The sequence below is a fragment of the Streptomyces sp. Y2F8-2 genome, from assembly GCF_014905555.1.
Classification (GTDB): Bacteria; Actinomycetota; Actinomycetes; order Streptomycetales; family Streptomycetaceae; genus Streptomyces; species Streptomyces cynarae.
This window is the reverse complement of the sequence record NZ_BNGS01000008.1, coordinates 284,107-448,380: the sequence shown is the minus strand read 5'-3', so window position 1 is coordinate 448,380 and position 164,274 is coordinate 284,107. Positions and strand designations below refer to the sequence as shown.

Genomic DNA, 164,274 nt, shown 5'->3' with positions numbered 1-164,274 from the left:
ACAGCGTCCTCGCTGTGTTATTTCAAAGGAACCTCGACCATCGGAATCATCCGACGGACGGGGTATCAACATATCTGGCGTTGACTTTTGGCACGCTGTTGAGTTCTCAAGGAACGGACGCTTCCTTTGTACTCACCGGAGAGACTCACTCTCTCGGCTTTCCTCCGGGCGCTTCCCTTCGGTGTTTCCGACTCTATCAGATCTTTTCTCGACCCGATTTCCTCGGTGCTTTCCGGCCTTTCGGCCTTCCGGCTTTGTCGACTTTATCAGATCCCTCAGTCACCTTCGGGGGCTGATGCCCAGTCAACCGGGCTTGTCCTCCCGGCCCTTGGGCCGTTCCGACGTCTCCGACTCTAGCGGATCTCTCCGGCGATTCCCAATCGAGCGGATCGGGGTCGCCGTTCCCAATCAAATCCAATTTCGGGCATGCCGAAATCGACCCGGCTGGGAGATCGTGCTGAGTGGTTTGTTGCCGCTGATGCGGCGGAGGTGCTGCCGCAGAACCGTTACGGCCCCGTGGCAACCCGAAGAACTTTACGGATCGGGGGGTGGACTGTCAAGCCTCCCCACCCTGGCACCGCGTCAAACCTGCGGGCGGCGTCAGTCCAGGTCGCTGAGGCGGCCGCCGGCGTCCGGCTGTGCGTCTTCCACGCGGCGCAGCAGGCGCGTCAGCACGTCGCCCAGGACCGTGCGTTCCTCGGGCGAGAGGTCCTGGAGGAGGTCTTCCTCGAACCCGGAGGCAAGGCGCATCGCCTCCAGCCACTTCTCACGGCCCTCGTCGGTCAGCTCCACGATGACGCGGACGCGGTTGGCCTCGTCGCGCTCCCGGGTGACCAGCCCCTCGCCGACCATGCGGTCGATGCGGTGGGTCATCGCGGCCGGCGTCAGACCGAGCCGCTTGGCCAGGTCGCTCGGGCCCATGCGGTAGGGGGCGCCGGAGAGGACGAGGGCCTTGAGGACCTCCCAGTCGGTGTTGCTGATGCCGAGCGCTGCGGTCTGGCGGCCGTAGGCGACGTTCATGCGGCGGTTGAGCCGGGACAGCGCCGAGACGATCTTCTCCACCTGCGGGTCCAGGTCCCGGAACTCGCGCTGGTAGGCGGCGATCTGTTCGTCGAGGGTCGGCTCGCTCACGCCGGGGGTGTCACCCATGGGCGCAGTATGACACGCGGCCGCTTGGCGTTGAACTCCTTGAAGGTGTACTGTTTAATCTCGAAATTTAGCTTCGAAGTCTTCAGGGTTAACCGCTTCAGAGGGTAAGACCTCGGGCTCTCGGCGGCCCGCTTCTCAAGGAAGGTGAAAGTGACCAGGGCGATGGGCGCAGCGATGCGCCGGATCCACGTGGGTAACGCACTCAGCGCGTTCGGTCTCGGCTTCACCGTCCCCTATCTGTACGTCTATGTGGCGCAGGTGCGGGATCTCGGTGCTGTGACGGCGGGTCTCGTACTCGCCGTCTTCGCTGTGGCCGCGCTGGTCGTGCTGCCGTTCGCCGGGCGGGCCATCGTCCGGCGCGGCCCGCTTCCGGTGCTGCTCGCCGCCCTCGTCATGGCCGCGGCGGGCTCCCTGAGCCTGGGTGTCTCGTCCGGCGCGGTGAGCGTGCTGCTGTCGGCGGCGCTGCTCGGGGCCGGGCAGGCGGTGATGCAGCCGGCGCTGGCCACGATGATCGTGGACTGCTCGGTCGCTGAGACGCGGTCGCGGGCCTTCGCGGTGCAGTTCTTCCTGCAGAACCTCGGGCTCGGGGTCGGTGGGCTGATCGGCGGGCACCTCGTCGACGTGTCGCGGGCGGCGTCCTTCACGCTGTTGTTCGCGATCGAGGCGGCGATGTTCCTCCTGCTGGTCGTGGTCATGGCGACGGTGCGGATGCCGCGGGCGCCGAGGATCGAGGAGACGGCGCCGCGGGGCGACGGGGCGAGCTGGAGGCAGCTGCTGGAAAACCGTGCCATGGTGCAGCTGTGCGTGCTGGGCTTCGTGCTGTTCTTCGCGTGCTACGGACAGTTCGAGTCGGGGCTGAGCGCGTACGGCGTGGAGGCGGCCGGGATCTCGACGTCCGCCCTGGGTACGGCGCTGGCGGCGAACACGGCGACCATCGTGGTGGCACAGTTCGCGGTGCTGAAGTTCGTTGAGCGGCGCAGGCGGTCGCGGGTGATCGCGGCCGTGGGACTGATCTGGGCCGTGGCGTGGGCTGTCGCGGGATACGCGGGGCTGGGTCACGGCAGCCGGGAGATGGCGACGGCCGCGTTCGTGTCGACGTACGCGCTGTTCGGACTCGGTGAGGCGATGCTGTCGCCGACGGTCGCGCCGCTGGTGGCGGACCTGGCGCCGACGGGGATGGCGGGGCAGTACAACTCGGTGTTCGCCCTGGTGAAGCAGTTGGCGCTGGCGGTGGGGCCCGCGGTGGGTGGTCCCCTCGCGGCGGCCCTGCCGGGACCCTACGTCGTGACGTTCCTGCTGTGCTCGCTGGGCATCACGGTGCTGGCGGTGCGGCTCGGGCGGCTGCTGACGCCGGCGCAGAACCGGCCGTCGCTGGGCAGGAGCCGGGTCGTGGCCCAGGGGGGTACGTCGGCGGAGCCGGCGTCGGCGCGCACCTGAGCGCCCCTGCCCGGGGAACTCAGCCGTCGGCCTTCGGCAGGGCGAACTCGCACCACACCGCCTTCCCACCCCCGGGCGTCCTGCGTGACCCCCAGCTCGACGCGATCGTGGCCACGATGGCGATGCCCCGGCCCGCCTCGTCCGCGGGTTCCGCACGGCGGCGCCTGGGGAGGTGGTCGTCGCCGTCCGTGACCTCGATGATCAGACGGCGGTCCGTGCGGCGCAGGCGCAGCCGCATGGGCGGCGTGCCGTGCTGCAGCGAGTTGGCGACCAGTTCGCTCGCCGCCAGCACCCCGTGATCGTGCAGGTCCGCCGGGAACCGCCAGCTCGTCAGCACACCGGAGGCGAACGCACGCGCGCGTGGCGCCGCCTCCACCCCGCCCAGCAACTCCAGTGCGGCGTTGCGGAACAGCTCGCCGTCCGGTCCCGTCCGGGCCGGGTGCTGGAGGACCAGGACCGCCACGTCGTCGTCGTGGCCCGCCGTGACACCCGCCGAACGGAGCAGGCGGTCGCAGATCACCTGGGGTGTGCCCGTGGCGCCGGCGAGCGCACCCGCGAGAGCCGCGATGCCTTCGTCCAGGTCGGCGTCCCGGCGTTCCACCAGTCCGTCGGTGTAGAGGACGGCCGTGGATCCCGGTGCCAGCGGTACCGAGCCGGAGGTGTGCATCCAGCCGCCCGTGCCGAGGGGCGGGCCCGTGGGTTCGTCCGCGCGCAGGACGTTGCCGCTCTCGTCGCGGACCAGGATCGGGAGGTGGCCGGCCGAGGCGTACACCAGCCGGCCCTCGTTCGGGTCGTGGACGGCGTAGACGCAGGTCGCGATCTGGTTGGCGTCGATCTCCGTGGCGAGGCCGTCGAGGAGCTGGAGGACCTCGTGCGGGGGCAGGTCCAGGCGGGCGTACGCGCGCACCGCCGTGCGCAGCTGGCCCATCACCGCAGCCGCGCGGACGCCCCTGCCCATGACGTCGCCGATCACCAGCGCGGTGCGGCCGCCGCCGAGGGTGATCACGTCGTACCAGTCTCCGCCGACCGCGGCCTCGGTGCCGCCGGGCTGGTAGGTGGCGGCGATGCGCAGGTCGTCGGGTTGTTCGAGTTCCTGGGGCAGCAGGGATCGCTGGAGGGTCACCGCGGTCCGGCGCTGCTCGCGCTCGCTGGCGCGCAGCCGCTCGGCGGCGTCGGCGTGGTCGGTGACGTCGGCCGCGAAGACGAGCACGCCCCGGGACTTGTCGTCGGGTGCGTCCACCGGGGTGCAGGTGAAGGTGTACGAACGGCCGCCGGGCGCCTTGCGGGACTTGACCGTGCGCGGCTTGGAGCTGCGCAGCACCTGGTCGAGGAGCGGGAGGAGCCCGAGTGCCTCCAGCTCGGGCAGTGCCTCGCGCGCGGGTTCGCCGACCGGGCGGGCGCCGAAGGCCGCCGTGTAGGCGTCGTTCACGTAGGCGACGCGGTGGTCGGGGCCGTGCACCAGGGCGACGAGGGCGGGGATGCGGTCGAGGACCTCCCGCGCCGGCAGTTCGTCGAGGGCGGGCACGCTCGGCGTGTCGTCGGTGAGCCGCTCGGCGCGGGCCACGGGCACGGAGCCGTCCCGCCGGTCCGGTGAGACCGCGTGGTCGGTCCGCGCTGCGGCGCGGCGCTGCGTTCCGGGGAGCCGGGCGCTCCAGCGCGTGAAGTTCACCGATTCCTTGCCTCGTCGTTGTCGTCTCCGGCCGGCTCCGGATCCGGGCGGGGTCCGGGGGGCCAGTCCCCGGGGGTGCGGCGCTGTGGGGAAAGCCTGGTGGGTGCGTCAGGGCGAGGGTCGGCCCGCCCAGCTCGTGGACCAGTCTGGCCGACCGGACCGACATCCGTCAGACGTCGGTGTTTCCGGCGGAGTTCCTGGGTCCGCTCAGTTCGACCCCTTCGGGTCTGAAGAATGCTTTCCACCGGCGGCCAGTTCGAACTCCGCACGGGGATGTTCGAGTGAACCGAGCGACACGATCTCCCTCTTGAAGAGGCCTGCCAGCGTCCATTCGGCCAGTACGCGAGCCTTGCGGTTGAAGGTGGGCACCCTGCTGAGGTGGTACGTGCGGTGCATGAACCACGCGGGCCAGCCCTTGAGCTTGCGCCCGTAGACGTGGGCGACCCCCTTGTGCAACCCCAGGGACGCCACCGAACCGACGTACTTGTGCGCGTACGTCTCCAGGGGTTCGTCGCGCAGCGCGTGCACGATGTTGTCGCCGAGCACCTTGGCCTGGCGCAGCGCGTGCTGGGCGTTGGGTGCCGTCTCCCTGCCGGGCTCCTCGGCGGTGACGTCGGGGACGGCGGCCGCGTCTCCCGCGCCCCACGCGTGCGTGACGCCGTCCACGGTCAGCTGCGGGGTGCACTTCAGGCGTCCGCGCTCGTTCAGCGGCAGGTCGGTCGCGGCGAGGATCGGGTGCGGCTTCACACCGGCGGTCCACACGACCGTACGGGTCGGGAAGCGGGAGCCGTCGGAGAGGACGGCGACCCGGTCGGCGCAGGACTCCAGGCGGGTCTCGAGGCGCACGTCGATGTTGCGGCGGCGCAGCTCGGTGACGGTGTAGCGGCCCATCTCCTCGCCGACCTCGGGGAGGATGCGGTCGGAGGCCTCCACGAGGATCCACCGCATGTCCTCGGGCTTGACGTTGTGGTAATAGCGGGCGGCGTAGCGGGCCATGTCCTCCAGCTCGCCCAGCGCCTCCACGCCGGCGAAGCCGCCGCCCACGAAGACGAAGGTGAGGGCCGCGTCGCGGATCGCGGGGTCGCGGGTGGAGGAGGCGATGTCCATCTGTTCGATGACGTGGTTGCGCAGGCCGATGGCCTCCTCGACGGTCTTGAAGCCGATGCCGTGGTCGGCGAGACCGGGGATGGGGAGGGTGCGCGAGATGGAGCCGGGTGCGAGGACGAGTTCGTCGTACGCGATCTGTTCCGCCTGCCCGGTCTCCTCGCCGGCGAGCGTGGAGATGGTGGCGATCCGCTTGGCGTGGTCGACGGCCGTGGCCTCGCCGATGAGGACGTGGCAGTCCGGGAGGACGCGGCGCAGCGGGACGACCACGTGGCGCGGCGAGATGGCGCCGGCAGCCGCCTCCGGCAGGAACGGCTGATAGGTCATGTAGGGGTCGGGCGAGACCACCACGATCTCCGCCTCGCCGCGGCGGAGTTCCGCCTTCAGCTTCCGTTGCAGGCGCAGCGCCGTGTACAGGCCGACGTAGCCGCCGCCGACGATGAGGATGCGCACACACTTCGGGTGTTCGGGGGGCGTCGCCCGGTGGAATGCAGCCGTCACCTTCCCATGAGGCACCCGGCGCCCGAATTTGTCCACAGGCCCGGCAAATTGTGTGACGGGACGGACGGGTGGGGCAGGGTTGGCCGAATCACCGGCATGCGGAGAATCACCGCAGGTCAGCATGGGTGTGAGCGGTTACTGCGAGGGGTACGAAGGGGGCGAATCCGGCCGGTACTCCGATCGGGGGGCGACCCGCCCGGAACGCGCCCCTTCTGAATTGACTCCCGCTCAACTATGTTCGTCTCTTGACGGGGTGTAGGGGGGATGCGCTCGCGGGTCCGCGACGGACGGGCCCGGTCACGTACGACGCCTGTTCCGTACGCTCCGGTTTCCGATAGCGGGGAGAGTCTCCGGGGGGAGACGTCAGGACCGGGGGAACACTCATGCACATTCAGGACTCTCATTGGTCGTCCGTGTCCGCCGTCGCGGCGGCGGGCACGGTGAGCGCGGCGGTGGACAACGGACGCGGGGATGCTGCGCGGACGACGCCGCTGCGTGTGGATGCACAGCGCAATCTGGAGCACGTACTGCGCGCGGCACGCGAGGTCTTCGGCGAGCTGGGGTACGGCGCGCCGATGGAGGACGTGGCGCGACGCGCGCGGGTCGGCGTCGGCACCGTGTACCGGCGCTTCCCGAGCAAGGACGTCCTGGTGCGGCGGATAGCCGAGGAGGAGACCTCCCGGCTGACCGAGCAGGCCAGGACGGCGCTCGGTCAGGAGGACGAACCGTGGTCGGCGCTCTCGCGCTTCCTGCGCACATCGGTGGCCTCGGGCGCGGGACGGCTGCTGCCGCCGCACGTGCTGCGGGTGGGGGTCGTCGAGGAGGGCACGGAGGAGTCCGACGCGGGGTCGGTGGACGGGGCCCGGGTGCCGCAGCAGCGGTCCGAGTCGTCCACCGAGCTGCGGCTCGTGGAGCAGCGGTCCGCGCCGGAGCCGGACGACGCCGGAGCGGCGACGCTGCTGGAGGTCGTCGGGCAGCTCGTGGAGCGGGCACGCGCGGCGGGTGAACTGCGGCCGGACGTCACCGTGTCGGACGTGCTGCTGGTGATCGCCACGGCGGCGCCCTCACTGCCGGACGCCGCCCAGCAGGCGGCGGCCTCGGCGCGGCTGCTGGACATCCTCCTGGAGGGCCTGCGGTCCCGCCCGGTGTGAGCCGGACCGACCGCCGCACCGCCCAGGGACGACCGCCGCGAGCGCCGCCGGGCCCCAGGGACCCGGCGGCGCTCGCGGATCGGGCGGAGGCACGGTTCACCCGTCGGCACGGCCCCTGACCTCCCGACTCACCGGGGGCCGCCGGCTCAACGGACGGGGTGGTCCGCGGACGCCACCGCCAGCTCTCCCAGCACGTCGTCCGGGGTGAACTCCGTGCCCCTCGCCCGCTCCACGTCGAACCGGGCCCGCCCGAGCGCCTTCAGCGCGGCCGCCTCGGTCCGCTCAGCCTCGACGCGGTCCGGCTCGGGTCGTACGGCGTTCGGCAGGCGCCACCGGTCGGCCGCCGCGAGCAGCCGGACCGCGCGGGCATGCTCGCCGAGGGCGGCCAGGGCGTTCGCCGCGATGTCCACGAGCCCCGCCGTCACCGACTCAGCGCACCCGCTCTCCACCGCATGGCGCAGCGCATCGGCGAGCTTGGGCAGTCCGTGGCACGGCCCGGACTCGGCGATGGTGACGAGCGCGTCGATGCCGTTCAGCGCGGCGATGAACTGCGGCGGCGGCGCGTTCCGGACGGTCTCCACCCGCGCGCTCTCGCACAAGGCGCGCGCCCGGAGGGTTTCCCCGTCGTCCAGCGCCATCTGCGCGCGCAGCAGGCTCACGTACCCGCGGGCGTCGTGCACCCCGTACCGGTCGGCGGCGTCGCTCGCCTCGTCCAGCGCCGCCTGCGCGTCCGCCCGTTTGCCCTCCCGGTAGGCGATCTCGCCGAGCCGGGCGAGCAGGAACGGGGACTCCGCGTACGCCCCCACCTCGTGGGCGAGCCGCAGTGCCTCCTCGTACTCGCCCTTCGCCTCCTCGAAGGAGCCGCGCCCCATCGCCGCCTCCCCGACCGCGCTGGACACCTGTGCGCTCATCCAGCGGTCGCCGACGCGACGGCTGAGCGTGCGCAGCTCGGTCAGGTCGCCGTCCACGTGGTGCAGACCGCCCGGGGAGTCGACGAGCATGTGCGCGCGGAACATGAGGGCCACGCCGGTCTCCCAGTCACCGCCGTAGCGGCGGCAGTTGGCGAGGATGGCGTCCATGGCGTGCCGGACGTCGTACGACTCGCCCAGATGGAACACGGTCAGCGCCCAGAGCATGCCGGGAAACCGGGCCGCGTCCGGACCGCCCCGCTCGAAGGCCGCCCGGACCCGGGCGGTGTACCGCCGGGTCCGTTCGTCCCGCATCGACTCCGACGGCCGTGATTCCACGACGAAGAACAGGTGCAGCATCCGCAGACGCATCCGCAGGGAGTGCAGGGGGTGCCGCTCCTCGGCGGCGGGCCGGGCGAGGAAGGCGTCGACGTGGTCGATCGCGGCGAGTTCGTCGAGGACGTCGGTGGAGGGACGCCTGGTCGCCGCTGCCGCCGACGCCGACCACGGCGGGGAGCCGGCCGTGGCACCGGCATCCAGAGCCGCTCCCAGGCGCAGCACCCGCTCCGTCCATTCGGTGCCCTCCCGCCGGAAGTTGCGCAGCCACCAGAACCAGCCCGTGGCCAGCACGACGGCGCCGGCCTCCTCCTCGTCACCGGCGGCGATCGCGCGGTACAGCGCGGCCCGGATGTTGTCGAGTTCCGTCTCCAGGCGGCGGATCCACGGCAGCTGCCCCGCGGAGCGCAGCTTCGGTTCGGCCTCCTCGACGAGCGCCCGCACCCACGCCCGGTGCCGGCGCTCGGCGGCGGCGCGCAGCTCGGGGGCCTCGGCGGCGCGCTCGGTTGCGTACTCGTGGATCGTCTCCAGCATGCGGTAGCGCATGCCCGTACCGCCGTCCCCGTCGCCCGGGCTCGCGACGACCAGGGACTTGTCGACGAGCGCCCCGATCAGGTCGGCGACCGGGCCGGTGCACACCGCCTCGGCGGCGGCGAGGTCCCAGCCGCCGGCGAAGACGGAGACCTCGCGCAGCACCGTGCGCTCCCGTTCGTCGAGCAGGTCCCAGGACCAGTCGACGACCGCGCGCAGGGTCTGCTGGCGGGGCAGCACCGTGCGGCTTCCGGAGGTGAGGAGACGGAAGCGGTCGTCGAGACGGTCGGCGATCTGCCGGGGGGTCAGCAGCCGCAGGCGGGCGGCGGCCAGCTCGATGGCCAGGGGCAGGCCGTCGAGACGGCGGCAGATCTCGTCGACGGCCTCGGGGTCGTGAACGGCGTGCGGGTCGGGGCGCACGGCCGCCGCACGCTCGAGGAAGAGGCGGTGCGCGGGATCGGGCGGCAGGGGCTCCACCGGGCGGACCGACTCGCCGGGTACACCCAGGGGTTCACGGCTGGTGGCGAGGATCGTGAGGCCCGGGCAGTGCGTGAGCAGCGTCTCGGCCAGCTCGGCCGCCGCGTCGATCACATGTTCGCAATTGTCGAGGATCAGGAGTTCGCTGCGCGGGGCGCAGTACTCGATCAGCAGGGCGACCGGGTCGTCCTGCGGCATCGCCAGCTCGTTGGTGATCAGCACCGTCTCGCGCAGCCCGAGGGCGCTGACCACCGCGGCGGGGACCGCCTCCGGCCGGTCCAGCGGGGCCAGCTCGGCCAGCCACGCCTGCGGCAGCCCGGCGGCGGCTTCCTCGGCGAGACGGGTCTTTCCGGAGCCGCCCGGCCCGGTGAGGGTGACCAGGCGGGCCCTGTGGAGGTCCGAACGGATCGCCTCCAGTTCGAGTTCCCGGCCGACGAAGGAGTTCAGGCGGGGGCGGAGGTTGCCGGTGCGGGGGGCCGTCGGTGGCTTGAGCGGGGCGGGTGGCTGCGGGGAGCCCGGCCCGGGGGTCTGGGCGGTGGGCGGCGCCGAGGTCTGAGCGGATGTCTGCGGGGAGACCTGGGGGGAGATCCGGGGGGACAGCAGCTCGGCGTGCAGGGACTGGAGTTCGGGACCGGGGTCGGTGCCCAGGCCGTCCGCCAGGGCCCGGCGGGCGCGTTCGTACGCCGCGAGGGCGTCGGCGCCGCGGCCCATGGCGCGCAGCGCGCGGATGAGGAGGGCGTGGAGGGGTTCGTCGTACGGGTGCGCCGTCGTCAGCTCCGTCAGCTCCGGTACGACGTCCGGGGCTCGGCCGAGGCGCAGTTCGGCCTCGATGCGGGCGCGGGTCGCCGTCAGGCGCAGGGCCTCGGGGCGGGCGGCGGCGGTGCGGTCGGGCAGGTCGGCGAGGGCGGGGCCGTGCCACAGGGCGAGGGCCGTGCGCAGATCGCGGGCGGCGGTGTGCGGGTCGCCGTCGGTGAGGGCGGTGGTGCCGCGCTGGACGAGATCCTCGAAGACGAAGAGGTCGACGGAGTCGCGGCCGGCGTCGAGACGGTAGCCACCGGGGGCGGAGGCGACGGCGGTCCGGCCGAGGGTGCGGCGCAGGCGGGCGACGAGGGCCTGGAGCGCGGCGGGGGCGTCGAGCGGGGGGTCGTCCGGCCAGATCTCGTCGATGAGGGTCTGGGGGGTGGTGGTGCGGCCCGGGCGGAGGGCCAGGGCGGTGAGGAGGGCGCGGAGCCGGGGGCCGCCGAGGGGGACGGGGGTTCCTTGGTCGTCCTCTGCTTGGGCCGTGCCCAGGATTCTGTACCGCACCGGGTCATTGTTACGGGGGGTGGGAGGTGGGGCACGGGGTTTGTGGGTCCCTGGGCTGCGGATGCCGTGATCGGGTGCCCGCCGTCGCCTGCCCACAGGCGCGCCGTGCCCTACGCCCCAGCCCCCAGCGCCCTTCCCCGGGCCGAGATCCCCGCCGGTACCGCGCGTGCCCTTGCCGGGGTTCCCGTCCAGCAGGTGCCTCGGCGGGACAGGAGGCGGCGGAGCCAGAGTTCCAGGGAGACCAGGTCTGCCAGGCCGTCCAGGGGGAGGGGGGCGCCGTCGGCCGCCGCGCGTACCGCCTTGCGGACCACTCTGGCCTCCACCAGGCCCGCCTCCGCCAGCAGGGGGGCGGCGAAGAGGTCGACGAGGGAGTTCGCGGCGAGCCTGAGGCCCGCGCGGGTCGCGGCTGCCGAGGAGCCGTGGGAGGGGGTGCCCCAGCCGGGCGGCAGGCCGCCGACGCCCGCGCCCTCGAGGACCGTGCGCAGGATCGCCGCCCGTGCCCCCGGCTGCACCCGCAGGGTCTCGGGAAGCGCGCGGCAGGCGCGCACGACCTGGTTGTCCAGGAACGGGGCGTGCAGCCGCTGGGAGCGGATCTCGGCGGCCTGTTCCAGGACGCGGAGGTCGGTGGCGTGCCTCGCCAGTGCGGCACGCGCGCGGTGGTCGCCGGGACGCTGCCCGGGGCCGACGTCCGGCCGGCCCGCGGCACCCTGGAGGCGAACCGATACTTCAGCCAGCGCCTCACCGGTCAGCCAGCGGGCCGCCGGCCCGGGTCTCGCCCAGGTGAGCGCGGCGAGCGACGCGCCCACGGCACCCCCGGGCTCCTCGAACCGCCGCCGCATCAGCCGGTCGGCGAGTGCGTCGACGCCGGCCCGGTACGGCGTGCGGGACAGCTTGCGGGCCGCGCTGTACACGCGCGCGGGGACCATCACCGAGCCGTCCGCCTTCGCGAGCGCGGCCATGGGTCGCACCAGGTGGCGGCGCTTGCGGTCCATCAGCAGGTCGGCGAGTCGGGCCGGGTGCGCGTCGAGGACCTGCCGGGCGCCGTAGCCGGTGAAGTGGTCCGCGCTGCCCGACGCGAGACGGGCGCGGTGCCGGGCCGCCGTCACCAGGGAGGGGCCCGGTTCGTCCGTCAGTGGGCCCTCCAGGTCGGCATAAGGGAGCACTTCCTCTCCGCCGGTGACCACCACATGGTGCAGCCGGGGGTTGGCCGCGAGCGTGCCGGCCCGCTCCAGTTCGGCCTCGCGGCCCATGACGGCGAGGTCGTTGAAGGTGACGGCGAGCAGGCGTTCGCCGGCGCCGGTGCCGTGGCCGAGGATCGTGCCGGGCATGCCCGGCAGTCCGGCCGCGAGGAGGGCCAGGGTGCCGGATGCGGGGCCGCCGGACAGGTCGGCTCCGATGCCGGGGACGGGCATTCCGCGCGCGGCACGGCGTTCCGCGGGTCCCATGCCGGGCACCGGCCCGGGGTCGAGGTCGGCGCTCGGGACGTGCCGGGGTGCCGACAGACGCGCTCGTACGGCCTCGACCAGGGCGTCGCGCACCGCGTCCACCGCGTCGGCGGGGTCCGCCGGGGGCGCCGCGACCGCGAGGGAGGCGACCGGTTCGTACCCGGCGATCTCCCGGGCCCCCGCACGCAGGATCAGCGCGTGCCCCGGCGGGATGCGTCGTACGCCGTCGTACGGGGTGGAGTGGTGCAGCGCTGCCGGTACGTCGGGGGCGGCGAGCAGGGCCGCCAGGTGCCCGAAGTCCAGGTTGGCCTCGATGAGGTCGGCCAGCGGGAGCGCGGCGGTCGCGTAGGCCGTGCCGCCGGCCCAGGGGGTGTAGAACACCGGCCGGGCGCCCGCGAGGTCGCCGCACACAGTGATCCTGCGGCCGACCTGGACGACGGCCGTGTAGCTGCCGGACCAGGCGGTCAGATGGCGCAGCGCCCCGCCCCGGGCGGCGAACAGGGCGACACGCAGCTGCTCGTCGGATGCGCCGCAGGTGCCCAGGACCGCGATCCGGGTCCGCGCGTCGGCCTTCACGACGCGCACCTCGTCGGGACGCCAGTCGCCGACCGCCCACAGCGGATCGGGGTCGCCCCACAAAAGTTGGGAGCCGACCGGGTGCACGGTCTCGCCGTCGTAACCGGTGGCGCCGGCCGAGCCGGGCTCGACGGCTCCCGCGGCGGTGCTGCTCCATCCCACCAACCACCGCATCGACGCCTCCACAGGCTGTGGACAACCAGTGCACCGTACGAACGGCTCCATGCTGCCACGAAGAATGGGCCCCGGAGGGTGCAAGCCACAGCTCGTGCGCCCCGTAACGCGCCCGTGGAGAGCGGTCCCCGAGCCGGTGAACTTCCGCGCGACCCACGGCCGTCGGAGACACGACGAAGGAAACAGCGACGTGAATGCGCCCCCGTAATGCTCCCCGAAAACGCCGTTCGCGCCCTCAAGAGTCGTGGTCGGGGCCTTGGTGGCGGTCGAAATCCACCATCGGTTTTCGGCCAAATCGGCAGCGGGCGGCCAGGCTTGGGCACGCTCCGTACAGGCCCTGGGCAACGCACGGTCCGGGAGACGGACTTCGCCCCCCGGACCGGTCCGCCGCCCGCGGGGATGAAGGCGGCGGTGTCCCCCAGCCCACTGGATCCAGTACAGCGGGCCGACCCACGCACGGCCCATGGAACCGCCCCCGCGGTGGCCGGAGAAGAGCGCACGGACGGGCGCACGGCCACACAGCGGGAGCACGTGGCGACACTCCGTACATAAGTACGGACCACAATCCCGCCAACCGGATTTACGCCCCTTAACGCATGGGATGCGGCGAACTACGCTGGGTTTACGAATGCCGCGCGGTTATGCCACCGCTGCGGCAGCCGTCTGTGTCGAGGGGTGGCGCATGTCCAGGGAGCAACGCGGGCCGAACGAAAAGCTCGGCGCCGTTCTCGCCCTCGCGGGAATCAGCAACGCAGGACTCGCCCGGCGCGTCAACGATCTTGGCGCCCAGCGCGGGTTGACACTTCGCTACGACAAGACCTCGGTGGCGCGCTGGGTGTCGAAGGGCATGGTGCCGCAGGGTGCCGCGCCGCACCTGATCGCCGCGGCCATCGGCCAGAAGCTCGGCCGCCCCGTACCGCTCCACGAGATCGGTCTGGCGGACGCGGATCCCGCACCGGAAGTGGGCCTCGCCTTCCCCCGGGACGTAGGACAGGCGGTGAGATCGGCGACGGAGCTCTACCGCCTCGACCTCGCCGGGCGCCGGGCCGGCAGCGGCGGCATCTGGCAGTCGTTGGCCGGATCGTTCGCAGTGAGCGCTTACGCGACCCCTGCCTCCCGCTGGCTGATAACACCGGCCGACAGTTCGGTGGCCCGCGACCCCGTCCCGGGCGAGGGGTCCGGGGCGCCGATCAAGGTCGGCCACAGCGATGTCCGGAAGCTCCGCGAGGCCGCGGAGGACGCGAGGCGCTGGGACTCCAAGTACGGGGGCGGCGACTGGCGGTCGTCGATGGTGCCGGAGTGCCTGAGGGTGGAGGCGGCGCCGCTGCTGCTCGGGTCGTACTCCGACGAGGTCGGCAGGGCGCTGTTCGGCGCGGCCGCCGAACTCACCCGGCTGGCGGGCTGGATGGCCTTCGACACCGGTCAGCAGGAGGCCGCCCAGCGCTACTACATCCAGGCGCTGCGCCTCGCGCGCGCGGCGGCCGACGTGCCCCTCGGGGGCTACGTCCTGGCCTCCATGTCGCTGCAGGCGACCTACCGCGGCTTCGGTGACGAGGGCGTCGACCTCGCCCAGGCCGCCCTGGAGCGCAACCGCGGCCTGGCCACCGCCCGCACCATGAGCTTCTTCCGCCTGGTCGAGGCACGCGCGCACGCGCGCGCGGGTGACGCACAGGCGGCCGGCGCGGCCCTGAAGGCCGCCGAGGGCTGGCTGGAGAGGGCCCGCGACGGCGACAACGACCCGTCCTGGCTCGGCTTCTACTCCTACGACCGCTTCGCCGCCGACGCCGCCGAGTGCTACCGCGACCTCAAGGCCCCGCGCCAGGTCCGCCGCTTCACCGAACAGGCTCTGTCGCGGCCCGGCGAGGAGTACGTGCGCTCGCACGGCCTGCGCCTGGTGGTGTCGGCGGTCGCCGAGCTGGAGTCGGGCAACCTGGACGCGGCCTGCGAGCAGGGCGTGCGGGCGGTGGAGATCGCCGGGCGCATATCGTCGGCCCGCACCACCGAGTACGTACGGGACCTGCTGCACCGGCTGGAGCCGTACGGCGACGAACCGCGCGTGGCGGAGCTGCGGGAGCGGGCGCGGCCGCTTTTGATGGCTCCGGTCTGACGGCGCGGCCGCAGGGGGCGCCGCCCCGGGTTTGAAGGCATTGTCAGTGGCGCAGTGCACTATCGAAACCGGGAGGTGGAGCAGGTGCGGGAGATCGCCTACGACTGCGACGTGCTGGTGATCGGTGGCGGAATAGTCGGCCTGTCGACGGCGTATGCGATCACGCGCGCCGCGCCGGGCACGCGGGTGACCGTCCTGGAGAAGGAGGCCGGCCCGGCCCGCCACCAGACGGGACGCAACAGCGGGGTCATCCACAGCGGGATCTACTACCGACCCGGCTCCCTGAAGGCGCGGTACGCGGTGGGGGGTGCCGCCGAGATGGTCAAGTTCTGCGCGGAGTACGGCATCGCTCACGACGTCACCGGCAAGCTGATCGTCGCGACCGAGCGGGATGAGCTGCCGCGCCTGCACGCACTGGTGCAGCGCGGCCGGGAGAACGGCATTCCGGTACGGGAGCTGGGCGCCACCCAGATACCGGAGTACGAGCCGGAGGTGCAGGGGCTCGCGGCCATCCACGTGGGCACCACCGGGATCTGCGACTTCGTGGCGGTCGCCCGGCAGCTCGGGGAGGCCTCGGGCGCGGAGATCCGCTACGGGGCGGAGGTGGTCCGGATCGACCGGCGCGCCTCCCTGGGGGTCGCCGTACGCACGGGTGACGGGACGGTTCTCCGCGCGCGTGTGCTGGTGAACTGCGCCGGGCTGCACTGCGACGAGGTGGCCCGGCTGACCGGGGACGACCCCGAGGTGCGGATCGTGCCGTTCCGGGGCGAGTACTACACGCTGCGCCGGCCCGAGCTGGTGCGGGGGCTGGTGTATCCGGTGCCGGATCCTGCGTTTCCGTTCCTCGGGGTGCATCTGACCCGCGGGATCGACGGAGAGGTGCACATCGGGCCGAACGCGGTGCCGGCACTGGCCCGCGAGGGGTACGGCTGGGGGGTCGTACGGCCTCGGGAGCTGGGCGCGACGGTGGCGTGGCCGGGGTCGTGGCGGATCGCGCGTCGGCACTGGCGGTACGGGGCGGGGGAGCTGCGGCGGTCGGTGTCGAAGGGGGCGTTCACCGAGGCCGTGCGGAGGTTGCTGCCCGCGGTGCGGGAGGACGACCTCGTGCGGGCGCCTGCCGGGGTGCGGGCGCAGGCGGTGCTGCGGGACGGGACGCTGGTGGACGACTTCCTGATCCGGGAGGGGGCGCGGGCGGTGCACGTGCTGAACGCGCCGTCCCCCGCGGCCACCGCTTCGCTGGCGATCGGGCGGGAGGTGGCGCGGCGGGCGCTGGTGGTGCTGAGGCGGGACTGAGCGGTGCCCGGGCCGCGCCGCCACGGTTGGTTTCGCCCCCGCCGTCCCTGCTCTTCCCGTCCCTGCTCTTCCCGTCCCTGCTCTTCCCGTCCCTGCTCTTCCCGTCCCTGCTCTTCCCGCCCCTGGGGGCTCCGCCCCCAGACCCCCGTCGTCCTGCGGCCTCGTCCTCGAACTCCCCAGGCTCTTCGAGCAGGGGGACCGGACCCCCAGACGGGCGGGCTGGTTCCAGCTGACCAACCCCTAAAATTGATCCCACTGTGTCTGACTCCCTCAACTTCGCTCCCGAAGATTCCCAGCTCACCCCCGGTGGCGGCTCAGGTCGTGGCGCCGGCGCGTCCATTCGGCACGCCCGGGCGAAGGGGGAGCCCCGGTTTCCCGACGGGCCCAAGGCCGATCCCGCCGGGTCGCATTTCGAGCGGCGGATCCGTAGCTTCCAGCCGCGGCGGAGCCGGGTGACGGCCGGGCAGGCGGACGCGCTCCAGCGGCTGTGGCCCAAGTGGGGGCTGGACATCGACGGGCAGCGGGTCATCGACCTCGCCGAGCTGTTCGGGAACAGCCGCCCCGTCGTGCTGGAGATCGGTTTCGGCATGGGTGAGGCCACCGCGGAGATGGCCGCCGCCGACCCCGACACCGACATCCTCGCCGTCGACGTGCACACCCCCGGCCAGGGCAACCTGCTGGCCCTCGCCGACCGGGCCGGACTGACCAACATCCGCGTCGGCAACGGCGACGCGATCATCCTGCTCCGCGAGATGCTCGCCCCCGACTCCCTCGACGGGCTGCGCGTCTACTTCCCCGACCCCTGGCCCAAGAAGCGCCACCACAAGCGGCGGCTCATCCAGCCCGACTTCCTCACGCTCGCCGCGAGCCGTCTCAAGCCGGGCGCGCTGGTGCACTGCGCCACGGACTGGGAGCCGTACGCGGAACAGATGCTGGAGGTGTTCACCGCACACCCGGGGTTCGAGAACACCCAGCCCGGCGGCGGATACGCGCCACGTCCCGACTTCCGGCCGCTGACCCGTTTCGAAGGGCAGGGTCTGGACAAGGGTCATGTCGTGAACGACCTGCTCTTCCGGCGCGTACCGCACCGCGACCAGCCCACCGCCGAAGACTGAGCGTCCGCACGTCCGTTGGACACCGTCGCGGGCGGCTCCCCGTCTCGTTAGGGTCGATGCCGTGGCCACCTTTCCCTCGTACCCGACTCACCCGGGCGGTGACGCCGCCGGCTCGTTCGGGCACCCGCACTGGTGGCAGAGGCGGTGGGTGCGATACGGGGCGCTGACCACGCTCCTCGCGCTCTCCGGGCTCGTCATCCTGGCCCTCGTACGGCAGCAGACCGGGACCGAGGGCTTCCTGGTCGGGCTGGGCCTCGCGGTCCTCCCCGTGCCGCTGCTCATCGCGGCCTTCCGCTGGCTGGACCGGGTGGCGCCGGGACCCTGGCGGAACCTGATCTTCGCTTTCGCCTGGGGCGCGTGCGCCGCCGCGCTCATCGCGATCGTCGCCAACAGTTTCGCCACCCGGTGGATAGCGACCGCGACCGCCGATCCACACAGCGCCGACACGCTCGGCGCGACCGTGATAGCGCCGATCGTGGAGGAGTCCGCGAAGGCCGCGGCCGTGCTGCTGGTCTTCCTCTTCCGCAGACGGGACTTCACCGGAATCGTCGACGGAGTGGTGATAGCCGGCGTCACCGCCACCGGTTTCGCCTTCACCGAGAACATCCTCTACCTGGGCACGGCCTTCGGCACCGACCAGATGAGCGGGGGAAGCGGGCTGGCGTCCGTCACGGCCGCGACCTTCTTCGTCCGCGTGGTGATGTCGCCCTTCGCGCACCCGCTGTTCACCGTGCTCACCGGCATCGGCTTCGGCATCGCCGCGCTGTCCGCGGAGCGCCAGCACGTCCGGCGGGTGCTGACGCCGCTCTGCGGGCTGCTGCTCGCGATGGGCATGCACTCCATGTGGAACGGGTCGTCCACGTTCGGCCAGTACGGGTTCTTCGCGGTGTACGCGTCGTTCATGGTGCCCGCGTTCGGGCTGCTGACCTGGCTGGTCATCTGGACGCGGCAGCGGGAGCTGCGGACGGTGCGTGAGGAGCTGCCCGCGTACGTGGTCGCCGGGTGGATGGGGCCGGTGGAGCCGTTCGTGCTCGGTTCGATGCGGGCGCGGCGGCTGGCCCGTGAATACGCGAGGCAGCACTTCGGGAAGGACGCGGCGCGGTCGGTCGCGCGGTACGAGGCGTACGCGACGTCCCTGGCGTTCCTGCGCCACCGGGGGCGCAGGGGCCGCGCGGGCGCCGATTTCGTCGTACGGGAGCGGGAGTTGCTGACCGAGCTGTGGGCGCGCCGGGAGGTGGCGCGGCCGGCGCTGGCGTATGCGGCACGGGCGACGGCACCGGTGGCTCCGCCGGTGTGGCCGGGGTACGGGCACGTGACCTTCCAGGGCCCGCCGCAGTACGGCCCTGCGATGCCGCAGTACGGCCCTGCGATGCCGCAGTACGGCCCTGCGGTGCCGTATCCGGAGTACAACCCCTATCGCTCCTAGGAGTTGGCGCCGGCTCGGCACCACCCGATTCCGCCGTCTGCCGTGCTACGCCGACGCCTCCGTCAGCTTCGCCACGTCCTCGTCCGTCAGCGTCAGGTCCGCCACGGCCAGCAGCGCCGGCAGCTGCTCCACCGTCCGCGCCGAGGCGATCGGTGCCACGACCGTCGGCTGGGCCGCCAGCCAGGCGAGCGCCACCGTCGGGATCTCGGCGCCCCGGGCCTCGGCGATCTCGTCCAGGGCCGTCAGGACCCGCTGTCCGCGCTCGGTCGCGAGGTGCTTGGCCGCGCCCTCCGCGCGCGCCGACTCCACCGTCGTCCCCGGCCGGTACTTGCCGGTCAGGAAGCCCGCTGCCAGCGCGAAGTAGGGAACCGCCGCGAGCCCCGCCCGGGAGGCGAGGTCCTGCAGCGCACCCTCGTAGGTGTCGCGCGAGACCAGGTTGTAGTGCGGCTGCAGTGCCACGTACCGCGCCAGGTTCTCGCGGTCCGAGAAGTCCAGGGACTCCTGGAGGCGCTCGGGGGAGATGTTGGAGGCGGCGACGGCGCGCACCTTGCCCGCCTTCACCAGCTCGTCGAGCGCGCCGATGATCTCCTCGACCGGCACCTCCGGCTTGTCGTAGTGCGTGTAGTAGAGATCGATGTAGTCGGTGTCCAGACGGCGCAGGGACGCGTCGGCCGCGGCCTTGATGTTGGCGGCGGTCAGGCCCTGGTAGTCGGGGTGCTGGCTGACCTTGGTCGCGATGACCACGTCGGAGCGGTTGCCGCGCGCCTTCACCCACTTGCCGATGATGGTCTCGGACTCGCCGCCCTCGTTGCCCGGCACCCAGGCCGAGTACGCGTCGGCCGTGTCGACGAAGTTCCCGCCCGCCTGCGCGTATGCGTCGAGGACGGCGAAGGACTGTGTCTCGTCGGCGGTCCAACCGAAGACGTTGCCGCCGAGGGACAGCGGGAAGACCTCGAGGTCGGAAGAACCCAGCTTGCGAAGAGAAGTCATGCCCTGTGTCAACGCCCGGACCAGGCCGGTGTCTTCCGGGAAGCCCGCAAAGATCTTGCAAACGAACGCGCTCGTGGCGGGGGTGGGGTCAGGGGTTGAGGCCCTTGCCGCGCAGCCAGGCCAGCGGGTCGATCGCGGCGCCGCCGTCGGGGTGGACCTCCAGGTGCAGGTGCGGCCCTGTGACGTTGCCGGTCGCGCCCACTCGGCCGATGACGTCGCCCGTGCTGACCTTCTGCCCGACCGTGACGCTGATCGACGACTGGTGGCAGAACCACAGCTCGGTGCCGTCGTCGAGGGTGAGGATCGTGCGGTAGCCGTACGAGCCGGCCCAGCCCGCCTCCGTGATCGTGCCGCTGTGGACGGCCTTGATGAGCGTGCCGGTGGGTGCGGCGAAGTCCAGCCCGGTGTGGAAACCGGAGGACCACATGGCACCGGCGTCGCCGAAGTGGGAGGTCAGGGTGTAGGAGGAGGTCGGCAGCGTGAACTGCCGGGCGAGAGCGGCGAGCCGCGCGGCCTCCTCCGCCTTCTTCTTCTCGGCGGCGGCCTTGGCCTGCGCGTCGTCCTGCGCCTTGGCCGCCGCGGCGGCGGCCTTCTTCACCGCGGCGTCCTCGGCGGCCTGCGCCGCTTCCTGCGCGAGCCGGTCCTGCTGGGATTCGGCCTGCTGCATGATCCGGGCGCGCAGCGCCTCGCCCGCGCCCTTCGAACCGGCGGCGTCGGTGGCATCGCGGGCGTCGGTCCGGCCGACGCTGCTGAGAGCGGTGGCCGAGCTCTCGGGGGCGCCGGAGTCGTCGCCGATGAGCGCCTTGGCGGATTCCGTGACCGAGGAGAGGTCCGGCAGGGATATGGACACCGGCGGCTTGCCGGACTGCGCGGTGGCCATGCCGCCCGCGCCGACGGCGGCGATCACACCGACGCCGAGGACGGTGGAGCTGCGGGCGAGCCCGCCCCCGCGCTGCTTGACGACGCGGTGCCGACCGCGGACGGGGCGGATGGAGTCCTCGGTGGGGTTCCACTCCTCCCAGGGGCCCTCGTCGATACCGGGGGCGACGTCGAGCGTCTGAGTACCGTTCGGGGCGAACGAGGTGCTCTGGGCAGGCCGGTTGAACGCCACGTGGGCGCACTCCTTTCCTTCCGTCTCGCCTACCGGGTTAGCTGACGGGTTCGGAGCAGGAAGGTCTCCTACGCGCGTATACCGGCCGTGCGACACGGCGGTATCCGCGTGATTCACCCCAAGGTGGTGGTTCCCCGGCTCCCTCGCGGGATTCGGCAGGCGCGCACGGAGCCGCCTTCGGTGACGGCTGGGACGACCGCGCTGCGTTATCGAACGTTAATAGACCCGGGGCCCGGATTCCAAGCCGTTCAGGCAGATCCGTTCATGCCGCTGGCCAGGACTTACGTGGCCCGAACGGCGGAAATCGGGCGAGTCGCCCCCGTCCCAGTGACCTCACAGATATTGACAGCATGTCAGTTGTTATGCGGAATGCCACGACTCACTCACTCTTCGTGATCGCGCTCAGAGGGCGTCCGGGCCGGCGCACGGCCAGCAGCGCCATGTCGTCCGTGCCGCGGCCACCGGTGTGCCGGGCGACCTCGCGCGTGACGGTGCTCAGCAGGGCGCCGGGGCTGGGGAAGACCCGTCCGGCGAGGCGGACGGCGGGGTCGTAGAACCGGCCGTGCGCGTCCCGTGCCTCCGAGACGCCGTCGGTGTGGAGGAGCAGCGTCGAGCCGGGCGGGAAGTCCCACTCCTCCACCCGGTCGGGCCAGACGCCGAGGTCGCCCATGCCGAGCGGCAGCGCGGGCTCGCGGGCCTGGAGTTCTCGCAGGGAACCGTCCGGGAGCAGGAGCAGCGGGGCGGGGTGGCCGCGGTTGACGATGCGGACGACGCCGGAGCCGTGCGGGATCTCGGCGAGGACCGCGGTGGTGAACCCCTCGTACACGTCGGGCCCCTCGCGTCCGGCGCGGTCGCGTGACAGCGCCCGTTCCAGGCGCTGGGCGACGGCCTCGAGCGTGGGCTCCTGCTCGGCGGCCTCCCGGAAGGCGCCGATCACCACGGCCACGGCGGTCACGGCATCCATGCCCTTGCCGCGTACGTCGCCGACGACGAGCCGTACCCCGTGCGGGGAGTCCTGGACGGTGTACAGGTCCCCGCCGATGAACGCGTCGGCCTGAGCGGCCTCGTAGCGGGCGGCGATGTCCAGCCCACCGATCCGGGCGGCGGGCTCGGGCAGCACCGCACGCTGCGCCGCCTCGGCGATCTGGCGGGCGGAGGCGAGGCGGGCGACGTTGCGGCGGACCAGCACGTTGATGAGGACGGCGAGGGCGGCGACGGTGACGACGGTGGCCACCTCGGTGACCTCGCCCGCCTTCCCGAGCACGCCGAGCCCGAGGTGGACCCCGAAGACCACGACGACGGCCGCCGTGCCGGTGAGGACGGTGCCGCGCAACGAGAACAGGGGCGCGGCGACGAGCGGCGCGGCGGTGAAGAGGGGGCCGGCCGTGTAGTCGGACGGGGCGAAGAGGTCGAAGCAGACTCCGGCGACGATCAGCAGCCAGGGCAGGGCCCGCAGAAAGGCCCGCGCGTACGAGATCCGCCGCTCCTCGGCCTCCGTGACGGCCTCCGCCTCGGCCCCTGTGTACGCCGAAACCGCAACGGTCCTCGCACCGGAGGCGGGGACGGGGGTGTCGGGGTCGGGCATGGAGGCTCCGGCGGCTCCGGCAGCTCCGGCAGCTCCGACGAGCCGGCCGGGTCGGCCGGGTCGGCGGTCCTCGCGGTCGGGCAGACGCCCGCCGGACCGGTTGCTGCGGTCGGGGAGACGCCCGCCCGACCGGTCGTGACGGTCGGAGAGACGCCCGCCCGACCCGTCCTGGCGGCCGGAGAGAGGCCCGCGCGACCGCTCGTGGTCCTCGGCCCTCTCCTCACGGGGCCCCTCGGGCCCGCGCCGCTCGTCCGGATCTTCCTGCTCCCATGACCACCGCTCGCCTGCTTGCTGCACCACCCGTCCAGGCTTCCCGGAAGGGCGGCGGGGGGCGACCGCTGTGGGCCGGGCGGAGTAGCCGCCAGTGGGTGAAAGAGGGCCGGGGAAACACCGAGGGCCGGAGCCCTTTCGGACTCCGGCCCTCGGCCTTCAGTAGCGGGGACAGGATTTGAACCTGCGACCTCTGGGTTATGAGCCCAGCGAGCTACCGAGCTGCTCCACCCCGCGTCGGTGATTCCAGTGTACGCCATGCGCGCGACAGGTAGCGCACGGGTTTCGCCCCCATGCCTCCCACCAGCGATTTCCGGCCGTACGCGGAGCTGCTCGGCCCCCCTTCGAGGCCGTCAGGACCGGGCGGCCGGGGGCAGCAGATGGGCGTTCGGGGCCTTGGCGCGGTCCTCGTACTCCGGCAGCAGCACCACGTCCACGCCGGCGGCCGTCAGCACCGCGTTCCCGTCAGCCGACGCGACGAACGTGTCCGGTTCCCGCCAGGCGGTCACCACCCGTCGTACCCCCGCCTCGATGATCAGCCGGGCGCAGGGCGCGGGCCGGGACGCGCGGCGGGAGCACGGCTCCAGACTGCTGTATACCGTCGCGGAGGCCAGCCTCGGATCCGTCGGGTCCAGCTTCGCCAGCGCCGCTTCCTCGGCGTGCACCACCGGGTCGCCGCCCTCCCGGGAGTGTCCCCGCGCAAGTTCCGTGCCGTCCGCCGCGACGACCACCGCGCCGACGCTGAAGGCGGTCTCCGACGGCGGGCAATGGGCCGCCAGTTCGCAGGCCACCTCCAGCCACCGCCGGTCCGCGGCCGAGGCGAGCCTCCCGGTGCCGGGCGCGGTGGGCACGTACCGCATCAGCACCACGTCCCCGACCGCGCGCGTCTCCACCAGCCGCATCCGCCCCGGCGGGTACGCGCCGTGCCCGAACATCCGCGGGGCGTCCGGCTCCCCCACGAACAGCGGCGCCACCACGAGCTGCACCTCGTCCGCGAGCCCCTGCTGGAGCAGTCGCGTGTGCACGCTCCCGCCGCCCTCGACCATCAGCCGCCGTACGCCCTTCACGTCCCCGAGGTGGTCGAGCACGGCCCGCCACTCCACCTCCGGCCCGAGCGCGACCACCTCCACGTCCGCCGGCAGCAGACCGCGCAGCCGCCGGGCGCCCTTGTCCGTCGTGTAGAGGGTCTTCGCGCCGCCCGTGTGCCAGAAGCGGGCCTCGGGATCGAGGTCCCCGGACGCGCTGACCGTGACCTTCAGCGGATACTCCGGCAGCCCGGCGGCGAGGCGGGCCGCACGCCGCTCGGCCGAGTAGACCAGCAGCCGGGGGTTGTCGGTGCGCAGCGTGCCCGCGCCGATGAGGATGGCGTCGCTGCCCGCCCGCACCTCGTCGACCCGGTCGAAGTCCTCCGGGCCGGACAGCAGCAGCCGTTCGGGCCCGGTGTCGTCCAGGAAGCCGTCGAGGGAGACGGCGGCGGACAACAGGACGTAGGGGTGGGCCATGGCGGCGCTCCTGGGTTCGGGACGATCCGGCGAACGAGGCAACTTGGTTCAACTTTTAAACAATAACTACACTGTCAGTATGACGACCCGCTGGCTCACCCCCGAGGAACTGCGTGCCTGGCGCTCGTACCTGGCCGCGTCGTGGCTCCTGGAGGACGCGATCGACCGGCAGCTCCAGCAGGAGGCCGGCATGCCGCACCTTTACTACTCGGTCCTGGCCAACCTCTCCGAGGCGCCCGACCACCGTATGCGCATGACCGATCTCGCCGAGGCGCTGAAGATCACGCGCAGCCGGTTGACGTACGCGGTCACCCGGCTGGAGAAGGACGGAACGGTCCGCCGGGAGGGCTGCCCGACCGACAAGCGCGGCAGCGTCGCGATCCTGACGGAGGACGGCAGGGCGCTTCTGGAGCGTACGGCGCCCGGTCATGTCGAGACCGTCCGCTCGGCCGTCTTCGACCACCTCACCGAGGAGCAGGTGGCCCAGTTGGAGGCCATCTGCTCCCGGATCACGGAGGCGCTCCAGCAGGACGAGGAGCGGTCGGCGTGCGGCGAACTGCCGTGGCGCCGGCGTTCGTCCACGCCCTGACTCAGGCGGCGCGCGACGGGCGACGGGCGACGGGCGACACAGGAAAAATAGTTGCTTGAAATTTAAAGCAGGGATAGAGTCTCGGCCGAGGTTGTGCTTCAAATCTGAAGCATGAGGCCGAAGCGCGAAGCGCATCCTCCGCACCCGCCATCGTCGGCCAGGAGAAAGACGACAGCCATGCGCGACGCACACGAGACCGCCCCTTCCCGTGACACCGGTGACACAGCCGACCCGCACACAACCGCCCCGCACACGGCGGGGCTGCCCGCAGCCGCCCTGGCCGTCCCCCTCCCCGCCAACGACCTGGCCGGCGCCGTTCTTCCCGCCGGCGAGCTGCTCGCTGCCGACCTGCCCGGTGCCGACCTTCCGGCCGCCACGGTCCGCACCCGGGTGACGGTCCCGCTCCGCTTCGGCGACGGCTACACGGTCACCGCCGACCTGGTCACCTTCCACGGCCTGGCCGACGGGCAGGAGCACGTGGCCGTGGTGCTCGGCGAGCCGGCCGCCGGGCGGCCGCCGCTGGTGCGGCTGCACTCCGAGTGCCTGACCGGCGACGTCTTCGGCTCGGCCCGCTGTGACTGCGGCCCCCAGCTGCGGGAGGCGGTGGAGCGCATCGCCGAGCACGGCGGCGTCCTGCTCTACCTGCGCCAGGAGGGCCGCGGCATCGGCCTCTACAACAAGCTCGACGCCTACGCTCTCCAGGACCAGGGCCTGGACACCTACGAGGCGAACGCCGCGCTCGGCCTGCCGGAGGACGCCCGCGACTACACGGCCGCCGCACAGATGCTCCGCGCGCTCGGCATCGACGCCCTGGACCTGCTCTCCAACAACCCCGACAAGGCCCGGCAGCTGCGCGACCTCGGTCTCACGGTCACCCACCGCGTCCCCACGGGCGTCTTCACCACGGCCCAGAACGTGCGCTATCTGCGCGCCAAGGTGGTCCACACCCAGCACACGCTGCCGCTCACGGAACTGACGGCGGGCTGAAAGGGAGGGACGTTCCCGCGCGCACGGGCGCAGAAGTCCGTGGCTGTGTGATCCAGGACACTCCGGATGCGAATGGCCTGGCCGCTCCTTCACCGCCCGGCCGCTGAGCAGCACAAACGCAGAAATCCGGCCGGAGCACTACACTGGCCGCCACATTGACACCCGCGACTCTAGGAGACACAGGACCGTGACGGCCATCGTCGACGAGCTCATGTGGCGTGGGCTGATCGCCCAGTCCACTGACGAGGACGCACTGCGCAAGGCTCTCGCGGATGGCCCCGTCACGTTCTATTGCGGCTTCGACCCCACCGCGGCCAGCCTGCACGTCGGCCACCTGGTGCAGGTGCTCACCCTACGCCGACTCCAGCAGGCGGGGCACCGGCCCCTGGCCCTCGTGGGGGGCGCGACCGGCCACATCGGCGACCCGCGGCCGACCGCCGAGCGCACCCTGAACGACCCGGAGACCATCGCCCAGTGGGTGACCCGGCTGCGCGCGCAGATCGAGCCGTACCTCTCCTTCGAGGGCGACAACGCGGCGACCATGGTCAACAACCTGGACTGGACCGCGGGCCTGTCCGTGATCGAGTTCCTGCGGAACATCGGCAAGCACTTCCGGGTGAACAAGATGCTCACCAAGGACTCGGTCGCCCAGCGCCTGGCGTCCGAACAGGGCATCAGCTTCACGGAGTTCAGTTACCAGTTGCTCCAGGCCATGGACTTCCTGGAGCTGTACCGGCGGTACGGCTGCACCCTCCAGACGGGCGGCAGTGACCAGTGGGGCAACCTCACGGCCGGTCTCGATCTGATCCACCGCCTGGAGCCGCACGCCGAGGTGCACGCGCTCGCGACGCCGCTGATGACGAAGGCGGACGGCACCAAGTTCGGCAAGACGGAGACCGGCACGCTCTGGCTCGACCCGGAGATGACCACGCCGTACGCGTTCTACCAGTTCTGGCTGAACACGGATGACCGGGACATCTCGCGGTACATGCGCATCCTCTCCTTCAAGTCCCGCGAGGAGTTGGAGGAGTTGGAGAAGGTGACCGCGGAGCGACCGCAGGCCCGTACCGCGCAGCGTGCGCTCGCCGAGGAGCTGACCACGTTGGTTCACGGCGCCGACCAGTGCGCTGCCGTGATCGCCGCGTCGAAGGCGCTGTTCGGGCAGGGTGAACTCGCCGAACTCGACGAGGCGACGCTGGCGGCCGCGGTGTCCGAGCTCCCGAGCGCCAAGGTGAGCGAACTCGGCCAGATCACCGATCTCTTCGCGGAGGTCGGCCTGGTGGCGAGCAAGTCGGCCGCCCGCCGCACCGTGAAGGAGGGCGGCGCCTACGTGAACAACGTCAAGGTGACCTCCGAGGACGCGGTGGCCACGGCCGACCAACTGCTGCACGGTCGCTGGCTGGTGCTGCGCAGGGGCAAGAAGAACCTGGCAGTGATCGACGTCGCCGGAGCCTGAGGCAGCCCGGGAGACGGAAGCTCATCTCATCCGTGGGCGGGAGGCGTACTTCCCGCCCACGGAACCGGGGTTACGGCAACCGCCGGGCAAGCGAGCCGGCGGCATCTGCCCTCGCACGGGCGGACACATGAGGCTCACCGCACCGCGCGTCGCGCCGTCCTGGTGGACCACAGCAGGGCCAGCAGGCTCGCGACGTGCACCGGGGTGAGGGCGCGGAGGACGCCGTGCCTCCGGCCGACGAGGGCGAGCAGGGTTCCGGTGGTGGAGCCCGCCAGCGCCAGCCGGACGCAGCGCCGGGAGACCTCGCGGGCCGCGGTCACCGCGCGCAGGATGCGCCAGGCGTCCCGAAGACCGTCCGCGCAGACCAGGTCCGCCGACCAGGAAGCCTCGGCGCCCGGCGCGTCGGGCACCGCGACCGCGATGTCCGCGGCGGCCAGCGCCTCCGCGTCCGTACCGGAGATCACCAGGACGCCCTCCCCGTGGTCCCGCAGCGCGCACACCCGGTCGGCGAGGCGTTCGCGCCCGCCGACGATCTCGTCGGAGGGGCACAGGAGTTCACGGATGCGCTCGTCCTCGGTGAGCACCACCCGCGCTCCGGTGGCGCGTGCGGCGGCCAGCACCGTCACGGCGGGCGGAGCCGGCCGCCCGCCCTCCGTCACCAGCACCGCGGAGTCGACGACCACGGCGGAGACCACGTCGAGCAACCGCAGCGCCGACGGGTCCAGCGGTACGACACCACGCCGCGCCAGCTCACGTCCGACCGTGGCGGCGAAGGCCTCCCGCCCGTAACGGGCCGCCCGGGGGACGGCGGCGAGCAGGGCGTCCGCCGCGCGGCCGGTACTGCCCGTCAGCGCGAACACCGCCGCCGCGGTGAGCGGGGCGGCCGGCGCCAGCCGCGCCTCCCACCACTCGACGGGACCGGGCGGCCGTGCCCTGCCGCGCAGATGCCGCACCGGCCGGGTGTGCGGCACACACGCGGGGCCCGGGCACAGGTCCCTCTCGCGCCGCTCCCACACCTGACGCCGGGCGCGGATCTCGCGAAGCAGCAGCATCCGGTTCGCCGCGTCGACGGCCGGCATCCCGATACCGCCGTACAGCCCGCCCACGACGGCGCCGGCCAGCGACAGCAGCAGATCGGTCTCCAGCGGTCCGATACGGCGCACCAACGGTCTGCGCAGCCCCCGCTCCAGCTCCAGCGCCGCCACCGCCACGGGCACCACCCGGGGCAGCGACGGCAGCCCGAACACCCTCCGGACCACCCCGGCGGCCACCGCCGCGCAGTCGACCAGCAACTCGGCCGTCACCGCCGCGACCGGCGCGTCGTCGCCCGGGGTGACCGGCTGCGCCCAGGGGAAGTCAGCGTCCCGCACGCCCTGGGCCTTCTCCACCGCCCTGACCGTGTTCAGCAGGCGGTCGACCCCGACGCTGCGCTCGTCGAACGACAGCAGCACCTGGCCGGTCACCGCGTTGACCTCGGCCCACCGCACCCCGCTCAGTCCGCGCAGCGCCCTGGTCACCCCGCCGGTCAGCCGCTCCCGAGTGCGGCCGCCGCGATCGAGCCCGCGCACCTCGATATGCGCACGCCCGTGCGAGGCCCATACATGACGGGTGTGCCGCCGCGGATGGAGATCGGCCAGTACACGCCCCGCCCGCACGGCCCGCCCGGGAACCCCCGTGGCCGCCGAGAGGCCCTGTCGGACCGCCGCCACCGCGACCCGCCCGCTCCCCTCGGCCGCACGCAGCCCGGTCCTGGCCGCCACCGGCGCCACCCGCCCGGCGGTACGGGCGCCCGCCGCGCCGAGGGACCACGCCCCGCTGACCCCGGCACGGGTCACGGACGCCAGGGAGGACACCAGACTTCCGGCCACCACGTCCGGGTACCCGCAGGGCTCACGCTCTAATGCCGCTCGCCGGCCGCCACCGGGACGCTTCTGCTCGTCGTCTCTGCTCGTTCGGCTCTGCTCGTCGTCTCTACTCGTCGTCCGTGGCGGCGGTCATCTCCACATCCAGCACGCCGTCGTTCTCGAACAGCTCGGACGTCAGCCTCCAGCTCAAGCAGGACGCGTGCGGCCGGGTCGGTGCTGCCGGGCAGCCGGTCGACCTCGACCTGCAGGATGCGGAAACCACGCCGGGTGCAGATCTCCATCAGCCGGGGCAGCAGGGCCGTTCCGGTGCGGTAGCTCATGCGCAACTCGAGGACGGACGGCGCCCGGTCCGGCACGAGACGTGCGGCGAGCAGGGGATGGCCCCGTACGACGAGGAAGTGCAGGGCCGTGAGATGCTCCCGCACGGCCCGGAGAACGAAGCGGCGCCCGCCCCGGCCGAAGCCGAACCGGACGCCGCACGACAGGCCGGAGGGGCGTGCCCCTCGCCTGCGGACCGTAGGCCCTGTGGGACTCGAACCCACAACCAATGGATTAAAAGTCCACTGCTCTGCCAATTGAGCTAAGGGCCCTCGCGATGTTGCCTCCCCGAGCATAGCCCGACGAGGCCGTATCTCCGATCGGGTATCGGGGAGGCGGGCCGGAAGTGTTCGCTGTGGGTGGCATGTGGGTGGGTCTCGGGGCGGCCGTGCGGGTGGCCGGTGGGGCTACGGGTCGGCCGGCTCGGGGGCGCCGCTTGGGGTCTCCTCTGCTCGAGCGGAGCCGAGAGCTTGGGGAAGGGCGGCCTCGCGGATGCGGGTGCGTTCGTGGTCCGGGTTCAGGAACCAGTGGCGGGCCGAGGCCAGCCACCAGGTGGCCGCGAAGCCGAGGACGACCAGGACGGCGACCGGGGCGTAGTTGAACGTCTCCCAGGTGACCGGGGAGACCTGCGGGAGCATGAAGAGGATCGTGATCACGACGACCCAGGCCACCGAGATCACGCCGATCGGCTGGGACCAGCGGCCCAGGTGCCAGGGGCCGCGATCGAAGGTCCCGCCCCGGCGGACCCGCAGCAGGGTCGGGATGACGTAGGCGATGTAGAGGCCGATCACCGCGATCGACGTCACGGCCGCGTACGCGGTCACGTTGATCAGGTACGGCAGGCCCAGGGCCAGTGCCCCGATCGCCGCCAGCCACACCGCCGCCACGGGGGTGCGCGTGCGCGGGCTGACCGTGTGCCACACATGCGAGAACGGCAGCGCCCCGTCACGGGAAAAGGCGTAGATCATGCGGCTGTTGGCCGTCACGGACGCCATCCCGCAGAACAGCTGCGCGCCGATCACCACGAGCAGCAGCAGCTTGCCCGCGCTCGCTCCGAGGGCGTCCAGCAGGATCTGCGCGGGCGGCGCGCCGGTCGGGGACCGGAGTTCCTTGTCGTAGGACTGGATGGCGAAGGTGAAGCCCAGCAGGAGGACGAAGCCGGCGATCCAGGAGGTCCAGATGGAGCGGACGATGCCCTTCGGCCCCGCCGTGGACGCGTCGTGCGTCTCCTCCGTCATATGGGCGGAGGCGTCATAGCCGGTGAAGGTGTACTGGGCCATCAGCAGACCGAGCAGGACCACGTAAGTGCCGCTGCCCCAGCCCGTGTTGTTCACGAACTTCGTGAAGACGAAGGACGCCGACCGGTGGTGGTCCGGTACGAAGGCCAGCGCGCCGACGATGACCGCGACCCCGAGCACGTGCCACCACACACTGACGCTGTTGAGGATGGCGACGATACGGACGCCGAAGGTGTTCAGCAGGCCGTGCAGGAGCAGGATCGCCGCGAAGAGCAGAACCGTGCGGCCGGGGGTGACCTCGAAGTCGAACTGGAGGTTGAGGTACGCGCCCAGGAACGACGCGGCACCGAAGTCGATGCCCGCCGTCACGGCCACCTGACCCAGCACGTTGAACCAGCCGGTGAACCAAGCCCAGGCCGCGGCCGAGCGCGGCGGCGCCAGGCGGTGGGCCCAGAAGTACAGGCCCGCGGAGGTCGGGTACGCCGAGCAGATCTCGGCCATCGACAGCCCGACGAACAGCGTCATCAGGCCGACGGCCACCCAGCCCCAGGTGATCACGGCGGGGCCGCCGGTGTTCATCCCGAAGAGGTAGAGGGTCAGGCAGCCGGAGAGGACCGAGATGATCGTGAAGGAGACCGCGTAGTTGGAGAACGCCGACATCCGGCGCGCGAGAACCTGTGTGTAGCCGAGCTGGGCCAGCCGCTCTTCGTCCGACAGCCCGCTCGCTCTGACGTCATCTGTCATGCCCCCAGCGATTCCCTCGTCAGGGGCGTGACATGCGTCACCCGATGACTTGAAACCGACGGCCGGAAAAGGGGCTGCCGCCGTGGTGCGCGGAAGGGCCCCCCGTACGACGGAAAGCGGAAGGGCCCGCACGACGGGAAGTCGTACGGGCCCTCCAGGTTCACTCGGCGTCAGCCGTTGCGCTTCCAGCGCGGCTTGTCCTCGCGGCGGCCGAACGAGCCGGTGCCGCGGTGGTCGTCACGACGGCCGTAGGGGCGGTCGTGGCCGCCGGAGCGGAAACCGGGGCGGTCGCCCTGGCGGTCCCGGTTGAACGGGCGGTCGCTGCCACGGTGCCCGCCGCGCTCGTCACGCCGGTCGAAGGGGCGCCGGTCGTTGTCACGACGGAAACCACCACGGTCGTCACGTCGCTCGGACGAACGACGGTCGTTGTCACGGCGGTCGCGGTCGAACGGGCGGCGGTCACGGTCGTTGTCGCGGCGGAAGCCACCGCGGTCGTCGTCACGGCGGAAACCACCACGGTCGTCGTCACGGCGGAAGCCACCACGGTCGTCACGCCGGTCGAACGAACGACGGTCGTTGTCACGGCGGTCGCTGTCACGGCGGTCGAAGCCACGGTCGCGGTCACGGCCGGCGAAGCCGCGGTCACGGTCGAACGGGCGCCGGTCGCCGTCGCGGCGGAAGCCGCCCCGGTCGTCGCGCCGCTCGAACGAACGGCCGCCACGGTCGTCGTCCCGGCGGTCGAAGCCACGGTCCCGGTCACGGTCGAAACCACGGTCCCGCTGGAAACCGCCGCGCTCCTCCCGGCGTTCACGCCGCTCGTACGACGACGAACCGGCCGTACGCTCCGCGCGCTCGCCCTGTTCGGCGCCCTCGCCGCGCTCCGCCTCCCTGGCGGTCCGCCGCTCCGGCACCGAGACCTCGGCCGGCGCCTCGACGCTCTCCGCCGCCGCGGCTGCCACCGCCGCCTCCGGGTCCTCGCCCCGCTCCCGCGCGGCCCGCGCGACGAGGCGGTCGGCCTCGTCCCGCAGTTCGGCCGCACGCCGCGTCGCCCGCTCCAACTGCTTGGTGAGCTGCGCGACTTCCCGCTCGGCCTGCTGCGCGGCCATCCCGGCGGACTCCGCCTGGACCTCGGTCATCGACCGGGCGCCGGTGATCTCGGCGACCTCCGGGTCGAACGCGGCCCCGCCCTGGATGATGTGGCGCGAGGCGTCGACGCCCGCGTCCTCCATCAGCCGGAAGATCTGGCGCCGCTGGTGCGGCAGCGAGAGGGAGACCACCGTGCCGGTGCGGCCGGCACGAGCCGTGCGGCCGGCGCGGTGCAGGTAGTCCTTGTGGTCCCCGGCGGGGTCCACGTTGAGCACCAGGTCGATCCCGTCGACGTGGATGCCGCGGGCGGCGACGTCGGTCGCGACGAGCACGTTGACGTACCCGTCCTTGAAGTCGGCCAGCGTCCGGGTGCGCGCGCCCTGGGTCATGCCGCCGTGCAGCGCGTCCGCCTTCACCCCGGCGTCGCGCAGCTGTTCGGCGACACGGTCGGCACCCATCTGGGTGCGGACGAAGATGATGGTGCGGCCCTTGCGGGAGGCGATCGCGGCGGTGACCGGGGCCTTGTCCTTGGGCTTCACGATGAGGATGTGGTGCGACATGGTCGTCACCGCGCCCTGGGCGGCGTCCACCTCGTGGCTCACCGGGTCGTTCAGGTACCGGTCGACGAGGGTCTTGATCTCGTTCTCCATGGTCGCGGAGAACAGCATCCGCTGGCCGCCCGCCGGGACCTGGTCGAGCAGCTCGGTGACCTCGGGCAGGAAGCCCAGGTCGGACATCTGGTCGGCCTCGTCGAGGACGGCGATCCGCACGTCCTCGAGGGAGCAGGCGCCGCGGTTGATGATGTCGCGCAGCCGGCCGGGCGTGGCGACCAGGATGTCCACGCCGCGTTCGAGGGCGTAGATCTGGTTCGCCATGGAGGTGCCGCCGCAGACGACCTTCATCTTCAGCCCGAGCACGTCGCCGTAGGGCTGCAGCGCGTCCGCGACCTGCATGGCCAGCTCACGGGTCGGGGTGAGGATCACGGCCCGGGGCTTCTTCTTCTCGGTGTGCCCGCCGGCCAGGGTGGCCAGGGTGGGCAGACCGAAGGACAGCGTCTTGCCCGAGCCGGTGCGGCCACGGCCGAGGATGTCCTTGCCGGCCAGGGCGTCCGGGATGGTCGCGGCCTGGATCGGGAAGGGGACGGTGACGCCGTTCTGCGCGAGCTTGCGGACGACGCCCTCGGGCAGGCCGAGGTCGGAGAAGGTCGCCTCGGGAGCGGTGTCCTGGGCCTCAGCGGCCACAGAGGTGCCTTCGGTGTTCTGGGAGTCGTCCGCGGACAGGACGATGTGCTCGGTACCGGCAACAGACATGCGAAATGTGAACCTTCCGGAGTTCTGGCACGTGCCCAAACATCCGTGAAGTCGCATTCGACCGCCTCGATGCGGTCCGGCCACGGCTAGGGAGAGTACGCGCCACACGCGGCGCGTCTTCAAGGCGCCGGGCAAATGGGATCAAACGATCTACCAAGATACGCACCTCGACCCGCCGAAAGCAAACCGATCCACGCCCCCTCCGGGTGACTCTCGCCACAGGCACCAGGGCCCTGGATGCCGACCCTGGATGCGGACACGCCTATACCGCCGGGATTCCCGCTCGCGGCGCCGGTTCCCGCTGCGTCAGCTGCGTGGCCTGCCCGGGCGCCGAGGACGACGGCTCCGCGGTCGTCGGGGTCGGCGACGGCGGGTCCGGCCGGCTCGTCGGCGTCGGATCGACCGGAGTCTGCGTGGGGTCCGGCTCCCCCACCGTCGGCGCGGGCGGCACCGCACCGCCGCCCCCCTTGCCGGGCCCTGACGTCTCCTTGGCGGTCGGCCCGGTGTCCTTCGACCCGCCGCCCTTGGACGCCGACGCGGAGGGCGGCGCGGAGGACCCCCCGGCCCCGGACCCGGCCGGCTTCGGCGATCCCGCCTTGGCCGCCGCTCCGGCCAGACCCGCGTCCGCGCCCCCGCTCGTCGCCGAACCCCCGTCCGGTGCCGCGCCGCCGTGCCGCCCCACCGAAGGCGCCTGCGAGGGAGCGCCCGCGTCGTCCCCCACGCTCATGCAGCCGGTGGCGGCGGCGAGGGCCATGACCGTGGCGGCCAGACGGACGGGTACGTAACTGGCGCGCACGGGCAGCCACCTCCGGGGCATACGAGAAGTCAGCCTGCCCAACTCCCGCCGCCCGCAAGAGGACACGCGCCGCGCGGCGGCAACATCACCCGCCCGAGGTCACCTGTACGCAAGGACGCTCGACGGCCACCGCGGACATCGCTCCCGGACGTCACCCGCACCGGAGCACACTCCGTCCCGCGTCACCCGTGCCCCACTCGCACGCCTTCCCGCGTCACCCGTGCCCCGCCCGCACGCCCTCCCACGTCACCCGTACCCGAGCGAGTGCAGGCGGGCGTCGTCGATGCCGAAGTGGTGCGCGATCTCATGCACCACCGTCACCTCGGTCTCCGCGACCACGTCCTCCCGGGATTCGCACATCCGCAGGGTCGGCCCCCGGTAGATCGTGATCCGGTCCGGCAGTACGCCCGCGTACCACTCGCCGCGGTCCGTCAGCGGAGTGCCCTCGTACAGCCCGAGCAGCCCGGGATCGTCCGCGGGCGGCTCCTCCTCGACGAACACCGCGACGTTGTCCATGAGCCGCGTCAGCTCCGGCGGGATCCGGTCGAGCGCCTCGGCGACCAGTTCCTCGAACTCCTCGCGCGTCATCTCCAGCACAGGGCCATTGTCCGGCACGACACCCCGACCGGTGCGGTTCGACCGCCCCCGTATCCGTTGATCCCCTCCGCATATCCACTCAGCAACCTGGGCATACGGGACCAATGGACCGCGTCCCCACAGCAGCTCTGAACCGCGTTCGAAGGGCGCCCTCCACCCTCGCCCGGTACTACCGCTCACTCCGCCCGCACCCGGCCGCCGAACTCGTCCCGCAGCCCCACCCCTGGCTCCGGGCCCTCGGCATGGTCGTCGTGGTGCTGCTGGGCGCCTGGCTCGGCCTGTTGATCGTGGGCGATGTGCGCGTCCCGGTGGGCCCCATGAACACCACGATGACCCTGCGTCCCTCACTGGCCGGGGGCACGAAGATCAACATCTCCCCGCTCGGCGCCCTGGAGCTGAGCAGCCACCAGGCGCCCGTCCGCCTGGACGTCAACGTCGACCAGCTCGACCCGGGCCGCTCCCAGGAACTGGTGGACCACCCGGAGCGGATCTCCGGGCTCCAGCAGGAGATCACCGCCGACGTCGAGCACGGCACGCTCGACCTCGCCGTGCGTTCCTGCGTGGCCGTGGTCGCCGGCGCCACCGCGCTCGGCCTGGCGGTCTACCGCCGCCCCCGGCGGGCCCTCGCGGCCGGCGGACTGGCGTTCACCCTCCTCGGCGCCTCGGGAGCGACGGCGTACGCCACCTGGAACCCCGAGTCGGTCCTCGAGCCGAAGTTCTCCGGCCTGCTCTCCTCCGCCCCCTCCCTGGTCGGCAACGCGCGCAGCATCGTCACCGAGTTCGACGTCTACCAGCAGGAGCTGGCGCGCCTGGTGACGAACGTGACGAAGCTCTACGACGTCACATCCACCCTCCCCGCCTACCAGCCGGACCCGACGACGATCCGGGTCCTGCACGTCTCCGACATCCACCTCAACCCGGCGAGCTGGAAGATCATCGCCTCGCTGGTCGAGCAGTACGACGTCAACGTGATCGTCGACTCCGGCGACACCATGGACCACGGCACGGCGGCGGAGAACCGCTTCCTGGACCCGATCGCCGACCTGGGCGCCCCCTACGTCTGGGTCCGCGGCAACCACGACTCCCTCACCACCCAGCGCTACCTGGAGCACATGAAGAACGTGCACGTCCTGGACGACGGCAGGGCGGTCAGCATCGCCGGCCTGCGCTTCGCCGGTATGGGGGACCCGCAGTTCACCCCCGACCGGTCGGTCACCCCGGGCGGCGACCGCGCGGAGGAACTGGCGGGCGCGCGCCTGGCCACGGCCCTGCGCGACCAGAAGGCCGCGGGCAGGCCCGTCGACATCGCGATCGCCCACGAGCCGACGGCCGCGCGCCAGGTGGACGGCGATGTGCCGCTGGCCCTCGCAGGACATCTGCACCACGAGGGGATGGAGATCATGAAGTACGGCACCCGGCTGCGCATCGAGGGGTCGACGGGCGGCAGCGGCCTGCGGGCGGTCGAGCGCCAGTACCCGGCCCCGATCGAGGCCTCGATCCTCTACCTGGACCGGGACACCCGCCGTCTGCAGGCCTGGGACGAGATCAGGCTCGGCGGCCTGGGGCAGACGACGGCGGAGGTGACCCGTCACCTGGCCAAGGAGAACCAGCCGGGCGGGAGCCCCTCGCCGGGCACCACGCCCCCGAGCACGCCCCCCGCGAGCCGCTCCGGCGCGACCCCGACGCCGAGCGCCCCCTAAACGGTTTTGGCGAACCCTCCTCCCATCCCATATGCTTCTCACGTCCCCGACGCGCTGAGAAGCGCCCAGGCGGGCCGATAGCCCTCATCGTCTAGCGGCCTAGGACGCCGCCCTTTCAAGGCGGTAGCACGGGTTCGAATCCCGTTGGGGGCACGCACCACCCTGTGCGACACTGTCGTACGCAGCGCTTGGTCCTGTGGAGCAGTTTGGAGTGCTCGCCACCCTGTCAAGGTGGAGGCCGCGGGTTCAAATCCCGTCAGGACCGCTGAGGTTTCACCCGAAGCCTCGTGGCTGGGTAGCTCAGTTGGTACGAGCGTCCGCCTGAAAAGCGGAAGGTCGCCGGTTCGACCCCGGCCCCAGCCACCGCACCGAAAGCCTCGTCCTCCGGGACGAGGCTTTCGTCGTGAGGGGCCGTCGGCGGCGTCCCGACCGGTCGCTTGGCATGTCCCGGCTGGCCGCCTTGGCATGTCCCGTTCCGGGCGCTACGTTCTGGCTGGTCCAGGCAGCGACGGGGAAACTTGAGCCGGGGGCGAGTGCCATGCAGGACACGGAACTGGAGAAGACGCGGGCCCGCTACGGCCTGCTCGCGGTGATCATCAGCAACGTCGCCATCGCCGTCGTGGCGATCTTCGGCGTCTGGCGCCTGGACGGCGACAAGTCGGTGATGGTCGGTGTGCTCACCGCGGCCTTCACGGCGGTCAGCAGCATGACCACCGCGTACCTGGGCATCAAGGCCGTCTCCAACACGGCGAAGGCCATGGCGACCCGGGACCTGCCGGCAACGGCCACCGCTGCGCAGCAGCAGAACCCGTAGCGACCGGGCGGCTGCCACGGGACGGACAGGCCGCGCCGGGAACGGCCCGCGGCAATTCGTTAGCCACGAATTTCACCGAGGTGAGATCCTGGACCGCGTATGTCTACGCATCCCGCCTCCGCCCTCGGCACCCTCGCCCCTCGCCTGACCGAGCTCTCCCTGCGCGACGCGCACCGGCTCGGCCGCAGGCTGGAAGGCGCGCGCAAGATCCGCAAGCCGGAAGCCCGGGCCGCCGTACTCGCCGAGATCGAGGCGGAGGTCGCCAAGGCCGAGGCGCGGATCGGCGAGCGCACCGCCCGCGTACCCGCCGTCACCTACCCCGAGCAACTCCCGGTCAGCCAGAAGAAGACCGAGATCGCCGACGCCATACGCGACCACCAGGTCGTGATCGTGGCCGGTGAGACGGGCTCCGGCAAGACCACCCAGATCCCCAAGATCTGCCTCGAGCTCGGCCGGGGCGTGCGCGGGATGATCGGCCACACCCAGCCCCGCCGTATCGCCGCCCGCACCGTCGCCGAACGGGTCGCGGAAGAGCTGGACACCCCCCTCGGCGAGGCCGTCGGCTGGAAGGTCCGCTTCACCGACCAGGTGAACCCGGACGCCACCTTCATCAAGCTGATGACGGACGGCATCCTGCTCGCGGAGATCCAGACGGACCGCGAGCTGCGCGCCTACGACACGATCATCATCGACGAGGCCCACGAGCGGTCCCTCAACATCGACTTCCTGCTGGGCTACCTCGCCCAGCTCCTCCCCCGGCGCCCGGATCTCAAGGTCGTCATCACCTCGGCCACGATCGACCCCGAGCGCTTCTCCCGGCACTTCGGCGACGCGCCGATCGTCGAGGTCAGCGGCCGGACCTATCCGGTGGAGGTGCGCTACCGGCCGCTGTTGGAGGAGGACTCCGACGACGCTGACCGGGACCAGATCACCGCGATCACCGACGCCGTCGAGGAGCTGATGGCCGAGGGGCCCGGCGACATCCTCGTCTTCCTCTCCGGCGAGCGCGAGATCCGCGACACGGCGGACGCGCTCACCAGGAAGCAGTACAGGTTCACGGAGATCCTGCCGCTGTACGCCCGGCTGTCCCACGCCGAACAGCACCGCGTGTTCCAGCCGCACACGGGCCGCAGGATCGTTCTCGCGACGAACGTCGCCGAGACCTCCCTCACCGTCCCGGGCATCAAGTACGTCATCGACCCGGGCTTCGCCCGGATCTCCCGGTACAGCCACCGGACCAAGGTCCAGCGACTGCCCATCGAGCCGATCTCGCAGGCGAGCGCCAACCAGCGCAAGGGCCGCTGCGGCCGGACCAGCGACGGCATCTGCATCCGGCTGTACAGCGAGGACGACTTCGTCGCCCGCCCGGAGTTCACCGACGCCGAGATCCTGCGGACGAACCTCGCCTCCGTCATCCTCCAGATGACCGCGGCCGGGCTCGGCGACATCGAGAAGTTCCCGTTCATCGACCCGCCGGACCACCGCAACATCCGCGACGGCGTGCAGCTCCTGCAGGAACTGGGCGCCCTGGACCCCACGCAGAAGGACCCGCGCAAGCGCCTCACCGAAACCGGCCGCAAGCTCGCCCAGCTGCCGGTCGACCCGCGCCTCGCACGCATGGTCCTGGAGGCCGACAAGAACGGCTGCGTCCGCGAGGTCATGGTGATCGCCGCCGCCCTGTCCATCCAGGACCCGCGTGAGCGGCCCGCCGACAAGCAGACCCAGGCCGACCAGCAGCACGCCCGCTTCAAGGACGAGACGAGCGACTTCCTCGCCTATCTCAACCTCTGGCGCTACATCCGCGAGCAGCAGAAGGAACGCGGCTCGTCCTCCTTCCGCCGGATGTGCAAGCAGGAGTACCTCAACTTCCTGCGCATCCGCGAATGGCAGGACATCTACACACAGCTGCGCACGGTCGCCAAGCAGATGGACATCCACGTCAACGAGGACGACGCCCCGGCCGACCGCATCCACCTCTCGCTCCTCGCCGGTCTGCTGTCGCACATCGGCATGAAGGACGTCAAGGAGGGCGCGAAGAACGAGTACCTGGGCGCCCGCAACGCCAAGTTCGCGATCTTCCCCGGCTCGGCCCTGTTCAAGAAGCCCCCGCGCTTCGTGATGTCCGCCGAGCTCGTCGAGACCTCCCGCCTCTGGGCGCGCGTCAACGCCAAGATAGAGCCCGAGTGGGTCGAGCCGCTCGCCGGCCACCTCCTGAAGCGGACCTACAGCGAACCGCACTGGGAGAAGGACCAGGCGGCCGTGATGGCGTACGAGAAGGTCACGCTGTACGGCGTCCCGATCGTCGCGCAGCGGAAGGTGAACTACGGCCGGATCGACCCGGAGGCCAGCCGCGAGCTGTTCATCCGCAACGCCCTGGTCGAGGGCGACTGGCGCACCCACCACAAGTTCTTCGCCGACAACCGCAGGCTGCTGAGCGAGGTCGAGGAGCTGGAGCACCGCGCCCGGCGCCGGGACATCGTCGTCGACGACGAGACGCTGTTCGACTTCTACGACCAGCGGGTGCCCGAACACGTCGTCTCCGGCGCGCACTTCGACTCCTGGTGGAAGCGCAAACGCCATGAGCAGCCCGACTTCCTCGACTTCGAGCGCGAGATGCTCATCAACGAGAAGGCGGGCGCGGTCACCAAGGACGACTACCCCGACTCGTGGCGCCAGGGCCGGCTGAAGTTCCGGGTGACGTACCAGTTCGAACCGGGTGCGGACGCGGACGGCGTGACCGTCCACATCCCGCTGCAGGTGCTCAACCAGGTCACGGACGAGGGCTTCGACTGGCAGATCCCGGGCCTGCGGGAGGAACTGGTCACGGAACTGATCCGCTCCCTCCCCAAACCGATCCGCCGCAACTACGTCCCGGCGCCGAACTACGCGAAGGCGTTCCTGGAGAAGGCGGTGCCCTTGCAGGAGCCGCTGACCACCACGATGGCGCGTGAGCTGAAGCGGATGGTCGGGGTGCCGTTCGAGCCGGAGGACTTCGACTGGTCCAAGGTGCCGGACCATCTGAAGATCACCTTCCGGATCGTTGACGAGCGGCGCCGCAAGCTGGCGGAGGACAAGGACCTCGAGGCCCTGAAGCTGCAGCTGAAGCCCAAGGCGCGCAAGGCGCTGTCGCAGGCCGCGGCGGCCACCGCCGAACGGCAGGGCGGGGAGTCCCTGGAGCGCACGGGCCTCACGGACTGGACGATCGGCACGCTCACCCAGGTGTTCGAGACGCGCCGGGCCGGGCAGCCGGTCAAGGCGTTCCCGGCGCTGGTCGACGACGGCGACACGGTGTCCGTACGCCTCTTCGACACGGAGGCGGAACAGGCCGAGGCCATGTGGAAGGGCACGCGCCGGCTCATCCTGCGCAACATCCCGGTGAACCCCGCGAAGTTCGCGTCCGAGAAGCTGACCAACCAGCAGAAGCTCGCCCTGTCCGCGAACCCGCACGGCTCGATCCAGGCCCTGTTCGACGACTGCGCGATGGCGGCGGCGGACAAGCTGATCGGGGACTTCGGGGGACCGGCGTGGGACGAGGAGTCGTACCGGAAGCTGTTCGACAGGGTGCGCGCGGAGATCGTCGACACGACGGTGCGCACGGTCGCGCAGGTGCAGCAGGTGCTGGCCGCCTGGCAGGCCTGTGAGCGCCGCCTGAAGGTGGTGCGCAGCCCTGCCCTGCTGCCGAACCTGGCGGACGTACGGGCGCAGCTGGACGCCCTCGTGAAGCCCGGGTTCGTGACCGAGGCGGGGATACGGCGACTGCCGGACCTGATGCGGTACCTGGTGGCCGCGGACCGCCGCCTCCAGCAGATGCCGACGAACGTGCAGCGGGACACCACGCGCATGGACAAGGTCCGGGAGATGCAGGACGAGTACGCGTGGCTGCTGGAGCAGTTGCCGCAGGGCCGTCCCGTGCCGTCGTCGGTGCGGGACATCCGCTGGATGATCGAGGAACTCCGGGTCAGCTACTTCGCCCACGCGCTGGGCACGGCGTACCCGGTGTCGGACAAGCGGATCGTGAAGGCGATCGACGCGGCGGTGCCGTGACGACGCGGGCACGAAGGGTGAGTTCGACCAGGGGCTCACCCTCCTGTACAGTCTCTTCTCGCAGCGCAACGCACGAAAGCGCCGCGAGACCTGGTCCTGTGGAGCAGTTTGGAGTGCTCGCCACCCTGTCAAGGTGGAGGCCGCGGGTTCAAATCCCGTCAGGACCGCATCAGCGAAGGCCCGCATCCGGCAACGGACGCGGGCCTTCGCCATACCCCCCGGGCACGACACCACCAGCCGAGCCGGAGACCGCGCCGCGGCGCAGCCGCAACGGGGGCCGGTCGGCAGCGGGCGGAAGGGGTTCGGGGTGGAGCCCCGTGGCGGCATCTCAACGCCGGTCCGCCACCGCCGACGGCACCCCTCGCTCTCCCGAGCGGCAGCGCCAAGCGGCAGCGCCCCGTGCCTTGACGGAGTCACTTTCCCTCGGTACCCCAGAAGTCAGGGCTCCCTGAGTGCGGGCGGCCCCGGGGAGGTGGCGTATGGCGGCGTCCGTTCGGCACGAGACCGGCGCTCTGCTCCGGGCCCATCTGTCCGCCGCCGCCGGGTACCGCCATCTGACCCGGCACTGCCCCATCTGCCACCACCTGCTGCGCCTGGCCATGGAACCCGTCCAGCGCGGCGAGGAGGCTCCGGAGACGGCCCCGGAGGACGACAGCGCCCCCGAGAGTGCCACGACCCTCTGACAAACCCGGGGGTTCATCCCGCGCCGGCGTGGGCACTCCTGGACGTGCGGCCGCCCAACAGCCGCCGCTCAGTGGGCTGTTCCCTAGCAAAGACTCCGCACCCGCAACAAGGACTCTGGCATGTGACGGGTGTCACCGCACCAGTTTCGGGGAGCGCCGCCCTTACCCCCCTCCTACAAAGGGTCAATTTAATATGTGCAATTGCACCCTGCCCTGAGGTGACCCACAGCGGTTCCGACACCCCTCCCCAGACCGCGACAAGGCCGCTCACAGCCCGGCCCCGCACACCCGGTCGGCGCACAAAAAAGATCGCGCTGGACCCGGCGGAGTCCAGCGCGATCTACGACGCACCCTTGTCGTGCCTCTATTGACCTCGGGCGTGAGTCCTGTTGGGGCAGAACCCGCGTCGCTTGGAGCTGTTGTCCCGGACGTCACGGCAGGTGGGGGACCTGCCTGTATGTCCGGCTATGCGATTGTTCAGGCCTCGCTGCGCTGCTGCGGGATGCCCGCGAGCAGGGCGCGGACCTCGGCCTCGCGATAGCGGCGGTGCCCGCCGAGCGTACGGATGGACGTGAGCTTGCCGGCCTTCGCCCACCGCGTGACCGTCTTCGGGTCGACGCGGAACATGGTGGCGACCTCAGCCGGGGTCAGCAGCGGCTCGGCATCAGGGGTGCGAGCGGTCATGAGCGGCCTCCTCGGGAGAACCGAACCTTCTCGGTTCTTTCCTCTAAATTCTGCACCTTGACCCGCGTTGCCCGAAATGGCGGACGCGAGTCGAGTCGGTTATAGGACGAACGGCTTGTCCTCGGCACTACAACTACACCATCTGTCCAGCCGCGTAGGCCAAACCGATGGAATTGCCCTCCCAGGTGTTCATCAGCGACGGAAGCCGATGGACCATGCCATAGCGGACAGTCACGCCACTGTGACGAACAGTCACAGGACGATCAGGAGTCACGAGACCCCCCAAAGCGTGCAATGCTGAGTTTCCGCCCAGATGTGGGCAGAAGGAGCCTCCCCCGGGCTCCTTGTCCTATTTTGGCATGAGGAGGGCCGTAAGACGCAAGGTCCTTGTAAGTGCCGTCCGTCACGCTTGGCGGCATAAGCCCGGATCGGTCGCTACGTCCTCCGCCCCGATCCCGCACCTACCTGCGGTACGTCAACCATGGGCCAAGGGTTTCGACTTCACCATGTCTCGCGGGTCACAATTCGAGCAACGGTTCACCAGAGCCCCGGCTGAGGGACCGCCCTCAGTTCGCCGACCGGCGCTCCCGTACGGCCCGCCAGCGCTCCACCAGCCGCCCGTACGCCTCCCCGGCCGCCGCCCCGTCCCCGTGCCGCAGGGCCTCGACGCCCTCGGCGACGTCCGCGGCCGAGTGGTCCGCGTCCAGCTCGGCGGCCGGCAGGACGTGGACCAGCCCGCCGTAGTCCAGCTCGACCAGGGACCGAGGGTGGAACTCCTCCAGCCACCGCCCGACGTCCACCAGACCGTCGATGAGCGGTCCCTCGTCGATCGTGTCCCTCAGCGTCCTCAGCGTCCGCGCGACGCGCCTGCGGGCCTGCACCATGGGCGTGCGGTAGCGCAGCAACGGGGGCACCTCGCCGGTCCCCTTCTCGTACCTGCGCTCCTCGTCGGAGACCAGCACGAACCAGTTCAGCGGAACCTGCCAGGTCGCGGTGCGGATCCAGGGGCGCGCGTCCGGGTTCCGCTCCCGCCAGCGCTCGTAGTCCTGGGCGGCCTGGCGGCGCACGACGGGCGGCAGGACCGCGTCCAGGACCGGCGCCGGCAGCTCCTCGGGCAGCTCCCCCAGCGCCTGCCAGCCGCGCAGCCGGGTGCGCCAGGGGCACACGCACAGCACCCCTTCGACCTCGGTCACGAAGGCGTCGTCGCTCTCGTGCACCGGCACCGCGACCGGCGGCGTGGGCAGCAAGTCGGCCAGGGAACGGCGCAGTTCGTCCTGGTACGAGGGGCGGTCGGGGCGGCGGGCGTAGCGGGCCCAGTGACTGCGCTCCGGCTCCGGGAAGGCGGCCAGCGGCTCGTACACGCGCAAGTAGGACGCGTACGGGACGATCACCGAGGACACCTTGGGCACACCTGCTCCCTCCCCACCGGAACCCAACCCGAACCCGCCCGGGCACCGGCCCGGCCGAGGTGGAAAACCCTTGCAAATCGTCCCACGAACCCGTCCGGGCGTACTCCGAGGGAGGGTGATCCTCGGCACTGCGCGCAACGTGGGCGCCCGCACGCTCTACGCTCATGCCCACGGGCCCCGCCACCCGCACGGGACCCTCCCCCAACCGCCGCTACTCAACCGGGAGTCACCACCGTGACCGACGTAACCGGCGCACCTGCTGATGTACTGCACACCCTGTTCCGCTCGGATCAAGGGGGTCATGAGCAGGTCGTGCTCTGTCAGGACAGGGCCAGTGGCCTCAAGGCCGTCATCGCGATCCACTCCACCGCTCTGGGCCCCGCCCTCGGCGGCACGCGCTTCTACCCGTACGCGAGCGAGGAGGAGGCCGTCGCCGACGCGCTGAACCTCTCGCGCGGGATGTCGTACAAGAACGCCATGGCCGGGCTGGACCACGGCGGCGGCAAGGCCGTGATCATCGGCGACCCCGAGCGGATCAAGAGCGAGGAGCTGCTGCTGGCCTACGGCCGTTTCGTGGCCTCGCTCGGCGGCCGGTACGTCACCGCCTGTGACGTCGGCACCTATGTGGCCGACATGGACGTGGTGGCCCGGGCGTGCCCCTGGACCACCGGCCGCTCTCCCGAGAACGGCGGCGCGGGCGACTCCTCGGTGCTCACCGCGTACGGCGTCTTCCAGGGCATGCGGGCCTCCGCCCAGCACCTGTGGGGCGACCCGACGCTGCGCGGGCGCAAGGTCGGCATCGCGGGTGTCGGCAAGGTCGGGCACTACCTGGTCGAGCACCTGCTCGAGGACGGCGCCGACGTGGTGATCACGGACGTACGGCCGGACGCCGTGCGCCGTGTCACCGACGCGCACCCCCAGGTCGCCGTCGCCGCCGACACCGCTGCCCTCATCCGCACCGAGGGCCTGGACATCTACGCCCCGTGCGCCCTGGGCGGGGCGCTGAACGACGAGACGGTGCCGGTGCTGACGGCGAAGGTGGTGTGCGGCGCGGCCAACAACCAGCTCGCGCACCCGGGTGTGGAGAAGGACATCGCGGACCGCGGGATCCTGTACGCGCCCGACTACGTCGTCAACGCCGGCGGTGTCATCCAGGTCGCCGACGAGCTGCACGGCTTCGACTTCGACCGGTGCAAGGCGAAGGCGGCGAAGATCTTCGACACCACGCTGACGATCTTCGCTCGTGCGAAGGAGGACGGCATTCCGCCGGCCGCCGCGGCCGACCGGATCGCCGAGCAGCGGATGGCGGAGGCGCGCGGACGGTGACCTTCCCCAGGGGGGCCACCCGGGTTTGACCGGTACCCGCCGAGGGAGGGTTTGAGAGGACTCTCACTTTCCTCGGCGGGTCGTCGGCCAATAAGTGGTTAAAATCGGCCGTGACCAGCGAGGACAGGGCTCCTCGACGGTCATGGGCACACGCCCGTCCTGCGGGCGACGTACCGTATGGGCGTGGGCTCAGGTACCGTGGAAGCCCTACGGGCCGGTCTCTCTGCGGAGAGCCCGTTCCGGATCATGAACGCGTGTCAAGACTCTGGGGCCGTCGAGCCCCGTCGTTGAGGGGGTCGAGCCATGGGGCGCGGCCGGGCCAAGGCCAAGCAGACGAAGGTCGCCCGCCAGCTGAAGTACAACAGCGGTGGGACGGACCTCTCACGCCTGGCCGAGGAGCTGGGCGCATCGACGTCGAACGCGTCGCCGAACGGCGACCGGTTCGAGGACGATGAGCACGACGACGATCTGTACGCACGGTACGCCGAGCTGTACGCGGACGACGACGAGGACGAGCAAGACGAGTCGTCCTCTCGGCACCGTCGCGGCGCTTGACCCTGCACTGAGTTTTCACCCGGTCCGTGGCCCTGGCCACGGACCGGGTTCTGTGCTGTCGGCAGGGTCTCAGCCGGCGTAGTCCCCGACCAGGGCGGCACCCGTTTCGTGCTCGCCCCGCTCGGTGATCTCGCCGGCGACCCATGCGTCCACGCCGCGGTCGGCGAGGGCGGCGAGCGCGACGTCCACCGACTGCTCGGGGACGACCGCGATCATGCCGACGCCCATGTTCAGGGTCTTCTCCAGCTCCAGGCGCTCGACGTCGCCGGTCTTCCCGACGAGGTCGAACACCGCAGCGGGCGTCCAGGTCGAGCGGTCCACCGAGGCGTGCAGGTGGTCGGGGATCACGCGGGCCAGGTTGGCCGCGAGTCCACCACCGGTGACGTGGCTGAACGCGTGCACCTCGGCGGTGCGCATCAGGGCCAGGCAGTCCAGCGAGTAGATCTTCGTGGGCTCGAGCAGCTCCTCGCCGAGGGTGCGGCCGAGGTCGTCGATGTGCTGGTCGAGGCCGAGCTTCGCCCGGTCGAGCAGGACGTGCCGGACGAGGGAGTACCCGTTGGAGTGAAGTCCGGAGGACGCCATGGCGATCAGCGCGTCACCCTCACGGACCCGCTCGGCGCCGAGGAGCCGGTCGGCCTCCACGACGCCCGTACCGGCGCCCGCGACGTCGAAGTCGTCGGGACCCAGCAGACCCGGGTGTTCGGCCGTCTCGCCGCCCACCAGGGCGCACCCTGCCAGCACGCAGCCCTCGGCGATGCCCTTCACGATCGCGGCGACCCGCTCGGGATGGACCTTGCCGACGCAGATGTAGTCGGTCATGAACAGCGGCTCGGCGCCGCACACCACGATGTCGTCCATGACCATGGCGACCAGGTCGTGGCCGATGGTGTCGTAGACGCCCATCCGGCGCGCGATGTCGACCTTGGTGCCGACGCCGTCGGTGGCGGAGGCGAGCAGCGGACGCTCGTAGCGCTTGAGGGCGGAGGCGTCGAAGAGGCCGGCGAAGCCGCCGAGGCCGCCGAGGACCTCGGGGCGCTGCGTCTTCTTCACCCACTCCTTCATGAGCTCCACGGCGCGGTCGCCCGCTTCGATGTCGACGCCTGCCGCCGCGTAGGAAGCACCGGTTTGGGTCTCAGACATTGCCTGGGATCTTTCGGGTTGGTGGCTGGGTCTTCCGGGGGACTCCCCCGGACTCCGGGGGACTCCCCCCGGACCCTCTGGTCTTACGGGCGACGGATCGCGTCGGTCGCGGCCGTGGCGGCGGGACCGGCGGCCAGCTCGGTCTCCAGCAGCTGCTTGCCGAGGAGCTCCGGGTCGGGCAGCTCCATCGGGTACTCGCCGTCGAAGCAGGCGCGGCACAGGTTCGGCTTGGCGATGGTGGTCGCCTCGATCATGCCGTCGATGGAGATGTACGCCAGGGAGTCGGCGCCCAGGGAGCGGCCGATCTCCTCGACCGACATGCCGTTGGCGATCAGCTCGGCGCGGGTGGCGAAGTCGATGCCGAAGAAGCAGGGCCACTTCACCGGCGGGGAGGAGATCCGGATGTGGACCTCGGCGGCGCCCGCCTCGCGCAGCATCCGCACCAGGGCGCGCTGGGTGTTGCCGCGCACGATCGAGTCGTCGACGACGACCAGGCGCTTGCCCTTGATGACTTCCTTGAGGGGGTTCAGCTTCAGGCGGATGCCGAGCTGGCGGATCGTCTGCGAGGGCTGGATGAAGGTCCGGCCGACGTAGGCGTTCTTCACCAGGCCGGAGCCGAACGGGATGCCGGAGGCCTCCGCGTAGCCGATCGCGGCGGGGGTGCCGGACTCGGGCGTCGCTATGACCAGATCGGCGTCGACGGGCGCCTCCTTGGCGAGCCGACGGCCCATCTCGACACGGGAGAGGTACACGTTCCGGCCGGCGATGTCGGTGTCCGGGCGGGCCAGGTACACGTACTCGAAGACACAGCCCTTGGGCTTCGCTTCCGCGAACCGGGAGGTGCGCAGACCGTTCTCGTCGACGGCCACGAACTCGCCGGGCTCGATCTCGCGGACGAAGCTCGCGCCGACGATGTCGAGCGCGGCGGTCTCGGAGGCGACGACCCAGCCGCGCTCCAGCCGGCCGAGGACCAGCGGGCGGATGCCCTGCGGGTCGCGGGCCGCGTAGAGGGTGTTCTCGTCCATGAAGACGAGCGAGAAGGCGCCCTTGACCTGGGGCAGGAGCTTGGGGGCCGCCTCTTCGACGGTCAGCGGCTTGCCGTCGTCGTCGACCTGGCCCGCGAGGAGCGCGGTGACGAGGTCGGTGTCGTTGGTGGCGGCGACCTGGGTGGCGCGGCCGTTCTCCTTGGGGAGGTCGGCGACCATCTCGGCGAGCTGCGCCGTGTTGACCAGGTTGCCGTTGTGGCCGAGCGCGATCGAGCCGTGCGCGGTGGCGCGGAACGTCGGCTGGGCGTTCTCCCAGACGGAGGCGCCGGTGGTCGAGTAGCGGGCGTGACCGACCGCGATGTGACCCTGGAGCGAACCGAGGGAGGTCTCGTCGAAGACCTGGGAGACCAGGCCCATGTCCTTGAAGACGAGGATCTGGGAGCCGTTGCTCACCGCGATACCCGCGGATTCCTGACCCCGGTGCTGGAGGGCGTAGAGCCCGAAGTACGTGAGCTTTGCGACCTCTTCGCCCGGAGCCCAGACACCGAAGACGCCGCACGCGTCCTGGGGGCCTTTCTCACCGGGGAGCAGATCGTGATTGAGTCGACCGTCACCACGTGGCACGCCACCGAGTGTAGGCGAGATCGTGCACTGGTCCGAATCCGGTCATCGATGCCGCACGCCGTGCGCAGTGGCCGGACGCTCGTGGTCGGCGCTCGGAGACCGCGCTGGCGCCCTTGTCGTTTTCGCTGGTCAGCGCGGCGCTGCGGTGGTCGGGCGGGGAGGTCCGCGGACGGCCGGAGAGCTTGCTCAGCGTCTCGCCGGTGTCTGCGAGTGAGCCGTCGCACATCTTGCGGATGGGCGCCCCGGAACGCTCTCCGTGAAGTGACCGAGGCGTACCGTCGCCCCCGCCTCCACGACGGCCTCACGCCATCAGGGGAAGCAGCCCGCTCAGGTCGGCCCGTTCGCCGCTCGCGCTGACCTTGGCGTCGGCGAGGGCCGTGTCCCAGCTCGTACGGCCGGTGGCGAGCCGGACCCAGGTCAGCGGGTCGGTCTCGACGACGTTGGGCGGGGTGCCGCGGGTGTGCCGGGGGCCTTCGATGCACTGCACGACGGCGTACGGCGGGACGCGCACCTCGGTGGAGGCGCCGGGCGCCTTCACGGCGAGCGCGTCGGCGAGCAGCCGGGTCGCTGCGGCGAGGGCCTGGCGGTCGTAGGGGATGTCGAGGCCTGGGACGGCGGCGTTCAGGTCGTCGGTGTGGACGACGAGCTCGACGGTGCGGGTGACCAGGTAGTCGGCGAGCGGCATGGCGCCCGCGGTGGTGTCGAGCAGCCGGGTGCCGGGGTGTGCGGCGAGGAGTTCCGAGAACTCCTTCTCTATGCCGGCGAGGTAGCTGTCGAGGTCGGGGTTCTGGGCGGCGAGTGCGCGGGTGGTGTCCGCGATGGCACCCGAGTTGGCGGAGGTCGCGAAGGGCCAGTCGAGGACGGTGGCGTTCTGCGCGGCGGGTTCCGGCCTGCCGAGGAACCGCCCGAAGGCCGAGAGGGCCATCCCGATGTGCGCGGCCAGTTCCCGTACGGTCCAGTCCCCGAGCCGGGTGGGCAGCGCGAGTCGTTCGGCCGGGAGGGTGCTCACGGCCTCCCTCACGTTCCCGAACTGCGCGAGAACGGCGGCGCGGGTCTTGACGGGGTCGTAGGTCCGAGTGCGCTTCTTGGCCGGGGGCATGGCGCCGAGCCTAGTGGGCGCGGGAGGCGGAGGCGGGGGGACGCGGGAGGCGGAGGGAACGCGGGAGGCGGAGGGGGTGAGGGAACGCGGGAGGCGGAGGGAACGGCGGACGTGAAGGGAACGCGAACGGCGAAGGCCCCGCCCGTCGACCGGGTGGGGCCTTCGCCGTCGTACGACCGTCCGGCGTGCGGCTTACGCCAGCAGCGCCGGAATGGTGCCCTCGTGGGCCTCGCGCAGTTCGGCCAGGGTCAGCTCGAACTCGCCCTGGACCTCGACGGTCTCCCCGTCCACGACACCGATACGGGTGGCCGGCAGGCCGCGCGCGCCGCACATGTCGTTGAAGCGGACCTCCTCCGAGCGCGGCACGGCGACGATCGCGCGCCCCGCCGACTCGGAGAAGAGGAACGTGAACGCGTCCAGGCCGTCCGGCACGATCAGCCGCGCGCCCTTGCCGCCGAGCAGGGCCGACTCGACCACGGCCTGGATCAGACCGCCGTCGGACAGGTCGTGCGCGGAGTCGATCATGCCGTCGCGGGAGGCGGAGATCAGGATCTCGCCGAGCAGGCGTTCGCGCTCCAGGTCGACCTGCGGGGGCAGGCCGCCGAGGTGGTCGTGGATCACCTGCGACCAAGCCGAACCGCCGAACTCCTCACGGGTGTCGCCGAGGAGGTACAGCAGCTGGCCCTCCTCCTGGAAGGCGACAGGGGTGCGCCGGGCGACGTCGTCGATGACGCCCAGCACGGCGACCACCGGGGTCGGGTGGATGGCCGCCTCGCCCGTCTGGTTGTAGAGGGAGACGTTGCCGCCGGTCACCGGGGTGCCCAGCTGCTGACAGCCGTCCGCCAGACCGCGCACGGCCTCCGCGAACTGCCACATCACCGCCGGGTCCTCGGGCGAGCCGAAGTTCAGGCAGTCGGAGACCGCCAGCGGCTTGGCGCCCGTGGTCGCCACGTTGCGGTACGCCTCCGCGAGGGCCAGCTGCGCGCCCGCGTACGGGTCGAGCTTGGCGTAGCGGCCGTTGCCGTCCGTGGCGATGGCCACGCCGAGGCCGGACTCCTCGTCGATGCGGATCATGCCGGAGTCCTCGGGCTGGGCGAGGACCGTGTTGCCCTGCACGAAGTGGTCGTACTGCTGTGTGATCCACTTCTTGGACGCCTGGTTGGGCGAGCCGACCAGCTTCAGGACCTGGTCCTTCAGCTCCTCGGACGTCGCCGGGCGCGGGAGCTTGTTCGCGTCGTCGGCCTGCAGCTCGTCCTGCCAGGACGGGCGGGCGTACGGGCGCTCGTAGACCGGGCCCTCGTGTGCGACCGTGCGCGGGTCGACGTCGACGATCTTGCCGCCGTGCCAGTAGATCTCCAGGCGGTCCCCGTCGGTCACCTCACCGATGACGGTGGCGATGACGTCCCACTTGGCGCAGATCTCCAGGAAGCGGTCGACCTTCTCCGGCTCGACGACCGCACACATCCTTTCCTGCGACTCGCTCATCAGGATCTCCTCGGGGGAGAGCGTCGAGTCGCGCAGGGGGACGTCGTCGAGGGTGACGCGCATGCCGCCGGAGCCGTTCGAGGCCAGTTCCGAGGTCGCGCAGGACAGGCCCGCCGCGCCCAGGTCCTGGATGCCGACGACCAGCTTCTCCCGGAACGCCTCCAGGGTGCACTCGATGAGGAGCTTCTCCTGGAAGGGGTCGCCCACCTGCACGGCGGGGCGCTTGGAGGGCTTGGCGTCGTCGAAGGTCTCGGAGGCGAGGATGGAGGCGCCGCCGATGCCGTCGCCGCCCGTGCGGGCGCCGTACAGGATGACCTTGTTGCCCGCGCCGGACGCCTTCGCGAGGTGGATGTCCTCGTGCCGCATCACACCGATGGCACCGGCGTTGACCAGCGGGTTGCCCTGGTAGCAGGCGTCGAAGACGACCTCGCCGCCGATGTTGGGCAGGCCCAGGCAGTTGCCGTAGCCGCCGATGCCGGCGACGACGCCGGGGAGGACCCGCTTGGTGTCGGGGTGGTCGGCCGCGCCGAAGCGCAGGGGGTCGACGACCGCCACCGGGCGCGCGCCCATCGCGATGATGTCGCGCACGATGCCGCCGACGCCCGTGGCCGCGCCCTGGTAGGGCTCGACGTAGGAGGGGTGGTTGTGCGACTCCACCTTGAAGGTGACGGCGTAGCCCTGGCCGACGTCCACGACACCGGCGTTCTCGCCGATGCCGACGAGCAGTGCGTCGGACTCGGGGGCCTTCTCACCGAACTGGCGCAGGTGGACCTTGCTGCTCTTGTAGGAGCAGTGCTCGGACCACATGACCGAGTACATGGCGAGCTCGGCGCCGGTCGGGCGGCGGCCCAGGATCTCGACGATCCGCTCGTACTCGTCCTTCTTCAGGCCGAGTTCGGCCCAGGGCAGCTCGACGTCGGGGGTCGCGGTCGCGTGCTCGACCGTGTCCAGAGGCGTCCTGCTCATGCGGTGACCAGCTTCTTGAGGATCGAGGTGAAGAACGGCAGGCCGTCGGTACGACCGGTGCCGATCAGCGGTTCGACGGCGTGCTCGGGGTGCGGCATGAGGCCCACGACGTTGCCGGCCTCGTTGGTGATGCCCGCGATGTCCCTCAGTGAGCCGTTGGGGTTGAAGTCCAGGTAGCGGAAGGCGACCCGGCCTTCGGCCTCGAGCTTGTCGAGGGTGTACTCGTCGGCGACGTACCGGCCGTCCATGTTCTTCAGCGGGATGTGGATCTCCTGGCCGGCGTCGTAGTCGCTGGTCCAGGAAGTGTCCGCGTTCTCCACCCGCAGCTTCTGGTCGCGGCAGATGAAGTGGAGGTGGTCGTTGCCGAGCATGGCGCCCGGGAGGAGGTGGGCCTCGGTGAGGATCTGGAAGCCGTTGCAGATGCCGAGGACCGGAAGGCCCGCCTTCGCCTGCTCGATGAGGGGCTCCATCACCGGCGAGAAGCGGGCGATGGCGCCGGCCCGCAGATAGTCGCCGTAGGAGAAACCGCCGCACAGGACCACGGCGTCGACCTGCTTGAGGTCCTTGTCCTTGTGCCAGAGGGCGACGGGCTCCGCCCCTGCGATACGGATCGCGCGCTGGGTGTCCCGGTCGTCGAGGCTCCCCGGGAAAGTGACGACGCCGATACGGGTGGTCACTTCGAGGCCTCCGCCACTTCCTCCACCTTGACGGTGAAGTCCTCGATCACGGTGTTGGCGAGGAAGGATTCGGCGAGATCATGGATGCGGGCGAGCGCGGCGTCGTCGACCGGCCCGTCCACCTCGAGTTCGAATCGCTTTCCCTGACGTACGTCGGAGATGCCGTCGAAACCGAGGCGCGGCAGTGCGCGCTGCACCGCCTGGCCCTGGGGGTCGAGGATCTCCGGCTTGAGCATGACGTCGACTACGACGCGTGCCACTGGCACTCCCGGTGTGTGGTGCTGAGCAGGTTCCTTCAGACTACCCGCACACAATTTCTACTCGCGTAGATTCGTAGCATCCTACGTGATCGCCGTCACGATCGTGTATCGACGCGGTGGCCCGCACGGAAAATCCTCGGAAAAACCGCGAGAGAAGGATGCCGGGGCATTGCATGCGGACACGCGGAGGTATTCAGTCTCTCTTCACAATGCATTGCCGGGCACTGTACAAAGGAAAAGGCAATAGCCGATACTTTGCCCAATTACTGCCGGACAGTCGACACCTCCCCGACATCCGCCGGACGACCGCGCACCTCATCGTCGCGCACGTCATGGCCTGCCTGTGATGGCGGAGGTGCCGCGCGAAGGGACCGATATTCGTGGCGCAGCGTGTCGTGGTCACTCTCTTTGACGACATCGACGGCTCAGAAGCGGCGGAAACGATCGTCTTCGGACTGGACGGCAAGTCGTACGAGATCGACCTCAATCAAGCCAATGCCAAGAAACTGCGTAAGGCGCTGGAGCCGTACGTGGAGGCCGGGCGGAAGAAGGCCAAGTCGGGCCGGGCGTACACGCACACGGCCCTGACCCCGGACCCGGCCGCGGTCCGGGCGTGGGCCCGCTCCAACAAGCTGGACGTGCCGCCGCGGGGGCGGATCCCCAAGAAGGTGTACGAGGCGTTCGCCGAGGCGCAGTAGCCGCGCAGGCTCGGCAGGGGTTTCGGGTGCCGTTGGCCGAGCGGGGCCCGGTGGCGGGGTGCCGCCTCGGGGCTCCGCCCCGGGCCACGAGTGCTGTTCGTCATGGGGGTCGCCCTGGGGTTCGCGTTGGGGTCCTGGGACGCTGGCCCTCGCCCCGTCGGAGCCCCATCCGGGCCCGTACGCAACCGACTTGCGTTGCACCCCTGGTGATCAGCTAGAGTCTGAGCACGCCGAGGGGCGAGGCCGGAAAGGCCGAGGCCCGAGCGTCACGCGGGTGTAGTTCAGTAGCAGAACACCCCCTTTCCAAGGGGGAGGCGCAGTGTGCAATCCCTGTCACCCGCTCTACGAGACCGGTCGGACCACCCTTGTGGATCAGGTACGCTGGTGCTCGCACCGATCGGCGGCTGTGTCTTTCACAGTCGGCGGTCGAGGGCAATGCGGACGTAGCTCAGTTGGTAGAGCGCAACCTTGCCAAGGTTGAGGTCGCGAGTTCGAGCCTCGTCGTCCGCTCCATACGAGGAAGGCCCCGGTCAGTCGATCGGGGCCTTCCTCGTTTGGCTTTCCGAGTCTTCTGACATTTGTCACGCGGACTGATGACACAGCGCACTGCTGCCCCTCCCCGTCGACGACGACGCTGGATGTCGTGAACACCAACCAACGCGAGCACGTGATTGAGGTCACTGATCTGCGGCGCGTGTACGGGGGCGGCTTCGAAGCCGTGCGCGGCATCACCTTCTCGGTGGGCCGCGCCGAGGTCTTCGCCCTGCTCGGCACCAACGGCGCCGGCAAGACGTCCACCGTCGAACTGCTCGAGGGCCTCGCCCCTCCGGCCGGCGGACGCGTGCGGGTCCTGGGCCACGACCCGCACGCGGAGCGGGCCGCCGTCCGGCCCCGGATCGGTGTGATGCTCCAGGAGGGTGGCTTCCCCTCCGAACTGACGGTCGCGGAGACCGCACGGATGTGGGCCGGCTGCACCAGCGGTGCCCGGCCCGTGGGCGAAGCCCTGGAGCTGGTCGGACTGACCCGGCGCTCCGGCGTACGCGTCAAACAGCTGTCGGGAGGTGAGAAGCGGCGCCTGGACCTGGCGCTCGCACTCCTCGGGCGCCCCGAGGTCCTCTTCCTCGACGAACCGACGACCGGCCTGGACGCCGAGGGCCGCCAGGACACCTGGCGGGTGGTCCGTGAACTGCGGGACGCGGGGACGACCGTCCTGCTGACCACGCACTACCTCGAGGAGGCGGAAGAGCTCGCCGACCGGCTCGCCGTCCTCCATCAGGGCCGCATCGCCGCCTCGGGCACACCGTCCGAGGTCACCTCTACCCAGCCTTCCCGGGTCTCCTTCGAGCTGCCCGAGGGCTACTTCCTCGGTGACCTGCCCCCGCTCGCCGACCTGGGCGTGACGGCACACGAGACGGCTGGCCGCACCGTCCGCCTGCGGACCGACGAACTCCAGCGCACCGCCACCGCCGTCCTGCTGTGGGCCCAGCGCGCCCGGGTCGAACTGCGCGCCCTCGATGTGCGGTCCGCATCCCTGGAGGAGGCGTTCCTGCACATCGCCAGGACGGCCGCACCGCCGCCGGACCGCACCGGCCCACAGCACGACGCGACGAACCGGACGACGGAGGCCGCGGTATGAGCACCCTCGCGACCGTCACAGCAACCAGATCGAGCAGCGGACCCGCCCGTGCCAAGCGGCTCCGCGCCCTCGCGCGCGCCGAACTCACGCTGCTGGGCCGCAACAAGAGCGTGATCATCACAGCACTGTTCGTCCCGCTGGCGCTGCCCTTCAGCGTGCGGCCGGCCGTCAGGCAGATGGACCTCAAGGCCGAGGGTCTGACGATGGGCAGCGTGATGGTGACGGCCGCCATCGGCTTCTCGATGCTGTTCGCCGTCTACAGCTCCCTCGTGAACGTCTTCGTCGCCCGCCGGGAGGAGTTGGTGCTCAAGCGCCTGCGCACCGGGGAGCTCGGCGACGCCGAGATCCTGACCGGCGCCGCGCTCCCCGCGGTCTGCGTCGGCCTCGGCCAGTCCGTGCTGCTGGCGGTCGGCTGTGCGGTGTTGCTCGACGCCGGAGTGCCGCGTGCCCCGCATCTCGCCGCTCTCGGACTGTTGTCGGGCCTCGTCCTGTGCGCGGCACTCGCCGCCGTCACCGCGAGTTTCAGCAGGGCCGTCGAGAGCGCACAGGTGACAGCGCTGCCGATGCTGTTCGTCTCCCTGCTGGGCTCGGGCATCACGATCCCGACGGAGCTGCTGCCCGACCGGATCGCGTCGGTCTGCGCACTACTGCCGCTCTCCCCGGCGATCCGGCTGGTCCGCGGCGGGTGGAACGGCGGCCTGTCGGTGTACGACACTCTGGGCGCCGTCGCGACAGCGGTCGCCTGGGTGGTGGCCGCGGTGTGGGCCGTACGACGGTGGTTCCGCTGGGAACCGCGGCGCTGACCGACGCCGCGGTGCGGACGCGTTGGCACGAAGGGGGACGAGACGGGTGATCGCAGGAATACGCGCATGGCAGCGCCGTACCTGGCACGACCGCAGCAAGGCCGCCCGCGTCGAATTGCAGAGCATGATCGTATGGCACTGCTCGGTGTGGATCTTCTCCGTGAGCTGGCTGGGGCTGCCACTCGTCTCAGACCTTCACCACGACCGGACGGCGCTGGCCGTCGGAGGGCTGCTCCTCCTCGCCAACGCCCTGCAGTGCGCGGCGGCGAACCGGCTCCTGAGGCCGGTGCTCGACCACTACCTCGATCGCTCCGCAATGCCCCCGCGCACCCTGTGGACACCGGCTGCCCTGCTCGCCCTGGCGCTGGCGCCCGTTCTCGTGCTGCACGCACTGGACGCGGCCGCCCCGGCGACCTGCTTGCTGGCCCTCGACGCCGTGCTGCTGCCGTTCGGGATGCTGTACGCACTCGTCGTCCCCATGAGGGTGTTCGTTCGGCGGTCCGCCGCGTTCGGGGGCGTCCTCATGGTGACGACCGCGCTCGTCCGCATGGACACCACGGAAGCGGTGACCACGGGTGTCATGACCGCCTTGGCGGTCGGCTTCTGTCTGCTCACCTCGCGCTGCGGCGCATGGACCCTGGCGGTGCTGTGGGAGGCGGAACGGGCCCGTGAGATCGAGGCCCGGCTCGCCGTGGCCGAGGAACGGCTCCGCTTCGGCCGCGATCTGCACGACGTGATGGGGCGCAACCTGGCCGTGATCGCGCTCAAGAGCGAGCTCGCCGTGCAGCTGGCGCGGCGCGGCCGGCCGGAGGCCCTGGAGCAGATGATCGAGGTGCAGCGGATCGCGCAGGAGTCGCAGCGCGAGGTCCGCGAGGTCGTGCGCGGCTACCGTGAGGCTGACCTGGCAGCCGAACTGGCGGGAGCCCGGGGCGTGTTGGCCGCCGCCGGGATCGACTGCACGGTGAGCGGGCCGACCGCCGGGCTGCCCGCGCCGGTGCAGTCCGCGCTGGCCTGGGTCGTACGGGAGGCGACGACGAACGTCCTGCGCCACGGGGATGCCCGGCACTGTGCCGTGTCCCTGCGAGCGACGGACGAACGGATCGTGCTCCGCGTCGAGAACGACGGGGCACCGGACGGAGAGCCGGGAAGGGGGTCGGGACTTGTGGGACTGCGCGAGCGACTGTCGGAGATCGGTGGGACTCTGCGGGCCGGATCCGCGGGACCAGGGGTGTTCCTGCTGACCGCGGAGGTTCCGCTGCCGCCCTCCGCGCCGTCGGCCGCCGTCCCCGGCGGTGTGAGCGAGGTCGCCTCATGACGTCGGTACCGCACGTGCGCCTGCTGCTGGCCGATGACGAGCACCTGATCCGGGGAGCCCTGGCCGCGCTGCTGGCGCTGGAGGAGGACCTGCTGGTGGTGGCCGAGGCCGCGACGGGGCCCGAGGCCCTCGCCATGGCACGGGCGCACCGACCGGACGTGGCCGTGGTGGATCTTCAGATGCCGGGTGCGGACGGTGTGAAGGTGGCCACATCCCTGAAGGCCGAGCTGCCGGACTGCCAGGTGTTGATCGTGACCAGTCACGGGCGGCCCGGGCATCTGAAGCGTGCGCTCGAGGCGGGGGTGCGCGGCTTCGTACCGAAAACCGTCAGCGCGCAGCGGCTCGCCGAGATCATCCGGACCGTGCATGCGGGAAACCGCTACGTGGACCCCGAGTTGGCCGCCGACGCCATCGCCGCCGGGGACTCCCCGCTGACCGCCCGGGAGGCCGAGGTGCTGGAGTACGCGGCCGACGGGGCGCCCGTCTCGGAGATCGCCGAGCGGGCCGCTCTCGCGGAGGGCACCGTGCGGAACTACCTGTCGTCGGCCGCCTCCAAACTCGGCGCCGAGAACCGTCATGCCGCAGTGCGTCTCGCACGGGAGCGAGGTTGGGTATAGTTGGCTTCGCGCAGCGCGCAGTGCGGACGTAGCTCAGTTGGTAGAGCGCAACCTTGCCAAGGTTGAGGTCGCGAGTTCGAGCCTCGTCGTCCGCTCCAGAAAGAAGCCCCCGGCCCAGGCCGGGGGCTTCTTCGTGTGCCTCGGGATGCGTCCGGATGCTCCCGGCCGCCGTCAGGGCCCGGCCGAGTGCCGGGCCCTGGATGCGGTCGGCCGGGTCGGTCAGGACCAGCGGACGCCCGTCAGGCGTTCGTACGCCTCCACGTACTTCGCGCGGGTCGCCTCCACGATGTCCTGTGGCAGCGGCGGCGGGGGCTGCTCGCTCGTGCGGTCCCAGCCGGAGGCCGGGGAGGTGAGCCAGTCCCGCACGAACTGCTTGTCGAACGACGGCTGGGCGCGGCCCGGCTGCCACTGGTCGGCCGGCCAGAAGCGGGAGGAGTCCGGGGTGAGGACCTCGTCGGCGAGGACGAGGGTGGCTCCGTCGTAGCCGAACTCGAACTTGGTGTCCGCGAGGATGATCCCGCGGTCGCGGGCGATGTCGCGGGCGCGGCCGTAGACGGCGAGGGTCGCCTGCCGCAGCTGGGCCGCGGTTTCGGCGCCGACCTGGCGGGCGACCTCCTCGTAGGAGACGTTCTCGTCGTGCTCGCCGACCGCGGCCTTGGTCGCCGGGGTGAAGATCGGGGCGGGAAGCTCCGAGCCGTCGACCAGGCCCTCGGGCAGGGCGAGACCGCAGACGGTGCGGGACTCCTTGTACTCGGCGAGGCCCGAGCCGGTGAGGTAGCCGCGGGCCACGCACTCCACCGGGACCATCTTCAGGGACTTGCAGACCAGGGTGCGGCCGGCCCAGTCCGCGGGGGCGCCCGGCGGGAGTTCGGTGCTCAGGATGTGGCTCGGGACCAGGTCCCGGAGCAGGTCGAACCACCAGAGCGACAGCTGCGTGAGGATCCGGCCCTTGTCCGGGATCTCGGTCGGCAGCACCCAGTCGAATGCGGACGTACGGTCGCTGGCGACCATCACGAGGTCACCCGCCTCGTTCTGGTACAGATCGCGCACCTTCCCGGTGTGCAGATGCACCAGTCCCGGCACCTGGACGGGTTCGGGCTTTTCGACGAATCCGGACACGGTCCCTCCCCGTGGTTCTCTCCCAATGGCTCGATTCTCCCCCATGACGGGAGCGAGCCGGTCCGCGGGGCCGGGGAACGGTGCGTTCAGTCCCGTTTGCAGATGCGGTCCAGGAGGTTTGCTGTCGCCTGCTGGACACGAGGATCGACGTGGCCGGGGCGGTCCAGCGCCGGGGACCACGCGAACGTTCCGGACGCGAAGACCAGGGCGCCGGAAGGGGCACGGTAGAGGGAGGTCTCCTGGTGACGCGGGACGCCCTCGCCGTCTCGGTACGGGGAGTGGGCGAGCAGGATGCGACCCTCGTGGTCGGGCAGCGGGGCGCGCGGGAAGTAACGGTCCGCCTCCCCGGCGACCATCCCGTCCAGCTTGTCGCCCTCCTCGGCGCCGGTCCCCTCCCACAGCCAGTGGTCGGCGTTGCGGACCACGAGAGGGTGGGGCTCGGGCACCCGGCCCGCGTACTGGATGCCGATGAGCTCCTGCTCCGCACGGTCGATTTCCCGCCACAGAACCGGCTTTCCGGGGCCGCGCCGCTTGCGGCAGGTGAGCAGGCGGTCGGGGACGCCGGACGGGGACGGGCCGAGTTCCACCTGCCAGTACATGGTGTTGGCGGAGAGGAAGACCAGCGAGGTGCCGTGCTCGCGGGCGAGCTCCACGGTGCGGCGCATCTGTGCCGACCAGTACTCGTCGTGGCCGGGGAAGACGAGACCGCGGTAGCGCGTGGGGTCGACGCGGCCGGCGTGCAGATCGCGGGCGTCGGCGTAGGCGAGGTCGTAGCTGTACCGCTCGGCCCAGCGGATGAAGTCGTACGCGTGACCGACGTGCAGGGGCAGGCCCGCGCCGGCGTACGGGCGGTCGAAGGAGACCGTGGTGGCGGCGTCGGCCTCGCCGAGCAGCCGGCCGCCGTCGTCCCAGGCGTGGTAGAGGCTGGCGCCGGTGCGGCCGTCCTCCGGGTAGAGGTTGTACGCCTGCCAGGTGATGTCCGGGAGCAGCAGGAGCAGATCGGCCGGACGGGAGTCGCGGACGGTGAACGGGACGTGGGAGCGGTAGCCGTCGGCGGTGGTCAGCACGGCGACATAGGCGCCGACACTCCAGTACGAAGGGATCTGCAGCCGCCAGGACAGCCACCAGTGATGGCAGGAGACCGTGCGGTCCGCGGTGAGCGGTGCCGGCTGGACGATGCCCGAGAGACGGGGGCTCGTGGTGATCTTGGCCGCTCCGTCGCCGTTGTAGTGCCCGATCCGGTACACGTCGACGGCGAACTCCTGGGGCGGGTCGACGGTGATGTGGAAGTCCAGGGCCTCGCCCGGGGCGACGGCGCCGGTCGAGGTGAAGCCCTTGATCTGGCGGTGGACGTCGTCCGCGGAGCGGGGGCCGCTGGTGCGGGGGGCCGGGATCCGAGCCCCTTTCTGGCCCTGGGCGGGGACGTGGGCCGGGGCCGGGTCCACGTACCAGGGGACCACGTGGCCCGTGTCGTCGAAGTACGTCTCACTGCCCCTCAGCCAGGGAACGGGACCCTGGCCGAAAGGATCCGTCACGGCGTGCGCGAGAGCACCCGACTCCCACCGGCGGATGTGTTCCGACCCCATGCGTGTCCCCTCCCTCGTCCCCCGTGAGCCGTCGTAAGCCCTTACCGAGTACGCGATCGGTACCCAGCACATCACATAACGCACCCACTCCGTCACCGTTCGTCGCGAATTGACGTGAACGGAATGGGATTCTGCGGCCAGGGGTCGGGCTTGCGGAACGGGGCGGGTGGCGTTTCCCCAGGTCGGCGGGGGCCGGCGCGGTTCCGGGCCACGCGGAGCGGTCGTCAGACCGGGGGCTGGTCGTCGGATCAGGCGGAACGGTCGTCAGACGGGCGGATCCCGTCCTCGGACCAGCCGAAGTGGTCGTGGGCTCAGGCGGAGCGGTCGTCGGCTCAGGCGGAGCGGTCGCCAGACCGGGCGCCATCCTGTTCCTCGGACAGCGGGAGTGGTCGTCAGACCAGGCGCACCGGTTTCTCGGGGCGTACGCCGAGGTTGCGGAGCCAGGTGCGCAGCGGGGTGGGGTCGCCCTCCTCGACGAGCGTGCGGACCCGGGGGGAGAGGTCGGCCGCGCGTTCGCCCCTCACCAGGAGGGAGGGACCGTCCAGCCAGTCGAGGCCCGGTGCCGCTCCCGCCGTGTCCATCGCGGCGCAGCACACCACCGCGGCGACGTGGTCGACCAGCAGTTCGCGGCCGGTGCGGGGCGGCTGCAGCGGGAACAGCGGCAGCATCCCGGCGGCGTCCCACACCGCACGGTCGGGCCCCGGTCCCTGTCCCCCGGCGCCGCCGGGTACCGCCCCGGCCGCCTCCTCCCGCGCCATCTCGGCGCTGAGCCCGGCGACGAGCGCGGCGGTCCGCACGCCGGCGACCGCGTCGTCGTCGGGAACGTCGGCGGTTTCGTCCCCGGCGCCGTCCTCGCCCGGGAGACGTATGCCGTCGGACCCGCTCTCACCCGTGGCCGTGCCGCTCGCGTTCCCACCCTCACCCGTCGGCGTGCCGCTCGCGCCGACGGCCGGGCGGACCGTCAGGTACTCCAGGACCCGCTCCAGCGTCGGTCCGCCGGCGTCGGGGGCCGTGTCGCGGTGGGCGTGACGGACGCCCAGGGCGTCCAGGACACGGTGCAGGCGGGCCGCGTCCGTGCGCCACTTGCGGTCGACGACCTCGTCCGGGTACTCCTGCCAGTCCACCGGCGCCCATTCGGGGCCGGACTCGGCCGGTCCTCCGTGGAAGAGGCGGGCCGCGAGCAGGGACGCGGCCTCGTCCACCAGGCCGGGCTCCTCGAGCAGGTCACAGGCCGGCCGCTCACCCAGCCGCGAGGTGAAGCCCTCGGCCAGCCGGTCCCGGCGCGACAGCTCCGTGAGCGCCGCGACCACGCCCGCGTCCAGGCGCGAGGGCCAGCGGCCCATCCGCCAGGCCGGCAGCGCGACCCGGGTCAGCAGCCGGTCCCAGCCCGCGTACGCCAGCCCCACCTGCTCCTGCGCGACGATCCGCACCCCGTAGTCCACAGCCTGTGCACGCTCGGCCGCGGCCGCGGCCACTCCCCGTTCCATCTCCTCCGCATGCCCGCGGCAGCTGCGCAACAGCAGTCGCGCCACCCAGCCGACGCCCGCAAGCACCGTACGGATCACGGGCCCGTGCGCCGGCGCCGACGTCACCGCCACCGCGGCGTCCAGCCCGCGGACGAAGCGGCGAGCCGCCGCTATGTCAGGGTGCGCCGACGGTCCCGTACCGGCGACGACCGGGGCGAGGACCGCGCGCAGCTCGCCCACCCGCATCCACCACAGGAACGGCGAGCCGATGACGAGCACGGGCGCGGTCGCGGCGCGGTGCTGCCGGGGGGCCGACAGGCCCCGTATGCCGCGGGCGCCGGATATCTCCTCCCCGGGCGGCGGACACGGCGGTCCGTGGGCGGGGTGGGTGCGGTCCTCCAGCCAGCTGTCACAGTCCGGAGTGAGCGCTATGGCGGACGGCGCGGGCACGTCGAGGCGGTCGGCCAGGTCTCTGACCATCCGGTAGAGATCGGGTGCCGTGTCCTCCGCAATCGGGACCGTCGGGCTCATGGCCGGGCGGGCGCGGGCGATCACGAGGGCGATACCGGCGGCGCAGAGCAGGACCACCACGGCGATGCAGGTCACGATCCAGCGGGCGATCCCCCAGCGCGCTCCGACGAGGTGACCCGTGGCGCCGCCGACGAGGAGCACGACGGCGACGGCCGCGGGCAGCAGGGCGACGGCCAGCGCCCGGCTGCGGATCCGCAGCACGGCCAGGGCCCGTGAGCGCGCGGCCTGCGCGCCCGCCTCCACACCCATACCGGTCACGACCTGACGTCACCCCCTCCGACCCGCCTCTGCCCGGAACGACCTGTGCCGTGACGGTCTGCGTCACGGAAGTCGCCGCCGGATGCCCGTGCGTTGCTCACTCCCCCACTGTGGCACCCGCCACTGACATCGCAATGCCGGTGGGCCAAGTGCCGGAACTCTTGCGCCGCACCCTAGTTGGGGCTCCGGCCGTCGTCAGCCGGACGGGACACCGCTCACTCGATGGAATGGCTTTGGGGAAAGGTGGCTGACGCAGGGCGACGGCCAGGCCAGGATTCCGCCCGGTCGGCGCCGAGCCTCCGCGCGACACCACCGCATGGACACCACCGCATGACACGGGCCCCGCATCCTGAGACGGATCCGGGGCCCACGGGGTTCATCGCCCGGCGTCACCACGGCGCGGACGCGCCGAGGTCGGACGCCGGCCTGTCAGATGCCGGTGCCCGCGGCCTTCGCCGCGATGTCCGTGCGGTGCTGGGAGCCCTCGAGTCCGATGCGCCCCACCGCCGCGTACGCCCGACGGCGCGCCTCGGTGAGGTCCGCGCCGGTCGCCGTGACGGACAGCACGCGGCCGCCCGCGCTCACCACCGCGTCGCCCTCGCGCCGGGTGCCGGCGTGCAGCACGTAGGCGTGCGGGGCGTCCTGGGCCGCCACCTCGTCGAGCCCGGTGATCGGGTCGCCGGTGCGCGGGGTGCCCGGGTAGTTGTGGGAGGCGACGACCACGGTGACGGCCGCGTCGTCGCTCCAGCGCAGCGGCGGGAGGTCGGCGAGGGTGCCGTTCGCGGCGGCCAGCAGCACACCGGCGAGCGGGGTCTTCAGCCGGGCGAGGACGACCTGGGTCTCGGGGTCGCCGAAGCGGGCGTTGAACTCGATGACCCGTACGCCGCGCGAGGTGATCGCGAGCCCCGCGTACAGCAGCCCGGAGAACGGCGTGCCGCGGCGGCGCATCTCGTCGACGGTCGGCTGCAGAACCGTCTGCAGCACCTCCTCGACCAGCTTCGGGTCGGCCCACGGCAGTGGCGAGTACGCGCCCATGCCGCCGGTGTTCGGCCCCTCGTCGCCGTCCAGGGCGCGCTTGAAGTCCTGGGCGGGCTGGAGCGGGACGACCGTCTCGCCGTCGGTGATCGCGAACAGGGACACCTCGGGACCGTCGAGGAACTCCTCGATGACGACACGGTCGCAGGCGGCCGCATGGGCCTTGGCGGCCTCGAGGTCGGCGGTGACGACGACGCCCTTGCCGGCGGCGAGGCCGTCGTCCTTCACGACGTACGGGGCGCCGAAGGCGTCGAGCGCCTCCTCGACCTCCTCGGCGTTCGTGCAGACGTACGACCGTGCGGTGGGGACACCCGCGGCCGCCATCACGTCCTTGGCGAAGGCCTTGGAGCCCTCGAGCTGCGCGGCTTCCCCGGAGGGGCCGAAGACGGGGATCCCGGCCTCGCGCACGGCGTCGGCGACCCCTGCGACGAGCGGCGCCTCCGGGCCGACGACGACCAGCCCGGCGCCGAGCTCGCCGGCCAGCGCGGCCACGGCCTGTCCGTCCAGGGCGTCGACCTGGTGCAAGCGGGCCACCTCGGCGATACCCGCGTTGCCGGGGGCGCAGTGCAGTTCGGTGACGTCGGGGTCGAGGGAGAGGGAACGGCACAGGGCGTGTTCGCGGGCGCCGCTACCGATGACGAGGACCTTCACGGGGTCAGCCTAACGGGCGCAGGCGAGTGACCTTGTGGGGGCCGCCGAAGAGGGGCGGGACACGGTTTTGTGGGTTCCTCCCAGGAGCCACCGCTCTCCGTGCTCCCGCACCCCCTACTCGTTCGAGAACTCCTCGACCACCGTGGCCCCGAGCTCTCTGACGATCAGTTCGTGGCCGGAGAGGGCCGACTCGTCGAGGTCGGGGTCGTCGTCCTCCGGCATGTCGTCCTCGGGGGCGACCACGTGGCGCTCCGGTGCGGGGGGCGCGGTCGGTGCGGGGGCGGGCGCCGGCGGGGCCGGGGCCGGGGTCGCGGGCGCAGCCGGACGCGCCGCCGGGGCCGGCTGCTGCGGTGCGGGACGGGGCGCCGACGGGGCGCCCGAGCCATAGCCACCGCCCCCGCCGGACGGATAACCGCCGCCGCCGAAGCCGGAGGTGGCCGGCGGTGCCGAGCCGCCCGAGGGGTCGACGATCGCCTCGATCTTCCACTGCACGTTGAACTGCTCGCCCAGCGCCTGCCGCAGCACGTCCTCGCTGCCGCTGCTGAGGAAGTTGTCCCGGGCTCCGGCGTTCACGAAGCCGACCTGCAGCGTCGTCCCGTCGAATCCCGCGACCTGCGCGTTCTGGCTGAGCAGGATCCAGGTGAAGCGGCGGCGGTTCTTCACCGCCTCCAGGATGTTCGGCCACAGCGCGCGGGGGTCGAGCCCGCCGGGAGCCGGTGCGGCGGCCGGTGCGGGAGCGGAGGCCGCCGGTGCCGGCGCGGCTGCGGACGCCGCCGGTCGCGTCGGCGCGGCCGGGGCCTGCCCTCCGCCCGCGGGCGCCGCCGTGGGCCACCCGCCGGGCCGTCGGCCGCTGCCCGCCGCGGCAGCGGTGGGCCAGGCGCCGGGACCGGCGGAAGCAGGAGCGGCCTGAGGCCCTGGCTGAGCGGGAGCGGGAGCCGTCGGCGGCGCCTCGGCGGGCGGTGCCGACGGTGCCATCGGTGCAGGCGGTGCCGGAGCGGGCGCCGCCGCACCGTCGTACGCACCCGGCCCCGACGCACTGCCCGCACCCGTACCAGCACCTGCGCCTGGGCCCTGGGCCCGCACCGCCGCCCGGGCCGCGGCCGGACCACCGCCGGGCGGCACGGCAGGAACGGACGTCGCCCCCGCGCTCGCCCCGCCGTGCACCTCGGGACCGGGTACATACCCCATGGCGGGGGCCGCGGCGCCGCCGGAGAAGTTGACGCCGCGCTCCAGGCGGTCCAGGCGGACCATGACGGAACGCTCGTCCCCGTATGCGGCGGGCAGCAGCACCCGTGCGCAGATCAGCTCGAGCTGCAGACGGGGCGAGGTGGCCCCGCGCATCTCGGTCAGCCCCTCGTTGACGATGTCGGCGGCGCGGCTCAGCTCGGCCGGGCCGAAGACGCCCGCCTGGGCCTGCATGCGCTCCAGCACGTCGGCCGGGGCGTCGATCAGCCCCTTCTCGGCGGCGTCGGGCACGGCGGCGAGGATGACGAGGTCCCGCAGCCGCTCCAGCAGGTCGGCGACGAACCGACGGGGGTCGTTGCCCCCCTCGATCACGCGGTCGACGACCTCGAAGGCGGCGGCCCCGTCGCCGGTGGCGAAGGCCTCGACGACGGAGTCGAGGAGCGAGCCGTCCGTGTACCCGAGCAGCGACGTGGCCATGGCGTACGTCACACCGTCGGGGCCCGCGCCCGCGAGCAGCTGGTCCATGACGGACATGGAGTCACGCACGGACCCGGCGCCCGCCCGCACGACCAGCGGCAGAACCCCGTCCTCGACGGGGATCTTCTCCTTCTCGCACACCTCGGCGAGATAGTCCCGCAGCGTCCCCGGCGGCACGAGCCGGAACGGGTAGTGGTGCGTACGCGACCGGATGGTCCCGATGACCTTCTCGGGCTCGGTGGTCGCGAAGATGAACTTGAGGTGCTCGGGCGGCTCCTCGACGACCTTGAGCAGCGCGTTGAATCCGGCCGACGTGACCATGTGGGCCTCGTCGATGATGTAGATCTTGTACCGGCTGCTCGCGGGCCCGAAGAAGGCCTTCTCCCGCAGGTCGCGGGCGTCGTCCACACCACCGTGGCTGGCCGCGTCGATCTCGATGACGTCGATCGACCCCGGTCCGTTCCTCGCCAGGTCGCGGCAGGACTGGCACTCGCCGCACGGTGTCGGCGTGGGACCTTGCTCACAGTTCAGACAGCGGGCCAGGATCCGCGCGCTGGTCGTCTTGCCGCATCCGCGCGGCCCGCTGAACAGGTACGCGTGATTGACCCGGTTGTTCCGCAGCGCCTGCTGCAGCGGGTCGGTGACATGCTCTTGCCCGATGACCTCGGCGAAGGACTCCGGGCGATAGCGGCGGTACAGCGCGAGAGACGACACGCTTACGAGGTTATAGGCGCCCACTGACAAAGCGCCCGGCCCGAGTCACAGCCCGGCCACAGCCCCCGGCGCCCGCCCCTGGGCACCGGCCCCGGACGCGAAAGACCCCCCACGCACCCGCCAGAGCCAACCTACCCTTGCTGCCTTCCGGCCCTGGGGGAGTTCAGTCAGATAGCGCCGCGTGAGGGGCTGAGCCCCAGCCTACCCGATCGCCGGGGCCCGAACGAGTTCGCTAGCACTCCCCGGCGTCATGTAATGTTTCCGGCGGAGGATTCGCCTAGAGGCCTAGGGCGCACGCTTGGAAAGCGTGTTGGGGGCAACCCCTCACGAGTTCGAATCTCGTATCCTCCGCACTCGCCCGCCAGGGCATGACGAAGGCCCCGACCGGTTCGCCGGTCGGGGCCTTCGTCGTGTTCCGCGCCGGTCGGGGTCTTCCCCGTCCCTGGGTTCGCAGGGTGGACGCGGCTGCCCCGCCCCTTCGTCGGGCGGGGCAGCCGGTGGTGGGGAAGGTCAGGGGACCGACTTGTAGGTGTTGCTGGCCCACAGGGCGCCGCCCGCGCCGGGGCCGCCGCCGCTCTTGTAGACGACGAAGTTGCCGTCGCTCTGCATGAGGGCGTAGGCGCCGGAGTGGCCGTAGGTGTGGGTGGACCACAGGGCGCCGCCGGTGCTGGGGCCGCCGCCGCTCGTGTAGACGACCAGGTTGCCGTCGCTCTGCATGTACATGTAGGCGCCCGCGTGACCGTAGGTGCCGGTGGACCAGATGGCCTTGCCGTCGCGCGTGCGGTACATCACGACGTTGCCGTCCGACTGCACCACCAGGCGGGTGTACCGGGTCTGGGTCCACCAGCCGCTGTTGAGCTTCTGGCCCGACTTGATCGTCGTCGAGCGCAGGTAGGTGCCGTCCGCCCAGAGCGACCCGCCGGTGCCGGGGCCGCCGCCGGCGCCGTACACCACGAGGTTGCCGTCGTCCTGAAGCAGGAGGTAGGCGCCGGAGTGGCCGTAGGTGTGGGTGGACCACAGGGCGCTGCCGCCGGCGGTGTAGACGACCAGGTTGCCGTCGCTCTGCATGTAGGCGTACGCACCCGAGTGGCCCGAGGTGTGGCTGGACCAGATCGCCGGGCCGTTGCCCGCCGCTCCCGTCTTGAGGTAGGCGACCAGGTTGCCGTCGCCGCCCATGGACAGCGTCACGTTCGCGCTGCTCAGCCGCTGGCCGGAGGTCAGCTTCTGTCCGGGCTGCAGCGCGTTGACGGAGTTCGGTCCCCCGGCGAAGGCGGCGGTGCCGTTGGGGGTGCCGAGGCCCGTGGGGCCGTCGTAGCCGGATCCCGCGGTGCACAGATAGGCGGGTGAGCAGGTGCCGTTGGACCCCGTGGTGACGTCGTTCAGCGCCGCCGCGTGGCCGTAGAGGTACGAGGAGGGGTAGCTGTTCGCGGTCGGGGTGCCCGCGAGGGCGTAGGTGGCCGCGACGATGGGCGAGGATGCGCTGGTGCCGCCGTAGACGTCCCAGCCGGAGGCCCCGTAGGTGTCGTAGACGGCGACGCCGGTGGCCGGGTCGGCGACCGCCGAGACGTCCGCGACGCTGCGACGGGAGCAGCCGGTGTCCGACTGCCAGGAAGGCTTGGCCTCGACCGCGGAGCATCCGGACCCCGTGCCGTCGGCGCTGTCGGTGGACCAGACCGACTCGCTCCAGCCCCGGGAGGTGCTCGCGCGGACGAGCGAGGTGCCGCCGACCGCCGTGACGTACGGGGAACTGGCCGGGTACTCGGCGCCGTAGCCGCCGTCACCGGCGCTGACCGTGATGGCGACGCCGGGGTGGTTGAAGTACTGGACGTCCGCGGTGGTCTGGCTCGGGTCCTCGGTGCCGCCGAAGGAGTTGGAGACGTACTTCGCGCCGAGGGCGACGGCCTCGTTCTCGGCCGTGCCGAGGTCGGACACGCTGGGGGAGTTCGCCTCGACGAGCAGGATGTGGCACTGGGGACAGACGGCGCTGACCATGTCGAGGTCGAGGGATATCTCACCGGCCCATCCGGCGTCCGCACTCGGGTAGGCGGTGCCGCCGGTCTGGTCGACCTTGCGGAAGCAGCCGTTCGCGGTGGTGCAGGGGGGAAGGCCGTACTGGGATCGGTAGGTGGCGAGGTCCGACTCGGCGGTGGGGTCGTCCATGGCGTCGACGATCGCCACGGTCCGGCCCGAACCGGCGGTGGAGGACGGCAGGTTGTAGGCGCTCTGCAGGTCCGAGGGGCCGTAGCCGGACGGTGTGGCGTTCGGGCTGAGCGTCATGTGCTGGACGATGTCGGTCCTTGCCTCGGCGAGGCACGCCATGTGACCCGGCTTGGTGGCGTGGGCGCACAGGTGCTTGACGTGGGCCGCCGCGGTGGCCGAGGCCGCGGACGCGGTCGCCGTGAGCGGTCCGCCGGCCAGGAGCGCGGCGGCGGACAGCACAGCGGCCGCGACGGAGCCCGCCCGGCGTCTGCGTCTGCTGCCCGGCTGCTCCGGTGTCGCGTGTTCGGCGCTTGAGCGCAAGGAAGTGCCCTTCTGTGTCGTGCCGATGAAAGGGACTGGTCTGGGCTGGTCCGACCGTGACCGTCGGACGGGAGAGCTGCGTCGGTACGACCGCGCTCCGGGGGGTTCCGGGTTTCTGGATTTCCGGGTTTCTGACTGTTTGTCAGGCAACACTGCTTCCCTGTCCCCGCCCTCGCCGGTTCCCGCACGCTCGCACAGGCGAGTTGACGGACCGGAAACACTCGCAGAAGTCTTCCGGCCCACTGGCCCGCGGTCCGGTGAGTGAGGGAGGCCGCTGGCGGGACGCTATCCGGGCGGTTCGTCCAGAAACAATCAGGCGATGGTAAATCCTTGATCAGAGCCGGGTGCTCGCCGTTCATCGGCTTCCCGAAAACGTGCGGAGTCCGCCCCCAGCCGGAGATGGTCGCCAGTCCGGCGATACCGGCGGCGTAGACGATCACCGCCGTGACGCTGTCGACGCCCATCCGGGCGTACCGACGGCGAGGCCGGAAGACCAGGCCCGCCATGCAGACGACGGTGAGGATGATGCCGAGCGCGGTGAGATAGACGTCCGTGTGGTGCGCCGCCGGCAGTGCGGGCTTGCCCGATATGAGGCCCGCGAGCAGGAACAGGACGGGCAGGAAGGCGTTCCCGCCGAAAATGTCGCTGCCGGCGAGCCGGTAGTCGCCGAGCTGGGTGGAGGCCAGGCCGGTGCTGATCTCGGGCAGGGCGGTGGCCACGGCCGGCACGGTGGCGCCGAACAGCGCGCCGCTCAGTCCCTGCCGAGCGAAGAACTCCTCGCCGCTGCGTTCGATGACCACACCGGCCACCAGGGTCGCCAGGGCAGAGACGGAGAACACGAGCGTGGCACGTGCGGTGCTCACGCCGCGGTCGCCGGCCGCCTTCTCCTTCTTGGCCCTGGAGTGGCCACGCGGTTCGGGCCGGCTGTCGGGGGCGTCGCCGCCCTCGCGCCACGGCAGACCGTGCCCGGCCCGGTTCAGCAGCACCAGGCCGATCACCCACAGCGCGTCGATCGCCACGGACGCCGGGGCCAGGCCCGCGGCGTGCAGCTCCGGGGGGAGCCGAGTGCCCATGCGGCACCCGCCGGGGGACGCGCCGCGGATCGCCGGCCGGCCACGGCCGTCGAGGAGGGGGGAGGCGGGCACGGTTCGTCGGCGCCGAGGTGGCGCGAGGGGGGCGACAGCTCGTCGGAGTGGCTGAGTTGGGCGCCCTGAAACGGGCTGAGCGGGGTACTCGCGCACACCGGACGGTCGGGGCGCCAGGGCACCGGCCGATCACAGGAACCGATACGGATGGGTGGTGATCTCCGTGACGAGCACGCAGCCGCACTACGCCGGACGCGACCACAGCGTGAACCGCTCCGGTCAGGAGCCGGTGAGTGAGCTGGTGCAGCGGGCCTCGCAGCAGTTGACGGAGTTGGTGCGTGGCGAACTGAGGCTGGCGCAGGCGGAGATGAAGGAGAAGGGCAGGCGCTACGGCAAGGGCGGCGGGCTGTTCGGCGGCGCCGGAGTCGTCGGCCTGCTCACCCTGCAGGCCCTGGTGGCCACGGTCATCGCGGCCCTGGCGGTGCCGCTGCCGGTGTGGGCCGCCGCCCTGATCGTCACCACGGCGCTGGGCGTCATCACTGCGGTCCTGGCCGTGACCGGGAAGAAGCAGGTCGGCCGGGCCTCGCCGCCCACACCCGAGCAGACGATCGAGAACGTGAAGGCCGACCTGGCCGAGATCAAGGAGAGTGCGCACCGATGACCAAGCCGACTCACGACGAGCGGACCACCCAGGGCACGGAGGAATTGCGCGTACAGCTCGAGCACAGCCGGGAGGAGCTGGGGCAGACGGTGGAGGCGCTGGTGGCCAGGACCGATGTCAAGGCCCGCGCCCAGGAGAAGGCGGCAGAGGTGAAGGAGCAGGCCGCGGCGAAGGCGGCCGAGGTGAAGGAGCAGGCCGCAGTGAAGGCGGCCGAGGTGAAGGAGCAGGCCGTGGTCAAGGCGGCCGAGGTGAAGGAGCAGGCCGCGGCGAAGGCCACCGAGCTGAAGGCCAAGGCCGCCGGTGTCGCGCATCAGGTGCAGGACAAGCTGCCCGACACGGTCAGGGACAAGGCCGCCCGTGCTGTCGGCGAGGCCCGCGCGCAGGCGTCACAGGCCGGGCGGGTGTGGGAGGAGAGGGCGCCCGAGCCGTTGCGGCAGAAGGCGGCCCAGGGCGCCCGCGCGGCACGGGACAAGCGCACCGTGCTGCTGGTGGCCGCCGCGGGCGCCGTGACGCTGTGGCTGGCCCGGCGCCGCGCAGGCCGTGGCGGGGGCGCCCGCTCGTGATGGCCCGCGGTCGGCCCACGGGGGAGCCGGGCCGTCCAGGCCCTGTCGTCACCGGTGGGGCGCGGATGCGTCGCGCGCCGCGTGGCGGTCGGGGCCGGGCGGCAGGAACACGACCCCGCGCCCCGAAGCGCCGCCCTACGCGGTTCCCGGCTGCGGCTGCGCCCGGCTTCCCCGGCTGTCCAGGTCACCCGCCCAGGGGCAGCATGGAGATACCGGAAGCCTGATTCAGGCGTGGATCGACGGCGGTACAGGGCGCCATGCCGCGCCGGCAGGCGGAGGGAGGTCCCGATGTCAGCCGAGCCCTTCAAGGTGGACGGCGACGAGTCCGGCCCCGGGCACCCCCGGCGGACCGGCCTGCTGGACGTGCTCAGTGTCGCGGCGGTGGTGCTGGACGAGAGCGGGCGCATCGTGTTCTGGAGCCCGCAGGCCCAGGAATTGTTCGGCTACACCCCGCAGGAGGCGCTCGGGCAGTTCGCGGCGCGGCTGCTGGTCGACCCGGAGCACTTCCAGACCGTGCTGAGCCTCTTCAGCGAGGTGATGGAGACCGGCCGGAGCTGGGCCGGTGCCTTCCCCGTCCGGCACAAGGACGGCGACACCCGGATGATGGAGTTCCGCAACATGCGGCTGTGGAACGACCGCGGGGAGATCTACGCCCTGGGGATCGCGGCCGACCACACCATCCTCCAGCGTCTGGAGACCGACCTGGCGCTGTGCGAGCGGCTGGTCAACCAGTCCCCGATCGGCCTCGCCCTGATGGACCCCGACCTGTGCTACCTCCTGGTGAACCCCGCCCTGGAGCGCATCGACGGCATTCCCGCCGAGGAGCACATCGGCCGGCATCTGCGGGAGACCGCGCCCTTCGCCGACGTCGACACCGTCGAGTCCGCCCTGCACCAGGTGCTGGCCACCGGCACCCCCCTCCTGGACCAGTACCACGTGGGCCGCACCCCCGCCGACCCCGAGCACGACCATGCCTGGTCCCTCTCCTTCTACCGCCTGGAGGACCCCGGCGGGCGCGTGCTCGGAGCCGCCACCTCGGTCGTCGACGTCACCGAGCGGCACCGCGCGGCCACCGAGGCGGACCGGGCCCGGCGGCGCCTCGCCCTCATCGCCGACGCCTCGGCCCGCGTGGGCAACACCCTGGAGGTGGAGCAGACCGCCCGCGAGCTGGCCGAGGTCGCCGCGCCCGAGCTGGCCGACGTGGTCGCCGTGGACATCCTCGACTCGGCCCTCGCCTTCCGCCGCACCGGCAAACTGGACAGCGGTCCGGAGCTGTTCCGCGCCCTGGCCCTCAAGGCGGCCCATGCGACCGTGGCGCTGCGCGCCGCCGACTCCCCCGGCGACCTCGCCGCCTACGACGGCGACCGGCTGGTCACCCTGTGCGTGCACACCGGCCGGCCGGTCCTGGTGCGCCACGTGGGCGAGCACGATCTGCGGCGCATCGCCCGCGACCCCGAGGGCACCACGCTGCTGGCGCGCGCCGGGGTCCACTCCTACCTCGCGGTGCCGCTGATCGCGCGCGGCGAGGTGCTCGGCGCGCTCGACCTCAAGCGCACCCGCAACCCGCTGCCGTTCGACGAGGACGACGTCATCCTGGCCACCGAGCTGGCCGGACGGGCCGCCGTGGCCATGGACAACGCCCGCTGGTACCAGAGCGTCCGCAACACCGCCCTCACCCTCCAGCGCAGCCTGCTGCCCGACCACGCCCCGCACCACACCGGCCTGGACCTCGCCACCCGCTACCAGCCCGCCCAGACCACCAGCGAGGTCGGCGGGGACTGGTACGACGTCATCCCGCTGACCGGCGACAAGACGGCGCTGGTCGTCGGCGACGTCATGGGCAACGGCATCGACGCCGCCGCCACCATGGGCCGGCTGCGCACCGCGACCTGCGCCTACGCGGACCTCGACCTCGCCCCCGAGGTCGTGCTCCAGCACCTCGACAAGATCACCTGCGATCTGGAGCACTACATCGTCACCTGCCTGTACGCGGTGTACGACCCCCACCTGAAGCTGTGCCGTATCGCCAACGCGGGACACCTGCCGCCCGCGCTGGCCCGCGCCGGCCGTGCCCCGGCGTTGCTGAACCTGCCCAGCGGGGCCCCGCTCGGCGTCGGCGGCATCCCCTTCGAGACCGCCACCACCGACCTGGACCCCGGTGACCTGCTGGTCCTGTACACGGACGGCCTGGTGGAGACCCGCCACCACTCCATCGACGACCGTCTGGACATGCTGCTCGCCCTCCTCGACCAGCCCCAGCGGCCCCTGGAGGAGACCTGCGACCTCCTGCTGCACGGCCTGCGCCACCCCGACGACCACGACGACGTCGCGCTCCTCGTCGCCCGCGCCCAGTAGGGCACGCGGACCGGCCGAACGGTCGAGGGGGTCCGCCCAACCGGAAGAGGCATGGAAAAGGGCCCCGGCTGAGGTCAGGTCGGCCGGGGCCCCTTCACCGGTCGCGTCACGGTCGCCGGGGCTCCCGCACGACCGCCACCTCGCCCGGTTCCACCGTCACCGAGCCGGGCGCCGGCTTGCCCGTCAGCAGCTCCACGGCGTCCTCGGCGACGGTCACCCGCGCGCCGCGGCCCGTGTGGTCGATGACGAACAGGTAGTCCGCGGACGGACCCCGCCGCCGGACGACCTCCACGCCCTCCGGGGCGGTCCGCACCGGCTCCACGCCCGCCTCGGTGCGGATGCGGGTCAGCAGGGAGCCGAGGGTGTCCGGGTCGGGCCGGGTCGCCAGGTACCAGGCGGTGCCCTCGCCGTGCGCGTGGCGCGTCACCGCGGGCACGCCCTTCAGGGGGCCCTCCTCGTACGACGACACGGCCTCGGCGCCCTCCAGGCGCAGCCGCTCCGACCACAGGGTCGCCGTCCCGCCGCCGCTCAGCGGCACCGACTCGTCCGGCAGCAGCGGGAACAGCTCGTCCGACCTGACGCCCAGCGCCTCACGGAAGGCCCCGGGGTAACCGCCCAGCCGGACATGGCAGTTCTCGTCCACCGCCCCGCTGTGGAAGCCCACCGCGAGGGTTCCGCCGCGCTCCGCGAACCCGGTGAGGTTCGCCGCGCCCGCGTCGTCGACCAGGTAGAGGCTGGGCGCCAGGACCAGGCGGTACGGCGACAGGTCCGCGTCGGGGCGGACGAAGTCGACGGCGACGCCCGCGCGCCACAGCGGCTCGTACCAGGCGCGGACCAGCTCCTCGAAGCGGACTTCGGCGCTGGGCTGGGAGGGGAGTTCCAGGGCCCAGCGGGCGTTGTAGTCCCAGACGATCGCGACCTCGGCGGTGCCGGTGCTGCCGCGCACCTCCGCGAGCGCCTTCAGGTCCGCGCCCAGGCGGACCACGTCCCGCCATATCTGGCTGTCCGTCCCCGCGTGCGGCAGCATCGCCGAGTGCCACTGCTCGGCGCCCGCCTTGGAGGCCCGCCACTGGAAGTAGGCGATGCCGTCGGCGCCGTGGGCGACGTGCGCGAGGGCGTTGCGGCGCAGCTCGCCCGGGCCCTTGGCGCGGTTGACGGGCTGCCAGTTCACGGCTCCGGTGGAGTGCTCCATCAGGAACCAGGGCCCGCGCGCCAACGAGCGCATCAGGTCACCGCTCAGCGCGATGTCGATGTGCGACTCGGGGTCCGTCGAGCGGAGGTAGTGGTCGTTCGAGACGACGTCCAGCTCCGGGACCCAGCGCCAGTAGTCCAGCGCATCGAAGCTGAAGTTCACCATGAAGTTGGTGGTGGCCGGGATCGAGGGGGCCGCCGCGCTGAGCACGTCCCGCTCCGCCGTGTACAGCGCCAGCAGCTCGTCGGAGCAGAAGCGGCGCCAGTCCAGCTGGTGGGCCGGGTTGGGGACGGCGCCCGTCGCGCGCGGGGGCAGGATCTCCTCCCAGTCGTAGTACCACTGGCTCCAGAAGGCGGTGCCCCAGGCGTCGTTGAGCGCCGCGAGGTCGTCGCCGTACTTGGCGCGCAGCCAGCCCCGGAAGGACGCCGCGCTCGTGTCGCAGTGGCACTCGGCGTTGTGGCAGCCGTACTCGTTGTGGACGTGCCACATCGCGACGGCCGGGTGGTCGGCGTACCGCTCGGCCAGCTTGCCCGCGATGCGCAGGGCCGCCGTCCGATAGGCGGGACTGGACGGGCAGAAGGTCTGCCGGCTGCCGTAGGACAGGGTGCGGCCGTCGCGGTCGACGGGCAGCGCCTCGGGATGGGCCCGGAAGAACCAGGCCGGCGGGGCCGCGGTGGGCGTGGCGAGGTCGGCGGCGATGCCGTTCTCGTGCAGCAGGTCGAGGATCCGGTCCATGCGTGAGAAGTCGTACACGCCCTCGACGGGCTCCAGCAGCGCCCAGGAGAAGATGCCGACGCTGACCATCGTGACCCCGGCCTCGCGCATCAGGCGCATGTCCTCGGCCCAGACCTCCTCGGGCCACTGCTCGGGGTTGTAGTCGCCGCCGTAGGCGATGCCGGGCAGGGACAAGCTGCGCTTCATCGGGCGCCCCTCGTGAGGAGACGGCGGGTCGTGGCCACGCCCCACGCGTCCAGGGACAGCAGACGGTCGCTGGAGGCCATCAGGCCCCCGGTGGCCTCGACATGGGCGGCCCAGCGTTCGCGGGTCTCCACGGCCGGACGCGCCATCAGGCAGTCGGGGTCGTTGATCCAGAGGCGGCCGTGCTGCCACTGGCGTGCCCGGCCGGTGAACTCGGCGGAGTCCTGCCCGGGCTGGCTGAAGTCGTCCGCCTCCGGGCGGCGGTGCGGGGCGGTGTCGGGGCTGACCCGCATCGCGTCGAACAGGCCGATGGACGGCAGGATCGGCGCGCCGCAGCCCAGCAGGTAGGCGTCCGGGCCGATGGCGTCACGGATCAGGGTGATCCCCGCCCGGTACCCCGTCAGCGGGTCGGCACCGGAGTGCCGTACGCCGTCCAGGGCGCCCGCGTAGAGGAAGTCGACCTTGAAGTAGTCGTAGCCCTCGCTGCGCAGGGTGGCGAAGACGTGCGTCAGGTACGCCGCCGCAGCCGGGTGGGTGGTGTCCAGGGCGTACAGGTCGTGGCCCCAGTTGTGGCCCGCGTGCACGGGCGCACCCTCGGTGTCCCGGACCAGCCAGTCGGGGTGGGCCGTGGCCGGCTCGCTGTCCGGGGCGACCAGGAACGGCGCCGTCCAGATGCCGGCCCTGCGGCCGCGCGCCCGGATCGTGTCGGCGATGCCGGCACGGGAGCGGAAGCGGCCGGAGAGGGTGAGCCAGTCACCGAGGGCGCTCTGGTAGCCGTCGTCGATCTGGACCACGTCGACGGGCAGGTCCAGGGTGTCCATCGCCCGCAGGTTCTCGTGGATGTCGTCCTCGGTGACCTCGGTGAAGTACTCGTACCAGGAGCACCACACGGTCGGCGCGGGGCGCGGCGGCGCCACGCCGAGACCGTCGGCCCACTCGGCGAGGACGGACTGGACGTCCGGGCCGGTCAGCTCCTGCACCGGCCCGTCCGCGCTCACCTCGGCGCGGTCGCCGTGCACCTCCAGCCGGATGGAGGGCACGGCGCGGTACGGGACGGTCGCCGCCCACAGCCTGACCGGCGTGCCGTCGCCCGGGTCGAGCGCCAGCAGCCCCTCGCCCTGGAAGGCGTCTGCGGGGACGGTGCGGCCGGGGCGGTAGCAGACGGTCGCCCAGTTGTCGTTCGCCGGGCGGTGCGGCTTCTCACCGAGGGCGTAGGCGCCGCTCGGGCTCCAGGACTGCCAGCCCTCCTCGTGGACCCGCGCCCGGGCGAGGTCCACGGGCACGGAGGCGAGCGGCGTGAAGGGGTGGTGCACAGTGCGTCTCTTCTCGGAAAAAAGGGTCGGTCAGCCCTTGTTGGCGCCCAGGGTCAGGCCGCTGACGAACTGGCGCTGGAGCACGAAGTACACGATCAGCGTGGGGATCGCGGTGAGCAGGGCGCCGGCGGCGACCAGGTTGGGGTCGGTGAAGTACTGCCCGGACAGGTTGTTCAGCGCCGAGGTGATCGGCATGTTGTCGCCGGTGGAGATCAGCACGATGGCCCAGAAGAAGTCGTTGTAGATCCAGATGGACAGCAACGTCGCCAGGGCCGCCATCGCGGGCTTGCACAGCGGCAGAACGATCTGCCAGTACATCCGCCACACCGACGCGCCGTCGACCAGCGCGGCCTCGGTCAGCTCGTGCGGCAGCATCCGCATGTAGTTGCTCAGCACGAAGGCGCAGAAGCCGGACTGGAACGCCACGTGGATGAGGACCAGACCCAGCGCGGAGTCGTACAGCTTGCCGCTGACCGTGATGCCCGGCAGGTCGATCAGCAGGTACATGCGGTACAGCGGGGTGATGATGACCTGCTGCGGCAGCAGGTTGCCCGCCGTGAAGACCAGCAGCAGGGCGATGTTGAAACGGAAGTCGAAGCGGCTGACGTAGAACGCGACCATCGACGACAGCAGCAGCGTCAGCAGCACGGCCGGGACCGCAATGATCAGCGTGTTGCCGAAGTAGTGCATCATGTCGGACTGCTCGAACGCGTTCGTGAAGTTGTCGAAGCTCAGCTTGTCCGGCCAGGAGACGTAGCCCTTGGTGCTGGTCTCCGAGTACGGCCGCAGGGCCGCGAAGACCGCCCACAGCAGCGGTCCGAGCCAGGCGAGCGAGGTGACGACGAGGAACGCGTGCAGCAGGACCCGGGCCGGGCGGAGGGGGGTGCGCTGCTTGGCGACGAGCGCGACGGTGGGGGTGCTCATGCGCGCCGCTCCTTCCGGAAGGTCGCGATCAGGTACGGGATGATGACCGCGAGGGAGATGACCAGCAGGACGACGGCGATCGCGGAGCCGTATCCGATCCGGCTGGACTCGCCGATGATGTTGTTGGTGATCAGGATCGACAGCAGCTCGGTGCCCTGAGCGCCCTTGTTGAAGACGAACACCAGGTCGAAGGCGCGCAGGGCCTCGATGATGGTGACGACCAGGACGACGGTGTTGGTGGGCCGCAGGGTGGGGAAGATGACGTTCTTGAACGTCTGCCACTCGTTCGCGCCGTCGAGCGCGGAGGCCTCCCGCAGGGACGGGTCGACGCCCTTCAGACCGGCCAGGTAGAGGATCATCATGTAGCCGGTGTGCCGCCATGAAGCGGCGACCAGGACGGCCCACAGGTTGAGGTGCGGGTTGCCGATCCAGTCGATGTAGTGGCCGGGCTTGTTGGCCCCGACGAGGCTGTTGATCAGGCCGGTGTCGGGGTTGTAGACGAGCTGCCAGACGAACCCGGTGACCGCCAGCGACACCACGACCGGCAGGAAGAACGCCGTCTGGTAGATGCGGGTGAAGCGGATCTTCTTGTCCAGTTGCACGGCCAGGAAGAGCCCGAACGGGGTCGGGATCAGGATGAGCACGACGAACCAGATGATGTTGTGCTCGACGGCCGGCCAGAACTGCGGGTTGTCGGTGAACAGCTGCTTGAAGTTCTGCAGCCCGACCCACTTGATCGAGTCGAACCCGATGCCGTCCCAGGTGGTGAAGGCCAGTGCGATCGAGGCGAGCGCCGTGACCCACACCAGTGCGACGTGCAGGATCGTGGGAACGCCCGCCATCAGACCCAGGGTGACGCGGTCGCGGCGGGTGAGCAGGCGGTTGTGTCCCTGCGGGGCGCGCTTCTTCTTCTGGGCGGGCGCGCCGCCCGGAGGCGGCACGGCGGCCGCCTCCGGGTTCTGGATACCGGTTTCGGTGCTCATGAGGACGCGAAGATCGTCTTCTTCTGGCGCTCGATGGACGACAGGATGCTGTCCACGCCCTTGGGGTTACGGACGAAGTTCTGCAGCGCGGGCTGCATCACCGTGGAGGTGAAGTCCGGGCGGCTGTCGCGGTCCATGAACTGCGTCAGGTTCTTGGCGCCCGAGATCATCGTGTACGCCTTCTTCTGCAGCGCCGTGTACGAGGAGGTGTCGGCCTTGCTGGAGGCGGCCACCACGCTCGGGTCGGACTTGAGGTAGATCGCCTCGGCCTCCGGGGTGCCCAGGTACTCGAGCAGCTTCACGGCACCCGCGTGGTTCTTCGGGCTCTTGCTGAGCATGAACCCGTCGGTCGGCGCCTCGACGGTGTCCTGGCCGTACGCGGAGTTGATCTCCGGGAAGGCGAAGAAGTCGAGGTCGTCCACGTCGGCCTTGTTGGTGAACTGCTGCGCCACGAACGAGCCCAGCAGGTACATGCCCGCCTTCTTGGACACCAGGGTCTGCGCGGCGTCCTGCCAGGTGCGGCCCACGGCGCCGTCCTGGTGGTAGGGCAGCAGCTCGGCCCAGTGGTCGAAGACGGCCTTCACCTTGGCATCGGTCCACGACTCCTTGCCCGCCATCAGGGACTTGTGGAAGTCGTAGCCGTTGAGGCGGAAGTTGATCTGGTCGAAGGTGCCCATCGCGGGCCAGGCGTCCTTGTCGCCGAACGCGATCGGGACCAGGTTGTCCTTCTTCATCTGCTTGCACAGCGCCACGAGTTCGTCCCACGTGGTGGGGACCTTGTAGCCGTGCTGCTGGAAGACGCTCTTGCGGTAGAAGATCGCCCACGGGTACGTGTACAGCGGAACGAAGTAGTACTTGCCGTCCTCGCCCTTGCTGAGCTGCTTCATCGCGTCGGGGAAGTTCCCGCCGATGGTCTGCCACACGTCGTCGATCGGGGAGGCGAGACCCTTGGCCGCGAAGAACTGCATGCGGTAGCCGGCGAACCAGGTGAACACGTCGTCCGGCGTGCCCTGCAGGTAGGAGTTGATCTGCTCCTGGAACGTGTTGTGGTCCTTGGTGTTCACCGCGACCTTGATGCCCTCCTTCTTCTGGAAGGCCGCGTAGATGTCGGCGAACGCCTTCTTCGGCACCGCGTCCGAGGAGTTGGAGCCCAGGCTGACGGTCTTGGAGTCACCACCCGAACCACTGCTGCCGGCGCAGGCGCTCAGCAGCGGAACGGCCGCGCTCAGCGCTGCGGCGCCGCCTATCCCGCGCAGCAGGGTGCGGCGGCTCGGGCCGGGAAGGGACAGACCGGAGGGTGAGTGATGCATTGACGGCTCCTGAGGGCAGTGGGTCCCGGCTGGCTCCGATCGAGGGGTCAGAAACGATCAGAATCCAACTTGACCAAACATCGTGGGCGTCATAAGACGCGAATGTCCGCTCATACGTCAAGAGCCACCGGGGGCCGTTTTTGAAACGTGACCGACACGTCTTTGATCGGTAGCGCTTACACCGGGCCACCTCAAGGACAGCTTCTGGCAAAGAAAGTAAACAGGTTCACACAGCACTTATCGACGGGCCACGGTGGATCCGGTGGTTCCGCTAGCCGATCCGCACCGTCTTCGAGACCGTGACCTGGTCGATGTCGCTCGTGCGGACCGTCGCCCTCATCGTCCACCGGCCCGGCAACGGGAGGTTGAGGGTGTCGGTGGCCCAGTAGCCGCCCCGGTTGGTCAGCCTGGCGTCGAGCGGGCCGACGTCGCGGCCCTCGAGCGTGAAGGTGAGCCGTAGTTCCGGGACCGTCGCGATGCCGCCGTCGGGCCCGAAGATCAGCGCCTGGACACCGTTCTCGCCCACCCGGCCGGGCGTCAGCTCGATCTGCACCTTGCCGTGCCCGCCGGGGGTGCCCACGTCGAAGGGGATCACCGTGGCGGAGCCGAGGGGCGGTTCGGCGGCGGCCGTCGACGCCGCCGCCTCCTCCGCCGCCCGGCCCGGCTGGGTGCCGGTGAGCAGGGTGGTGAGCGCCAGGACGACCAGCCCGAGGGAGATCTCGGCGAGCACGGAGCGGCGCAGGGCCTGGAGGTGGGGCGCGCGGGCGCCGTCTCCCGGCGCGGGACCCGCCGGTGGGTCCCGAGGGTCTGTGTCCGTGTCCGTGTCCGTCCGCACGTCCACGGCGTCCCGTACGCCCTGTACGCCCCCTGCGTGCGAGGCGTCCTGCACGCGCGCGGCATCCCGTACGTGGGCGGCGTCGGCGTCCCCCGAGGCGGCGCCCACCGTCTCCGGCACCCGCTCCGGCGGTGCCGCCGGAACCTCCGCCGCCGGAACCGCGAGCCGTGCCGTGAAGCGGCGGGAGCAGGCCGCCGCCGTGAGCAGCAGGACGACCCCGGCCAGCTTGGCGACGAGCAGCCTGCCGTACGGCGTCGAGGTGAGCGCGTCGAGGGAACCGAGGCCCCGCCATGACTGGTAGGCACCGGTGGCGGCCAGGACGGCCACCGCGGCGAACGCCAGCCGCGAGAAGCGGGCGACCGCGGGGGCGGGCAGTTCCCCGGGCGTCCGTTGCACCACCGTCACCAGGGCCGTGAGCCCGCCCAGCCACACCGCCATCGCCAGCAGGTGCAGCACGGTCGAGGTCATCGCGAGCGGCACCTGGATCCCGGCGGACGCGTGCTCCGCCACCGCCCAGGTCAGGGCCAGCGCGAGCGACAGAAGGCTCACGATCGCGAACCGGAGACGGCCGGAACCCGCCGTGCCACGCCCGTCGGCCGGTGCGCGCAGCACCCCGGCCCGCGCCGCGACCGGTGCCGCCACCGCCAGCAGCGCCACCCGCACGAGCAGCGCGAGACCCGGGCGGCTCGTCGCCGTCTCCCGCAGCACCGTGAGGTCGAAGGCCGCCGCCGGGCCGCTGCCGCGCTCGTACGGACCCCGGAGCAGCAGCAGGGCGAGCGTGGCCGCGAGCAGCGTCCACCAGCCGCCCACGACCAGTCCGCGCGGCGCCGCCACGCCGGTGACCATCGCGAACGCGGTGGCGCCGAGCAGCAGTGCGAGGCCGCCGTAGGCGATGTAGCGGGCCGTGTTGTACAGCGCCGTGGAGGCGGCGTCCTGGACCTCGTCGTCCGGCAGGGCGGCCGTGGTCGCCGAGCGCTTGCCGACGGAGAAGGTGAGCGCACCGGAGACCGGATGACTGTCGGCCGACACCACCCGCCAGGCCACGATGTACGTGCCCTGCTTCAGGTCCGGCAGCGTGACCCGCGCCGTGTCCGAGCGACCGTCCGCATGTTCCTGTTTGCCGGTGTGCACCCGGCGGTTCTCCGGATCGAACACCCGGATGGAGTTGTCCAGCAGACCGACCGACTCGGTGAAGGTGAGGGTGACGGCCTCCGGCGCCGTCTTCAGCACACCGCCGTCCGCCGGGTCGGTGCCCTTCAGCGCGGCGTGCGCGGAGGCCGAACCGGCACCCGTGAGGAGCAGCAGGGGGGCGACGAGCAGGACGAGGGCGAGGTGCCGCAGCCGCCTCCCGTGCCGGTCCGCGCCCCGACTCCCCCCGTCCACATGTCCTCCGCCCACGTCACGTCTCCCGTATCGCCGGTTCCGGGTCTCGGTTACGTACGGACGCGGCGCGCCCTGTTCTCATCGGCGGGTGGCGTGATCCCGGCCGCCGAAGGCCGAGTCGCCCATCATCTCCGGGAGCCGTGTCACCAGGTGGGCCGGGCCGACACCCCGCCGTCCACCACCAGGTCGTGGCCCGTGATCCAGGAGGCGAGGGGCGAGGCCAGGAACACACAGGCGTCGCCGATGTCCTCCGGGCGCCCCAACCGGCCGGACGGCGCCGCCTGTTGCCAGCGGCGCACGCCTTCCGGCCAGTCCTCCGCCAGGCCAGGCCGGTCGACGAGGCCGGGGGAGACGGTGTTGACGCGGATGCCGTACGGCCCGTACTCGAGGGCCGCCGAGCGCGCGTGCATCACGACGGCCGCCTTGGAGGCGCAGTAGTGGGCGTGCAGCGGGGCCGGATGCGTGGCCTCGACGGAGGCGATGTGGGTGACGGTGCCGCCGCCCGCGCCGCGCATCACCTCCACGGCCGCCTGCGTGCACGCGAACACGCCCGTGAGGTTGGCGTCGACCACGGCCCGCCACTCGGCGGCCGTCATCCCGGCCAGCCCCTGCACCGGCTGCACCCCCGCGTTGTTGACCAGCGCCGTCAGCCGCCCGCCGCCCCACTCGGCGGCCTCGGCCACCAGACGCCGGCATTCCTCCTCCACGGTCAGGTCCGCCCGGAGCACGACCGCCCGGCCCCCCGTGTCCCGGATGCGGGCGGCCACCTCGTCCGCGGCCCCGACCGACGTACGGCAGTGGACGGCGACCACGGCACCCTCCTCGGCGAACCGCAGCGCGATCCCGCGCCCGATGCCGCCGCCCGCCCCCGTCACCAGGGCCACCTGCCCTTCCAGCAGCCCGCTCACGGCCGGCACAGCTCCGCGATCCGGGCCGCCTCGGCCGGGTAGCGCGCGGTGAGTTCGGCCGCGTCGCCGTGCTCGTACGCCTCGTCGGTGAAGCCCGGCGCCATGGTGCACCCGAAGAGCGTCCACGAGCCGCCCGCGGCGACCCGGCCGCCCATCCAGGTGCCCGCCTCCACGGTGAACTGCACGAACTGGCCGCCGAGGACGTCCGGGCCGAGTACGGCCGTGCGGGCGCCGCCGTCCGGGGCGAGGAGCAGCAGCTCCAGCGGGTCGCCGAGGTAGTGGTGCCAGACCTCGTCGGCCGGGAGGCGGTGCAGGGCCGAGTAGCCGTCGGGGGCGGCGGTCAGCAGGGCCACGATGGCGGTGCCCTCCGGCCGCCCGTCCGCCCGGGCCGGTCCCGTCCAGGTCCTGCGGAACAGCCCGCCCTCACGCGGGATGGGCTCCAGTCCGTAGTGGGCGATGAGATCGTCAGGCGTCACGGCAGCAGGCTAGTGCCGCGCCGGCGTCGCGCCCCGGCTGCGGTCCCCGCGCCGCCGGGCGACCATCGGGTCATGGACGTCACCCTTCACCTCGCCCAGGATCCCGAGGCCGACGCGCTCCTCGGGCGCAGTCCGCTCGCCGCGCTGATCGGGATGCTGCTGGACCAGCAGGTTCCGATGGAGTGGGCGTTCAAGGGACCGTGGACCATCGCGCGACGACTGGGCACCGACGACCTCGACGCGCACGACATCGCGGCCCAGGACCCGGAGGCCTTCGCGGAACTGCTGTCGCGCAAGCCCGCGGTGCACCGTTACCCGGGGTCGATGGCACGGCGGATCCAGCAGCTGTGCCAGTACCTCGTGGAGCACTACGACGGGGCCCCCGAGGCCCTGTGGGCCGACACCGACAGCGGACGGGAACTGCTCGGGCGGCTCCAGGACCTGCCCGGCTTCGGCAAGCAGAAGGCGCAGATCTTCCTCGCGCTGCTCGGCAAGCAACTCGGCGTACGGCCCGAGGGGTGGCGGGAGGCCGCGGGTCCCTACGGAGAGGCCACGTCGTTCCGGTCCGTGGCCGACATCACCGGGCCCGAGTCACTGGCCAAGGTCCGGGCGCACAAGCAGGAGATGAAGGCGGCGGCGAAGGCCGCGAAGGGCAATCGGTAGCAACCGGCAGGCGTCAGTCGGTCGGACCGTCCGGGGTGGCGGGGCGCCCGCACCCGTTCCCAGCATGGATCATGACCGACGCACCGACCGGGCCCCCTGGTGGCCCGGAATACGACGACCGTCACGTCCACGCCGCACGCGGCACGCACGCGACGAGACCGGCGTGGGACCTGCAGGAGCCGCCCTTCGAGGGGCCGTTGCACGTCCTCGCCCGTACCGCCTGGCAGGTCGTGCTGCTCACCGGTGTCGCGTCGCTGATCCTCGGCGTCCTGGTCCTCGTCTGGCCGGGCCCGTCCCTGCTCGCCGCCGGGGTCCTCTTCGGCGTGTACCTGCTCGCCAGCGGTGTGTTCCAACTGGCCGCCGCCTTCGGCACCCACAAGACCACCTCGCTGCGCGTCCTGGCCTTCGTCAGCGGCGCCCTGTCGATCCTGCTGGGTCTGTTCTGCTTCCGCAGCCGCCTGGAGTCGGTCCTGCTGCTCGCACTGTGGATCGGGATCGGCTGGCTGATCCGCGGAATCACCCAGACCATGGCCGCCGCCCACGATCCGGCGGTGCCCGCGCGCGGCTGGCAGATCTTCCTCGGCGTCGTGACCTTCATCGCCGGGATCGTGCTGATCGTCTCGCCGTTCCCGACGATCGCCGTGCTGACCCTCGTCGCCGGGTGGTGGCTGGTGGCGGTCGGCATCGTCGAGATCGTCACGGCGGTTCGGATCCGTGGCGGTACGCGGCGGATCCCGCGCACCCTGTGAAGATCACATGGTGATTCAGTGATGATCACATGGAGAACGTCAACCACTCGCCCGGCCGGTACACCGTGCGAGCGGTTCTCGGGTCCGGCACGATGAAGGACGTGCGTCCGACGGGGAGATGACCCCATGTGAGCCACGCACCGCACCCCCCACGCACCGCTCGGCGGTATGCCTGGCTCAGGGTGCTCGTGGCGCTCGTCAGCCTCCTCGTGGCAGGCGCGTACACCGAGGCGGTGGAGGCCGACTCCGCCCCCGCGTCCGCGGTCCAGGCGTGCGACGCGGACTACGACGTCCTCGCGCCCGCGCCGCGGACCGCGACCCTCCAGGGGCCCCGCACCGTCACGCCGCTGCGACCGGGGCCGCAGGCCGCCCCCGCGCCGTCCGGCCCGGACGACCTGCCTCCCGCCCCCGCCCGGACGTCGCGCTCGGCCGCACTGCACGCCCTGCGCACCGTGGTCCTGCGCTGCTGACAGGTCCGGCCCGCCCGGAACCGTCACACCACCAGCAACGCGAGGAACCCTTACATGCTCATCGACCCCTACGCGGTCCTGCACGCCCTGGTGCGCGCCGAGGCCCTGCGCAGCACGAAACCGAAACCGGAACCCGAGCCGGAGCCCGACGCGGTGGACCCGTCCACCCCGGCGATCCCGCCGGAGCGGGACCGCGAGCGACGGCCGTGGACCCGTCCGCATCCGTGACCCATGACAGCGGCCGCCCCCGGCGGGGCGGCCGCGCCACTTCCCGCACACATAGCGAACCCTCTCCCTTTTTGCCCCGTTTACCGCATCTTTTCCGAGGGCGCACTCCGTCGCCATGGCTGCGCCCGGAACGTGTCGACCGGTAGGCTTTCCGTGTGATCTTCAAGCGCATCGGAAACGGCCGGCCGTACCCCGACCACGGCCGGGAGAGCACCCGGCAGTGGGCGGACGTCGCGCCGCGCCCGGTCCGCCTCGATCAGCTGGTGACGACCAAACAGCAGCTCGACCTGGAGACCCTGCTCGCCGAGGACTCGACGTTCTACGGCGACCTCTTCGCGCACGTCGTGAAGTGGCAGGGCGACCTGTACCTGGAGGACGGCCTGCACCGCGCGGTCCGCGCGGCGCTGCAGCAGCGCCAGGTGCTGCACGCACGGGTGCTCGAACTCGACTGACTCCTCCGCGAGACGGCCCCTGGGCGGCCCCGGTCCGCTTCCGCCGTCCGCGGGCCGTACGGACGCCTGTTGACCCTTTCGGGTTGGACTCCGGGCGTCTGATGATCATCTAGTAGGCATTGCTGCCCGGGCGCACTACGCTGCGCCCATGAGCATGCTGACTCCCCCTGGCATGGGTGGCCAGTACCGGATCACGGGGGACAAGTACCCGCGGATGCGCCCGCCCCGGCGCCGCGGCAGGCTCGTGGTCGCCATCGTCGCCTCCGTGGCCGCCATCGGGCTGATCGGCTGGGGAACCCTGCAGCTCATCGACGTCTTCACCGGAGGCAGCGGCAGAACGTCGGCGTCCGGCCCCAAGGCGGACTGCGCCGGCAAGGTGAGCGCGTCGCCCGCCGCCGCCAAGGCCCTGCCGGAGCCGGGGCGGATCACGGTCAACGTCCTCAACGCCACGGAACGCAGCGGCCTCGCCAAGGAGACCGCGGACGAGCTGAAGAAGCGCGGCTTCCACATCGGCACCGTGGGCAACGCGACGCAGCAGTACGACAAGAAGGTCAAGGGCGTCGGGATACTGCTCGGCCCGAAGGCCTCCCTGCACAGCGCGCTGCCGGTTCTCGCCACCCAGCTGGCGGGCGCCGACCAGCGCACGGACGCCCGCACGGACGCGTCCCTCGACCTGATCCTCGGCGACGGCTTCAAGTCCCTGACGGCCAAGCCGGACGCGGACAAGGCCCTGGCGGCCCTGACGAACCCGACGCCGACGGCGTCGCCGGGCAGCACCGGCAAGAAGAGCTGCTGAGGTTCTTCCGGGCCCGGCCCCGGCCCCGGGCAACCGCACCGGCCGCCGTCCCTGGTCCCCGGTTCCGTGCGGTGCGGCCGTGCGGCCTCGTGCGGAGACCGCACGGCCGGTCCGGGGCTGTTCCGGGGCCGTGCCGCCCCTACGTTCCCTACTCGGCCGCCCCGTACAGCCGGTCCCCGGCGTCCCCGAGGCCCGGAACGATGTAGCCGTGCTCGTTCAGGCGCTCGTCGACCGCGGCCGTCACCACCGTGACCGGCGTGCCCGCCAGTTCGCGTTCCATGACCTCGACGCCCTCCGGAGCGGCCAGCAGCACCACGGCCGTCACATCGTCCGCGCCGCGCTTGATCAGCTCCTGGATCGCCGCGACGAGCGTGCCGCCGGTCGCGAGCATCGGGTCCAGGACGTACACCTGCCGCCCCGAGAGGTCCTCCGGCATGCGTGTCGCGTACGTGGAGGCCTGGAGGGTCTCCTCGTTGCGGATCATGCCCAGGAAGCCCACCTCGGCGGTCGGCAGCAGCCGCACCATGCCGTCCAGCATGCCGAGCCCGGCGCGCAGGATCGGCACGACCAGCGGGCGCGGACGCGACAGCTTGACGCCGGTGGTCGTGGCGACCGGCGTCTCGATCTCGATCGCCTCGGTGCGCACGTCCCGCGTCGCCTCGTAGGCGAGCAGGGTGACGAGTTCGTCGGCCAGCCGACGGAAGGTCGCGGAGTCGGTGCGCCGGTCGCGCAACGTGGTGAGCTTGTGGGCGACCAGGGGGTGGTCGACGACATGGAGACGCATGCCCCCACAGTAACCGGGCCACCGCGTCCGTCCGGACCTGGCATCGAACCCCCCATCAGAGGGAAAGTGGGAGGAACGGAACAGGGGTGGTGTGACGATGCCGGACCAGGAGTCCCCCGACGAGCCGGAGGCACAGGAGTCGGACGCCGAGCGCAGGCGGCGCCGCGCCAGGTTCCTGCGTGAACTGGCGGAGGCACGGGAGCTGCGCGCCCGCGTCCAGCCCCGCCGCGCCAAGGCCGCACGGCTGCGTCACGCCATGCGTATGCGCACCTTCCGCTGGTAGCGACGCGGCCGCCGCGGGGGTGGTCGTGCGGCCACACCGGCGAAGGCCGCGTACGATCCGCAGGTGGCGGCAACGAGTGCGCTGGTGAGTGGACCGCTCTGCTCGAGTGCTCGCGATCAAAACAGCCAGACACAGGGAGCCGAAGACGTCCCCTGAACGCCTTGTTTCTGCCACGATTCCGAGTGGGTGGGGCTCGGAGCCCAGCTCTCTCCGCCCAGAACCTCCGCCGGGGGGACCCCCAACCGGCACACCTATGACCAGTGGGAGAGTCACGGTGTACTTCGCCGCACTGCTCGCGCGCACCGAAGACGGGTGGGAAGCGAGCGACACAGAGCTCGACGATGTGGAGACGCTGTCCGACCTGGCCGACCTGGCCCGGGAAGCCTCGGCCGACGACGACACGGTGCTCGTCCTGATCGAGCAGGAGGACGCGTGGTTCGGCGTCGTCCGCGTGGACGGCGAGGACGACCCTCGTATCTACGTCTCGGACGCCGCTGCCGCAGCCCGCAGTTCGTACGGCGAGATCCTGCTCACCGACGAACTGCTCGGAAGGGAGCCCGGCGACGACGGTCCGGACCTGGACTCCCTCGACCTCGACGGCACGGAGGACGGTGAGCCCGAGGACGCCGACGACGAGGACGCGACCGGTACGGACGCCGCCGTGCCGCACGGCCCCGTGGGAGACAGCGAGATCCTCGACGACCTCGGTGTCTCCGAGAAGGAGTTGCGCGCCCTGGACGCCGACGACGCGCTCAACGCGATCGCCGAGGCGCTGGGTGCCTCGGAGGTCCTGGAGACCGTCCGCTAGGTGTGCGGGTGACCGAGGACCGGGCGCCGGCCCCCGACCCGGTGCGCGACCGCTGGCGGGCCGCCATGCGTCTTGCCCTGGACGAGGCGGCGCGGGCCGTCCAGGGCGGTGACGTGCCCGTCGGTGCCGTCGTGCTGTCCCGGGACGGCTCGGTGCTGGCCACCGGTCACAACGAGCGCGAGGCGACGGGCGATCCGTCGGCCCACGCGGAGATCGTCGCGCTCCGCCGGGCCGCGGCTGCGCTCGGCGAGTGGCGGCTGCCCGGCTGCACGCTCGTCGTCACCCTGGAGCCCTGCACCATGTGTGCCGGCGCGGTGCAGCAGTCCCGGGTGGAGCGGCTGGTCTACGGTGCGCGCGACGAGAAGGCGGGCGCGGTCGGGTCGCTGTGGGACCTGGTGCGCGACCGGCGCCTGAACCACCGCCCGGAGGTGATCGCCGGTGTGCTCGCGGACGACTGCGCACGGCTGCTGACGGACTTCTTCCGGGTCCGCTGAGCCCCGCCCCGGGCGATGCCCGGAAACGGATTTCAGACCACGGCCCACCTTGGGGTAGGGTCTCCCTCGGTAGCGTGTCCGAGCGGCCGAAGGAGCTCGCCTCGAAAGCGAGTGTGGCGCAAGTCACCGAGGGTTCAAATCCCTCCGCTACCGCTGAAGAAGGGCCCCGCCGTCGGTGGGGCCCTTCGTCGTGTGCGCCGGTCGTGCACAAGGGGTAGCACGCGCCTCGATCTGCGCAGGGGACCGGACGTATCCATGCGGCACGAAGCCCCGGCGTGCCGCTCAGTGCGCCGGGGCTTCGGCCCGCCCCCTGGAGCGGGGCGGCGGCCTCGGGGGAACAGGGCGCCGTCCCCTCCCATGAGGACACGGGCGTCGGGGCCGCCTCGCGGCTCGGGGACCTCGCGGTGCGGGTCCCAGCCGGGTCCGGTCACCCGGTCCGGTCCTCCCTGCCCTCCCGGCCCTGCCGGTCCGGTGGGCTCCTCTCCATCCTCCGGTTTCACGAGGCCCCGGCAACCCGGCCGAACGGCCCCTCCCCCCGGGCCATTGGTCCCGAAGTCCCCGTACGGACAGGAACGGGTGAGGACATGGTGCATACGTGATCTTTTGCGAAGCCCCGAACACCTGGCCGGGTTACACTCACCCGCGGCGAACCGGCCCCTCGGGGCGGAAGAGACGGGGGAGGCCACGGTGGCGGTACCGGGAAAGAAGATCGCGTTCTACGTGCTCGTGGTCTTCGTGCTTTATGTGATCATCACCGATCCGGCCAAGGCCGCCGACTACGTGCAGATAGGGTTCGAAGGCATCTCGAGCGCCGCCAAGGCCATCGGCCACTTCATGACCTGGCTCGCCGACGGCGCCAAGTAAGGCCCCCTCAAGGCCCCGCACGAACCGCCGGCCGGCGGCCGCCGCCGTTGCCGTACCCCTGGGAGCACCCGTGATCCGCCACCTGGTCCTCTTCAAGCTCAACGAGGGCGTCCAGCGCGACGACCCGCGCGTCGTGGAGGGCGTCCGCGCCTTCGAGGCCCTCGGCGGCCTGATCGACGAGCTCCGCTTCTGGGAGCTGGGCTGGAACATCAGCGACCGCCCCGTCGCCCACGACTTCGCGATCAACTCGGCGGTGGACGACACGGACGCCCTCAAGCGCTACCTGGAACACCCGGCGCACCAGGCGGGCGTCGCCCTGTGGCGCGAGTTCGCCACTTGGGTGATCGCCGACTACGAAATCTGAGCGACACCGCCCACCGATTCCGGGCGACACAAGCGACGGAGCCCTCCACCGGAACAGTGGAGGGCTTTCCTGCGTCTTGTGCCCCAATCTCTGCCCCCGCCCCTCTCTCAACACGGAGTTATGCGGTGCTTGCGCACAGTGTCCATTTCTTGTGATGCTATGACCGCTTTTGACGGTGAGTTGACAGATGCGTTGACGGATGAAGAGGTGGCGTTGACCGTGTCGGCCAGTACTGCGCCGCCCCAGGAGGACGAGGCTCCGGCCCCGTCCTCCGACCGGCATCCGGCATCCGGCACGGACCCCGCCCACGCCCACGCGACCGAACCGACCCCCGGCCCCGATCCCGCCCCCGCCCACCCACAGGAAGCCGCCAGACGCCGCGGCGCCGACACCCGGGCCCTCACTCAGATGCTCTTCGCCCAGCTCAAGGAGCTGGAACCCGGCACCCCGGAGCACCACCGCGTGCGTGGCGCGCTCATCGAGGCGAACCTCCCCCTCGTCCGCTACGCCGCCGCCCGCTTCCGCTCCCGCAACGAGCCCATGGAGGACGTCGTCCAGGTCGGCACCATCGGCCTGATCAACGCCATCGACCGCTTCGACCCCGACCGCGGCGTGCAGTTCCCGACCTTCGCGATGCCCACCGTCGTCGGCGAGATCAAGCGCTACTTCCGCGACAACGTCCGCACCGTCCACGTCCCGCGCCGGCTGCACGAGCTGTGGGTACAGGTCAACAGCGCCACCGAGGACCTGACGACGGCGTACGGACGCTCCCCCACCACCGCCGAGATCGCCGAGCGGCTGCGCATCTCCGAGGACGAGGTGTTGTCCTGCATCGAGGCGGGCCGCTCGTACCACGCGACCTCCCTCGAGGCCGCCCAGGAGGGCGACGGACTCCCCGGCCTGCTCGACCGGCTCGGCTACGAGGACCCCGCCCTCGACGGCGTCGAGCACCGCGACCTCGTACGGCATCTGCTCGTCCAGCTGCCCGAGCGCGAGCAGCGGATCCTGCTGCTGCGCTACTACAGCAACCTCACCCAGTCCCAGATCAGCGCCGAACTGGGTGTCTCCCAGATGCATGTGTCAAGGCTCCTGGCGCGGAGCTTTGCGCGTCTGAGATCCGCAAACAGGATCGACGCATAACTCACGCGAGCGAATCACCCGCAAGCGCCCTTCCCGACAACTCTGCGCTGAAAAACCCTCAGAACCCTTCCAACCAGGGCGCATTCGCGTTTCACATGTCGACATGTCACTACAGCGTGTTGCCGACATGTGACATTCTTCCGGGAGCGCGTTTGCCGCGGCCTCGCGACCGGTATTTCAGGGGAGGCTGCGTTCCTACGACGGGAGCGTCCGCCGCGACCGTCCCGCGACCCAAAGGGGGTGGCATGTCCGCAGACCAGGGCAGCTCGAAGGTGCTCACGCTCATGCAGAGCGACTCCGCGCCCGACGTGCTCCAGGACCTTCAGGCCCCTCAGGACCTCCCGGGTGCCGAGACCCTTCCCGCCCAGGACCTCCCGGGCGCCGAGGCTCTTCCGGCCCCCGAGGCCCCGGACCTTCCGTCCACGGAGGGCATCGACACCCGCACCCTGTCCCGCTCCCTGTTCCTGCGGCTCGCCGCACTCGACGAGAACAGCCCGGAGCGTGCCTACGTCCGGGACACGCTCATCGAGCTCAACCTCCCGCTCGTCCGGTACGCGGCGGCCCGCTTCCGCAGCCGTAACGAACCGATGGAGGACATCGTCCAGGTCGGCACGATCGGCCTGATCAAGGCGATCGACCGCTTCGACTGCGAGCGGGGCGTGGAGTTCCCGACCTTCGCGATGCCGACGGTCGTGGGCGAGATCAAGCGGTTCTTCCGGGACACCTCCTGGTCGGTGCGGGTGCCGCGCCGCCTCCAGGAGCTGCGCCTGGCCCTCACCAAGGCCAGCGACGAGCTGTCGCAGAAGCTGGACCGCTCCCCGACGGTCACCGAACTGGCCTCCGCGCTGGGTGTGTCGGAGGAGGACGTGGTCGACGGCCTCGCGGTCGGCAACGCCTACACGGCGTCCTCGCTGGACTCCCCGACCCCCGAGGACGACGGCGGCGGCGAGGGCTCGCTCGCGGACCGGCTCGGCTACGAGGACTCGGCCCTGGAGGGTGTGGAGTACCGCGAGTCCCTCAAGCCGCTGCTGGCCAAGCTGCCGCCCCGTGAGCGGCGGATCATCATGCTCCGCTTCTTCGCGAACATGACGCAGTCGCAGATCGGCGAGGAGGTCGGCATCTCCCAGATGCACGTCTCCCGCCTCCTGACCCGCACGCTGGCACAGCTGCGGGAGGGCCTGATCTCGGACTGAGCCACCGCGCAGCCCTCGGCGGTGGCGCGCTGTCGTGCGCTGCCCTCCGTCCTGGCCGGCCTGCGTCGCAGCGACTCGTCGACGGCACAGGCCGACCGGTACCCGCTTGAGACGGCGGCCTGCTTCGGGAGCGGGTCGTCGGTACGGTGCGGAACATTCGGCGGCACCGCTGGTTCACCGGGGCCTCGGCCGCAGTGGCCGCGTCCGCGAGCGGCCCGCGACCGACGGGACGGACGGCACCAGGTGGACGGGGCAGGCCCGTGTGCCACACCGGGGCTTCCGAATTGACGGACTGTCAGCCACACTGGCGCGATGCTTCCAGCGACGTGGTTGCGGGGCCGTCAGGGGCTCGTGGTCGGGGCGTCGGCGGTCGCCGTCTGCCTGGGCGGGATTCTGGCCGCGGGTACCGGCGGCGCGGACGGTGAGGCATACGTGGCGGTCGGCCCCGCGGGCGGCGGCCCTCCGGCGTCCGGTCCGGCGGTGGCGCCGACCGGGGACGTGACAGTAGCCCCCCTCGACGGGCCGTCCGGGACCGGGACCGCCGGGAACAAGACCTCCGGGACCAGGAGTCCGGGCATCCCGGACTCCCGCGCAAGCGCCTCTGCGGCAGCCGGTGACGGCCCGGCCCCGAGCCCGACAGCCGTGCGGGAAACGGCCGGTGCGGCCATCCAGACCGGCACCGGTACCAAGTCGCCCGCGCCCGGCCCCGTTTCACCCTCTCCCACGCCGACCACTCCTCGCCCCACACCGAGTGGACCCGCGGTGCTCACCGCGGGCCGACCCGAGCGGCAGCCCACCGACCACCGCTGGTGCGAGAACGTGACCGTCCTCTTCCGCAACACCGGCGGCACCCCGGTGCGTTCGGGCACGGTGACCCTCGGAACGCACGTCATCGGGGCACTCGGGACCGACTGGGCGACGATGGAGTCCACGGAGGCGCTGCCCGCGCCGATCGCCGCCGGGGCGTCGGTGAAAGGGACCTGGACGGTGTGCGTCGAGGCCATGGGGGTCCCCCCGCGCGAGCGAAGTCGAGCGTGGGGGGGGGTACCGCTCGGGATGCACGTCGAGACGCGGGACGTGACCGTCCGGTGGATGTAGCGGAGGTGCGGGCGTCGGCCTACTTCAGCGCCAGCCAGGCCACCGCGGCGACGATCGCGACGGCGACCACGACGCCGACGATCAGGCCGATGCGGGGGCCGGCCGGAGCGGCCGCCTGCTGCCGGCCCTGAGGGGCCGCCTCGTCGACGAACGCGCGGAACATCTGCGTGCTGCCAGCGGGGTCGTAGTTGCCCTGGGGGCCCTGGGTGTTAGCCATGGCCCCGGACCCTAGCGAATACGTGGGGTACTGCCCAAGTGAGGGTTCTGTGAGTGGCTCCGTGCGGGGGCCTGCCGCGAGGCCGTTCACAGCCGTGCCACAGACAGGCACCCCCCGCCACCTGCACATTTACTTTCGCCAACGCTTGCCTTTGCCAAGTTTTTAGCCCGGAGAGACTCGTTTCATTTGCCTGCAGCAACCAATCTCCTTATGGTTGCTCCAGGCAACGATGAGAAGGAGGTGCCATGGCCGAGCGAGCGCAGTACGAAGAGCTGGCGCGTCAGCTCAGCGCCTTCGGCGCCGTGAAGCGAGACCTCGGGCGCTGCCTGCCGCCCGACTGCCCCGGCGGTTCCGCCGCCGTGCTGACACTGCTCGGCCGCCACGGCGACATGCGCATGAGCAAGCTCGCGGAGCTGCTCGCCGTCGACATGTCGGTCACCAGCCGTCACGTCGCGCACGTCGCGGATCGCGGCTGGATCGAGCGCCGCCCGGACCCCGCGGACAAGCGCTCCCGCATCCTGCGTCTGACGGCGCCCGGCCGTATCCAGCTCGACGAGCTGTCCCGGCGCACCGCCGCGCTGCTCGCCGACCGGCTGAGCGACTGGTCGGAGGACGACGTCGGCCGCCTCATCCAGCTCATGGCACGGCTCAGGGAGAGCTTCGGCGACTGCCGTTCCACTCCGCGGCTCGCGCAGGCCGCACCCGCGACGGAATCCGTTGCCCACCAGACCACCCGTACACCCGCAAGCACGTAAGTAAAGGAAGCCCATGGCAACGACCACACCAGCCGGTGTGCGGGCTCACGCCAAGCACGGGGGAGGCTCCCCGGACGGCGCTCCGATGACGCACCGGCAGATCATGGAGGCCCTCTCCGGGCTTCTGCTCGGCATGTTCGTGGCGATCCTGTCGTCCACGATCGTCACCAACGCGCTGCCGCACATCATCGGCGACCTCGGCGGCGGCCAGTCCGCCTACACCTGGGTCGTCACCGCCTCGCTGCTGGCGATGACCGCGACCACCCCGCTGTGGGGCAAGCTCGCGGACCTGTACAGCAAGAAGGCGCTCGTCCAGATAGCCCTGATCGTCTACGTCCTGGGCTCGATGGCGGCCGGCCTGTCGCAGAACCCGGGAATGCTGATCGCCTGCCGAGTCGTGCAGGGCATCGGCGTCGGCGGTCTGTCCGCGCTGGCGCAGATCGTCATGGCCGCGATGATCTCCCCGCGTGAGCGCGGACGTTACTCCGGCTACCTGGGTGCCACGTTCGCCATCGCCACCGTCGGCGGCCCGCTGCTCGGCGGTGTCATCACCGACACCTCGTGGCTGGGCTGGCGCTGGTGCTTCTACGTCGGCGTGCCCTTCGCGGTGATCGCGCTGATCGTGCTGCAGAAGACCCTGCACCTGCCCGTGGTCAAGCGGGAGGTCAAGGTCGACTGGGGCGGCGCGTTCTTCATCGCCGCCGCGGTCTCGCTGCTGCTGGTCTGGGTGACCTTCGCCGGTGACAAGTACGACTGGCTGTCCTGGCAGACGTACACCATGGTCGGCGGTTCGATCGTCCTCGGTGCGCTGTTCGTGCTGATCGAGACCAAGGCGAGCGAGCCGATCATCCCGCTGCGGCTGTTCCGCAACCGCACCATCACGCTGGCGTCGCTCGCCTCGCTCTTCGTGGGTGTCGCGATGTTCACCGGCACGGTGTTCTTCAGCCAGTACTTCCAGCTCGCCCGCGACAAGTCCCCGACGATGTCGGGTGTCCTGACGATCCCGATGATCGGTGGCCTGTTCGTCTCCTCCACCGTCTCCGGCCAGTTCATCACCCGCACAGGACGCTGGAAGGCGTGGCTGGTCAGCGGTGGTGTGCTGGTGACGGCCGGCCTGGGCCTGCTCGGCACCATCCGGTACGACACGGCCTACTGGAAGATGTCGATCTTCATGGCCCTGATGGGTCTCGGCATCGGCATGATGATGCAGAACCTGGTGCTGTGCACCCAGAACCAGGTGGCGCCCTCCGACCTCGGCTCGGCCAGCTCCACGGTCACCTTCTTCCGTTCCCTCGGCGGTGCGGTCGGCGTCTCCGCGCTCGGCGCGGTGCTCTCCCACCGGATCACCCACTACATCACCGACGGCATCAGCACCCTGAGCCCGAAGTACCAGGCCGCCCTGGCCGGCTCGAGCTCCACGGACAGCATCCCGGACCTGGGCAAGCTGCCGGTCCCGCTGCGCACGCTGCTGGAGAGCGCCTACGGCCACGGCATCGCCGACGTCTTCCTGATCGCCGGCTGCCTCGCGGCCGTCGCCTTCCTGATCACCCTGTTCATCAAGGAGGTCCCGTTGAAGACCAAGGGCGCGCTGGCGCAGGCCGCTGCCGACTCGGCCCCGCAGGAGGCCCCCGCGGCGGCCACCCCGGCCGAGGCGGCCACCCCGGCCGAGGCTGCCGCGCCGGCCGAGGAGAGGGTCCCGAGCTGGGCGGTGGCGAACACCGAGACCACCGGCGAGGGCACGGGCACGCAGCGCCTCGCGGCCGTCGCCACGATCGCCCGGCCGGAGGCGGCCGGTGACGGCGGTGGCATACCGGTCCGCGGCTTCGTCCGCGGCGGCGAGGGCGCACCGGTCCCGCAGGCCGCCGTCACCCTGATCTCCCTCGGGGGACGGCAGCTGGGCCGGTCGGTCGCGCAGGCGGACGGTTCCTACGCGGTGCACGCTCCGGGCACCGGCTCCTACGTCCTGATCGCCTCCGCCGACGGCCACCAGCCGCAGGCCTCCACGATCGTCGTGCACGACGAGCCGGTGTCGTACGACGTCCTGCTCAGCGGCACCAGTGGCCTGAGCGGCGTCGTCCGCGCGGCCGAGACCGGGCTGCCGGTCAAGGACGCGATGGTCATCGTTACCGACGTGCGCGGCGACCTGCTGGCCACCGCCACCACCGGCGAGCAGGGCACCTTCTCCTTCGCGGAGCTCGTGCCGGGTGCCGTGACCATCGCGGTGAACGCCGCCGGGCACCGCCCGCGGGCCCTGCCCGTCGAGGTCGGCGCCACCGGAGTGACGCGGGTCGAGATCGACCTCGACTCCGGCTCCCAGGTCCAGGGCGTCGTACGGGCCCCGCACGGCCCCCTCGCGGACGCCCGGGTGACCCTGGTGGACGCGGCGGGCAACGTGGTCGGCACCGCCACCACCGGCGCGGACGGCGCGTACGCCTTCACCGACCTGGGCAGCGGCGAGTACACCGTCATCGCGACGGGCTACCCGCCGGTGGCCACCGCGGTGACCGTCTCCGGCCGCGGAGTCGACGACCACGACATCGAACTCGCCCACCCGGGCGAGTAGTCGGGGGTCCGGCTCGTGGGGGCGCGCTGTGAGCGACAAGCGCCCCCGCGGGCCGGATTTTTTTCGGCCGCCACGGGGATTTATCAAGGATTCAAGGGATTTGAGGGGAACCACGCGATGGGACTGACCGCACGGATCCGTACGCGAGACGGATGGGCCGTGTCGCACGCGGTCGTCACCGTGACCGACATGACCGGGACGCAGGTCCTGCGCGCCGAGGCCGACGCGGAGGGCGTCGTCCGGGACGCGACCGAACTCGCGCCCGGCGCCTACACCGTGATCATCACGGCGGTCGGGTACGCGCCCGCCGCCTCCAGCGCGATCGTCACCGCGAGCGGACGGGCCGAGGTCGGCACCGTGACGCTCGCCCGGCAGGGCGGCACCGAACTGCCGCCGCCCGGCCCGTGGACCATCGACCCGGCGCACTCCTCGGTGGGCGCGGTCGCGCAGCACCTCGGGATCTCCAGCGTGCACGGGCGGTTCACGGACTTCGCCGGGCGCATCGAGATCGCCCCGGACGAGGTGGAGAAGTCCCGTGTCGAGGCCGTCATCCGCGCCGAGTCCATCGACACGGGCAACGGCATGCGGGACACCCACCTGAGGTCGGCCGACTTCCTGGACGTCGAGAAGTACCCGGAGATCACCTACCGCTCGACCGGCCTGACGGCCGCGGGCGCGGACCGCTGGACGGTCCACGGCGAGCTGACCCTGCACGGGGTGGTCCGCCCGGTGGATCTGGACCTCGCCTACCTCGGCACCGGCTCCGACCCGTGGGGCGGCACCCGTGCGGCCTTCCGCGCGACCACGGAACTGCGCCGCGAGGACTTCGCGATGAACTACAACCAGATCGTCCAGGCGGGCATCGCCGCCATCGGCACCACGTTGAAGGTGGAGCTGGACATCCAGGCGGTGCAGGGCGAGTCGCTACCGTCCGCGTGACGGCGGACGGCCGTCGCCCGAGACCCGGGACACCAGATCGGTGGCCAGGTCGCGGAGTTTGGTGTTCGTGTCCTGGGAGATCCGGCGCAGGCGCTCCAGGGCGATCCGGGCGCTGACCCGCTCCTGCGCCATCAGTATGCCGATCGCCTGGTCGATGACGCTGCGGGAGAGCAGGGCGGTGCGTACGTCGGTGGCGTCGGCGCGCTCGCGTTCCACGCGCAGGGCGACGTCGACGGCCTCGGCGGTCCGCGCCGCGAAGGCACGGGCCCGGTCACGGACCGTGCCGAGCACCCCGGGCTCGATTCCGTAGAAGTTCAGTGCGGCGCCGGTGTCGCCCTCGACCGCGAGCGGCACCGCGAGAACACAACGCACCCCGACCGACAGCGCGTACTCCGTGTACGCGGGCCAGCGCGTCTCGGCGGCCAGGTCGGGGGCGTACTGCTCGGTCCCCGTCTCGGCGGCCGTGACGCAGGGGCCGGTGCCGTTCTCGTACTGGCGCAGATCCAGGCCGGTGGGCAGGGTTCCGCTGCCCGCCAGGGTCAGCAGACGGTCGCCGCGGCGGACGGTGATGCTGCAGGCGTCGCAGCCGGGCACGGCCTCTACCGCGCGGTCGGTCAAGTCCCGCAACAGCGTGTCGAGACCGCCGCTGCGCACGATCGCCTGGTCGAGCGGGTAGGGCATCTCGGGTCTCATGACATGCTTTTGTCCCCGTTTCGGCGATCAACTCCTGACCATCATGTGGTGCGGTTCGCATCGACGATGCGGCGGGCGAGGTCCCGCAGCTTGACGTTCTCCCGCTGTGAGGCGCGCACCAGGCTGTCGAACGCCTCCGTGGCGTCCATGTTCAGGCGCTCCATGAGGATGCCGGTGGCCTGGCCGATCAGGTCCCGGGTGTGCATCGCCTCGGTGAGCTGCTCGCGCACGGTCACCGAGTCCAGCGCGAGGCCGACGTGCGCGGTGAACAGCCGGCCGATCCGCGTCGCGGCGTCGTCGAAGGCGTGCGGCTTGCCGGCGTAGACGGTGAGCACGGTCAGGCGTCGCTTGTCGGCGCGCAGTCGGAGCGCGAGCGCCGAGCGCAGGCCCAGGCCGGCCAGCACGGAGCCACCCGCGTCGCTCTCGCTGTCCGCCACGCGCACGACGGGCGCGTGCCACAGGTGGTCCCAGTACGGGGCGCGGTCGCCGCCCGGCCGGGAGTCGTGGGCGGTGCGGACGACTTCGTCGCTCCAGGCGAGCGTACGGAAGTGGTTGCCGCGCTCCGCCTCGGAGATGACCGCGTGTTCGGCGCCCGGCACCAGGCGCACGGCGAGGCCGACGGCGGTGCTCATGGTGCTGTGGGGGGTGACTGTGTCGTGCAGTTGCCGAGCCGCCGCGGTCAGTGCCTCGGCCAGCTCGAAACCCCGCGGAAAATCAGGCAAATCGGAAAAGTCGGACGCAGGCACACGAACCTCTTCGGCGTGCACGGCCGTACGGCCATGCGCAGGAGAGCTCCGCAGCACATTCCCGACTGCGAGCGCAGGACGGACAGAATTTTATCTCCTTCCTGCGGGGCGATTGACGCCCGGTTGACTCTCGGCGGCGCCCCTTTCGGAGCGGCGGCCGAGAGTGGTCCAATGAGGCGACAGGTCAGGAAGCGGCCTCCCTGAGCCCGGACGAACCTCTGCCAGGTGAGTGCCATGACCCATGTCCCGAGCCCGTGCCGGGTGCGCGATCTTCCCGGCCGCAGCCTGATCGTCCTGCCCCAGGAGATCGACCTGTCCAACTCCCCCGCGCTGTGCGCCGCCATCACGTCCTTCGCCGGGGCGCGCGCCACCCGGCTCAGCGTGCTGATCCTGGACTTCACCCGCACCGGCTTCATGGACTCCCAGGGCGCCCGCCTCGTCCAGGACGTACGGTCCCGGCTGCCCGCGCGGGTCGGGGTACGGGTGGTGGCGGCACCGCTCGGCGTCCCGAGCCGCGTCCTGGAGCTGACCGGGGTGCGGCGGGACGTGCCCGTGTACGACAGCCTGGCGGAGGCGTTGGAGTCCTGAAGCCGACGTGCGGTCGTAGGCACGACAGGGTCAGCCTCGGCACGGCCCGGTGCCTCTAGGCTGCGGGCATGGCACCGAACATCGCGACCAACACCGACGTGTCCCTGGACGAGTTGCTGGACTTCGTGCGTCCCCGTCACCGCGCGATCCTGCTGACCCGCCGCGCCGACGGCAGCCCCCAGGGGTCGCCGCTGACTTGCGGCGTCGACGACTCGGGGCGGATCGTCGTCTCCACGTACCCGGACCGCGCCAAGACCCGCAACGCCAAGCGGGACGAGCGGGTCAGCGTCATCGTGCTCAGCGACGACTGGAACGGGCCCTGGGTCCAGATCGACGGCACGGCCGAGGTCATCGACACGCCGGACTCCGTCGAACCGCTCGTCGAGTACTACCGCAACATCGCGGGCGAGCACCCGGACTGGGACGAGTACCGCCAGGCCATGGTCAAGCAGGGAAAGTCGATCATCCGGATCACCCCCGTGCGCTGGGGCCCCGTGGCGACGGGCGGCTTCCCGGCCCGCCTGGTCTCCTCCGAGGACTGACAGCCTGCGTACAGGCCCTTGGGTCCAGGGACGGCCCTACCCACGGGCGACCATCGCCTCGATCCCCGCGATGAGCGTCTCCAGCGCGAAGGCGAAGTCCCGCTCGCGCATCTCCTCCACCGTGTCGCCGCCGCGGGCCTGCATGAGGTCCGCGGACCGGTGCACGACCTCGCCGAGATCGGTGCTCTCGGTCACCGCGCTCATGGCGTGGCGGAAGTACTCGTCCTGGCTCAGCCCGGCCGCCGCGCAGCGCGCGATGAAGTGACCCTCGATCGTGCCGAAGCCGTACACGAACTGGAAGACCGCCGAGATCGCGCCCATCCGGCCGTGCGCCGGCAGCCCGGTCAGCCGGATCACCCGCTGCACGGCGAGCGAGAAGGCGACCGCGTTCGGGCCGATGTTGAGGAAGGTCCCGGCGAGCGGGGACAGCCAGGGATGGCGCACCAGCAGCGCCCGGTACTCGGCGGCGAGATCCCGCAGCTGGTCGCGCCAGTCCTCGCCGGTGTCGCCGGACGGCAGCCGTACCTCCCCGAAGGCCGCGTCCAGCGCCAGCTCCAGCAGGTCGTCCTTGGTGTCCACGTACCAGTAGACGGACATCGCCGTCACGTCGAGCTCGGCGGCGAGCCGCCGCATGGAGAACCTGGCGAGCCCCTCGGCGTCCAGCAGCCGTACGGCCGCCTCGGTGATCCGCTCCCGGTCCAGTCCCGAGGGCTGCCCGCCCCCGCGCCCGCCACGGCGCGCCTTGCCCTCCAGCCAGACGCTGGTCCGCTGGGCTGCCTTCACCATGGCACACCTTTCCCGACATTCCGCTCCCAGGCGACCACCACCTCCCGAGTCTTCCCGCTCCGCCCGACGCAGCAACGCCGCCGCGTCTCACGGTGAGTCGCGTGAGACGCGGCGGCGCAAAAGCGGTGGGCCGGGCGTGGGTGCCCGGCCCACCGCTCGGTGCTGGAGCCGTCAGCTGCTGCTCGAGCCGCCGCTCGTCTTCTGCGTGAGGTCGTAGAAGGTGGCCGAACCGACCGTCACCTTCTTGAAGTTCTGCTGAACCCACGAACTGATCTGCGACGCGACATCGGAACCGCCGTTGCTGCCCCCGCCGCCGAAGCCGCCGCCCGAGATGAAGTAGTGGACCCTTCCTTCCGCCACGTACTTCTGGAACTGGGCCGGCGTCGGGGACGGGTCGCTGCCGTTGAAGCCGCCGATCGCCATCACCGGGTCGCCGGTGGCGAGCTGGTAGCTCGCGGCGTTCTGCGAACCGATGGACGCCGCCACCCAGGTGTACTTGCTCGCGTCCGTCTCCAGCAGCGTCTTGGCCGCGGAGCTGACGTTCGCCCCGTTGAGCAGGCCGCCGATGCCGCCGCCACCGCCCATGCCGCCGTCACCCGTGCGCCCGCCGCCGGGGAAGCCCTGCCGGCCGTTCTGGCCCTGCGTGGTGCCGTTGCCCTGCTGCCGGCTCTGGCCCGGCATACCACCGCCCGGGAATCCACCGGTGCCGGTGCCGCCGCCGGGGAAGCCCTGCCGGCCGTTCTGGCCCTGCGTGGTGCCGTTGCCCTGCTGCCGGCTCTGGCCCGGCATACCGCCGCCCGGGAACCCGCCGCGCGTACCGCCACCGCCCGGGCCGCCGCGGCCGCCGAAACCCATGCTGCTCGCGCCCGCCGGACCGGCCGTGACGATCGACCCGGTGTGACCCTGGTTCACGGTGGTGAGGGTGTACGCGGTCGGACCCGCGAGCGCGGCCACGAAGCCGAGACCCACCGCCGCGAGCGCGAGTTGCCGTCCGAGCCGGGCCACGAAGACGAGCCCCAGGGCGGCCACCAGGCCGCCGACGAGGACGAGCCACTTCAGCCAGGGCAGGTAGTCCGGGGTGCGGTTGAGGAGCACGTACCCCCAGGCCGCGGTCGCCGTGGCGGTGGCCGCCAGCGTGAGCGACGCCCACGTCCTCGACCGCTCCTCCCACAGGACCGTGACGCCCATGCCGACCAGGGCGGCGATGTAGGGGGCGAGGGCCACCGTGTAGTACTGGTGGAAGATGCCCGCCATGTAGCTGAAGATCACGGCGGTCATCAGCAGCGAGCCGCCCCAGGCGAGGAACGAGCCGCGGACCAGGTCCGTGCGTCCCGCCATGGGGGTCCCCCCGCTCGAGCGAAGCCGAGAGTGGGGGAGGGTGAGCACCAGGCCCGCGACGAGCAGGATCAGCGCCGCAGGGAGCAGCCAGGAGATCTGGGAGCCGATCTCGGAGTTGAACATGCGGTCCCAGCCGGTCGCGCCCCACTGGCCGCCGTTGCCGCCGCCACCGCCGCCGACGCTGCCGGTCTCGTCGCCGTTGATGCGGCCCAGGCCGTTGTAGCCGAAGGTCAGCTCCAGGAAGGAGTTGTTCTGCGAGCCGCCGATGTACGGGCGGGAGGACGCCGGCCACAGCTCGACGATCGCGACCCACCAGCCGCCGGAGACGACCAGCGCGACGGTCGCGAGGCCCAGTTGCGCGAGTCGTTTCCTCAGCCTCACCGGCGCGCAGACACCGTAGACGAGCGCCAGCGCGGGCAGGATCAGGAAGGCCTGCAGGGTCTTCGTCAGGAAGGCGAAGCCGACCGCGACGCCCGCCCACACCAGCCACTTGGTGCGGCCGTCCTCCAGGCCCCGGATGACGAAGTAGACGGTGAGCGCCATCAGCAGCGCGAGCAACGCGTCCGGGTTGTTGAACCGGAACATCAGCGCCGCGACCGGGGTGAGCGCGAGCACCGCGCCCGCGATCAGACCGGCCGCCGGGCTGAACCTGCGCCGGACGGCCGCGTACACCACGGCGACCGTGAGGACGCCCATGACGACCTCGGGGACGAGGATCGCCCACGAGTCGAGGCCGAAGATCCTGACCGACAGGGCCATCGGCCACAGCGAGGCCGGGGGCTTGTCGACGGTGATGGCGTTGCCCGCGTCCAGCGAGCCGAAGAAGAACGCCTTCCAGGACTTGCTGCCGGCCTGGACCGCCGCCGAGTAGAACGAGTTGGCGTACCCGGAGGCGCTCAGGTCGTACAGGTACAGCAGCCCCGTGGCGAGCAGCAGGCCGAGGAACGCGGGGCGCGCCCAGCGGGGGTCCTCGGGCCGGCCGCGCCAGAGTCTGCGCATGAGCGGCTGCCGGGGCTCACCCGCTCCGGGGGCGGGGGCCGGTGGCGTGGCGGGTGTCCGCGGGGGAGCGGTCGGGGGCGGTCCCCAGGCATGGGGGGCCGCACCCCCCTGGTGGGCCGACTGTTCGTAGTGCGTGGTCATCGGAGGTCCCTCGGGTCGGTGTCCTGCGGGCGCACCGGCTGCAGCGGCACGGTGGCGTCCCTCCAGGGGGTGCGGTCCGCGTCGGCACCGGCGCGGAAGGGGGTGGTGTCGTACTGGGTGTCGTACTCGGTGCCGTACGAGGACTGCGGCGCCGCGTGGCGCTGGGGCAGCGGCGGAAGCGGCTGGTACACGGGCGTCCCGGGGGTGTGACGCCGGTGGGGCACCTCGGCCTGGGGTGTCGGGGTGTCGAAGCGGCGGTCCGGGAACACCCAGGCCCGGAAGAGCAGGAACCGCAGCACGGTCGCCGCGAGGTTGGCGGCGATCAGCACCGCCAGCTCGGTGGAGTGCGCCGGGTTGCGAGTCGCCGCGTTCAGGGCGGCGAGGGAGCCGCTGGTCAGGGCGAGGCCGATGCCGAAGACCACCAGGCCCTGCGCCTGATGGCGGACGGCGCCGCCCCTGCCACGGACGCCGAAGGTGAGCCGGCGGTTGGCCGCCGTGTTGGCGATCGCCGAGACCAGCAGGGCGAGCGCGTTGGCGATCTGCGAGCCCGAGAACTGCCGGAAGACGCTGTAGAGCAGCAGATAGAACAGGGTGGACAGGCCGCCGACCACGCAGAAGCCGACAAGCTGGCGGGCCAGGCCCCCCGGCACGTCTCTGAGGTCGCGGTCGCGCGGATCGTCACCGAACGGCCGGGCCAGCCGGTCCAGCGGCAGCGAACCGCCGGCCAGCGCCTTGCCGATGCGCCAGACGCCCTTGAGGTCGTCGGTCGCGGTCTTCACGATGTTCACCGTGGAGTTCGGGTCGTCGACCCAGTCGACCGGCACCTCGTGGATGCGCAGCCCCGCACGCTCGGCGAGCACCAGCATCTCGGTGTCGAAGAACCAGCCGGTGTCCTCCACCAGCGGCAGCAGCACCTGGGCCACATCACGGCGGATCGCCTTGAAGCCGCACTGCGCGTCGGAGAACCGGGCCTGCAGCGAGCCGCGCAGGATGAGGTTGTAGGCGCGGCTGATGAACTCGCGCTTCGGGCCGCGGACCACTCGGGAGCTGCGGGCGAGCCGGGAGCCGATCGCCAGGTCGGAGTGACCGGAGATCAGCGGCGCGACCAGCGGGAGGAGTGCGTTGAGGTCGGTGGACAGGTCCACGTCCATGTAGGCGAGGATCGGGGCGTCCGAGGCGGACCAGACGGTCCGCAGCGCCCGGCCGCGACCCTTCTGCTCCAGCCGGAAGGACCTCACCTCGCCGATCCGCTCCTCCAGCCGCGCCGCCACCTGCGGGGTGGTGTCCGTGGACGCGTTGTCCGCGATCGTGATGCGGAACGCGTACGGGAACGTGCGCTTGAGGTGTTCGTGCAGTCTGAGCACACATGGCTGGAGGTCCTTCTCCTCGTTGTAGACGGGGATCACTACGTCCAGGACAGGCGTACCGGCTCCTGCGGCCGGGAGGTGCTCCCGCGCCGGCAGGGTGCCGGGAGAAGAGTCGGTTCGCATGGAACCGACTCTTCTCAAGCGCCCTGTCGCACCCGTGTGGTGGCGCTGTGCTGTGCCTGTGAGTGCTGTTGCCAGGCCGTTTCGGGGGCCGGTGAGGGCACGCGCGGGGTCGGCGCCGGCAGGTGCACGGTGAACACCGTGTGCCCGGGGACGCTGTCGACGGTGACGGCGCCACCGTGCGCGGTCGCCACGGCCTGCACGATGGCGAGCCCGAGCCCGGTGGAGCCGGTGGCCCGGGAGCGCGCGGAGTCACCGCGCGCGAACCGCTCGAAGACGTGCGGCAGCAGATCGGGCGGGACGCCCTGCCCGTCGTCCTGGACGTCCACGCACAGCCACGGTCCGCGCCGCTGCACGCGTGCGGTGACGGTCGTGCCGGGTGGGGTGTGGGTCCGGGCGTTGGCGAGCAGGTTGACGAGCACCTGTTGCAGCCGCGCGGCATCCGCCGACACGAGCGCGGGCTCGTCGGGCAGTTCGAGCCGCCAGTTGTGGTCGGGGCCCGCGGCGCGCGCGTCGCTGATGGTGTCCACGACGAGCGGGACGAGGTCGGTCTGCTCGAACTGAAGCGGGCGGCCGGCGTCGAGCCGGGCGAGCAGCAACAGGTCCTCGACGAGGAGGGTCATGCGCCCGGCCTCGGACTCGATCCGTCCGAGGGCGTGCCGGGTGTCGGGGCCCTGTTGCTCGCGTCCCCGTCTGGTCAGCTCGGCGTACCCGCGGATGGAGGCCAGCGGCGTGCGCAGCTCGTGACTGGCGTCCGCGACGAACTGCCGTACCCGCATCTCGCTCTGCTGCCGCGCGTGCAGGGCGCCGTGGACGTGGTCGAGCATGCGGTTGAGGGCGGCCCCGACCTGCCCGACCTCGGTGTGCGGATCGGTCTCGGACTCCGGGACCCGCTCGTTGAGGGTCACCTCGCCGGTGTGCAGCGGGAGTTCGGAGACACGGGTGGCCGTCGCGGCGACCTTGCGCAACGGCCGCAGGGCGATCCCCACGAGCACGGAACCGGCGATACCGGCGGCGACGAGGCCGGCGGCGGTGACGCTGACCTCGACGATGATGAGGGTGTCGATGGTGTTGGTGACGCCGCTGGTGGGCAGGGCGACGTAGAAGTTGCCGTGCGCGCCGGTGACGTACTTGGCGCGGTAGTCCCCGAGCCCCGGGAGCGTGACGGTGTGCACCTTGCCGTCACGGGCGACGGAGCCGAGCGCGGAGGCCTGCGCCGGGGACAACTCGACGGCCTTCATCCGCTCGAAGCCGGAGCTGCTGGAGGAGACCTCCTTCTTGATGACCGCCCTCGTGACGGCACCGGTGGAGTCCGTCTGGGCGGCCACGGTGTCGGATTGCGCCGGTCCCTTGGTGATGAAGTCGTCCAACCTGTCCTGCGTCGTCGCGGTGCCGGAGGAGTTCCCCGCCGTACCGCCGTTCAGGCTGCCCGGGCCGCTCGGATGACCGTTGCCGAGGCCGGACAGGCTCCCCCCGGGCGGACCCGAGACACCCTTGCCGACATCGGCCACCTGCCCGTCCAGCTCCCCGTACAGGTGCTGCCCCAGCGCGATGGTCGTCACGGTGCCGATCACGGCGCACACCACGGCGATCAGACTGACCGCCGAGACGACGAGCCGCGTCCGCAGCGTGCGCGGCTGTCGTCCTCGCCTCTGCGTACGCGGCCGTCGTCGCGTGCTCATGACGCCGCGGGTTTGATCATGTAGCCGGCGCCGCGCCGGGTGTGGATCATCGGCTCGCGGCCCGCGTCGATCTTCCTGCGCAGGTACGAGATGTAGAGCTCCACGACGTTGGCCTGGCCACCGAAGTCGTACGACCACACGCGGTCGAGGATCTGCGCCTTGCTCAGCACGCGCCGCGGGTTGCGCATCAGGAAACGCAGCAGCTCGAACTCGGTGGCGGTGAGGTGGATGTTGTCCCCGCCCCGGGACACCTCGTGGCTGTCCTCGTCGAGCATGAGGTCCCCGACGACCAGCACCGAGTCGGAGCGGCGGTCGGCGGCACCGGACCGCCGGATCAGCCCGCGCAGCCGGGCCACGACCTCTTCCAGGCTGAACGGCTTGGTGACGTAGTCGTCGCCGCCGGCCGTGAGCCCCGCGATCCGGTCCTCGACGGCGTCCTTGGCGGTGAGGAACAGCACCGGCACGTCGGGCAGTTCGCGCCGCAGCCGGCCGAGGACGGTCAGGCCGTCCATGTCCGGGAGCATCATGTCGAGCACGACGGCGTCGGGCCGGAACTCGCGCGCGGTCTGAACCGCGCCCTGTCCGTCACCCGCGCTGCGGATCTGCCAGCCTTCATAACGAAGGGCCATGGACAGCAGTTCGGTGATCGACAGCTCGTCGTCCACCACCAGCACTCGGACGGGGCTCCCGTCCGGCCTCAGCAGTTCGGTGCGCCCCTGGGGCGAGGTCGTGGTCATGGTGGAGACCTTGTCGGGGTCCTCTGAGAGCGCCCTTTCACGAATCTGTGATTTTCCTGAGAACCACACAGGCACCTCTCAGGGAACTCCTGGGCAGATCCGTTGACCCGGCGTCAGGACGCCGACACACGACGGCTGGCGGCGACCGTCCCGCTCACTCACGCGCCGGAACCCGCTCGAACGTATGGCTCCGCTCGACCTTGGCGACGTGCACGGTGTACGCCTCGTACCACTGGGCGCGCCCGCGCTTCTGGGCGGCGCGGTGCTCCAGGTCGCTCCGCCACTCCTCGATGGCGGCCAGGTCCCGGAAGTACCCGACCGTGATCCCCAGGCCGCCCGGCGTCCGGGCCTGGTCCATCCCGAGGAACCCGGGGATCTCTTCGACGAGTTCCTCCAGCCGCTCGGCCGTGTCCCCGTACCCGTCGGCGTCCTCGGTCCGCACGGAGGTGAAGACGACGGCGTAGTAGGGGGGTTCATGGGCGGTGACAGGCGCAATGCGGTGATCGCTCATGTCGCCACGATCGGCCACGGCGGCACGGGCGTCCAGCCCTTTTCCGAACGGGATCCGAAACGGGATCCGACCCAGGATCCGAACCGGGATCCGAGCAGGGCCCGAGCTGGACCCGAGCTGGACCCGAGCTGGATCCGAGCTGGGACCAAGCGGGGGCCAAGCGGGGGCCGGCTGTCGGCCGACAAGGGAGCGGCTGTCAGAACAGCCCGCCCTGCACCCCCGCCTCCCCCACCTCCCGCACCGGCACGGTCACCTCGTCCCGCTCGGCGCCCGTCAGCTCCCACCCCGTCATCAGCCGCGTGTCCAGCACCAGGACCCCGCGCCGGGTGGCGAGATGAAGATCAGGCCCGGCGGCCGCCAGCACACCGCCGCTCACTCCTGCACCCGCCACCAGCTCGCTCACCACACCGTCCATCCGGGGCAACCCCTCCAGCCCGAACACCCCGCCGTGGTCGACGGCCAGGAACGGCGCCCGCTCCAGCGACTCCGGCCAGCCGCCGAGCGACACCGCCCGCGCGTGCACCTCCGCCAGCTCCGTGACCCGCTCCCCGGCCGGCGGCAACGCGGCCCGCACCGCCCGCTTGTCGGCGTACGGGATCCGGTCGGGCACCCGGAGGGCGGCCCGCAGCAGCTCCTCCGCGCGCCGCGCCGCCATCAGCGGCCCGCACCCCAGCCAGCTGAAACAGACGGCACCCTGCTCCAGCAACCGCGCGGAGCCCCGCTCGGCCGCGGTGATCCCGACCTTGACCATGCCGGGCCCGAACCAGGCGAGATAGACGCGGTACGGCCGCGGATCGTCGGCGAAGGTGTCAGCGGCGACGGAATGGGCCCGGTCGAGGCGGGAGCACTCCTCACACCGCCCGCCCGTACTCCGCCCGGCCACCACGGCCCGCGCCGCACACCCATGCCCCCGTGCCCCCACACACCGGCGCACACCCCCCGCGACCACCGCGAAGGCCACCCGCTTCCCCCGCTCCAGCGCACTGCGCCGCCCCCCTTCCCACGCCAGCACGGGGCCGCCCTCACCCCACCGCAGCCCCGCGCATCTCCACACCTGAGTCATCACCGCCGAGAGTAGGCGCCACCACTGACAGCGCGCCCTGAGAGATCACAACGGCGCACGCCCTTGGGCCGCCGTCCCGGCCGGACGGCACACCCCGGCATGCCGGGCTCCTCAACATCCTCAGGGCGTACCCGCTCATCCCGGGGACTCGCTTGCTCCGCTCCGGCGCGCGCCGACGGAATCACTCGGTTGCATCCGACCCTGCAACCTTCCGCTGAGCGCAGGGAGCTGTTGGCCCGTCATGTCTCTGAGCCGGCGACCGCCGACCCTCGGTCGCCGAGCGCGGGCGGGAGGGCCGACGAGGTGCTCCCGGGGGGAGGCCACGGTTCGCGCGGGTCGGGCTGTAGCGCCGCCAGCGTGAACACGCCAAGGCATCGCTTGATTACGCAGCGTGTCGACTCGGGTCGACAGCGAGATGGGGCTGCGAGAGCATGGACGGGACCGAAAGGCCGGCACCCACTGGTGGGGTACGGCCGTCATCGGATACGGAGTCCATGCGCAGGAAGCCGTCCGGGAGTCCTCCCGGCCTCACGGCTCCGGACGGTGAGACCGCGCTGTTCGGGCGTGGAACCCCAGCACTCATTCGCGCCCGTCCCCGTGTGTTCGAACCTCCCACACCTGCACGTGGTTCCGTATGCCCCAAAGGGAAGGCAGAACAGTGAACACACGTTCTCGTCTCGCAGCCCTCGCCCTCTCCTCACTGGCACTCGGCTCGCTGCCCCTCATGGCCGGGCCCGCCCAGGCAGCGACGCCCAAGGCCACGTGTCATGTGACACAGGACGCCCAGAAACCCGACCGGTTCAACGTCATCGGGACCGGACTCACACCAGGAGCGGACGTCAGCATCAGCCAGGGAACCACCACAGCCTTCATGAGGGCGTCCGCCGACGGTGGGCTCACCGGCACGCTCACGGTCTCGCAGCAGGGCGGGCCCGTGACCCTGCAGGAGGAGGGCGGACCCAAGCTCTCCTGCGGCTCGGTCAAGCAGGCGGAGGAGCAGCAGACCCAGGACCAGTTCGCCAAGGGCTACAAGGACGGCTTCAACCTCGCCAAGGCGACCTGCAAGGCTCAGGCACCGCAGGGCGTCACCGCAGTGGACCCCAACTACGAGAAGGGCTTCAACGCAGGGGCGGCGGCAGCGATCGCCAAGTTCTGCTAGCAGGCCCACGAGAGCCGGCCACACATCCGACGCCCGTCGGCGTCGCAGCCCCTGAGTGAGCCGGTGAGGAGTCGGCCGGTGGTGCGCCGGACACCGCGCGAGACGCGACGGGCGCACCACCGGTCCGACCCCGGGCTCGGCGAGCCGGACGAGGAATCGGGGGCGAGGCGAGTCGGACGCCGACGGCCGAGACCCGGTTCCGACCGCGCTGATCTCATCGGCTGACGCCAGAAGCCCCCGGGAAGATCCCAGAGGGCTTCTGATCTATGCGCACTCGGCAGGATTCGAACCTGCAACCTTCTGATCCGTAGGCGCGTGCACGTTGCGCGCAGCTTCCGCGCACCTGCATTTTCACGCTGGTGATCCACCATCGCGGACCAACGCACATCCGTGATCGTGCATCGGTGTATGTGGTTGTTGATGTCAGATGTTGATGTCAGGTGTTGATGTCAGGGCGTCGGGTGCTTCTGCTGGTCAAGTCACCATTGGCAGAAGTTGCCGTCACTTACGGCTGCGACGGCTGGTCCCGTCGGCCGGGGTCGTCACCGATGAGGATGACTGAGGTTGTCGTACCACTGGTGGTCGTGCCAGTGCCAGCCGCCCCCGCCGCCTTTGGCCCTCACGGTGAAGCACTCGCTGCTGCCGTCCGCCGACACGGCGGCGTAGTTCGGGTTGCCCGAGTACTCCGCGCGCCAGCAATAGGTCCCTGCGACAGTCGGCCGGAACGGCGGGGACGTCGCGGTGGCGGTGGTCGACGACGTGGCGGTCAGCGGCCGTGGGCCTCCCACCGCGGTGCCGCCGCTCGTGCAGCTTGTCGCCGGCGGACCGCAGACGAAGAAGGTCACCGTCGCGCCGGACGCCGCAGGGTTGCCTTCCTGGGCGTTCCCGGTCACCGTCGCGCGGTCGACGACCGTGGTGCCGACCTGGAGCCTGGTCCTGGAGGGGGTGGTGACGATGCTCGGCGGGGACGTGTAGCTGATGGTCACCGAGGGAGTGCCGGTGGGGTTGGCGACCGTGGAGACGTTGCTGGCGCTTGCGAAGGCGAAGCTGGAGCCGCCGCCCCCGCCGGCACCGGCGTTGGTCCCCGTACCGCCGCCGCCCCCGCCCCAAAAACCGGCGCCGCCTCCGCCGCCACCGGCCGCGAACGAGAAGTTGCCACCGCTGCCACCGGCACCCGGTGTTCCGCTCCCACCGTTGGAGGGGGAGCCGGCGGAGCCCCCGCCGCCCGTTCCTCCGGACGTGCACGTTCCACCGGTGCCCGGCCCGGCACCGCCGGTCCCGGTGCCATCAGTGCCGGGGTTGCAGTAGGCGAGCCCGACACCACCGGCGCCACCGCTCAGGGACTGGTTGCCTCCACCACCACCCCCGCCGCCTGCACCCACCAGCCAGCGCGGGTCCGCCGAATCACCGGTCAGCATGCAGCCGGACGAGGTCGCTGAGCACGTGCGGAGGTCGGACTCGCCGCCGCCCGCCCCACCGCGGGTGGTACCACCGGGGCCTCCGCCCACTCCGACCTCGACGTACAGCGTGCTGCCGGGGGTGACCGGGACGTCGGCCGTCACCTGCGCGCCCGCGCCTCCGGCGCCGCTCGAGGAGGCACCGGCTGCGCCGTCGGTGACCACATGGATGCTGGTCACTCCGGAGGGCACGGTGAACGTGTCTTCACCGGTGGTGGTGTACGTACAGGTGGGCGGCGGCCCGCTACTGAAGACCCCGTTGGTCCCGCACGGACTCTGTGCGGACGCCTCCTGCCCCGTCATCCCCACGACACCGAGCGCCAGAGCCACGGCAAGCGCCGCGGCCGGCGCCCGGCCGCGCAGGCCGAACGCCCTTGCCCCACCACCATCCTTGTGATGCATCGAACCTCCCGAGGGACACGGCCACCTGTAGCCGCGTCTCTGACGTACCGTCAGTAAACCAAGGGAGGACTATTGTCCCCACGCGCCGCGCTGACCGGTGCAGCCATGCGGCCGAGCCGGTGCCTCGGGGCACACTGGACACGACAATCTTCATGGGCCCCCTGCCGTCCGATGGTCAGAAAAGTCAGAGGTCCTGTGGATCACTCCACAGGACCTCATCGGCCGGCGAGTCGGAGCCGGACACCGAGGAGTGATCAGCGTTTCCGTCCGCGTTGACGTCAGAGGCCCCCTGGGATCATCCCAGGGGGCCTCTGATCTATGCGCACTCGGCAGGATTCGAACCTGCAACCTTCTGATCCGTAGGATCGGGCTGGCTGTTGGGCGGGGGCTCCGCCTTCCTCTCGGCTGACTGCGGCTAGTCGTTATCAACAGCCTCTGTGTGCCGTCGTTGCCGTCAGGGTTGCCGTCAGCTCTGCGCGGTGGCACCGGTTCGTTCTGTACGGGTTCAAGGCGGCTCGCTCCGCTCGAACGCCGGACGTTGCGGGCTGGTCCCAAGGCTGTCCGAGTTGCCAACCAACGTGCGGCCCCTGATCATGCTCGAAGCCAGACCGCTCAGGCCACCGGCCAAACGCGTTCCGCCGACCTGCTCGTTCTCTGCTACGCCTCAAAAAAACTATGGAAAATGAAGTCGAACTCGCACTCGTCAGGATTTTCTCGCACAAGGGCGGATCTGACAGCAGTTTCAGTTCGATATTCATCACAAAAGGCCTGCGCCGCCGTCAATTTATCACCCACAATAGACTCAGGGTAGTAGTCTTCGATCGCACCACGCTCAAGCACGTAGATTTTCTCGTCGCGCAACGACGAGATCAGAACGCTCTTCGCCTCCGCAATATCGCTACTGGGCGGGTCCTTAAGAAGGCTCGTTCGCAGATCGCGCGTCACAGCGCGCGTGAAGAAGTCTTCTATTTTCTGCTGCACATCAGGCCATCCACATTTCCCCTCCAGATGCTGTTCCCAAGCTCGCTTCGCATCTCGCCAAAGTTCCTTCATGGCAGGAGCGTCGCGCAGCTTCCGGGCTTGATTGTTAGACAGTTCGCCAGCTTCTGGAGTATCCTCGGCAATAGCGGCACCAACCAACTGCATGAGATGTTGTTGTTTTTCTACGCAGCCCTCACTGGCGCCCAACTTGTTGAAGCCTTCTGCAATAGCGTCAAGGTCAGCAAGAACAGCCACCGAGACACCAAAACGCTGAAAAAACTCTCGATACCTGGCAATACTAGCCTTTCCATTCACGCGCGCAATAGCCACAGATCTCTTGTCGAAATCCCAGTCTGGATTAAGTGTGCGGGCAACATAAGGAATCAAGATGTGATCACTGTCACCTTCGACAAGAAGCACCCTGTCAGAGAAGAAGGCGGCATCATTGTTCTCTTGGCGAATCATCTGAAACTGATCTTTCGCCCTAAAGTGCGACAGGTCCACCGGATAGGCCACAGATGCCGGCGGAGTCACCGTTCGATCCTTCGCAACCTTGACAAAGGTTCCAGTCGCCTGCGGACTGTAAAAAGCAGTGGAATGAGTGCTCACGAGGACATGATTGTCTTGTGCGAAGACTCGCAGGGCCTCGAAAAGCTGACGCTGAGCACGGGGGTGCAGGAAAAGCTCAGGCTCCTCAAACAGGAGCAAGTAAGGGCGCGGCTTGGCTTCCGAAGAGTCGCCACGCAGTGAGGTTCGCAATTCCGCGTAAGACCTGAGAATAGCGAAAGTTACAGACCTGCGCAGACCATCACCCTTACTCTTGAAGGCTCCGCGCACTCCGTCATCAACCGTGATTGTGGCATTCGAGAGTACGCTCCGAAGGTCGGGCGGCGGGATTTCGATGCTCACGGCAGTATCGGGAAATGCTGCTTGAAGATTCCCCTGCACCAATCCCTCAATCTGGCGAACCTCATCAAGTCGTTCATCGACGACTCGCCCATCCGACAGCACCTCCGTATTCAGATAACTACGGAGCTGGCCAAATAGCGTATCAACATTTGACAGTTGCGGCTTAATTTGCTCAAACAGGATGCCCAGCAGTTTTCCGAAGGAAGCACTCTCGGAAGTTTTTAGGTCATCAGATAGCTCTTTAACTGCTGGAATATAGATCACTTCCGGCAAGAGTGCTTGAATGGATCTTTCCATTCCAGTAGGAAGGTCTACGTCACCCTTCGTTCGCTCAGCAGGTGAAAGGTTGGCAGCCAGTCCGGCGATTGCGTCTTTCACCTCTTTTTGGGTCGGCCTCTGCGAGATACTCTCACGCAACTCGGGAAAGGCGTATAGTGCGCTTTCCCTCAACTCGTCTCCTCGCTTTCCGGCAACAAGCTCCTGCACAGAAGAAGGCCAGTAACGCCTATCTGCAGGAATTTCGTCAACCTGACGCAGCGCCCCTTTGCCCGGCCCTTGATAGACGCGTGAAAGTACCAGCTTGCCACCCTCGGCCACTTTTTCGATTCGGCCGCGATGCTCCTCGGCAAGGCGCGCCAGGTCTTCGTCTTTAATCTCCTCGAAGGTGACTTCAATACGCAGGCTCTTGCGGGCATCATAAAAATCAGAGTCTTTGAGAGTCGGACCACTGAAGAAGATATCGAGTGACTGCAGAATCGATGACTTTCCAGCGTTGTTCTCGCCGATGATGCAACCGAACTGAGAGATTGGGATCTGCAGATCTCGGAGTCCACGATAGTTCTGGACATGTACATGCGAGATCCGCATTGCTGTGCCTCTCATGGATCAAGGTTGCAGGCACCGTGAAGGTGCACAGGCTCGTGAGCTGACTAGCCTAGGTGTCTGAGGCTCATGTGCGTGGTGTTTTTGGTGAGTTGACATCTTCCGTCGAGAGCACCCCGGCCGGTCGCTCTGTGACAGCGCGGCCGGCGCGTGCGTACGCACGCGCTATTCCCTCGCGCTACGAACCCACCTATCCTCGCGATCACGCAACCGGGGGGTGGTCATGGCCGCAGAGGCAACGAGCTGGCAGAAGGAACAGGTCAGTCGTGCGTTCGTGCACGCCTTAGCCACGCAAGGCGGATACACGCTCTGCGACTGGAACGTGGACAAGGACGGAGTCGACGTCACCCTCCGCTCACGTGGCCTCATGGTCGACATTCAGCTCAAATGCACCCAGAGCCCGCGCACTGTGCGCAGCGGCTACAGCTTCGACCTGGACATCGAGACCTACGACAAGTTGCGTGACCCGGAGCGCTCGGCACCTGGGCACCTGGCGTTGCTCATCGTTCCGCCCGACATAGGGCGGTGGGTGACCCATGAGACCGACTCGATAGTCCTTGCCTGCCACGGGTACTGGGCTTCCCTCTACGGCATGGGGCACGCTGCTGGCAGCTCCACCACCGTGGTCCACCTTCCTGAGCACCAGGAGCTCACTGTGAAGGCCATGGGCACCATGTTCGATGCGGCGCGACGCATGACCAACGGCGCCGGTCTGGGGTTGAACTGACATGGTGGACAACTATCCGAACTTCGGTCCAGAGGAGATCCGCAGCTACTTGAAGGTCACGGGATGGGCTCCTGTATCGGGCGGGGACGTCGCCGAGCTGTGGAGCCTCCCTGGGCCGGCGGACGAAGTCGTCCTAGTCCCGATGAAGCCCGGCGCACCGGACTTCGCTAAACGGACACGGATCCTCCTCCAGGACCTGGCGAGGGTCGAGTGCGAAGAGATTCAGAGCGTCCACGATGCCATTGCCACCGTCTACCACGATGTCACCGCTCTCAGGGCCTCCCACCCTTCCCTCAGCGACGGCTCCATCCCGCTTGAGTCCGGATACGAACTCTTTGTCTCTGCCAAGCGCCTTCGCGTGGCTTCCGCTGCAGCGACCATCCGCCGCCAGGGACATTTTCGGAACTTTCCCACTCGGGCGCGTGACCAAGCACGCGAAGTTCGTCTAGGCCAGACCCGACGCGGCTCCTACATCGTGCCTATCATCAGTCAGGCACGATCTCCGGAGGATGTGTATTCGCCACATCAGGACCACATTGACGTGCAAGTGGAAGAAACTCTCTTCGATCGCCGGGTGACTGCCACCATGTCCCGCGCGCTAGCAGTGCTGGAGGAAATGGCAGGTGCGGAACGCGAACCCACCAGGAGCGAGATCAACGACTCCATTGGCGAAGGGGTCTCGTACGAACTCTGCCAGGCTCTGACCAAAGTAGTGAATACGGAGTCTGTCAGTGCACTCGACGTCTCCTTCAACTGGTCTCGCGTCGCTGCGCCACCACCTGGGGCACCAGCGCGGGTCGAGTTCAATGGCGATGCAATCGATGTCGTCGACCGCGTTTCCGAACAGCTCAAGACGAAGGTCTACACAAGTGAGCATGTGATCTACGGCGTTGTCACCGATCTCAGTCGCCATCCAGAGGACGACACCGGTCGCGTCGGGGTTCAAACACTCATTCAGCGCCGGAGTCGCACGGTATGGATGGATCTTCCGGGCAGCGACTACCACGTAGCCGTGCGCTGCCACGATGCAGGAATCCCCGTTCGTGTGCGCGGCACATTGACCAGTCCTCCCGGGGGACACGCCCGAATGAGTGTGGCTGACTTCGGACCGGACCCTTCGTTGGGAGCAGACGACGTTCTTGGTCATTGAGTCTACGCCGGTCCCCAAGAGTCCCTAAGGTGTCGCCATGACTGAAAAGCCCTTCACCAGGCGCGTGCAGCATTTGTTCGAGCACGTGTACACCTACGAGCAGATGGCTGAAAAGTCTGGCGGCACACGGAGCGCCTCTTGGTGGCGCCACGTGCAGCTAGAGCAGACCGATCAGTATAATCCACCGCCACCCAGGGACCTCCCAGGAATTGCCAAGCTCTTCGGCACTACAGTGGAGGGCGTTGCAGCGATGATCGCTCAGGAGTTTTACGGCGTCACGAAATTTCCAAATCCCCGCTCGGACAGAGAGCGCATCTTCAGCCGAGATCTCAACGCCTTGTCAGAGGAGGATGCGCAGCTAGTCCTAAAGCTGGTTAAGAGACTGGGACGTCGTCCGGATACCGAGTCAACGCAGTTGACTCCTGCTGTTAGCAACGAGGAGGCGAGAGCGTAACCCTCACCTCTCAACGCTGCCAAATAACGTGCTCTGCTCTTCTTGCCTTGCCTGGAGGTTCCGTGACTGCTGCCGCTCTCGTCCATCCTGACCGGCTGTGGTCGGCACAGGAGGTCTTGGTACAGCAAAGCCCGGTGCCGACCGCAGCCGGGGTCTACGGATGGCATTTCAAGAAGTCGCCCCATACGGCTCTGGCGTCCGGGCGGCTGCTCTACGTCGGCATAGCCCCGCGTCACATGTCAACCCGAACCAGCACGCAGAACCTTAAAAAGCGCGTGCAGTATCACTACCGAGGTAATGCGGCTGGATCAACGTTGCGACTCAGCCTCGGTTGCCTACTGGGGCTGGAGTTGCGCCGCGTCGGCAGCGGGACCCGTCTGACCTTCGGCAGGGCCGGGGAGGCCAAGCTCAGTCAGTGGATGGCCGACAACGCCCAAGTGTGCTGGCTAGAGCACGATGAACCGTGGACCATGGAGTCGGAGCTCATCGCGCAGCTCGACCTTCCCCTGAACCTCGACCAGAACCGCCACAACAGCTTCCACGGCGAGCTCAAGGAGCTGCGCGCCAAAGCCCGTGAACGTGCGCGGGCGTTGCCTATCAGCACATAGGACGTTCGGCTGACATCAACGATGGCGTACGCAGACGACCTTGAGCGAACCGTACGCGCAGGCCCGGCAAGGGCGCCCAGGCTCCAAGCAGACCGAAGCATCGAACTCCTGCAGCGGATGCCGCGAGTGCGATCAACCGAGATAGGGCCGCTCACGGTGTTCCAGGAAATGACGGATCCGGAGCTGCTGCGTGTGGTGCATCGGCAGTTGATCGACCTCCTCCGGCTGGACGAACCGCAGCTCTGTGGACTCCTCTGAGATCGCGAGCCGACCGCCGACCACCCGGGCCGTGAAGCAGACGTTGAACTGTCTGCGCACCTCGCCGTCCGAGTAGGCAATGACGTGACGCGGGTCTGTGTACGTGCCCACGAGCCCGGTGATCTCCACGTCCAAGCCCGTTTCCTCCTTCACCTCGCGGACGGCTGTTCCCGGTAGCGAGTCGGTCATCTCCATGCCGCCGCCGGGCAAAGCCCAGAGATCGTTGTCTCGTCGGCGCTGAAGGAGAATGCGTCCTTCCTCGTCAGTGACCACCGCGGACGCCGCAACGACCAAGCTGTTGGGCTTGGGGGCGTCTGGGTCGTCGTAGTACTCGGTCCGTGCCATGATCACCCTTCTTCGACAGGCGTCGCGGTCGCCCACACCGCAGCGAAGCTGTCAGCGTACGTATCGAACATGCCGCCTGCCCTACTTCGGCGCAGGTGCCAGACGGGGGCACCGTAAGCGTTCACGCCCCAGACGTGAGCGTTGACCAGTGCCTGATCGTCGGCCCTGTAAATCGAGTTGTAGAGCGTGGTGGCATGGGTCCGCACCTCGATGCCAGGTACCCCGACAAGGGGGCGGTAGTGCATCAGCGCAAGGCGGCAACGGGACTGGATGCCGTGACCGAACTTCTCTTCGTCGCCACGCTGTTGGACGTTCGAGCTGTCCGCGTCGCCGACTGCGATACGGACCGTACAGCCCTCGGCCGCTCGCTCCTTCAAGAGATCGTTGAGTCTCGGGTACGCCTCGTGCAGGAAGACGGCGGCGTACACCAACACGTCGATGTGTTCCCGGGCCTGGGTCAGCATGTCCACGAAGGTGGACACGGGGACGTCCGCCCGCTGGTCGTAGAGAGCCACAAGTTCCGGACTGACGGCGCGGGCAGAGCGTGCCTGCCGGAGCGCGGGCCATAGAGCGTGCACGTCTTCTCCTAGAATTTCCGCTGCCAGCATGGCCGTGGCCCGGCGCGGCGTACGCCCCAGATTCACCCATCGCTCAATGGACTTGGGATCGACTTCGATCTTGTCCGCAAGGGCGGCGTACGTCCAACCGCCGGCCGCCATGGCAGCACGTAACCTCTCGTTCGGCATCCCAATCTCTCCCAACACTCGGGGACGGCACTAGGGACGTTCTACCCGACGCGGGACGTCCCGAAGTGGGGTTTGTCGGTGGTTCCGACGTCCTAGTGGGCGACGGGATGCTCATCCGCATGGCGAGCAACCAGCAGACCAGGCCAGGCATCGGTGAACTGGCGAAAGACACTGCCAGTGGACGAATCGGCGTCGTCATGGGTGAGGTCGGCGCCCGGGTGCAGATAAGGCCCATCGGTGGCGGCGTCGAGTGGGACGCTCGGCCGGACAACGTGGTGGCACTGACAGCGCGGGAGGAACTGAGCGCCCGCCTCGCCATCAGGAACGGCAACAGCCGGGACGGGCTGTGATGCGCGCCATCGGCCGGTACGCGGGAGTCCTGTTCATCATCATGATCAGCGGGTCCTGTGGCCTGGTGATCGGCATGGCCCTCGGTATCGGCCAGTAGACCGGCCGCTCCGAACGGGGTGCCACCTTCCTTGGTTCCCCCTCCCCGTTCGGGGTCGGCCTTCCATCCCCCGGTCGTCATAGGCCGTGCCTCGGCGACCGATGCGGGCGCAAGTGCCAGAGCACAGCGACACTCAGGGAGTATTCGCATGACGGCAACGGCCAACGACCAGAGGACCGGCCGCGTGGTGGCTGGTGAAGAGCTGTTCGACAGCCTCACCCACTTCGTGATCGTCCACAACGGGCAGTCCCGCGAGCGGGCCGAGCGGATCGCGGACCAGGCGGTGGCCTTCGTGGTCACCGCAGCGACCGCCACCGTGCCCATGGTCCCGTCGGACGACGTGGACCTCGGTCTGCACGCGCTCATCCTGCACACAAAGGAGTACGCCGCGCTCTGCGACCGGTACGCCGGCCGCTTCCTCCACCACAACCCCATGCCGGGCGGAGGGCCCCGTGACCCGAAGAAGGTCGCCGCCTCCGCGCACGCCATGAAGGCGGCCGGGTTCATGGTCTTCGACGACCTCTGGACCGTGGACGGCACCAACCTCGCGCAGTGCGACGCGGACTGCGGCCGTCCGTACGGTCAGGCGTAGCGACACGACACAGCGACGCGGCTGGCCTCGATGCGGGGTCGGCCGCGTTGCCCGGAAGGAGAACAGACATTGTCCGGGACACCTCCCGAACTGCCGATCGTCGTGCTCGACGCACTCATGCCCAAGACTCAGCGCCTGGTCGTCAACCGCCGGGGCTCGATGGTCTGGAAGGTCGAGAGCCATCGGGGGCAGTACGCCGTGAAGGTCGGTTACCCGATCGAGGCGACGGCCGACTGGCCCGCCCAGCCCTGGACGGCACTCGCTCCCGCACGCGAAGGGGCCGTGCTGTACCGGCTCGGCTTCGATGACTTCGCGTACGGCGAATGGGAGCGGGGCACCTGGAACTTCCAGCCTTGGCGCGATGGGCCCGACCTCTACGAGTTGTGGAAGCCCTGTCGCGAGCCGGACTCTCGTATGGAACCGCGCACCAGTGTGGCCCTCGGGTGCGTAGAGGCGCTGGCCGAACTGCACGGCAAGGGCTGGGCCCACGGCGACGTGCAGCCCGCACACTTCATCTTCGGGCCAGATCGGACGCACCTCATCGATCTGGCCTTGGCACGCGGCGGACGCGTCCCCGAGGGGTACGACTTCCCCTTCCGCGGCTGCCTCGTCCACTACGAGGCGCCGGAGATCGCGCGCAGCGTGCTCGCGACCGGAGAGGCAGAGCCTACGCAGGAAGCCGACATCTATGCGCTCGGCGCCTCCCTGCTCATCTCCGCCACGGGCCGGCGGGCTGTCGAGTATCCGGACGACGCACCGCGCCCCGAGCAGAGAAGGGCAGTGGCAAGCGGCAAGCGTCGGCCCGTCAAGGTGGATGGCGTGTTGGGCGAACTGATCGACGCCATGCTCAGCCCGGCGCCCGAAGACAGGCCCACGATCTACGAGGTCGGTAAGGCCCTGAGCTGAACCGTAGACCCACGAACTAGAAGACCGGACCACCCCTCAGCCTGGACAGCATTCCGGGTGGTCCGGTCGCGGAAGCCCTGATCAGGACCCCGGTGCCGATGGTACCGGGGTGGTTGGCGTGCTCGGATTCGGGTGGTGCCACAACCCCGGCTCCTGGTTGTCGAGTTGGAGAGGGGTTCTGACCTGAGCCACCGAAAGTCAGCCACGACGGCGGGTGCGCCGGACGAGCACCCGTCACGTGTGTTTCCAGCAACCACCCGCCGGTCTCAGCCAAGGGAACGGGCCAGGGCCTCGTCTTCACCACCAAGAACGGGACCCCCATCGAGCCTCGCAACCTGAATCGCTCCTTCGACGCTCTGTGCGTCCGTGCCGGCGTCCGCAAGGTCCGCTTTCATGACCTGCGCCACACCTGCGCCTCGCTCCTCCACGAACAGGGCGCCGACGCTCGCATGATCATGGAAGTCCTGGGCCACAGCTCCATCCGCGTGACCATGGACATCTACACCTTCGTACGGCTCGACTCCCAGCGCTCCGCCTTCGACCGCGTCGGGGACGCGCTCAGGGATGACGGCAACGATCCGGACGATGACGACGGCGCGGCCGGTCTCCCGGTGGCCATCTGACCCACCCCGTATCGCCCTCGAAGGCGGTTGCCGTCAAACACTGCCGTCAAGGCAAAAGCCCGAGGCCCTGTGGATCACTCCACAGGGCCTCTGACGTGCTGCGCACTCGGCAGGATTCGAACCTGCAACCTTCTGATCCGTAGTCAGATGCTCTATCCGTTAAGCTACGAGTGCTTGTTCTGTTTTCGTCTCCGCTCCCGGCCCTTCCGGCCCGCTCGCGGCGACAGGAAGAACATTACATGACTGCCGCCGCCATGTGAAATCCGTTTGCCCTACCCCTTGTGACCTGCGGAAATGCCCTGCTCGGGTGGATCCCGGGGCGGCTCCGGGGGCGGGCCTGGAGCGGCTCCCGGCGCCTGTCCCGGAGACAGCGAAGCCCCGGTCGCGGGGACCGGGGCTTCGGTGATCGAGCGCGGAGGCGGAGGGATTTGAACCCTCGATGGGCTTTAAGGCCCAAACCGCATTAGCAGTGCGGCGCCATAGACCGGACTAGGCGACGCCTCCAGCACAACCGCTCACGCGCGAGCGCGAGTGCTGCGTGCAGATGATGACACAGCCGAGCGGGGTGTCACCAATCGGCTCCCACGGTACTAGGCGGAAAGCCCGCAGGGCAAAGCACTGGGCCGCATCGGGCCCCAAGGAGTCATATCGCCCGCCACCAGGGCCCATGGGCGTCTCCCATTCCCCGGGCTTGGCCTTCACGGGCATCCGCCGGCACGCTCCGCAACCGCTCCACTCCGCTGCCGTTAGGCAGGGCATGGACCACTTCCGCCTTCGCCGCCGTCCTCTCCTCCTCGGGGCCCTCGCACTTCTCCCTCTCACCGCCGTGGTCGGCCCCGCGCACGCGCACGGTCAGCGCCCGGCCCCGCACGGTGACCGGCTCCTCGTCACCGTCCGCCATACCGGGGGCGCCGACGGGGTCTACGTGCTGCGGTGCCATCCGGCAGGAGGCACCCACCCCGCCGCCGGCCGCGCGTGCGCCGTGCTCGAGCGGCGGACCGTCTGGGGGCGGGACCCCTTCGCCCCGGTGCCGCCGCACAGGCACTGCACCTTCCAGTACGGCGGGGCCGCCACCGCGCACATCACCGGGAGGTGGGCCGGGCGGCCGGTCGACGCGTGGTTCGACCGCGGGGACGGGTGCCGGATCGCCCGCTGGGACGCGCTGGTGCCGCTCCTGCCGCACGTTCGTTCGTAGCGAGCGACGGTGCCGGACCCCCCGCGCGCGGCTACCTGCGCGGTCACAGCTTCTGCGTCACTTCCGCGTGCGACCTCCCTCTCATCCGGCGCCGCGGGCGCCAGGACTGCCCGTAGACTCCCTCGCGTGACACGCAGCGGGCCGGTTGGCAAGATGGCCCTCGCGGTCGGCAAGGTGCGGTAACAGGGAGGAAGCGTCTCGTGAGCAGCAGGCCATCCCGAGGCGCTGCTCGCCTCGCTGCCATACTGGACGCGCTCCCCGACGCATTGGTGCTGGTCAACGCCAACGGCACGGTCGTCAACGCCAACACCATCGCGCTGGAGGCCTTCGAGACGCCCGGGACCGCGCTCGTCGGGCGCGGGCTGCTCGATCTGCTGCCGCAGTTCGACTCGCGGCTGATCCCCGGCTCCATGCGGCGCCCCGACTCCCTCGACCCGCGCGGACAGACCAAGCCGACCCGGATGATCGCCCGGCGCACGGACGGCACCGAGTTCCCCGTCGAGGTCACGAGCGCCAACCTGGAGGACGGTCGGCAGGCCTACGACGGCTACGGCTACACCGGCGACGAACTGCTGATGCTCGTAGTCCGCGACCTGTCCGGCACCGTCGACACCGAGGCCGAACTCGCCCGCTCGCAGCGGCAGACCGAGATGATCCTGCGTGCCGCGGCCGAGGGCGTGGTGGGCACGGACACCGACGGGCGGATCGTGCTCGTCAACCCGGCCGCCGCCCAGATCCTCGGTTACCGGGCAAGCGACCTCGGCGGCAAGGAGCTGCACACCCTCGTCCTGCACTCCCGCGACGACGGCTCCCCCTTCCCGTACACGGAATCGCCGCTGTACGACACCCTGCGCTCCGGGCGCAAGCACCGGGTGCGCGGGCAGGTGCTGTGGTCGAAACCCGGGGACAAGGTGCCGGTCGACCTGACGACCTCGCCGGTGCGCGACGGCGACCAGATCGTCGGCGCCGTGATGACGTTCACCGACCGGCGGCCGTTCGACACGCTCGTCGCGGAGAAGGACGAGGCCGCCAAGCAGCATCAGGAGGAGCTGGAGCGGGTCGCCAAGGAGCACCGGGAGGAGCTGGAGCGGCTGCGCAAGGAGCACGCCGCCGAGCTCGCCGAGCTGCGCGAGCGTCACGCGGAGGAGATCGCGGCCGGCGAGGAGCGCTACGCCGCCCTCGGCGAGCGCGAGAAGGACCGCTACGAGGCGCTGACCGCCCGGCACGACCAACTGCTCGCGGTGCTCGGCCAGTCGCTGCGCGGTCCCCTCGACGAACTGCGCGGTGAGCTGTCCAAGCTCGCCGCCGACGACGCCGGCCAGCTGTGGCCGGAGGCCAACCAGGTGCTCCACCACCTCGCGGCCGGTTACTCGCGCATCACCACGCTCATCGACAACGTCCTCGGCTACCAGCGGCTCGACGCCGGCGACGACGACCTCGTACGGACGACCGTCATGCTCGACGCGGTGGTCGCCGCCGGTGTCGACGGCGCCGTCGAGCTGATCGGGCCCGGCCGGGTCCAGTTCGCGGTGCACGCTCCGCCCATCGAGGCCGAGGTCGACCCGCAGCGGCTCGCGCAGGCGCTGGCGCATCTGATCGCGGACGTGGCGGGCGTCGACTCCACGGGCAACGCGCCGGTCTCGGCGGGCGGTTACATGGACAACACCGTCGTCGTGGCGGCAGCGCAGCGCGGCGAGGTCGTACGGATCGAGGTGCGCGGCCCGTACGCCGGGGGAGACGCGGTGCACCAGCCGATCGTCGGCGGCATCGTGCGCGCGCACGGCGGTGTGCTGCAGACCCACGAGGTGCCGGGCATGAGCGGCAGCGCGTACGTGCTCGAAGTGCCGCTCGGCGGCGGTGCCGGCGCGGTCGCCGCGGCCCCGGCGGAGCCCGCGGCCGGGACCCCGGCGGAGGGGGCCGGGACCGAGATCGCGCTGCCCGAGCAGGATGAGCAGCAGAGCGGCGGACGGCGGCGCGCTCGCCGGTCGTCCGTGGACGCGTTCCTGGAGAGCGAGGTCGGCGACTCCTCCCCCGCCCCGTCCGACACGTCCGTGGCGCCCACCGGGCGGCGTCGGCGGCGTGCGGCGCAGGAACCCGCCGCCGAGGCCGCGGTCCCGGCGCAGGCGACCGGCGGCGACGACGCCGAAGCTGCCGGAGGTACGGGACGCCGGCGCGGTCGGCCGAACCTCGCCGAGGACGTGGCCGAGGGTTCGGTGGTGACCGCCGCCGAGCACGCCGCGGGAGCCCCCGCCGCGGCCAGCGGACTCGGCGGAACCGTGCCGCCGCAGGGCGTGCCGGCGCCCTCGGGCCGCCGGGCCCGCCGGGACACCGAGCAGCAGGCGCTGCCGGCCGCGCTGCCCGCAGCCTCCGGTACGCCGTCCCCGGGCGAGGCCCCCGCGCCCACCGGACGCCGTCGGCGTGCCCTGGCTGCCGCGAACGAGCGTGCCGCCGCCGCGGACGCCGCTCCCCGCACGGTGTTCGCGCTGCCGCCCGCCGAGGCGGACCGCACGCCGGAGCAGAGCACGGCCGCTGCCGTCCCGGCCGACGAGGGCCGCCATGACGCCGTGCCGCACGACGCCGCCGAGGAGCACACGCCGCCGCAGCCGCACCCGGTGTCCGCGCCCACGGGCCGCCGCCGCGCCCGCCCGGCCGCCGAGCCGGGGCAGCCGCAGCCGGCCCCGGACGGCGCCTCCGCCACCGGGACACCGCCTCAGGGTGTGCCCGCGCAGATGACGCCCGGCGCCCCTGCCGAAGGGGTTCCCGGGCAGGAGGGCCCGCAGCCCGTCCCGGCGCAGGGAGCGCCGACCGCTCCGGCCGCGCAGGGCGGACCGGCGCTGCCCGGCGGGCCGCTGCCGGCCCAGGCGGCGCCCGGTCAGCCGGTCCCGGCCCGGCCCGGCCCCGCCGTCCAGCCCGTGCCCATGGCACCGGGCCGACCGGTGGTGGCCCCGGGGCAGCCCATGGCCCCGGCTCAGCCGGTCCCCGCCGCCATGCCCGCCCAGCCCGTCGCGGGACAGCCCGGCCGGCCCCCCGTCGCACCTCAGCCCGCGGCGCAGCCCCAGCCCCAGCCCGGCCCGCAGGCGACGCCGAACGCGGCGCCCACGGCAGCCGCCCCGACCGCCGGCGCCCCGGTGCCCTCGCAGGCTCCCCCACAGGTAACCCCCGGCATCCCGGTGCCCCCACAGGCTGCCCGGCCCGCCCCGGGCACCGCCGTGCCCCCGCAGGTCCCCCAGCCCGCTCCCGGCACCCCGGTGCCCCCGCAACCGGCTCAGCAACAGCCCCAGCACTGGCCCGGTTCCGGTGACACCGGTGCGGGCATGCCCGCACCGCAGGCGCCGGGGACCACCCCGTCCGCGGGCACGCCGCTGCCGCCGGAGCAGCAGCGCACGCCCCAGCCGCGCCCAGCCCAGCCACTGCCCGCGGAGTCGGCCGCCCCTTCCGACTCCCCCTCGCCCCAGAGCCGCGCGATCAGTGTGCGCACGCTCGGGCAGGGGGTGCCCTTCGCACGGCAGGCGACGCAGGCGGGGGTCCCGCCCCGCCCGTCTGCGCCGACGCCTCCCCCGCACGCATCCAACGGTTCCGGCCGCCGTCGCAAGCTCGGCACGCCTCCTGAGCCGGCCGGTGAGCGCCCGGAGGCGACAGCGCGCCCGCACCCGCAGCCCGTGTCGGCTCCTGTCCCGCCCCAGCCGTCCCTGGCCGGGCAGTCCCGCCTGGCCCCGGCCACCGAGGGCGCAGGACGGTCGTACGCCATAGGGGCCCCGGACGAGAACGCCGACGAAGGTCCCGAGCCGCTCGACGGTCCCGGCGGTGCCGTGGAGGTCGCCGACCAGCCTCAGCTGCAGCCGATGGACGACGAGCTGCCCCCGGAGCCGCTCGACAACCCGCGCCGGCTGCTCGTGTGGCCCGCGCCGGACGTCACGACCCAGCAGGCGCTCAGCGACCGCGGCTACCGGCCCGTCGTCGTCAACTCCCGTGAGGAGGTCGACGCGCAGATCGCCGCGTTCCCGGCGGCGCTCTTCGTCGACCCGCTCACCGGCCCGATCACGCGCACCGCACTCCAGTCGCTGCGCCAGGCCGCGGTGGCCGCGGAGGTCCCCGTCATGGTCACGGCGGGGCTCGGGCAGGCGACACGGGAGGCGGCGTACGGCGCCGACCCGGCCGTCCTGCTGAAGGCGCTCGCCCCGCGCGACTCCGAGCAGCACCCGCCGCGGGTGCTGCTCATCGAGGAGCACGCGGAGATCGCCCTCGCGCTCACGGCCACGCTGGAGCGGCGCGGTATGCAGGTCGCGCGGGCCGCGTCGGACGCGGACGCGGTCACGCTGGCCGCACAGATGCGGCCGAACCTGGTGGTGATGGACCTGATGCAGGTGCACCGCCGCCAGGCCGGGGTCGTCGACTGGCTGCGCGCGAACAACCTGCTCAACCGCACCCCCCTCGTCGTCTACACCGCCGCAGTGGATCCCGCCGACCTGCCGCGGCTGGTCTCGGGCGAGACGGTGCTGTTCCTGGCGGAACGCTCGACGAGCACCGAAGTGCAGGACCGGATCGTGGATCTGCTGGCCCGCATCGGTACCAACTGAGGTCGGGTCTCAGCCCGAAGTCGGCACAAAGGCGCTGTTTCACGTGAAACAGCGCCCCGGCCGCCGTACGTCCGGCGTCAGATCCGCGTGACGTCCAGCTCGCCCGCCGCGTACTGCCGCCGCAGTACCTTCTTGTCGAACTTGCCGACGCTCGTCTTGGGTACCGCCTCGATGATCGTCCAGCGCTCGGGCAGCTGCCACTTGGCGATCCCGCGTTCATCGGCGAGGAAGGAGCGGAGGACCGCGAAGTCGGCCGTGGCGCCCTCCTTCAGCACCACGGTGGCCAGCGGCCGTTCGCCCCACTTCTCGTCCGGGACCGCGACGACGGCGGCCTCGGCGACCTCCGGGTGAGCCATCAGGGCGTTCTCCAGGTCCACCGACGAGATCCACTCGCCGCCGGACTTGATGACGTCCTTGGCGCGGTCGGTGAGGGTGAGGAAGCCCTCGGGGCTGATGGTGCCGACATCGCCGGTCTTGAGCCAGCCGTCCTCGCTGAACTTGTCTGCGGGACGCAGGGGTTCGGCGTCCGGACCGTTGTAGTAGGCGCCGGCGATCCACGGGCCACGCACCTCCAGTTCACCCGCGGACTCGCCGTCCCAGGGGAGCCGCTCGCCGCCGGGGCCGGTGAGGCGGGCCTCGACCCCCGCGGGGAAGCGGCCCTGGGTGAGCCGGTAGGTGAACTCCTCGTCCGTGCCGACGGCGTGGGCGGGCGGACGGGCCACCGTGCCCAGCGGAGACGTCTCGGTCATGCCCCAGGCGTGGCAGACCCGCATGCCGAGCTTGTCGAAGGCTTCCATGAGGGAGGGCGGGCAGGCGGAGCCGCCGATGGTGACCTGGGTGAGGGAGGAGACGTCGCGGGGCCGGGAGCCGAGCTCGGCGAGCAGGCCCTGCCAGATGGTGGGGACGGCGGCGGCGTGCGTGGGCCGCTCCTTCTCGATCATCTCGGCGAGGGGGGCGGGTTGCAGGAAGCGGTCCGGCATCAGCATGTTGACGCCGGTCATGAAGGTGGCGTGCGGCAGGCCCCAGGCGTTGACGTGGAACTGCGGGACCACGACGAGCGAGGTGTCCTGGTCGGTCAGGCCCATCGACTGGGCCATGTTGACCTGCATGGAGTGCAGGTAGATCGAGCGGTGGGAGTAGACGACGCCCTTGGGGTCGCCGGTGGTGCCGGAGGTGTAGCACATGGAGGCGGCCTGGCGTTCGTCGATCTCGGGCCAGTCGAACGTCGTGGGCTTGCCCGCGATCAGCTCCTCGTACTCGTGCACCTGGGCGCGCGCCCCGTCGAGGAGGGAACGGTCGCCGGGACCCGACACGACGACGTGCTCGACCGTCGGCAGCTTCGGCAGCAGCGGCGCGAGCAGCGGGAGCAGCGAGCCGTTGACGATGATCACGCGGTCGGCGGCGTGGTTGGCGATCCACACCAGCTGCTCGGCGGGCAGGCGGAGGTTGAGCGTGTGCAGGACCGCGCCCATGGAGGGGATCGCGAAGTAGGCTTCGACATGCTCGGCGTTGTTCCACATGAGGGTCGCGACCCGGTCGTCGCCCCGGACGCCGAGGTCGTCACGGAGGGCGTGCGCGAGCTGCACCGCGCGGATCCCCGCCTCGGCGAAGCTGCGGCGCTGCGGCTCGCCCTCGCCGGTCCAGGTGGTGATCCGGGACGTCCCGTGCACCAGCGCTCCATGCACGAGGATGCGGGTGACGGTCAGCGGTACGTCCTGCATGGTGCTCAGCACGGAGTCCTCCCGGGCGTCATTGCCTACGCGGCAGTAGGGGTTGCGCTGATTCTGCGCACATACCGAGCGGTATGTCACTAGGCCCCGGGATGATCGATCAAGGCCTCGGCCACCCGCCACCCGCGATCGGCGACCGGCCATCGGTCATAGGCCACCAGCCACCGGCCCTCAGCGCACCGGCGCGAGTTCGGGATCCTCGCGGAGCTTGCCCAGGGCGCGGGACACCGCCGACTTCACCGTGCCGACGGAGACACCGAGCACCTCGGCCGTCTGGGCCTCGCTCAGATCCTCGTAGTACCGCAGGACGACCATCGCCCGCTGGCGTGCGGGCAGTTTCATGATCGCGCGCCACATCGCGTCGTGCAGCGCCTGCTCTTCGGCCGGGTCCGCGGCGGGCAGGCCCTCCGGCTCGGGCAGCTCGTCACACACGAACTCGTCGACCTTGCGCTTGCGCCACTGCGAGGTCCTCGTGTTCAGCAGCGCACGGCGCACGTACCCGTCGAGCGCGCGGTGGTCCTCGATCCGGTCCCAGGCGACGTACGTCTTGGTCAGCGCGGTCTGCAGCAGGTCCTCCGCGTCGCTGGCGTTGGCGGTGAGCGACCGGGCGGTGCGCAGCAGCACCGGCTGACGGGCCTTCACATACGAGGAGAACGACGGGAACGGAAGGGTCTGCCTCGCCGGCGTGGCGGCGTCCGAAGCGCTGGTGCAGACGGGTGAGGTCATGGCTCCACGCTAGGAGCGCGCCCCTTGCGGCGGATCGGCCGCAGGTCCCGAAGACGCCTCCCCCTCAGGTTGTAGGCGGGGGGCTGCCCCCACCTCCTGGAGGTGGACGAGCGGGCGCGAACACCTGAGGGTTCACCCCTGAGGGATGGCTACGGCAGGAGCAGGCGAGCCGCGCGCGTACGGCGACCGTACCGGGCGAACGGCCCGCGCGGCCCGCGCCGCTCATCGGTCCGCCGTCAGGATCAGGCCGGAGGTGGGGACGCCGGTGCCCGCGGTGACCAGGGTCCGGGCGGCGCCGGGTATCTGGTTGACGGCCGTGCCGCGCAGTTGCCGTACGGCTTCCGCGATGCCGTTCATGCCGTGCAGGTACGCCTCCCCGAGCTGCCCTCCGTGGGTGTTCAGCGGCAGCGTCCGCGCGGCCGCGAAGTCCGCCGCCGTGCCCCGCTCGCAGAACCCGAACTCCTCCAGCTGCATCAGCACGAACGGCGTGAAGTGGTCGTACAGGATGCCCACGTCGATGTCCGCGGGGCCCATTCCCGACGTGCGCCACAGCTGGCGGGCCACCACGCCCATCTCCGGCAGGCCGGTCAGGTCGTCCCGGTAGAAGCCGGTCATCTGCTCCTGGCCGCGCCCCGCGCCCTGGGCGGCGGCCGTGACCACCGCGGGCGGGTGGGGCAGATCGCGCGCCCGTTCCAGCGAGGTGACCACCAGCGCCTGGCCGCCGTCCGTCTCCTGGCAGCAGTCGAGCAGCCGCAGTGGTTCCACGATCCAGCGGGAGGCCGCGTGGTCGGCGAGGGTGATGGGCCGGCCGTGGAAGTGGGCCGCCGGGTTCGTCGCCGCGTACGCGCGGTCGACGACGGCCACATGGCCGAACGCCTCCGGTGTCAGACCGTACGTGTACAGGTACCGCTGGGCCGCCATCGCCACCCAGGACGCCGGGGTGAGCAGCCCGAACGGCAGCGACCAGCCCAGCGCGGCCCCCTCCGCCGACGGCTCGCGGTGCTGCACCCCGGAGCCGAAGCGGCGGCCGGAGCGCTCGTTGAACGCCCGGTAGCAGACCACGACCTCGGCCACCCCGGTCGCGACCGCGAGCGCGGCCTGCTGGACGGTCGCGCACGCCGCCCCGCCGCCGTAGTGGATCCGGGAGAAGAAGGACAGCTCGCCGATGCCGGCGGCCTGGGCGACGGTGATCTCCGGGCTCGTGTCCATCGTGAACGTGACCATGCCGTCCACGTCCGCGGGCGTGAGCCCCGCGTCGTCCAGCGCCGCCCGCACCGCCTCCACGGCCAGCCGCAGCTCGCTGCGCCCGGAGTCCTTGGAGAACTCTGTGGCACCGATCCCGACGACGGCGGCCCGCCCGCCGAGGGTGTCCCTCGTCCGTATGCTCATCCGGCATCCCCGTTCGGGACGGTCACCGTGACCGTGCCGGTGACGTGCCGGCCGATGCCGTTGGCCCCGACCACCCTCACCGTGGCCGTGTCCCCGTCGACCTCCTCGACCGTGCCGGTCAGCACCATCGTGTCCCCGGGGTGATTGGGCGCGCCGAGCCGGATGGCGACCCTGCGCAGGACGGCCGCCGGGCCGAAGTGGTCCGTGACGTACCGGCCGACCAGCCCGTTGGTGGTCAGGATGTTCATGAAGATGTCGGGGGAGCCCTTCTGCCGGGCCAGCTCGGCGTCGTGGTGCACGTCCTGGTAGTCCCGGGAGGCGATCGCACCGGCCACGATCAGCGTGCGGGTGATCTCGATCTCCAGCGGCGGCAGCTCCGTCCCCGCGCGCAGCCCCCTCATGGCTCCACCCCACGGCCGCCGTCGGCGCGGAACACCGGAAGCTCCAGTTCCTCGTCGTATCGCTCGAACACCAGGCGTACGGGCATGCCGATGCGCACCTTGTCGTAGGGCACCCCGGTCACGTTGCTGACGATCCGGACGCCCTCGGCCAGCTCGATCAGGCCGACCGCGTAGGGAGGGTCGAAGGCCGGGAACGGCGGATGGTGCAGGACCACGTACGAGTAGACCGTGCCCGCGCCGCTCGCCTCGAACGTGTCCCACTCCGGGGAGCCGCACGTGTTGCACCCCGGCAGCCAGGGGAAGCGCGGGGTGCCGCAGTCGCCGCACCGCTGGATCAGCAGCCGGTGCCGGGCGACGCCCTCCCAGAAACCGGCGTTGTCCCGGTTGATCACCGGGCGGGGCCGTCTGGTGGCGGGCTCGGCGCGGGCGGGCTCGGCGCGGGCGGGTTCGCCGGCAGGCGCGTACTTGAGGATCCGGAACCGATGCGTCCCCACCGGTTCGCCGTCCACGCGCACGTCCATCCGCGTCGTCACGAAGTACCCCGTGCCGAGCCTCGTGCGCTTCTGGTCCGAGACCGACTCGATGACCGCGTCGAACGTGACCTCGTCACCGGGGCGCAGCGGCCGCAGGTACTCCTGTTCGCAGTCGGTGGCGACGACGGAGGTGCAGCCCGCCTCGTCGAGCAGGGCCGACAGCTCGTCGTACTCCTGTGTGCGCCCCGTGTGGCCGGAAAGGCCGCTCATCGTCCACACCTGGAGCATGGTGGGCGGGGCGATGGCGTCCGGGCCGGTGTACGCGGGGTCGGCGTCGCCCATCGCCTCGCACCAGTGCCGGATCATCGGCGCGTTGACCGGGTCCTTGCCGACGCCCGCGACGACGGCCGGCCGGCCCTCGTACGCCTTGAGCCGCGTGGCGAAGTCCTCCTCGAGCCGCATCGTTGCGGGCCTCCCGGATCTGGTGGCACGGTGGGTGCGAGACTTTCTGACTGTCCGTCAGATATCGGCGAGCTGTCAAGGCCGCCGCCTCTTGCGACCGAACTCTTCAGGGCACCGATTGCGTGATGGGAGCCTTCCGGGGCAGCCGGGACGCGACGGCCGGAGCGGAGGGGGTCGGATGTTCGACGGTTTCGAACTGACACGGCGCGAGGGGGACGGGGCGAGGCTGCTGGTGCGGCACGGCGGCAGCGGCCCGGCCGTGCTGCTCCTGCACGGCCATCCGCGCACCCATGCGACCTGGCACCGGGTCGCTCCGCTGCTGGCCGCCGCCGGTCACACCGTGGTCTGCCCGGACCTGCGGGGCTACGGCCGGTCCTCCAAGCCCCCGACCGACCCGGAGCACCGTCCGTACTCCAAGCGCGCCATGGCCCGGGACTGCCTGGCGGTGATGCGCGGCCTCGGACACGAGCGTTTCGCCGTGGTGGGCCATGACCGCGGCGCGTACGTGGCCACCCGTCTCACCCTGGACCACCCGGAGGCGGTGTCCGCGCTGAGCGTGCTGGACGCCGTCCCCATCGGGGAGGCGCTGGGACGCTGCGACGCGGCGTTCGCCGCGAGCTGGTGGCACTGGTTCTTCCTGGGACAGACCGACAAGCCCGCCGAGCGGGTCATCAACGCGGACCCCGACGCCTGGTACCGGGCCACCCGTGAGCAGATGGGCGCCGAGGCGTACGAGGACTACCACCGCGCCATCCACGATCCGGCCACCGTGCACGCCATGTGCGAGGACTACCGGGCCGGACTCGGCGTCGACCGGGAGCACGACGACGCCGACCGACGGGCCGGCCGGCGCGTCGCCTGCCCGTTGCAGGTGCTCTGGGCCACCCGCGACGACATGGCCGAGCTCTATGGCGACGTGCTCGGCGTCTGGCGCGGCTGGGCGGGCGACCGGCTGGAGGGCGGCCCGGTCGACAGCGGGCACCACATGGCCGAGGAGGCGCCCGAGGCGCTCGTCACCGCGCTGCGCGCCTTCTGGCGGGCGCACCAGAGCTGACCCGCCCCGGAAAACCACCCACCGGCTCACCACCCCTGGAAGCCGCCCAGCCGCCTCGAGGAGACGTCCCTGAGCCTCCTGCAGCATCCCGGAGACCTCCTGGAGCCTCCTGGAGACTCCCGGGGGACCGCCGCCCCCCTTCCCATTTTCGAACAGACGTACGAACATGGGGGCATGGCCACCACCGACCGGCAGGCCACCACCCTGGCCCTGGCCCACGCCCTGTCCGCCGCGGAGCGCGGGCTGGCGGTGATCCCGCTGTCCCGTACGAAACTGCCGGCCCTGCGTTCCCCGCACCGCGACCACCCCGACCCGACGGCACCCGTCTGCCACGGCGCATGCGGCCGTTTCGGACACGGGGTGTACGACGCCACGACCGACCCCCGCCGCATCCGCGAGCTGTTCGCCGCCGCGCCCTGGGCCACCGGCTACGGCATCGCCTGCGGTCTGCACCCCCACCACCTGATCGGCATCGACCTCGACACCAAGTCCGGCACCGACTCCTCGGCGGCCCTGCGCGAACTCGCCCTGCGCCATCTGTTCACGATCCCTGCGACGGTGGTCGTGCTCACCCCGAGCGGCGGCCGCCACCTGTGGCTGAGCGGCCCGCCGGACGTCGTCGTACCGAACTCGGCGAGCCGCCTCGCACCCGGTATCGACGTCCGGGGCGCCGGCGGCTACCTGGTCGGCCCCGGCTCGCGCACCGACCACGGCATATACAGCACGGCACCGGGCACCGCCCAACTGCCGCCCGCACCCTGCCCGCCCGCCCTGCTGCGCCTGCTCACGCCCCCACCGCGCCCGCGCCACGCCACGCCCTCGTCGGCGGGCCGGCACGGCCAGGGCCTGGTCCAGTTCGTCCTCGCGGCGCACGAGGGCCAGCGCAACACCCGCCTGTTCTGGGCCGCCTGCCGGGCCTACGAGAACGGCTTCGGCCCGGACCTGGCCCCCGCCCTCCTCGACGCGGCGATCCGCACGGGCCTCACCCCACGCGAGGCCCGCTCGACCCTGGCGTCGGCCGCACGGATGGCGGCGCAGCGCCCCTGAGACGGTTCGAGGCGGTGGTGAGAGGTGCACCCCGGTCGTCGCCGCGCGCCCGGCGACAAGGGGAAGCCCCGCCCTCGTGCTGTGCGAGGGCGGGGCTTCCAGCCGGGTCCGGGCCGCTGCTCACTGCCTGACGGTGAAGTACTGCCAGGCGCCCCAGGTGGTGAGGTTGGTGTTGTCCTTACTGCTGTGGACATACTCCGCAGCCACGCGGAACCTGCTGTTCACGGCATTGGTGAGGGACATCTGCTGGCTCCCGGTGCTGGTGGAACCAAGGGAGGCGCAGGGAGTGGTGCTCTGCGTGTGCCAGGCGCCGCTGTAGTACCGCTGCACGCGGTAGACAACGCACTGACCGGCCTTGTCGGGTGTGACGGTGACGGCGAGCTGCTCCTTGGCGGTCTGGTGGTACACGCGGTAGAGGGTGCCGCTGTAGGACATGCTCGTGTAGTAACCGGACAGTTTCTCCGAGATCGCCACATAGGTGTCCACGCTTCCGGCGACGGTCCTCGGGGAGTACTGGTAGTCGCCGGCGAACACCACGCTGAACGTGGTGTTGTGGGCGAGTTTGTAGGACGCCGTCAGATTGCCGTGGGAGTCCACCGTGCCCGACTTCACCAGGACCGCCTTGCCGCCGTACGGCTGGGCGTAGATCGCCACCGTACGCAGGTTGTAGGTCGTGCCCAGGTGGGCGGTGACCTTCGCGTACTGGCCGTATGTGTACGTCGAGCGGTCGGTGGCGATGGTCAGGGACGTGGCGGCCCGGGACACCAGGACGGTGACGGTGCGGCTGCCCGCCGTGTGTGAGACGTCGCCGCCGTAGGTCACCTTGTAGGTGTTGGCGCTGCCGGTCTGCGGGGTGTCCGCGAACCTGAACGAACCGTCCGCGGCGACCTTGGCGTCGGCGAGTGCGACACCGGACGGGTGGGCGAGGTCGGTCTTCGTCACCTTGACGACCTGACCGGCGGCGAACGGCCAGCCGGAGAGCTTGCCGAAGACCGTCAGTGTGCGCGTGCGGATGGCGGTGGCCGGAGCCGTCACAGTGACCGAGGTGGTCAGCTTGGAGACCTGCACGAGACCCGCGGTGCTCGCCGTCTCGTGGGTCTCGTCCCCCGCGTAGCTTGCGGCGTAGGTGTACGTACCCTCCGCCGGCGGAGTGTCGCTGAAGGTGAAGGAGCCGTCCGCAGCCGTCGTCACATCGCGCAGCGCCGCTCCGTTCCGCGTGAGGTGCACGAGCCGGCCCGGGGCAAGCGCCGCGGTCGACGTCAGCGTGCCGCTGACGGTCAACGGCCGGCCCGGGACACCCGTGTTCGGGGCCGTGAGGTTGAGCGAGGTCGCCGCCTTGGGCTGCGGAGCGGGGGGCGCCGCCTCGCTGACGACCAGGCCGCTCACCGTCTGCGTGTCGGCGCTGTCTCCCGTGGCCCCGGAGAAGGCGACGAGTGCGCTGGACGTCAGCGTCGGTGTCGCGTCCAGTACCTGCGTCCCGTCGATCCAGACATACACATGGCCGGCGTCCACCTGGACGTCCACCTGGTGCGTGCCCTGGCGCAGGGAGGTGCTGAGTTTCGCGACCGACTGGTAGTCGATCGTCGAGGAGTCGGCCGAACTGGAGCCCACACCCGCGAAGTTCTGCGTCCGGAGCGTGTTGTTCCAGCCGGTGCCGAACGCGATCACCACGCCCGGCCGCCCCGCGACACCGAGGCCGCTGCCGGCCGCGCCCAGTGCCGAGGCGGAGTTCTGGGCGGGGTCGAGGAGCGAGAGCGTCATTCCGGTTCCACCGCTGCCAGGACCGAACTTGGCGGTGAAGGTGGCCCGAAGGCCGTCGGTGCGGAGCGGCTTGGTGTACACCGCCGTGCCCGCCTGGTTGCCGGTGGCCGGGGTCAGCTGGACGCTGCCGTCGTCGGCGGCCACCGCCGAGCCGTTGGCCTGCCACAGCCCGTCCTTGGCCGACGTGGTGGTGGCGGTGCCGGTGCCGGTGCCCTTGACCGACACGTACATGGCGCCCTGGGCGCTGCCGTTCGCGTCGACCCCGGTCCCGGTGACTTCGTAGGAGGCGCTCATGTCCGAGGCCGAACGCGGAGTGAACGTCACGCTCTGCACGGCGGTCTGTTCGGGACCGATGACCAGGCCCTCGGACAGCTGCATCGGGCTGTTGAAGTCACCCGTCGGCGCCTTGGCCTTGGTCACCGTCACCGGGATGTTGCCGGTGTTGGTGAGGGTGAAGGAGAGCGATTTCGAGCTGCCGATCGGGACCGAGCCGAAGTCGAGCGAGCTCGTGGAGAACTGCAGGTGCCCCTGTCCCGTGATGGCCGTTCCGTTGACCGGCACGCTCAGATTGTGCGCCTCGCCGCCGCTGCTGCTGCTGATCACCAGTGCGTCGCTGTCGTCCTGGCCGCCGACCGGCGTGTAGGTGACCGAGAGCACGAACGAACCGCCGGCCGGCACGACCGTGCCCGCACTCGGCAGACCTGCGGCGGTGAACGGGCCGGTGGGCGAGTCGATCGAGTCGATCGTCTCCGCTTCGGTGCCCGTGTTGGTGATCTGCAGGTTCAGCGTCGAGGAGCTGCCGGTGGGCACGTCCCCGAAGTCCACGGCTCCCGGCGCCGCCCCGAGACCGGGCCTGGTGCCGACGCCGTGGAGTGCGAAGACCAGCTTCTGGCCGTCCGACAGGTTCGCGGTCAGCGTGCCGTTGATGCCGCCGGTGGTCGTGGGAGTGAAGCTGATCGGCACATCCAGGGTGGCATCCGTCGCCAGCGCCTTGGGCTGCTCGGCCGTGGGCACGGCGGACGGGTCGACCGAGAACGCGCCGGAGGCCTTGAGTCCGGTGATGCTGACGTCCTGCGTGGCTGTCAGCTTCATGGCGGCCGAGCTGCTGCTGCCCAGGCCGACCTGGCCGAAGTCGAGCGAGGCCGCGGTCAGGGCGGTCCTGGCCGGGCTGCCGAAACCGTAGAGCACGCCGTCCCGCGTGCCGACGTACACCTTGCCGTCGTTGGTGGTCGGAGTGCTGAACTTCGTCGCCGTGCCGATCGGGGCGGACCACAGCAGCGGCAGCAGGCCGTTGCCGTCCGGAGTGGGGCTGTAGGCACGCAGGGTGCCGTCGGCCCCGGAGGCGTTGCTCGCGGAGACCATCCACACCAGGGCACTCGAGTCGTCCGTGCCGTTGGACGTGACGACGGGAGAGCCGCTGGTGTAACCGAAGGTGTCCTGGCTCTGGCCGGTAAGGGTAAGCGCGGGCGTGCCGCCGTTGCGTACGCCGTACTTGAGCGCCCGCAGCGGACCGTAGCTGCCGACGACGTAGACATAGCCGCCGTCGCCGCCCCAGAACGCGGGGTGCCCCCACATCCCCTGGTAGGGACCGGACACGCTCACCGCGGCGTCGCCGCCCGAGGGTCCCTGGCCCATGCCACCGAGGTTGTCGCGGTCGAGCAGGAACACCCGGCCGTCCTTGCCCTGCTGGACCAGCAGATGGGGGTGTTCGCTGGTGCCGAAGCCGTCCGGCAGCGCCATCGGGGCGCCGGAGGAGATGTCCTGGTCGTTCAGGTCCAGGGTGGAGGCGTCGCTCGGGCTGAAGAAGTCGGCCGTGCTGAGGCTGTTGTCCGCGTTGACCTGGAGGCGGACGACGGACTCGGCCAGGGTTCCCTGCATGGTCTTGCCCGGCCCGGGGGCCGGGCTGATGCCGTTTCCGGTGCTGAAGAAGATCCGGCCGGAACCGTCGGAGACCAGGCCGCCGCCCGACTGCCAGATGCCGGCGCCACCTGTGCCGGTACCGGTCACCGAGGCCCACATCGAGGTGATGCTGTGTTCGGTGGTGCTCACGCCGACCACGTAGCCGCGGTACGGCCACGCGTCGCAGTGGCCGCCGAAGCCCGCGTAGACGACGCCGTCCATCAGCAGCAGGCCGGGGCGCTGCTGCTCGTAGTAGGCGTCGAAGCTGGCGCCGGGCTCATTGGCGGGGCTCCCGCCGATGGTGACCGGCCACCCGGGGAACTCGGCTCCGGACGCCGGATCCACCGCGTGCATCAGCCACTTCGGGTGGCGGTGCGTGGAGGTTCCGTCGTCGACCTTGGTGGTGAAGTAGAGGGCGTTGGTGGCGGGATCGTAGACGGGTGTCGCGGTCGCCCCCACGTTGGGCACCAGGTCACCGCAGCCGATCGCGGAGGCCGGCCACGCCGGTCCGTAGTTCTTGCTCCACTTGATCGCACCGGTGGTGCGGTCGAGGCCGTACACGGTGTTGCTCTCGGTGACCGCTATCACCTGGTCGCCCAGCACCAGCGGCTGGGCGTATATCTGCCCGTCCAATTTGGTGGCGAAGAGCCGGCCGAAGGCGGACGACTGGACGACCGCCGGGGAGAGCCCTGCTTCCTTCTGGTCCCAGTTGGTGCGCAAGTTGTCGACGCCCTGGGTGGTCTGGTCGGCCTGGGCCGACTGTACTGCCAGACCGATCGTCGTACCGATCAGTGCCGCACCGGCCACGGCGGCGATGGCGGAGAGCCATCTGCGTCGCCGGTCGCGGTGGCGGCCGCGGCGTACGGGCGCGAAAAACCCGGCCAAACCGGGACCTCCTCTGGTGTTCGCACCCGGAGTGGTCACAGGCACGGCGCGAAACGTAAAGACCAAGTGGCTGTTCTTACCATCGAATGATCGATTTCCACACCACTTGCACACACTTCGTTCTAAGATCGTCATATGCGCGGCGCGGCCCCGTCGCACCGGTGAGCTCGTCCCGTTCCCTTACGGCGACGGGCGGTCGGGCCTGCCGTTCCGCGACGGCCTGGCGTTCGAGACGCTGGTCGGGCCGCCGGCCTGACGCCCGACGAAAGCGCCGTGGTTCCGGTTCCCCGCGCGTTCTGAACCCGCCAGGGTTCAAGTCGACGACTTGAGCCGACTCACCAGCGGTAGAGCCACTGGGCCTGCGTGACCCAGGGCTCAAGGTGATCGTGGAGCTCGATGGCAGCGGAGGAAAATGCCTCAGCGGCCCGCTATGTCACCGCACCCTCTGCCGCAGCATGCCGTAGGGCCCGGTTGATCGAACTCCTGAAGCGGTGCTCAGGAGCGGTTGCGCAGGGTGGAGCGGAGCCAGCGGGCGAGCTCGGCGAAATCGTCGTCAGTAAGGGCTGCGACCGGGTCGACGCGGTGCAGCAGCGACTGCCCTTCGTGCTGCGCAGAGACCCAGAGGCGGTCCATATCGCTGATCTCGTCATCGACCCAGATGAACGAGCGGTGGCCGGCCCACGCGACAAGATGGCGGGTCTTCCAGTGCAAACCGCCCGCCTACGCCCTCTGGCGCCGACTGCCGAGCAGCTGACAGCAGTTCCGGCCAGGCGGTTCCGGGCCCCATGAAGTGGCCGTCGTCCACTGCGAGGGTTTCCGCCGCGGGCCAAGCCGGGTGATGTATCAGGTAGTCCACCCCTTGATCTCCGTCGAAATTGCGGTAGACGACGTAGATGGTGTGGCCGGAACGCAGGGGCACGCTGAACACCGGCCACTCGTGGTCGGCGGACAGTGCGCGGTAGAACTCCATGGCCGCGTCCCAGTCGGCACCGAACGCGGCTCGTTGCGCGTCCTCGCCACGCAAGCAGGTACCGAGGTGCACCGGCCAGAACAAGGGCTCGTCCAGATAGGCGCTCCCCTTGACCAAAGAGCCGCCTTCGTATCCCAGGATCTCGAGCACCCGAGGATCATGGCACGAGGCACGGACACTCCTACCTCCACCAGGTCAGCGCCCGAACCGGCCGCAAAAGCTCGCAGCTTCCCAAGATGATGGCCTACCGCCGATCTTGACCTCATCGGCCCGCTTCCCCCCAACCAGGTATCGGACCGATCACGGGTTGATGGTGTCAAGCATCGTCGTTCAGTACACCGATCTCCTGAGGACCAGCGACTACGACCTGTGGAGCCGGTTGCGGGAACTCCTGAGGGGCCAAGGAGTCGGTCCAGACCGGACGATCGTCGCCGACCTCTTGCAGGAGGGCCCCGATCACGAGGACGGCCAAGTCATCTCCGAAGACGGCAGGGTCTACAGGTTCACCCTCTTCTATGACCAAGCAGCAGAGCACGGCGCGCGCAGCGCCTACCTCCACGGCTGGACCGACATCACCGATTCCTGGCGGATCGGATCGCCGGCTACCCGAACGGCAGACGCCTTCGCTTGGATGTCTTCGCCCACCGAGTCGGGTTGACCGTCGGCGCCGGGGCGGTCATCCGCCGGCCCGGCTGAGTGTCTGACAGAAGGTACGCGTGCCCCATCCGTGCCCGAACGTGCGGGGAACCACGGTAGCGAGCGGGCAGCGGACAGCGGAACGGCCCCTGACCGTATTGCCTGGTCAGGGGCCCTTCCGGCCTGGCGGTGGGTGTGGGATTTGAACCCACGGTGGCTCGCGCCACGACGGTTTTCAAGAGCGTCGCCATGGCGTCTTCTGTACCTGCTCTGACCAGCGCACACGCCATAGTGGGATCGCTTTCATGGCCGCTTGGCCCACACATGGCCCACAGGTCGCCGACTTGCGCCCTAGTCCGAGTCCGACGACGTGGATCGGCCCGTGCGACCTGAGCCGCTGCTGGCCATGAGTACGAACTTGGCCGCTCCCAGCATGATCGCGGAGATGACGCGGACCCAGCGGGGGCCGCCGAGAGTCCCCCAAACGACGCAGACGAAGCCACCCAGGGCGAGGGCAAGAAGACCGAGCGCAAGGAGGATTTCCACAGCCTCATGCTCGCAGTGCGGGTGTTCCGCGACTGTCCTGGCCATGTCACGACCTGGTACCGGTGGCGCGAAGGCTAAAACGGCGTTCTACAACACGCTTTCCAACTGTCCGCACGGCCGTACGGGGACGTTCACCAGGGTTCAAACGGCAGGTCAGAGCAAGCGCGCGTATTGCGATGAACAGTGGCGGCCGGCGGCGCACTGGACAGAAACCAGGACAACGCTGGAACCCAGATTTTCGTCCTTGCCTATGCCCCTCTAAGATCGTCGCGGGCCGGACACGGGGGCAGGTCGCATGGATCTCTTGGGGCAACTGGTAACGATCGCTGCAGTGTTGCTGGGTGGACTGGTCACGCACTACACGAACCATGCGATGGAGCGCCACCGGACGCGGTACACGATGCTGACGCGGTGGGATGAACGGAAGCTAGACGCGTACGCCGAGTACATCGACCGCGTCCGAAGCTGCATTTACGCGGCCGTCCTGGTCTACGAGACCAGGCAGGGGATGCGGACCGTCGAGCAAACCGAGCAGGAGCTGACGGAGGCCCTGGTCGAAGCCGGGGTGTGGCGTGGCCGGGCGTTCGAGCGAATCATGTTGCTCGCTGAGGATGGGGTGATCGAAGCCGCTCACAACCTGAACGCCACCGCCCACGCCATCGACTGGCGAGCGCGAGGCGTGACGAACGGCCCCCTGGAAGACTGGCGCGCGCTGCACAGGAAGGTATTCCAAGAGATCAACCGCTTCCACGAAGCGGCGCGGAAAGACCTTGGCGTCAGCGGAAGCTTCCAGGGGGACGAACATGGTGCGAAGGATCTGATTCTGCCCAGCACCCGCCAGGAATCGGACGGCTGATCAGTCTCCGAGGTAGCGCCACGCATCGAAGCTCGCGAGAACTTCAGCGCGCGCGCCGATTACAGCCATACGTGCGGACCGCTCGCCCTCATGAACATGGGCCTCTTGGCTGGTCACCTGGCCCGGCCACTTCCGGTAGAGAAGTCCGGTCTCAGCGCTGAACCAACCACGGGAAACGGCGTTGAGTGCCAACAGGAGTCCTGTGTCTTCCGACGCTGGCAGCGCCATCCAACCGCCGACGGCAAAGAGTAGATCCCGCCGCACGCAGAGCGTCGCGGGGTGAACCTGAGCGCGGTAGCCATGTGCTTTCCAGTGCTCCAGAACTGCACCGCGCTCGATGGGTCCGGCCGGCGGGTCCTGGTCAAAGCCGACGGTGGACCCGTCCGGCAGCAGATCCAGAACTCGGCACGTGGCCCAGCCGACCCCGGTTTGAGAGAGGGCGGCAATGTCGCGCGCGAGCGTGCCCGGCGTCAACATGTCGTCCGCGTCGAGAACCTTGACGAACTTGCCCTCAACGCGGGCGAGCCCCATGGTCCTCGCCATAGCCGCGCGACCGGCCCGCCCCTGCGCGAAGCTCACTCGCTCGTCATCCGGCACGAACGGCGCAACAGCGTCAGTCTCGCCGTCTTCCTGAATGACCCACTGCCAGTCCCACCCGTTGGGCATTTCCTGCTCAACGAGCGACTTGTACGCGTCCGGCAAGTGCTGAGCACCCGGCGCGTGTACGGCCGTGATGACGGTGATCGTCTCGCTCATGCGTCACCACCGAGCCAAGGGAGTCGTGAACTCCAGAACAGTGCGGTCCCCAGGCAATGTCACTTCAGCCACCTCCACGACACGGCCGCCCGTGTCGATGCTGGTCTTCCGTAGAACCATGACCGCGACGCCCGCAGTCAACCCCAGCTCTTCAGTCTCCTCTATCGTGGGCGGCCGGGCGGTCACTCGCTCGATGACGCGGTCTAGCTCGATGCCCACGGTAAGAAGCTGATTCTGTGTGCCCCCGGGCCACGGTTCCTTGTTCTGGTCGAGTAGATCAGGGTTGGCCGCCGCCGTCTCGTACACAAGCCAGGACCGGCTGACGTTGAACGGTGCGTCTTCCTCGCGGTATCGGGTTCTGTACACACGTTCGAGCATGCGGGTGCCGACTGGGACGCCGAACAGCTCTGCTAGTTCCTCGTCCGCTTCGCTCTCGCCGTACTCTGCGCTGAAGACCAGGTCAGAGACTGTCAGGCCCGTGTCGTGTTCAGTGGCTCCGGTTCGCCGACGCTCTTCCAGAGGATCACGGGCCCGGTCCTTCTCCCACTGGTGACGCTCATTGGTCCGGGTCACCATGCGGCGAGTCTTGCGGACGACATTGCCGCGACCGTGCTGCTTCTCGATCAGCCCTTCCGCCTGCAACACGCCGAGAGCCTGTCGCAAGGTTGGCAGGCTCTTACGGAACTCCTCCACAAGCTTGGTCTCTGCCGGCAGGCGCTCGCCTGGGCTCCACTCACCTGCACGGATGCGCTGTCGCAGATCGTCCGCGATGCGCTCGTAGGCCTTGGCCATTGGATCTCCACCGTTCCTGAATTGGCGCGCCCCCTCAAGGTAACTCCTCAAGAGGAGTTGAGGACAGGAGGTCCTGTCTTCCTGTTGTTCCCGGAGGAAAGCCCGCGAGGGTGAACGAAGGAAGCGCCGGTTCCTTGAGAACTCAACAGCGTGCTTTGAGATCGACAGGGCGCTACGCCCCTGTCGCCGGGACGGCCGGGTGATGACCGTCGGGCCCCGGTTATCCAGCCGTGAGGGCGCGAGATCAGATCTCGCCCGGGGTGCTTGGCCTGCCGCGACCTGCGGCTTTGGCTCTTACGACCGGATGCGGCCGCACTCCCGGACAAGGACAACGCGCCGCATCCGGTCTCCCTATCTCGACGCAGTCAGAGGAGAGGCCCACCATGCGTATGCGCACCTTCGTCGCCTGGCGTGGGCAAGCACCGCCTTGACCGCTTGCAGCCCGAGCACCTGGAAAGCCTGTACCGCCGTATGCAGGCGAACGGGGAGCGCAAGGCCGCGCCGCAACTTCCATGCCCCCCGGCTGACTGGCTCTACCTCGGTGCGATGCAGTCCGCGAACGCCGTCCGCCCCGGCGTGGATATCAAGTCCACGATGGGCTACGCCCGCTGGCTCGGGTTCGGCACCGGCACCATGGCCTACCTGCCGGATGCCGTGCGCGCGCTGGTCGTGAGCAAGCCGTGTCCGGTCCGGGCCGCATCTCAGGCCACCATGGTGCCCGCACCGGTCGGGGGCGGTGAGTGCCGCCACCGCACGCCCGCCTACCTGGAGCGTGGCATCGCCATGGCGGAGCAGCGCATCACAGACGCTCGCGAAGCGGTGCACGCCACCGTCTACCGCACCTTCCTCGCTGTGCTGTCCACCCACGGCCGGTGCGGCTGCCTCACCGACGCCCACGTCGCCCGGCTGTTCTCCGCCGCGCAGGCCAAGGGCGAATCGCCCCGGCACTGCACCGACGCGTGGAACAACGCCCGCACCAGGTTGGGACTGTGACCATGTCCGACGACGAGAAGACTCCGGCCCGCCAGATCATCACCGACTACGCGCAAGCGCACTTCCGGTACTTCCGCACCATCGACGGGACCGTGTACGCGCAGAAGAACGGGCACCCCGTCGCCCGGCCCATCCGCTCCCAGGGCACGACCGGGAGCCACCGACAGGAACTCATGGTCGGCCTCTTCAAGGACGGGGTCGGCGTGTTCAACGGCACGGCACTCAAGGAGGCGTTGGACTTGATCGAAGCACTCGCGCTGAGCGAGGACGTGCAGCCCACCCACATCCGCGTCGCCCCCGGCTTTGACGGTGCCACCTGGCTCGACCTGGGCCGCGACGACGGCAAGTCCGTCCGCATCCACCCCACCGGCTGGGACATCCTCACCCCCGACCCACAGGAAGTCTGCCGGCGGCGCACCCAGCTCACCGGAGAACTGCCACTGCCCGCCCGGGACACCAACGGCAAGGGAATCGACCTCCTGCTGCGCCTGTGCAACTTCGCCAGCGCCGAGACCGAGTGCCTCGCCCTCGCCTGGCTCATCGGCTGCCTGGAGCCGTCCGTGCCCGTCCCCGCACCGTTCCTCACCGGGCCCCAGGGAGCGGGCAAGTCCACCGGCGGCCGGATGCTGGTGCGGATCATCGAAGGGATGAGTGGCGACCTGCGCCGGCCACCGAAGGACGAGGAGAACATGATCACGGCCGTCGCCGCCGGATGGGTCACCGCCCTGGACAACCTCTCCCACCTGCCCCCCGACCTGTCCGACCTCATGTGCTGCATCGTCACCGGCGCCGAGAGCATCAAGCGCGCGCTGTTCACCGACGGCGACGTCGTCCGCTCCCGCTACCGGCGCCCCATGCTCCTGACCGGTATCGACGTCGGCGTCATCCGTCCCGGACAGGCGCGATCCCCCCAAGGACCCACTCCCCTGAAAACGGGGCCCAGAGCCCCGCCATGACCGAAGCCTCCAAGGAGTCGACCGTGGCACGCCCCCAGATGCTCAAACTCCCCGAAGTCCTCGACGAGATCGGCATGAGCCGCGCCGCCTTCTACCGCATGCGCGCCCGCGGCCAAGCCCCCCGACTCCGCAAGCTCCCCAACGGCCAGGTCCGCGTCAGCCGGGCCGACCCACCGAGTACTGCGACGTCTGGGAGCGAGCGCGCAAGGCGGTGCTGTCGCCCAGCGAGGTGAAATCGGAACTCGCCGCTGTGCCGTACTCACTCCGCCACGCCGGCGTCTCCCTCTGGATCAAATCAGGCGTGGACCCCGCAGAGGTCGCCGCGCGTGCCGGCCACAGCATCGCAGTGCTGTACCGCTTCTACGCAAAGATCCTTAAGGGTGGCCAGAAGCACTCCAACGACCTGATCTCCCGCGCACTCGACGAGGGCCACGGTTCCTGATCCTGGCCCACGGATGGCCCATACGTACTGGTCAACGGTGGGATACGCGCGAGAAAGGGTGAGACAGGTCGAACGGGAAAGGGGTGCTCCGGAGACCGGAACACCCCTTCTGACCAGCACCTAAGCTGACCTGCGTGCGGTGGGTGTGGGATTTGAACCCACGGTGGCTTGCGCCACGACGGTTTTCAAGACCGTTCCCTTAGGCCGCTCGGGCAACCCACCTCGCCCCGGCCCGCCTGGGGCGGAGCGGGCTACAGCCTACCGGCCTGCGGCCTCGCGCGGGGCTTGTGGTCCACACGGGGTCCACTGACTGTCTTCCACGCTCGAGGCCGCCCGCTGGGCAGTGTCTGATCTGCCCCTGCCACCGACGTCCGGGTCACCGTCGGCTCTGGCAGCCGCAGCCGCTTGCGGCCTTCGCCTCAGCGACGGTAGCCGTTGGATCGGCGGCCTGCTCGCCGGATGTGCAACAAGCACTGACGCCGCAGCAAGCGGCGGCTGCCGAGGAGCCGTTTGCCTCTGTCGCGCTGGTGGGCTTGACGGCGCGGACGACGGCAGAGTGCATGCCGTCGGCAACCGGGTGGGTGGGAGTGATCTCAACGTCCATGAAGCCGGCCGCCTCCAGTCCCCGGCGGTATTCGGCGAACGACAGGGCACCGGCGATGCACCCGACGTAGTCGCCGCGCTCGGCGCGCTGCTCGGGCGTGAGGCTGTCGTCGGCGACCACGTCGGAGACGCCGATGCGACCGCCGGGCTTCAGGACGCGGAAGGTCTCGGCGAACACGGCGGGCTTGTCGACGGACAGGTTGATCACGCAGTTCGAGATCACCACGTCGACGGTGTTCGCGGGCAGCGGGATGGACTCGATAGTGCCCTTCAGGAACTCGACGTTCGTCGCGCCCGCCTTCTCCGCGTTGGCCAGGGCCAGGGCCAGCATCTCGTCGGTCATGTCCACCCCGTACGCCTTGCCGGTGGGGCCGACGCGTCGAGCGGAGAGCAGGACGTCGATGCCGCCGCCGGAGCCCAGGTCGAGGACGCGTTCGCCCTCACGCAGTTCTGCGACGGCGGTCGGGTTGCCGCAGCCGAGTGACGCGGCAACCGCCTCAGCGGGCAGTGCGTCGCGCTCGTCGGCGGCGTACAGGGTCGAACCGAAGTTCTCGTCGACCTCGACCGGCTGCGGCCCGCAACAGGCGGCGCCCCCCTCGGTCACCTTCACGGCCGCCGCGGCATAGCGCCGGCGGACGGTTTCACGCAGGTCTGTGGACTGCTCGCTCATGACTCACTCCCGGGTGACGGGGCATGACGGTGCCCCCGGAACGGCCTGTATTGACGTTCGTTGATGCAACCTTGCGCCTTGAATCGAAAAACGTCAACATAGAGGCATGTCGAAACAAGAGCTTGAGCTGATCGGGCAGGAAACCGCCTGCTGCGCTGGGCTGTCCTCGCCGCTGGATGAGGACAAGGCGGCCGAGCTGGCGAAGGTGTTCAAGGCTCTGGGCGATCCGGTCCGGCTACGGCTGATGTCGATGATCGCCTCGCGCGGTGAGGGCGGCGAGGTCTGCGTGTGTGAGCTGACGCCGGCCTTCGAGTTGTCCCAGCCGACGATCTCCCACCACCTCAAGCTGCTCCGGCAGGCCGGGCTCATCGACTGCGAGCGGCGCGGGACCTGGGTGTACTACTGGGTGCTACCCGGTGTCCTGGACCGGCTCGCCGCATTCCTGACCGCGCCGCAGACCGCCGGAGCCATCGCGTGACCGCGCCCCTGAGTCGACGGCTCGCCGCTGAAGCCGTGGGAACCGGGCTGCTGGTGGCAGTGGTGGTCGGCTCCGGCATCCAGGCCACCGAGCTGTCGCGCGACGTGGGCGTGCAGCTGCTCGCCAACTCCCTCGCCACCGTCTTCGGACTGGGCGTGCTGATCGCCGTGCTCGGGCCGGTCTCCGGCGCGCACTTCAACCCGGCCGTCACCCTCGCCGCCTGGTTCACCGGCCGCAACAAGGCCGATGGCCTCACCCTGCGAGACGTGGCCGCGTATGTGCCCGCACAGATCGCCGGGGCCATGGGCGGGGCGATCCTGGCCGACGCGATGTTCGCCAAGCCGCTGGTCGAGTGGTCCACGCACGACCGGTCCGCCTCTCACCTGTGGCTCGGTGAGGTGGTCGCCACGGCCGGGCTGATCCTGCTGATCTTCGGACTCGAACGCATCGGCAACGCCTCCCTCGCACCGGTGGCCGTGGCCTCGTACATCGGAGCCGCCTACTGGTTCACCTCCTCCACCTCCTTCGCGAACCCGGCAGTGACCATCGGCCGGGCCTTCACCGACACCTTCACCGGAATCGCCCCTGCCTCCGTCGCCCCGTTCGTCGCCGCCCAATTGGTCGGAGCCGTGCTCGGGCTGGGCGCCGTCATCACCGTGTACGGCCGTCCCGCCCCCGCCGGGGACAAGGTCGTCGTCCCACACGGCGAACCCGAACTCGCCTCCTCCTGACCCACTCCGCTCTCCCGGAAAGACGCCTGCCATGAGCACCCCCGCCCCGCGCCCCTCGGTCCTGTTCGTCTGCGTCCACAACGCCGGCCGCTCCCAGATGGGCGCCGCGTTCCTGACCCACCTGGGCGGCGATCAGGTCGAGGTCCGCTCGGCCGGCTCCGCCCCCGCCGACGCGGTCAACCCCGCCGTGGTCAAGGCAATGGCGGAGGTCGGCATCGACATCTCCGCCGAGACACCCAAGGTCCTCACCACCGAGGCGGTGCAGTCCTCGGACGTGGTGATCACGATGGGCTGCGGAGACACCTGTCCCGTTTTTCCCGGCAAGCGGTACTTGGACTGGCAACTGGACGACCCGGCGGGCCAAGGAATCGACGCGGTGCGGCCCATCCGGGACGAGATCGAACAGCGCGTGCGCGGCCTGCTCACCGAACTTGGTATCCCAACGGCGGCATGAAGAACTGCGGGTTTGTGTGGGCCCACCCGGCGAGGTACGAGTTCTTCCCTCTCCTGACGTGATCGGCGGCGGTCATGGCCTGGGTAGTGAGAGGCACCCCTTCTGACCAGCAGGTCTATGACCTGCGGAGGCGGCGGGATCCGAACCCGTGGGGACGCTTTCGCGTACTCACGTTTTTCAAGACCGTTCCCTTAGGAGACCGTTCCCTCAGGCCGCTCGGGCGACCCGCCTCGCCCCGGTCCGCCCGGGGCGGCGGGACAAGCCCACCGGTCCCGGGCCGTGCTCGTCCGTGCCGCCTGGCGCACCGTGCGGCTCAGTTGTCGCCGACGCGGGAGCCCAGGGTCACTTCCGCCGTGTGGGGCCTGCCGTCGCGCTGGTAGGTGATCGTCACCTTGTCGCCGGGCTTGTGGGTCCAGATCTCGCCAATCAGGGTCGGGCCGCTGTCGATCACCGTGTCGTCCAACTTGGTGATCACATCGCCCGGCTTGAGGCCCGCCCTGTCCGCGGGGCCGCCCGACTCGACCGCGGCGGAGCCGCCCGTGCTTTGGTCGGTGATCTTCGCGCCGCCGGAGGAGTCGTCCAGCGAGACCGAGGCGCCGATCTTCGCGTAGACCGGCTTGCCCGTGGCGATCAGCTGCTGGGCGACGTACTTCGCCTGGTCGATCGGGATCGCGAAGCCAAGACCGATCGAACCGGACTGGCCGCTGCTGCCGAACCCGCTGTTGTTCGTCGACTGGATCGCCGAGTTGATGCCGATGACCGCGCCCTGGGCGTCCAGCAGGGGACCGCCTGAGTTGCCCGGGTTGATCGAGGCGTCCGTCTGCAGGGCGCTCATGTAGGACGCCTTGCTGCCGGAGCTGCCGTCGCTGGAGGCCACCGGACGGTGCTTGGCGCTGATGATGCCCGAGGTCACCGTGTTCGACAGGCCGAAGGGCGCGCCGATGGCGATCGCCGGATCGCCGACCTCCACCTTGTCCGAATCGCCGAGGGCGAGCGGCTTGAGGTCCGACGGGGCGTTCTTGAGCTTGATGACGGCCACGTCGTAGCCCTGCGCGTGACCGATGATCTCGGCGTCGTACTTCTTGCCGTTCGGGAACGTCGCCGTGAGCTTGCCGCCGTCGACCGCGTCGGCGACCACGTGGTTGTTGGTGACGATGTGGCCCTGCTTGTCGAAGACGAAGCCCGTGCCGGTGCCGCCCTGGCCGTTGGTCGACTCGGCCTCGATGGTGACCGTGCTCGGCAGCGCCCTGGCGGCCACGGCGGCGACCGTGCCGTTGTCGTGCCTCACATCGCCGCCGCTGGTGGCCGCGGAGACCGTCGTGGAGCCGCTGGAGTCGTCGTCCTTGGCCAGCTGGTAACCGATGCCGCCACCGACGCCGCCCGCCACCAGCGCGGCGACGAGGATCGCGGCGACCAGACCGCCACGCCTGTTCTTGGGCTTCGGGGCGGGGTTCTCGTACGGGGCGCCCCAAGGGCCGCCCGCACCGGTGCCGCCCGCGTACGCGGGGGTGGCCGGCGGAGGCGGCGGCCAGCCGGACTGGGGGGCGGAGGAGGCCACGGGGTGCCCCGGCGGCACCGGCGGGAGCTGCGCGGTCGGCGCACCCTCCGGCTGCGGTGCGCCCTCGGGCCTCGGCGGCTGCGGGGCACCGTGCCCGAGCGGTGCGCCCCCCGCGGGCGGAGTGCCCCCCGCGCCCGGGGTGCCTGCGGAAGGCGCCTGCCCTTCGGGGGCCTCACCCGGCGCGGAAGCAGGAGCGTCCACCGGCACAGGAGGTGCAGACGGGGCCGGGGGTACCGCAGTGCCCTCGTTCTCGGTGCTCACAGCTCTTCTCCTCGTTCCACGGCTGTCTTCTCGGTCGCACTCGGCCGCACTCGCACACCCGCGCGCGGCGCCGGGCGCTCCCAGCTGTGCGTGTCCCTTTGTACGCCGTCAAGCTTTTCCCACCGGACGTCAGGGCACCATAAGCGGTGGCTGTGGGTCCGTGGCCATCCTTTATATCGGACCGGTGCGAACAAAAATCTGCATTCCCGACACCTCGCCGATTCCGTCACCCCGCCCTCCGGTCCCACGTGTACCCCGCGACAGTGGGACGATGACGCGGTGACCCACGCACGACAGCACCAGGTTCAGGTCGTCGCCCACCGCGGGGCCTCCGAGGACGCCCCCGAGCACACCCTCGCCGCGTACAGGAAGGCGATCGAGGACGGTGCCGACGCCCTCGAGTGCGATGTCCGGCTGACCGCGGACGGACACCTCGTCTGCGTCCACGACCGGCGCGTCAACCGTACGTCCAACGGACGCGGCGCGGTCTCCGCCCTGGAACTCGCCGACCTCGCCGCGCTGGACTTCGGCTCCTGGAAGAGGAGCGACGAGGAGCCCGACTGGGAGCACCGGCCGCAGGACCCCGAGGACACCTCGGTGCTCACCCTGGAGCGGCTGCTGGAACTCGTCGCCGACGCCGGGCGGCCCATCGACCTGGCCGTCGAGACCAAGCACCCCACGCGCTGGGCGGGGCAGGTCGAGGAGCGGCTGCTGCTCCTGCTGAAGCGGTTCGGCCTGGACGCCCCGGAGTCCCCGGACAAGTCACCGGTACGGATCATGAGCTTCTCGGCGCGGTCACTGCACCGGGTGCGGACGGCCGCGCCCACGTTGCCGACGGTGTACCTGTTGCAGTTCCTCTCGCCCCGGCTGCGGGACGGGCGGCTGCCGGCCGGTGTCCGGATCGCGGGGCCCTCGATGCGGATCGTGCGCACCCACCCCGCGTACATCCAGCGGCTGAAGCGGGCCGGACACCAGGTGCACGTGTGGACCGTGAACGAGCCGGAGGACGTCGACCTCTGCCTGGAACTGGGCGTCGACGCCATCATCACCAACCGCCCGCGCGCGGTGCTGGACCGGCTCGGTCGCTGAGCGGGGTCGACCTCCGCCACGGAACGTTTCTCCCCCGGGACGCCCATATGGGATGAAACCAGCCATGGTGATGACAGGGAGTGCACCGGCGCGTTCGGTCCGTGTTCGATCGTGTCGAGTGCATCACTCGGCGTGTACGGACGGTTTCCGGCCCGGTCACGCGGGGCATTCACACCGTGGCGTGGGGCGAAGGAGGTCTCGGGGGTGGCGTTGGTGGTGGCACAGGAGGTGCCCACGTCGTCGAGCATGGCCGTACCCCATGGTCCTGCGGGCGTGGGGGAGGCAAGACACCGGATGCGCGATCAGTTGCGCACGGGTGGCATGTCGGAATCGGTCATCGACGATGCTGTATTGATCCTTTCGGAACTGCTCAGCAATGCGTGTCGGCACGGCAGACCACTCCGCGACAGCTTGACGGCAGACGGGGACGTGCGCGCCGCATGGCGTGTCGACACCTCGGGACGGCTCACGGTCGAGGTGACGGACGGAGGCGGCCCGACCCGCCCGGTTCCGGCGACCCCCTCGGTGACCGCGCACGGCGGCCGGGGGTTGAACATCATCAGGGCGCTGGCCAAGGACTGGGGCGTACGGGACGACGCCCACGGCGAGGTCACGGTCTGGGTCGTCGTCCAGGACGACACCGACACGGCCCGCCGCAGCGAGGACTTCGCCTCACGCGTCACGGCACCGGCCGTCTCGCAGATACCGGGCCTGGACTTCGAGGACGCGTTCGACGACCTGGACTGAGGTGGTCGGGGACGCGTACGACGACGGGACCGACGGGGTCGAGGACGCGTACGACGACCGGGAGTGAGCCGTCCAGGGGCGTTCGGCGACCGGGAGTGAGCCGTCCGGGACGCGCTCGACGACCACGAGTGGGCTGACCCAGGAGGCGCTCGAAGACCAGGAGCGAACCGGTCCGGGTCGCTCCCCACGACCCGGCACTGAACGGTCCAGGACACGTTGGGCGACCACGACTCGGGCCGCCGGCGACCGGTCCGCCGGCCCGGGGCCGCCCGGCAGCCCCGCCTAACCGGCACCGCCCCACCCGGCACCGCCTCCACCCGGCACCGCACAGGCCGATCCCGCGCCCGGCCCGAACCGGCAGACGCGCACGGTACGGACCGCCGGCGAACCGCCGCATGCCCCTCCCCACCCCCCGATCCGCGTACCGCCAGGTGGACCCTCCGGTGCGTTGTCCACAGGATCCCGTCGGGCGTCGTACGAACGGCTAGGCTCGCGACCGTACGAAACGAGCCGTAACCGGGAGACACCCACGATGGCCAAGAAGCGACCCCAGACCCAGGCCAAGCGCCCGCAGCCCACGGACGGTGCCCGCGCCGATGGGGACGTCCCGGTCGTCGGCGGCCGGGAGCCCTGCCCCTGCGGCAGCGGCCGCCGCTACAAGGCCTGCCACGGCCGTGCCGCCGCGCACGCGGTGACCGAGCTGGTGCAGCGCCCGTTCGAAGGACTGCCCGACGAGTGCGACTGGGTGGCGCTGCGCGAGCTGGTGCCTGCGGCGACCGTCGAGCTGAAGCTGCGGGAGGAACTCCCCGAGGGCGTCCCCTCGGTCACGCTCGCCACGGTGCTGCCGATGGCATGGCCGGCGCTGCGCCGCGACGACGGCTCGATCCTGCTCGGCCTGCAGAACGACACGGCGTCGGGCGACATCAGCCGCGACCTCGCCGACACCCTCCAGCGTGCCCTCACCGCCGAGCCGGGCACCCCGATCCAGGGCCGCCGGCCGCCCGCCGACGGCCCGCGCCTGCAGGACCTGCTGGACCCCGAGGGCCCCTTCGAGCCGGTCGTGCACAGCGGCTTCGAGTTCTGGGTCCCGGACGCGGAGAACACGACGCCGGAGGTGGCCGCCTCCCTGGAGCGGGCCAACGCCGCGGCGATCCCCACCGTCCGCCTGACCGGTGTGGACGCCGCGTACTGGTGCCAGACCCCCGAGAAGAACCACCTGCGGTGGGTCATGCCGCACCCCGAGGAGCGGCTTCTGGACGCTCTCGCGCGGCTGCACGCGGCCGGCGGGTCGAGCCTCGGCGAGGGCACGCGCCTGGTCGGCTCCTTCCGGGCGCACGGGCTCACGGTGCCGGTCTGGGACCTGCCGAGCGACATGGGCGCGGAGGACGTGGAGAAGCCGGCGGCCGAGTTCGCCGAGCGCCTCGCGACCGCGCTGGCCTCCGACGCGCCGCTCACCGCGGACGAGCGCCGGGCCCGCGGCGGACTGACCAACCGACAGGTGACCCTCAGCTGACGCGCAATCCCGGCCCGGCCACCCGGTCGGGCCGGGCGGACACCGACCAGGGCCCGACCTCAGGTGACTCCTGTCACAAGCCCCCGCTGCGACCGGCCAATCCGTGTCCGAATAGCCGAGATCGAATTTGCGAACCGCCGATCTCTTGTTACCGTTCCAGTAGCCCGGTTGCTGGTGCATCCCCCGTCGCCAGCAACCGGGTCTTTCCATGTACGGGTAGGTGCGGCGCAACAGGCCGCGAGATCAACTCCCGCACGAGAACAGCGAGTTACTCCGTACGAGGCCGGTGAGTCACTGCCGTACGGAGCGGTGAGTCACTGCCGCACGAGATCAGTGAGTCACTGCCGCACGAGATCGGCAAGTCGCTGGCGGACGAGATCGGCAAGTCGCTGCCGGACAGGACCGGCGAGTCACTGTCCGCCCGCGGCCACCTGGTCGCTTCCCGAGCGCAGCAGCAGTGGTCCGCCCCCGTCGCTCCGGGAGAACTCCGCGACCGCCGAGTAGGCGCCCATGTCGCCCGCCACCCGCTGACGTGGCGTGTCACAGACCGCCGGGTCGTCCGCGGCGTCCACCGCGCAGTGCATCTGCACGCTGCGCCCGCCCGGCGCCATGAAGCTCAGGACCCCGGTCAGCCTCGCGCCGGTGGCGTTGCGGTAGTAGGTGCGCGCCCAGGTGTCCCGCCCCTGCGTCAGCACACACGTCTGCGCCTCGATGCCGTCGCCGGAGGAGAGTTGAGGGCCGCAGCGGGCGGCGGTGGCGAGGCCGAGGCCCAGCAACCGGGGGCGGGAGGGGACCGCCCGCTTCCCGTCCTCGTGCGCGGGCGGGCGGAGCGCGGCCTGGTCCGCCTCGCCGACCGGCCCGGCGGACGCCACGGCGAGCGGCAGCGCGATGACGGCCACCACCACGCCCAGGAGTGCGAGCAGCCGCTTCCTGCCGGACTCGGGCCGATCGTCGGCCCGCGCGCCCGCCTGCATCCCCCGTTTACCGTGTCCCCCAGGACGAATCAGCATGAGGCCGAAGATATCGGCCGATCACGGGCGCCCGGTCCCTCGCGCGCCCGACACCCTCAGAACTCGGGCGCGCTCACACCCGTACGAGTGAGGACGTCCACGACCGCGTCCACCACGGCCTCCACGTCGGGCACCCAGGGGGAGGCGGAGCCGGGCAGCGGTGCCCGCTCCCAGCGGATGCCACCGTGTCCGGTCTCGGACGGGGGCAGTGCCAGATAGCCGCCCTCGCCGTGGAAGCGCAGCGAGCCGGGGACGAAGTCCTTGGCGTACAGCAACTCGCCGAGCTGCTCCATGGAGTACGGCGCCACGAGGATCGCCCAGCGGTGCGGCGCCGCCACGACCGGGCCGAGGCGCATGCCCTTCCGGTCGAGGGCCGCCAGGGCGCGCGAGGCGGCGAGGGCGGGCAGGCTCACCGCGCAGGGCGCCTGGCCCCCGGTGGCCAGCACGATCGGCGCGGACGGCCGGTTGGTCCACCACCAGCGCACCATGCGCTCGTCGGTGGTGGCCGCCAGCAGCCCGGGGTCGAACGGGTGCGCGCCGGGCACCGTGCACTCCGGGTCGGGACACCCGCAGCGGGCACGCCCCTGCGGGTCCGGTGCCACACCCGGGAGTACGGGCCACTGCCATTCGGTCGCGAAGGTCAGGGCCGCGCTGATCAACTCAGGCCTCCCGTCGTTCCGCCTGGACAGGAGCCTGCGTCGCCTTCCGAGGATCTCGCGCATGAGCGCTCGTTCCTTTCCGTTGCACGCCGGCAACACCGAGGGCCATCACGTCATGTGTCGATCATGTGTCGATCACTTCACTGTGCGTACCTGCTGGCGCATCACACCCCTGTCCTGGACAAGGGGAACCCCTATGGGCCGAGCGTTGGCTGCGTCCGCGTCCATACTGCGCCCACCACGAGCATGGGCATGGCGTGGGGTGGCGACGCATGGCGTTTTGCCGTCCCGCTCTTACTCGCCGCCTCCACCACGGGAGGATGGGGCTCGGCCGTCGGTGGTTATGACGCCCGGTTGCGGTGCCAGGTTCCGGGTGGCCCCCAACCACCCCTGGCCTTCACCGAGTACGTACCCATCACGACCGTTGTGACGCTCCGTTGAACTATGCCAGTCGACCGCAATACAGCGGTCCTTGAGGCTATTTTAAGCCAACTTTGCTGCGCCGTAAGGGGGGAGAACCTGCATCCCGGACACCAGGAATCCCAGCAGGACAATGCTGGACATCCCCTCCTGAGTGCGTGTACATGTGGAGCCTCCGCTAGCGGCGCAGATTGACATGGGGGTTTGCGATGCTATCGAGCGATACGCTCCGGCCCGAAAGCCGGACGACATGAACGCCCCTCACCCTCCGAAAGTGGCCGGAATCGATTCAACGGTTCCCCCGCCCACCCACACTGTCGCGCCGACGCCTGCCGCCACGGAAGCCCCCTCGGCCGCCCCTCCCGCCTCCACCGACCCTTCCGGCCCCGGAGCGCTCCTCCAGGACCGGCTCGCCGCCTGGGTCTCCGATCTGACGACGCTCCACGAACTGACCGAACGCCTGGCCCGCACCGGCTCCCTCGCCGAAGCGCTCCAGGAAATGCTGCGCGCCGGAGCCGCCCTGGTGGGTGCCCGGCGCGGTCTCGTCGTACTGGAACCGCGCGACGGACTCGGCCCGGACACCACGATCGGCCTCGGCCTGGGGCGCGCCGACCTCGGGCACATCGAGACCGTGCCGCGCAGTTCCCTGTCGTACGGCAGGATCCTCGACGGACTGCCGGGCGGGGAGCGCGGGATCGCCGAGCCCGACCTGTTCTCGGAGGACGGGCTCGACCCCCGCCACCGCGATGTGGCCGCCCGCCTCGGCTACGCCGCGAGCTACGCACTCCCCCTGTCCACCGAGGCCGCCGGCCGCCTCGGCGCCGCCGTCTGGCTGTACGACGAACCGGCCGAGCCGGTCGAACGCCAGCGCCACCTCGTCGGTCTGTACGCCCGCTACGCCACCGAGCACCTGGCCCGCATGGTGGAGATCGAGCGCACACGCGCGTGCATGGCGACGATCACCGAGGAGCTCCTGCCCGCCCGGCTGCCCCGCATCCCCGGCGTCCAGCTCGCGGCACGCCGCCGCACGAGCCCCAGCGGAGGCGGCGACTGGTACGACGCGCTGCCGCTGCCCGACGCCGCGCTCGGGCTCGCCGTCGGGTCCGTCACCGGTTCGGGGCCGGGCGCGGTCGCCGCGACGGGCCGGCTGCGGGCCTCCCTGCGCGCGTACGCCGTGATGGAGGGCGAGGACCCGGTGGCGGTGCTCTCCGATCTGGAGCTGCTGCTGAGACTTACCGAGCCCGCCCGCTCGGCCACCGCCCTGTTCGCGTACTGCGAGCCGGCGCTGCGCAAGCTGACGCTCGCCGGGGCCGGGCACAGCCCCCCGCTGGTGATCGGCCCCAGACGCACCGAGTTCGTGGAGACGTCGCTGTCGGCGCCCCTGGGCATGCTGGCCTGCTGGGAGGCGCCGAGCATCGAACTGACCGCGGAACCCGGCGAGACCGTGCTGCTCTACACCGACGGTCTGCTCCAGCGCACCGGCGACCCCATGGACCGTGCCTTCGCACGGCTGCACGCGGCGGCCACGAGCGTGCCGAGGCCGCTGCGCATCGACCCGGGAGCGGTCGCCGACCACATCCTGCGGACGGTGCTCCCGGACGGGCTCGGCGAGGTCGACAGCACGGAGGACGTGGTACTGCTGGCGGCCCGCTTCGAGTGAGCAGCCGGCCACGCCGGGTGACGGCCTCTTCCTGCCCGGGCCCTCTTCTGTACGACCGTACGATGGGGGATGGCCCAGTGCCGTATCCAAGGAGGATGACCGTGGCGGACGAGCTCACGCCTGAAAGGCCGGAGACCCCGGAGCTTCAGGACGAGACCGAAGAGCCCATCAAGCAGCGCAAGAACGGCCTGTACCCGGGTGTGTCCGACGAGCTGGCCGAGAACATGAAGTCGGGCTGGGCCGACACCGAGCTGCGCGACCTGGAGCCGATCGCCCAGGCCGCCGAGACCGCCGCCCGCCGCGCCGCGCTGTCCGCGCGCTTCCCGGGCGAGCGTCTGGTGGTCCCCGCGGGCAACCTGAAGACCCGCTCGAACGACACGGAGTACCCCTTCCGCGCCTCCGTCGAGTACGCGTACCTCACCGGCAACCAGACCGAGGACGGCGTCCTGGTCCTGGAGCCCACTTCCGACGGCCACCGGGCGACCCTCTATCTGCTGCCCCGCTCCGACCGGGAGAACGGCGAGTTCTGGCTCTCCGGCCAGGGCGAGCTGTGGGTGGGCCGCCGCCACTCGCTCACCGAGGCGGAGAAGCTGTACGGCATCCCGGCCTCGGACGTGCGCGAGCTGCCCCAGAAGCTGAAGGAGGCCACCGGCCCGGTCCGCGTGGTGCGCGGGTACGACGCGGGCGTCGAGACCGCGCTGCACGACAAGGTCACCGCCGAGCGGGACGACGAGCTGCGGGTCTTCCTCTCCGAGATGCGCCTGGTGAAGGACGCGTTCGAGGTCGGCGAGCTGCAGAAGGCGGTCGACTCGACCGTGCGCGGCTTCGAGGACGTGGTGAAGGTCCTCGACAAGGCGGAGGCGACCTCCGAGCGTTACATCGAGGGCACGTTCTTCCTCCGCGCGCGCGTGGAGGGCAACGACGTGGGCTACGGCACCATCGCCGCGGCCGGACCGCACGCCTGCACGCTGCACTGGGTGCGCAACGACGGCCCGGTCCGCTCGGGTGACCTGCTCCTGCTGGACGCGGGCGTGGAGACGCACACGTACTACACCGCCGACGTCACACGGACCCTGCCGATCAACGGCCGCTTCAGCGAGATCCAGAAGAAGATCTACGACGCGGTGTACGAGGCCCAGGAGGCCGGTATCGCGGCGGTGAAGCCGGGCGCCAAGTACCGCGACTTCCACGACGCCGCGCAGCGGGTGCTCGCCGAGCGGCTCGTCGAGTGGGGCCTCGTCGAGGGCCCGGTGGAGCGGGTCCTGGAGCTGGGCCTGCAGCGCCGCTGGACCCTGCACGGCACGGGCCACATGCTCGGCATGGACGTCCACGACTGTGCGGCCGCGCGGACCGAGACCTATGTGGACGGCGTCCTGGAGCCCGGCATGGTGCTCACGGTGGAGCCGGGCCTGTACTTCCAGGCGGACGATCTGACCGTCCCGGAGGAGTACCGCGGCATCGGCGTCCGCATCGAGGACGACATCCTGGTCACCGAGGACGGCAACCGGAACCTCTCGGCGGGCCTGCCGCGCCGCTCCGACGAGGTCGAGCAGTGGATGGCGTCCCTGAAGGGCTGACACGCGAGCGACGGGAGCCGAAGGGTCGGGTACCACCGGGGTGCCCGGCCCTTCGCATGGGGGCCCCTCGGCCTGGTTCCGCGGGCCGGGCACTCACCGCGCTCACCGGGCGAGTGCGTCCACCGAGGTGCGGGGCCACAGCGGCCAGCCCTGGTGGCGTGCCTGCTCCCGCATGACCGGGTCGTCGCCCACGACGACGGCGTGGCCGGTCATCCGCAGCAGCGGAAGGTCGGAGACGTGGTCGCCGTAGGCCGTGGACGCGGACAGGTCCAGCGCGCGACGGGCGGTGAGCGCACGCACCGCCTCGGCCTTGGCCTCACCGATCATGGGCCGTTCCACCTGCCCGGTGTACCTTCCGTCCACCGTCTCGGGATCGGAGCAGAGCACGATGTCCGCGTCGAGGTGCCGGGCGATGGGCGCGAGAGGCGCGCGGAAGGAACCGGACACCAGGACGACGAGGTCGCCCTCTCGCTGGTGCCGGCGCAGCGCGCCCACCACGTGCTCGTTGAAGAAGGCGCCTGAGGCGAGCTCGGCCCGGAACCAGTCCTCGGCGAGCCGGGAGACCTGCCGGGCGTCGGCGCCGGCGTACGAGGCGAAGTAGGCGCGGTTGGTCTCCGCGCGCGGCACGCCGGCCGCCGTCATGGCCTTCAGCCGCTGCCGCTCGTGCCGGTACACCGACGGCGGATGCCCCTCGGCGGCCAGCCGGTACTCCAGGAACCGGAACATGCTGGTGACGTTGATGACCGTGCCGTCGACGTCGAAAAAGGCCGCTGAGCGCGGGGATGTCGATGCCATGCGAGTGGGGCCCTCCGTGATACGTGAGGCGGGTGCGGCACACCGGGGGACGCCCGCCCCGTGCGCCCTCTTCCGTTGGGGGAGCGGCCGGGCGCACGGGGCGGGCGCCGGTCAGCCGGCCGCCGGGGGTCCGGCCGACTCGGTGGGGACGCCGTCCACGGGCAGCAGCCCGCGCTCGGCGAAGACACGCTTGGCCGTGCTGAGAGCGTTGAAGGTGCGGGGGAAGCCGATGAAGGCCAACCCGTGCACCAGCGCGCCGACCACCTCCTTCGGGGTCAGGCCCGCGTTCAGCCCGAGTCCCAGGTGGAAGGCGAACTGCCGATCGGTGTCACCGAGGGCGGCGAGCATGGCCAGCGTCACCAACTGCCGCTGCCGGTCGTCGAGTCCGGGCTGCCCGTACAGGTCCCCGAAGACGAACTCGGCCACGAACCTGCCCATGTCGGGGGCCACGTCGGCGAGTGAGGTGAAGATGGCGTCGCCCTTGTCGCCGAGCGCCTCGAGCCTGGCCTGTCCCCGTTCGAAGCGCGGGTTGCCGCGCTGCTCGTCACGGATGTCACGCGTCATGCGACGGGCTCCGCGTGCCGCGCGGTGAACTCCAGCACCCGCTGCCAGGCGTCGGCGCTGATGTCCTTCCACTCCTCGGAGCCGCCGTCGAAGAAGGAGTGCGGGGCACCCTCGTAGACCTTGTACTCGTAGGTCTTGCCCGCACCGTCCAGCTTGTCGCGGAAGGACGCGAAGTCCTCCTGCGTGGTGGCGACATCATTGCCGGCGAGCAGCAGGAGCAGCGGCGCCGAGATGTCCTTGAGACGGTCCTCGACCAGGCCCGGCAGACCGTAGAAGCCGATGGAACCGGCCAGGCCCAGGTCGGCGCCGGCGAGCCGCCAGGAGTGGCCGCCGCCGAGGCAGAAACCGACGGAGAAGACGGTGATGCCGGGGTTCTTCCCGGTGAGGAACCCGATCGCGGCATCGGCGTCCTCGGCGACCCGGTCCGGCACCAGCTGCTTGAAGTGCGGCTGCCACTCGAAGTCGTCGCCGCGCGGCCCGAGTCCGGCCGTGCGCCCGTAGTAGTCGAGGACGACGGCGGCGAACCCGGCCTCGGCGAACCGGCGGGCCAGCTCCTGGTAGTAGGCGTGGACGCCACGGATGTCCGGCAGGATCACGACACCGCGACCGTTCGGCTCACCCGGCTGGGCATGGAAGGCGGTGAACGCCGTCCCGTCCGCGGAGGTCAGCTCGATCAGTCCTTCCTCGGCCACACTGCCGGGGTCGGCGACGGCGGGGGGCCTGCTGTCGGTGCTGTGGCACATGGATGTTGGCCTCTCTTCGATGGTGATGTGCGAAGGACCCGGGGGCCGTTCAGGCCGTGCGCACGGCACCGCGGGGGCGGCCGGCGACGCTGATGGCGCAGGTCAGGCGGGCCGTGCAGGAGCGCCTGCCGGAGCTGTCGCTGATGACGATCTCGTAGGTGGCCGTGGTGCGCCCCTCGTGGAGCGGCCGGCACACACCGGTCACCGTGCCGCTCGCCACCCAGCGGTGGTGGGTGCAGGACAGGTCGAGGCCGACCGC

Annotated in this window: 136 protein-coding genes, 14 tRNA genes, 1 other RNA gene, 5 pseudogenes and 1 riboswitch (1 of these 157 only partly in view); of the genes and pseudogenes, 79 read left to right on the top strand and 77 right to left on the bottom strand. The window is 70.9% G+C overall.

The window, feature by feature from the left end; translation table 11 throughout:
• Positions 1–600: 600 nt before the first annotated feature.
• Positions 601–1,149: a MarR family winged helix-turn-helix transcriptional regulator gene (locus tag SY2F82_RS27530; protein WP_200421813.1), complete on the bottom strand. Its 549-nt coding sequence runs from the start codon at positions 1,147–1,149 to the stop codon at positions 601–603.
• A gap of 162 nt (positions 1,150–1,311) precedes the next feature.
• Between SY2F82_RS27530 and SY2F82_RS27525 the strand changes: the two genes are divergently transcribed.
• Positions 1,312–2,586 carry an MFS transporter gene (locus SY2F82_RS27525; RefSeq protein ID WP_200421846.1) on the top strand — a complete coding sequence of 425 codons (1,275 nt, stop codon included), beginning with the start codon at positions 1,312–1,314 and terminating at the stop codon, positions 2,584–2,586.
• Between the two features lie 19 nt (positions 2,587–2,605).
• On the opposite strand, the gene SY2F82_RS27520 is transcribed toward SY2F82_RS27525, so the two are convergent.
• Both SY2F82_RS27520 and SY2F82_RS27515 read right to left on the bottom strand, forming a co-directional pair.
• A complete protein-coding gene (locus tag SY2F82_RS27520) occupies positions 2,606–4,255 on the bottom strand; it encodes a SpoIIE family protein phosphatase (RefSeq protein WP_200421812.1) in 1,650 nt (549 codons plus the stop codon).
• Positions 4,256–4,462: 207 nt separating this feature from the next.
• Positions 4,463–5,860 carry an NAD(P)/FAD-dependent oxidoreductase gene (locus SY2F82_RS27515; protein WP_374707213.1) on the bottom strand — a complete coding sequence of 466 codons (1,398 nt, stop codon included), beginning with the start codon at positions 5,858–5,860 and terminating at the stop codon, positions 4,463–4,465.
• A gap of 383 nt (positions 5,861–6,243) precedes the next feature.
• Here SY2F82_RS27515 and SY2F82_RS27510 point away from each other — a divergent pair, with 383 nt between their 5' ends.
• On the top strand, positions 6,244–7,011 hold the full coding sequence (locus SY2F82_RS27510; protein ID WP_200421810.1) for a TetR/AcrR family transcriptional regulator: 768 nt from the start codon (positions 6,244–6,246) through the stop codon (positions 7,009–7,011).
• 146 nt (positions 7,012–7,157) lie between these two features.
• Here the strand turns inward: SY2F82_RS27510 and SY2F82_RS27505 are convergent, their stop codons facing one another.
• Both SY2F82_RS27505 and SY2F82_RS27500 read right to left on the bottom strand, forming a co-directional pair.
• Positions 7,158–10,568 carry a BTAD domain-containing putative transcriptional regulator gene (locus SY2F82_RS27505; protein WP_200421809.1) on the bottom strand — a complete coding sequence of 1,137 codons (3,411 nt, stop codon included), beginning with the start codon at positions 10,566–10,568 and terminating at the stop codon, positions 7,158–7,160.
• Positions 10,569–10,678: 110 nt separating this feature from the next.
• Positions 10,679–12,763: an asparagine synthase-related protein gene (locus tag SY2F82_RS27500; RefSeq protein WP_200421808.1), complete on the bottom strand. Its 2,085-nt coding sequence runs from the start codon at positions 12,761–12,763 to the stop codon at positions 10,679–10,681.
• Between the two features lie 682 nt (positions 12,764–13,445).
• Here SY2F82_RS27500 and SY2F82_RS27495 point away from each other — a divergent pair.
• From SY2F82_RS27495 to SY2F82_RS27480, 4 genes are all read left to right on the top strand, one after another.
• On the top strand, positions 13,446–14,870 hold the full coding sequence (locus SY2F82_RS27495; RefSeq protein WP_200421807.1) for an MFS transporter: 1,425 nt from the start codon (positions 13,446–13,448) through the stop codon (positions 14,868–14,870).
• A 54-nt stretch (positions 14,871–14,924) separates the two neighbouring features.
• Positions 14,925–16,163 (top strand): L-2-hydroxyglutarate oxidase, encoded by a 1,239-nt coding sequence (lhgO, locus tag SY2F82_RS27490; RefSeq protein ID WP_374707212.1) that lies wholly within the window; start codon positions 14,925–14,927, stop codon positions 16,161–16,163.
• A 257-nt stretch (positions 16,164–16,420) separates the two neighbouring features.
• Positions 16,421–17,278 (top strand): tRNA (guanosine(46)-N7)-methyltransferase TrmB, encoded by an 858-nt coding sequence (gene trmB / locus SY2F82_RS27485; protein WP_374707211.1) that lies wholly within the window; start codon positions 16,421–16,423, stop codon positions 17,276–17,278.
• 61 nt (positions 17,279–17,339) lie between these two features.
• Entirely contained in the window at positions 17,340–18,704 is a 1,365-nt protein-coding gene (locus tag SY2F82_RS27480) for a PrsW family intramembrane metalloprotease (protein ID WP_200421806.1), read from the top strand.
• A gap of 45 nt (positions 18,705–18,749) precedes the next feature.
• On the opposite strand, the gene SY2F82_RS27475 is transcribed toward SY2F82_RS27480, so the two are convergent.
• The 5 genes from SY2F82_RS27475 to SY2F82_RS27455 form a co-directional block, all read right to left on the bottom strand.
• The gene (locus tag SY2F82_RS27475) at positions 18,750–19,694 is read right to left on the bottom strand and encodes an aldo/keto reductase (protein ID WP_200421805.1); all 945 of its coding nucleotides are present in this window, start codon (positions 19,692–19,694) and stop codon (positions 18,750–18,752) included.
• 88 nt (positions 19,695–19,782) lie between these two features.
• A complete protein-coding gene (locus SY2F82_RS27470) occupies positions 19,783–20,805 on the bottom strand; it encodes a M23 family metallopeptidase (RefSeq protein ID WP_200421804.1) in 1,023 nt (340 codons plus the stop codon).
• Between the two features lie 11 nt (positions 20,806–20,816).
• A riboswitch (cyclic di-AMP (ydaO/yuaA leader) is annotated at positions 20,817–20,973 on the bottom strand.
• Positions 20,974–21,184: 211 nt separating this feature from the next.
• Positions 21,185–22,390, bottom strand: a complete 1,206-nt coding sequence (locus tag SY2F82_RS27465) for a PP2C family protein-serine/threonine phosphatase (protein WP_200421803.1) — start codon at positions 22,388–22,390, stop codon at positions 21,185–21,187.
• A gap of 433 nt (positions 22,391–22,823) precedes the next feature.
• Positions 22,824–22,897 (bottom strand) — tRNA-Met (locus tag SY2F82_RS27460).
• A 116-nt stretch (positions 22,898–23,013) separates the two neighbouring features.
• The gene (locus SY2F82_RS27455; RefSeq protein WP_200421802.1) at positions 23,014–24,162 is read right to left on the bottom strand and encodes a dihydrofolate reductase family protein; all 1,149 of its coding nucleotides are present in this window, start codon (positions 24,160–24,162) and stop codon (positions 23,014–23,016) included.
• A 79-nt stretch (positions 24,163–24,241) separates the two neighbouring features.
• On the opposite strand from SY2F82_RS27455, the gene SY2F82_RS27450 reads away from it, so the two are divergent.
• The 3 genes from SY2F82_RS27450 to tyrS all read left to right on the top strand — a co-directional run bounded on the left by SY2F82_RS27450 (position 24,242) and on the right by tyrS (position 27,194).
• Entirely contained in the window at positions 24,242–24,751 is a 510-nt protein-coding gene (locus tag SY2F82_RS27450; protein ID WP_200421801.1) for a MarR family winged helix-turn-helix transcriptional regulator, read from the top strand.
• Between the two features lie 348 nt (positions 24,752–25,099).
• A complete protein-coding gene (gene ribA, locus SY2F82_RS27445; RefSeq protein ID WP_200421843.1) occupies positions 25,100–25,738 on the top strand; it encodes a GTP cyclohydrolase II in 639 nt (212 codons plus the stop codon).
• Positions 25,739–25,925: 187 nt separating this feature from the next.
• Entirely contained in the window at positions 25,926–27,194 is a 1,269-nt protein-coding gene (gene tyrS, locus SY2F82_RS27440; RefSeq protein ID WP_200421800.1) for a tyrosine--tRNA ligase, read from the top strand.
• Between the two features lie 134 nt (positions 27,195–27,328).
• Here tyrS and SY2F82_RS27435 read toward each other — a convergent pair whose 3' ends face one another.
• The 7 genes from SY2F82_RS27435 to SY2F82_RS27405 all read right to left on the bottom strand — a co-directional run bounded on the left by SY2F82_RS27435 (position 27,329) and on the right by SY2F82_RS27405 (position 35,148).
• Positions 27,329–29,062, bottom strand: a complete 1,734-nt coding sequence (locus SY2F82_RS27435; RefSeq protein WP_200421799.1) for a heavy-metal-associated domain-containing protein — start codon at positions 29,060–29,062, stop codon at positions 27,329–27,331.
• 29 nt (positions 29,063–29,091) lie between these two features.
• Complete coding sequence (locus SY2F82_RS27430; protein WP_200421798.1) at positions 29,092–29,484, bottom strand: hypothetical protein; 393 nt, start codon at positions 29,482–29,484, stop codon at positions 29,092–29,094.
• Positions 29,485–29,576: 92 nt separating this feature from the next.
• A tRNA-Lys gene (locus SY2F82_RS27425) sits at positions 29,577–29,649 on the bottom strand.
• A gap of 135 nt (positions 29,650–29,784) precedes the next feature.
• Entirely contained in the window at positions 29,785–31,359 is a 1,575-nt protein-coding gene (locus SY2F82_RS27420) for an amino acid permease (protein ID WP_236041821.1), read from the bottom strand.
• A gap of 170 nt (positions 31,360–31,529) precedes the next feature.
• Entirely contained in the window at positions 31,530–33,755 is a 2,226-nt protein-coding gene (locus tag SY2F82_RS27415; protein ID WP_200421797.1) for a DEAD/DEAH box helicase, read from the bottom strand.
• A 262-nt stretch (positions 33,756–34,017) separates the two neighbouring features.
• Positions 34,018–34,551: a hypothetical protein gene (locus SY2F82_RS27410; protein ID WP_200421796.1), complete on the bottom strand. Its 534-nt coding sequence runs from the start codon at positions 34,549–34,551 to the stop codon at positions 34,018–34,020.
• A gap of 246 nt (positions 34,552–34,797) precedes the next feature.
• A complete protein-coding gene (locus tag SY2F82_RS27405; protein ID WP_200421795.1) occupies positions 34,798–35,148 on the bottom strand; it encodes a metallopeptidase family protein in 351 nt (116 codons plus the stop codon).
• A gap of 104 nt (positions 35,149–35,252) precedes the next feature.
• On the opposite strand from SY2F82_RS27405, the gene SY2F82_RS27400 reads away from it, so the two are divergent.
• The 8 genes from SY2F82_RS27400 (at position 35,253) to SY2F82_RS27365 (ending at position 42,389) form a co-directional block, all read left to right on the top strand.
• Positions 35,253–36,848 carry a metallophosphoesterase gene (locus tag SY2F82_RS27400; RefSeq protein WP_200421794.1) on the top strand — a complete coding sequence of 532 codons (1,596 nt, stop codon included), beginning with the start codon at positions 35,253–35,255 and terminating at the stop codon, positions 36,846–36,848.
• 80 nt (positions 36,849–36,928) lie between these two features.
• Positions 36,929–37,001: transfer RNA gene (locus tag SY2F82_RS27395), tRNA-Glu, on the top strand.
• 37 nt (positions 37,002–37,038) lie between these two features.
• A tRNA-Asp gene (locus SY2F82_RS27390) sits at positions 37,039–37,113 on the top strand.
• A gap of 24 nt (positions 37,114–37,137) precedes the next feature.
• Positions 37,138–37,211: transfer RNA gene (locus SY2F82_RS27385), tRNA-Phe, on the top strand.
• Positions 37,212–37,386: 175 nt separating this feature from the next.
• Positions 37,387–37,662, top strand: coding sequence for a hypothetical protein (locus tag SY2F82_RS27380; protein ID WP_200421793.1), 276 nt, complete (start codon positions 37,387–37,389; stop codon positions 37,660–37,662).
• A 99-nt stretch (positions 37,663–37,761) separates the two neighbouring features.
• On the top strand, positions 37,762–41,706 hold the full coding sequence (hrpA, locus tag SY2F82_RS27375; protein WP_200421792.1) for an ATP-dependent RNA helicase HrpA: 3,945 nt from the start codon (positions 37,762–37,764) through the stop codon (positions 41,704–41,706).
• Between the two features lie 92 nt (positions 41,707–41,798).
• A tRNA-Asp gene (locus tag SY2F82_RS27370) sits at positions 41,799–41,873 on the top strand.
• A 312-nt stretch (positions 41,874–42,185) separates the two neighbouring features.
• Positions 42,186–42,389 (top strand): DUF6274 family protein, encoded by a 204-nt coding sequence (locus SY2F82_RS27365; protein ID WP_200421791.1) that lies wholly within the window; start codon positions 42,186–42,188, stop codon positions 42,387–42,389.
• Between the two features lie 477 nt (positions 42,390–42,866).
• Here SY2F82_RS27365 and bldC read toward each other — a convergent pair whose 3' ends face one another.
• Together bldC and SY2F82_RS27355 are read right to left on the bottom strand one after the other, a co-directional pair.
• Entirely contained in the window at positions 42,867–43,073 is a 207-nt protein-coding gene (gene bldC, locus SY2F82_RS27360; protein WP_003949541.1) for a developmental transcriptional regulator BldC, read from the bottom strand.
• Between the two features lie 566 nt (positions 43,074–43,639).
• Positions 43,640–44,482, bottom strand: a complete 843-nt coding sequence (locus tag SY2F82_RS27355; RefSeq protein WP_200421790.1) for a hypothetical protein — start codon at positions 44,480–44,482, stop codon at positions 43,640–43,642.
• Between the two features lie 234 nt (positions 44,483–44,716).
• On the opposite strand from SY2F82_RS27355, the gene SY2F82_RS27350 reads away from it, so the two are divergent.
• Positions 44,717–45,808, top strand: a complete 1,092-nt coding sequence (locus SY2F82_RS27350) for a Glu/Leu/Phe/Val dehydrogenase (RefSeq protein WP_200421789.1) — start codon at positions 44,717–44,719, stop codon at positions 45,806–45,808.
• A 303-nt stretch (positions 45,809–46,111) separates the two neighbouring features.
• On the top strand, positions 46,112–46,363 hold the full coding sequence (locus tag SY2F82_RS27345; protein ID WP_200421788.1) for a DUF3073 domain-containing protein: 252 nt from the start codon (positions 46,112–46,114) through the stop codon (positions 46,361–46,363).
• Positions 46,364–46,432: 69 nt separating this feature from the next.
• Here SY2F82_RS27345 and purM read toward each other — a convergent pair whose 3' ends face one another.
• The 6 genes from purM to purS all read right to left on the bottom strand — a co-directional run bounded on the left by purM (position 46,433) and on the right by purS (position 53,600).
• Positions 46,433–47,503 carry a phosphoribosylformylglycinamidine cyclo-ligase gene (gene purM / locus SY2F82_RS27340; RefSeq protein WP_200421787.1) on the bottom strand — a complete coding sequence of 357 codons (1,071 nt, stop codon included), beginning with the start codon at positions 47,501–47,503 and terminating at the stop codon, positions 46,433–46,435.
• Between the two features lie 83 nt (positions 47,504–47,586).
• Positions 47,587–49,113 (bottom strand): amidophosphoribosyltransferase, encoded by a 1,527-nt coding sequence (purF, locus tag SY2F82_RS27335; RefSeq protein WP_200421786.1) that lies wholly within the window; start codon positions 49,111–49,113, stop codon positions 47,587–47,589.
• A 301-nt stretch (positions 49,114–49,414) separates the two neighbouring features.
• Entirely contained in the window at positions 49,415–50,212 is a 798-nt protein-coding gene (locus tag SY2F82_RS27330; RefSeq protein ID WP_200421785.1) for a maleylpyruvate isomerase family mycothiol-dependent enzyme, read from the bottom strand.
• A gap of 192 nt (positions 50,213–50,404) precedes the next feature.
• A complete protein-coding gene (gene purL / locus SY2F82_RS27325) occupies positions 50,405–52,663 on the bottom strand; it encodes a phosphoribosylformylglycinamidine synthase subunit PurL (RefSeq protein ID WP_200421784.1) in 2,259 nt (752 codons plus the stop codon).
• Positions 52,660–53,340 (bottom strand): phosphoribosylformylglycinamidine synthase subunit PurQ, encoded by a 681-nt coding sequence (gene purQ / locus SY2F82_RS27320; protein ID WP_200421783.1) that lies wholly within the window; start codon positions 53,338–53,340, stop codon positions 52,660–52,662. The genes purL and purQ overlap by 4 nt, the downstream gene beginning before the upstream one ends.
• Positions 53,337–53,600, bottom strand: coding sequence for a phosphoribosylformylglycinamidine synthase subunit PurS (purS, locus tag SY2F82_RS27315; protein ID WP_200421782.1), 264 nt, complete (start codon positions 53,598–53,600; stop codon positions 53,337–53,339). The genes purQ and purS overlap by 4 nt, the downstream gene beginning before the upstream one ends.
• A 380-nt stretch (positions 53,601–53,980) precedes the next feature.
• Between purS and SY2F82_RS27310 the strand changes: the two genes are divergently transcribed.
• From SY2F82_RS27310 to SY2F82_RS27275, 8 genes are all read left to right on the top strand, one after another.
• A complete protein-coding gene (locus SY2F82_RS27310; RefSeq protein ID WP_103840337.1) occupies positions 53,981–54,298 on the top strand; it encodes an Lsr2 family protein in 318 nt (105 codons plus the stop codon).
• A 270-nt stretch (positions 54,299–54,568) separates the two neighbouring features.
• A tRNA-Gly gene (locus SY2F82_RS27305) sits at positions 54,569–54,640 on the top strand.
• A 95-nt stretch (positions 54,641–54,735) separates the two neighbouring features.
• A tRNA-Gly gene (locus tag SY2F82_RS27300) sits at positions 54,736–54,811 on the top strand.
• Positions 54,812–54,941: 130 nt separating this feature from the next.
• Complete coding sequence (locus SY2F82_RS27295) at positions 54,942–55,934, top strand: ABC transporter ATP-binding protein (RefSeq protein ID WP_200421781.1); 993 nt, start codon at positions 54,942–54,944, stop codon at positions 55,932–55,934.
• A complete protein-coding gene (locus SY2F82_RS27290) occupies positions 55,931–56,737 on the top strand; it encodes an ABC transporter permease (RefSeq protein ID WP_200421780.1) in 807 nt (268 codons plus the stop codon). The genes SY2F82_RS27295 and SY2F82_RS27290 overlap by 4 nt, the downstream gene beginning before the upstream one ends.
• A gap of 124 nt (positions 56,738–56,861) precedes the next feature.
• Complete coding sequence (locus SY2F82_RS27285; RefSeq protein ID WP_200421779.1) at positions 56,862–58,052, top strand: sensor histidine kinase; 1,191 nt, start codon at positions 56,862–56,864, stop codon at positions 58,050–58,052.
• Positions 58,049–58,669, top strand: coding sequence for a response regulator transcription factor (locus SY2F82_RS27280; RefSeq protein WP_200421778.1), 621 nt, complete (start codon positions 58,049–58,051; stop codon positions 58,667–58,669). The genes SY2F82_RS27285 and SY2F82_RS27280 overlap by 4 nt, the downstream gene beginning before the upstream one ends.
• Positions 58,670–58,691: 22 nt before the next feature.
• A tRNA-Gly gene (locus tag SY2F82_RS27275) sits at positions 58,692–58,767 on the top strand.
• Between the two features lie 121 nt (positions 58,768–58,888).
• Here the strand turns inward: SY2F82_RS27275 and SY2F82_RS27270 are convergent.
• From SY2F82_RS27270 to ffs, 6 genes are all read right to left on the bottom strand, one after another.
• Positions 58,889–59,788: a phosphoribosylaminoimidazolesuccinocarboxamide synthase gene (locus SY2F82_RS27270; RefSeq protein ID WP_200421777.1), complete on the bottom strand. Its 900-nt coding sequence runs from the start codon at positions 59,786–59,788 to the stop codon at positions 58,889–58,891.
• 86 nt (positions 59,789–59,874) lie between these two features.
• The gene (locus SY2F82_RS27265) at positions 59,875–61,374 is read right to left on the bottom strand and encodes a N,N-dimethylformamidase beta subunit family domain-containing protein (protein WP_200421776.1); all 1,500 of its coding nucleotides are present in this window, start codon (positions 61,372–61,374) and stop codon (positions 59,875–59,877) included.
• A gap of 392 nt (positions 61,375–61,766) precedes the next feature.
• On the bottom strand, positions 61,767–63,620 hold the full coding sequence (locus SY2F82_RS27260) for a hypothetical protein (RefSeq protein WP_200421842.1): 1,854 nt from the start codon (positions 63,618–63,620) through the stop codon (positions 61,767–61,769).
• 438 nt (positions 63,621–64,058) lie between these two features.
• Entirely contained in the window at positions 64,059–65,315 is a 1,257-nt protein-coding gene (purD, locus tag SY2F82_RS27255) for a phosphoribosylamine--glycine ligase (protein ID WP_200421775.1), read from the bottom strand.
• 114 nt (positions 65,316–65,429) lie between these two features.
• Entirely contained in the window at positions 65,430–67,691 is a 2,262-nt protein-coding gene (locus tag SY2F82_RS27250; protein WP_200421774.1) for a DNA polymerase III subunit gamma and tau, read from the bottom strand.
• A gap of 100 nt (positions 67,692–67,791) precedes the next feature.
• Positions 67,792–67,882: signal recognition particle sRNA small type (gene ffs / locus SY2F82_RS27245), an RNA gene on the bottom strand.
• A 75-nt stretch (positions 67,883–67,957) separates the two neighbouring features.
• On the opposite strand from ffs, the gene SY2F82_RS27240 reads away from it, so the two are divergent.
• A tRNA-Ser gene (locus tag SY2F82_RS27240) sits at positions 67,958–68,042 on the top strand.
• 159 nt (positions 68,043–68,201) lie between these two features.
• On the opposite strand, the gene SY2F82_RS39955 is transcribed toward SY2F82_RS27240, so the two are convergent.
• Complete coding sequence (locus SY2F82_RS39955; RefSeq protein ID WP_374707210.1) at positions 68,202–69,968, bottom strand: hypothetical protein; 1,767 nt, start codon at positions 69,966–69,968, stop codon at positions 68,202–68,204.
• Positions 69,965–71,230 (bottom strand): hypothetical protein, encoded by a 1,266-nt coding sequence (locus tag SY2F82_RS39950; protein ID WP_374707209.1) that lies wholly within the window; start codon positions 71,228–71,230, stop codon positions 69,965–69,967. The genes SY2F82_RS39955 and SY2F82_RS39950 overlap by 4 nt, the downstream gene beginning before the upstream one ends.
• 355 nt (positions 71,231–71,585) lie before the next feature.
• Between SY2F82_RS39950 and SY2F82_RS27230 the strand changes: the two genes are divergently transcribed.
• From SY2F82_RS27230 to SY2F82_RS27220, 3 genes are all read left to right on the top strand, one after another.
• Positions 71,586–71,957, top strand: a complete 372-nt coding sequence (locus tag SY2F82_RS27230) for a phage holin family protein (protein ID WP_236041828.1) — start codon at positions 71,586–71,588, stop codon at positions 71,955–71,957.
• On the top strand, positions 71,954–72,520 hold the full coding sequence (locus SY2F82_RS27225; protein WP_200421772.1) for a DUF3618 domain-containing protein: 567 nt from the start codon (positions 71,954–71,956) through the stop codon (positions 72,518–72,520). The genes SY2F82_RS27230 and SY2F82_RS27225 overlap by 4 nt, the downstream gene beginning before the upstream one ends.
• A 288-nt stretch (positions 72,521–72,808) precedes the next feature.
• Positions 72,809–74,875 (top strand): SpoIIE family protein phosphatase, encoded by a 2,067-nt coding sequence (locus SY2F82_RS27220; RefSeq protein WP_200421771.1) that lies wholly within the window; start codon positions 72,809–72,811, stop codon positions 74,873–74,875.
• Between the two features lie 106 nt (positions 74,876–74,981).
• Here the strand turns inward: SY2F82_RS27220 and SY2F82_RS27215 are convergent, their stop codons facing one another.
• The 8 genes from SY2F82_RS27215 to SY2F82_RS27180 all read right to left on the bottom strand — a co-directional run bounded on the left by SY2F82_RS27215 (position 74,982) and on the right by SY2F82_RS27180 (position 85,117).
• Complete coding sequence (locus tag SY2F82_RS27215) at positions 74,982–76,988, bottom strand: beta-galactosidase (RefSeq protein ID WP_200421770.1); 2,007 nt, start codon at positions 76,986–76,988, stop codon at positions 74,982–74,984.
• Positions 76,985–78,298 carry a glycoside hydrolase family 36 protein gene (locus SY2F82_RS27210; RefSeq protein WP_200421769.1) on the bottom strand — a complete coding sequence of 438 codons (1,314 nt, stop codon included), beginning with the start codon at positions 78,296–78,298 and terminating at the stop codon, positions 76,985–76,987. Before SY2F82_RS27210 ends, SY2F82_RS27215 begins: the two co-directional genes overlap by 4 nt.
• A gap of 30 nt (positions 78,299–78,328) precedes the next feature.
• Complete coding sequence (locus SY2F82_RS27205) at positions 78,329–79,222, bottom strand: carbohydrate ABC transporter permease (RefSeq protein ID WP_200421768.1); 894 nt, start codon at positions 79,220–79,222, stop codon at positions 78,329–78,331.
• Positions 79,219–80,205 (bottom strand): carbohydrate ABC transporter permease, encoded by a 987-nt coding sequence (locus SY2F82_RS27200; protein ID WP_200421767.1) that lies wholly within the window; start codon positions 80,203–80,205, stop codon positions 79,219–79,221. The genes SY2F82_RS27205 and SY2F82_RS27200 overlap by 4 nt, the downstream gene beginning before the upstream one ends.
• Positions 80,202–81,515 carry an ABC transporter substrate-binding protein gene (locus SY2F82_RS27195; protein WP_200421766.1) on the bottom strand — a complete coding sequence of 438 codons (1,314 nt, stop codon included), beginning with the start codon at positions 81,513–81,515 and terminating at the stop codon, positions 80,202–80,204. The genes SY2F82_RS27200 and SY2F82_RS27195 overlap by 4 nt, the downstream gene beginning before the upstream one ends.
• Positions 81,516–81,786: 271 nt before the next feature.
• Positions 81,787–83,733, bottom strand: a complete 1,947-nt coding sequence (locus SY2F82_RS27190) for a copper resistance protein CopC (RefSeq protein ID WP_236041819.1) — start codon at positions 83,731–83,733, stop codon at positions 81,787–81,789.
• A 143-nt stretch (positions 83,734–83,876) separates the two neighbouring features.
• On the bottom strand, positions 83,877–84,650 hold the full coding sequence (locus SY2F82_RS27185) for an SDR family NAD(P)-dependent oxidoreductase (RefSeq protein ID WP_200421765.1): 774 nt from the start codon (positions 84,648–84,650) through the stop codon (positions 83,877–83,879).
• Positions 84,638–85,117 carry a cupin domain-containing protein gene (locus tag SY2F82_RS27180; protein ID WP_200421764.1) on the bottom strand — a complete coding sequence of 160 codons (480 nt, stop codon included), beginning with the start codon at positions 85,115–85,117 and terminating at the stop codon, positions 84,638–84,640. The genes SY2F82_RS27185 and SY2F82_RS27180 overlap by 13 nt, the downstream gene beginning before the upstream one ends.
• A gap of 72 nt (positions 85,118–85,189) precedes the next feature.
• Between SY2F82_RS27180 and SY2F82_RS27175 the strand changes: the two genes are divergently transcribed.
• The 6 genes from SY2F82_RS27175 (at position 85,190) to SY2F82_RS27150 (ending at position 88,475) form a co-directional block, all read left to right on the top strand.
• Complete coding sequence (locus tag SY2F82_RS27175; protein ID WP_200421763.1) at positions 85,190–85,780, top strand: HhH-GPD-type base excision DNA repair protein; 591 nt, start codon at positions 85,190–85,192, stop codon at positions 85,778–85,780.
• Between the two features lie 71 nt (positions 85,781–85,851).
• Complete coding sequence (locus SY2F82_RS27170; protein WP_200421762.1) at positions 85,852–86,529, top strand: HdeD family acid-resistance protein; 678 nt, start codon at positions 85,852–85,854, stop codon at positions 86,527–86,529.
• Positions 86,530–86,657: 128 nt separating this feature from the next.
• Positions 86,658–86,999, top strand: coding sequence for a hypothetical protein (locus SY2F82_RS27165; protein ID WP_200421761.1), 342 nt, complete (start codon positions 86,658–86,660; stop codon positions 86,997–86,999).
• A 54-nt stretch (positions 87,000–87,053) separates the two neighbouring features.
• Positions 87,054–87,227, top strand: a complete 174-nt coding sequence (locus SY2F82_RS27160) for a hypothetical protein (RefSeq protein ID WP_200421847.1) — start codon at positions 87,054–87,056, stop codon at positions 87,225–87,227.
• A gap of 155 nt (positions 87,228–87,382) precedes the next feature.
• Positions 87,383–87,679: a type II toxin-antitoxin system VapB family antitoxin gene (locus SY2F82_RS27155; protein WP_004943146.1), complete on the top strand. Its 297-nt coding sequence runs from the start codon at positions 87,383–87,385 to the stop codon at positions 87,677–87,679.
• Between the two features lie 148 nt (positions 87,680–87,827).
• Positions 87,828–88,475 (top strand): LytR C-terminal domain-containing protein, encoded by a 648-nt coding sequence (locus SY2F82_RS27150; RefSeq protein WP_236041818.1) that lies wholly within the window; start codon positions 87,828–87,830, stop codon positions 88,473–88,475.
• A gap of 148 nt (positions 88,476–88,623) precedes the next feature.
• On the opposite strand, the gene upp is transcribed toward SY2F82_RS27150, so the two are convergent.
• Positions 88,624–89,259, bottom strand: coding sequence for a uracil phosphoribosyltransferase (gene upp, locus SY2F82_RS27145; protein WP_200421760.1), 636 nt, complete (start codon positions 89,257–89,259; stop codon positions 88,624–88,626).
• A 97-nt stretch (positions 89,260–89,356) separates the two neighbouring features.
• Here upp and SY2F82_RS27140 point away from each other — a divergent pair, with 97 nt between their 5' ends.
• From SY2F82_RS27140 to SY2F82_RS27100, 9 genes are all read left to right on the top strand, one after another.
• Positions 89,357–89,542 (top strand): hypothetical protein, encoded by a 186-nt coding sequence (locus SY2F82_RS27140; protein WP_200421759.1) that lies wholly within the window; start codon positions 89,357–89,359, stop codon positions 89,540–89,542.
• A gap of 274 nt (positions 89,543–89,816) precedes the next feature.
• Positions 89,817–90,350, top strand: coding sequence for a hypothetical protein (locus SY2F82_RS27135; RefSeq protein WP_200421839.1), 534 nt, complete (start codon positions 89,817–89,819; stop codon positions 90,348–90,350).
• A gap of 65 nt (positions 90,351–90,415) precedes the next feature.
• Positions 90,416–90,844 (top strand): tRNA adenosine(34) deaminase TadA, encoded by a 429-nt coding sequence (gene tadA, locus SY2F82_RS27130; protein WP_200421838.1) that lies wholly within the window; start codon positions 90,416–90,418, stop codon positions 90,842–90,844.
• Positions 90,845–90,912: 68 nt separating this feature from the next.
• Positions 90,913–90,997, top strand: a tRNA-Ser gene (locus SY2F82_RS27125).
• Positions 90,998–91,531: 534 nt separating this feature from the next.
• Positions 91,532–91,708 carry a hypothetical protein gene (locus SY2F82_RS27120; protein WP_200421758.1) on the top strand — a complete coding sequence of 59 codons (177 nt, stop codon included), beginning with the start codon at positions 91,532–91,534 and terminating at the stop codon, positions 91,706–91,708.
• 70 nt (positions 91,709–91,778) lie between these two features.
• Positions 91,779–92,072: a Dabb family protein gene (locus SY2F82_RS27115; RefSeq protein ID WP_200421757.1), complete on the top strand. Its 294-nt coding sequence runs from the start codon at positions 91,779–91,781 to the stop codon at positions 92,070–92,072.
• A 159-nt stretch (positions 92,073–92,231) separates the two neighbouring features.
• The gene (locus tag SY2F82_RS27110) at positions 92,232–93,212 is read left to right on the top strand and encodes an RNA polymerase sigma factor SigF (RefSeq protein WP_200421756.1); all 981 of its coding nucleotides are present in this window, start codon (positions 92,232–92,234) and stop codon (positions 93,210–93,212) included.
• 245 nt (positions 93,213–93,457) lie between these two features.
• Positions 93,458–94,405 carry an RNA polymerase sigma factor SigF gene (locus tag SY2F82_RS27105; RefSeq protein ID WP_200421755.1) on the top strand — a complete coding sequence of 316 codons (948 nt, stop codon included), beginning with the start codon at positions 93,458–93,460 and terminating at the stop codon, positions 94,403–94,405.
• A 312-nt stretch (positions 94,406–94,717) separates the two neighbouring features.
• Complete coding sequence (locus tag SY2F82_RS27100) at positions 94,718–95,503, top strand: hypothetical protein (RefSeq protein WP_200421754.1); 786 nt, start codon at positions 94,718–94,720, stop codon at positions 95,501–95,503.
• 19 nt (positions 95,504–95,522) lie between these two features.
• Here the strand turns inward: SY2F82_RS27100 and SY2F82_RS27095 are convergent, their stop codons facing one another.
• Positions 95,523–95,720 (bottom strand): hypothetical protein, encoded by a 198-nt coding sequence (locus tag SY2F82_RS27095; protein WP_103844211.1) that lies wholly within the window; start codon positions 95,718–95,720, stop codon positions 95,523–95,525.
• Positions 95,721–95,965: 245 nt separating this feature from the next.
• Between SY2F82_RS27095 and SY2F82_RS27090 the strand changes: the two genes are divergently transcribed.
• The 3 genes from SY2F82_RS27090 to SY2F82_RS27080 all read left to right on the top strand — a co-directional run bounded on the left by SY2F82_RS27090 (position 95,966) and on the right by SY2F82_RS27080 (position 99,977).
• Complete coding sequence (locus tag SY2F82_RS27090) at positions 95,966–96,475, top strand: MarR family winged helix-turn-helix transcriptional regulator (RefSeq protein WP_200421753.1); 510 nt, start codon at positions 95,966–95,968, stop codon at positions 96,473–96,475.
• 13 nt (positions 96,476–96,488) lie between these two features.
• The gene (locus SY2F82_RS27085; RefSeq protein WP_200421752.1) at positions 96,489–99,038 is read left to right on the top strand and encodes an MFS transporter; all 2,550 of its coding nucleotides are present in this window, start codon (positions 96,489–96,491) and stop codon (positions 99,036–99,038) included.
• Positions 99,039–99,155: 117 nt separating this feature from the next.
• Positions 99,156–99,977: a YceI family protein gene (locus tag SY2F82_RS27080; RefSeq protein WP_200421751.1), complete on the top strand. Its 822-nt coding sequence runs from the start codon at positions 99,156–99,158 to the stop codon at positions 99,975–99,977.
• On the opposite strand, the gene SY2F82_RS27075 is transcribed toward SY2F82_RS27080, so the two are convergent.
• Together SY2F82_RS27075 and SY2F82_RS27070 are read right to left on the bottom strand one after the other, a co-directional pair.
• On the bottom strand, positions 99,963–100,670 hold the full coding sequence (locus SY2F82_RS27075) for a GAF and ANTAR domain-containing protein (protein WP_200421750.1): 708 nt from the start codon (positions 100,668–100,670) through the stop codon (positions 99,963–99,965). The two genes, SY2F82_RS27080 and SY2F82_RS27075, sit on opposite strands and share 15 nt — an antisense overlap.
• Positions 100,671–100,711: 41 nt before the next feature.
• Positions 100,712–101,392 (bottom strand): GAF and ANTAR domain-containing protein, encoded by a 681-nt coding sequence (locus tag SY2F82_RS27070; RefSeq protein ID WP_200421749.1) that lies wholly within the window; start codon positions 101,390–101,392, stop codon positions 100,712–100,714.
• Positions 101,393–101,650: 258 nt separating this feature from the next.
• Between SY2F82_RS27070 and SY2F82_RS27065 the strand changes: the two genes are divergently transcribed.
• The gene (locus SY2F82_RS27065) at positions 101,651–102,004 is read left to right on the top strand and encodes an STAS domain-containing protein (protein WP_200421748.1); all 354 of its coding nucleotides are present in this window, start codon (positions 101,651–101,653) and stop codon (positions 102,002–102,004) included.
• Between the two features lie 68 nt (positions 102,005–102,072).
• Entirely contained in the window at positions 102,073–102,546 is a 474-nt protein-coding gene (locus SY2F82_RS27060) for a PPOX class F420-dependent oxidoreductase (protein ID WP_200421747.1), read from the top strand.
• A 36-nt stretch (positions 102,547–102,582) separates the two neighbouring features.
• Here SY2F82_RS27060 and SY2F82_RS27055 read toward each other — a convergent pair whose 3' ends face one another.
• From SY2F82_RS27055 to SY2F82_RS27025, 7 genes are all read right to left on the bottom strand, one after another.
• Positions 102,583–103,332 (bottom strand): TetR/AcrR family transcriptional regulator, encoded by a 750-nt coding sequence (locus SY2F82_RS27055; RefSeq protein WP_200421746.1) that lies wholly within the window; start codon positions 103,330–103,332, stop codon positions 102,583–102,585.
• 171 nt (positions 103,333–103,503) lie between these two features.
• Positions 103,504–105,810, bottom strand: coding sequence for a glycosyltransferase family 39 protein (locus SY2F82_RS27050; RefSeq protein WP_200421745.1), 2,307 nt, complete (start codon positions 105,808–105,810; stop codon positions 103,504–103,506).
• Positions 105,807–107,300, bottom strand: coding sequence for a bifunctional glycosyltransferase family 2/GtrA family protein (locus SY2F82_RS27045; RefSeq protein ID WP_200421744.1), 1,494 nt, complete (start codon positions 107,298–107,300; stop codon positions 105,807–105,809). Before SY2F82_RS27045 ends, SY2F82_RS27050 begins: the two co-directional genes overlap by 4 nt.
• 14 nt (positions 107,301–107,314) lie before the next feature.
• Positions 107,315–108,979, bottom strand: coding sequence for a HAMP domain-containing sensor histidine kinase (locus tag SY2F82_RS27040; RefSeq protein ID WP_200421743.1), 1,665 nt, complete (start codon positions 108,977–108,979; stop codon positions 107,315–107,317).
• Positions 108,976–109,716, bottom strand: a complete 741-nt coding sequence (locus SY2F82_RS27035) for a response regulator transcription factor (protein ID WP_236041816.1) — start codon at positions 109,714–109,716, stop codon at positions 108,976–108,978. Before SY2F82_RS27035 ends, SY2F82_RS27040 begins: the two co-directional genes overlap by 4 nt.
• A gap of 154 nt (positions 109,717–109,870) precedes the next feature.
• Complete coding sequence (locus SY2F82_RS27030; protein WP_200421742.1) at positions 109,871–110,227, bottom strand: antibiotic biosynthesis monooxygenase; 357 nt, start codon at positions 110,225–110,227, stop codon at positions 109,871–109,873.
• A 196-nt stretch (positions 110,228–110,423) separates the two neighbouring features.
• On the bottom strand, positions 110,424–111,290 hold the full coding sequence (locus SY2F82_RS27025) for a DUF2797 domain-containing protein (protein WP_200421741.1): 867 nt from the start codon (positions 111,288–111,290) through the stop codon (positions 110,424–110,426).
• 658 nt (positions 111,291–111,948) lie between these two features.
• Here SY2F82_RS27025 and SY2F82_RS27020 point away from each other — a divergent pair.
• Positions 111,949–112,449 (top strand): hypothetical protein, encoded by a 501-nt coding sequence (locus tag SY2F82_RS27020; protein ID WP_200421740.1) that lies wholly within the window; start codon positions 111,949–111,951, stop codon positions 112,447–112,449.
• A 542-nt stretch (positions 112,450–112,991) separates the two neighbouring features.
• Here SY2F82_RS27020 and SY2F82_RS27015 read toward each other — a convergent pair.
• Positions 112,992–114,308, bottom strand: coding sequence for a hypothetical protein (locus SY2F82_RS27015; RefSeq protein WP_200421739.1), 1,317 nt, complete (start codon positions 114,306–114,308; stop codon positions 112,992–112,994).
• 657 nt (positions 114,309–114,965) lie between these two features.
• Positions 114,966–117,080 (bottom strand): ATP-dependent endonuclease, encoded by a 2,115-nt coding sequence (locus SY2F82_RS27010; RefSeq protein ID WP_200421738.1) that lies wholly within the window; start codon positions 117,078–117,080, stop codon positions 114,966–114,968.
• A gap of 223 nt (positions 117,081–117,303) precedes the next feature.
• Here SY2F82_RS27010 and SY2F82_RS27005 point away from each other — a divergent pair, with 223 nt between their 5' ends.
• The 4 genes from SY2F82_RS27005 (at position 117,304) to SY2F82_RS26990 (ending at position 120,019) form a co-directional block, all read left to right on the top strand.
• Entirely contained in the window at positions 117,304–117,807 is a 504-nt protein-coding gene (locus tag SY2F82_RS27005) for a DUF4365 domain-containing protein (protein WP_200421737.1), read from the top strand.
• Position 117,808: 1 nt separating this feature from the next.
• Positions 117,809–118,957, top strand: coding sequence for a hypothetical protein (locus SY2F82_RS27000; protein WP_200421736.1), 1,149 nt, complete (start codon positions 117,809–117,811; stop codon positions 118,955–118,957).
• A 37-nt stretch (positions 118,958–118,994) separates the two neighbouring features.
• A complete protein-coding gene (locus SY2F82_RS26995) occupies positions 118,995–119,411 on the top strand; it encodes a hypothetical protein (RefSeq protein ID WP_200421735.1) in 417 nt (138 codons plus the stop codon).
• A 62-nt stretch (positions 119,412–119,473) separates the two neighbouring features.
• On the top strand, positions 119,474–120,019 hold the full coding sequence (locus tag SY2F82_RS26990) for a GIY-YIG nuclease family protein (RefSeq protein WP_200421734.1): 546 nt from the start codon (positions 119,474–119,476) through the stop codon (positions 120,017–120,019).
• Between the two features lie 132 nt (positions 120,020–120,151).
• Here SY2F82_RS26990 and SY2F82_RS26985 read toward each other — a convergent pair whose 3' ends face one another.
• Together SY2F82_RS26985 and SY2F82_RS26980 are read right to left on the bottom strand one after the other, a co-directional pair.
• On the bottom strand, positions 120,152–120,622 hold the full coding sequence (locus SY2F82_RS26985) for an NUDIX domain-containing protein (RefSeq protein WP_200421733.1): 471 nt from the start codon (positions 120,620–120,622) through the stop codon (positions 120,152–120,154).
• A gap of 2 nt (positions 120,623–120,624) precedes the next feature.
• The gene (locus SY2F82_RS26980) at positions 120,625–121,368 is read right to left on the bottom strand and encodes a helix-turn-helix domain-containing protein (RefSeq protein WP_200421732.1); all 744 of its coding nucleotides are present in this window, start codon (positions 121,366–121,368) and stop codon (positions 120,625–120,627) included.
• 119 nt (positions 121,369–121,487) lie between these two features.
• Here SY2F82_RS26980 and SY2F82_RS26975 point away from each other — a divergent pair, with 119 nt between their 5' ends.
• The 4 genes and pseudogenes from SY2F82_RS26975 to SY2F82_RS39555 all read left to right on the top strand — a co-directional run.
• Entirely contained in the window at positions 121,488–121,718 is a 231-nt protein-coding gene (locus SY2F82_RS26975; RefSeq protein ID WP_236041814.1) for a hypothetical protein, read from the top strand.
• A gap of 246 nt (positions 121,719–121,964) precedes the next feature.
• Positions 121,965–122,408 carry a hypothetical protein gene (locus SY2F82_RS26970; RefSeq protein ID WP_200421731.1) on the top strand — a complete coding sequence of 148 codons (444 nt, stop codon included), beginning with the start codon at positions 121,965–121,967 and terminating at the stop codon, positions 122,406–122,408.
• A 69-nt stretch (positions 122,409–122,477) separates the two neighbouring features.
• Positions 122,478–123,314 carry a protein kinase gene (locus tag SY2F82_RS26965; protein ID WP_200421730.1) on the top strand — a complete coding sequence of 279 codons (837 nt, stop codon included), beginning with the start codon at positions 122,478–122,480 and terminating at the stop codon, positions 123,312–123,314.
• Positions 123,315–123,598: 284 nt separating this feature from the next.
• Positions 123,599–123,937 (top strand): annotated as a pseudogene (locus SY2F82_RS39555) (tyrosine-type recombinase/integrase); the annotation flags it as partial.
• A 101-nt stretch (positions 123,938–124,038) separates the two neighbouring features.
• Here the strand turns inward: SY2F82_RS39555 and SY2F82_RS26955 are convergent.
• Positions 124,039–124,111: transfer RNA gene (locus tag SY2F82_RS26955), tRNA-Arg, on the bottom strand.
• A gap of 239 nt (positions 124,112–124,350) precedes the next feature.
• Positions 124,351–124,441: transfer RNA gene (locus SY2F82_RS26950), tRNA-Ser, on the bottom strand.
• Positions 124,442–124,694: 253 nt separating this feature from the next.
• Here SY2F82_RS26950 and SY2F82_RS26945 point away from each other — a divergent pair.
• Together SY2F82_RS26945 and SY2F82_RS26940 are read left to right on the top strand one after the other, a co-directional pair.
• Positions 124,695–125,132, top strand: coding sequence for an SSI family serine proteinase inhibitor (locus SY2F82_RS26945; protein ID WP_200421729.1), 438 nt, complete (start codon positions 124,695–124,697; stop codon positions 125,130–125,132).
• A gap of 200 nt (positions 125,133–125,332) precedes the next feature.
• Positions 125,333–129,709, top strand: a complete 4,377-nt coding sequence (locus tag SY2F82_RS26940; RefSeq protein WP_200421728.1) for a PAS domain-containing protein — start codon at positions 125,333–125,335, stop codon at positions 129,707–129,709.
• 77 nt (positions 129,710–129,786) lie between these two features.
• On the opposite strand, the gene SY2F82_RS26935 is transcribed toward SY2F82_RS26940, so the two are convergent.
• The 5 genes from SY2F82_RS26935 to SY2F82_RS26915 form a co-directional block, all read right to left on the bottom strand.
• Positions 129,787–131,442 (bottom strand): long-chain fatty acid--CoA ligase, encoded by a 1,656-nt coding sequence (locus tag SY2F82_RS26935; protein ID WP_200421727.1) that lies wholly within the window; start codon positions 131,440–131,442, stop codon positions 129,787–129,789.
• 168 nt (positions 131,443–131,610) lie between these two features.
• Positions 131,611–132,165 (bottom strand): SigE family RNA polymerase sigma factor, encoded by a 555-nt coding sequence (locus SY2F82_RS26930; RefSeq protein ID WP_200421726.1) that lies wholly within the window; start codon positions 132,163–132,165, stop codon positions 131,611–131,613.
• A gap of 222 nt (positions 132,166–132,387) precedes the next feature.
• The gene (locus SY2F82_RS26925) at positions 132,388–133,554 is read right to left on the bottom strand and encodes a lipid-transfer protein (RefSeq protein WP_200421725.1); all 1,167 of its coding nucleotides are present in this window, start codon (positions 133,552–133,554) and stop codon (positions 132,388–132,390) included.
• Entirely contained in the window at positions 133,551–133,946 is a 396-nt protein-coding gene (locus SY2F82_RS26920; protein WP_200421835.1) for a MaoC family dehydratase, read from the bottom strand. The genes SY2F82_RS26925 and SY2F82_RS26920 overlap by 4 nt, the downstream gene beginning before the upstream one ends.
• A 5-nt stretch (positions 133,947–133,951) precedes the next feature.
• Positions 133,952–134,890 carry a bifunctional MaoC family dehydratase N-terminal/OB-fold nucleic acid binding domain-containing protein gene (locus SY2F82_RS26915; protein WP_200421724.1) on the bottom strand — a complete coding sequence of 313 codons (939 nt, stop codon included), beginning with the start codon at positions 134,888–134,890 and terminating at the stop codon, positions 133,952–133,954.
• 178 nt (positions 134,891–135,068) lie between these two features.
• Between SY2F82_RS26915 and SY2F82_RS26910 the strand changes: the two genes are divergently transcribed.
• Positions 135,069–135,944, top strand: coding sequence for an alpha/beta fold hydrolase (locus SY2F82_RS26910; RefSeq protein ID WP_200421723.1), 876 nt, complete (start codon positions 135,069–135,071; stop codon positions 135,942–135,944).
• Positions 135,945–136,118: 174 nt separating this feature from the next.
• The gene (locus SY2F82_RS26905) at positions 136,119–136,991 is read left to right on the top strand and encodes a bifunctional DNA primase/polymerase (RefSeq protein ID WP_200421722.1); all 873 of its coding nucleotides are present in this window, start codon (positions 136,119–136,121) and stop codon (positions 136,989–136,991) included.
• A gap of 120 nt (positions 136,992–137,111) precedes the next feature.
• Here SY2F82_RS26905 and SY2F82_RS26900 read toward each other — a convergent pair whose 3' ends face one another.
• On the bottom strand, positions 137,112–141,536 hold the full coding sequence (locus tag SY2F82_RS26900) for a choice-of-anchor D domain-containing protein (protein WP_236041812.1): 4,425 nt from the start codon (positions 141,534–141,536) through the stop codon (positions 137,112–137,114).
• Positions 141,537–141,687: 151 nt separating this feature from the next.
• Between SY2F82_RS26900 and SY2F82_RS39135 the strand changes: the two are divergent.
• Positions 141,688–141,792: pseudogene (locus SY2F82_RS39135) on the top strand (GNAT family N-acetyltransferase); the annotation flags it as partial.
• A 239-nt stretch (positions 141,793–142,031) separates the two neighbouring features.
• Here the strand turns inward: SY2F82_RS39135 and SY2F82_RS26895 are convergent.
• Positions 142,032–142,250: pseudogene (locus tag SY2F82_RS26895) on the bottom strand (hypothetical protein); the annotation flags it as partial.
• Complete coding sequence (locus tag SY2F82_RS26890; protein WP_236041811.1) at positions 142,183–142,656, bottom strand: hypothetical protein; 474 nt, start codon at positions 142,654–142,656, stop codon at positions 142,183–142,185. The pseudogene SY2F82_RS26895 and the gene SY2F82_RS26890, both read right to left, overlap by 68 nt.
• Positions 142,657–142,816: 160 nt before the next feature.
• Between SY2F82_RS26890 and SY2F82_RS26885 the strand changes: the two genes are divergently transcribed.
• Both SY2F82_RS26885 and SY2F82_RS26880 read left to right on the top strand, forming a co-directional pair.
• On the top strand, positions 142,817–143,164 hold the full coding sequence (locus SY2F82_RS26885) for a hypothetical protein (protein WP_200421720.1): 348 nt from the start codon (positions 142,817–142,819) through the stop codon (positions 143,162–143,164).
• A gap of 819 nt (positions 143,165–143,983) precedes the next feature.
• Complete coding sequence (locus SY2F82_RS26880) at positions 143,984–144,544, top strand: hypothetical protein (RefSeq protein WP_200421719.1); 561 nt, start codon at positions 143,984–143,986, stop codon at positions 144,542–144,544.
• On the opposite strand, the gene SY2F82_RS26875 is transcribed toward SY2F82_RS26880, so the two are convergent.
• Complete coding sequence (locus SY2F82_RS26875) at positions 144,545–145,300, bottom strand: glycosyltransferase (RefSeq protein WP_200421718.1); 756 nt, start codon at positions 145,298–145,300, stop codon at positions 144,545–144,547.
• A gap of 3 nt (positions 145,301–145,303) precedes the next feature.
• Entirely contained in the window at positions 145,304–146,092 is a 789-nt protein-coding gene (locus SY2F82_RS26870) for a GntR family transcriptional regulator (RefSeq protein ID WP_200421717.1), read from the bottom strand.
• Between the two features lie 528 nt (positions 146,093–146,620).
• On the opposite strand from SY2F82_RS26870, the pseudogene SY2F82_RS26865 reads away from it, so the two are divergent.
• The 4 genes and pseudogenes from SY2F82_RS26865 to SY2F82_RS39730 all read left to right on the top strand — a co-directional run.
• A pseudogene (locus SY2F82_RS26865) lies at positions 146,621–147,085 on the top strand (DNA primase); the annotation flags it as partial.
• A 2-nt stretch (positions 147,086–147,087) separates the two neighbouring features.
• Positions 147,088–147,987: pseudogene (locus tag SY2F82_RS26860) on the top strand (ATP-binding protein); the annotation flags it as partial.
• 77 nt (positions 147,988–148,064) lie between these two features.
• The gene (locus SY2F82_RS39130) at positions 148,065–148,274 is read left to right on the top strand and encodes an AlpA family transcriptional regulator (protein ID WP_236041810.1); all 210 of its coding nucleotides are present in this window, start codon (positions 148,065–148,067) and stop codon (positions 148,272–148,274) included.
• A gap of 68 nt (positions 148,275–148,342) precedes the next feature.
• Positions 148,343–148,483 (top strand): hypothetical protein, encoded by a 141-nt coding sequence (locus tag SY2F82_RS39730; protein WP_308437792.1) that lies wholly within the window; start codon positions 148,343–148,345, stop codon positions 148,481–148,483.
• Positions 148,484–148,620: 137 nt separating this feature from the next.
• On the opposite strand, the gene SY2F82_RS26850 is transcribed toward SY2F82_RS39730, so the two are convergent.
• Both SY2F82_RS26850 and arsM read right to left on the bottom strand, forming a co-directional pair.
• Positions 148,621–148,705, bottom strand: a tRNA-Ser gene (locus tag SY2F82_RS26850).
• 154 nt (positions 148,706–148,859) lie between these two features.
• The gene (gene arsM / locus SY2F82_RS26845) at positions 148,860–149,756 is read right to left on the bottom strand and encodes an arsenite methyltransferase (RefSeq protein WP_200421716.1); all 897 of its coding nucleotides are present in this window, start codon (positions 149,754–149,756) and stop codon (positions 148,860–148,862) included.
• A gap of 106 nt (positions 149,757–149,862) precedes the next feature.
• Between arsM and SY2F82_RS26840 the strand changes: the two genes are divergently transcribed.
• From SY2F82_RS26840 to SY2F82_RS26830, 3 genes are read left to right on the top strand one after another with little or no spacing between them, the layout of a single operon-like run.
• Positions 149,863–150,234, top strand: coding sequence for a helix-turn-helix transcriptional regulator (locus SY2F82_RS26840; RefSeq protein ID WP_200421715.1), 372 nt, complete (start codon positions 149,863–149,865; stop codon positions 150,232–150,234).
• Positions 150,231–150,965 (top strand): MIP/aquaporin family protein, encoded by a 735-nt coding sequence (locus SY2F82_RS26835; protein ID WP_200421714.1) that lies wholly within the window; start codon positions 150,231–150,233, stop codon positions 150,963–150,965. Before SY2F82_RS26840 ends, SY2F82_RS26835 begins: the two co-directional genes overlap by 4 nt.
• Positions 150,966–150,996: 31 nt before the next feature.
• A complete protein-coding gene (locus SY2F82_RS26830; RefSeq protein ID WP_200421713.1) occupies positions 150,997–151,419 on the top strand; it encodes an arsenate reductase ArsC in 423 nt (140 codons plus the stop codon).
• A 313-nt stretch (positions 151,420–151,732) separates the two neighbouring features.
• Here the strand turns inward: SY2F82_RS26830 and SY2F82_RS26825 are convergent, their stop codons facing one another.
• Positions 151,733–153,238 (bottom strand): S1C family serine protease, encoded by a 1,506-nt coding sequence (locus tag SY2F82_RS26825; protein WP_200421712.1) that lies wholly within the window; start codon positions 153,236–153,238, stop codon positions 151,733–151,735.
• A gap of 279 nt (positions 153,239–153,517) precedes the next feature.
• Between SY2F82_RS26825 and SY2F82_RS26820 the strand changes: the two genes are divergently transcribed.
• The 3 genes from SY2F82_RS26820 (at position 153,518) to SY2F82_RS26810 (ending at position 156,587) form a co-directional block, all read left to right on the top strand.
• The gene (locus SY2F82_RS26820) at positions 153,518–154,327 is read left to right on the top strand and encodes a glycerophosphodiester phosphodiesterase (protein WP_200421711.1); all 810 of its coding nucleotides are present in this window, start codon (positions 153,518–153,520) and stop codon (positions 154,325–154,327) included.
• A gap of 204 nt (positions 154,328–154,531) precedes the next feature.
• Complete coding sequence (locus tag SY2F82_RS26815) at positions 154,532–155,074, top strand: ATP-binding protein (protein WP_236041809.1); 543 nt, start codon at positions 154,532–154,534, stop codon at positions 155,072–155,074.
• A 532-nt stretch (positions 155,075–155,606) separates the two neighbouring features.
• Entirely contained in the window at positions 155,607–156,587 is a 981-nt protein-coding gene (locus SY2F82_RS26810; RefSeq protein ID WP_200421710.1) for a DUF5926 family protein, read from the top strand.
• Between the two features lie 410 nt (positions 156,588–156,997).
• Here the strand turns inward: SY2F82_RS26810 and SY2F82_RS26805 are convergent, their stop codons facing one another.
• Together SY2F82_RS26805 and SY2F82_RS26800 are read right to left on the bottom strand one after the other, a co-directional pair.
• Positions 156,998–157,561: a hypothetical protein gene (locus SY2F82_RS26805; protein WP_200421833.1), complete on the bottom strand. Its 564-nt coding sequence runs from the start codon at positions 157,559–157,561 to the stop codon at positions 156,998–157,000.
• Positions 157,562–157,653: 92 nt separating this feature from the next.
• Positions 157,654–158,319, bottom strand: coding sequence for a bifunctional DNA primase/polymerase (locus SY2F82_RS26800; protein ID WP_200421709.1), 666 nt, complete (start codon positions 158,317–158,319; stop codon positions 157,654–157,656).
• Positions 158,320–158,830: 511 nt separating this feature from the next.
• On the opposite strand from SY2F82_RS26800, the gene SY2F82_RS26795 reads away from it, so the two are divergent.
• The gene (locus SY2F82_RS26795; protein ID WP_374707208.1) at positions 158,831–160,336 is read left to right on the top strand and encodes a SpoIIE family protein phosphatase; all 1,506 of its coding nucleotides are present in this window, start codon (positions 158,831–158,833) and stop codon (positions 160,334–160,336) included.
• 101 nt (positions 160,337–160,437) lie between these two features.
• Positions 160,438–161,913 (top strand): aminopeptidase P family protein, encoded by a 1,476-nt coding sequence (locus tag SY2F82_RS26790; protein ID WP_200421707.1) that lies wholly within the window; start codon positions 160,438–160,440, stop codon positions 161,911–161,913.
• A gap of 102 nt (positions 161,914–162,015) precedes the next feature.
• Here the strand turns inward: SY2F82_RS26790 and SY2F82_RS26785 are convergent, their stop codons facing one another.
• From SY2F82_RS26785 to SY2F82_RS26770, 4 genes are all read right to left on the bottom strand, one after another.
• Complete coding sequence (locus SY2F82_RS26785; RefSeq protein WP_200421706.1) at positions 162,016–162,708, bottom strand: HAD family phosphatase; 693 nt, start codon at positions 162,706–162,708, stop codon at positions 162,016–162,018.
• A 111-nt stretch (positions 162,709–162,819) separates the two neighbouring features.
• Entirely contained in the window at positions 162,820–163,272 is a 453-nt protein-coding gene (locus tag SY2F82_RS26780; RefSeq protein ID WP_200421705.1) for a carboxymuconolactone decarboxylase family protein, read from the bottom strand.
• Positions 163,269–164,015, bottom strand: a complete 747-nt coding sequence (locus SY2F82_RS26775) for a dienelactone hydrolase family protein (RefSeq protein ID WP_236041806.1) — start codon at positions 164,013–164,015, stop codon at positions 163,269–163,271. The genes SY2F82_RS26780 and SY2F82_RS26775 overlap by 4 nt, the downstream gene beginning before the upstream one ends.
• 49 nt (positions 164,016–164,064) lie before the next feature.
• On the bottom strand, positions 164,065–164,274 hold the final stretch of the coding sequence (locus SY2F82_RS26770) for a hotdog fold thioesterase (RefSeq protein ID WP_200421704.1). The gene runs 234 nt beyond the window's last position; 210 of the gene's 444 nt are visible here — the last part of the coding sequence; its start codon lies beyond the right edge, outside the window; the stop codon is at positions 164,065–164,067.

Bases quoted from the DNA above. Each gene is read 5' to 3' on its own strand.
- purL (WP_200421784.1), bottom strand. From the start codon at position 52,663: ATGAGCAGGACGCCTCTGGACACGGTCGAGCACGCGACCGCGACCCCC.
- bldC (WP_003949541.1), bottom strand. From the start codon at position 43,073: ATGACCGCTCGCACCCCTGATGCCGAGCCGCTGCTGACCCCGGCTGAG.
- SY2F82_RS27450 (WP_200421801.1), top strand. From the start codon at position 24,242: ATGACGACCCGCTGGCTCACCCCCGAGGAACTGCGTGCCTGGCGCTCG.
- SY2F82_RS27530 (WP_200421813.1), bottom strand. From the start codon at position 1,149: ATGGGTGACACCCCCGGCGTGAGCGAGCCGACCCTCGACGAACAGATC.
- SY2F82_RS27160 (WP_200421847.1), top strand. From the start codon at position 87,054: ATGCTCATCGACCCCTACGCGGTCCTGCACGCCCTGGTGCGCGCCGAG.
- SY2F82_RS26945 (WP_200421729.1), top strand. From the start codon at position 124,695: ATGGACCACTTCCGCCTTCGCCGCCGTCCTCTCCTCCTCGGGGCCCTC.
- SY2F82_RS27055 (WP_200421746.1), bottom strand. From the start codon at position 103,332: ATGGTGAAGGCAGCCCAGCGGACCAGCGTCTGGCTGGAGGGCAAGGCG.
- SY2F82_RS27205 (WP_200421768.1), bottom strand. From the start codon at position 79,222: ATGAGCACCCCCACCGTCGCGCTCGTCGCCAAGCAGCGCACCCCCCTC.
- SY2F82_RS26975 (WP_236041814.1), top strand. From the start codon at position 121,488: ATGGCGAGCAACCAGCAGACCAGGCCAGGCATCGGTGAACTGGCGAAA.
- SY2F82_RS27280 (WP_200421778.1), top strand. From the start codon at position 58,049: ATGACGTCGGTACCGCACGTGCGCCTGCTGCTGGCCGATGACGAGCAC.
- SY2F82_RS27420 (WP_236041821.1), bottom strand. From the start codon at position 31,359: ATGACAGATGACGTCAGAGCGAGCGGGCTGTCGGACGAAGAGCGGCTG.
- SY2F82_RS27140 (WP_200421759.1), top strand. From the start codon at position 89,357: ATGCCGGACCAGGAGTCCCCCGACGAGCCGGAGGCACAGGAGTCGGAC.
- SY2F82_RS27035 (WP_236041816.1), bottom strand. From the start codon at position 109,716: ATGACCACGACCTCGCCCCAGGGGCGCACCGAACTGCTGAGGCCGGAC.
- SY2F82_RS27175 (WP_200421763.1), top strand. From the start codon at position 85,190: ATGGACGTCACCCTTCACCTCGCCCAGGATCCCGAGGCCGACGCGCTC.
- SY2F82_RS26870 (WP_200421717.1), bottom strand. From the start codon at position 146,092: ATGGCCAAGGCCTACGAGCGCATCGCGGACGATCTGCGACAGCGCATC.
- SY2F82_RS27290 (WP_200421780.1), top strand. From the start codon at position 55,931: ATGAGCACCCTCGCGACCGTCACAGCAACCAGATCGAGCAGCGGACCC.
- SY2F82_RS27415 (WP_200421797.1), bottom strand. From the start codon at position 33,755: ATGTCTGTTGCCGGTACCGAGCACATCGTCCTGTCCGCGGACGACTCC.
- SY2F82_RS26805 (WP_200421833.1), bottom strand. From the start codon at position 157,561: ATGCAGGCGGGCGCGCGGGCCGACGATCGGCCCGAGTCCGGCAGGAAG.
- SY2F82_RS26780 (WP_200421705.1), bottom strand. From the start codon at position 163,272: ATGACGCGTGACATCCGTGACGAGCAGCGCGGCAACCCGCGCTTCGAA.
- SY2F82_RS27150 (WP_236041818.1), top strand. From the start codon at position 87,828: ATGAGCATGCTGACTCCCCCTGGCATGGGTGGCCAGTACCGGATCACG.
- SY2F82_RS27005 (WP_200421737.1), top strand. From the start codon at position 117,304: ATGGCCGCAGAGGCAACGAGCTGGCAGAAGGAACAGGTCAGTCGTGCG.
- SY2F82_RS27285 (WP_200421779.1), top strand. From the start codon at position 56,862: ATGATCGTATGGCACTGCTCGGTGTGGATCTTCTCCGTGAGCTGGCTG.
- SY2F82_RS26925 (WP_200421725.1), bottom strand. From the start codon at position 133,554: ATGAGCATACGGACGAGGGACACCCTCGGCGGGCGGGCCGCCGTCGTC.
- SY2F82_RS27000 (WP_200421736.1), top strand. From the start codon at position 117,809: ATGGTGGACAACTATCCGAACTTCGGTCCAGAGGAGATCCGCAGCTAC.
- SY2F82_RS27105 (WP_200421755.1), top strand. From the start codon at position 93,458: ATGTCCGCAGACCAGGGCAGCTCGAAGGTGCTCACGCTCATGCAGAGC.
- SY2F82_RS27475 (WP_200421805.1), bottom strand. From the start codon at position 19,694: ATGACTTCTCTTCGCAAGCTGGGTTCTTCCGACCTCGAGGTCTTCCCG.
- SY2F82_RS39955 (WP_374707210.1), bottom strand. From the start codon at position 69,968: ATGACGCTCAGCCCGAACGCCACACCGTCCGGCTACGGCCCCTCGGAC.
- SY2F82_RS26980 (WP_200421732.1), bottom strand. From the start codon at position 121,368: ATGCCGAACGAGAGGTTACGTGCTGCCATGGCGGCCGGCGGTTGGACG.
- SY2F82_RS27050 (WP_200421745.1), bottom strand. From the start codon at position 105,810: ATGACCACGCACTACGAACAGTCGGCCCACCAGGGGGGTGCGGCCCCC.
- SY2F82_RS27085 (WP_200421752.1), top strand. From the start codon at position 96,489: ATGGCAACGACCACACCAGCCGGTGTGCGGGCTCACGCCAAGCACGGG.
- SY2F82_RS27065 (WP_200421748.1), top strand. From the start codon at position 101,651: ATGACCCATGTCCCGAGCCCGTGCCGGGTGCGCGATCTTCCCGGCCGC.
- SY2F82_RS27220 (WP_200421771.1), top strand. From the start codon at position 72,809: ATGTCAGCCGAGCCCTTCAAGGTGGACGGCGACGAGTCCGGCCCCGGG.
- SY2F82_RS26840 (WP_200421715.1), top strand. From the start codon at position 149,863: ATGTCGAAACAAGAGCTTGAGCTGATCGGGCAGGAAACCGCCTGCTGC.
- SY2F82_RS26915 (WP_200421724.1), bottom strand. From the start codon at position 134,890: ATGCGGCTCGAGGAGGACTTCGCCACGCGGCTCAAGGCGTACGAGGGC.
- SY2F82_RS27525 (WP_200421846.1), top strand. From the start codon at position 1,312: ATGGGCGCAGCGATGCGCCGGATCCACGTGGGTAACGCACTCAGCGCG.
- SY2F82_RS27465 (WP_200421803.1), bottom strand. From the start codon at position 22,390: ATGCCCGACCCCGACACCCCCGTCCCCGCCTCCGGTGCGAGGACCGTT.
- SY2F82_RS26885 (WP_200421720.1), top strand. From the start codon at position 142,817: ATGGTGTCAAGCATCGTCGTTCAGTACACCGATCTCCTGAGGACCAGC.
- SY2F82_RS26880 (WP_200421719.1), top strand. From the start codon at position 143,984: ATGGATCTCTTGGGGCAACTGGTAACGATCGCTGCAGTGTTGCTGGGT.
- SY2F82_RS27510 (WP_200421810.1), top strand. From the start codon at position 6,244: ATGCACATTCAGGACTCTCATTGGTCGTCCGTGTCCGCCGTCGCGGCG.
- SY2F82_RS27015 (WP_200421739.1), bottom strand. From the start codon at position 114,308: ATGCATCACAAGGATGGTGGTGGGGCAAGGGCGTTCGGCCTGCGCGGC.
- SY2F82_RS27225 (WP_200421772.1), top strand. From the start codon at position 71,954: ATGACCAAGCCGACTCACGACGAGCGGACCACCCAGGGCACGGAGGAA.
- SY2F82_RS27265 (WP_200421776.1), bottom strand. From the start codon at position 61,374: ATGGGGTCGGAACACATCCGCCGGTGGGAGTCGGGTGCTCTCGCGCAC.
- SY2F82_RS27100 (WP_200421754.1), top strand. From the start codon at position 94,718: ATGCTTCCAGCGACGTGGTTGCGGGGCCGTCAGGGGCTCGTGGTCGGG.
- SY2F82_RS27400 (WP_200421794.1), top strand. From the start codon at position 35,253: ATGGACCGCGTCCCCACAGCAGCTCTGAACCGCGTTCGAAGGGCGCCC.
- SY2F82_RS27215 (WP_200421770.1), bottom strand. From the start codon at position 76,988: ATGAAGCGCAGCTTGTCCCTGCCCGGCATCGCCTACGGCGGCGACTAC.
- SY2F82_RS26810 (WP_200421710.1), top strand. From the start codon at position 155,607: ATGGCCAAGAAGCGACCCCAGACCCAGGCCAAGCGCCCGCAGCCCACG.
- hrpA (WP_200421792.1), top strand. From the start codon at position 37,762: ATGTCTACGCATCCCGCCTCCGCCCTCGGCACCCTCGCCCCTCGCCTG.
- SY2F82_RS27010 (WP_200421738.1), bottom strand. From the start codon at position 117,080: ATGAGAGGCACAGCAATGCGGATCTCGCATGTACATGTCCAGAACTAT.
- SY2F82_RS27030 (WP_200421742.1), bottom strand. From the start codon at position 110,227: ATGAGCGATCACCGCATTGCGCCTGTCACCGCCCATGAACCCCCCTAC.
- SY2F82_RS27260 (WP_200421842.1), bottom strand. From the start codon at position 63,620: ATGGGTGTGGAGGCGGGCGCGCAGGCCGCGCGCTCACGGGCCCTGGCC.
- SY2F82_RS26995 (WP_200421735.1), top strand. From the start codon at position 118,995: ATGACTGAAAAGCCCTTCACCAGGCGCGTGCAGCATTTGTTCGAGCAC.
- SY2F82_RS27455 (WP_200421802.1), bottom strand. From the start codon at position 24,162: ATGGCCCACCCCTACGTCCTGTTGTCCGCCGCCGTCTCCCTCGACGGC.
- SY2F82_RS26830 (WP_200421713.1), top strand. From the start codon at position 150,997: ATGAGCACCCCCGCCCCGCGCCCCTCGGTCCTGTTCGTCTGCGTCCAC.
- SY2F82_RS27075 (WP_200421750.1), bottom strand. From the start codon at position 100,670: ATGAGACCCGAGATGCCCTACCCGCTCGACCAGGCGATCGTGCGCAGC.
- SY2F82_RS27060 (WP_200421747.1), top strand. From the start codon at position 102,073: ATGGCACCGAACATCGCGACCAACACCGACGTGTCCCTGGACGAGTTG.
- SY2F82_RS26800 (WP_200421709.1), bottom strand. From the start codon at position 158,319: ATGCGCGAGATCCTCGGAAGGCGACGCAGGCTCCTGTCCAGGCGGAAC.
- SY2F82_RS27500 (WP_200421808.1), bottom strand. From the start codon at position 12,763: ATGCGGTGGTTGGTGGGATGGAGCAGCACCGCCGCGGGAGCCGTCGAG.
- SY2F82_RS27195 (WP_200421766.1), bottom strand. From the start codon at position 81,515: ATGCATCACTCACCCTCCGGTCTGTCCCTTCCCGGCCCGAGCCGCCGC.
- SY2F82_RS27045 (WP_200421744.1), bottom strand. From the start codon at position 107,300: ATGCGAACCGACTCTTCTCCCGGCACCCTGCCGGCGCGGGAGCACCTC.
- SY2F82_RS27110 (WP_200421756.1), top strand. From the start codon at position 92,232: ATGACCGCTTTTGACGGTGAGTTGACAGATGCGTTGACGGATGAAGAG.
- SY2F82_RS27365 (WP_200421791.1), top strand. From the start codon at position 42,186: ATGGCGGCGTCCGTTCGGCACGAGACCGGCGCTCTGCTCCGGGCCCAT.
- SY2F82_RS26785 (WP_200421706.1), bottom strand. From the start codon at position 162,708: ATGGCATCGACATCCCCGCGCTCAGCGGCCTTTTTCGACGTCGACGGC.
- SY2F82_RS27080 (WP_200421751.1), top strand. From the start codon at position 99,156: ATGGGACTGACCGCACGGATCCGTACGCGAGACGGATGGGCCGTGTCG.
- SY2F82_RS27345 (WP_200421788.1), top strand. From the start codon at position 46,112: ATGGGGCGCGGCCGGGCCAAGGCCAAGCAGACGAAGGTCGCCCGCCAG.
- SY2F82_RS27380 (WP_200421793.1), top strand. From the start codon at position 37,387: ATGCAGGACACGGAACTGGAGAAGACGCGGGCCCGCTACGGCCTGCTC.
- SY2F82_RS27330 (WP_200421785.1), bottom strand. From the start codon at position 50,212: ATGCCCCCGGCCAAGAAGCGCACTCGGACCTACGACCCCGTCAAGACC.
- tadA (WP_200421838.1), top strand. From the start codon at position 90,416: ATGCGTCTTGCCCTGGACGAGGCGGCGCGGGCCGTCCAGGGCGGTGAC.
- purM (WP_200421787.1), bottom strand. From the start codon at position 47,503: ATGTCTGAGACCCAAACCGGTGCTTCCTACGCGGCGGCAGGCGTCGAC.
- SY2F82_RS27040 (WP_200421743.1), bottom strand. From the start codon at position 108,979: ATGAGCACGCGACGACGGCCGCGTACGCAGAGGCGAGGACGACAGCCG.
- upp (WP_200421760.1), bottom strand. From the start codon at position 89,259: ATGCGTCTCCATGTCGTCGACCACCCCCTGGTCGCCCACAAGCTCACC.
- SY2F82_RS26910 (WP_200421723.1), top strand. From the start codon at position 135,069: ATGTTCGACGGTTTCGAACTGACACGGCGCGAGGGGGACGGGGCGAGG.
- SY2F82_RS27200 (WP_200421767.1), bottom strand. From the start codon at position 80,205: ATGAGCACCGAAACCGGTATCCAGAACCCGGAGGCGGCCGCCGTGCCG.
- arsM (WP_200421716.1), bottom strand. From the start codon at position 149,756: ATGAGCGAGCAGTCCACAGACCTGCGTGAAACCGTCCGCCGGCGCTAT.
- SY2F82_RS26775 (WP_236041806.1), bottom strand. From the start codon at position 164,015: ATGTGCCACAGCACCGACAGCAGGCCCCCCGCCGTCGCCGACCCCGGC.
- SY2F82_RS26970 (WP_200421731.1), top strand. From the start codon at position 121,965: ATGACGGCAACGGCCAACGACCAGAGGACCGGCCGCGTGGTGGCTGGT.
- SY2F82_RS27095 (WP_103844211.1), bottom strand. From the start codon at position 95,720: ATGGCTAACACCCAGGGCCCCCAGGGCAACTACGACCCCGCTGGCAGC.
- SY2F82_RS27090 (WP_200421753.1), top strand. From the start codon at position 95,966: ATGGCCGAGCGAGCGCAGTACGAAGAGCTGGCGCGTCAGCTCAGCGCC.
- SY2F82_RS26875 (WP_200421718.1), bottom strand. From the start codon at position 145,300: ATGAGCGAGACGATCACCGTCATCACGGCCGTACACGCGCCGGGTGCT.
- SY2F82_RS26930 (WP_200421726.1), bottom strand. From the start codon at position 132,165: ATGACCTCACCCGTCTGCACCAGCGCTTCGGACGCCGCCACGCCGGCG.
- SY2F82_RS27025 (WP_200421741.1), bottom strand. From the start codon at position 111,290: ATGACTCAGGTGTGGAGATGCGCGGGGCTGCGGTGGGGTGAGGGCGGC.
- SY2F82_RS27495 (WP_200421807.1), top strand. From the start codon at position 13,446: ATGTCCAGGGAGCAACGCGGGCCGAACGAAAAGCTCGGCGCCGTTCTC.
- SY2F82_RS26905 (WP_200421722.1), top strand. From the start codon at position 136,119: ATGGCCACCACCGACCGGCAGGCCACCACCCTGGCCCTGGCCCACGCC.
- SY2F82_RS27170 (WP_200421762.1), top strand. From the start codon at position 85,852: ATGACCGACGCACCGACCGGGCCCCCTGGTGGCCCGGAATACGACGAC.
- SY2F82_RS26985 (WP_200421733.1), bottom strand. From the start codon at position 120,622: ATGGCACGGACCGAGTACTACGACGACCCAGACGCCCCCAAGCCCAAC.